This is a genomic window from Desulfocurvibacter africanus subsp. africanus DSM 2603 (genome assembly GCF_000422545.1).
GTDB classification, from domain to species: Bacteria; Desulfobacterota; Desulfovibrionia; order Desulfovibrionales; family Desulfovibrionaceae; genus Desulfocurvibacter; species Desulfocurvibacter africanus.
Genome location: NZ_AULZ01000001.1, coordinates 288,358 through 483,727 on the forward strand (window position 1 = coordinate 288,358; position 195,370 = coordinate 483,727).

General features: G+C 62.9%; 183 protein-coding genes, 3 tRNA genes and 1 pseudogene (1 of these 187 cut by a window edge). 82 read left to right on the plus strand and 105 right to left on the minus strand.

What is annotated here, in order from left to right:
* The 8 genes from H585_RS0101245 to H585_RS0101280 all read left to right on the plus strand — a co-directional run.
* Positions 1–202, plus strand: partial view of a hemerythrin domain-containing protein gene (locus tag H585_RS0101245; protein WP_027366433.1) — the final stretch only. Its footprint begins 332 nt before the window's first position; 202 of the gene's 534 nt are visible here — the last part of the coding sequence; its start codon lies off the left edge, out of view; its stop codon occupies positions 200–202.
* Between the two features lie 363 nt (positions 203–565).
* Positions 566–1,291: a DUF4412 domain-containing protein gene (locus tag H585_RS0101250; protein ID WP_027366434.1), complete on the plus strand. Its 726-nt coding sequence runs from the start codon at positions 566–568 to the stop codon at positions 1,289–1,291.
* Positions 1,292–1,339: 48 nt separating this feature from the next.
* Positions 1,340–2,251, plus strand: coding sequence for a hypothetical protein (locus tag H585_RS0101255; protein WP_027366435.1), 912 nt, complete (start codon positions 1,340–1,342; stop codon positions 2,249–2,251).
* 239 nt (positions 2,252–2,490) lie between these two features.
* The gene (gene hisS, locus H585_RS0101260) at positions 2,491–3,732 is read left to right on the plus strand and encodes a histidine--tRNA ligase (protein ID WP_027366436.1); all 1,242 of its coding nucleotides are present in this window, start codon (positions 2,491–2,493) and stop codon (positions 3,730–3,732) included.
* Between the two features lie 72 nt (positions 3,733–3,804).
* The gene (gene aspS, locus H585_RS0101265; protein WP_034626878.1) at positions 3,805–5,634 is read left to right on the plus strand and encodes an aspartate--tRNA ligase; all 1,830 of its coding nucleotides are present in this window, start codon (positions 3,805–3,807) and stop codon (positions 5,632–5,634) included.
* Between the two features lie 349 nt (positions 5,635–5,983).
* The gene (gene ilvD / locus H585_RS0101270; protein ID WP_027366438.1) at positions 5,984–7,654 is read left to right on the plus strand and encodes a dihydroxy-acid dehydratase; all 1,671 of its coding nucleotides are present in this window, start codon (positions 5,984–5,986) and stop codon (positions 7,652–7,654) included.
* A gap of 296 nt (positions 7,655–7,950) precedes the next feature.
* The gene (locus H585_RS0101275; protein WP_027366439.1) at positions 7,951–9,141 is read left to right on the plus strand and encodes a PQQ-dependent sugar dehydrogenase; all 1,191 of its coding nucleotides are present in this window, start codon (positions 7,951–7,953) and stop codon (positions 9,139–9,141) included.
* Positions 9,142–9,217: 76 nt separating this feature from the next.
* Positions 9,218–9,958, plus strand: a complete 741-nt coding sequence (locus H585_RS0101280; RefSeq protein WP_027366440.1) for a class I SAM-dependent methyltransferase — start codon at positions 9,218–9,220, stop codon at positions 9,956–9,958.
* A 148-nt stretch (positions 9,959–10,106) separates the two neighbouring features.
* Here the strand turns inward: H585_RS0101280 and H585_RS0101285 are convergent, their stop codons facing one another.
* Positions 10,107–10,559, minus strand: a complete 453-nt coding sequence (locus H585_RS0101285) for a hypothetical protein (protein ID WP_027366441.1) — start codon at positions 10,557–10,559, stop codon at positions 10,107–10,109.
* 106 nt (positions 10,560–10,665) lie between these two features.
* Between H585_RS0101285 and H585_RS0101290 the strand changes: the two genes are divergently transcribed.
* Positions 10,666–11,805 (plus strand): acetyltransferase domain-containing protein, encoded by a 1,140-nt coding sequence (locus H585_RS0101290; RefSeq protein ID WP_027366442.1) that lies wholly within the window; start codon positions 10,666–10,668, stop codon positions 11,803–11,805.
* A 4-nt stretch (positions 11,806–11,809) separates the two neighbouring features.
* Here the strand turns inward: H585_RS0101290 and H585_RS0101295 are convergent, their stop codons facing one another.
* Positions 11,810–12,616, minus strand: coding sequence for a rhodanese-like domain-containing protein (locus H585_RS0101295; protein WP_027366443.1), 807 nt, complete (start codon positions 12,614–12,616; stop codon positions 11,810–11,812).
* A gap of 221 nt (positions 12,617–12,837) precedes the next feature.
* Between H585_RS0101295 and H585_RS0101300 the strand changes: the two genes are divergently transcribed.
* Both H585_RS0101300 and H585_RS0101305 read left to right on the plus strand, forming a co-directional pair.
* Positions 12,838–13,179 (plus strand): EF-hand domain-containing protein, encoded by a 342-nt coding sequence (locus H585_RS0101300; protein WP_027366444.1) that lies wholly within the window; start codon positions 12,838–12,840, stop codon positions 13,177–13,179.
* 65 nt (positions 13,180–13,244) lie between these two features.
* Positions 13,245–13,988 (plus strand): EF-hand domain-containing protein, encoded by a 744-nt coding sequence (locus H585_RS0101305; RefSeq protein ID WP_027366445.1) that lies wholly within the window; start codon positions 13,245–13,247, stop codon positions 13,986–13,988.
* 162 nt (positions 13,989–14,150) lie between these two features.
* Here the strand turns inward: H585_RS0101305 and H585_RS0101310 are convergent, their stop codons facing one another.
* The 25 genes from H585_RS0101310 to H585_RS0101430 all read right to left on the minus strand — a co-directional run bounded on the left by H585_RS0101310 (position 14,151) and on the right by H585_RS0101430 (position 37,554).
* The gene (locus tag H585_RS0101310; protein WP_027366446.1) at positions 14,151–15,176 is read right to left on the minus strand and encodes a threonine aldolase family protein; all 1,026 of its coding nucleotides are present in this window, start codon (positions 15,174–15,176) and stop codon (positions 14,151–14,153) included.
* Between the two features lie 239 nt (positions 15,177–15,415).
* Positions 15,416–16,006, minus strand: coding sequence for a DUF459 domain-containing protein (locus H585_RS0101315; protein ID WP_027366447.1), 591 nt, complete (start codon positions 16,004–16,006; stop codon positions 15,416–15,418).
* A 279-nt stretch (positions 16,007–16,285) separates the two neighbouring features.
* Positions 16,286–17,089 carry an ATP-binding protein gene (locus tag H585_RS0101320; RefSeq protein WP_027366448.1) on the minus strand — a complete coding sequence of 268 codons (804 nt, stop codon included), beginning with the start codon at positions 17,087–17,089 and terminating at the stop codon, positions 16,286–16,288.
* Positions 17,086–17,997 (minus strand): CPBP family intramembrane glutamic endopeptidase, encoded by a 912-nt coding sequence (locus tag H585_RS0101325; protein ID WP_027366449.1) that lies wholly within the window; start codon positions 17,995–17,997, stop codon positions 17,086–17,088. Before H585_RS0101325 ends, H585_RS0101320 begins: the two co-directional genes overlap by 4 nt.
* Positions 17,994–18,371 (minus strand): hypothetical protein, encoded by a 378-nt coding sequence (locus H585_RS0101330; RefSeq protein WP_027366450.1) that lies wholly within the window; start codon positions 18,369–18,371, stop codon positions 17,994–17,996. Before H585_RS0101330 ends, H585_RS0101325 begins: the two co-directional genes overlap by 4 nt.
* A complete protein-coding gene (locus H585_RS0101335) occupies positions 18,355–19,302 on the minus strand; it encodes a metallophosphoesterase family protein (RefSeq protein ID WP_027366451.1) in 948 nt (315 codons plus the stop codon). The genes H585_RS0101330 and H585_RS0101335 overlap by 17 nt, the downstream gene beginning before the upstream one ends.
* Positions 19,295–20,671, minus strand: a complete 1,377-nt coding sequence (locus H585_RS0101340; RefSeq protein ID WP_027366452.1) for an AAA family ATPase — start codon at positions 20,669–20,671, stop codon at positions 19,295–19,297. The genes H585_RS0101335 and H585_RS0101340 overlap by 8 nt, the downstream gene beginning before the upstream one ends.
* 183 nt (positions 20,672–20,854) lie before the next feature.
* Complete coding sequence (locus tag H585_RS0101345; RefSeq protein ID WP_027366453.1) at positions 20,855–21,298, minus strand: DUF3795 domain-containing protein; 444 nt, start codon at positions 21,296–21,298, stop codon at positions 20,855–20,857.
* Positions 21,295–22,245: a tRNA1(Val) (adenine(37)-N6)-methyltransferase gene (locus tag H585_RS0101350; protein ID WP_244432449.1), complete on the minus strand. Its 951-nt coding sequence runs from the start codon at positions 22,243–22,245 to the stop codon at positions 21,295–21,297. The genes H585_RS0101345 and H585_RS0101350 overlap by 4 nt, the downstream gene beginning before the upstream one ends.
* Positions 22,246–22,444: 199 nt before the next feature.
* Positions 22,445–23,686 carry a DUF1015 family protein gene (locus H585_RS0101355; RefSeq protein ID WP_027366455.1) on the minus strand — a complete coding sequence of 414 codons (1,242 nt, stop codon included), beginning with the start codon at positions 23,684–23,686 and terminating at the stop codon, positions 22,445–22,447.
* A 2-nt stretch (positions 23,687–23,688) separates the two neighbouring features.
* Positions 23,689–25,221: a murein biosynthesis integral membrane protein MurJ gene (gene murJ, locus H585_RS0101360; protein ID WP_014258766.1), complete on the minus strand. Its 1,533-nt coding sequence runs from the start codon at positions 25,219–25,221 to the stop codon at positions 23,689–23,691.
* Positions 25,222–25,369: 148 nt separating this feature from the next.
* The gene (gene mutM / locus H585_RS0101365; RefSeq protein WP_027366456.1) at positions 25,370–26,269 is read right to left on the minus strand and encodes a bifunctional DNA-formamidopyrimidine glycosylase/DNA-(apurinic or apyrimidinic site) lyase; all 900 of its coding nucleotides are present in this window, start codon (positions 26,267–26,269) and stop codon (positions 25,370–25,372) included.
* A 425-nt stretch (positions 26,270–26,694) separates the two neighbouring features.
* Positions 26,695–27,219, minus strand: coding sequence for a chemotaxis protein CheD (locus H585_RS0101370; protein ID WP_027366457.1), 525 nt, complete (start codon positions 27,217–27,219; stop codon positions 26,695–26,697).
* Complete coding sequence (locus H585_RS0101375; RefSeq protein ID WP_027366458.1) at positions 27,219–27,653, minus strand: response regulator; 435 nt, start codon at positions 27,651–27,653, stop codon at positions 27,219–27,221. The genes H585_RS0101370 and H585_RS0101375 overlap by 1 nt, the downstream gene beginning before the upstream one ends.
* Positions 27,654–27,662: 9 nt before the next feature.
* Complete coding sequence (locus H585_RS0101380; protein ID WP_027366459.1) at positions 27,663–28,547, minus strand: HDOD domain-containing protein; 885 nt, start codon at positions 28,545–28,547, stop codon at positions 27,663–27,665.
* A complete protein-coding gene (locus H585_RS0101385) occupies positions 28,544–29,116 on the minus strand; it encodes a chemotaxis protein CheD (protein ID WP_014258771.1) in 573 nt (190 codons plus the stop codon). Before H585_RS0101385 ends, H585_RS0101380 begins: the two co-directional genes overlap by 4 nt.
* A 150-nt stretch (positions 29,117–29,266) precedes the next feature.
* On the minus strand, positions 29,267–29,398 hold the full coding sequence (locus H585_RS23800; RefSeq protein WP_274532688.1) for a hypothetical protein: 132 nt from the start codon (positions 29,396–29,398) through the stop codon (positions 29,267–29,269).
* A 352-nt stretch (positions 29,399–29,750) separates the two neighbouring features.
* On the minus strand, positions 29,751–30,173 hold the full coding sequence (locus H585_RS0101395; RefSeq protein WP_027366460.1) for a 4Fe-4S binding protein: 423 nt from the start codon (positions 30,171–30,173) through the stop codon (positions 29,751–29,753).
* 13 nt (positions 30,174–30,186) lie between these two features.
* Positions 30,187–31,263: a hydrogenase large subunit gene (locus H585_RS0101400; protein WP_027366461.1), complete on the minus strand. Its 1,077-nt coding sequence runs from the start codon at positions 31,261–31,263 to the stop codon at positions 30,187–30,189.
* A gap of 96 nt (positions 31,264–31,359) precedes the next feature.
* Positions 31,360–31,767, minus strand: coding sequence for an NADH-quinone oxidoreductase subunit C (locus H585_RS0101405; RefSeq protein ID WP_014258774.1), 408 nt, complete (start codon positions 31,765–31,767; stop codon positions 31,360–31,362).
* Between the two features lie 2 nt (positions 31,768–31,769).
* Entirely contained in the window at positions 31,770–32,309 is a 540-nt protein-coding gene (locus H585_RS0101410) for an NADH-quinone oxidoreductase subunit B family protein (protein ID WP_027366463.1), read from the minus strand.
* Positions 32,310–32,313: 4 nt separating this feature from the next.
* Positions 32,314–33,168 (minus strand): respiratory chain complex I subunit 1 family protein, encoded by an 855-nt coding sequence (locus tag H585_RS0101415; protein ID WP_027366464.1) that lies wholly within the window; start codon positions 33,166–33,168, stop codon positions 32,314–32,316.
* Positions 33,168–35,078 (minus strand): NADH-quinone oxidoreductase subunit 5 family protein, encoded by a 1,911-nt coding sequence (locus H585_RS0101420; RefSeq protein ID WP_027366465.1) that lies wholly within the window; start codon positions 35,076–35,078, stop codon positions 33,168–33,170. Before H585_RS0101420 ends, H585_RS0101415 begins: the two co-directional genes overlap by 1 nt.
* A gap of 414 nt (positions 35,079–35,492) precedes the next feature.
* Positions 35,493–36,308 (minus strand): TIGR03915 family putative DNA repair protein, encoded by an 816-nt coding sequence (locus tag H585_RS0101425; protein ID WP_027366466.1) that lies wholly within the window; start codon positions 36,306–36,308, stop codon positions 35,493–35,495.
* A complete protein-coding gene (locus H585_RS0101430; RefSeq protein WP_244432450.1) occupies positions 36,301–37,554 on the minus strand; it encodes a putative DNA modification/repair radical SAM protein in 1,254 nt (417 codons plus the stop codon). The genes H585_RS0101425 and H585_RS0101430 overlap by 8 nt, the downstream gene beginning before the upstream one ends.
* A gap of 154 nt (positions 37,555–37,708) precedes the next feature.
* Here H585_RS0101430 and H585_RS0101435 point away from each other — a divergent pair, with 154 nt between their 5' ends.
* From H585_RS0101435 to H585_RS0101470, 8 genes are all read left to right on the plus strand, one after another.
* Positions 37,709–38,011 (plus strand): Dabb family protein, encoded by a 303-nt coding sequence (locus tag H585_RS0101435; RefSeq protein ID WP_027366468.1) that lies wholly within the window; start codon positions 37,709–37,711, stop codon positions 38,009–38,011.
* A gap of 368 nt (positions 38,012–38,379) precedes the next feature.
* Positions 38,380–39,441 carry an HD-GYP domain-containing protein gene (locus H585_RS0101440; protein WP_027366469.1) on the plus strand — a complete coding sequence of 354 codons (1,062 nt, stop codon included), beginning with the start codon at positions 38,380–38,382 and terminating at the stop codon, positions 39,439–39,441.
* Between the two features lie 84 nt (positions 39,442–39,525).
* Positions 39,526–40,524 carry a thiamine-phosphate kinase gene (gene thiL / locus H585_RS0101445; RefSeq protein WP_027366470.1) on the plus strand — a complete coding sequence of 333 codons (999 nt, stop codon included), beginning with the start codon at positions 39,526–39,528 and terminating at the stop codon, positions 40,522–40,524.
* Positions 40,525–40,684: 160 nt separating this feature from the next.
* Complete coding sequence (gene tsaA, locus H585_RS0101450; RefSeq protein WP_027366471.1) at positions 40,685–41,680, plus strand: tRNA (N6-threonylcarbamoyladenosine(37)-N6)-methyltransferase TrmO; 996 nt, start codon at positions 40,685–40,687, stop codon at positions 41,678–41,680.
* Positions 41,681–41,708: 28 nt separating this feature from the next.
* A complete protein-coding gene (locus tag H585_RS0101455) occupies positions 41,709–42,707 on the plus strand; it encodes an HD-GYP domain-containing protein (RefSeq protein WP_014258784.1) in 999 nt (332 codons plus the stop codon).
* Positions 42,708–43,773: 1,066 nt separating this feature from the next.
* On the plus strand, positions 43,774–44,550 hold the full coding sequence (locus tag H585_RS0101460; RefSeq protein WP_027366472.1) for a hemerythrin domain-containing protein: 777 nt from the start codon (positions 43,774–43,776) through the stop codon (positions 44,548–44,550).
* Between the two features lie 271 nt (positions 44,551–44,821).
* Positions 44,822–45,808: an L-lactate dehydrogenase gene (locus H585_RS0101465; protein WP_027366473.1), complete on the plus strand. Its 987-nt coding sequence runs from the start codon at positions 44,822–44,824 to the stop codon at positions 45,806–45,808.
* A 207-nt stretch (positions 45,809–46,015) separates the two neighbouring features.
* A complete protein-coding gene (locus H585_RS0101470; protein WP_027366474.1) occupies positions 46,016–46,525 on the plus strand; it encodes a cytochrome P460 family protein in 510 nt (169 codons plus the stop codon).
* Between the two features lie 136 nt (positions 46,526–46,661).
* Here H585_RS0101470 and H585_RS0101475 read toward each other — a convergent pair whose 3' ends face one another.
* The gene (locus H585_RS0101475; protein ID WP_014258788.1) at positions 46,662–48,170 is read right to left on the minus strand and encodes an SLC13 family permease; all 1,509 of its coding nucleotides are present in this window, start codon (positions 48,168–48,170) and stop codon (positions 46,662–46,664) included.
* Between the two features lie 414 nt (positions 48,171–48,584).
* Between H585_RS0101475 and H585_RS0101480 the strand changes: the two genes are divergently transcribed.
* The 3 genes from H585_RS0101480 to H585_RS0101490 all read left to right on the plus strand — a co-directional run bounded on the left by H585_RS0101480 (position 48,585) and on the right by H585_RS0101490 (position 50,185).
* Entirely contained in the window at positions 48,585–48,911 is a 327-nt protein-coding gene (locus H585_RS0101480; RefSeq protein ID WP_027366475.1) for a hypothetical protein, read from the plus strand.
* Between the two features lie 178 nt (positions 48,912–49,089).
* A complete protein-coding gene (locus H585_RS0101485) occupies positions 49,090–49,425 on the plus strand; it encodes a hypothetical protein (RefSeq protein WP_027366476.1) in 336 nt (111 codons plus the stop codon).
* Between the two features lie 112 nt (positions 49,426–49,537).
* Positions 49,538–50,185, plus strand: coding sequence for a cysteine hydrolase family protein (locus H585_RS0101490; RefSeq protein WP_014258791.1), 648 nt, complete (start codon positions 49,538–49,540; stop codon positions 50,183–50,185).
* Between the two features lie 15 nt (positions 50,186–50,200).
* On the opposite strand, the gene H585_RS0101495 is transcribed toward H585_RS0101490, so the two are convergent.
* Together H585_RS0101495 and H585_RS0101500 are read right to left on the minus strand one after the other, a co-directional pair.
* On the minus strand, positions 50,201–50,884 hold the full coding sequence (locus H585_RS0101495) for a DUF2959 domain-containing protein (protein ID WP_027366477.1): 684 nt from the start codon (positions 50,882–50,884) through the stop codon (positions 50,201–50,203).
* A gap of 87 nt (positions 50,885–50,971) precedes the next feature.
* On the minus strand, positions 50,972–51,493 hold the full coding sequence (locus H585_RS0101500; RefSeq protein WP_027366478.1) for a rhodanese-like domain-containing protein: 522 nt from the start codon (positions 51,491–51,493) through the stop codon (positions 50,972–50,974).
* A gap of 333 nt (positions 51,494–51,826) precedes the next feature.
* Here H585_RS0101500 and H585_RS0101510 point away from each other — a divergent pair, with 333 nt between their 5' ends.
* The 3 genes from H585_RS0101510 to H585_RS0101520 all read left to right on the plus strand — a co-directional run bounded on the left by H585_RS0101510 (position 51,827) and on the right by H585_RS0101520 (position 55,305).
* A complete protein-coding gene (locus H585_RS0101510) occupies positions 51,827–53,041 on the plus strand; it encodes a cyclic di-GMP phosphodiesterase (RefSeq protein ID WP_027366479.1) in 1,215 nt (404 codons plus the stop codon).
* A 401-nt stretch (positions 53,042–53,442) separates the two neighbouring features.
* Positions 53,443–53,613 (plus strand): symporter small accessory protein, encoded by a 171-nt coding sequence (locus H585_RS20700; RefSeq protein WP_014258795.1) that lies wholly within the window; start codon positions 53,443–53,445, stop codon positions 53,611–53,613.
* A 96-nt stretch (positions 53,614–53,709) separates the two neighbouring features.
* Positions 53,710–55,305 carry a sodium:solute symporter family protein gene (locus tag H585_RS0101520; RefSeq protein ID WP_014258796.1) on the plus strand — a complete coding sequence of 532 codons (1,596 nt, stop codon included), beginning with the start codon at positions 53,710–53,712 and terminating at the stop codon, positions 55,303–55,305.
* A gap of 168 nt (positions 55,306–55,473) precedes the next feature.
* Here H585_RS0101520 and H585_RS0101525 read toward each other — a convergent pair whose 3' ends face one another.
* The 4 genes from H585_RS0101525 to H585_RS0101540 form a co-directional block, all read right to left on the minus strand.
* Positions 55,474–56,175 carry a carboxylesterase family protein gene (locus tag H585_RS0101525; protein ID WP_027366481.1) on the minus strand — a complete coding sequence of 234 codons (702 nt, stop codon included), beginning with the start codon at positions 56,173–56,175 and terminating at the stop codon, positions 55,474–55,476.
* Positions 56,130–56,957: a DUF72 domain-containing protein gene (locus tag H585_RS0101530; protein WP_027366482.1), complete on the minus strand. Its 828-nt coding sequence runs from the start codon at positions 56,955–56,957 to the stop codon at positions 56,130–56,132. Before H585_RS0101530 ends, H585_RS0101525 begins: the two co-directional genes overlap by 46 nt.
* Positions 56,958–57,197: 240 nt before the next feature.
* The gene (locus H585_RS0101535; RefSeq protein ID WP_027366483.1) at positions 57,198–57,464 is read right to left on the minus strand and encodes a hypothetical protein; all 267 of its coding nucleotides are present in this window, start codon (positions 57,462–57,464) and stop codon (positions 57,198–57,200) included.
* 66 nt (positions 57,465–57,530) lie between these two features.
* Positions 57,531–57,854: a rubredoxin gene (locus H585_RS0101540; RefSeq protein WP_027366484.1), complete on the minus strand. Its 324-nt coding sequence runs from the start codon at positions 57,852–57,854 to the stop codon at positions 57,531–57,533.
* 261 nt (positions 57,855–58,115) lie between these two features.
* Here H585_RS0101540 and H585_RS0101545 point away from each other — a divergent pair, with 261 nt between their 5' ends.
* The 3 genes from H585_RS0101545 (at position 58,116) to H585_RS0101555 (ending at position 61,101) form a co-directional block, all read left to right on the plus strand.
* Complete coding sequence (locus H585_RS0101545) at positions 58,116–58,550, plus strand: hypothetical protein (RefSeq protein ID WP_027366485.1); 435 nt, start codon at positions 58,116–58,118, stop codon at positions 58,548–58,550.
* A 100-nt stretch (positions 58,551–58,650) separates the two neighbouring features.
* Positions 58,651–59,337 carry a YkgJ family cysteine cluster protein gene (locus H585_RS0101550; RefSeq protein ID WP_034626941.1) on the plus strand — a complete coding sequence of 229 codons (687 nt, stop codon included), beginning with the start codon at positions 58,651–58,653 and terminating at the stop codon, positions 59,335–59,337.
* Between the two features lie 33 nt (positions 59,338–59,370).
* The gene (locus H585_RS0101555; RefSeq protein ID WP_027366487.1) at positions 59,371–61,101 is read left to right on the plus strand and encodes an FAD-dependent oxidoreductase; all 1,731 of its coding nucleotides are present in this window, start codon (positions 59,371–59,373) and stop codon (positions 61,099–61,101) included.
* Positions 61,102–61,315: 214 nt separating this feature from the next.
* Here the strand turns inward: H585_RS0101555 and tsaA (H585_RS0101560) are convergent, their stop codons facing one another.
* Positions 61,316–61,816: a tRNA (N6-threonylcarbamoyladenosine(37)-N6)-methyltransferase TrmO gene (gene tsaA, locus H585_RS0101560; protein ID WP_027366488.1), complete on the minus strand. Its 501-nt coding sequence runs from the start codon at positions 61,814–61,816 to the stop codon at positions 61,316–61,318.
* Entirely contained in the window at positions 61,813–62,301 is a 489-nt protein-coding gene (locus H585_RS0101565; protein ID WP_027366489.1) for a hypothetical protein, read from the minus strand. The genes tsaA (H585_RS0101560) and H585_RS0101565 overlap by 4 nt, the downstream gene beginning before the upstream one ends.
* Before the next feature lie 193 nt (positions 62,302–62,494).
* Between H585_RS0101565 and ercA the strand changes: the two genes are divergently transcribed.
* The 5 genes from ercA (at position 62,495) to H585_RS0101590 (ending at position 68,841) form a co-directional block, all read left to right on the plus strand.
* Entirely contained in the window at positions 62,495–63,664 is a 1,170-nt protein-coding gene (gene ercA / locus H585_RS0101570) for an alcohol dehydrogenase-like regulatory protein ErcA (RefSeq protein WP_027366490.1), read from the plus strand.
* A complete protein-coding gene (locus tag H585_RS0101575) occupies positions 63,648–64,793 on the plus strand; it encodes a sensor histidine kinase (RefSeq protein WP_027366491.1) in 1,146 nt (381 codons plus the stop codon). The genes ercA and H585_RS0101575 overlap by 17 nt, the downstream gene beginning before the upstream one ends.
* A gap of 421 nt (positions 64,794–65,214) precedes the next feature.
* The gene (locus H585_RS0101580) at positions 65,215–65,646 is read left to right on the plus strand and encodes an Hsp20/alpha crystallin family protein (protein WP_027366492.1); all 432 of its coding nucleotides are present in this window, start codon (positions 65,215–65,217) and stop codon (positions 65,644–65,646) included.
* 47 nt (positions 65,647–65,693) lie between these two features.
* On the plus strand, positions 65,694–68,183 hold the full coding sequence (locus H585_RS0101585) for a Lon protease family protein (RefSeq protein WP_027366493.1): 2,490 nt from the start codon (positions 65,694–65,696) through the stop codon (positions 68,181–68,183).
* 349 nt (positions 68,184–68,532) lie between these two features.
* Complete coding sequence (locus H585_RS0101590; protein ID WP_027366494.1) at positions 68,533–68,841, plus strand: IscA/HesB family protein; 309 nt, start codon at positions 68,533–68,535, stop codon at positions 68,839–68,841.
* A gap of 178 nt (positions 68,842–69,019) precedes the next feature.
* On the opposite strand, the gene H585_RS0101595 is transcribed toward H585_RS0101590, so the two are convergent.
* Both H585_RS0101595 and H585_RS0101600 read right to left on the minus strand, forming a co-directional pair.
* A complete protein-coding gene (locus tag H585_RS0101595) occupies positions 69,020–69,256 on the minus strand; it encodes an FmdB family zinc ribbon protein (RefSeq protein WP_027366495.1) in 237 nt (78 codons plus the stop codon).
* Positions 69,257–69,282: 26 nt separating this feature from the next.
* Positions 69,283–69,900, minus strand: a complete 618-nt coding sequence (locus H585_RS0101600) for a D-sedoheptulose 7-phosphate isomerase (RefSeq protein WP_014258812.1) — start codon at positions 69,898–69,900, stop codon at positions 69,283–69,285.
* Positions 69,901–70,162: 262 nt separating this feature from the next.
* Here H585_RS0101600 and H585_RS0101605 point away from each other — a divergent pair, with 262 nt between their 5' ends.
* From H585_RS0101605 to H585_RS0101625, 5 genes are all read left to right on the plus strand, one after another.
* A complete protein-coding gene (locus H585_RS0101605; protein ID WP_027366496.1) occupies positions 70,163–71,350 on the plus strand; it encodes an ABC transporter substrate-binding protein in 1,188 nt (395 codons plus the stop codon).
* Between the two features lie 118 nt (positions 71,351–71,468).
* Positions 71,469–72,392, plus strand: coding sequence for a branched-chain amino acid ABC transporter permease (locus H585_RS0101610; RefSeq protein ID WP_005986837.1), 924 nt, complete (start codon positions 71,469–71,471; stop codon positions 72,390–72,392).
* A 17-nt stretch (positions 72,393–72,409) separates the two neighbouring features.
* Positions 72,410–73,552: a branched-chain amino acid ABC transporter permease gene (locus H585_RS0101615; protein WP_081678578.1), complete on the plus strand. Its 1,143-nt coding sequence runs from the start codon at positions 72,410–72,412 to the stop codon at positions 73,550–73,552.
* Between the two features lie 18 nt (positions 73,553–73,570).
* Positions 73,571–74,338 carry an ABC transporter ATP-binding protein gene (locus tag H585_RS0101620; RefSeq protein ID WP_005986833.1) on the plus strand — a complete coding sequence of 256 codons (768 nt, stop codon included), beginning with the start codon at positions 73,571–73,573 and terminating at the stop codon, positions 74,336–74,338.
* Positions 74,338–75,063, plus strand: a complete 726-nt coding sequence (locus H585_RS0101625; protein WP_014258817.1) for an ABC transporter ATP-binding protein — start codon at positions 74,338–74,340, stop codon at positions 75,061–75,063. The genes H585_RS0101620 and H585_RS0101625 overlap by 1 nt, the downstream gene beginning before the upstream one ends.
* Before the next feature lie 207 nt (positions 75,064–75,270).
* On the opposite strand, the gene H585_RS0101630 is transcribed toward H585_RS0101625, so the two are convergent.
* A complete protein-coding gene (locus H585_RS0101630; RefSeq protein WP_027366498.1) occupies positions 75,271–75,642 on the minus strand; it encodes a DUF6693 family protein in 372 nt (123 codons plus the stop codon).
* A 73-nt stretch (positions 75,643–75,715) separates the two neighbouring features.
* Positions 75,716–76,780: a nicotinate-nucleotide--dimethylbenzimidazole phosphoribosyltransferase gene (cobT, locus tag H585_RS0101635; RefSeq protein WP_027366499.1), complete on the minus strand. Its 1,065-nt coding sequence runs from the start codon at positions 76,778–76,780 to the stop codon at positions 75,716–75,718.
* Between the two features lie 243 nt (positions 76,781–77,023).
* Here cobT and H585_RS0101640 point away from each other — a divergent pair, with 243 nt between their 5' ends.
* The 3 genes from H585_RS0101640 (at position 77,024) to H585_RS0101650 (ending at position 79,321) form a co-directional block, all read left to right on the plus strand.
* Positions 77,024–77,353 carry a hypothetical protein gene (locus H585_RS0101640; RefSeq protein ID WP_027366500.1) on the plus strand — a complete coding sequence of 110 codons (330 nt, stop codon included), beginning with the start codon at positions 77,024–77,026 and terminating at the stop codon, positions 77,351–77,353.
* Positions 77,354–77,585: 232 nt separating this feature from the next.
* Entirely contained in the window at positions 77,586–78,707 is a 1,122-nt protein-coding gene (locus tag H585_RS0101645; protein ID WP_244432451.1) for a nickel/cobalt transporter, read from the plus strand.
* A gap of 17 nt (positions 78,708–78,724) precedes the next feature.
* Positions 78,725–79,321 carry a DUF1007 family protein gene (locus H585_RS0101650; RefSeq protein ID WP_027366502.1) on the plus strand — a complete coding sequence of 199 codons (597 nt, stop codon included), beginning with the start codon at positions 78,725–78,727 and terminating at the stop codon, positions 79,319–79,321.
* 237 nt (positions 79,322–79,558) lie between these two features.
* Here H585_RS0101650 and H585_RS23405 read toward each other — a convergent pair whose 3' ends face one another.
* The 5 genes from H585_RS23405 to H585_RS0101675 all read right to left on the minus strand — a co-directional run bounded on the left by H585_RS23405 (position 79,559) and on the right by H585_RS0101675 (position 84,481).
* The gene (locus tag H585_RS23405; protein ID WP_162531409.1) at positions 79,559–79,699 is read right to left on the minus strand and encodes a hypothetical protein; all 141 of its coding nucleotides are present in this window, start codon (positions 79,697–79,699) and stop codon (positions 79,559–79,561) included.
* Positions 79,700–79,814: 115 nt separating this feature from the next.
* The gene (locus H585_RS0101660) at positions 79,815–80,078 is read right to left on the minus strand and encodes a hypothetical protein (protein ID WP_237707671.1); all 264 of its coding nucleotides are present in this window, start codon (positions 80,076–80,078) and stop codon (positions 79,815–79,817) included.
* Between the two features lie 216 nt (positions 80,079–80,294).
* Positions 80,295–82,715 carry a glycosyltransferase gene (locus H585_RS0101665; RefSeq protein WP_027366503.1) on the minus strand — a complete coding sequence of 807 codons (2,421 nt, stop codon included), beginning with the start codon at positions 82,713–82,715 and terminating at the stop codon, positions 80,295–80,297.
* A gap of 410 nt (positions 82,716–83,125) precedes the next feature.
* Positions 83,126–83,629 (minus strand): hypothetical protein, encoded by a 504-nt coding sequence (locus H585_RS0101670; protein ID WP_244432452.1) that lies wholly within the window; start codon positions 83,627–83,629, stop codon positions 83,126–83,128.
* 123 nt (positions 83,630–83,752) lie between these two features.
* Entirely contained in the window at positions 83,753–84,481 is a 729-nt protein-coding gene (locus tag H585_RS0101675) for a M48 family metallopeptidase (protein WP_027366505.1), read from the minus strand.
* A gap of 193 nt (positions 84,482–84,674) precedes the next feature.
* On the opposite strand from H585_RS0101675, the gene H585_RS0101680 reads away from it, so the two are divergent.
* Entirely contained in the window at positions 84,675–85,469 is a 795-nt protein-coding gene (locus tag H585_RS0101680; protein ID WP_027366506.1) for a DsbA family protein, read from the plus strand.
* A 442-nt stretch (positions 85,470–85,911) separates the two neighbouring features.
* Positions 85,912–86,862, plus strand: a complete 951-nt coding sequence (gene hemC / locus H585_RS0101685) for a hydroxymethylbilane synthase (protein ID WP_027366507.1) — start codon at positions 85,912–85,914, stop codon at positions 86,860–86,862.
* Between the two features lie 242 nt (positions 86,863–87,104).
* On the opposite strand, the gene H585_RS0101690 is transcribed toward hemC, so the two are convergent.
* Entirely contained in the window at positions 87,105–87,734 is a 630-nt protein-coding gene (locus H585_RS0101690) for a hypothetical protein (protein ID WP_027366508.1), read from the minus strand.
* A 596-nt stretch (positions 87,735–88,330) separates the two neighbouring features.
* Between H585_RS0101690 and H585_RS0101695 the strand changes: the two genes are divergently transcribed.
* From H585_RS0101695 to H585_RS0101710, 4 genes are all read left to right on the plus strand, one after another.
* Entirely contained in the window at positions 88,331–89,179 is an 849-nt protein-coding gene (locus tag H585_RS0101695; protein ID WP_027366509.1) for a sulfotransferase, read from the plus strand.
* Positions 89,180–89,499: 320 nt separating this feature from the next.
* Complete coding sequence (gene thrB / locus H585_RS0101700; protein ID WP_014258830.1) at positions 89,500–90,033, plus strand: homoserine kinase; 534 nt, start codon at positions 89,500–89,502, stop codon at positions 90,031–90,033.
* A gap of 22 nt (positions 90,034–90,055) precedes the next feature.
* Entirely contained in the window at positions 90,056–90,646 is a 591-nt protein-coding gene (locus tag H585_RS0101705; RefSeq protein ID WP_034626895.1) for a hypothetical protein, read from the plus strand.
* Between the two features lie 18 nt (positions 90,647–90,664).
* Complete coding sequence (locus H585_RS0101710) at positions 90,665–92,263, plus strand: glycosyltransferase (RefSeq protein ID WP_027366511.1); 1,599 nt, start codon at positions 90,665–90,667, stop codon at positions 92,261–92,263.
* A 137-nt stretch (positions 92,264–92,400) separates the two neighbouring features.
* On the opposite strand, the gene H585_RS0101715 is transcribed toward H585_RS0101710, so the two are convergent.
* The 10 genes from H585_RS0101715 to H585_RS0101760 all read right to left on the minus strand — a co-directional run bounded on the left by H585_RS0101715 (position 92,401) and on the right by H585_RS0101760 (position 101,880).
* Positions 92,401–93,309 (minus strand): hypothetical protein, encoded by a 909-nt coding sequence (locus H585_RS0101715; RefSeq protein WP_027366512.1) that lies wholly within the window; start codon positions 93,307–93,309, stop codon positions 92,401–92,403.
* On the minus strand, positions 93,306–94,160 hold the full coding sequence (locus H585_RS0101720; RefSeq protein WP_027366513.1) for a cytidylyltransferase domain-containing protein: 855 nt from the start codon (positions 94,158–94,160) through the stop codon (positions 93,306–93,308). The genes H585_RS0101715 and H585_RS0101720 overlap by 4 nt, the downstream gene beginning before the upstream one ends.
* Entirely contained in the window at positions 94,157–95,518 is a 1,362-nt protein-coding gene (locus H585_RS20705; RefSeq protein WP_244432453.1) for a glycosyltransferase, read from the minus strand. The genes H585_RS0101720 and H585_RS20705 overlap by 4 nt, the downstream gene beginning before the upstream one ends.
* 319 nt (positions 95,519–95,837) lie before the next feature.
* Positions 95,838–96,269, minus strand: coding sequence for an EF-hand domain-containing protein (locus H585_RS0101730; protein ID WP_027366514.1), 432 nt, complete (start codon positions 96,267–96,269; stop codon positions 95,838–95,840).
* A 123-nt stretch (positions 96,270–96,392) separates the two neighbouring features.
* Complete coding sequence (locus tag H585_RS0101735) at positions 96,393–96,818, minus strand: EF-hand domain-containing protein (RefSeq protein WP_027366515.1); 426 nt, start codon at positions 96,816–96,818, stop codon at positions 96,393–96,395.
* Positions 96,819–96,884: 66 nt separating this feature from the next.
* Positions 96,885–97,316 carry an EF-hand domain-containing protein gene (locus H585_RS0101740; protein ID WP_027366516.1) on the minus strand — a complete coding sequence of 144 codons (432 nt, stop codon included), beginning with the start codon at positions 97,314–97,316 and terminating at the stop codon, positions 96,885–96,887.
* Positions 97,317–97,590: 274 nt separating this feature from the next.
* Positions 97,591–98,358 (minus strand): EF-hand domain-containing protein, encoded by a 768-nt coding sequence (locus H585_RS0101745; protein WP_027366517.1) that lies wholly within the window; start codon positions 98,356–98,358, stop codon positions 97,591–97,593.
* A gap of 304 nt (positions 98,359–98,662) precedes the next feature.
* Positions 98,663–99,145, minus strand: coding sequence for an EF-hand domain-containing protein (locus tag H585_RS0101750; protein WP_027366518.1), 483 nt, complete (start codon positions 99,143–99,145; stop codon positions 98,663–98,665).
* A gap of 294 nt (positions 99,146–99,439) precedes the next feature.
* Positions 99,440–99,784: an EF-hand domain-containing protein gene (locus H585_RS0101755; RefSeq protein WP_027366519.1), complete on the minus strand. Its 345-nt coding sequence runs from the start codon at positions 99,782–99,784 to the stop codon at positions 99,440–99,442.
* 479 nt (positions 99,785–100,263) lie between these two features.
* Positions 100,264–101,880 carry a S1C family serine protease gene (locus H585_RS0101760; RefSeq protein ID WP_027366520.1) on the minus strand — a complete coding sequence of 539 codons (1,617 nt, stop codon included), beginning with the start codon at positions 101,878–101,880 and terminating at the stop codon, positions 100,264–100,266.
* Between the two features lie 522 nt (positions 101,881–102,402).
* Between H585_RS0101760 and H585_RS0101765 the strand changes: the two genes are divergently transcribed.
* Positions 102,403–102,894 (plus strand): cytochrome c3 family protein, encoded by a 492-nt coding sequence (locus tag H585_RS0101765; protein ID WP_005986773.1) that lies wholly within the window; start codon positions 102,403–102,405, stop codon positions 102,892–102,894.
* Positions 102,895–103,321: 427 nt separating this feature from the next.
* Here the strand turns inward: H585_RS0101765 and H585_RS0101770 are convergent, their stop codons facing one another.
* Together H585_RS0101770 and H585_RS0101775 are read right to left on the minus strand one after the other, a co-directional pair.
* Positions 103,322–104,197, minus strand: a complete 876-nt coding sequence (locus H585_RS0101770; protein ID WP_014258843.1) for an ABC transporter permease — start codon at positions 104,195–104,197, stop codon at positions 103,322–103,324.
* On the minus strand, positions 104,187–105,185 hold the full coding sequence (locus H585_RS0101775) for an ABC transporter permease (RefSeq protein ID WP_027366521.1): 999 nt from the start codon (positions 105,183–105,185) through the stop codon (positions 104,187–104,189). The genes H585_RS0101770 and H585_RS0101775 overlap by 11 nt, the downstream gene beginning before the upstream one ends.
* A gap of 162 nt (positions 105,186–105,347) precedes the next feature.
* On the opposite strand from H585_RS0101775, the gene H585_RS0101780 reads away from it, so the two are divergent.
* Together H585_RS0101780 and H585_RS0101785 are read left to right on the plus strand one after the other, a co-directional pair.
* Positions 105,348–105,423 (plus strand) — tRNA-Ala (locus H585_RS0101780).
* A gap of 87 nt (positions 105,424–105,510) precedes the next feature.
* The gene (locus H585_RS0101785; RefSeq protein WP_027366522.1) at positions 105,511–106,308 is read left to right on the plus strand and encodes a sulfotransferase family 2 domain-containing protein; all 798 of its coding nucleotides are present in this window, start codon (positions 105,511–105,513) and stop codon (positions 106,306–106,308) included.
* A 274-nt stretch (positions 106,309–106,582) separates the two neighbouring features.
* On the opposite strand, the gene H585_RS0101790 is transcribed toward H585_RS0101785, so the two are convergent.
* Complete coding sequence (locus H585_RS0101790; protein ID WP_014258846.1) at positions 106,583–107,443, minus strand: YitT family protein; 861 nt, start codon at positions 107,441–107,443, stop codon at positions 106,583–106,585.
* Between the two features lie 305 nt (positions 107,444–107,748).
* Here H585_RS0101790 and H585_RS0101795 point away from each other — a divergent pair, with 305 nt between their 5' ends.
* Together H585_RS0101795 and H585_RS0101800 are read left to right on the plus strand one after the other, a co-directional pair.
* Positions 107,749–108,201: an NfeD family protein gene (locus tag H585_RS0101795; RefSeq protein WP_027366523.1), complete on the plus strand. Its 453-nt coding sequence runs from the start codon at positions 107,749–107,751 to the stop codon at positions 108,199–108,201.
* A 5-nt stretch (positions 108,202–108,206) separates the two neighbouring features.
* Complete coding sequence (locus tag H585_RS0101800) at positions 108,207–109,145, plus strand: SPFH domain-containing protein (RefSeq protein ID WP_005986759.1); 939 nt, start codon at positions 108,207–108,209, stop codon at positions 109,143–109,145.
* A gap of 205 nt (positions 109,146–109,350) precedes the next feature.
* On the opposite strand, the gene H585_RS0101805 is transcribed toward H585_RS0101800, so the two are convergent.
* A tRNA-Arg gene (locus tag H585_RS0101805) sits at positions 109,351–109,427 on the minus strand.
* 51 nt (positions 109,428–109,478) lie between these two features.
* Positions 109,479–110,222, minus strand: coding sequence for an SDR family NAD(P)-dependent oxidoreductase (locus H585_RS0101810; RefSeq protein WP_027366524.1), 744 nt, complete (start codon positions 110,220–110,222; stop codon positions 109,479–109,481).
* A gap of 41 nt (positions 110,223–110,263) precedes the next feature.
* Here H585_RS0101810 and H585_RS0101815 point away from each other — a divergent pair, with 41 nt between their 5' ends.
* Both H585_RS0101815 and H585_RS0101820 read left to right on the plus strand, forming a co-directional pair.
* Positions 110,264–113,170, plus strand: a complete 2,907-nt coding sequence (locus tag H585_RS0101815; protein WP_027366525.1) for an insulinase family protein — start codon at positions 110,264–110,266, stop codon at positions 113,168–113,170.
* A gap of 465 nt (positions 113,171–113,635) precedes the next feature.
* The gene (locus H585_RS0101820; RefSeq protein ID WP_027366526.1) at positions 113,636–114,751 is read left to right on the plus strand and encodes a cytochrome-c peroxidase; all 1,116 of its coding nucleotides are present in this window, start codon (positions 113,636–113,638) and stop codon (positions 114,749–114,751) included.
* Between the two features lie 174 nt (positions 114,752–114,925).
* Here H585_RS0101820 and H585_RS0101825 read toward each other — a convergent pair whose 3' ends face one another.
* The gene (locus H585_RS0101825; RefSeq protein WP_027366527.1) at positions 114,926–115,120 is read right to left on the minus strand and encodes a hypothetical protein; all 195 of its coding nucleotides are present in this window, start codon (positions 115,118–115,120) and stop codon (positions 114,926–114,928) included.
* Between the two features lie 381 nt (positions 115,121–115,501).
* Between H585_RS0101825 and H585_RS22325 the strand changes: the two are divergent.
* Positions 115,502–115,675, plus strand: a pseudogene (locus tag H585_RS22325) (cytochrome c3 family protein); the annotation flags it as partial.
* 107 nt (positions 115,676–115,782) lie between these two features.
* Here H585_RS22325 and H585_RS0101835 read toward each other — a convergent pair.
* The 3 genes from H585_RS0101835 to H585_RS0101845 are packed head-to-tail and all read right to left on the minus strand — an operon-like array spanning position 115,783 to position 118,845.
* Entirely contained in the window at positions 115,783–116,760 is a 978-nt protein-coding gene (locus H585_RS0101835; protein ID WP_027366528.1) for a sensor histidine kinase, read from the minus strand.
* Positions 116,761–116,783: 23 nt separating this feature from the next.
* Positions 116,784–117,170 carry a response regulator gene (locus tag H585_RS0101840; protein ID WP_014258905.1) on the minus strand — a complete coding sequence of 129 codons (387 nt, stop codon included), beginning with the start codon at positions 117,168–117,170 and terminating at the stop codon, positions 116,784–116,786.
* Positions 117,171–117,192: 22 nt separating this feature from the next.
* The gene (locus H585_RS0101845) at positions 117,193–118,845 is read right to left on the minus strand and encodes a sensor histidine kinase (RefSeq protein WP_027366529.1); all 1,653 of its coding nucleotides are present in this window, start codon (positions 118,843–118,845) and stop codon (positions 117,193–117,195) included.
* Positions 118,846–119,235: 390 nt separating this feature from the next.
* Between H585_RS0101845 and H585_RS0101850 the strand changes: the two genes are divergently transcribed.
* Positions 119,236–119,649 carry a response regulator gene (locus H585_RS0101850; RefSeq protein ID WP_027366530.1) on the plus strand — a complete coding sequence of 138 codons (414 nt, stop codon included), beginning with the start codon at positions 119,236–119,238 and terminating at the stop codon, positions 119,647–119,649.
* Positions 119,650–119,808: 159 nt separating this feature from the next.
* Here the strand turns inward: H585_RS0101850 and H585_RS0101855 are convergent, their stop codons facing one another.
* Both H585_RS0101855 and H585_RS0101860 read right to left on the minus strand, forming a co-directional pair.
* Positions 119,809–122,385 carry a PEP/pyruvate-binding domain-containing protein gene (locus H585_RS0101855; protein WP_027366531.1) on the minus strand — a complete coding sequence of 859 codons (2,577 nt, stop codon included), beginning with the start codon at positions 122,383–122,385 and terminating at the stop codon, positions 119,809–119,811.
* A 13-nt stretch (positions 122,386–122,398) separates the two neighbouring features.
* Positions 122,399–124,981 (minus strand): sigma 54-interacting transcriptional regulator, encoded by a 2,583-nt coding sequence (locus H585_RS0101860; protein ID WP_027366532.1) that lies wholly within the window; start codon positions 124,979–124,981, stop codon positions 122,399–122,401.
* A gap of 268 nt (positions 124,982–125,249) precedes the next feature.
* Between H585_RS0101860 and H585_RS0101865 the strand changes: the two genes are divergently transcribed.
* The 6 genes from H585_RS0101865 to H585_RS0101890 all read left to right on the plus strand — a co-directional run bounded on the left by H585_RS0101865 (position 125,250) and on the right by H585_RS0101890 (position 130,533).
* Complete coding sequence (locus H585_RS0101865; RefSeq protein WP_027366533.1) at positions 125,250–125,546, plus strand: DVU0150 family protein; 297 nt, start codon at positions 125,250–125,252, stop codon at positions 125,544–125,546.
* A gap of 35 nt (positions 125,547–125,581) precedes the next feature.
* Complete coding sequence (locus H585_RS0101870) at positions 125,582–126,610, plus strand: sulfite exporter TauE/SafE family protein (protein ID WP_027366534.1); 1,029 nt, start codon at positions 125,582–125,584, stop codon at positions 126,608–126,610.
* Between the two features lie 40 nt (positions 126,611–126,650).
* The gene (locus tag H585_RS0101875; RefSeq protein ID WP_027366535.1) at positions 126,651–126,986 is read left to right on the plus strand and encodes a hypothetical protein; all 336 of its coding nucleotides are present in this window, start codon (positions 126,651–126,653) and stop codon (positions 126,984–126,986) included.
* Positions 126,987–127,049: 63 nt separating this feature from the next.
* The gene (locus H585_RS0101880) at positions 127,050–127,343 is read left to right on the plus strand and encodes a hypothetical protein (RefSeq protein WP_027366536.1); all 294 of its coding nucleotides are present in this window, start codon (positions 127,050–127,052) and stop codon (positions 127,341–127,343) included.
* 151 nt (positions 127,344–127,494) lie between these two features.
* A complete protein-coding gene (locus H585_RS0101885) occupies positions 127,495–128,295 on the plus strand; it encodes a hypothetical protein (RefSeq protein ID WP_027366537.1) in 801 nt (266 codons plus the stop codon).
* A gap of 186 nt (positions 128,296–128,481) precedes the next feature.
* Complete coding sequence (locus H585_RS0101890) at positions 128,482–130,533, plus strand: methyl-accepting chemotaxis protein (RefSeq protein ID WP_027366538.1); 2,052 nt, start codon at positions 128,482–128,484, stop codon at positions 130,531–130,533.
* Between the two features lie 472 nt (positions 130,534–131,005).
* Here H585_RS0101890 and H585_RS0101895 read toward each other — a convergent pair.
* The 27 genes from H585_RS0101895 to H585_RS0102025 all read right to left on the minus strand — a co-directional run bounded on the left by H585_RS0101895 (position 131,006) and on the right by H585_RS0102025 (position 159,496).
* Positions 131,006–131,092 (minus strand) — tRNA-Leu (locus H585_RS0101895).
* Positions 131,093–131,313: 221 nt separating this feature from the next.
* Positions 131,314–132,087, minus strand: coding sequence for a glycosyltransferase family 2 protein (locus H585_RS0101900; protein WP_027366539.1), 774 nt, complete (start codon positions 132,085–132,087; stop codon positions 131,314–131,316).
* 39 nt (positions 132,088–132,126) lie between these two features.
* Positions 132,127–133,020 (minus strand): glycosyltransferase family 2 protein, encoded by an 894-nt coding sequence (locus H585_RS0101905; RefSeq protein WP_027366540.1) that lies wholly within the window; start codon positions 133,018–133,020, stop codon positions 132,127–132,129.
* Entirely contained in the window at positions 133,017–134,660 is a 1,644-nt protein-coding gene (locus H585_RS0101910; RefSeq protein ID WP_027366541.1) for a glycosyltransferase, read from the minus strand. Before H585_RS0101910 ends, H585_RS0101905 begins: the two co-directional genes overlap by 4 nt.
* On the minus strand, positions 134,657–136,201 hold the full coding sequence (locus tag H585_RS0101915) for a flippase (RefSeq protein WP_027366542.1): 1,545 nt from the start codon (positions 136,199–136,201) through the stop codon (positions 134,657–134,659). Before H585_RS0101915 ends, H585_RS0101910 begins: the two co-directional genes overlap by 4 nt.
* A gap of 14 nt (positions 136,202–136,215) precedes the next feature.
* Positions 136,216–137,721 (minus strand): O-antigen ligase family protein, encoded by a 1,506-nt coding sequence (locus H585_RS0101920; RefSeq protein WP_027366543.1) that lies wholly within the window; start codon positions 137,719–137,721, stop codon positions 136,216–136,218.
* Between the two features lie 45 nt (positions 137,722–137,766).
* Positions 137,767–138,996 (minus strand): glycosyltransferase family 4 protein, encoded by a 1,230-nt coding sequence (locus H585_RS0101925; RefSeq protein WP_027366544.1) that lies wholly within the window; start codon positions 138,994–138,996, stop codon positions 137,767–137,769.
* Positions 138,993–139,913, minus strand: a complete 921-nt coding sequence (locus H585_RS0101930; RefSeq protein ID WP_014258922.1) for a glycosyltransferase family 2 protein — start codon at positions 139,911–139,913, stop codon at positions 138,993–138,995. Before H585_RS0101930 ends, H585_RS0101925 begins: the two co-directional genes overlap by 4 nt.
* Positions 139,914–140,056: 143 nt before the next feature.
* On the minus strand, positions 140,057–141,232 hold the full coding sequence (locus H585_RS0101935) for a sugar transferase (RefSeq protein ID WP_244432454.1): 1,176 nt from the start codon (positions 141,230–141,232) through the stop codon (positions 140,057–140,059).
* Between the two features lie 102 nt (positions 141,233–141,334).
* Positions 141,335–142,087: a P-loop NTPase family protein gene (locus H585_RS0101940; RefSeq protein WP_014258924.1), complete on the minus strand. Its 753-nt coding sequence runs from the start codon at positions 142,085–142,087 to the stop codon at positions 141,335–141,337.
* 23 nt (positions 142,088–142,110) lie between these two features.
* Positions 142,111–143,601, minus strand: coding sequence for an AAA family ATPase (locus H585_RS0101945; protein ID WP_027366546.1), 1,491 nt, complete (start codon positions 143,599–143,601; stop codon positions 142,111–142,113).
* A complete protein-coding gene (locus tag H585_RS0101950) occupies positions 143,592–145,205 on the minus strand; it encodes a GumC family protein (protein ID WP_027366547.1) in 1,614 nt (537 codons plus the stop codon). Before H585_RS0101950 ends, H585_RS0101945 begins: the two co-directional genes overlap by 10 nt.
* Positions 145,206–145,228: 23 nt before the next feature.
* A complete protein-coding gene (locus tag H585_RS0101955) occupies positions 145,229–145,828 on the minus strand; it encodes a polysaccharide biosynthesis/export family protein (RefSeq protein ID WP_237707677.1) in 600 nt (199 codons plus the stop codon).
* A gap of 17 nt (positions 145,829–145,845) precedes the next feature.
* Entirely contained in the window at positions 145,846–146,916 is a 1,071-nt protein-coding gene (locus H585_RS0101960) for a polysaccharide deacetylase family protein (RefSeq protein ID WP_014258928.1), read from the minus strand.
* Positions 146,913–148,046 (minus strand): GNAT family N-acetyltransferase, encoded by a 1,134-nt coding sequence (locus tag H585_RS0101965; protein WP_027366548.1) that lies wholly within the window; start codon positions 148,044–148,046, stop codon positions 146,913–146,915. Before H585_RS0101965 ends, H585_RS0101960 begins: the two co-directional genes overlap by 4 nt.
* Before the next feature lie 478 nt (positions 148,047–148,524).
* Positions 148,525–149,952: a sigma-54-dependent transcriptional regulator gene (locus H585_RS0101970; RefSeq protein WP_051182901.1), complete on the minus strand. Its 1,428-nt coding sequence runs from the start codon at positions 149,950–149,952 to the stop codon at positions 148,525–148,527.
* A 232-nt stretch (positions 149,953–150,184) separates the two neighbouring features.
* Positions 150,185–151,066, minus strand: a complete 882-nt coding sequence (locus tag H585_RS0101975; protein ID WP_027366550.1) for a F0F1 ATP synthase subunit gamma — start codon at positions 151,064–151,066, stop codon at positions 150,185–150,187.
* Positions 151,063–152,583: a F0F1 ATP synthase subunit alpha gene (locus H585_RS0101980; RefSeq protein WP_027366551.1), complete on the minus strand. Its 1,521-nt coding sequence runs from the start codon at positions 152,581–152,583 to the stop codon at positions 151,063–151,065. The genes H585_RS0101975 and H585_RS0101980 overlap by 4 nt, the downstream gene beginning before the upstream one ends.
* Positions 152,580–153,380 (minus strand): F0F1 ATP synthase subunit B family protein, encoded by an 801-nt coding sequence (locus H585_RS0101985; RefSeq protein WP_027366552.1) that lies wholly within the window; start codon positions 153,378–153,380, stop codon positions 152,580–152,582. Before H585_RS0101985 ends, H585_RS0101980 begins: the two co-directional genes overlap by 4 nt.
* Before the next feature lie 3 nt (positions 153,381–153,383).
* Positions 153,384–153,680, minus strand: a complete 297-nt coding sequence (locus H585_RS0101990) for a F0F1 ATP synthase subunit C (protein ID WP_005986630.1) — start codon at positions 153,678–153,680, stop codon at positions 153,384–153,386.
* Positions 153,673–154,395, minus strand: a complete 723-nt coding sequence (locus H585_RS0101995; RefSeq protein ID WP_027366553.1) for a F0F1 ATP synthase subunit A — start codon at positions 154,393–154,395, stop codon at positions 153,673–153,675. The genes H585_RS0101990 and H585_RS0101995 overlap by 8 nt, the downstream gene beginning before the upstream one ends.
* Before the next feature lie 2 nt (positions 154,396–154,397).
* Positions 154,398–154,736 (minus strand): ATP synthase subunit I, encoded by a 339-nt coding sequence (locus tag H585_RS0102000; RefSeq protein ID WP_014258935.1) that lies wholly within the window; start codon positions 154,734–154,736, stop codon positions 154,398–154,400.
* On the minus strand, positions 154,733–155,095 hold the full coding sequence (locus tag H585_RS0102005) for an AtpZ/AtpI family protein (RefSeq protein WP_014258936.1): 363 nt from the start codon (positions 155,093–155,095) through the stop codon (positions 154,733–154,735). Before H585_RS0102005 ends, H585_RS0102000 begins: the two co-directional genes overlap by 4 nt.
* Positions 155,088–155,471, minus strand: a complete 384-nt coding sequence (locus H585_RS0102010) for a F0F1 ATP synthase subunit epsilon (protein ID WP_027366554.1) — start codon at positions 155,469–155,471, stop codon at positions 155,088–155,090. The genes H585_RS0102005 and H585_RS0102010 overlap by 8 nt, the downstream gene beginning before the upstream one ends.
* Positions 155,461–156,915: a F0F1 ATP synthase subunit beta gene (gene atpD, locus H585_RS0102015; RefSeq protein WP_027366555.1), complete on the minus strand. Its 1,455-nt coding sequence runs from the start codon at positions 156,913–156,915 to the stop codon at positions 155,461–155,463. Before atpD ends, H585_RS0102010 begins: the two co-directional genes overlap by 11 nt.
* 230 nt (positions 156,916–157,145) lie before the next feature.
* A complete protein-coding gene (locus H585_RS0102020; protein ID WP_027366556.1) occupies positions 157,146–158,015 on the minus strand; it encodes a universal stress protein in 870 nt (289 codons plus the stop codon).
* A 134-nt stretch (positions 158,016–158,149) separates the two neighbouring features.
* The gene (locus H585_RS0102025) at positions 158,150–159,496 is read right to left on the minus strand and encodes a dihydrolipoyl dehydrogenase family protein (protein ID WP_027366557.1); all 1,347 of its coding nucleotides are present in this window, start codon (positions 159,494–159,496) and stop codon (positions 158,150–158,152) included.
* A gap of 363 nt (positions 159,497–159,859) precedes the next feature.
* Between H585_RS0102025 and H585_RS0102030 the strand changes: the two genes are divergently transcribed.
* The 8 genes from H585_RS0102030 to H585_RS0102065 all read left to right on the plus strand — a co-directional run bounded on the left by H585_RS0102030 (position 159,860) and on the right by H585_RS0102065 (position 169,477).
* On the plus strand, positions 159,860–161,425 hold the full coding sequence (locus H585_RS0102030) for a sensor histidine kinase (RefSeq protein ID WP_244432455.1): 1,566 nt from the start codon (positions 159,860–159,862) through the stop codon (positions 161,423–161,425).
* Positions 161,426–161,447: 22 nt separating this feature from the next.
* The gene (locus tag H585_RS0102035) at positions 161,448–162,065 is read left to right on the plus strand and encodes an outer membrane protein assembly factor BamD (protein ID WP_027366559.1); all 618 of its coding nucleotides are present in this window, start codon (positions 161,448–161,450) and stop codon (positions 162,063–162,065) included.
* A gap of 7 nt (positions 162,066–162,072) precedes the next feature.
* Positions 162,073–163,461: a sigma-54-dependent transcriptional regulator gene (locus H585_RS0102040; RefSeq protein ID WP_027366560.1), complete on the plus strand. Its 1,389-nt coding sequence runs from the start codon at positions 162,073–162,075 to the stop codon at positions 163,459–163,461.
* A 331-nt stretch (positions 163,462–163,792) separates the two neighbouring features.
* The gene (locus H585_RS0102045; protein WP_027366561.1) at positions 163,793–164,605 is read left to right on the plus strand and encodes an ABC transporter ATP-binding protein; all 813 of its coding nucleotides are present in this window, start codon (positions 163,793–163,795) and stop codon (positions 164,603–164,605) included.
* 49 nt (positions 164,606–164,654) lie between these two features.
* Positions 164,655–165,806 (plus strand): sulfotransferase family 2 domain-containing protein, encoded by a 1,152-nt coding sequence (locus H585_RS0102050; RefSeq protein ID WP_027366562.1) that lies wholly within the window; start codon positions 164,655–164,657, stop codon positions 165,804–165,806.
* Positions 165,803–168,172 carry a glycosyltransferase family 2 protein gene (locus H585_RS0102055; RefSeq protein ID WP_027366563.1) on the plus strand — a complete coding sequence of 790 codons (2,370 nt, stop codon included), beginning with the start codon at positions 165,803–165,805 and terminating at the stop codon, positions 168,170–168,172. Before H585_RS0102050 ends, H585_RS0102055 begins: the two co-directional genes overlap by 4 nt.
* A gap of 8 nt (positions 168,173–168,180) precedes the next feature.
* Positions 168,181–168,981, plus strand: a complete 801-nt coding sequence (locus H585_RS0102060; protein WP_027366564.1) for a class I SAM-dependent methyltransferase — start codon at positions 168,181–168,183, stop codon at positions 168,979–168,981.
* A 184-nt stretch (positions 168,982–169,165) separates the two neighbouring features.
* Entirely contained in the window at positions 169,166–169,477 is a 312-nt protein-coding gene (locus tag H585_RS0102065; RefSeq protein WP_014258948.1) for a hypothetical protein, read from the plus strand.
* A gap of 216 nt (positions 169,478–169,693) precedes the next feature.
* Here the strand turns inward: H585_RS0102065 and H585_RS0102070 are convergent, their stop codons facing one another.
* Together H585_RS0102070 and H585_RS0102080 are read right to left on the minus strand one after the other, a co-directional pair.
* The gene (locus H585_RS0102070; RefSeq protein WP_027366565.1) at positions 169,694–170,401 is read right to left on the minus strand and encodes an FkbM family methyltransferase; all 708 of its coding nucleotides are present in this window, start codon (positions 170,399–170,401) and stop codon (positions 169,694–169,696) included.
* A gap of 395 nt (positions 170,402–170,796) precedes the next feature.
* Positions 170,797–171,903, minus strand: coding sequence for a homocitrate synthase/isopropylmalate synthase family protein (locus H585_RS0102080; RefSeq protein WP_027366566.1), 1,107 nt, complete (start codon positions 171,901–171,903; stop codon positions 170,797–170,799).
* A 297-nt stretch (positions 171,904–172,200) separates the two neighbouring features.
* Here H585_RS0102080 and nifH point away from each other — a divergent pair, with 297 nt between their 5' ends.
* The 7 genes from nifH (at position 172,201) to H585_RS0102115 (ending at position 178,599) form a co-directional block, all read left to right on the plus strand.
* Positions 172,201–173,025 carry a nitrogenase iron protein gene (gene nifH / locus H585_RS0102085; RefSeq protein ID WP_014258951.1) on the plus strand — a complete coding sequence of 275 codons (825 nt, stop codon included), beginning with the start codon at positions 172,201–172,203 and terminating at the stop codon, positions 173,023–173,025.
* 40 nt (positions 173,026–173,065) lie between these two features.
* Positions 173,066–173,425, plus strand: a complete 360-nt coding sequence (locus tag H585_RS0102090) for a P-II family nitrogen regulator (protein ID WP_014258952.1) — start codon at positions 173,066–173,068, stop codon at positions 173,423–173,425.
* Positions 173,422–173,796 carry a P-II family nitrogen regulator gene (locus tag H585_RS0102095; RefSeq protein WP_005986591.1) on the plus strand — a complete coding sequence of 125 codons (375 nt, stop codon included), beginning with the start codon at positions 173,422–173,424 and terminating at the stop codon, positions 173,794–173,796. The genes H585_RS0102090 and H585_RS0102095 overlap by 4 nt, the downstream gene beginning before the upstream one ends.
* A 182-nt stretch (positions 173,797–173,978) precedes the next feature.
* The gene (gene nifD / locus H585_RS0102100; protein WP_027366567.1) at positions 173,979–175,625 is read left to right on the plus strand and encodes a nitrogenase molybdenum-iron protein alpha chain; all 1,647 of its coding nucleotides are present in this window, start codon (positions 173,979–173,981) and stop codon (positions 175,623–175,625) included.
* A gap of 18 nt (positions 175,626–175,643) precedes the next feature.
* Positions 175,644–177,023 carry a nitrogenase molybdenum-iron protein subunit beta gene (gene nifK / locus H585_RS0102105; protein ID WP_027366568.1) on the plus strand — a complete coding sequence of 460 codons (1,380 nt, stop codon included), beginning with the start codon at positions 175,644–175,646 and terminating at the stop codon, positions 177,021–177,023.
* Positions 177,024–177,116: 93 nt separating this feature from the next.
* Complete coding sequence (locus H585_RS0102110; protein ID WP_027366569.1) at positions 177,117–178,286, plus strand: NifB/NifX family molybdenum-iron cluster-binding protein; 1,170 nt, start codon at positions 177,117–177,119, stop codon at positions 178,284–178,286.
* A gap of 1 nt (position 178,287) precedes the next feature.
* Positions 178,288–178,599: a (2Fe-2S) ferredoxin domain-containing protein gene (locus H585_RS0102115; protein WP_027366570.1), complete on the plus strand. Its 312-nt coding sequence runs from the start codon at positions 178,288–178,290 to the stop codon at positions 178,597–178,599.
* A gap of 293 nt (positions 178,600–178,892) precedes the next feature.
* Here the strand turns inward: H585_RS0102115 and H585_RS0102120 are convergent, their stop codons facing one another.
* Positions 178,893–179,951 carry an endonuclease/exonuclease/phosphatase family protein gene (locus tag H585_RS0102120; protein ID WP_027366571.1) on the minus strand — a complete coding sequence of 353 codons (1,059 nt, stop codon included), beginning with the start codon at positions 179,949–179,951 and terminating at the stop codon, positions 178,893–178,895.
* Positions 179,952–180,440: 489 nt separating this feature from the next.
* On the opposite strand from H585_RS0102120, the gene H585_RS0102125 reads away from it, so the two are divergent.
* Positions 180,441–182,015: a C1 family peptidase gene (locus tag H585_RS0102125; protein ID WP_027366572.1), complete on the plus strand. Its 1,575-nt coding sequence runs from the start codon at positions 180,441–180,443 to the stop codon at positions 182,013–182,015.
* Positions 182,016–182,226: 211 nt separating this feature from the next.
* Here the strand turns inward: H585_RS0102125 and H585_RS0102130 are convergent, their stop codons facing one another.
* Positions 182,227–182,931: an outer membrane protein gene (locus H585_RS0102130; RefSeq protein WP_027366573.1), complete on the minus strand. Its 705-nt coding sequence runs from the start codon at positions 182,929–182,931 to the stop codon at positions 182,227–182,229.
* A gap of 179 nt (positions 182,932–183,110) precedes the next feature.
* Positions 183,111–184,508 (minus strand): right-handed parallel beta-helix repeat-containing protein, encoded by a 1,398-nt coding sequence (locus H585_RS0102135; protein ID WP_027366574.1) that lies wholly within the window; start codon positions 184,506–184,508, stop codon positions 183,111–183,113.
* A gap of 360 nt (positions 184,509–184,868) precedes the next feature.
* Here H585_RS0102135 and H585_RS0102140 point away from each other — a divergent pair, with 360 nt between their 5' ends.
* Entirely contained in the window at positions 184,869–185,687 is an 819-nt protein-coding gene (locus tag H585_RS0102140; protein WP_034626909.1) for a sugar phosphate isomerase/epimerase family protein, read from the plus strand.
* A 67-nt stretch (positions 185,688–185,754) separates the two neighbouring features.
* Here H585_RS0102140 and H585_RS0102145 read toward each other — a convergent pair whose 3' ends face one another.
* The 5 genes from H585_RS0102145 to H585_RS20710 all read right to left on the minus strand — a co-directional run bounded on the left by H585_RS0102145 (position 185,755) and on the right by H585_RS20710 (position 192,434).
* Positions 185,755–189,453: a PAS domain S-box protein gene (locus H585_RS0102145; RefSeq protein WP_027366576.1), complete on the minus strand. Its 3,699-nt coding sequence runs from the start codon at positions 189,451–189,453 to the stop codon at positions 185,755–185,757.
* A 406-nt stretch (positions 189,454–189,859) separates the two neighbouring features.
* Positions 189,860–190,174 (minus strand): hypothetical protein, encoded by a 315-nt coding sequence (locus H585_RS0102150; protein WP_027366577.1) that lies wholly within the window; start codon positions 190,172–190,174, stop codon positions 189,860–189,862.
* A gap of 215 nt (positions 190,175–190,389) precedes the next feature.
* On the minus strand, positions 190,390–190,998 hold the full coding sequence (locus H585_RS0102155; protein WP_244432456.1) for a hypothetical protein: 609 nt from the start codon (positions 190,996–190,998) through the stop codon (positions 190,390–190,392).
* A 184-nt stretch (positions 190,999–191,182) separates the two neighbouring features.
* Positions 191,183–191,509, minus strand: a complete 327-nt coding sequence (locus H585_RS0102160; RefSeq protein ID WP_027366579.1) for a PilZ domain-containing protein — start codon at positions 191,507–191,509, stop codon at positions 191,183–191,185.
* Between the two features lie 277 nt (positions 191,510–191,786).
* Entirely contained in the window at positions 191,787–192,434 is a 648-nt protein-coding gene (locus H585_RS20710) for a helix-turn-helix transcriptional regulator (RefSeq protein ID WP_014258966.1), read from the minus strand.
* A 186-nt stretch (positions 192,435–192,620) separates the two neighbouring features.
* On the opposite strand from H585_RS20710, the gene H585_RS0102170 reads away from it, so the two are divergent.
* The gene (locus H585_RS0102170) at positions 192,621–192,857 is read left to right on the plus strand and encodes a hypothetical protein (protein ID WP_027366580.1); all 237 of its coding nucleotides are present in this window, start codon (positions 192,621–192,623) and stop codon (positions 192,855–192,857) included.
* A gap of 220 nt (positions 192,858–193,077) precedes the next feature.
* Here H585_RS0102170 and H585_RS0102175 read toward each other — a convergent pair whose 3' ends face one another.
* Positions 193,078–193,515: a hypothetical protein gene (locus tag H585_RS0102175; RefSeq protein WP_027366581.1), complete on the minus strand. Its 438-nt coding sequence runs from the start codon at positions 193,513–193,515 to the stop codon at positions 193,078–193,080.
* A 321-nt stretch (positions 193,516–193,836) separates the two neighbouring features.
* On the opposite strand from H585_RS0102175, the gene H585_RS0102180 reads away from it, so the two are divergent.
* Together H585_RS0102180 and H585_RS0102185 are read left to right on the plus strand one after the other, a co-directional pair.
* The gene (locus H585_RS0102180; protein ID WP_027366582.1) at positions 193,837–194,241 is read left to right on the plus strand and encodes a WcbI family polysaccharide biosynthesis putative acetyltransferase; all 405 of its coding nucleotides are present in this window, start codon (positions 193,837–193,839) and stop codon (positions 194,239–194,241) included.
* Positions 194,232–195,224: a glycosyltransferase family protein gene (locus H585_RS0102185; RefSeq protein WP_027366583.1), complete on the plus strand. Its 993-nt coding sequence runs from the start codon at positions 194,232–194,234 to the stop codon at positions 195,222–195,224. Before H585_RS0102180 ends, H585_RS0102185 begins: the two co-directional genes overlap by 10 nt.
* Positions 195,225–195,370: the final 146 nt, after the last annotated feature.

A 195,370-nucleotide genomic window follows, 5' to 3' on the forward strand; every position in this document is an offset into this window, starting at 1 on the left:
CGTGATGGAAAAGCTTGACGGCATGGATGTGACCGACCCGCGCTGGGACGCCAATCTCTACGTACTGAGCGAGCAGATCAAGCATCACGCCAAGGAGGAAGAGGGCAAATTCATGCAGAAGGCCCAGCAGGCACTTGGTCCGAACGAGATGCAAAAGGTCTATAGCGACTTCCAGCAGGAGAAGCAGGAACAGGCTAAGTAAGATTTAGCGCGGCCTTTCCGGGCGGGAGGTGCGGAAACTCCTGCCCGGCCTACACCATCTGCCCGCCAAACAGCATTCTTTTCCCAGAATCAATTTCCACCCACCGCAACAGCATCACCCCCTTGCGCAAACATTCTCGCCATGCTGTAGCTCCGTCATGCATTCAGCTTCAAATGCATCGCGGCAAAACCTCTTTGCCACCTGCCTTTCCTTGCATGGCGCGGCTTTTCCAGAATTTAAAAAAACACTGGACGCCCACTATTTTCTACGCAAAGGGATTATTCCATACCAAGCATGCAAGGACGGTAAGCGTCCATTCCATTTATTAAACCGCCGTTCCCCATTCGCCAAGGAGGCTTTCCCATGTCGAGGACATTCCGCAGCATGCTTTACCTGAGCATTCTGGCCATGACCGCTTCTCTCGCCTGTGCATCCATCGCGCAGGCCGGCTTCATCCAGTCCGAGGATGACGGCTCCACGCTGTACGTCCAGAACGGCAAGCTGCGCGGCGAGACCAGCGAGGAAGGCGACATGTGGTCGGTCATCGACATGACCAAGGGCACCATCATGATGGTCAATCCCGAGGAGAAGACCTACTACGAGGGTACCATCGACGAATACTGCGCCGGCATGCGCACGATGATGGACGCCATGTCCCAGTTCATGGGCGGCCTGATGCCCCAGCCCTCGCAGAAGAAAATCAAGGTCGAAGTCGTCAAGGTCGGGCCTGGCGGCAAGATCGCCGGCTACGACACCACGCGCTACAAGGTGTTGGCCGACGGCGTTCTGCGCGAGGAGCTTTGGCTGGCCAATGACAAGGCGCTCATGAAGGAGCTGGGTAACCCGCAGTCCATGGCCAAGTTCTCCCAGTGCATGGCCATGGAAACCGATTTCGAGGCATCTTCGGAGTACCAGGGGCTCATGAAGGCTGGCTGGCCGCTCAAGACCGTGACCTACCCCGGCAACGAGGCCGAGACGGACTCCGAGGTGGTGAGCATCGACAAGGCCGACATCCCGGCCTCCAAGTTCGCCGCGCCCAAAGGCTACTCCAAGACGCCGATGTCCGACATGTTCGGCCCCGTGGAGTAGTTTTCGGGCCTAAAGCCTGAGGAGAACGTCGCATTGGAGAACCCCGCAATGAAGATATCCTTTCTGCTCGGGCCCTTGGCCGCGCTGGCTATCCTGGCGCTCCTGCCGGCTGCGGCCGTGGCCGGCGACAAGCTCCTTGCGCCCGTCTATCCGGGAGCCGTGGCCGCGGGCGTGCCCGCGGACCCGGAGCAGTTTCCCTCCGGCAGCCGCTATAGCGATGAAGCGGGCAGCCCTTTCGCGCGGGTATTCCTGAGCAAGGACCCCATCGAGAAGGTGCGCGCCTTCTACGATCAGAAGCTGGGGGCCATGGACAACACATTCTTCACCGGCAAGACCTGGGAAGGCGAATGGCCGTTCGCCTACTCCAAGATCCTGGTCATGGCTGACAAGCGTTTCGACATGTCCACGGGCATGGGCGGCGAGGTTCCCGCCGGGCTGGAGATCAGCGCCCTGGACCCGGCCGAGTTGCGCGCGGGCGAGGAGCTTTACTGGCCGAGCGTCGGCCCATTCTTCGAGCGCCTGCAGGGAATGACCGTCACGGGCGGCCTGAGTCGGAGCGAGTATGAAGGACTGATCAAGAAATACGGCTACCTGGGAGCGCGCCATTACGCCGTCGGCAAGCAGGCCGACGAGGGCGGCAGCCTCATGCTGGTGGATGAGGCGATCTTCAAGGCAGTCGAGAACAAGATGAGCGCGCCCATGGCCGCAGCCCCCTCGGCCGTGGAGTTTCAAGCCAAGGCTCAGCTGCTCATGGCCGAGGGCAAATATGACGAGTTTACCAAGCTCAACGAGCAGTATATGGCGTCCATGGCGGCCATGCAGCAGAACTCCACCGGTCCAGAGGGCGCGAAGCTGCTCAAGGACGGCCTGACCGAGCTTGAACGCAACGCCTACAGGACGCTCATCGTCATCCATCTGCATCCGTCCCAATGGGACCCGATCTTCAAGAAGCTTCAGTAGCACCGCACAATACAGGCAGGGCAAGGCGCGATATCCTCGTGCCTTGCCCGTTTTTCAGCTTCCGACTTGCGCCCCTCCGCGTATCACCATGATTTGCACGGAATGCGGCGTACGCGGCGGTTCGTGCGATTCTTCAGAGGCGACGCGCCAAGTCCTCTTTCCTTTTGACGCCACTGCGCAATTTTCTTATTAGTTTCTTTTTAACCAACCTGCCCTTACGCACGACCCAAATCATCATCATGGAAACGATACAAAGCATCAAAGGCTTCGCCGACCTCTTCAGCCCCGAGTCCGACAACTTCTCCTTTCTCGAAGCCACGGCCCGTGAGGTCTTCGGCCGCTACGGCGTGAGCGAGTTGCGCACGCCCATCCTGGAAAAGACCGAGCTCTTCGCCCGAGGCATCGGCGGCGAAACCGACGTGGTCCAGAAGGAGATGTACACCTTCGAGGACAAGGGCGGCCGCTCGGTGACCCTGCGGCCCGAGGCGACTGCCGGCGTGGTGCGAGCCTTCATCGAGTCTGGGCAGCACGCCCCGGAGCGGGTCTCCAAGTACTTCACCATCGGCCCCATGTTCCGCTACGAGCGCCCCCAGAAGGGACGGCTCCGCCAGTTCCACCAGATCAACTGCGAGGTCTTCGGCACCGACGCGCCGCACTGCGACGCCGAGGTCATGCTCATGCTGGCCACGTTCCTGAAGAGCGTGGGGCTGAGCGGCCTGTCCTTCGAGGTCAATTCGCTCGGCTGCCCCGAGTGCCGGCCCACCTTCCACCAGCGGTTGACCAACTATTTCAGCGGTCTGGACAAGGGCAAGCTGTGCGCCGACTGCCTGCGCCGCACGGCCACCAATCCTCTGCGCGTGCTGGACTGCAAGGTCGCGGCCTGCAAGGACGTCGTGGCCGAGGCCCCGCGCATCGACGACAACCTGTGCCCGTCCTGCAAGACGCACTTCGACACCGTGCTGTCCATCCTGGACGCCGCCGGGCTGGCCTACACCCGCAACCCCTTCCTGGTGCGCGGCCTGGACTACTACCAGCGCACGACCTTCGAGGTCACCAGCACCAACATCGGCGCACAGACGGCCGTGGCTGGCGGCGGGCGCTACGACGGTCTGGTGGAGCTGCTGGGCGGTCCCAAGGTGCCGGGCGTTGGCTTCGCCATCGGCATGGAGCGCCTGGCCCTGCTGCTCGCCGGACGCGAGCCCGCGCGCAAGGACTTCTACCTGGCCGTGCTCGACGACAAGGCCCTTGACCAGGGCCTGCTCCTGGCGCAAAAGCTTCGCGAGCGGGGCCTGTCCGGCGAGGTCTCCTTCGCGGCCAAGAGCCCCAAGAGCCAGCTCCGGCTGGCCAACAAGCTCGGCGTCAAGACCTGCCTGCTCCTGGGCGGCGAAGAGCTTGCCGCCGGGACCATCGTGGTCAAGAGCCTGGACACGGGCGAGCAGACCAGCATGCCCCAAGAGCAATTCCTGGCCACCCTCGGCTGATCCCGAGATAAAAACGAGCTACACGCAACAGGCAGGCGGATGCGGCGCGTCCCATCCACCGGAGGCACGAGCATGAGCAGCGAAATCATATCGGCCCCGCAAGAAGCGCGGGCCATAGACGATCTTGGGACTTGGCGCCGCACGCACGACTGCGGAGCCCTGCGCGCGACCGACGTGGGCGCGAAGGTCTGCCTCATGGGCTGGGTCCAGTTCCGCCGCGACCACGGCGGGCTCATCTTCATCGACCTGCGCGACCGCGCCGGCCTGACCCAGGTGGTCTTCGACCCGCAGGCCGCGCCCACGGCTCACGCCAGGGCCCACGTCCTGCGCTCCGAGTACGTCGTGGCCATCATGGGCACCGTGCGCGAGCGGCCCGAGGGCATGCACAACCCCAAGATGGGCACGGGCGACATCGAGATCCTGGTCAGCAACATAAAGCTGCTCAACACGGCCCAGACTCCGCCCTTCGAGATCGAGGACCGCAGCGAGCCCACCGAGCAGCTCAAGCTCAAATACCGCTACCTGGACCTGCGCCGGCCCAAGATGGCCCGCAACATGATCCTGCGCCACAAGACAGCCCAGGCCGTGCGCACCTACCTGGACCGTCACGGATTCCTGGAGATCGAGACGCCGGTGCTCACCAAGTCCACGCCCGAGGGCGCGCGCGACTTCCTGGTGCCCAGCCGCCTGAACCAGGGCGAGTTCTTCGCCCTGCCCCAGTCGCCGCAGCTTTTCAAGCAACTGCTCATGGTCGCCGGCCTGGAGCGCTACTACCAGATCGTGCGCTGCTTTCGCGACGAGGACCTGCGCGCCGACCGCCAGCCCGAGTTCACGCAGATCGACATGGAGCTGACCTTCGTGGACGAGGCCCAGGTCATGGACATCGCCGAGGGCATGATCCACACGGTCTTCAAGCAGGTCCTGGACGTGGAGCTGCCCAGCCCCTTCCCGCGCATGAGCCATTTCGAGGCCATGCGCGACTACGGCGTGGACAAGCCCGACATCCGCTTCGGCCTCAAGTTGTTCGAGGTCACGGACATCTTCAAGGGCTCGAACTTCAAGGTCTTCGCCTCCTCCGAGCTGGTCAAGGCCGTGCGCGTGCCCGGCGGCGAATCCCTGTCGCGCAAGGAGATCGACGACTTCACCGAGTTCGTGAAGATCTACGGCTCCCAGGGCTTGGCCTGGATCAAGATCAAGGGCGACGAATGGCAGTCGCCCATCGTCAAGTTCTTCAGCCCCGAGGAAAAATCCGCCCTGGCCGAGCGCCTGGGCATCGTGTCCGGCGATATCGTCTTCTTCCAGGCCGGACCCAAGGCCGTGGTCAATCCGGCCATCGGCAACCTGCGCCTCAAGCTCGGCGAGCGCATGGGCCTCATCCCGGCCGGGACCTTCGCGCCCCTGTGGGTCACAGACTTCCCGCTGCTGGAGTACGACGCCGACGAGAAGCGCTGGGCTGCCATGCACCATCCCTTCACTCAGCCGCAGCTCGAAACCCTGCCGCTCATGGACTCCGATCCGGGCAAGGTGCTCTCCAGGGCCTATGATATCGTGCTCAACGGCTACGAGATCGGCGGCGGCTCCATCCGCATCCACACCCGCGAGATGCAGGCGCGCATGTTCCAGGCCCTGGGCATCGGCGCGGAAGAGGCCGAAGCCAAGTTCGGCTTCATGCTCCAGGCCATGGAGCACGGCGCGCCCCCCCACGGCGGCATCGCCTTCGGCCTGGACCGCATCATCATGCTCATGACCGGCGCGCCGTCCATCCGCGACGTCATCGCCTTCCCCAAGACCCAGAAGGCCACCTGCATGATGACCGGCGCTCCCTCGACCGTGGCCGGCAAGCAGCTGCGCGAGCTTGGCATCAAGCTGCGCGAGGCGGCCAAGCCGGAAGAGAAAGCGTAAGAGAAGAAAATCGGGGAGGGCGCTGCCTGCCAGAGCGGCTCGCTCCTCCTCGAACTCCTCCCGCCAGGGAGATAATCTCCCTGGACCCGTATTTTTTGGGTCAGAGAACCCAACGCAAAGCGGCCCGGCATGGATATGCCGGGCCGCTTTGCGCTCAGTTTATAGGCTGGGGTCAGCTTGCGCGCAGCCAAGCCATATGGTTCCTTTCGGGTCAAATCCGTCGACCTCAACGGGAGCGACGGCAACCGGATTGGCCCTTGCCCTTGGCCGGGCAACTTCTTAAGGTACTTTTCCTCTTGAACATACCTTTCCGGCACAAGACAAACCGTGCCGAGCCCCGGAGGCGAACATGCGCAGCAAAAAGATGACCGGCGGGTTGGAGCGGGCACCGCACCGCTCGCTGCTTCAGGCGTTGGGCCTGACCCGCGAGGAGATGGACCGGCCCCTGATCGGCGTGGTCAACGCCCACAACGAGGTGGTGCCCGGCCATATCCACCTGAACACCCTGGCCGACGCCGTCAAGGCCGGCATCCGCATGGCCGGCGGCACGCCCATGGAGTTCCCGGTCATCGGCGTATGCGACGGACTGGCCATGAACCATGAAGGCATGCACTTCTCCCTGGTCAGCCGCGAGATCATCGCCGACTCCATCGAGGTCATGGCCACGGCTCATCCTTTCGATGGCCTGGTGTTCATCCCCAACTGCGACAAATCCGTGCCCGGCATGCTCATGGCCATGCTGCGCATGAACATCCCTTCCGTACTGGTCAGCGGCGGACCCATGTTTGCTGGCAGCGCGCGCGGAAAGGGCGTGGACCTGATCACTGTCTTCGAGGCCGTGGGCAAGGCCAAGCGCGGCCAGATGGATCAGGCCGAGGTAGACGAGCTCGAATGCAAGGCCTGTCCGGGCTGCGGATCGTGCGCCGGCATGTTCACGGCCAACTCCATGAACTGCCTGTCCGAGACCATCGGCCTGGCCCTGCCCGGTAACGGCTCCATCCCCGCGCCCACGGCCGAGCGCATTCGCCTGGCCAAGCACGCGGGCATGCGGGTCATGGACCTGCTGGCCAAGGGCATCAAGCCCCGCGACATCGTCACCGAGAAGAGCGTACGCAACGCCGTAACCCTGGACATGGCCCTGGGCTGCTCCACCAACACCGTGCTGCACCTCCCGGCCATCTTCCGCGAGGCGGGCCTGGACCTGACCCTGGACATCTTCAACCAGGTCAGCCGCGCCACGCCCAACCTGTGCAAGCTCTCGCCCGCCGGCTCGCACCACCTGGAAGACCTGCACGCCGCAGGCGGCATCCCGGCCGTCATGACCGAGCTGGTCAAGAAGAACCTGCTGCACCTGGACGTCATGACCGTCACCGGCAAGACCCTGGGTGAGAACCTGGCCGACCTCAAGGCCGCGGTCACGGACCACGAGGTCATCCGGCCCATCGACAAGCCCTACTCCAATGAAGGCGGCATCGCAGTGCTGTACGGCAACCTCGCGCCCGACGGCTGCGTGGTCAAGCAGTCCGCCGTGGCCCCGGAGATGATGCGCCGCACGGCCACTGCCCGCGTGTTCGACTCTGAGGAAGCCGCCTCCAAGGCCATCCTGGACGGCAAGATCAAGGCCGGCGACGCCGTGGTCATCCGCTACGAAGGCCCGCGCGGCGGCCCCGGCATGCGCGAGATGCTCACGCCCACCTCGGTCATCTCCGGCATGGGCCTGGGCAGCGACGTGGCCCTCATCACCGACGGCCGCTTCTCCGGCGGCACGCGCGGCGCGGCCATCGGACACGTCTCGCCCGAGGCGGCTGCCGGCGGAACCATCGCCTACGTGCGCGAAGGCGACCAGATCGAGATCGACATCCCGGCCCGCAAGCTGAATCTGCTGGTGGACGACGCCGAGCTGGAAGCCCGCCGCAAGTCCATGCCGCTCGTGCGCAAGGAAATCACCTCGCCGCTGCTGCGGCGCTACGCCCGCCAGGTGACCTCGGCCGCTCAGGGCGCGGTGCTGTCGGCGGAGTAAAGAAGAGCGGAGAGGGCCAGGCCCTCTCCGCGCCTCTCCCACCAAAGGGGCTAGGCCCCTTTGGGATCCCTTTTACCGGCCGACGCCGGGCCATGAATTTACGCTTGGCACGGCTTCGGGCCACGGTTTGAATGAAAAACCCCAAAAATCGCGGGGTTCAGGGTGATCATCCCCCCTTGTGGGTGGGGTCCGGGGAGGGCAAAGCCCTCCCCGGCTCTTAGAGCCAAGGCGGTAGGCAATCCTTGACCAGGACGGACGGCCCGCCGAAGCATGAGACTAAATGCAAAGGAGGTCTCATGCCGCGTCTGCCCGCCATACCCGCTCTATCAGCTCTGTCAGCTCTGTCAGCCCTGGTGCTGATGTTTCTTTTGGCTTTGCCTGTTGCCGCCCAGCAGGTAACCCTGACCACCGTGGCCTCGGGTTTCGAGCTGCCCTTACAGGTCACGCATGCCGGCGACGACAGCGGCCGCATCTTCGTAACCGAGCGGGCCGGCCGGGTACGCATCGTGCTCGCTGGGCAGGTGCTGGCCGAGCCGTTCCTGGACATCGCGGAGCGTGTCTCGACGAGCGGCGAGCAGGGCCTGCTGTCCGTGGCCTTCCCGCCGGGCTATGCTGCGCTGGGCCATTTCTACGCCTACTATGCCGACCTGGACGGCAACATCGTCATCTCGCGCTTCTCCGTGTCGATCGATCCCGACCGCGCCGACCCGGCCAGCGAGGAAATCCTGCTGACCATCCCGCACCCGGACTTCGACAATCATTACGGAGGCCAGCTCGCCTTTGGCCCGGACGGCTATCTGCACGCCGGCACAGGTGACGGCGGCGGCGTCGGCGATCCAGACGGCAACGCCCAGAATCCGGACTCGCTGCTGGGCAAGTTGCTGCGCCTGGATGTGGAATCCGGCCCGGACCCGGCCACGGGCCAAGCTTACCGCATTCCGCCCGACAACCCGTTCGCCGGCGGCGAGTCGCCCAGGCCCGAAATCTGGGCCCTGGGCCTGCGCAATCCCTGGCGGTTCTCCTTCGCTCGCGCCACGGGCGACTTGTGGATCGCGGACGTGGGCCAGAACAGCTTCGAGGAGATCGACATGCAGCCCGCCGGAGCTGCCGGCGGCTGGAACTACGGCTGGAACATCCTGGAAGGCGATGCCTGCTTTGGGGCCGACGAGTGCACTCCGCCGGACCGCTATGCGCCGCCGGTGGCGGTCTATGGCCGCGAGATTGGACAGTCCGTGACTGGCGGCTACATGCACCGCAGCATGTATGTTTTCGCCGATTTCGTGAGCGGACGTATCTTCGCATTGCGAAATCTGACCGGGGAATGGAATCTGTCCGTGCTCGCCGAAACAGACCTGAACATCAGCGCCCTGGGCGAGGATCAGGCCGGCCGCCTGTACCTGTGCGACTATGCGGGGGGCACGCTGCAACGGCTGCGCTTTCCGGCAGCTCCGACCGCCGCGTTCTCGCTGCTCGTATTGCCTGATTGATGTCTTTGCTTTACCTTCTGCCGCATTAGCGTCGTCTCTGGTTGTCCGGGAGGGCGGCGCGCGGCGAGGTAAATACATGCGGTTCGACGAAAAGCAGGTCAGACGCTATGAGGCGTGGTTTCAGACCGAACCAGGGCGGATCGCCCTGGAGCGGGAGAAAGCCCTGCTTGAGTACCTCATCTCGCCCTGGCCCCGGCGCAACCAGCGACTGCTGGAAGTCGGCTGCGGCTCCGGCTTGTTCCTGGAGATGTTCTGGCAGACCGGCTTCGACGTTTCGGGCATCGATCCCTCGCCGCCTATGCTCGCAGCCGCGCGCCAGCGCCTGGGCAAGGCCGCGGACCTGCAAGTCGGCCATGCCGAATGCCTGCCCTACGAGGACAAGGAATTCGACTTCGTGGCCCTGGTCACGGTGCTGGAATTTTGCGACGACGCGCAAGCCGCCATCGCCGAGGCCGTGCGTGTAGCCCGCAAGGGCGTGCTCATCGGCTTTCTCAACCGCCGCTCGCTCTATTATCTGACCAATGGCAAGTGCTGGCCCTGGACGGACTGTCAAGGACCCTTGCGCAATGCCCGCTGGCGCACCTGGCCCGAAGTATGGGACGCCTTCATGGCCGAGGCGGGCCTACGTCCATCCCGCGCGCGCTCCGTTTTGCCCGGCCCCCCCTGGAGCTGGCGGGATCGCGCTCTCTGCAGGCTGCTCAACGGCATCCTCTATCCGCCAGGCCTGGGAGCTTTCGCGGCCGTACGCTTCGATCTCGTAGGCGAGAAGCCGCTCACGCCCATCATGGCTTGGAAAGTGGAACCCCGGGCAAGCTGATACCTCTTTCATCATCTTGTTTCGCGCTCTAGCAGCGTGGACCGATCCGTCATAAGACCGTCCTGACAAACAACGTACGCCGTTTCCGGCTCGCATGGGCTATGGGATAAACGGCGGCTGGGCATCCGAACGGCCCTGCCGCCTGCTTTTATGCATGACCACCCGGCCAGAATTCCCGCAGCCTGCGCTCGGACCTCTCGCCCAGCGCCTCGGATCGTTCAGGCGGCAAATAGCTGCGCAAGCGTGGGTAGAGGTTGTTCTCGCGCCATTCGGCGAAGCGTCCATACTGTCTGGTCAGGTCGTCAATGCGGTGCTGGTCGTGGGGGCTGTCCAGGTTCGAGCCCAGCAGTTCGTCGAGCATGCGCATGAAATCGGAGAAATCCTGCTCGGCCACGGCGGCCAAGTCGTCACGAGCCTCGACCTTGCGCAGTTCGGGCAACACGGTTTCCTTCTCCACGCGCTCCAGGGCATGCAACCTGGCCCGAGTCTCCTCCACGAGCAGACGCCGACTTTCCACATTGTGGGGCGGCGTCTTGCCCAAGGTATTCAGGGTACTCAGTATGTTCTCGTCCTCGCGGTGAATAAGCTCGAATATGTCCATGCCTACCTCCATCAGTGTCGGCTTTTGGACTCACATGATACACGGCGCGGGACGCGAGTTCACGCGTTTTATGTGAACGTCGCGTCCAAACTGCTATGCTGAGGCCATGGATCGCGAGACCGCTCAACACGTTCCCCTCGGACGCCTTGCAGCCCTTGATCTTGGCCGGGGCCTGATCATGCTGCTCATGGCCTTGGATCACGCCAACTCCATGGCCGGCCTGGGCACCCAGCGCGGCGGCGAATTCTGGGGCGGACAGTTCCCGGACTACGCCTCCCTGCCGGCCTTCCTGACCCGCGCCGTTTCGCACATGTGCGCGCCAGGCTTCGCCCTGCTCATGGGCGCGGGCATGGCCCTGCTGGCCGGACACAGGCATGGGACAGGCGGTACTTCCAGCGCGTTCGGACGCTTCGCCTTGCGCGGCGCACTGCTGATCGCGCTGCAATTCACGCTGGAGAACTGGGCCTGGCGACTGGGCGCGGGATTTCCCTATGGCGGCGGAATCTACGTGGGCGTGCTGGCCATGCTCGGGGCGTGCATGCTCCTGACCGGGCCGTTGGCAAGGATGAATGCTGGCGCGTTGCTGACTCTGGCCCTGGCGGCGATGGGACTGGGCTGGCTGCTGCTGCCGCCGTTCGCGCACTGGGGCGAGCCCGTGCCCCTGTGGCTGCGGCTGCTCGCCGTCCCCGGTCGCGACAATGGAATCATCGTGCTCTATCCCTTGCTGCCTTGGCTGGGGATCGTGTTGGCAGGCATTGCCATGGGCCGCGCGCTGCAACGCGACGCCGGGGCAATGCAGAGCCGCCTGCCATTGATCGGGCTCGGGCTGCTGCTCCTGTTCGCCCTGATGCGCGCCTGGGGCGGTGTGCCGGCCAACCTGCGGCCGCTGCCGGACGATCACTTATGGTCGTTTCTCTATGCGGTAAAATATCCGCCCAGCCCGGCCTTCCTCTGCCTGACGCTGGGCGAGTTCCTGCTCGTGCTGGGCCTGCTGCATCGTGTGTCGGCACGCGCCGGCCACGCGTCGCTGCGCCTGCTCCAGGCCGTGGGCCGCAGCGCCCTGCCCTTTTACATCCTGCATTTGTGGCTGTACGCCCTGTTGGGCTGGATCGTGGCTCCCGGCGTTGGTTTGGCCGGGGTGTACCTGGTCTGGCTGGCAGGACTTGCGCCCCTGCTGCCGGCATGCCTGGCCTGGTCGCGCTTCCGGGCCTCACGGCCCGACGGATCGGCCTGGCGGCTACTGTAGCCCCTCAGCCCGAGGTCATGCGCCGGTAGGCCAGGACCTTGAAGACCACGGCGGCAATGATCACGACGATGCCCGTGCCCAGGCGATGGGTCCAGAAGGACCAGACGAAGAGGGCGACCAGGGTCAAGCCCACGATCAGCTCCAGGACCTTGCGCGTATTCAGGGGTTCGCGCAGCCAAGCCTTTGTCGCCGCGAGCGCCTGGGCCGCGAGGCTGCCCTCCCGCACGGGCGGGAAACCCAGCCAGGCCGCCACAATGCCTATCAGGGCCAGCAGAATGAGCACGGCCCCATGCCGCCAAAGGCCCACCATCAACAGCATCAGGCTGATCGACGCCCAGACCCAGTACCAGGGCATCCTGAGCACCCACGCCGGCCAGCCCGGACTTGCTGGACTTCCCGGACCGCCGGTTGGCCCCTGTTCCGTTTCATGTCCACCCAGGCGCCAGCCAGCCGCGCCGCCCGACAGGCTGTAGACTTCGCTGAATCCCTGCTCGCGCAGATTTCTTGCCGCCAAGTCCGAGCGGTGTCCGCTCATGCACACCGTGACCAGCGGTTGGTCGCGCGGCGCGTCCTTCAAGCTGTCCGGCAACCGGTTGGTCAGGACCAGCCGCGGCTCGTTGAGCGAATCCGGCACACGGAACCAGCCGTGCTCCAGGGGTGAACGCACGTCCACGATGGTGAACCGCCGCCCCTCCCTGCGCCAGCGATCCAGGGTCGCGGACGAGATGCGCCGCACCCCGGCCGCGCGAAAGCCCAGCTCCCAAAAGATCAGCCCCGCCGCTATCAGGATGACAAGCCCGAGTATCCACATGCTTCCAGGCTTATCCCAATGGCCCGCTTTAAGGAAGGATTTTCGCAACGTCGCTCAAGGGGCGCTCCGTATTTCCTTACAGGCTTGTCCTCCCACCGCCTCCACGCGGCCCGTCAGCATCCGACAGCAAATAACGAACGGCTCCGATATGTCGCCTGTATGACCTGGGCTATTGGCAGGGCTTCACCAGACATGAACCCGAACACAAATGGAGGTTTGTCATGCAACGTATAGCTTTGATCGCAAGTCTGCTGGCCCTGCTCGTGGCCGTGCCGGCCATGGCCCAGGTAGGCAAGGATTGGGGCTCCGGCGGATTCGAGTCATACGGATCCAAGGAAGGCGGCGAATCCGGCCAGATGGCCATGGATCGCGGCTTCGAGGAAGTGGACCAAGATGCCGACGGCATGGTCACCGAAAGCGAACTGCAGGAGTCCTATGGCGATCAGATCACTCAGGAACGCTCCTTCAGTGAGATGGACCAGAACGCCGACGGCGGGTTGAGCCAGGAAGAATACCAAATGGCCGGTGGCCAGGAAGGCTCGGAAGGTGGAGAGAGCCAGTAACGAACGGAGCGCCCGGCCCAAAAGGCCGGGCTTTTTAGTCCCAGCATGCCAACAGGAGGGTGGACATGAAGTATCGTATCTTGATCGCGGGTTTTCTCGCTCTGCTCGTCGCCATGCCGGCCATGGCCCAGCAGACAACTTATCAGGACCCGCAGCAAGGCTCCCACGGCAGCCACGAGGGCCATGTCATGGACCGTGCTTTCGGGGATGTGGATCGCGACGGCGACAATGCCATCAGCCAGGACGAGCTGCGGGAATCCTATGGGGAGGGTTCCTCCGATCGCGCATTTTCGGAAATGGATAGGGATGCCGATGGCGTGCTGAGCGAGCAGGAATACATGTTGCCGGGCAATACCGGCGAAGTCGTGAGCCCCGGCGAGAACCCGTACGAGCCCCTCAATCCGGGCGAGAGCGGCGTCAAGCCCCTGCCCCAGGCCGACGAGTACGGCATCACCCGCGAGCAGGGCACCACGGGCGGCGTGAGCCCCATGGACGATTCCGAGGGCGACACTCTCGATCAGCCCAGGGCGGAGCAGGAAACCGAGCGTGCGGCTGAAGACGAAACCGATATGCGCGTAAGTCCCTACGGCACCCAGGAGGATCGCGGACCAGAGAATTACGATCTGAATGGCGAAATGGGCGACCAAGAAGGCCGTGGCCCAGCCGAGGTGCCCACCGGCGAGTCCTACGGCAGCCCGGACTACGACACCACGCCCGAGTACGGGACTCCTCCGGCCGGGGCCCAAGGCGGATCGGGAAACATAGACCAGCAAGGCGATCCGCGCGCCACCGAAGTACCGGAGAACTAGCGTTTTTTTTTGCAAAGAGCTGGAAAGGGCCCTGCCCTCTCCAGCCCCGACAGGGGCGTTCTCGCATGGAGTTCGTCCCTGGATCAGCGCAGTCCGTTGGCGGGTCGCCATACCCACCGCCCTCGTTCCGCCTTCCCGCGGGTCAGCCGGAATCAGTCGAGATCAGTCGCGCACGGCCTTGCGCAGGGCCTCCACGAAGCCGTCCACGTCGGCCGGAGTGGTATCGAAAGAGGTCATCCAACGTACTTCGCCCGTCAGATGGTTCCAGACATAGAAGGGATAGCAAGCCTGCAGGGGGGCCACGGCCCGCTGCGGGATGACGGCGAACACGGCGTTGGCCTGCACCGGTCGGGTGATGCGCACTCCCGACAAGTCCCTAACCTTCTCGGCCAGCAGAGCGGCCATGCGATTGGACTGCAATGCGTTCTCGCGCCACAGGTCGTCCGTCAACAGGGCCGTGAACTGCGCGGCGATGAAGCGCATCTTGGAGCAAAGCTGCATGTTCTGCTTGCGGATGTAGCGGAACTCAGTCGAAAGCCGGGCATCGAAAAAGATGACTGCCTCGCCGTGCATGAGTCCGTTTTTGGTCCCGCCAAAGGAGAGCACGTCCACGCCGCACGCGCCGCTGATGTCGCCCAGACCCAGGCCCAAGGCAGCCGCCGCGTTGGCCAGCCGCGCGCCGTCCATGTGCAGGAGCAGACCGTGCCCATGAGCGAAGTCGGCCAGGGCACGCACCTCGTCAGGTGTGTACAGCGTGCCAAGCTCCGTGGACTGAGTGATGGACACCACCCGAGGCTGGTTGTGGTGCTGCACGCCCACGTCGGCCAGGAACTGCTCCAGGTCCCGGGGCTCGATCTTGCCGTCGCGGCTTGGCACGGTGCGCAGCTTGAAGCCGGCCATGGCCTCGGGCGCGCCGCACTCGTCCACGTTGATGTGCGCCGTATCGGCGCAGAGCACGGCATGGTGCGAACGAGCAACGGCGCGCAGGCCGAGCACGTTGGAGGCTGTGCCCAGAAACACGAAGTAAGTATCGATGTGCTGGCCAAAGTGGCGGTGCAAAAGGGCGTCGGCCTCGGCCGTGACCGAATCCTCGCCATAGGCGAGCGCATGGCCCTGGTTGGCGCGGGCAATGGCCTCCATGACTTTGGGATGCACGCCCGAGTGGTTGTCGCTGGCGAATGAGCGCAAGAGCAGTCCTTTCGTTCGGCCAGGGCTTGGCCGGTTGATTTGCGTGGTAGCTGGAGAGGGGCGTTGCCCCTCTCCAGACCTCTCCCCACCAGGGTGTAACGACGCCCTGGACCCGCGATGTTTGTGCCGGAGTGCGTTTCGCCAATGGCGAAACGCACTCCGGCACCGAAACTTCAAATTTTCCCATGCCGGGGTTCGGGGGGAGGCTCTCCCCCCGGCCGCCGGAGGCTATTCCTAATTCAGCGCAACCAGGCGCGCCAAGCGTCCCAGCCGGCCACCAGCTCAGCGATGAGGCGGTAGCCGGTAGCGCCGGGATGCGCGCCGTCGCCTGCCTGGAGTTCCTCCAGGTAGACGTGGCTGGCGGACAGAGGGGTAAATACGTCCAGGTAGGAAATGTCAAGCTCCCCGGCCAAGCCGGCGTAGCCTCGGTTCAACTCCGCCGTGCCTTGGTTGTGCTCCGGCTTGTGCATGGGCGTGGGCCCGATCCAGAGCACTGGGTATTGCGCCTGGGCCGCCTGCATGATGAGCCGTGCGTTGGACACGGACGTTGCCGCATCGACACGGGGATAGCCTTCTGGCCTGGAGGCATCGGCCCCGCCGAAGCTGAACACGAGCCGGCAATCCTGGTCCTGGGGCAGGCGGCGGGCAGTCTCCGTGGGCCAGCGTTCCAGGATGTCGTTGGTTCTGTTGGCGCGTATGCCGAGGTTATAGACGTTCAATTCCTTGTCCGTGACAGCCAGGGCCATGGCGGCGAGCCTGCCCGGCCAGCCGCAAAATTCCGGATCGTGCGTGCCCAGCACGAGCGAGTCGCCGATAAAGCAGACGTGCATGAGGTTCCCCCGGAGCTGTTGGTTTCGGCCCGCGCCAGACTAGCACCAAGACCAGGGCGGTCAAGACCTGCCCATGACGACGGGTCGCTTGGGCCAGGAGTTTAAAATCGCAGGAAATGGATCTCTTGAGGAAGCAGCTTAAACGGTGCCGGACGACGCGATGCACTTGCCCTCAGGGGGCAGCGCCCCCTAACTACGCGGGTCCAGGGGCACGTCGCCCCTGGTGGGGTGAGGTCTGGAGAGGGGCAACGCCCCTCTCCAGCTCTTACGCCTTTCGTATTATCCGTCCTGTGCCGCTTCCGCCGTGCCGCCCTTCAGCCGCGTCAGGCTCACGCCGTTGTCGCGGCAGGGTGCGAGGCCGTAGATGATCTCGGCCTGGGTGGCGAAGAGGTCGAGTGGATGGTGGCTGATGACCAGCACCTGCAGGCCCAGGCGCTCGGCGATGGTGCGGATGAGCTTCATGAACGTGGGCACCAGCTCGGGCTTGAGCCAGCAGTCCTGCTCGTCCAGCACCAGGAAGGGTCTGTGGCGCGTCGGATCGAGCTGGGACAGGGCGATGAGCCGCAGGGACACGGACAGGATGTTACAGACCGAACCGCCCTGGCCCACGAGGATGTCCTCGACCTGGCCCTGGTTCTCGATGCGGAAGCTCACGTGCAGGCGGCCGCCCTTGGTCTCGCGGTCGCTCTTGACCACGCGGTCCTGGCTCAGAATCTCGCGGATGGCCTGAGTCAGGTTGGCCTCGATCTCGTCCAGCAGCTCACCGAACAGGGACTGCGACAGCTTCTCGAGCAGGGCCTCGGCCTTGGGCGCCAGCTCCAGGAAGGCGCTGATCTCGGCAAGCTCCGCCGTGGCGCGCAGGTAATCCTTGTGGCGCGCCTCGGCGATTCCGGCCAGTCCGTCCAGGCGGCGCTCCAGCTCGCGCGGATCGGCCAAATCGGCCAAGCCCGCCAAGTCCGTTATAACGGACACCGTGGATAAATCAGGCCGCTCTGCCGGACCAGCTGGACCGACAGAGTCAGACGGACCAGACGGGCCGGACAGGCCAGGCAGGTTGAATGATCCGGTGTCGCCGTGGCTCACAGCACATCCTGTTCATGCTCGTGGCCCGAAGCGGGAGCAGGCTCCTCCGGTGCCGGCCGCAGGCGGCCCGTGGCCACTATCCAGGCGGCAAGAAGCCCCAGGGGAACCCAGCCCAGCACGCCCAGGTAGGCGGCCATGATGCCCGGCTTGCCGCCCGTGGCCAGCAGCACAAGCGATGCGCCCACGGCGTTGGTGGAGGCATGGGCCAGGCTGGCGCACCAGATGGAGCCGGAGGCGGCCAGGAACCAGCCGAAGATGATGGACAGGAGGATGCAGCTCACGGTGAACACGAATGCGCCCGCCAGCGGCTGGTCCGGGAAGTTGTAGCCCTGCAGGTTGAGCGGCAGGTGCCACAGGGACCAGATGCAGCCCGTAACCACGGCCGCGATCAGGGGCTTGCCCCTTCCGCCCCGGAAGATGCGCTGCTGCAGGTAGCCGCGCCAGCCGAACTCCTCGCCGAACAGGATGGGCATGGTCATCGCAGCCGAGGCCAGGGAGAACATGACCATGACCCACGGTCCGGGCATGTCCGAGGCCGCGCCGCCTTCTGACGCGGCCAAGGCTGCCAGCCCGGAGCGGAAGGTCCAGTCCACCTCGGCCAGGCCAAAGGTCTGGGCCAGCAGGAGCACCAGCGCCATGCCCGGCAGGGGCAGGAACCAGGCCAGCAGATAGTATTTCCAGCTTTTGCGCAGATTGAGCCTCAAGCCCGCGTCGCCGAAGCCCTTGTCCACCCACAGCCGCACGGCGATGGCCGCCAGGGCCGGGGCGAACGCACCCTGCAGCACGGCCCAGCGCAGGTCCGAGCTGCCCGGCTCCCAACCCTGACCCGCAAGTCCGTACCACAGCGTCCAGGAGATGCTGAAGGCGGCCACTATGTAGGCCAGCACGCCCGTGCCGCGCTGGCTCATCGGCCGTCCTCCACTCCGCGTTCCACGGCCGACAGGTCGGCGCGGATGGCCTCGATGTGCTTTCGGTAGTCTTCAACCAGACGGGCGTTCTCGGCCCGGCGCTCGGCCAGCAGCCGCTCCAGCTCTACCGGATCGGCCGTGCCGTACTCGGCCTGGGCGCGCTCCTCCATCTCGCGCAGTTGCTGGCTCAAGTTGGCCAGGTTCTGCTCCGTGCGCACGCGCTCCATCTTGAGCTTCTCGTATTCGGCGCGCAGTTGGGCCAGTTCCTGCTCCAGACGCTGGTCCTGAGACGGCTGCGCGGACGGCTGCTGGGACGCCTGTTGCTGGGAAGATTGACCGGCTTGGCCGGCATAAGGGCTATTTCGCATCGTCACGGACGACCTCCTGATAGAGTTCCCAGACAAGCCTGGCTTCGGGAAGCTCGGGGTTCACATTGGCCATGAGAAACTCGCGCAGACCCGCACCCTCGGCCGTTCGCCGCCAAGCCAGACGCTCCAGGCCGTGCAGGAACAGAGAGTCGGATTCCTTGCCGGCTTCTTCCTCGGGCGGCAATTCCTGATCCGGGAACACGGCCGCGAAAGGCAGATGCGGCACCACGAAACGCTCCAGCTCCTGCGCGCCGGGCAGCCAAACCGACGCGGCCGGGGTGCGCTCCATGGTCCGGCGGCTGAAGGTAAGCCGGGTGATGTTGCCCGGATTGGCCCAGCGCGTCCCGCCCACGACCTGCATGGGCTGCGGCCGATGCAAGTGGCCGTTGATAACCCAGTCCACGCCGGGAATCTCGCGCAGGCGCACGGGCTTGTCGTCATAGTCGGGGAAATTGAGGTTGTGATGGGTCAGCCAGACCACCCACTGCTCGTCGCTGCGGTCGAACGAGTGCGGGATGGGCGCGCCGTCGGGCGAAGCGCCCACCAGCACGCGGCCCTGCGGCGTCAGCAGAGCCAGGGCCGGGCCGGGCTCGCCGAGCACCCGTACCGCGCCGGCCGCTTCGAGCACGGCCAGGGACACGTCCTGGGTGTAGCGGGCCTGGTACTTGTCGTGGTTGCCCACCAGCACAAAAGGCCGCCAGAGCCGAAACAGCTCGATGAGCGCCACCAGCAGCGCATTGGGATTCTCGCGCGGCCAGTGGAACAGGTCGCCCAGGAAGACCGGCACGAGGTCGTGCTCCTCGGCATGCTCCAGACAGGCGCGCACCTTGGCCAGCACTTGCTCAAGGAAGCCTTCCAGCCGCTGCCCCGGCGGTGTGGACGCGAAATGGGCATCCGGTATGAGCATGAGCCCGCGGGCGCGAATCTCCTCAACCATGGCGGCCTCCGCACGTCGCGCCCTCGGCGTGCGCGCACCCGTGGCGGCGCAGGAAGGCCTCGGCGTCCATGCTGCCGCCACACAACGGGCAGGAGCCGATCTGGGCCAGCCGTGCCGCTATGCGCGCCTCGCATTTAACCAGGGCTTCATCGCTTTGTCCCAGCCTGGCTTGCAGGGCCTCGGCCTGGCGCTTGAGTTCGCGCAAAGTCCGAGCTGCCTCGCTCAGGCCTTGAGTCCGCATGGGTTCGGGCGGCGGCCGCAGATTGGCCGCGCGACCGGCGCGGACCTCCAGGCCGGTCATGCGCGTTTCCAGCTTGCGTCGATCCGCGATCCACCGGGCCAGGCGCAACGCATCGAACAGTTGAGGCGGCTCGCGCAAGGGCTCCAAAGCCTGCCTGCGCCGTGAAACCTTGGCCAGCACGCCCTGGCGCAGGGCCCGTGTCTCCAGGTGTTTGGCCAGCCGATCGGCCGGAAAAAGCTGCGGCGGCTCGACCAGCGGCGTCAGAGCCTGCCTGCGGCGCTCGGCCAACAGCTTGCCGGCGGCCAGCCGCGTCCGCAGCGTCAGGGCCTCGGCCAGCCGGGCCGCCGGCCAAAGCTGCGGGGCCTGCGTCAGGCGCGACTTGATCTCCACTCGCCGACGCAAAATACTCTGGGACAGCTCCAGCCTGCGCAGCCCCTCGGCCATGCGGACCAATTCGGGCAGGCGGGCCTCGGCCTTGCGGATGGCGTCATGCCGCTCGCGGGCCGCGTCTAATCGCAGGCGCAGGTCCGGCAGGGGCGTGAGGGTGCGCAGGACGCGCTCCAGCTCCGTCAGCCTGCCGCGCACCTTGCGCTCGTCCGCCTTGCCCTCGCGCACCTTGGTCTGCAAGGCCTTCTGCATGCCCAGCAGATGCGCGCTTTCGCTGGACGAGGCGAAGAAAGCCGCCATGGCCGAAGGCGGCTCGTTGAGCAGGAAAATCGGCTCCTTCTGGTTGCCCAGGTGCACGTCCAAGCTGCGATTCACGGCCTCCAGTTGCACGAGGTTCAAGCGCAGGATGTCTTGGATCTCCTGCGGCACCTTGCCCTGGAGCTTCCAGAACTCCTCGGGCTTGTCCGCGCCGGGCCGCAGAAGCTCGTAGCCCGCGCTCTTTTCCTTGCGCAGCCAGGCCACGCGCGTGCCGTCGCTGAACTCGGCCTCCACGCGGGCCAGCTTGGCTCCGTGGCGGATGAAATGTCTGGGCGCGGGATTGGTGGCTAGGCAACGCAGGCCCTCGACCACGGCCGACTTGCCCGAGTTGTTCGGCCCCACCAGCACCGTCAGGCCCGGCCCAAGCTCGACGACCGTGCGGCCGTGAGCCAGGAAGTTCTCCAGGGTCAGCTTCACGAGCATAATGAGAGCCTATAGGAAGGAAGACGGCAAGAGAATGCAGGAAGGGCTTTGCCTGCCAGAGCGGCTCGCTCCTCCCCGCACCCCACCCACCAGGGCGTAATGACGCCCTGGACCCACGATGTTGGGGAATATGTGGCGGAAATGCGCTGCATTGTAGCCCCTGGCTATGGAATAATCCGCGCCTCAGTAGCGCGGCAAATCCTTGTTTTCAGCATGGAAGCCTTCCGGCCCGACCTCGCGCATGCGCTCGTTCATGGCCTGCCAGCGCTTCTGCAGTAACGGGTCGAAGCCCGTGTTCGTACAGGGGAACTCAGCGCACTGGAAACAGAAGTCCACGCCCTTGGCTTTGACGCACGAATGCACCCGGCAGCCCTTGTGCAGGCACTCGCCCGCGCGGCAACCCTTGCAGTTGCCCTGGGCCAAGTGCTTGGTCATGTCCAGGAAGGCCGGGTACTGGGCGAAAACCGGATTCATCCCGGCGAAGCGCTCGGCATGGCGCTCGAAATTGGTCAGCAGGCGTAGCAGCTCCCGGCTGTGGCCGGCGATGGCTCCGTCATCCTTGGCCAAACACTTCTCGCAGCTTAGGCCGCACGGGGCCAGGGCGCGCACGGAATCGGCGTATGTCACGACCGCTCTCCTTCCGAATTCACTACGGGATTGCACGACAGAAACGGACAAAAGGCAAGCGCATCGGTTGTCATGTGCGCACCGTTGTAAAGTAAAAGCGGCGGCTCGACAATCAACCCCTCTCCCCCACCCTTGCGTGCTTCCACCAGCACGCGCCGCGCCGGCTCGCCCGCGCGGGGATGCACGAAACGCAGCCGCTTGGGCTCCAGTCGGCAGGCCGCAAGCTCCGCCAGTAGCGTAGCGAGCCGCTCGGTCGGAAACACGAAGCAGCCCCGGCCGCGCAGCTTGAGCGCATACGCCGCCGCAGCCACGAAGTCGCCTAGCTGGGCTGGCGTAAGAGCTGGAGCTGGTGAGGGGCGTTGCCCCTCTCCAGACCTCTCCCCACCAGGGGACAACGGCCCCCTGGACCCACGATGTTCTCCCGGCTGCGCCGAGAGGATGGTCTCGTTTGAAACAGTCGGATCTTCAAGCGTGGACGCGGCGGAAACGGCATTATCGTCAACGCTTGCACCGCCATGGAAAAGCGCGGCGAGCCGTCCCGCGTCATGCGGGGTCCGACCCGTGCCTGGAGCGTGATACGGCGGATTGCAGGCCACAAGATCGAAGGATTCCGGCTCCAGCCGAGCGGAACCTCCGCTCGCGGCGAGCTTGTTACCCCCCTTGCGCATATCGCGCACATCGCCTTCGCGCACGTCCAGGCGCGTTTCCAGGCCGAGCCTTGCCGCGTTCTCCCGCGCGCAGGCGGCCGATTCGGGATTCAGCTCCAGTCCCAAGGCGGAGCCTGCCGGATTGCGCAACAGCCAGCCCAGGGCAACCGGCCCGCAGCCCGTGCCCAGGTCAAGCAGCCGCCCCGGCCCTTGCGGCAGGAAGCAGGCCAGCAGCAGCGCGTCCGCGCCGAAACGGAACCCCTTCTCCGGCTGGGCCAAGCCTCGCGGAAACAGCCTCACGGCATCATGCATCGGTTTCCCATGATTTATAACGATCTGAACGCCTGCGGATCGTCCGCCCCAGATTTACAGCGCCTCCTGATGGCTTCCCCCCAGCTCAAAACACGGGGTCCAGGGCGTCGTTACGCCCTGGTGGGGAGAGGTCTGGAGAGGGGCAACGCCCCTCTCCAGTATTCGCCTTAGCCTTTATCTTTCTTGCTTACTGCCCGTGCAGATAGAAGACCAGCCCCGAGGGCACGCACGGCGGCACTGCCACGGAGCGCGCGGGCAAGGTCCGGCCGGCGCTGGCCATGGCGCGCAGGTCGGCCAGGGGCGTGGGTCGCAATATGAAAGCGGCCTGGGCCTCGCCGCCGCGCACCAGACGCAGGGCCTCTTCGGGCGACAGGAAGTAGTCCAGGAAATGCCTGGCCAGCTCTTCGTCGCCCAGGCCCAGCACGCCGCGCAGGAAGCCTCGCTCCAGTACGTGCGCGGGGCAGCGGGCCAGGAGCGCGTCGGCCTCGGCGGTTTGGGGATTATCGGCGTGCGTGTCCGGGACAGGCTCTCGCGGAATGAGCAACCAGAGGGTCGTGGGCAGATAGAGCAGGAATGCGCCGTCGCCCGCCATGGCCAGGTCCTCGGGCATGGTCGCCGGCCGCACGTGGAAGCGCTCCTCGGCCTTGGTGAGCAGCGTTTCCCAGTCGAACTTGCGGAACCAGGTCAGCACGCGGTGCACGGGCGCGACATCGAGCCCGTCCGGCGAGCCGTCGGTCACGCAGCACAGGACGTAGTCCCAGGGTTTGCGATTGCCCGGCGTGCCTGGCCCCTGTTCGGCCCACAAGGCCAAAGCCGCAGCCAGGGTCGCGTGACCGCCGGCCACCAAAGCGGTGCCGCCCTTGACTACCGCTTGCGCGACAGGTTCCTCGACCTGGGGCACGCGCCATAGGACATGCCGCACGCCGTCGCCCTGCCGGCACTCCATAAGCGGCTCGTCATGGGCTATGTAAGTCGCAAATTCGTTCAGGCCCGAGTCAGTCTCCAGCAACCCCAGCACGGGCGCGAACTGGGCCTTGGCCGAGCGCATGCGCGCCAGGCGGTCATCCCGTTGGGACGGATGGACATCCTCCAGGCGCAACAGCCCGCCCTCGGCCACGGACACGAGCGGCACGCCGCCGAGCAGGCTCCAGCGCGCCCGGCCATTGGGCAACTCGCTACGCAGCAGCAGAAAACCAGGCTCCATAGGCGTCAGGACATCTTCGCCCAGCCAGCGCCGCAGCGTCTCGGCGCTCGTGTCGGCTGTGCCCAACCGCTCCACGTGCACCACGTTGCAGGGGCTTTTGGCCGCCAGGAGCGAGAGTTCGGGACCGTGGAGGTGCGGCCCGGCCGGTGCTGACGTCCATTCTGGCGGCAGGTCTGGCCTGGCCGGATTGTAGCGGTGTAGCGGGAGCGGGACGAACTCGGGCATGGCTACCGTCGTTTTCTGAGCAACCTTCCTGTAAGGGCGCCGCCAAGGAGCTTGGCCTCGGGGAACCCGGCCACGTACGACAGCCCTATGTATACGAGAGCCCAGAGCGGAATCAATGATAACGACCACTTTCCCCAGGCGGCGGTCCACCAGGCAGCCGCGCCCATGATTCCGGCCACGGCGCCGAAGGCGGCCATCCTGCGGAATACCTTGGGCGCGCGGCCCATGCGTCGCCGGAAGGCCCAGGACAGGAGCAGCGCGTTGGCCCAGCTCGCCGAGCTCACGCCAAGTGCCAGGCCCAGGTGGCCCAGCGGGCGCATGAGTGAAAAGCCCACGCCGATGTTCACGGCCACGCACAGGGCCGCGATGATAACGGGCGTGCGCGTGTCTTCCATGGCGTAGAAGGCGGAGACCAGGGGCCGGGCGATGCTCGTGGCCGGAAGGCCCAGGCAGAAGGCCACGAGCGCCATGGACGTGGCGGACACGTCCGCCGGCGTGAAGGCTCCCCGGCCGAAGAGCAGGTCGATGACCGGCTCGCTCAGGGCAACCAGTCCAACAGCCGAGGGGATGCTGATGAACAGGGTCAGCGCGAGGGTCATGTCCACGGTGCGCCGGTACTCGTCCGTCTCGCCCTTGGCCATCAGAGCCGACAAACTCGGCATGGCCGCCGTGGACAGGGCGAAGCCGAACACGCCCAGCGGGAATTCCACCAGCCGGTCCGCGTAATACAGGTAGGTCACGCTGCCCGAGGGCAGGAACGAGGCCAGCATGGTGGAGAGGATGATGTTGACCTGGTAGACCGCCGCGCCGAACACCGTGGGCAGCATGAGCCGACCCACGCGGGACACGTAGGCGTCGCGCAACCGCATGGGGCCGATGATGCGGAAGCCGCGCGAACGCAGGAACGGGATCTGGAACAGTAGCTGGACCACGCCTGCCGCGAACACGCCCCAGGCCAGCCAGATCGCTACCTGCCCGCCCGTATAGTAGCCCGTCAACGCGGCGGTGATGAGCACGAGGTTGAGCAGCACCGGCGACAGGGCCGGCGACAGGAAGTGGCCCATGGAATTGAGCACGCCCATGGCCAGGGCCACGGCCGAAATGAACAGGACATATGGGAAGCAGATGCGCACGAGCCGCACGGTCAGCTCGAACTGCGCCGGGTCGTCGCTGAAGCCGGGCGCGATGAGCAGCGTCAGCGGCCGGGCCAGGGCCACGGCCAGGCCCGTGAGCACTGCCAGGATGAGCGCCTGCCAGACAAAGGCCGAGCGGGCCATCTCGAAGGCGCGCTCCTGCCCCTGCTCCTGCCGCGCGCGGGCGAAGATGGGGATGAAGGCCATGGTCAGCGCACCCTCGCCGAACAGGCGACGCAGCAGGTTGGGCACACGGAAGGCCACGAAGAAAGCGTCGGAGATCGGGCCTGCGCCGAGCGCGAAGGCCACGACCATATCGCGCACAAAGCCGGCGATGCGCGAGAGGAGCGTTGCGCCGCCCACGGTGGCGGCGTTGCGGGCGATGGATTTGGAGTGGGACAAGGCTATGGATGCCTCCGGCGGCCGGGGGAACGCGGTCCCCCCAAACCCCCCGTTTCTATTTTGCGCTGGCGCGAGGGGCCAGTATTACGCAGGATCTTCAGGGACGATTCGGCCTAGCAGAGGCAAGGCGGGAAGGCAACGGCAGGGACTATTTCTGGCACTTTGGACAGAACACACTCGTCCGCCCCGCCACGACCTCCGACTGCAACTTCCCCCCGCACTTCACGCACTTCTCCCCTGCCCTGCCGTAGACCAGGAAACGATTCTGGAACGCTCCCGCGTCTCCTAAAGCCGTGCGGTAGTCAGAGAAGGTCGAGCCGTTTTCGCTGATGGCCTGGCGCAGGACGGCCTGGAGTTCCTTGTGCAGGGTGCGCAGCTTGGCCTCGGGCACGTCGACAGCCTTGGTCCTGGGGTGGATGCCGGAGCGGAACAGGGATTCGTCGGCGTAAATGTTGCCTATGCCCGCGATGACCTCCTGGTCCAGCAGCAGGGCCTTCATGCCTGCCTTGCGGCCCTTGAACAACGCCACGAAGTCCTTTTCTTCGATCTCCAGCGGCTCCGGTCCCAAGGCCGCGAAGAAGGGCATGGAGCGCAGCTCCTCGCTCGTCAGGGCCAGGCACCAACCGAATTTGCGGATGTCGCGGAAGTGGACTTTCGCGCCGTTGTCGAGGGTGAACACGATATGCGTGTGCGCGTCGGGCTGTGCGCCTTCGGGCGGAAGCCAGACGCTGCCGGTCATCTTGAGGTGGAAGACAAGGTGCAGATCGGCGGGCGAGACCTTATCCGCGCCGGATTCAGCAGCGTTCTTGGGTCCGAGATCGAACACTAGCAGCTTGGCCCTGCGCCAGACCTTTTCCACGCGCCGGCCGCGCACCAGGTCGGCAAAGGCCCGGCCTTTTTCGGAGGTCGTGGTCTTGCGGGTCGTGCCCGGCCCGGCGGACTGGCAGACCGCGCCGGAATAGCGCACCTCGACTTCGGCGATGACCCGGCCCTGGACATCCGGGGCCAGTCCGCGCGCGATGGTTTCGACTTCGGGCAACTCGGGCACGAATAGCTTTCCTTGAAAGGGATTACCTGCTGGCGTTCAAACCTTGAGTCGACGGAAAAGGCATAAGCCGTGTCGGGAAAGTCCGCAACGCCCGGCTTGCAGCCTGGTGGCCCCGGCTCGCAGTCGGTTGGAATTGAGCTTGGAAACCCCGGCAGGCTCCGCCACGGCGGCGCGGAACAAAAAGAGGGCCGGTGCGAACCGGCCCTGCGGCAAGAGAATAGAGCATTTTGCTTTTGAAAATGCTCTGCAAGCCATGCGTCGGCATGGCTTGCCGCCGCGTAGGCGCAGGCGCAATTCACTTGCGCCGTCAACGCCGGAGCGGGCGTCTTAAAAGCAATCTGCTCTAGAAGCTGGAGAATGCGTCGAGGTGAATTCTGTCTAGACCGCGCCTGTGAACGCGGCATGCCGGGCGCGTGACACTTGCGTCACGGCCGGCAGGACTCGTCCCCGCCCTGGATTTCCGCGCCCAGCCGCTTCACGTACACGTCGCCCGCATGGCTCAGGAACAAGAGTTTGCGCCCGCGCCGACCGCCTACGTCCGCGGCCTTGATGCGCACCCTGCAGCGTTCGAGGGTCTCGAAGGCGACCTCCACGTTGCGCAGGCCCACGCCGGAACTCTGGTCCTGGTTGCCGCAGGAGCCGCCGAAAACCTTGGCTTCCAGCCCCTGCCGCCGCACGCCCTGTTTCTCCAGGCCGTCGAGCACCGTCAGGATGGCCGTGTCCACGTACTTGTAGGGCGTGCTGGCTGGATTGTCGCGAGGATAGTCCGCGGCGCGCGGAAGCAGTGCATGAAAAATTCCGCCGATACGGCGCACCGGGCAATGGAAGGTCACGGATACGCAGGAGCCGAGCACGGTCTGCACCGTCGTTGGCTCCAGGAACACCCCTCCGGCGGCGATCATGAGGTATACCAAATTCATTTCAGGCGTCTCGGCGGGCATCTGCCGCATCAGACCTCATCGCCAAAAGGCTTTACAGGCAGGGCAGGTTCGTCCACCAGGCCGAAGGAGACGAGCATCTCCCTCAGGGTTTGCAGTTCCACGGGCTTCGTCAGATACAGATCGGAGCCGCTCTCGAACTGCGCGCGCAGCATGTTGCGCGGGTCGTCCAGGCTGGACAGCATGACCACCTTGACCGGCTCTGGCGCGCCGGCCTTGGCTTCCAGTTCCCTGAGCTTGGCCACAGCCATGTGGCCGTCCATCTTCGGCATCATGATGTCCATGACCACCAGGTTGTAGGGCGCGCCATCGAGCAGGGCCTTGCCGAACATCTTTACCCCATCCCGCCCGTGCTCTGCCTCGTGGCACTCCCCAAAGCGGCCGAGATAGCTCTTGAGCAGATAGCGGGCCGAGGAGCTATCGTCGACGATGAGGAACTTGTTCATCCTTCCTCCCTATCCGGCTGGACAAGCCAGGAAGCTCCTGGCCGCGGTGAATTCCAGGCTCACGTCGAGGATGATGCGCTCCAACTCGCCCTCGTCGAGCGCGAAGAGGCGCAGGGACTCAGTGGACAAACTGTAACCCATGGCGTCCGCGCCGGTGCCGGTGCCGCCCAGCATGGCTATGGCGTCACCCAGGTGCACGGCATGCACCAGGGGCTTGTCGGCCGGGAGCGCCTTTTCGGGATTGTGGTGCAGGGCGATGGCATTGCACAGGACGTCGGGCAGATTCCAGTGCTGGGCAAGGGCCAGGCCCACCTCGGCATGGTTGGTGCCGGTCAGTTCCCGCTCCACGGCCAGGAAGTCCCCGCCATTCTTCTGAAGCAGTCGAACCAGGTCCTGGCCATCCAGGAAATCCGAGAGTACGACCTTGCCCATGTCGTGGAGTATGCCTGCGGTAAAGGCAAGTTCAGGGCTGACGGGTTGTCGTGCGCGCTTGGAGACCTCGCGAGACGCCATGGCCGCGTGCAGGCAGTGCAGCCAAAACTCGCCTCGTTCGCCCACATAGCCCGGAAGCTCGCTGTCGAACACCTCGGGAGAACTGGCGGCGATGGCGATGCCCACGACCATCTTGTCGCCCAGGTAGGTCACGGCCCTGCCCAGGGAATCGACCTTGTGGCGCAAGCCCAGGGCCGGGGAGTTGGCCACCTTGAGCACGTTGGCCGTCAGGGCCGCATCGTGCTCCACGATGCGTGTGATGTCGCCCAGTCCATAATCTTCTTCTCCCACGAGCTGCATGAGTCGCATGGCCGACTTGGACAAGGGACGCAGTTTGGTAATACGGGCGGAGATATCCTTGGACAGGGCTGTGTCGGCCTCATTAATCAAGCTTGGCATCATGGGCGCACCTCCCAACTTTCCCTGCCGGGCGATGTGATCAGCACGCAGCCCGTGGCGGCATCGACCTGCACACTGCGGCTGATGGTCCCGCCCACGTCTTCCATGAGAGTCGTGAATCGCCGTCTGGACAATTCCTTGCGCAAGGCGGCCACGTTCTTCTCGCCGATATTGAACAGGGATCCGGCCTTGAGCACGTTGGCTCCGCCAACCAGGCAGGCTGTAAGCCCCACCGGCAGGTCGTCCGCGAACTTGGCCATGGCGCGCATGAGCGCCTCGACGCCGGTGTTGACGAAGTAGCCGGGGAGTTCGATTGCCCGAGCCGGATTGATGGCCGAATCAGGCAGGGCGATGTGGACCATTCCGGCAAACGCGCGTTCGCGATGGTGCAGGATGAGCGCCACGCAGGAACCCAACGCCAAGGTGCGCAGGCTGCCGTTCTGCCTCGGTGTCACCCCGAACGCGCCCACTCCCAGGATAACGACTTCGCCCTGCACTCTCGGGCCGCTACCCACGGAGCCCGACGATGAACACTGACCGGCCGGATGGCCGTCAGTACGGATGCGGGGCATAGTGTACTTGTTCCCTCGATATTGGCTACTGATGAATACAGATGAATGCTGTAGAAGCTCCGTACACAATTCCAGCACGGAATTCCATGGGCATTATTGCGTCGAGGCGGACGCCATGACGCGGAGGTAAGCGCAAACGACGTGTTGGAGCTAGAGCATTCTATCCCGCTGTTCAGAATCAGGACCTTGCAAATCCTCTTCCTCGGCGCGGGTCAGGGAGAGCACAAGCCAGATGGCTGCCGTGAGCAAGACCGGGATGATAACATGGATAAACGCCTGCATTCTGGCCCCTCCCTTGGCAACATGCCTTTCGTCCTCTCCCACGCGGGATTCCCAAACCTATTGGGTACATAGCACAAGTACCGCTTCGAGCAAGCTTTTTTATCGAATTGCATGCTTTTATTTCCACCCGCCGCGGAACACATACCAGCCTGTCGATAATCGGGCTGCGTAGGCCGTCGAAGCCTGTCGGAGAAAAGACTTCGTCTCAGGAAAAATGAAAAGGCCGGCGGAGGACTCCACCGGCCTGGAATTCAGGCTGAATAGGGGCTCGCTTTGAGCTGGACCGGGCGCAGGCTTTCCGAGAAGCGGACTCGCCCCTTGGCCAAAACTGGGCCGGGACTGCGCGGCAAACCTACTCGGGTGACTCGCCCAGATCGTCCGGGTTGGCCGCTGTCGCTACTTCGGGCGTGGTCTTCGGGGCCGAAGCTGTCTTTTTCTTCTTGAGCTCGCCCTGCATGTGGATCAACTCGCGGTTGTAGACGGCCTTTCTATAGGCGGGCTTCATGTGCAGGCAGCTTACCGGGCAGTTTTCCACGCACACGCCGCAATACACGCAGGCAAACGGGTCGCACTCCCATGTCGCGGCCTTGTTGTTGACTGTGATGCACTGCGAGGGGCAGACCTTGGAGCACTTCATGCAGAAAATGCACTTATCGATCTCGTTGTAGAGCTCTCCGCGCGCATCCTTGAAGGGCTCGCGCACGACATGCGGATACATGCGCGTCGAATACTTGCGCAGCAGGTTGCCCAAAGCGGTCTTGGTAAAGAAGAGCATGGGCCTTTCCCCCTTAGCGTTCCGTGCAGCTGATGCACGGGTCGATGGACAGGACCACCACGGGCACGTTGGCCAGCTCCACACCAGGCAGCATGGCCAGAAGCGGAGGCACGTTGGCGAAGGTTGGCGTGCGTATGCGCAGCCGCTCCAGGTTCTTTTTGCCATTGGCCTTGATATAGTACAGCAGCTCGCCTCTTGGCTGTTCCACGCGGGTCACGATCTCGCCCTCGGGATTGCCCTTGACCTTGGCCGCAAGCTCGCCTTGCGGCAGCTTGGCTATGGCCTGGCGCACGAGGTTGATGGACTGCAGCGTCTCCATGAAGCGCACCCAACCGCGCGCCCAGCAGTCGCCGTCTGTGTGGAAAACGGGCGAGAAGTCCAGCTCCGGGAAGGCCGCGTAGCCGAGCTGGCGGCAGTCCTGAGCCCAGCCGCTCGCACGCAGCAGGGGACCGGCCGCGCCCAGCTCATGGGCCTGCTCCTTGGTCAGCACGCCGATGCCCTTGGTGCGCTTGCACACCGAATAGTCCTTGAGCATCGTCGACTGCAATTCCTTGATCTGCCGCTCGACCTCTTCGAGCTCTTTCAGGATCCAGCGGCACTGCTCGGGCGAGAGGTCGCGGCGCACGCCGCCCACCACGTTCACCGAGACGATGACGCGGTTGCCGGCCGTGGCCTCGTTTATGTCCATGATCCGCTCGCGAATCTTCCAGAACTGCATGAACAGGGCCTCGAAGCCAAAGGCGTCAGCAAACAGGCCAAGCCACAGAAGGTGGCTGTGCATGCGGTGCAGCTCGCTCCAGATGACGCGCAGGAACTTGGCGCGGCTTGGCGCCTCGACCTTCATCATCTCTTCCAGACCCTGGCAGTAGCACATGGCGTGGATCATGGAGCAGATGCCGCATACGCGCTCAACAATCTGGATCATCTGGTTGTAGTCGCGGATGTCGGCAAGCTTCTCCAGACCACGGTGCACGTAGCCGATGGCCGGCAGGGCCTCCTTGACGATCTCGTCCTCCACCACGAGCTTCAGGTGGATCGGCTCGGGCAGGACCGGGTGCTGGGGGCCGAACGGTATGATAGTCCTGGCCATGGGGTTTCCTCGTATGCTTGACGGGCGCAGGCGCCCGCGTTTGGTCTTTTATGGAGCCTTGCGGCTTTCAGCTATGCCTGGCTCTATCGGCCTGGCTTATTTTTCGACCTTGGTGGCCACGTTGTACTTGCAAAACGGCGTGCGCTGGACCTCCTGGTCGAGCAGCAGCGTCTTGCCGTAGTCCACCACCAACCCCTCGAAGCTCACCCCGAAGTGATCCTGAATCTCGTTCTCCACGAGCAGGGCCGCGAAGTAGATCCCGGAGATGGACGGCAGGAGCGTCGCTTTGGGGTAGCTTACGCGCAGGTGCTCCAGGCGCAGGTCCTGGTCGAAGTGGTAGATGATATCGAGCGTATCCGCGTCGAGTTCCGTGCAGCTCAGGGTCACCAGCCGCCAACCGGCCTGCTTGCGCTTTTCGGCCTCGGCGCGAATTTCGGCCGGGGCTACCGCGCGGATATTCTCGATGCGCCCGACGGGCCTGGCTTCGCTTACGTTTTCGCTCATGTCTACCCCTCCTGCGTGGCAGTGGTCTGCACGTTCACCGCGCCCTGGTCGGCCTGCTTTTTGTCAAAGGGCCTGCGCGTCTCGAAGCGCGAAACGTCCTCGCCGCGCGCCTTGGCCGCGAACTTCTCCAGGCCCAGCACCACGCCGTCGATGATGGCCTCGGGCTTGGGCGGGCAGCCGGGCACGTACACGTCCACCGGAATCACCCTGTCCACGCCGCCGACCACGTTGTAGCAGTCGCGAAACACGCCGCCGGACAGGCCGCAGGCGCCGATGGCCACCACGGCCTTGGGATGCGGCATCTGCTCGTAGATGGTTTTCAGCACGTGCTGGTTGCGGTAGTTCACGGTGCCCGTGACCAGCAGGACGTCCGCGTGCTTGGGGTTGCCCACGTTGATGATGCCGAAGCGCTCCACGTCATAGAGCGGGGTCAGCACGGCCAGGGTCTCGATGTCGCAGCCGTTGCAGCTGCCGCAGTCGAAATGCACGATCCACGGCGACTTGATGCGCGACTTATTGATGAAATCCTTGATTATGGACATGGCATTAGCTCGCGTACAACCAGCTGAGGTTAAGCACCGACAGCACGAGTCCGACGATCCAGACGTAGGAAAGCATCCAGCGCCAAGTCAGGCGGGCCATGGTGTTGTCGATGAGGATCTCCAGGAAGTAGGTGCCGAGCAACAGCGCCAGCATGCCCCACAGGCTGGTCGACCAGAACAGGGCCACCAGCCCCAACACCAGCACGGTCTCGTACCAGTGGGCCACCTCGATGATGGCCAGGTACGGCCCGGAGAACTCCGTGGTCACGCCCTTGACCAGCTCCTGGTGCGCGTGGTGCGAAGTGGAGAAGTCGAACGGCGATTTGCGCAACTTGATGGTCAGGGCGTAGCCCAATACGATGAACAAAAGCGGCAGCTTGAACAGCAGCGGCTGTTCATGCGTCAGGATTTCCGAGATTTGGAAGCTGCCGGTGGCCAGGTAAATGCCCACGAACACGAGGATGAGCAGCGGCTCGTAGGCCAGTATCTGCATTAGCTCGCGCTGCGCGCCCACTTGGCTGTAAGGCGAGGGCGCGGACATGGCCCCGAAGACCAGGAACAGCGCGCCGATGGCCTGCACGAAGAATAAGAGCAAAAGATCCGACTGCAGGAAAAGCAGCACGACCGACAGGACCGCGCCGAGCAGGTACATGTAGGCGCAAAAAACCTGCCAGGAGTTGACTATCATGGACTCCTTGCCCAGCAGCTTGGCCACGTCGTAGAAAGGCTGCAGAAGCGGCGGGCCGAAGCGGGACTGCACGCGCGCCGTGACCCGGCGGTCCAGCCCGGCGATGAGCCCGCCCGCCACCGGGGCGATGAGCAGCCCGACGAACACGAGCATGATGTACTGAGCCAGCATCACAACGCACCTCCCATCACGAGCAGCAAGAGCGCCAGGGCTGCGATGTTGACCCAGCGCGTGAGCTTGCCTTCCCCGAACACGGACTCAAGGTAGTAGTTGCCGAAAGCGACCTTCACGGGCTTGTTCATGGGACCCACGAAGGCCGGCTCCTCCAGGCTGCCGGTCGCGTTGGCCCCGCCCATGTACAGGGAGGTGGCCGGGACGAACCTGGACTTGCGCGCGGCCCACCAGGCGAACAGAGCGCCCAGCAGCACGGCGAAAAACAGCGGGTAGACCGCGAAGGCCCCGGCTCCGGTGGTCAGCACTCCGTAGTGCACGCTGAAGACCGACTCGCCGAGCATGGGCAGGGCGAAGCTATCGTAGATCCAGGGGATGAACAGGGCCAGCACGATCGCGCCGCCGACCAGGATCTGCAACGGCCGAAGCGTCAGAGCCGACAAGGGCTCGGGCTTGACCTCGCGGCTGAAGGGCGCGCTCATGAGCATGCCGGCCCAGCGGCCCCAGTAGACCACGGACAGGGCGCTGGCCAGAGCCAGCATGACCACCAGGGGCGCGTTGTGCGCAGCGGCCTCGATGGCCAGCCACTTGGAGAGCAGCACGCCGAACGGCGGCAGGAGCATGGTCGCCACGCCAAGCACGGTGATGATCGCCGTGCGCGGCATGACCTTGTACAGCCCGCGCATGTCCTCGATGTCGCGCGAGCCGATGCCCTGCTCGATGGTGCCCACGCACAGGAAGAGCAGGCCCTTGGACACGGCGTGGAAGAGGATAAGCAGGATCGCCGCGCTCATGGCTGCGGGCGTGCCCAGGCCGGCGCAGGCGATGATCAGGCCCAGGTTGCCGATGGTCGAGTAGGCCAGGATCTTCTTGCCATTGGACTGTCCCAGGGCCAAGGCGGCGGTGGCCAGAAAAGAGAATCCGCCGAACAAGGCGATGGACGTGCCGAGGAAGCTCCCGGCGTACAGTGGCGAGAGGCGCAGAACCAGGTAAACGCCAGCCTTGACCATGGTCGAGGAATGCAGCAGCGCCGAAACCGGCGTGGGCGCGACCATGGCCCCCAGGAGCCAGCTCTGGAAGGGCACCTGCGCGGCTTTGGTGAAGCCGGCCAGACAGATGAGCGCGACAGGCAGAAGCACCGCGCCGGCCAGCGGCCCGGCCATGAGCAGGGCTTGCAGATCCAGGGTGCCTGTGCGCGAGTACAGAAGAATCATGCCGAACACGAAGGCCACGCCGCCAAGGGAGTTCATCCACAGGGCGCGCGTCGCGTTCCTCACGGCCTCTTCGGTGCCGTCATGGCCGATGAGCATGAACGAACATAGCGTGGTTACCTCGAAGAAGAAGTACAGCCACAGGAGGTTGTTGGCCAGCACAAGGCCGTTCATGGCTCCCAGGAACAGCACGAGGAAGAAGAAGAACCTGGGCTGGCGTGACTTGGCCAGGTGCAGGTGCTCCTCGTGCTTCTTCATGTAGGGGATGGCGAAGATGCAGATCAGCGAGCCCACGATGGAGATGACCAGCACCATGAGCAGCGACAGGCCGTCGCCGTGCAGGGGCAAGACCGCCGCGCCGTGGTCGAGCGCGAACAGCTCGAACCAGGCAAGCGGCGCGATCTGCAGAAGCGCCAGGATCTGCACCAGCCGGCTCTTTAGCCTGAAGCCGTAAAAGAGGATGACCGCGAGCAGCAGGAAGTCGAGCACCGAGATGAGCGTGCCCCAGCCAAGGCCTCCCAGCGTGCCCGGGTCGAAGGAGAATGCGCCTTGTGCGGCGAGCAGCACCGATCCGACCGTCAGCAGCGCGCCAGTGGTCAGCACTGTCGCGCTCCGGACAGCCTGCGCGCGCACCACGAAACATGCACCGGCGGCCAAAATCGGCACGACGATACAGATGAAGAGTAGCGCTGGCAGCATACTAAACCTCGCTTACCTATGACATTGCTATGAAACGGCTTAATTGACGTCTGCTGGTACGGGATATCTACATTGGAGACCTTGCAGGCGCGCTGGATGAACTTTCAACTTTATTTATCATTTACCTATAGATGTGTCCGCTTGCCTGTCAACCTCCGGCAACCGTTTCCATGGCTAGGCGGACAACCTATCAAGCTTCCTGATAGCTGAAACATATCGATAATATTTACCCCCGGACTGCCTTCACGCCAGTCCAATTCCATAAGCGGTCAATTTCTTTCGGTGAATGGCAAACTGACAAATCTGGCAAAAATCTATGCGACGCCGACCAACTCGCGCGGTTAAGCGCAATCCCGGCCAGCCAAAATCAAGCACCCGCGCGCCAGGCAAACGCTGCCGGCCCGCAGCCGCGTCTCAGGCGCCCATTTTTTTGGCTTGGTCCAGCAGCCGGGGAATCTCGCGCGCCTCGGGCAGGTTGCGCCGGTACTTGGCGGGCATGAGCGAACCCAAAAGTTCGGGATTGCTGCGCGCGGGGATGAAGGCCGCCGAGTAATAAGCGCGCCAGAGGTCCTCAAGTCCGTCAGGCGTCTCCGGGGGCTTGCACGTGCCCGGCCCGAAACGCAGGCCTTGAGTGTCGGACCACACGCTGCGCCGGGGCGTAAGGATGGCCCAGGGCGTCTGGCCGAACCGGCGGGCGAAGAACGGCGCCACGTCCTCCACGATATGGTGCTCAGGCTCGTACCAGGCCAGGTAGACCTGATTCAGGCTGTTCTGCTCATCGCTCCGGCCATCGTTCTGGCCATCGCCCTGCCCCCTGCCCTGAACCACTTGGCGGAAGCGCGTGAAGCCCTGCATGCGGTGCATATCCCGGAACACAGCCCTGGCCATGTCGCGGGCCAGGCGCATCACTGGATCCGACAGGTCGAGAAGCAGGCCGGGTTGGTCGCGGGTAATGCGCCACAGCAGCCCATACAGCAGGCCGAAGCGGCGCGGATCGCTGTGCAGGATGGTCAGCCGGGCGAGATCGAGAAAGGCCCGTGGAACGCGAATCTCCTTGTGACCAGGCCTGGGCTTGGGCGGAGCCGGCTGTTCCGTGGACAGCAGACCCTGCTCCGGTTCGCCCAGGCCCCACTCGACGAAGTCCGGCGGAATGGCCGCGGCCCGCAGGGATCGGGCATGGGCGCGCCAGCCCTCGAAATCGGTCTCATGGGCCAGGATGATGCTACGCATACTCGCTCCTCTCCGACTGGTCGAACAAGGACAGCTGCACCGGCGGGGGCAGGAAGCGCCGGCGCAGGCCTGGATCATCCAGGTCACGCGGAAGATGGTCAGCCAGGCAGACGAACGGCAGCACACGGCTCAGGGGCACACGCAGGCGGGACATGTCGCTGCTGCGCAAGCTGCGTTGGCGGCGCGCATCCAGGATGCGCTCCACGCTACGCACGCCCAGACCAGGTACGCGCAGCAACTCGGCGCGGCCGGCGCGATTCACGTCCACGGGGAAACGTTCGCGATGGGCCAGAGCCCAAGCCAGCTTGGGGTCCAGGTGCGGGTCGAGCATGCCTTCGCGCGCGCCGGTCAAGATTTCCTCCACGCCGAAACCGTAGAAGCGCATGAGCCAGTCGGCCTGGTAGAGCCGGTGCTCGCGCACCAGCGGCGGCGGGCCGGAGGGCAGCCAGGAGTCCGGGACCACGGGCATGAAGGCCGAGTAATAGACGCGCTTGAGCCCATAGGACTGGTACAGCCCGTCGCTGGCGCGCAGGATGGTTGCGTCGTCGCCGCGGTCCGCGCCAACAATCATCTGCGTGCCCTGGCCGCCGGGAGCGAAGCGCGGAGCACGCGGCTCGGCCCTGGATTCGGCGATGGCCTCGGCCATGCGGCCCATGGCCGCGTGCACGGGCGCCAGGCTCTTATCGGGAGCCAATCGACGCAGGCCGTCCTCGGTGGGCAGCTCCACGTTGGCCGACAGGCGGTCGGCGTACAGCCCGGCCAGGGCCACCAGTCGCGGATCACAGCCGGCGATTACCTTCAGATGGATGTAGCCGTAGAATCCGTGCTCCCTCCGCAAAGACCGCACCACGCGCAGCATGCGCTCCATGGTGGCGTCCGGGCTGCCGGAGATGCCGGAGCTGAGGAACAGTCCCTCGATGTAGTTGCGGCGATAGAACTCGATGGTCAGCCCGGCCAGCTCGTTCGGGGTAAAGGCGGTGCGCGGCGTGTCGTTGGAAGCGCGGTTGACGCAGTAGCTGCAGTCATAGACGCAGTGGTTGGTGAGCAGGACCTTGAGCAGGGAGATGCAGCGCCCGTCGGGCGTAAAGCTGTGGCATACACCCAGCGGAGCCGTTGCACCCAGGCCGCTCGAACCGGAAGACGCACGCGGTGATGCGCCGCTGGATGCACACGAAGCGTCGTATTTTGCCGCATCGGCCAGGATGGACAGTTTTTGCCGCAGCTCCATGCGGCCATAAGTACGCACATTGCGGCACATAGTCAAGTCAAAGCCGCATTATACGAATTATGCGAATTTATCCACGGTTTATAACGTACGTACTGTCAGATTCCTACGCCCTTGACCGGCTCGACCTCGCAAGGCAAAGTGAGTCATCCAAAACACATACCGGAGCAAAGCAATGGTCAAGCATATCGTGATGTGGATGCTCAAGGACGAGACCCAGTACGGCACCAAGGCCGAGGCGGCCCTGCGCATGAAGCAGATGCTGGAAGACCTGCAGGGCAAGATACCCACGCTACGCAAGATCGAGGTGGCCACGGAAATCTTTGCGGCCAGCCCGGCCTGCGATGTTGCGCTGTATTCCGAGTTCGATTCGCGCGCCGACCTGGACGCCTACCAGGTGCACCCGGAGCACCAGGCCTGTGTGGCCTTCATCAAGCAGATCGTCACCGAGCGTCGGGTACTCGACTACGAAATCTAGAGAGCTGTACCCTTTCCTCACGGCCTCCTGTCGCCCTTTACCGTTGGGATATGGAAGGGCGCGGAATGTGCATGGCATCGGAATACGCTCGACCGGCATGTTTCCGGGCTTCGCCGCATGCTAAGGCCGCGGAATGACGTCAGCAGTATGCAGGCATGTTTGCGCCGTCATGCGCTTGGCTTTTTCACGTAACGCGCAGAAGCCGCCATCATGTGGGCATTCCACGGACGCTGATCGTGCAGCAATGCTCGCGGCCAAAGCCTTGCCGTCGCCAATGCTTTGCGCTTGGCCAAGGCCTGGGCCATGCAGCACAGTCCCGGGTCGCCAGGGGGAAAGAGCTAGCTCCAACAGGATTTTCAGGAACCGGAATGAGACGATCCTCGCGTAGTGAAGCCCGAGCCAGGGGGCCGGCACGCCGAGCCGAACCGGCCGCCAAAGCTCCGACTGCCGCCGCAAGCTACCGGTACTTTCCGGTTACGCCGCTGCTGCTCTTTTCCGATACACGCACCGAGTTCCGGGTCTATCTCAGGCAGGGCGAGCAGTACGTGCTCTATACCAAGGAGCAGGATCACTTCACGGACAAGCACCGGGAGATGCTGCACAAGCAGGGCATCACCAAGGTTTTCGTCAACTCCGAGCAGAAGTACCTCTTCGACAAGCACGTTGAGCAGAACCTCGCGGCCATCCTGGAGATGGACGCGCTGCCCTTGGAAGACCGCGCCGATTTGCTCTACTCCACCGCGCAGTTCGTCATGAAGAACGTCTTCGAGTTCCGTCTGCCGGACCGTCTCAATGCCCCGACTTTCAAGCGCTTGGTGGACCTGGTTACCGCATCGGTGCGTTACCTGGACAAGCCCGGCGCTTTCAAGAAACTGTCGGCGTACATCTCGCATAATTACGCGGTCTGGTCGCACTGCGTGCAGGTCTTCTGGTACTCCATGAGCGTGCTCAAGACCTTCAAGGTTGCCGAGGGCACGCTGGTCAAATGCGGCCTGGGCGCCATTCTGCACGATATCGGCAAGAGCAAGATATCCCGCGACATCCTGGCCAAGGGCGAAAAGCTCACGGACGATGAGTGGGTGGAGATGCGCAAGCACCCGTTCTACGGCATGGCCCAGTGCGTGGCCGTGCCGATCCCCCACGAAGCGGCCAAATGCATCATGTTCCACCATGAACGCATGGACGGCCGCGGCTACGCCTATGGAATGCAGGGCGAGCTCATACCCATGTACGTGCGCGTGGTCAGCGCCTGCGACGCCTTCGACGCCTTGACCTGCGACCGCGCCTACGGCAAGGCCGTATCCGGGGCCGAGGCCCTGCGCGTGATGAACGAGGATATGCAGGGCGCCTTCGACCCCGAGGTGCTCAAGCGGCTAGAGGCCGTGGCCAAGGGCCTGGGGCTGGTGCAGGACGAAGTCACACAAGCCTGACAACCCATTCCTAATGGGCTATGCGGGCCAGGCAAGCTTGCCGCACCTTTCGACCATCTGCTGAAAATGCATGCCGGAGGATTGGTGGCCCTACGCTCTGAACAGGATTTCCTCGCACTTATCGACTGCTACTTCCCGCCTTCCGGGCCGCCCACAGGTCGGCAGGCAGGCCTTGTCCGGCCCGAGCACGTACTCCTTGGCCGTGGAGACGACTGCGCCGTGTTGCGTTGTCCCGGCCAGATATGCATGTCCGCGGATCTGTTCCTGGAGAACGTGCACTTCCGGCGCTCCTATTTCCTGCCCGAAGACGTCGGCTACAAGGCCCTGGCCGTGAACGTGAGCGACATCTCGGCCATGGGCGCGCGCCCTTTGGGTTTCTGCCTGCAGCTCTTCGGCCCTTCCGACGTGCCCCAGGAATGGTGGGAGGGATTGTTCGCCGGCATGGCCGGCCTGGCCGATTCCTTAAACCTGCCGCTGGTTGGTGGCGACCTGAGCCGCGGACAGAACATCGGCTTGGCCCTGACCGTTTGGGGCGAGGCCGTGGAAGACGGACGCTTCCTGTCCCGCCAAACTGCCAGACCGGGAGACCATCTATTTCTCATGGGCGAGGTCGGGCTGGCCAGGGCCGGGCTCATGGCCCTGGAAAACGCAGGGCGGCAGGCCTGTCGCGATCTGCCGCGCGCCACGAGCGCCCATCTCCAGCCTGTGCTGCATGTGGAACAGGCCATGCATCTAGGAAAGCTGGACTTCGTGCGCGGGCTTATGGACGTATCCGACGGGCTGGCCATGGACCTGCCTCGCTTCCTGCCATGCGGCCTGGGCGCGGACCTTGATCCGCAAGCCGTGGATATCGATCCCGAAGTCGTGGATTACGCGACGCGTCTTTCGGAAGACCCGCTGCTCTTCGCCCTGGCGGGAGGAGAGGACTACGCCCTGCTGGGCGTGGCGGCGCCCGAGGCATCCGGAGAACTGACCCGAGCCGTGCCGGACGCGCGCGTCATCGGTCGCGTGGTTGAGAGGCCCGGCCTGTTCCTGGCCGGCAGACCGGCGCAGATCGCGGGGTTTGACCACTTTACCGGCTAGGGCGACTCGGCAATGAATCGCGGTGGATATCTTAGGTCTTTTGGGGACACGGCGGTCTTTACCCGGACAAAGATTCGCGTTGAGTTCTTCCGAGCACTTATGCAAGCAACCATAGGTATGACATGACGCCGCGCGGGCACCGAAGCAAGGAAGTGATGTGATGCCTGAAGAGAGCCTGACCATCATCGGATATGTCCGCTCCTCCCTACAGCGCAGGACCGACGCGCCCAAACAGGGCTTCGAGGGCGGCGTACAGGCCTGCGTGGAGTTGGAGCCGGAGTTCACGGCCGGCTTGGACGGCGTGCGGCCCGGACAGGATCTGCTGCTGTTCACCTGGCTGCACAAGGCCCGACGGGACGCGCTCCAGAGCCATCCGCGCGGCGACACCTCCAAGCCCATAGCCGGCGTGTTCAGCTTGCGCTCGCCCCACAGGCCCAACCCTGTCGGCATGCATCGCGTGCGCGTGCTGGCCCTTGACGGCTCGCGCCTGACCGTCGCGCCCCTGGAAGCCATCGACGGCACGCCCGTGGTGGACATCAAGCCCGTGCTCGACGCCGAGGGCAGACCCGCCCTACCCGACGCACCGAGCTTGCCCGAAGCCGATGCCGCGATCCTGCGCGAGGCTGGCGAGCGGGCCTGGGCCAGGGGCTTGGTCAGCGGCTTCAACGGCAACCTGAGCCTGCGGCGCGACAAAACCATGCTCATCACGGCCTCGGGTTGCGCCAAAGGCCGCTTGACCCAGGCCGACATCGTTCACGTGCGCATCGCCGACGGAACGACACTCCAGGGCGGGCCGTGCTCCAGCGAAACGCCCATGCATCTGGCCGTATACCGCGCAGTGCCCGGAGCCCTGGCCATTGTGCACCTGCACCCGCGCAATCTGCTGGCCCTGAGCCTGATGGTCAGCGAGGACCGGCTGTTGGCCCTGCCGCTTTACGAGGCCTCGGCGTATCGACGCGAATTGGCTTTCGTTCCGGCCCTGAATCCCGGCAGCCAGGAATTGGCCCAGGCCGTGGCCGCGGCCTTGGTCGAGCGCAAGGCCGTATTCATGCACGGCCACGGTTTGACATGCCGAGGGCGGGATGTGTTTTCCGCTCTGCACCTGGCCGAGGAACTGGAAGGGCTGGCCACCATTCAATTGCTAACCTTGCGGTGAGTGCTTTCATACTAGACGAGGAATCCACGTGTTGTACGCGCCGAACAGAGCCCCTTCCGCCAAGGAACCCAAGCCGCTCTTCTTTCCCGTATCCCCATTTCTGCTTTTTTCAGGCATTCAGGCCACATTCCGGGTCTACCTGCGCCAGAACGGCAAGTACGTGCTCTATACGCGCGAGGAAGACCGCCTCCAGGATACCCACCGGCAGAAGCTCTTCGATATGGGCGTACGCTCGGTTTACGTGCTCAGCGAGCAGAAAGAGGCCTACGAGAGCTACCTCGAAGAACACCTGGACGCCTTCCTGGACAATGAGACCATACCGAGCGAACAGCGCGCCGAGACCTTCCACAGCTTGTCCTCGGGCATCGTGGAGGAATTCTTCGAGCATCGCCTGCCCACGAACGCCGGCGGCCCCATCTACGATCGGGTACAAAAGCTGGTGCGCTCCAGCGTGCGCTTCCTGTCCAAGAGCGATTCGTTGCGGGATGTCTCCCGTCTGATCACGCACACGTACAAGACCTACGCCCATTGCCTGCACGTATTCATTTACGCCACGGCCATCTACAGCACCATGAGCGGCATGGACGAGGAAGCCCTGGTTCGCAACGGCCTTGGCGCCCTGCTGCACGATATCGGCAAGACGCGCATCGACAAAGCCGTGCTGGACAAGCCGGGTAAGCTCACGGACGCGGAATGGGCCGGCATGCGCCAACATCCCATGCATGGCGCGGCCATCTGCTCGAACCTGCCTTTGGCTGGCGACACCATCAACTGCATCCTTTTTCATCATGAGCGCTTCGACGGCGGCGGCTACCCCGCGGGGCTCGTCGGCGAGGCCATTCCCTTGGCCGTGCGCGTGGTGACGGTCTGCGACGTATATGACGCCCTGACTTCGGACCGCGCCTACGCCCCGGCCGTCACGCCTTTCGAAGCCCTGTCCATCATGCGTGATCAGATGGCCGACCATTTCGACATGGAGATTTACCGCAGGCTCGTGCTGGTGCTGAGCGGGGCCAAAGTCGTCTGACGCGGCTTCGACCAGGCGTTGGGATCAAGCGGCTCACGTAAAAGCCCACCGACTTACCTGAGCCAACGCCTGCGTCGCCTCATGCGGCCTGAGTTCGTTTAAGCTTACAGCTTGGCTGCGAGTCCCGAATTCCCGCAACTTAGAAGCCCGCCTTAATCTCCTCCCACTGCGCGCTGTCCGCTGACCGTCTTCCATCGATCCGAACCCGCCAAGCCCATACATCCACGCCCGCCCACACGCCACCCGATACGACATGATCCCGCGCGTCCTGGGCTTTGGCCCATTCCGGCTACAGGATCAAAGGCCCGTGGGCCACTTGCTGGCTTGTGCTGCGTTGCCTTCCGACCTGGCTAACCGCTGGGCGGCGAAGGACGGGCAGAAGCGCATGACGCCACACAAAGCAGGCAGCCCAAAAGCGGCCAAGCCTTGGATATCCCGGTATGTCTTAGTGGGACAAAGGCCATCGGAACGCGCCGGGGTCATGGGATGGTTCAAGGGATGGGCCGTGGGGATGTGAAAATGGAGCATGATTTATAATGGCGGGCCAAGCCCACAAGTGGTTCACTCGCTTTCATGGACATCCCTGTTGGCAACCGCAACAAAAAAGGAGCCCCACGGACAAACACTCTAACCTGATCCCAGCGGCAACCGCGGCATGGCTTACAGCCTGGCCGGCCCACGGTCCCGAGCAGCGCAATGCGGCCACCCGCGGACGCGCCGACTCGAACCGGGGTTCCGCCCTACCGCGAAGCCAGTGGATCCTGACGCACATCGCATGGAGAAGCTCAACCTGACACTGGACCCGGCACGCATCAACTCACATCCTCAGCCGGACTGATACTCTTCCTCCTCCAGCTCTAGCCCGACACTCGCCATCACTTTCAGCGAACGCCTGACCAAGGCGCGACGCCCTTCGCACAACGTTCTTGAGGCGCACATCGTTCTTGAGGGGGCCGAAGCTCCCGACAAACCGCGCGCCATCCAAGGACACCAATTGAGGCGATCGGCCAGGGACCGCCATGACAAAATGTTTGGCCAGGTAACCACAAAACAGGAGGAAAGGACCATGACCAGGAAGAAATTCAGCGTTAGCCTTATTGCCCTGTTTATCGCCCTGCTTACGGCCGGCGTGGCCTTTGCCCAGGGTCAGAACCAGCAGGGTACCGCGCAAAATCCGGAGAACTCGCTTTTCTACAATATCGGTAATGACCACAGAGATGTAGCCATTCTCTTCAACCGCCTTGAAACTATGGTTGCCGAGCAGGACCAAATGGGCGGAGGACAGCAAGCTACTGATACGCAGGCATTATTTGATGAATTGACCACAGCCCTGCTCGCCCATGGCGCCGCAGCGGAGCAGACCCTGTATCAGACTCTGGCTGACAATCAAACCAATGGCACCATGGACACCATGGGCAGCCTGAGTGACCTGGGCATGCAGCTCGCTATTGATCTCCATGTGGCCAACCTGCAGCTGTGGGAGCTGCGCAACACGACCATGGATTCGGGGATTTGGCTGTCCAAGTTCAGGGTCCTCGAAGACAACGTCACGAGCCACTTCAAGCGCGAAGTCCTTTACGGCTACAGCGAAGGCATGGCGGCGCTTGATGACCAGCAGGCCACCCAGCTCGGCCAGCAGTACCAGACCATCAAACAGCAGACCATCACCGAGATCGAATCCCAGGATCTGAACACCTACCTGGAGCAGGCCCTTTGCGAGCCTATCCTCGGTGAAGACCAGGGCTTCTGCATCACCACTGATAGCGGGATGAACGGTGGACAGACCGGTGGTGACCAGACCGGCGGTGGACAGACTGACGATGGTGAAGAAACCACCAGCTAAGCCCGCGGGCTCATTCTGAAGTCCGTTTGATACACGGCATTCGGGCCGGCCGGTGAGCAACCGGCCGGCCCCTTGTCGTCTGGCTTCCCGTTCGTCAAATGCCTCGCCGGCTCGCGGGCAGGCAGCGCCAAGTGCAGACCGGACGGCAATGGCCGCTCGCGGCGTGCCATCCATATCTACCCATGCTACGTTTATCGACCACGGTCATGGGCGGCCTGGCCGTCCTTCCGGTAACGCCTCTCTAGAGGCCAAGCGCAGCGAGGAGAACGCCATGCCTGTTCGCAAACAACAGAAGGTCGCCATAGTCGGCGCCGGCCGGGTCGGTACGGCCCTGGCCTACGCCCTGCTCATCAAGGGCCCGGCCCGCGAGATCACCCTGGCCAACCGCACGCCCGAGCGAGCCCAGGCCGAAGCCATGGACCTGTCCCATGGTCTGTCCTACGTCTCGCCCACCCGCGTGGCCGGCGGCGGCTACGAAATGTGCGATAATGCCGACGTGGTGGTGCTCACGGCCGGCGCGGCCCAGAAAGAGGGCGAAACGCGCCTGGATCTTGTGCGCAAGAATGCCGAGATCACCAAAAAGATAATACCCGAGGTGCTCTCGCGCAGCCCATCGCCCATTTTCATCGTGGTCACAAACCCAGTGGACGTGCTGACATACGTGGCTCTCAAGGAATCGGGCCTGCCCGCCTCGCGTGTCATCGGCTCGGGCACGGTGCTCGATACCGCGCGCTTCAGCTATTCCCTTGGCCGCCACTTCGAGGTGGATACGCGCAACGTGCACGCCTACATCGTGGGCGAACACGGCGACAGCGAAGTGCCACTGTGGAGCCGGGCCAACATCGCCGGTGTGCCTGTCGACGAGTACGGCCGTTTGCGCGGCATGGATGTTGGACCAGAGTTCCGCAGGAAGATGGCCGACGAAGTGCGCACCGCCGCCTACCACATCATCGAGCGCAAGGAGGCCACCTACTGGGGCATCGGCCTGGCCGTGACGCGCATCATCGAGGCCATCCTCAAAAACCAGCACAGCGTGCTCACGGTTTCGGCCCTGGTGCGCGACTATTACGGCATCTCCGACGTATGCCTGTCATTGCCGAGCGTCGTTGGCCAGAACGGCATCGAGGCCGAGGTTACGGCCAAGCTGGCGGACGAGGAGATCGAAAGGCTGCGCGACTCGGCCAGCGTCATCCAGGACAGCCTGCGTTCCATCGGCTACTCGGGCCGGGAGTATCACCGGGCAGCGGCCAGCGGGTAGGACGATCGCTGGACGATGCCGAAGTGCGCTCTTCAGCGCACCTCGCCCGTCAGATGCGGCGTTCCCCTGGCGGGATGAGCCGCATGGCCAGGCACTTGGTCAAGGCTCACTCATTGACGCTCGCGACTCGTTCCGCCCATAAGATTGGGAGATTCAAGCTCGGGCGCCGAAGCGCGCTCGTGTTAACGGAAAGACAAGGAGGACGTCATGCGAGGAAAGTGCTTTATGCTGTTGGCCGGCTTGGCCGTGTTGGCGGCCCCAATCCTGGGATCCGCCGCGCAGGAGGCCTCTACCCTGCCTAGAGCCGAGGCCCAGGCCGTGTACACGTACATGACGAAGACGAGTCCCTATCAACAGTGGAGCCTGTGGCCTGGCAAGGACAAGCTCTATCCGGGCACGCAGCCCCATGGCGCGCTGCTCACGTCATACGTGAACGAGATTGCCGCCAAGACCCTCAAGGACCATAAGCAGGCCCAAGGGCTCCCCGACGGAGCCATGATCGTCAAGGAAAACTACTCGCCCGACAAGAAGCTCATGGCTGTCACGGCCATGTACAAGAAGCAGGGTTTCGCCCCGCAGTCCGGCGATTGGTTCTGGATCAAGTGGATGCCTGACGGCAAAGTCGAAGCAGCTGGGAAAGTGAGCGACTGCATCAAGTGCCATGAGCAGGCCAAGGGCAGCGATTACCTGTTCACTGCAGCCAAGGCCGGGCATTAGCTTCGTTGAAGCCTTTTCCCAGCCTCTGTCCTGAACCGAGGCCCGCTGCGCACTGCCGCCTAAAAGCGCAAGACCCGCCCGGAATCTCCGGACGGGCCTCGCCTTGAATTTTAAACGGATGGTCTCCGCTGGGCCGCTACTGGGCAGGCGGAACCTGGGCCATGGCCCACTCTGGAATGACGGTCAGCTCAAGACCGAAGATCCAGGCCATGACATAGTATACGAAGCCGGTGATCAGGAACGTGCCGACGATGTTCAGGATGAAGCCGGTCCTGGCCATCTGGCCTATGGTCACCGCTCCCGAGCCGAAGATAACCGCGTTTGGCGGCGTGGCCACGGGCAGCATGAAGGCATAGGACGCTGCGATGCAAGCGGGCACGATGGTCGCGTAGGGATGCACACCCAAGGCGATGGCGGTTGCGGCCATGATGGGGATCATTAGCGTGGCTACCGCGGTATTGGAGGTGATCTCGGTCAGGAAGATGACCAGCAAGGTCACGGCCAGGATGGCCACGATAAGCGGCACGCCCTTGAGGGCCACGAGCAGCCCGGCCAGCCAGGCGGCCAGGCCCGTGTTCTGGAAGCCGTCGGCCAGGGCCAAACCGCCGCCGAAGAGCAGGATGACGTCCCAGGGAATCTTCACCGCCGTCTTCCAGTCGAGCATGAAGCGGCCTTCCTTGAGATTCGACGGGATGATGAAGAAGAGCAGCGCGCCGGCGATGCCGATGGAGGCGTCGGACACGTTCTTGAAGAGGGCGGTCTTGGCGAAGAAGCCCATGACGATCCAGGTCGTGGCCACGATGGAGCCCACCAGGACGATGATCTTCTCTTCCTTCTTCATGGCCCCGAGCTTGGCGATCTCTGTCCTGATGACCTCCTGCCCACGGCCCTGCAGGATGTCGCCCTTGATGGGGAACACGATTTTGGTGAGCACGATCCAGGTCAGGATGAGGAAGATGATCGAAAGAGGAACGCCCAGGGCCATCCAACCCGCGAAGCTGATGGTGTGGCCGTAGAGCTTGTCGAGCTGGGCGACCATGACCGTGTTGGGGGGCGTGCCTATAATGGTGCCCACTCCGCCGATGGAAGCCGCGTAGGCGATGCCGAGCATGAGCGCCGTGGCGAAACGGTTATTGCGCAATTCGCTAGCGTCGATCTCCCGGTCAAGCGACATGGTCGACTTGATGATCGCCAGGCCGATGGGCACCATCATCATGGTCGTGGCGGTGTTGGACACCCACATGGATAGGAAGGCCGTGGCGACCATGAAGCCGAGGATAATGCGCGAGGGGCTTGTGCCCATGATACGGATGGTGTGCATGGCGATGCGCCGGTGCAGGTTCCAGCGCTCCATGGTCACGGCGATGAAGAAGCCGCCCATGAAAAGATATATCAGATGGTTTGCATAGGGCAGCGTGGCCTTGGAGCTGGGCATGATCGCCAGAAACGGAAAAAGGACAATGGGCAGGAGCGAAGTGGCGGGGATGGGGATGCATTCGGTGATCCACCAGGTCGCCATGAGCACCGTAACGGCGGCGCAGCGCTGCGCGGCCACCGGCATGCCCTCCGGAGTGGGCAACAATAGAATCAGGGCGAAGAGCGCCGGCCCTAGGAACAAACCCAACAACTTCCCTCGACTGTACATACATACCTCCCAAAGCAATGAACCGGGTCCCCTATGGACTCGGAAGCACTCCGAAAGACATGAAAGACGAGAAAGCGGGCATATAGATGGAACAGTGCTAAATGATTCAATCTGCCTTTAGGGCATTCACCTTCCCAAAACAATAAGAAAGTCTTTTTGGGTAAATAATCACACACTTACGGATTGATCAGCCAATCTGTACATCAAAAAACTCTTCCTTGCCGTTTGATCAACCAATCGATACGCATAACCGCACCACACTGGATGCGTTGGTGGGATATCGCGCTGAATGCAGTCATGGAACGCAAAAGCCATTTAATATCGTCTTCAATATGTTACTATTGCCTCGGCTTCTCTCCTATCCTTCGGGCCGACGGCGGCAACGGCGGCCCATGCGGGCCAACGGGAGGCGATATGTTATCAAAAGCCCTGCTCCTCGCGCTTCTTCTAGCAGCCCTGCTGGTTGGCTGTGCGCCCAGAGCGCCCATTTCGGCCTCGGAGATGTTCGGCTTCTGCATGACGGCCAGTCCGACCAGCGACTATTGCAGCAAACAAAAAGGCTACTGCATGCATCTGCGCGAGGCAGTGAGCCGGCAGTTCGCCTCGCGGGCTGAATGCCAGGCCGCCTGCTCGCAGGTGCGCGACGCCTACCGACTCACCATGATCGATTTCGGCTGCGTCCAGACCTATGAAAGCGGTCTGGATTGGTGCGGGCGCTACTGCACGACCAACTACGAGTAGTCCGGGGCAGGCCCTGCCGCCTTCCGCCGAGCGACTTGAACCGGCCGCGACAGAAACGTGATGCCTTGCTTCCGGTCCATTTTACCGGCAAGGTGTTATTTGTTTTCGCAAACGCCTGCCGGGCGTCGATTGGGTGTTTCGCCCAAGGGGCATACTGAAAAAACGCACAGGGGGAACCGTGGCCATCGATGTGGATCGCGCCATAGACGACCTCGTGAACCTCGCGCCCAATGCGTCCATGGTGCGGCACGAGCCGGGGCTCGTCGTGCTCAAGGTCGGGGCCGCAACGCTCAAGAGCGCCTTGCATGCGGATATGACGAACCTGGCCCAGAGCATACCTGGCATACACGATACGAAGCTCAAGCTTCTCAGCAGGACGCTGCACATCACGTACGACGAAAGCGTCCTGCCTTACGGCCTATGGGAAGACTTAGGAAAGCTCAAAGGGCAGCCTGACGGCCAGCAGCGGCTGCGCGAGCGCCTACGGGAAATCCTCAAGCGGGATAAAGCCTGATCCACGCGGTTCCGGCCTCGGAGCCGGGACACCCTTTGCATTGGTGGGCCCCGAACGTGGCGGGACAAGACCCGCCATATACGGTGCGGCCTGGAGATGGACAGGAGGAGGCATGCTCGACAAATACACCCAGCCCGACTTCACCCGCAGCGCGCTCTTGACCATCGACCTGCAGAACGACTTCGCCGGTCCCAAGGCGTGCCTGACCATGTCTGGTTGCCAACCGGTGCTGGAACGGGTCAGCTTGCTGGTGTCCGCCTTCCGCAAGCGCGGCCTGCCCATGGTGCACGTGGTCAGGATCTACCTGCCCGACGGCTCCAACGTGGATTTGTGCCGCCGCAAGGCCTTGGAGGAGGGCGCACGCATCGTCCTGCCGCGCACGACCGGCGCCGAGCTTGTCCGCGAGATACGCCCCTCGACGGGCCTGGACTTCAATGGGCTGCAGGAAGGCAAGCTCCAGCAATTCTCATCCAACGAGTTCGCCGTGTACAAACCCCGCTGGGGCGCCTTCTACAAAACGGCCCTGGAGGATTTTCTGCGTGACAGGGGCGTGAACACGCTCATCATCACCGGTGCTTTCTTCCAGCGTTGCGTGCTGGCCACCATCTTCGAGGCCAGCGAGCGCGACTTCCGCATCGTGGCCGTGCGCGACGGCATCGTAGGCATGCACGAGCAGGGTGCGGCGGAGTTGGAGGACATCGGCGTGACCGTGTTGGATGCAGTCGACTTCCTGGACGCCCTGAGCGGAAGCGTGAACTGAAGCTCCGGACGGATATCACTCCCGAGCTTCCTGGCGTTCCATGGCCGCCAGAAAGACATCAGCCTCGCGAATCGATTTATCCATGGCCCGCAACAAGGCCCGCACGTCGGTCTCCACCTCGGTCAACTCGCCCTTGAGCGAAGCCACGGCCCGGGCGTTGAGGTTGTGCTTGAGGTAGAGCACCTGGTCGTTGAAGGTGGCCAGCACCGGGTCCATGCGCTTTTCGGCGACGCGCATGGCGGTCATCAGTTGAGCGTAGCGTTTGCGCGTTTCGGCCAGACGGGCCTTGCTCCGGGCGCGCAAGGTCCTGTCGGTGTACTCGCTCAGCTCATCCTCCCACTCGTCCAACAAGGCCTCGGCCACGTCCTCCACCAAGTCCACACGTTCGCGCACGGCCTCGGCCTTGGCTTCGCTGGCGTCCAACTCTGCCTGCAGGGCGTTATATTTGTCCTCCAACTCGCCGCCTTCAAACCCCAGCACTTGATCGAAACGATCCAGAGCCGAGGCGAACTGCTCCTGGGCCTGCTTCTGACTGTCACGGGCGGATTCGACCCGATCCACGAGAATGTCGCGTTTGGGCACGCCGACCTTCTCCATGGCTGCATAGTAGGTCGATTGGCAGCCCCATACAGCAGCCAGAAGCGCGGCCATGAGCGCGACGAGCAGGGAACGTGTCGTCGCTCGTTTCCAATATGACATAAGCTCCTTGGCGCTTGGCAGCGCCTTCCTATCGCGCTGCCGGAGTTCGAGTCCGCCCTCTCTGGGCAAGCCCTCTCGGAGATGCGCCTAGTGCGAGGTATCGGATCGAGACGGAGACTGGCCGCTTACGGCCGTCGTGCTCCTAGGCTCCAATGGCAGCCCTGACTTTTTCCATTGATGTATCCCGCCCTGAAGCACAAAAACCTGATCATGGCCCGCGCCGATGAGGCGATCCGCCACTCTGCTGCTTATGATCTGATCCGGGGATTCGTCATACAACACGTAGACTCTGCCTTTGGGCAAGTCATTGGCCCAATCCACTCGATCCGGGTCCTTAATGAGCGCGCCGGCGATCTTCATCTCCTCGGGCGAAGCACGCGTCTTGCTCAGATCGAGCACCGTCACGTCCGGCAGCCGCCTGCGCAATTCCTCGGCGCTCATGTCGCCGTAGCCCATGGGCTTGGCGTCGGATCCAGGCACGGCCATCTCGCCGCGGTAATCGGGGCTAACAGGATTGTCCACGCTGCCACTGCCCTTGATGCCCATTTCGGCCTGTTGAGCCTCGGCCTGCGCACGCTGCTTCTCCCTTTGCCTATCCCGCTCCTGCATGGCTGCCTCCGCGCTCGCGGGCGGCTTCGCCGCCCGGCTTACCCGCCGCCGGCCTTGGCGAACGGGATTGGCTTCCAGGCTACACCAGCAGCGCGTTCGAGGTCCATGCCAAAACTAACCATGCACTCTCATGCCAGAATTGTTCCTGATACAAATACGTAATACGAAATGCTTACAATTGAACGCAACTTCATCCTGTTGCATGAATCCGCCTTTTGATTTACAGCAAATACATCGTTCAATTTCATAATTTCCATTCGGCATGCTTGAAAGCCGATTAGAATTCTTTGGCAAGATGCTGCTGCGTTGTCGGCATCTGCAGGTGGAAGACTCATGTATCTGAAGGTTCCGGTTCATGACTTGCAAATAGGCATGTACGTCGTCAACACCGGTCTGTCGCGGAGTGATGATCCCAACCTGTATTCCGTCGAAGGACTCATCACCTCCGAAGCTGAAATCCGAGCCATCAAAGCCGACGGTTATCAAGAAGTCATCATCGACATGGACAGGACCATGGTGCGCCTGCACGCCTCCGTTGGGCAATCCGAAGACAGTTCACATACATTCCCGACCATCGGGACTTCCGCGGCCTGCGGCATGTCCGGACAAAACCAGACTTCTTTATCCGATGAACTGCCCAAGGCCGAAAAGGCCCTTGGTGAAATGCTCCGCTTCGTGCGGGAGTTCACGCGCGACATACGGCTGGGCAAGCAGATCGACGTGATCGCCTCCGGAGCCATTGTGGAAGGCGTCGTGGACAGCGTCAGCCGCAACAGCCAAGCCATGCTCGGCCTGTGCAAGCTCAGATCCTTCGACGAATACACCTATACGCATTCCCTCAACGTGTCGGTTTTGGCCGTGGTCTATGGCAAATGCCTGAGCTTGCCGCGGGAACAATTGCGCGAGCTGGGCTTGGCCGGCATGTTCCACGACGTCGGCAAGACCGCCGTGCCCGAGCAGATATTGAACAAGCCGGGCAAGCTCACGCACGATGAATTCGAGATAATGAAGACTCACCCGGCCAAAGGCAGGGCCATGCTGTTCAGGATCGGAGACCTGTCCCGCGAGATCCTGGACGGTGTGCTGCACCATCACGAGCGGCACAACGGCAAAGGGTATCCCAACGGCCTGACCGGCAGCCAATTGGGCCTGTTCCCCAGGATCATCGGCATGGTCGACGTATATGACGCGCTTACCAGCCGGCGCTGCTACAAGCTGGGCATGATCCCGAACAAGGCGCTTTCGCTCATGTTCGGCCTGCGCGGCGAGGATTTCGAGGCAGGGCACCTGGACCGCTTCATCAAGTGCCTGGGCATCTATCCCCTGGGCAGCTTCGTGCGGCTGGACAACGGCCTGCGCGGCTTCGTCGTCGAAACCGTGGACAACAGCCCGCTACGGCCCAAGGTCAAGCTCTTCTTCGACAATGCCATGCGCAAGATAACTCCCAAGGAGTTGGATCTTTCCGATTACACCACCCCCGCCATTATCGAATGTCTCGATCCCGCCAGGTTCGACATCAATCCGGCCGACTACGTATTCACTACGTAATGTGCTCACGGCAGCCGCGCAATTCATGACGACATGCCCGTCTGCGCCCGTGATCGACTGCGCCGCCAGCCGTCACGTTTAATACACAGTGCAAGTCTGTCCCCTAGGAATGCGCAGGCCGTTCTGCGTCATTTAGTAGACATGTCCAGTGCGCCATGTCGCGTTTCTTGATCGCGAGTGATTTGATTCGCATATAAAAATGCCGGCTTTATTTCGCTTTTAGGACATCAAGAAAGAACTTTTTCGGGATACTTCCGGATGCGCGGTGATCATTGCTTGCCTTGACGCTGTCGGCGGCGAATGTTCAGCGAAAAAAGGAGTTTGACATATTCCGCACAATCAAGGCAAAGAGCAAGCTGTTCACACGCATGTACTCCGCAACTCCATTCCGGGGGGATTCAATGCTCGGATTCGGCAGCCTCGAAGTGGCCTTGGCGTATTGGGCCTGCCTGGCGGCAACGACCCTGTGCGTCGCTTTCGGCGTGCTTAACTGGAACAAGCGCGGCGAGCCGGACAAGGTCAAGCTCAAGAAGTTCGTCCTACCCAAGGCGGACAGCGAGAAGAGCGCCTAGCGCCCATCCGCTCTCCGCCGCCCCTCCTGCGTTCCATTGCCTCCGGCCCCCGGGCCCTTTTCGTCCAGCACCCCTTCACCTCAGGACGGTTTCGACATGACCGTGAAGCTCGTCATCGCCCTCATCTATTTGGGCGTGGTTTTTTACCTCGGCTACGTGGGCTGGAAGCACACGCGCGAGGCCGCGGACTACATGCTGGCCGGACGGCGCATGAACCCGTTCATCATGGCCATGTCCTACGGGGCCACGTTCATCTCCACCTCGGCCATCGTGGGCTTCGGCGGCGTGGCCTCGCTGTTCGGCTTTCCGCTGCTGTGGCTGACCTTCGCCAACATTTTCGTGGGCATCTTCATCGCCATGGTCTTCTTCGGCCGGCGCACGCGGCGCATGGGCGTGGCCCTGGACAGTCACACCTTCCCCGAGCTCCTGGGCCGGCGCTTCAAGAGCCGCTTCATCCAGGGCTTCGCCGGGCTGGTCATCTTCCTGTTCATCCCGGTCTACGCCGCGGCCGTGCTCATCGGCATCTCGCGCATGATCGAGGTCTCGCTCGGCATCCCCTACGCGGCCGCGCTCATCGGCTTCACGCTCATTCTGGCCGTGTACGTGGTCACGGGCGGCATGAAGGCGGTCATGTACACCGACGCCTTCCAGGGCGGCATCATGGTCGTCATGATGCTCATCCTGGTGGCCCACACCTACTCCCTGCTGGGCGGCGTCGTCCCGGCCCACCAGGCCCTGACGGACATGGCCGCGCTCATGCCCGAGAAACTACGCGCGGGCGGGCTGGAAGGCTGGACCCAGGGCACGCGCTTTGGCACTCCGCTATGGCTGACCATCTACACGACGATCGTCTTCGGCGTGGGCGTTGGCGTACTGGCCCAGCCCCAGTTGGCCGTGCGCTACATGACCGTATCCTCGGACCGCCAGCTCAACCGGGCCGTGCTCTACGGCGGCGTGTTCATCCTGCTCATGACCGGCGTGGCCTTCGTAGTGGGTGCGTTGTCCAACGTGATCTTCCACCAGACGACCGGCAAGCTCGCCATCGCCGTGGCCGGCGGCAATGTGGACGTGGTCATACCGACCTACATCGAGACCATCATGCCGGCCTGGTTCTCCACGCTCTTCCTCATGGCCATGCTCGCCGCGGCCATGTCCACCCTGTCCTCCCAGTACCACGCGGGCGGCACTTCCCTTGGCCGCGACCTGCTGGAAAAGGGCCTTGGGCTCGGCAAGCAGGAGTCCATCAAGGGCACCCAGTGGGGCGTCGTGGTGACCATCGCCATGGGCCTGGTGTGGGCGCTGTTCCTGCCCGAGTCGGTCATCGCCAAGGCCACGGCTTTCTTCTTCGGCCTGTGCGCCGCGACGTTTCTGCCGGTCTACTTCCTTGGCCTCTACTGGAAGCGCATGAGCCGCACGGCGGCCGTGGCCTCCATGCTGGGCGGCTTCGGCTTCTCCATGTTCTGGCTGCTGTTCGTCCATGAAGCCGAGGCCAAGGTCATCGGCCTGTGCCAGATCCTGTTCGGCAAGGCCACCCTGGTCGCCGACGCAACCAAGGGCTCCTGGGTCTTCCTGCTGCAGTGGCTGGACCCGAACATCGTGGCCCTGCCCTTCTCCCTGCTCCTGGCCGTGGCCGTGGCGCTCGTCACGAGGCACGACGCGGAGCACGCCGAGTACTGCTGGCGGAATTACTAAAGCTAAAGCAAGAGCTGGGAAGGGGCGCTGCCCCTCCCCAGACCCCACCCTGCCAAGCGTAACAACGCCCTGGACCCCGTATTTCGAGCCAGCCGGAAGAACCGGCTGGCTCGATGCGTATGATTCATATAGCGGCGGCAGTGTACCGTGCGAAGCAGCGAGGCCGCATCACAACATACGCGACTGCTTGGGCTCGCCCTCCACGGCCCTGCTTTTGCGCTGGGCCAGCATCCAGTCGTACAGCTCCGGGTCGTCATAGGTCTGGGTCCAGGAGTCGTGTCCGACATCGGGATAGATCGTAAGGCGCACGTCTCCGCCGCAAAGCCGCAAGGCATCCACGAGCTTGCAGGATTCCTCGGCCGGGACGACGGTGTCTTTCGCCCCATGAAAGGCCCACACGGGCACCTGCCGCAGGGCGCAGACCCGCTCCGGAAACCCCAGGGCTTCCGGCCCATAACCGCAGATGGGCACCACGGCGGCGAAGCGCTCCGGCCGTTCGGTGCCCAGGAACCAAGCCCCGAATCCGCCCATGCTGATACCCGTGAGATAGATCCTGTCGGGATCCACTGGATGCTCGGCCATGACCGCCTCCAGCAGCTCTTCCACATGGCCCAGGTGCTGCTGCCAGGAAGACCACTCCGGGCATTGAGGCGAGACGAGCAGAAAGGGCAAATCCTTTGCATGGGCTTCGGCATGGCGAGGAAGCCCCTGGCGCAACAGCAGCCGCGGGTCGTCCCCACGCTCGCCCGCGCCGTGCAGGAAAAACGCCAGGGGCCAGCCTCCTTCCAGAGCCCCTGACGGGAAATGCAGGAGGTACTGGAGCGTTACCCTCGAACCCGAGGGGTGGAACGCGCGGACAGAGTGGGCCATACGTCCTCCGTTGCGGCCAGGCCGTGCGCTTTGACGGCCACGCCGCCGGTCTTGACGTTCAACTCGGCAAGCAGGCGCAGGAGAGCGCGGGCGTCGTGCACCGCATGCCCTCCTTGATCGTTGTTGAAATAAGCGTACACGTCCCGACCGGCGGCCGTGTGGGCGGCCATGCGCTTGGCGCCGTCCGCCAGAGTGCCGGGATCGTACCCGCCGTCGAAGCTGCCTCCGTGGAAGCGGTAGTAGACGAAATCAGCCGTGGCTTCGTCCGCATGGCCTGGAATCTTGTCATGCACCACCAGGGCCGCGCCATGGCGGCGCAGAATGGCCAGGGTATCGGACGAGAGCCAGTCCGTGTTGCGAAACTCCACAGCCCAGCGCAGGTCCGATGGAGCTGCGGACAGAAAGGCCTCCAGCCTGGGCAAATTCGGGCGCATGGTGGGCGGGAGTTGCACAAGCACTGGTCCTAGAAGATCTCCAAGCAGGCGTGCACGCGACAGGAACGGCTCCAGGTGCTTGTCAGGCTCCAGGAGCCGCTTCTGATGCGTGGCGAAGCGGCTGTACTTGAGGGCATAGACAAATTTTGACGGAGCCTGCCCCCGCCAACGCTCGAAGGTCTCGGCGGTCGGAAGTCGGTAGAAGGTGTTGTTGACCTCCACCGTGGCGAAGCGCGCCGCGTAATAAAAGAACCACTGGGCCTTGGGCAGCGTGGAGGGGTAGAAAAGCCCCTTCCAATGGTCGTACTGCCAGCCCGAGGTGCCTACCAGGGCCAGGCCGCGACTCATGACGTCTCCTGCCACCCCCGTTGTTTCAGCGCTCCCGAGTAAGCGAGGCCATGCGCCACGAATCCCGCGGATCATTCAAAACGGCTGCATGTCGGGAAAGCCTGCGGGGTGCGGAGCATCCCTCGACTCGACTGCAAGCCACCGCTGGAATTCGTCGAACTTTGTCCGACATCCGCTGAATCGCGGGCAAACGGCGGGCCTTTCAGCCTGCCGTCTTGTGCGCACCTCGTCCCTGGCGGCCTATTCGATGAGCCCCCGGAAGCCTGGATCGGGTTTGAAAATGATGCCGCCTTCGCTGCTGGAGAACTCTCCCACGCCTTCGATGCGCTCGCTGCCGCTTTTTCCCACGTGCTTGGCCAGCCCGGCAAGGACGAGGGACACGGCGGTTCCGGCATCATCCGTGGTGTTAAAGGCATCCGGCAGGCCCTTCATGAGGTATATGGACAGGAAGTCCTTCAAGGGTTTGTCCGAATACAACAGGTCATGGGTATTTGCCCGTTCTTCCATGGCTGCTCCTTACCCGACGCCGAAGGCGCGCGCAGGTTTTATTTTCGGTTGATCGCCAGTAGCCAACTAGACCATTTTTCCCTTGGCCCGCTCGGCCACCGGGGAATAGCCTTCCACATCGCCGCTCGCGATGCGCTTTTCGATCTCATCCCACTGCTTGTCTTTCAGGCCGGGCCAGTTGCGCACGTTTTCCCACAGCACCGAACCGGGGCCGGCCAGGGGCTTGAAATCCTTCTTCTCGGCGCCACAAAAGGGGCAGGTCCAGTCGTCGGGAAGTTCACCGAACTTCGTTCCGACCTTGATCCCGCGCTTGGGATCGCCCTCGTCGGGGTTGTAGACGTAGCCGCAGTAGTGCATCTGGCACTGGAACATTTCGTTGGCCTTGGCCATGGCATGCCTCCTTTGGATGCGTTCGCGCGATTGATCGGTCCCATTGGTCGGTTCCGCTGCCTTTCCGTTCTCGCACCATACGGATAATCGGGGGGTGCCTGCCATCGGACGGATTCGTCCCTTGCAGTAGGTTTCACACCGACGGGTTGTCCTCCGAAGAGTAAGCCCTTGGGCTTGCGGCCTACATGATGTATGCTGCCATGTGTTCGAAGTGATGCGGATTGCATGGGCCAAATAACGGCCAGACAGCGGAGGTTGCACATGAGAGGACGCGCGCAAGAGAGCCTGAGGCAATGGCTGGCAAGGACGGACCTGCGACGGCTGGCGGCCGGGACGCAGTGCGTCTGGTACGTGCTGACAGGGTTGTGGAGCCTGGTGGACATCCACTCGTTCATGGCCGTGACCGGGCCCAAGACGGACATATGGCTCGTGCGTACAGTGGGCGCGCTGGTCATCGTCATCGGCTCGGTCCTCGGCATGGCCGCAATACGTCGGCGCATCGGCCTGCAGGAAATGGCCTTGGGCGTAGGCTCGGCCTTGGCTCTGGCCGTGGTGGAAATCGGCTATGCGGCCACGGGCGTCATCTCGCCCATCTACCTTATCGACGGCGTGGTCGAGCTGGTCCTGCTCGGCCTGTGGTTCGCGGGCTGGGTGCGCGGCGGAGCCGCTCAGCCTGGGGTCGGCTCAATGCAGTGACAGAGCATGGACTGTTGTGGCATTGAAGAGTCCTGCCAAGTAATACGACCCCAGGACTTTCAACCCGCGGCGCGGCATAAGCCTGCGCCGGATGGATGCCATGGACAGTTGCAAGCGTTGCGGAACATGCTGCCGCAAGGGCGGCCCAAGCCTGCATGCCCAGGATCACGCGCTGGTGGAAAAAGGCCTGCTCAATCGCTCGGACCTTGTCACGCTGCGCAAGGGCGAGTTGGCTTTCGATCCCATCCAGGACCAGGTGCTGCCTTTGGGCAACGAACTCATCAAGATCAAGGGCCAGGGAAAATCCTGGGTCTGCCGTTTTCTGGAACCGACACACTCTTGCCGCATCTATGATTGCCGGCCCGTCGAGTGCCAGGCACTGCTTTGCTGGAACACGGAGCAGCTCGAATCGGTCTATGACAAGGACCGGCTCACGCGCGCCGACCTCTTTGCCCCTGAAAGCGGCCTGCCCGCGATTATCGAGGAGCACGAAGCCAAGTGTCCGTACTCCAAGGTGCTGGAACTGGCCGAGCAGGCCGTGGCCGGCAAGGGCAATTCAATCAAGGAGCTGGCTGCCCTGGCCGAGTACGACCGCAGCCTGCGCGCGCTGCTCGTGCAGAAGGCCGGCGCCATGATCAGCGAGCTGGATCTCATCCTCGGCCGCGACGTGTTGGCCACCCTACCCGCCCTGGGTCTGACCCTGGTGCGCAAGGACAGCAAGACGTATCAAGTCATTCGCAGCAAAAAGCAGGGCATGGGCCCCGGAAGAGCCCTCTGGAAGCCCTGAGCGTAATCGCCTTCAACTAGGAGCCTTCCCGACATGTCACGCAAGATCGTCATCATCGGCGCGGTGGCGCTTGGCCCAAAGGTCGCCTGCCGCGCAAGGCGAATTGACCCCGATGCCGATATCGTCATGCTCGACCGCGACAGCTATATTTCCTACGGCGGCTGCGGCATCCCCTACTACGTGGGCGGTGACGTGGCCGATATCGACGGCCTCTTGTCCACTGCCTATCACGCGCGGCGCGACGCCGCCTTCTTCGAGAACACCAAGCGGGTGCGCGCGCTCACCGAGACCGAAGCCCTGGAGATCGACCGGGCCGGCAGGCGAGTGCGCGTAAAGGACCTGAAGAGCGGGCAGGAGTCCTGGCTGGATTATGACACGCTCGTGCTGGCCACTGGCAGCACCCCGGTCATCCCGCCCATCGAGGGCCGCGACCTGCCCGGAGTCATGGCCGTGGCCAACCTGCACCAGGCCAAATGGATCAAGGAGAGCGTGCAGCGCGGCCAGGTCGAGAGCGCCGTCATCGTGGGAGGCGGGGCCATCGGCCTCGAGATGGCCGAGGCGTTCGCGGACCTGTGGGGCATCCAGACCACGGTCATCGAGATGCAGCCGCACGTCCTGCCGCAGGCCCTGGGGCCGGACATGGCCCGGCTGGTGGAGAACTCCTTCACCGCGGCCGGCGTGTCCATCCTGACTGGCGAGCGCGCCGCGCGCATCGTGGGCGACGCTGAAAACGGCGTGCAGGCCCTGGAGACGGCTTCAGGCAAGCGGCTGGATTGCCAGCTGGTCATCCTGGCCGTGGGCGCGCGCCCCAACAGCGAGCTGGCGCGCAAGGCCGGCCTGGCCGTCGGCCGCTTCGGCGGCGTGCTCGTGGACCGGCGCATGCGCTCCTCAGACCCCAATATCTTTGCTGGCGGCGACTGCGTGGAACTGCCCCACGCCCTGAGCGGCAACACGGTCCACATGCCGCTCGGCTCCATGGCCAACCGCCAGGGCCGGGTCATCGGGGCCAACGTGACCGGAAGCCACGCCGAATTCCCGCCCGTGCTGGGATCCTTCTGCATGAAGGCCTTCGAAGCCGGCGTGGCCCGCGCCGGCCTGACCGAAGCCCAGGCCCTGGACGCGGGCTACAAGCCGGCTTCGGCCACCGTGGCCATGCATGATCGAGCGCACTTCTATCCCACGGCGAAAATCATGTACCTGAGGCTCATCGCCGACCGCGTCACGCGACGGGTGCTGGGCATCGAGGCCTTCGGCGCCAATGGCGACGCGGTCAAGGGGCGCGTGGACGCCGTGGCCGCGGCCATGCGATTCGGGGCCACGCTGGAGGATGTGTCCAACCTGGAGGTGGCCTACGCTCCGCCCTATGCCCAGGCCATGGATATTCTCAACGCCGCAGCCAACGTGGTGCAGAATGTTGTCGAGGGCGTCAATGCGGCCATGCCCATGGGAGAGTTCCTGCGGGATTTCGAGGCCGGCAAATTCAAGGTCCTGGACGTGCGCGGAGCAGCCAATGCCGCGTCGTACATAGAAAAATTTGGTGACAGATGGCTGAACATCCCCGGCGAGGAACTGGCGGCGCGCCTGGAGGAGGTCGATCCGGAGCAGCCGTTGGTGCTCTTCTGCAACTCGGGCCAGCGCTCCTACGAAGCCCAACGCACCATGGCCTCGCGCGGACTGCCCGTGGCGCGCAACGTCGAGGGCGGCCATCTGCTGCTCAGCGCCTTGGACAAGGCATTCCTGGGCCAGGGCGAGGACGAGAAATAGCCGCAAGCCTGCGCGCATATGTCATAACGAGCGCGCCCTGGCCGGGATAACCGGTCGGGGCGCGCTTTTCACGTAGCGGCCTGGACCTTGGCCATGCTGCTTAAAAAGGTCGCAAATAAACTGCGCGGGTCCAGGGGCGCGTCCGCCCCCTGGTGGGTGAGGACTGGGGAGGGCAAAGCCCTTCCCAGCTCTTATGCAATCTACTCTGGGGTAATCAATCCGCAGCCCGAGACTTGGCGAAGCGATCGTCCGAGCGGGTCGCGCCTACATCGGCCTGGCTCTTCTCGGCCCAGCCCGCGCGGGCCTCAGGCACGGCATCGAAAGCCGGCATATAGGGTTTGATGTCCAGGAGCGGCGTGCCATCGAGCACGTCCACGCCTGCAATGCGCAGCACGTTGCCGGATACGCCCAGTACGCGCACCACGGACAGGCCTATGGGATTGGGCCGCCTCGGGGCGCGCGTGGAAAACAAGCCGCGCGGCGTATTGTCCAAAAACGGCGTAACAGTAAGCGCATAGCCCTGGCTGCCGTGGAAATGATAGATCAGATAGGCGTGCGAGAAGCCTTCCAGATCGGCCAGCCCCTGCGCGTACTGCGGGTCGAGCACGGCTTGTCCCTCGGCGTCCCTGGCGCCGGCGGGCTGGATGGGCATGCCTTCCAGGCTGGTCCAGGGCGAGTGCACGATACCGATGGGCCGCAGAATTAATTCGTTCATTTCTCTCCGTTCTCCTTGCGCACGCCGATCTTATCCAGCCATGATTCGCTGAAGCCCATGGAGATGGACACTTCCATGCCGCCCTCCAGGGAATAGTTCTTGAGCGACTGGATAAACTCGCCCGTGGCATTGTTGATAAGCTGTATGGCGTAGCGGTCGGGATTCGTCTTGACCCGTATGAGCTTGACCTGCGTGCCCGGGTGGCAGTGCTTTTCCTTGAGCGAGTACTCCTGCGGCCCGCCCTCCCATTTGGGAGCCTGATTCTCGGCCTCCACCAGGCCGGCCTTGAGCTCGATCATGCGCACCAGGTGGAAGACCTCCTCCGAAACCCTGCGCCGCTCCTCGGGCTCCATGGCCGCCAGAACTTCTGGAACCGCAAGTTCCTTCCAACGGTCCGCGGCGTCCCACAATATATGTTCCATGAAAACCCTTGCAAAATCGCGGGGCGACAGCTCGCCGCCCTTGCCGAAAGGATGGCCGATCATCTCGCCTCTCCGGGTGGCTTATGTTGCGGCCTGGATTATTCCATGCCGGACAAGCCTGTAACATGTCCCAACGCTATGCAAAAGAGGACCGGCTTCGAGCCCCGCAAGCCCTCTCGTGACATTTCACGGTGCAAACGATAAGCTTTGCATGCAGGCGCGTGCTGCAACGCCCGCGCGGCTTGCAGAGGAAATCATGACCAGGAATAAGTTGCTGGACTTGCGCAAGTTCGTCGCGCCGGAGTTCGTTTTCGGCGATGGCGCGGCCGGTCTGGCCGGCCGATATGCCAGAAATCTCGGCGCGCGCCGCGTGCTGGTGGTTACGGACGCGGGCGTGATCCGCCACGGTTGTGCCGGGCTGGTGCTGGAGAGCCTCGCGCGCGAAGGCCTGCCCGGCGTGGTCTTCCAGGAGGTCTCGTCCAATCCGCGCGACTGTGAAGTCATGGCCGGAGCGGAAACCTGCCTGCGCGAGGGCTGCGACGCCATCGTTGCCGTGGGCGGCGGCAGCCCCATGGACTGCGCCAAGGGCATCGGCATCGTGGTCACCAACGAGCGGCACATCAGCTCCTTCGAGGGCGTGGACAATGTGCCCAGGCCGGGCCTGCCGCTCATCTGCGTGCCCACCACGTCCGGCAGCTCGGCCGACGTGTCCCAGTTCGCCATCGTCAGCGATACAAGCCGCAGGCTCAAGCTCGCCATCGTCAGCAAGACCGTGGTCCCGGACGCAGCGCTCATCGATCCCCGCACCACAACGACCATGGGCTACGAACTCACGGCCCATACGGGTCTGGACGCACTGACCCACGCCGTGGAAGCCTACGCGTCGAACGCAAGCTCGCCGGTCACGGACCTGCACGCTCTGGAGGCCGTCCGCCTGGTGTCCGCCAACCTGCTGGCGGCCATGCGCGCTCCCCATGACCTTGAAGCCAGGGCGCGCATGATGCTCGGCAGCCTGTACGCCGGGCTGGCCTTCTCCAACGCCATTCTCGGGGCCGTGCACGCCCTGGCCCACGGCCTGGGCGGCCTGCTGGATTTGCCGCACGGCCTGTGCAACGCCATTCTCCTTGAGCATGTGGTCGCGGCCAATTACGAGACCGCGCCCGGGCGCTACCGCAACATAGGGCTGGCCCTGGGCGCGGCCATGCCCGAGGTCGGCGACCACTCCGGCGGCAGGCAGGCCCTGTTGGAGGCTCTGCGCCGGCTCACGCGCGAAGCAGGCGTGAACTGCCGTTTGTCTGAGCTGGGCGTGCAGCGCGAGGACCTGCCCGAGCTGGCTGCCAAGGCTTTGTGCGATCCATGCCTCGTCACCAATCCCCGCCCCTTTACCATTGAGGATATCGTCGGCATTTATGAGAAAGCCCTATGATCAGGAGTCGGAACGCTTAAGACAACCCCAGGCAAGGCCGGATACCCGGCTGCGCGAGAAGCTTATCGGCCTGGGCGAAACGTCCATGCGCAAGAGCTACTATCCGGAGCTCAAGGAGCGTATGGAGGATCTCGAACGCTTTCGCGCCCTGCTGGATCAGGTTTCGGACGCCATTTTGCTTGTGAACTTGGAAACCCTGCGGATAGCCGACGCCAATGGCGCCGCCGGGGATCTGCTGGGCCGCGCGCGCGACAGCCTCCTGGGCCTCAGGCTGGACAAGCTCATGCCACCCGAGACCACGCAGGCCATGGACGACTTCCTGTGCTCGGGCCAGGTGGAGAGCTTCGTGGAATCCACGCTGCCCGCTGCGGGAGGTCGAATGCACGACGCGCCGGTGGAAATCGTCCTGCGCGTGGTGCCCTTTGGCAGCGTACCTTACATGGTGGCCGTGGCCCGCGACGTGAGCGAACGCAAGCTGAACGAGGGGCGACTGCGGGACTCCCTGCGCGAAAAGGAAGTCCTGCTCAAGGAGATCCACCATCGGGTCAAGAACAACCTGCAAACCATTTCCAGTCTGCTCAGCTTGCAAGCCCAGGTCCTGGACGATCCGGCTGTGGCTGAACTGTTTCGCGAGAGCCAGAACCGCATCCAGTCCATGGCCCTGGTGCACGAGCGGCTGTACCAAGCCGATGACCTGTCCAGCGTGGATTTCGACAGCTATCTGTCCAGCGTCATCTCCTTCCTCATGCAGTCCTACCGTCGGAACAGCTCCTCCGTGCGCTTGATCAAGGACCTGGAAGATCTGGCCCTGCCCGTGACTGTGGCCATTCCCTGCGGCCTAATGGTCAACGAGCTGCTCTCCAACAGCCTCAAGTACGCCTTTCCGGACGGGCGCGCTGGAGCCATCGAGGTCTCCTTCCGCCGCGACGGCGACCGCTATGTACTCCGAGTGGCCGACGACGGCGTAGGTCTGCCGCCGGACATCGACCCGCTGGACACCTCCAGCCTGGGACTCAAGCTCGTGCTGACCCTGGTGCGCCAGCTCAAGGGCAACCTGGACATCCAACCCGCGCCCGGAGCGAGCTTCCACATCGCTTTCCCCTGCGAGCAGGGCAAAACCTCCCGATAGCTAGAAATTTTTGCTTTTTAAAATGCTGCAAGCCATGCGTCGGCATGGCTTGCAGCTAGCTTCGGCGTAGGGCGCAATTCACTTGCACCGTCAACGCCGGAGCGGGCGTCTTACAGCACCTTGCAAATAAAATGAAAAATGGGGGTGCAGGGAGCGCCGCTCCCTGCCGGGAGAGAGTCTGAGAGAGGGCAGCGCCCTCTCTCAGTTCAAACGCAAATTGCTCTAAAAGCAATCTGCTCTTGAGACAGGCGGTCGCAGCCAAGCGACTGCCTGCTTTCTTCACGCGTTATAAGCCGGTTGGAGATGTCGACATCATCTCCAACCGGCCTTCTCACGATCCTCTTCCTGATGTAAGCATAAGAGTGCTAGCCCCCTCGGCCCACGGCCTTGCATGGGGGACAAGACATCAAGGAGGGGCGAAATGCCTGATCTGACCCTGTGGACCGCCAGAGAAATCCTGCGCATGAAGCGGGACCTCGACACGCTCTTCTCCAGCCTGTGTGAGGACTTCGGAACTTGCGGCCTGCCCGACGCCCTGGCCGGGCCGAGCATCGACATCGTTCAGGAGGAAGACGCGCTGGTCATCAGTGCCGAACTGCCGGGAGTAAACCCCCAGGATCTCAGGGTTGCGGTGCAGGACGACCGACTGCTCCTGGCTCATGAGCAGCGCAGCGTCATGGGCGAAAGCGGAGCCACCATCGAAAGCCGCAGCCACTTCTCGCACACCATCCGACTGCCCTGCCGGGTGGATGCCGACAAAGCCGATGCAATCTTCGAGAACCAGACTCTGACCATCACCCTGCCTAGGTGCGAACCGAGCAGGCCCAAACCCCTGTCCATCCGAATCGGCTGAAGCCAAATAGCTTTTGCGCCTGCACGCCAGCATGGAGGTGTTTTTCGATGCCGACGAACCCGACACATCCCGAAGTGCCCAGCGACAAACTGCGCTGGCGCTGCGACCCGTCCCAACTGCCCTTCAAGACCACGGACGAAATCGAGCCCTTGGACAAGATCGTGGGCCAAGCCCGCGGAGTCGAGGCCTTCCGTTACGGCATGGCCATCAACAAGGCCGGCTACAACGTCTTCGTCACCGGCGAACCCCACACCGGGCGCATGGCCAGCGTGGAGAAGCTCCTTCAGGAACTCTCGCACAAGCACGGAGCGCCCGATGACCTGGCCTACGTGAACAACTTCAAGAACACCGACGCGCCCATCCTGCTGCGCTTCAAGTCCGGCGAGGGCAGCGAGTTCCGCAAGGAAATCCACGACCTCGTGGACACCCTCAAGCGCGAAGCGCCCCAGATCTTCGAGAGCCAGGAATACGTGGCCCGCAAGAAGGAGATCATGGAAACCTACGAGCGGCGCACGCGGGACTTCTTCAAGGACCTGGACAAGCGGGTCAAGGAAGAGGGCTTCGCCCTGGTGCAGATCCAGGCCGGCCAGATGCAGCGGCCCGAGCTCATGCCCATCGTGGACAGCGAGCCCGTGCCCATGCCGCGCCTGGAGGAGATGGTCGAAAAGGGCCGCTTCCCGCGCGACGAGTTCGAGCAGATCAAGGAGAAGTACGACCGGCTGCGCGGCGAGATCGACAAGATATTCCTGGAAGTTCGTGACCTGCAGAAGGAACTCAACGAAAAGGGCGAGCAGGTCGACAAGCACATGTTCACGGCCTCGGCCCAGCGGCTCATGGAGCCCCTGCGTGAAAAGTACACGAGCGAGAAGATCCGCAAGTACCTGCGGGACATGCTCGAGGACATGGTCGAGAACATCGACACCTTCCGCACGGGCGGCCAGCAGCAGATACCCGGCCTGCCGCCGGGCATGGCCATGGTCATGGGCGACCCGTTCATGGCCTACCACGTCAACCTGATCGTGGATAATTCCGAGCAGGAGAGTCCGCCGGTCATCCGCGAAGGCTATCCGACCTACCGCAACCTGTTCGGCTCCATCGAGCGGGTCATCGACCGCACGGGCGTGTGGCGCACGGACTACTCCAAGATCAAGGTCGGCTCCTTCCTCAAGGCAAACGGCGGCTACCTCGTGCTCAACCTCATGGACGCCATCATGGAGCCCGGAGTGTGGCCCGCGCTCAAGCGCGCCCTCAAGACCGAGCGCATGGAGATCCAGACCTTCGACCCCTACTACATGTTCATGTCGTCCAGCCTGAAGCCCGAGCCCATTCATGTGGAGGTCAAGGTGGTGGTCGTGGCCGACACCTACCTCTATCATCTGCTGCGCCAGTACGACCCGGACGTGCAGAAGATCTTCCGCGTGCGCGCGGACTTCGACCGCTCCATGGACAAGAACGAGGAGGCCATCATGGCCATGGCCCGCTTCGTGCGCAAGGAAACCCAGGAGGAAAAACTGCGGCCATTCGAGGCATCCGGCGTGGCCGCGCTCGTGGAGGAGGCTGTGCGCCTTGCCGGCAGGCAGGAGAAGATCACCACGCGCTTCCCGACCATCGCCGAGATAATCCGCGAGGCCGACTACTGGGCCGAACAGGAGAAGGCCGCAGCCGTTAACGAGCACCACGTGCAGCGAGCCATGGACTCGCGCAAGTACAGGGACAACCTCATCGAGGACAAGATCCAGGAGATGATCGACCGCGACAGCCTCATGATCTCCACCACAGGCGCGGTGGTGGGCCAGGTCAACGGCCTGTCGGTCTACTCCCTGGGCAACCTCGCCTTCGGCCGGCCCGCACGCATCACGGCAAATACGGCCCTGGGCCGCGAGGGCGTCATCAACATCGAACGCGAAGCCCAGATGTCCGGCCCCATCCACAACAAGGGCGTGTACATCCTGTCGGGATACCTGCGCCGGGTCTTCGCCCAGAACAAGCCTCTGTCCGTAAGCGCATCCATAGCCTTCGAGCAGTCCTACTCGGGCATCGAGGGCGACTCGGCCTCGTCCACGGAGATGTACGCCATCCTGTCCAGCCTGTCCGGCGTGCCCCTGCGCCAGGACATCGCCGTGACCGGCTCCGTGAACCAAAAGGGCGAAGTGCAGCCCATCGGCGGGGTCAACGAGAAGGTCGAGGGCTTCTATGACGTATGCAAGAGCAAGGGCCTGACCGGCGAGCAAGGCGTCATGATCCCCCACACCAACGTTCAGGACCTCATGCTGCGCAAGGATGTGGCCCAGGCCATCCAGGAGGGCAAGTTCCACCTTTGGCCAGTAAAGACCATTGCCCAAGGCGTCGAAATCCTCACCGGCATGCCCGCCGGCGAGCAGCGCGAGGACTTCACCTTCCCCGAGGACACGGTCTTCGGCAAGGCCGACGCCAAGCTCAAGGAACTGGTGGAAACCCTGCTGAAGTTCGCCAAGGCCGCCGAGGAAGGCGGAAAAGAGCAGGATAAGCCGGGAGGCTGCGTCGACTGCGGGAAGTAAATATGTCTCCGGCGGCCGGGGGGATTCATTCCCCCCGGACCCCCCGTATTTACGGCAGCGAAATCGCCGACGTGGGAACGTCGGCGATTTCGCTGCCTTGGCAGGTTGGGCTTTGCCGCCACCCGAATTATTTAGTTTCTCCAGCGCTAACGCCTTGGGCGTATGCGGCCAAGATCACTTCACCCAAGGCTTTGAAGCCACTTCTTATCACATATTTCAATTTCATCTATTTTCTATGTCGATATAAACATAAGTCCAAGCCAGCCCATGGCTGCCTTCGCAGCCACCCTGAAGAAGCATAACCATTTTATTCAATCAAAATAGTTTTTTATAAATACATGGAGGTCAAATGATTTTTCTCACAATGGCTGCCAAAGAGCAGATCGACAACCACTTCAAGGACAAGGTAACCTCTCCGATACGCATCTACCTGAACCATGGCTGCGGCGGACCGCGCTTCGCGCTGGCTCTCGACGAGCCAACCGATGGCGATGAGGTGGTGGAGGACGGCGGTTACAAGTTCGTCATGGAGAAAGAACTCTTCAAGCAGGCCTCACCCTTGACGGTGGACATGTCACCCATGGGTTTCGTGGTGCAGTCGGAGATGGAGCTTGGCGGTGGCGGCGGAGGCTGCAGTGGCTGCACGTCCTGCGGATAGGACAGCTTCACAAATTTATGCAAAGGGAGCGAAGCCTCCTCCTGGCCTGAACAGAGCCGGCCGATCCGATGGAAACCATCGGATCGGCCGGCTCTGAATACGGGGTCCAGGGTGTCGTTACACCCTGGTGGGTGGGGTTCGGGGAGGGCTAAGCCCTTCCCGATCTTCGCTTTGCTCTTTACTTGCAGGTGGCGCAGCTGCCGCCGGAGCAGCCGGCGCAGCCTCCGCCAGAGGACGAAGCCGAGGGCGCGGAGCCGAAGTCGGCGCCTCCGTCGGCGTTCTTGTGCCGGCAGCAGGACATTAGTTTTTCGGCATTGGGGGCCTTACATTTAGGGCAAGCGGGCGCGTTCTGGCCGAAGACTAGCTCCTCGAACTCATGGCCGCACTTGCCGCAACGGTATTCGAAAATTGGCATCGCGTATCTCCTTGTGACTGACGAAGCTAGGCCTCGTTCAGGTAGGGCGTCAGCTCGGAAACGGCCTCGAAGAGGTAGTAGTCCACCAGCTCGCAGAGCAGGTGGCCCACGGCGATATGGATTTCCTGTATGAGCGCCGTTATCTTCTCGGGCACGAGCACGGGATAGTCGCACAGGGGCAGCATGGCCCCGCCGCTTGCGCCGGTGAAGCCCACGGTGACGATCTCGCGTTCCTTGGCCGCGCGAAGGGCGGCCAGCACGTTCGGGCTTCCGCCCGAGGTGGAGATGGCCACGAGCACGTCGCCGGGGCGGCCCAGGGCCTGCACCTGCTTCAGGAACACTTGTTCGAAGCCGTAATCGTTTCCGATAGCGGTAAGTATGCTTGAGTCCGTGGTCAAGGCCAGAGCCGGCAGAGGCGGCCGCTCCAGCTTGAAGCGATTGACGAATTCGGCGGCGATATGCTGGCAGTCGGCGGCCGATCCGCCGTTGCCGCACAGCAAGATCTTGCCGCCGCGGGCGAGGCTGACGGCCATGGCCCTGGCGATATCGGCCACCAGGGTCGCCTTGGCCTGAAAGAAAGTCTCGCGCAGCCGGCAGCCGGCCTGGCTATGCGCAAGCACGCGATCGATGGCTTCCTGTGACATATTGTATGGAGTCCTTGGCTAGGGGTCGCAGAACGGCATGGCTGTTACTGGAAGAGCCTTGCGCTTGCAAGAGTGGCCCCGCGCCGTGGCCGCGCCGGGATACGTCGGATCCAATATTATTATATCTACTTGGACGGCCCTGACAAACTCTCTTGACAACTGGCGTTTTACGTAAATGGAAAACCTTGTGCTTTCCTGTCTAGTTGCGTATGAAAACCAAGCCTCAATGCTGCACCACTTACATTTCTATCGGGGAGGTACCATGAAAAGAAGCGGTCTTCTGCTTGCGTTGGTTTTCTCGCTCGGGCTGCTCCTGACCGCCGGTTGCGGCGGCGATGAACAGAAGCCGGCCTCACAGGAAGGTGGCAATATCGTCATCGGCTTCAACATCCCCCTGACGGGCGACATCCCCAAGGTGGGCGAGTCCTCGCGGCAGGCAGCCGAGATGTACCTTCAGCAGGTCGGCGGCAAGATCGACATCGCCGGCAAGCCCTACACCCTGAAGTTCGTTTACGAAGACAACGAGTCCAAGGCCGAGTCCGCGGTCAACGCCCAGCTCAAGCTCATTGAGCAGGACAAGGCCCTGGGCATCATCGGCCCCATGGCCTCCAAGCAGGCCGTGCCAGGCGGCGAAGTGGCCGACGCCAACCAGACGCCCATGATCGCGCCCTGGTCCACCAACCCGGCCACGACCACCGATCGTCCCTTCGTGTTCCGCGCCTGTTTCCTCGACCCGTTCCAGGGCCCCGTGGTTGCCAAGTTCGCCACCGAGGAGTTCGGCGCCAAGAAGGCCGCCGTGCTCTTCGACGTCGCCAGCGACTATCCCAAAGGCCTGGCCGAGTTCTTCAAGGCCGCCTGGGAAGAGATCCACGGACCCGGCTCCGTGGTGGCCTTTGAATCCTTCACCACCAAGGACCAGGACTTCAGCGCCCAGTTGACCAACATCATCCGCTCCGGCGCCGACGTGCTGTTCACTCCCCAGTACTACTCCGAGGTTGCCCTCATCGTGAAGCAGGCCAAGGAACTGGGCTGGAACAAGCCCATCATGGGTTCCGACTCCTGGGGTTCCGCTGAGCTCATGACCCTGTGCGGCGACGCCTGCAAGGGCTACTACTTCTCCACGCACTACGCCGCCGCCGGCGCCACGGGCAAGACCAAGGAATTCATCGACGCCTTCAAGTCCAAGTACGGCTACGTGCCCGACGACGTTGCCGCTCTGACCTGGGACGCCCTTGGCATGATGGTCCAGGCCATCCAGAACGCCCCGCTGACCGGCAATCTGGCCCAGGATCGCGTGGCCGTGAAGGATGCCCTTGCCGCCATTCCGTCCTACGACGGCATCACCGGCTCCATGAAGTTCGACCCGCAGGGCGACCCGGTTAAGTCCGCGGTCATCGTCAAGATCAACGATGCCGGCGAGTTCGAGTTCTTCAAGTCCGTGGCCCCTTAAGGCGGTCCCGGCTATTGTCGACCATGACCGGGAGAGCGTGGCTCTCCCGGTCTTTTCCGTGCCTCGCGGCACGGGCCCGCGGCGGGCGGACGCCGCGCTGAAGCATTAGAGGTGACCCGTGCTTGAGAGCCTGATCCAGAACGTGCTCAACGCCCTGCAGTGGGGAAGCTACTACTCGCTCATCGCCCTGGGCTACTGTCTGGTCTACGGCGTGTTGCTGCTCATCAATTTCGCCCATGGCGACATATTCATGGTCGGGGCCTTCATCGGTCTCGGCGTGGCCACGTTCTTCCTGGGCAATCTCGGCCCCGAACTGGGCCTATCCGGCCCCGTGGTGCTCGCCCTAACCATCCCGCTGACCATGATCCTCACCGCGGCCGTGGGCGTGACGCTGGAGCGCATCGCCTATAGGCCGCTTAGGCGCAAGGGCGCGCACAGGCTGTACGTGGTCATCACCGCGCTCATGTGCGGCCTGGTCCTGGAGAACGGCAACCTGGCCATCCTGGGCGCTAGCCGCCGCAGCTTTCCGCAGCTCATCCCCACCCAGGTCTACGACTTCGGCCTATTCTCGGTGACCAATGTGAAGATCGCGGTTATCCTCGCCGCCATCCTCGTATTCATCTTTCTGCAGTTCGTGGTCACCAAGACCAAAATGGGCATGGCCATGCGCGCCATCTCCTGGGATAAATTCGCCATCCCGCTCATGGGCATCCCCGTGGACAGCATCATCGTGTTTACCTTCATCCTGGGCTCCGGTTTCGCCGGACTGGCCGGCGTGCTCTTCGCCATGAGCTACCCGGTGCTGGAGCCATACATGGGCGCCATGGTGGGCTGGAAAGCCTTCATCGCCGCCGTGGTAGGCGGCATCGGCGACATCCGCGGAGCCTTTGCCGGAGGCTTCCTGCTCGGGTTCGTGGAGATCATGGTCGTGGCGGTCTTCCCCTCCACCATGCGCGACCTCATCAGCTTCACCATCCTCCTGGTCATCCTGACCTGGAAACCCACGGGCCTTTTCGGCATGGCCAAGACCACCAAGATTTAGGGAGAGGGGGAAGTCACATGGCAATCCGCAACGATCCGGGCGCGACCATCCGCGCCGGTGAGACCCTGGCCACGTCAGGCTTCGACCTGCGCAGCCTGAGCGTGCCGGCCATCCTGCTCATCGCCTTCGTGGGCCTGCTGGCCGCCTGCATGACCGGGGCGCTCAACCTCTATATGCAGACGGTGCTCATGTTCATGGGCATCAACATCATCATGTCCACCAGCCTGAACCTGATCAACGGCAACATGGGCGAGTTCGCCTGCGGCCACGCCGCGTTCATGGCCGTGGGCGCTTACGTGTCTTCCCTCGTCACCGTGATCCTGTTCACCCAGAGCAAATTCGGCGCGCCGCTCCTTCCGCCGGAACTGACCCTGCTGGCCTTTCCCCTGGCGCTCCTCATCGGCTCGCTCGCTGCAGCCCTGGTCGGACTGCTCATCGCCATTCCCTCCTTCAAGACGCGCGGCGACTACCTGGCCATCATCACCATCGCGGCCCTGTATATCGTCAAGAGCGCCATCGAGAACATCGACGCCATTGGCGGGGCCAGGGGCTTCATGGGCATGCGCCGCGTGACCAATGCCATGGAGCAGACCCTGGACCTGCCGTGGATGGTCATCTGGATCTTCATCGGCACCGTGTTCACGGTCTGGATCATCCGGCGCTACGTTTCCTCGACTTACGGCAAGGGCGTAATGGCCATCTGCCAGGACGAAGTGGCCGCCGAAATCATGAGCGTGAACACGAACCATATCAAGCTCGTGACCTTCATGCTCTCCTCGGGGCTGGCGGGGCTGGCGGGCGGTTTGTTCGCCCACGTGCTCGGCTACATCAACCCCGGCTCCTTCACCATCCTCAAGTCCACCGAGGCCCTGGTCATGGTCTACCTGGGCGGCATGGGCTCCATTTCCGGCGCGGTCATGTCCGCCATGCTGTTCACCCTGCTGCTGGAGTCCCTGCGCTTCATCATCCCCTGGATCGACCAGTTGCTGCACCTGATCCATGTGCTGCCCGCGGGCTACGAGATTTCCCAGGTATGGAAGTGGGTGCTCATCCCGCTCCTGCTCATCCTGCTCATGCAGTTCCGGCCCGAGGGCATCATGGGCAACCGCGAGCTGTCGGACATTTTCCCGCGGCTGCGGAAGTTCTATAAATTCAAGTAAGCCTTCGAGGAGATTGCCATGGCCCTGCTGGAAATGAAAAACATGACCATGCGCTTCGGAGGTCTGACCGCCGTTTCGGATTTCGACCTGACCTTCCAGGGCGGCGAGTTCATGGGCCTCATCGGCCCCAACGGCGCCGGCAAGACCACGGTCTTCAACGTGGCCAGCGGCTTCTACAAGCCCAGCCAAGGCAGCGTGGTCTTCAAGGGCAAGGATACCCGCGGCCTCAAGCCGCACGGGGTCACCGCCCTGGGCGTGGCGCGCACCTTCCAGAACATCCGCCTGTGGCACGAGCTGAGCGTGCTGGACAACATCCGCATCGCCCAGCACTACCGCATGGGCTACAATCTGATGGACTGCTTCCTGCGCACCAAGCGCTACAAGCGCGCCGAGGCCAAGATAGACTCCATCGCTTGGCAACTGCTGGAGCAGCTTGACCTGAAGCGCTACGCCGAGGAAAAGCCAAACAACCTGCCCTACGGCCTGCAGCGGCGGGTGGAGATCGCCCGCGCCTTGTCCGTGCAGCCGGATCTGCTGTTGCTGGACGAGCCCGCGGCAGGACTCAACTCCGCCGACGTGGACGGGCTCATCAAGCTCATCCGGTGGATTCACAAGGAATTCAAGCTGACCATCTGGATGATCGAGCACCAGATGACCGTGGTCATGAGCCTGTGCGAGTACATCAAGGTCATCGACTTCGGCCGGACCATCGCCGAGGGCACGCCCTCGGAGATCCAGCAGAACCCCGCCGTGATCAAGGCCTACCTGGGCGATTCGGAGATCTAATGTACCTGCAAGTCGACAATCTGCGCGTCAAATACGGCAACATCGAGGCCCTGCACGGCATTTCCTTCACCGTGGAGCAGGGCGAAATCGTCACGCTCATCGGCGCCAACGGCGCGGGCAAGACCACGACCCTGCACACGATCATGCGCCTGCCTCCGCCGGAAGCGCCCAAAGTCGTGTCCGGCGACATTCTCTTCAAGGGCAAATCCCTGCTGAACGTGCCGCCTCATGAAGTGGTGGACAAGCTGAACATCGCCCTGGTGCCCGAGGGCCGGCACATCTTCGGCAACCTGAGTGTGGAAGAGAACCTGCAGTTGGCCACCTACGGCCGCAAGGGCGACCCGACCATCGCCAAGGATTACCAGCGCGTGTACGACCTGTTCCCACGCCTGGCCGAGCGCCGCAAGCAGCGTAGCGAGCAGCTCTCGGGCGGCGAGCAGCAGATGCTGGCCGTGGGCCGCGCGCTCATGACCAAGTGCGAGTTCATAATGCTCGACGAGCCGTCCATGGGCTTGGCCCCGCTGCTCATGTACGACATGTTCCGCACGCTCAAGCAGCTCAACCAGGAAGGCCTGACGATCCTGCTTATCGAGCAGAACGCCAACCTGGCCCTCAAGTTCGCCCACCGCGGCTATGTGCTCGACACCGGCGAGATCGTGGCCAGCGGCCCCTGCTCCCAGCTCAGGGACGATCCCGAGGTCAAAAAGGCCTATCTGGGCGGATAGCCCAAACTAAGCCAGTAAGGGTCCCGAGGCCCAAAATTCCGAGGCGACCGGTGCAACCGGTCGCCTCGATGCGTTTGCTCAAAAGAAATCCGTATGAGAACTAGGGAGGGCTTTACCCTCCCCAGACCCCACCCACCAGGGGCGGACGCGCTCCTGGACCCGCGATTTTCTTTCGTGATTACTCAAAGACCTGGGATGGCGTGGCCCTTAGGCCTTGGCTCCGTATTGGGAAGTCAGTGTGCCCTGCGCGACCGGCACAAGGCTGGTTTTGTTGAGGGCGTATACCCACACTCTGTACACGTAAATGATGTAGGCCAGGCCGAAGGTCACCAGAGAGAGCAGGAACCAGAGCAATGCGTGCCCGAGGTTGCCGGTGAAATCGAGCGTGCAGTTGAAGCGGCTGCTCAATTTGCCGAACTCGTCCTTGAGGTATGTCTTGTTGATAATGAACCGGGCAAGCGCATACGGGTAGAACATGAAGGCGAAGCCCAAGGTTATCACCGTAAAGAAGATCCAGATGACGGCATGACCCAGCGCGTCGCTAACGGACAGATCTATGGCTATGCTCTGTTTGCTCATGACAGCTCCTCCAGTGAATCGACAGCAGAATGGCTCGGCGGCTTACGATGAAGCGAGACCGCTTATCCGGCTGCTACGCCTTGCACACGCCCGCGCCAGAAAACGTGGCCATCTCGTTGAAGATGGCTGCTGCAGAGCGCATCACGAACAGGGCCATGGCCGCGCCGGTGCCCTCGCCCAGGCGCAGACCCAGGTGCAGGAGCGGGTCGGCCTTCAGGACCTGCATGATGCTCGCATAGCCGGGCTCGGCCGAGGCGTGGCTCAGGAAGCAGTAGTCGGCCACGGCCGGGCAGAGCTTCCAGGCCGAGACATAGGCCGCAGTGGAAATGAAGCCGTCCACGGCCACGGCCATGCGCCTGCCGGCAGCGCCGATGATCAGGCCGGACAAAGCCGCGATTTCCAGACCGCCCAATGCCGCCAGAATGCGCAAGGGGTCGCCCGAGGTCACGGCCGTCTGGTTGGCCACCAGTCCTCGGCGGATGACCTCGATCTTGCGACGAAGGCCATCGGCCGCCAAGCCGGTGCCGGGGCCGGTGATCTTTTCCGGGTCCAGTCCCAGGTAGGCGCAGAACAAGGCCGTTGACGGCGTGGTGTTGGCGATGCCCATGTCGCCGGTGCCCACAGCGCGGCAGCCCTCGTCCGCGGCCATGTTGGCCAAGTCTATGCCCAGCTCCAGGGCTCGTGTGCAGTCCTCGGCGCTCATGGCCGGTCCCACGGCCAAATTGTCCGTGCCGGGCCGGACCTTGCGCTGAATCAGGGCCGGGTGCTCGGGATAGGTCCCGCCCACGGTGCCTGCGTCCACCACGCTCAGACCGATGCCCGCCGTGCGGGCCAGCACGTTGATGCCCGCGCCGCCATTGGCGAAATTGAGAACCATCTGGCGAGAGACTTCCTGCGGAAACAGGCTCACGCCTTCGGCGGCCACGCCGTGGTCGCCGGCGATGGTGAAGATGCGCGCCGGATCGACGCTCGGCTTGGAGCCCCCGGAGATGAGATAGAGCCGCAGCGCGACTTCTTCCAACCGTCCCAGGCTGCCCCTGGGCTTGGTCAGGTCGTCCAAGTGGGCCTGGCCTTGCGGGATAAGGCTCGTGTCCACGGGCTGAACAGCGGTCAGGACTTGTCGCAAACGCTCGCTCATTTCGTTCCTTCCCTATCGCGTGTCGCGGATATTGTTTAAGAAAGGCAAAGTAAATACGCCACATCCAGCCACAGGTCCACGGTAAAATGGGCTGCGAATCAACCGCTTGGATATAGTTGAAGCACGCCTGGGGCAAATCGCGTTGCTCCATCAAATCCATGCTCTATAGTTGACGGGGATGCACCAAGCGGTAAAACGGAACGTCCTTGTCCATACACCGTACGGGAACGTTGACGCATAACCGTGAAGCTGTTTGTTTCGCTGGCTTACTTGGGCGTGGTTTTTTACCTCGGCTACGTGGGCTGGAAGCACACGCGCGAGGCCGCGGACTACATGCTGGGCGGCTTCGGCTTCTCCATGTTCTGGCTGCTGTTCGTGTTCGAGTCGGTGGCCAAGGCCATCGGCCTGTGCCAGATCCTGTTCGTGGTCGCCGACGCAACCAAGGGTTCCTGGGTCTTCCTGCTGCATTGGCTGGACCCGAACATAGTGGCCCTGCCGCTATCCCTGCTCCTGGCCGTGCTCGCAACCCTGGCCACACGCCACGACGCCGAGCACTGCTGGCGGAATTACTGAGGCCGGTTCGCGAGGTTTGTTTGCAAGGACTACGTCAGCCTGAATGGGGTTTCCAAAGGGGCATTGCCCCTTTGGCCGCCGGAGACTTCCCCATGGCGCGCGGATGCGGCCGCCGGATCATGCAGTGCCCGCAAATCCTGGCAGGCTCCTTGCTATCCTGGCTTTGCGCCCCGTGAGACCGTCACTTTATCCACGCGCGGGCGAATCATCTTCCATCCTGCAAGGAACTACAGTGCCTATTCCAGCTTTGCCCTGCATCACGCGTCATCCACGTTTGCTGGTCTGCGCTCTTCTGGCCATGGTCATTGCCTGTAGCGCCATGACGCATGCCGCTACATCCCCGTTCTTCGGCCCGGCCCGGAGTCAGCCAGCCGTCGAAACCTCCGCTGGTGCGCAGGACGTGGTAGACGAGAGAGACGCGGGAACCGAGCCGCCCGCAGAGGAGGCTCCAACCGCCTCGACACTCGGCAAGACACCTGGATCCTCGCCCTTTTTCAGCGCCGTGCCTGCACCTGCAGCGCCGCCGGAAGCGGCCGCGCCCCAGGTCCTGGAATCCGTCGGTGAAGTGGCCGAGCCCTGGCTACCTGTACGGCTCTGGCAACGCACTCTGACCTGGACCGCCAGTCTGCAAAAGGAGTTGCGCAGCATCATGGCCTCCTTTGCCCGCGATATCCGCGAGAACCCCATGGGCCGCGCCTTCTGGCTTTTCCTGCTGGCGGGCTTCGCCTATGGCGTGGTGCACGCTTTGGGACCCGGCCACGGCAAGAGCTTTGTCTGCAGCTACTTCCTGAGCCGCCATGGCAGCATCCTGCAAGGCTTGGCCTTGGGCACAGGCAGCATGCTCACGCACGTCGGCTCGGCGGGGCTGCTGGTCATCGTCCTCAATCTCGTCCTGGAGCGCGCGGGCATGGCCGACTTCGACAGCCAGGGCGCGCTCCTGCAACGCATCAGTTACGGCCTGCTCATGGCCTTGGGCGCGCTGCTCACGGTCAAAACCATTCTGGACCTGTTCATGGGCCGGGCGCACGAGCATGCCCACTGTCGGGCCGATACGCGCGGCATGACGGCCGTATCGCTGGGCGCGGGACTCATCCCCTGTCCTGGCTCGGCCCTCATCCTCATTTTCGCCATCACTCTGGGCATTTTCTGGGCCGGGCTGGCCGCGCTGTTCTTCGTGGCCCTGGGCATGGCCCTGACCACCTCGCTGTTCGCAGTGGCCACCATCCTCTTCCGCCGCGCCGTGGAGCGCAGCATGAACCGCGACGGCAAACTGGCCCGCATGGCCTTCACGACCCTGAGCCTGTGCGGCTCGCTGGCCATCATGCTGCTGGGTGCGGCCTTTTTCTTTGCTTAAGCATGCCGGAGAACATAATGCGCCACGCCATTCTTAGCCTGCTGACCTTATGCCTTTGCCTCGCACCGCTTCCCGCGGCCGGGCACCCGCACGTATTCATCGACGTCGAGCTTACCTTTGTCTTCGACCTCCAAGGTTTGACCGGCATCCATCAACGCTGGGTCTTCGACGAGATGTTCTCGTCCCAGATCGTGGACATGGTGGACGCCAACGACGATGGCCGCTTGAGCGAAGCCGAGGCTCGCAATATCGAGCAGGAGGCCTTCGTTAATCTAAAGAACTTCAATTTCTTCAGTCATGTAGTCGTGGGCGGCCGCAAAGTGGCCTTCAGCAAGGCTACACAGTTCGTTGCCCGTCAAAATAAAGGCATCCTGAGCTACGAATTCCTTTTGCCCTGTAGCGTGCCAGTGCAGGCCGGCGCCAAAGGCCTTGTCAGGGTCGCGGTCTACGACCAGAGCTACTACTCGGATGTCGTACTTGTGGATACCAAGCCCAAGCTGCTGGGCACCGAGCACCAAGTCGTGGACATGCAGGTCCGCGACGCCGAGGCCGTGTACACGGAATGGGGTCCCATCCAGCCCAAGGAAGTATTGCTGAGTTTTGCGCCACGCTAGGCGTCTTGCATGAGGACCTGGAAGGGCTTTGGAGATGAGCTTGGGGCTCGGACAGCTTTCCGATATTATATGAATTATAAGTGAAGGTTCTTGGAGAAGAGTCGGGCCTGCTTCGGACCAAAAACTGCGAAACAAAGCCAACCGCCCGCAAGCCCTTGGGCATGAGGAGCTGAGCGGGCGTCACGCTCTGGAATCCCGCCAATGCACTGCGCTGATTCAAGCGCCTCACACTCCGCTTCAGCCGCAGGCGCGGAACAGAAACCACACGATCACCGCCAGGATCACCAGGATTACGGCGAACTTGGGGTTGCGCGGATGGTAAACCCTGCGACGCGGGGCATTGGGGCTCTTGAGGTGATTCTCGCGGCTGTATTCCATGTTAATGGACTACCGGCCTTGCGGGCAGTGGTCAACCAGGATCAATGTTTGTGCAAGTAAGGGAAGGCTGGAGCATGGGTCGAGACGCGGATGCGGGCCTTGCCCGCGCCAAGACTCAGACGGTACGCGCGTTGGCGATGGGGGGCTTGCTTGCGATCTCGGAACGGGCGAAGCTGTTGCGGGCGCGCGAGGGACCGGACCGTTCATGCCATATCATGGCTACGGTCCTGATGAAACTGACCAGGAAGATGAGGCTGACGATGATCATGAACACGGTCAGGCACAAGGTGGAGAAGATGTCGGAATTTCCGATGATCTCTCCCTTGAGCAGGCCGAAACCGTCCTGAACGGTGCTGACGACAATTCGTGTATTCTGCATGGTGGCTTGATACATAAAATACAAGCTCCATGCCAAACTCAAGGGCTGGAAGACATTCGCTACGTTGTGACTAGAAGATGAACATGATTCGCGTTCACTTCTCAAGCATGAATTGATGTGCATCGAGCTAAATCTACATTTCATGGATATCATGCATAAAAAAATGGGGCAGCCTGATGGCGCCCCACTTGATTCCAAGGCAGATAGACACGGGGCTCAGGCCACCTGCCTACTTGCGGCAGCATCGCGATAGAGCATGTCCCAGGTGGCGTAGAACGCCTGCTCGAATGAGCGCTCCTCCATATAGGTGCGGGCGCACTGTCCCATGGACCGCCGTTGGGACGGGTCAGCCAGAAGAGACTCCATGGCCCGGCACAGCTCCCCGGGATTGACCGCGCCCACGACCATGCCGGTTTGGCCCTTGAGCACGTTCTCCTGCGGGCCGCCCTCATTCGTGACTATAACCGGCAAGCCCGAAGCCTGAGCCTCCAGCACCACGTTGCCGAAAGTGTCCGTGCGGCTGGGGAAGACGAACAGGTCGCAAGAGGCGTAGAGCGCGGCCAGATCCTCGCCCTCCAGGTAGCCAGTGAACACGCAGGGCAGGCCGCGCAGCCGCTCTCGCAACTCCTCCTTGTAGGGGCCATCCCCGGCAAGCACGAGGTTCGCCTCCGGCCGCGAGCGGTGCAGGCGCTCGAAGGCCTCGGCCAGCAAATCCAGGTTCTTCTCCTTGGAGATGCGTCCCACGTAGAGCAGCGTGCCGCCCTGTTTGATGTCGTAGCGCTTGAGAAAGCCGTTGCGCTTGGCCGGGTGAAAGCGCTCCACGTCCACGCCGCGCGGGTAGACGCGGATCTTGTCCGCTGGGAGGCCCTTGGCGATCAGCTCGTCCGCCGTGGACTGGGACGGCGCGAAGACAAGATCGCACTGATTGTAGTACCAGAGGATGTACTTCCAGGAGAGCTCCTCCATGGAGCTGTCTTCGGTGAGCTTGCCCACGTACTGCGGAATCTGCGTGTGATAGGTGCCGTAGAGCGGCAACTTGAGGATGCGCGCGATGAGCAGGGCCGTCAGGCCGATGGGGCCGGGCGTGGCCGAGTGGATGTGCGTGAAGCCCTGCTCGTAGGCGTGGTGGAGCATCTCCAGCACCGGCGGGTAGAAGACCTTGAGTTCCGGATACTCGGGCAGGTCGTAGACGCCCACGGGCTCGAAGTTCACCACGCCCTCGCCCTTGAGCGCTTGCGGGTGGCAGGTCACGATGGTCAGGTCGCGGCCGGTCTTCACGGCCAGATTCACCGAACGCTGCAGGGTCTTGGCCACGCCGTTGACCTCGAAGAAAGTATCCGTGAAGTGGCCGACCTTAGCCTCCTGTTGCGCGGGCTTGCCGGCGAAACGCGCGGCCACCTTGTCACAAAAGGCGCGGTCCTTCTTGAACAGCCCGTAGGCCACGAAGTAGGGCGCGAGCACCGTGTACAGCGCCCCGGCCGAGCCTACGGTCTGGAAGACGTCGAAGATATTGGCTCCCGAGGCGTGGCCCAGCAGATTGTCGGCGAAGATGGTCAGCACGCGGCTGGAGGCGCGGGTGGTGAAGCGGAACCACTCGCGCTCGACTTCTCCCTCGGGCAGGGCCTGGCCTTTGGCCACGGCCAGCAGATCAGGATCGTCGCAGACCAGCCGGGCCGCCTCGAAGCGCACGACGTCCTGTACCGGGCCGGTATGCGACTTGCCGCGCAGGTACTTGCGCGTGGTGAAGTAGGCCTGCAAACGGTCCATGACCCCGCTCTCCCTTGGGGCTTCTTCGGCTCCCAGGAACCTGTCCGCGAATCGCAGGAAAATGTCCTTGTTGACGTAACGTTCCAGTTTGAACCTGTTCTTATAGAACTGGTAGGCGATGGAGTAGAGATTCAGTGCCATGGCCTGGGGATTGGAGCAGCGGCCCTCGGGCCTGGAGCGGCACTCGTGCAAGCCCTGCTTGTACTCCTCCAGGCTCATCGCGCCGTCCACCACGGTGTACAGGCTGGCGATGTTCAGGGCGCTGTGATCGTCGGAGCCGCCGGTCAGCCCTTTCTTCCAGGGCTCGTCGAAGCCAGGCTCCATGCCGTGGCGCTCGGCCAGCTCGTCCATGACCTGCGGCGTCAGGCCGGCCAGGATGGCCCGCAGCACGTCGTTCTGGTAACCGTCGCGCGTGCCGTTGCACTCGAAGCTCTTGAACAGCAGAAGCAGTTGCTCGAAGTGCTCCACGGTCAGCCTGTCGTTGACCCCGTAGAGCGGATGGGCGCAGACATGCGTTATGCCCTTCTGTCGCAAATAGGGCACCAGCTCGAAGATGTTCTCGCGCAGTTTGTAGACCTCGCGGTGGATGGCCTCGTCGATGTCCAGGGCCAGCACGTGCACCTTGCAGCGGTCCTCGGGAAAATAGGCCGTGATCTCCTCGCTGATGAACGTGTCCGGCAGGTGGGCGATTTCCAGTGCCCCGTCGATGGTGTTGTGGTCGCTGATGGTCACCAGGTCCATGCCCCTGTCCTTGGCGATGCGGTAGAGCTTCTCGGGCTGGGTGAAGCTCTCGGGGCAGCCCAGCTTCTTGAGAATCCATTGAGACGGTTTCGTGGAATACTTGCAGTGGACGTGCAGATCGATCTTCATGGCGTCACCCTCCCAGGCGTGGCGACCGTCGCAGGGTCCGCCGACAGCGCGGCGGAGGAAGTCCCGTCTCCAGCGGACGAACCGCTAGCGAAAGGTTCGGCGGAGCCTTGCCCGCCGTCATGCGTGGTCGAGCGTGACCAGCATCGGGTGCAAACCCAGGCGGGATTTACCATGCAGAGACAGCGCTCCAACATGGTGGCGCGGGTGTGCAAGGATTGCCTGCCAACATCGAGTTGCTTGGAGACGGGTCGTTGTGCCGGAACCGGCCGCGACAAGACCGATTACCGGTGCTTTTCTTGTACGGTCTGGCCGTTACGCTCGGGTGACGCTTGCATTACCAGAGGTTACGAGCCGCTTACGTTTCGCAGGCGGCTGTTTCGGGTAGCGGCTCGGCTCCAGTCTCGTGGAGGTTAGCGGGCGGTTTCGATGGTGTCGAAGTAGTCGTAGTCGGAATCGAAGGACCGCGCCGAGCCGATGAAGCTGCCGCCCCAGCGCGCGTCGGTCAGGGTCAGGTTGTAGCCGAAGGCGATGGTCAAAGGGCCGGGGATTCCGACCGGCTTTGGCAGGGTGAACTCCAGATCCACGCCTTTCTCGTACCAGCTGGGAATAAAGTATCCGGCGTAGAGACTAGTGGTATCCTGGGCCAGCAGGTTGCCGGCCTGATCGGCCAGATAAGCGGCGAACCAGCCGCGATTCACGTACTCGGCCCAGCCCGGAAAGTTGTCCTTGCGAAAGGCCGTGGCTCGCACGCGGTAGGAGTCGGGCAACGGCTCAACGGCGTAGCTGAAGTCCCAGTAATGCATTTCCAGGGTTTCCGGCGCGTTGAGCGAAAGCTGGCTGCGATTCAGGTGGGCCACGGAGTCGGCCATGGCCCCGGCGCAGCCGCTTGCCAAGAGCAGCGCTGCAAGCAGCATTCCGAATGCTTGGTTTGGCGGTATTGCATTCCTGCGGGGCTGGGACATGGCGCATTCCTCCACTTGCTCGCCATGTTAGCAGAACGCGCGCGGGAAGGCCATCATGGCGGCCGCATTATGCATTCAATTCAGCAGCGCGGGCACCATGGTTCCCGCCGTGCGCAGGGCTGCGTCCAAACGCTCCATGTCCGGCTCATGGCTGGCCAGCAGGGCCTTGAAGCGCGGGGAATGGTCCATGTGCACCGTGTGACAGAGCTCGTGCAGGATCACGAAGTCGGCCAACTCGCGGGACAGGAACAGCAGCTTGGCGTTGAGATGCAGCACTCCGGCCGCGGTGCAGCTGCCCCAGCGCATACGCTGGGCGCGGAATCGTACGGCCGAGCAGGCGAGCCCCGAACGCAGTGACTGCTCGCGCACCAGTGGCGGCATATCTCGCGCTGCCCTGCGCCGCAGCCAGGACAGCAAAAGCGCGCGCAAACCGGACAAATAGCCGGGAGCTTGCTGGTCGCCGCTTATCAGCAGCCGATCCGGACCGCTGTCATTCAGACGCAGTTCCTGACCTGTCCGGCGCACGTAATCCAGACGCACGACGCTGTCCACGGCGCGCAGGCTCAGTTCGGCCGGCGGCTGCGCAATCCGACTTCCGGATGCGCCCAGCCTGCGCAGGACCCGCTCGGCCCAGGCCCGGTGGTGGGCCACCAGCCTGCCGGCCAAGGATGGATCGCTGCCCTGGGGCAATACCACGACAAGCCCCTGGCTGGCCGAACAGACCAGCTTGGCCCGCTTGGCCCTGGGGCTTACACGTACGGAGAAAGCCGGAAGATTGTGGTCCACGGGCCGCAGAGTGTCCATTTCAGGTTGATTTGGCAAGGCTTGAAGCTTACCATTGCCGGTCTGGATAGCAGGTTCGCGAGACGAGCCTCTCCTGTGCGAATTTCCGGCGCCGCATATCGCGGCCGTACACCCAGAAGGTGCCTGCCCGGCGGCAGCCTCTTCCTGCCTAATGGGGCAACACCCCTAAAAGAGTCAACCCATGGAGAGACCAATGCCCCGTTTATGCGCCATCCTCTGGGCCATCCTGCTGCTGGCCGCCAGTTTTCCAACCCACGCCCAAGCGCAGCAGATCCAGGATCAGCAGTTCAAGGAGCAACTGGCCCGAACTCTCAAGCAAAACCCGGAACTCCTCCTGAATGCCATCCGCGAGATAGATGTGGATGTATTGGATGTCCTGCAGCAGGCGGCGCTCAAGAAACGGCAGCAGGAGATTCAGCAAGAGCAGGAACGGGAGAAGCAGAATCCGCTCAAGCCGGTGGTCGATCCATCCCGCATCCTCGTGGGCTCGGCCCAGGCTCCCGTGACCATCGTTGAGTACTCCGATTTCCAATGCCCCTACTGCGAGCGCCTGGCCCTGGAATTGGACAAGGCCTTGGCGCGGCTCGGCACTCAAGCCCGCATGGTCTTCAAGCACAACCCCTTGCGCTCGCACGAAAGCGCCATGACGGCCGCCAAACTTTTCGAAGCCGTGAGCATGCAGGACAAGCAGGCCGCACGCAAACTCTACCACCTGCTCTTCGCGAACCAGGATCGCCTTGACGAGCTTGGGGAAAAGGGTCTGCTGGACTTGGCCGTCCAAGCCGGCGCAAAGCGCGAAGCGACCCTGAAGGCCATGCAGAGCCCGGAGGTGCAAAAGCGCATCGAGGCGGACATGGCCGAATTTCGCTCCTTCGGCTTCTCGGGCGTGCCCGTGCTAGTGATCAACGGAGTATCCGTGCGCGGCGCAGTGCCGGCCGAGGAGATCCTCCAGATCGTGCGCGACACGAGCGGCATCCGAGCCAAGTAGCCGTTGCAACCCGAATGCTGGGGGGCGGGGCCGAATCGAGCGGCTCCGCCCTCTTTTTAGAGCAGATCGCTTATAAGACGCCCGCTCCGGCGTTGACGGCGCAAATGAATTGCGCCTACGCCTACGCGGCGGCAAGCCATGCCGACGCATGGCTTGCAGAGCATTTTCAAAAGCAAATGCTCTACACTCCTCTGTCCCTGATTTGCCTTCAGCTCCGCATCCCCATTCGACAGCCAGGCCGCATCATGCTACCAGACCCGCACCACGCGGCCCCACACAAGCCGGGGCGGCCCAGGCGCTTCGTTGCCTCAAGGCCGTTCAAGCCCCAAAACCAAAAAGTTTTGAGGAAGGGATGGGGGGCTCGGGGGGAAGGGGAACCCCTTTCTCAAAAGGGGTTCCCCTTCCCCCCGATTCTCCCTGCATCTTCTCCTGAAGGATCACCATGCGCACGAAACTCACCATAGCCACGCGCGGAAGCATGCTGGCCTTGTGGCAGGCCGAGCACGTCAAGAGCATGCTCGTGGAACGCCACCCCGGACTCGAGGTCGAGCTGTTGATGCTCAAGACCCAGGGCGACAAGATCCTGGACGTGCCGCTAGCCAAGGTGGGCGGCAAGGGACTGTTCGTGAAGGAGATCGAGGAAGCGCTTCTGGACGGCCGTGCCGACCTGGCCGTGCACAGCATGAAGGACGTGCCCACGGAGCTGCCCGAGGGGCTGATCATCGGCGTTACGCCAAAGCGGGAGGAGCCGGCCGACGCTCTGTTATCCGTGCGTTACGACAACCTGGCCGCCCTGCCCGAGGGCGCGGTGATAGGCACCAGCAGCTTCCGCCGCCAGGCCCAGTTGCTCATGCGCAGGCCAGACTTCGAAATCAAGATGCTGCGCGGCAACGTGAACACGCGGCTGCGCAAGCTCATGGACGGCGAGTACGACGCCATCGTGCTGGCCATGGCCGGGCTCAATCGGCTGGGGCTGTCCGCGCCCAAGATGGAAGTCCTGGGACCGCCGGATTTCCTGCCTGCCGTGTCCCAGGGCGTGCTGGGCGTCGAGTATCGTAGGGACGACGCGGAGCTGGCGGATATGCTCGCCTTCATGGATCACCCGGAGACGCGCGTGCGCGTGCAGGCGGAACGCGGCTTCCTGACGGCCCTGGAAGGCGGCTGCCAAGTGCCCATCGCGGGCTACGCCGAAGTGCGCGGCGATGAGGTGCGCTTGACCGGCCTGGTGGCCGACCTGGAAGGCCGGCGCGTGATCCGCCGCGAGCGCAGCAGCCCGGCTGGGCAAGCCTGGGAACTGGGCGAGACCCTGGCTAGAGAGGTTCTGGACGCCGGAGGACGCGAGATTCTGGCAGAGATATACGGCCGTCAGGCCGTGGACCCGCGTCTGACTTAGGCTGCCTGCACCCTGCCGGCACTAAGGCAGATTGCTTTTAAGACGCCCGCTCCGGCGTTGACGGCGCAAGTGAATTGCGCCTACGCCTACGCGGCGGCAAGCCATGCCGACGCATGGCTTGCAGAGCATTTTCAAAAGCAAAATGCTCTAAGGACCAGATAGAATTTTTTGCGCACGCCGCACAACGAGAGGCCGACGGGGACCACCCCCGCCGGCCTCTCGCCGTGTGGAGGGAGCATGGCCTAACGAAATACCCAGAAGTCGGCCACGGAAAGGGCGGCTTCATCGCCATCCCTGCCCAGGCCGGCAAAACGCGCCGCGAAGAAGCCCGGCCTGACTGCGGAATCCTCCGCGGTTTCGGCCAGAAAGAAATAGTCGTCGATGAGGTGCAGGTCCCTGCCATGCAGATAGAAGCGAAAGGCCTTGGTCTCGGAGCCGAACTCTGTGCCTACGGCCAGTTCAGGGTCGCCTGCGCCGGAAAAATCACCATCCAGGGCCGCGCCGAAATCGTAATCACCAAAGCGTTCCGCCTGAACCGCACCTTGCGGCGCATCCGCGCCGAGCACCTGAAAGCCGTCGGGAAAGTCCGGCGCTGGCGCTATGCGCTCGATGCGGCCTCCAGGGTTGTTCAGGGCAAAACCCGTGATGTGCCCCGCGCCAAGGTCCTGCAGATTGGTCACGGTGATGGTCAGTTCCGCTTCTTCCGGTGAAAAGGAATGGTAGTGCAGTCCGGCCACGAAGCGCCCAAGGCTGTCAGCCTGCTCTCCGCCGTGGAGGATCGCCCCGTGGGCCAGGGATGACAGGAGCGTCAGCAGGGACAGAAGCAGCAGGAGCGCGACCGTCGCCAGCAGGCGCTTGAAACCCTTGAACATGGATGTGCACCCTTGAGTATATTGTGCCCGAAGGGCCGGCGAGGGCATTGATACTGGAAGCGAGCAGCCGGTCGGCTCGGGATGCAATGATGAAGCAAGCCGGATGCCAACTGCAGGGAAGGAATATATTTCAACACATAAAACAATACTGCCCGCCAACTGGCAGCCGGTAGTCCACAAATCGTTGCAGGCGGCATCCACGAATCGAACGGAAATGGTGTCCAAGGCTGGCGATTGACCCTTCCTGCCTGCTCTGACGCCAAGCACCTCCATCCCCCGGCCAGGCAAACCCGTGTTCATGACCAGCCGAAGCGCCACCCTTAAGCTGTCTCCAGTCAGATTTCCATCAGCATCCAAATCGGCTCACGCATAAAGTTGCCGGCTCAGCATGCTTATTGCACGCTTACCTGAAAAGGCCATCGGGCCCGAGCAGATGAGCAGCTTACCAGCGATCCGCCAGCACCCAGCGCACGGGCTTCGAGCCAGCCCATACGCTACCTTTTTCCATCTCCCGTTCGGCGCTGCGGCGCCTGGCTCACGCGCTCACGCAGGCCATTTTCCTTGCACCAGTTTCAAGCTCCTTCACGGGGGAGGATATGAACATTTTCATTGGAGGCAGCGACGCTAGCGCCGCCGCCCTGCTCGGCGAAGCACTTGCTTCCCATCCGCGCATGCTGGCTTTCAGCGAGACCAGCCTCCTGGGAGGCCGCAGCGGCGTAGCCGACCTGCTGCGCGGCACCTGCGACCTGGCCATGTTCGAGCGCAGATTCTTCCGTGTGCGCCTTTCTGAACTCAACGAGGCCTTTGCCAAGGCAATTCCGGGCCGTTATGAACTGCTGCCCCGCAAGTCCGCCAAGCGCTTGTTCACCACGGCCTTCGAAGGCCAGGAACTGGCCGTGGGCGCGGGCACCTTTGCGCGCGGAGTGAATCTCATCGCCATGAACGAAGCGGCCAAGGCCTACTGGGCCGAGATTCGCACCCTGGCGCGTACCGATGTGCGCATACTGCACAGACTCTACCCAGGCATGCGCTACGTGCACCTCTTCCGCTCGCCCGAAGAAAGCTACATGGCCACCGTGGGCGAGAATCGCGGCCCGGATACCCTGGTCAGCTTCATTTTCGATTACAAGCGCTCCATGCTTCACGCACTCTCGGCACTCAAGACCCTGCCAGCCGAGAATGTCATCGCTCTCAACCTGGACGCCTTGATCGACTCGCCCAATGACCTGTTGGCCCGTATCCTGAATTTCTGCGGCGTGAGCTATTCCCAGGATTTCCTGGCGCAGGCGGCTCTCATGTTGGCAAAGCAGAAAAGGACGCCGGCCGAGCAAGGGGCAAAGGCAGGAGAAATTGATTCCGACGAGCAGCGCCTGCTGCTCAAGCACTGCCAGCACCTGCATAGGGCCTGTCAGGCCTTGGAACAGGAGCTGTCCGGGGCCTGGTAGGGTTGGGGCCACTGGCCGCCGCAGGCGAGCCGCCCCCGACAGCGAACAGATAGCCCGCCGCCGAAGAGCGCCGGCTTTCGTCAGATCGTCGAGACCTCCCGTCAGGTACTTGCTGGCGGGAGGAGCTTGCCTGTCTTCCGCTTCAGCTCTTTTCGGCGTGCCGCGCCACATCAAACAAAACTGAAGCAGGACTCCTTACTCCCCGATATCCAAGCAGGTTTTCCTGCGCCGTGCGACTTTACGCCGTCGCGCGTCGGGTTTATATACTCCGGACTGCGCGGCCCGCTTCAAAGTCCGACGCAGCAAAGCGAGCCCCGCGCATGAGCACAGCCGTCCACATCCCGGAGACCATCTGCGTAAGCCTGATCGGCATGGCCGGAGCGGGCAAGTCCACTCTCGCCCCCTTGCTGGCGCACGCCCTGGGCTGGCCGCACATGGACACTGACCAGCTCGTCGAAGCCTACATGGGCGGCTCGCTGCAGGAGATCTACGACGCCGCCGGCAGCGAGGATTTCCTGGCCCTGGAGGAACGCACCGTGGCCTCGGTGGCCGCCAGCCGCATGGTCCTGTCCACGGGGGGCAGCGTGGCCTACTCGCCAAGGGCCATGGCCCGGTTGCGCCTGCTGGGACCCGTGATCTGGCTGCGCATCAGCCTGCCGACCTTCCTGGCGCGCGTGGGCAAGGCCGACAATCGCGGCTTCGTGCGCCGCGCCGGACTGGACCTCGCCGGCATCTACGCCGAGCGCCAGCCCCTGTACGCGCAGGCCGCGGATTTCGTGGTGGACACGGATCTGCATTCCCCCGAGGAGTGCGTACGAACCGTCATGGATTGGCTGGCCGCGCACTATTCCTAGACGCCATACACATCAGGATATCATGAAAAGCTCACGACAGGCCGTATTCCGCAAGCTGGCCATTCTGTATGACCGCATGCAGGCCGAGTATTCCGCCGCCGCCCAGGCCCTGGGTCTCTCCTGCCAAGGCTGCGAAAAAAACTGCTGCCTGAGCCACTTCCAGCACCACACTTACGTGGAGTGGCTCTACCTGTGGCAGGGCCTCAAGGAGCTGCCGGAGGAGCGCCGCGCCGAATATGTCCGCCGCGCGCACGAAAACGTGGAAGCCTGCCGAGCATCGCTGACCTTGGGCCGCACACCCGCGGTCATGTGTCCGCTCAACGACGACGGATTGTGCGGACTGTATGCCCATCGGCTCATGATCTGCCGCCTGCACGGCGTGCCTAATCTCCTGCGCCGACCCGACGGCCGCGAGATGCGCTTCCCGGGCTGCTGGCAAGCACAGGAGCTGTCCGCCGGAACATCGCAGATCCCGGTCATGGACCGCACACCGCTCTACCGCGAACTGTTGGGCCTGGAAGCCGCCCTGCTGGGCAAGAAACTCGGCAAGCTGCCCAAGGTCGACCTGACCCTGGCCGAAATGATCGTGGCCGGGCCGCCCGACTTGGTCTAAGGCAGTTCGCCAACAAAAATGCGCATCGCCTTCTTTCTGGGCCGCAACGCCGACACCTTCCTGCGCGACATCCTGGCCCGCGTGCGGCTCCGACATGACGTACGCGTCATCGGCGGCTACGAGCAAAGCCAATGGGCCGGCCCCGAGGAAACCACCGAGGCCCTGGCCTGGGCCGAGTTGGCCTGGGTCGAGTGGGCTGCCGAGCACCTGCCGGCCCTGAGCCGCATGCCGCGCGCCTGCCCCATGGTCGTGCGTCTGCACAGCTTCGAGGCGTTTACAGCCCATCCAGCGCAAACGGCCTGGGAAAACGTGGACCTGCTCATGGTCGTGGCCGAGCATATCCGCGCCGAACTGGTGGCGCGCGTGCCCGACGTGATCCGCCGCACGCGCGTGGAGATTCTGCCCAACGGCATGGACCTTTCGCGCTTTCCGCTCAAACGATCCTTCGAGCCCACGCACCGCTACGCCTTCGTGGCCAGCCTGCGCCACACCAAGTGCCCGCCGCTCCTGCTGCAATGCTTCGCGGCCATGGCCAAGACCGAGCCCCGGCTGACCCTGCACCTGGCGGGCGAGCTGTTCGGCAACGAGCTTGAGCGCGGAGAGCTGGATACCTACCTGCGGCACATGACGCAGATTCTTGGATTGGAAAACCGCGTGTTCTTCCACGGCCGCGTGGCCGACGTGAACGGTTTCCTGGAGGACAAGGATATGCTCCTGTCCACGAGCCTGCGCGAGAGCTTCGGCTACAACATCGTGGAGGCCATGGCCAAGGGCATCCGTCCGCTCATCCACCACTTCCCCGGAGCCGAGCAGGTATTCCCGCGCGAATGGCTTTTCGCCACGGTGGATGAATGCGCTGCCCTAAGCCGCAAACCGGTCAATCCAGCAGCCCTGCGCGATTTCGTGGAGCAGCGCTACAGTCTGGAGCGCCACCTGGCGCGCCTGTCCGAACTGCTCGCGCCCCTGGCTCCCGGCATCGTGGAGCCGCAATCGCATATCCGGAAGCCCGGCTTTCCCGGCACGGCCGCCTACTGGCAGGCCCGCTACCACGCAGGCCGCACCTCGGGCGCGGGCTCCTATGGCCGGCTGGCGGCCTTCAAGGCCGACACGCTCAACGCCTTTGTCGCCGAGCACGGCATCCGTTCGGTCGTAGAACTGGGCTGCGGTGATGGCAATCAGCTCGCCCTGGCCGACTACCCGGACTACACCGGCCTGGACATCGCACCGGCCGCGGTGGAGCAGTGCCGCCAACGCTTCGCAGGCGACCCAAGCAAACGCTTCCTGGCCTATGATCCACAGGCCTTCAGACCGGACAGCGGCCCGCGCGCCGAGCTGGCCCTGTCCCTGGACGTGATCTACCATCTGGTGGAGGACGCGCTCTTCGAAGCCTACATGGATCATCTCTTCGGCATGGCCACGCGCTTCGTGGCCATCTACTCCTCGGACCGGGAAGAGCCCGGAGCGCCGCACGTGCGCCACCGGAAATTCACGACCTGGATCGAACGCAACCGCCCCGAATGGAAGCTGCTGACAGCAGTGCCCAATCCCTATTCCTACGATCCCGCCGAGCCCGACGACACATCGCATTCAGCATTCTACTTTTTCACCAGAAAATAGGACGACTATGAGAGTTGGAGCGGGCTTTGCCCTTCTCAGACCCTCCCACCAGGGCCGACGCGGCCCTGAGCCCGCGCAATTCATTTGCGAATTGTTCAAAGTGCTTCCCTGAACGGGTGGGGCATGGACGAAGCTTATTAAAGCGCTTCGCCCTGAAACAGGGCCTCGGCGCGGGCCACGTCAAGCAGGCTCATGAGCAGGATGGAATCATGGCTGGGCACAAGGATGCCGGGCTGCTCCTCCATGCGTGAGTGCAAGGCCGCCAAGCCTGCGGCCGTGCCCAGAGTCAGGCCGTAGTCCAACTCATAAAGCGGCGGGAAATCCTGACGCCGGAACAGCGGTTTTCCCTGAGGATTGATGAACCCGCCGCGCGATGGCGGGTAGCTGAAGGCTCCTGCATAGGCATAGGCCCTCCAGGCCATGCCTCCGCCTTCCAGGCAACGGCCCAGGCGGTAGACCGACGGATGCGGCTCCACTTCGCGGCAGGTGGCCACGGCTTCGACGCCGGATGCGAAGCGCTCCAAGGCCGATTCGGCGGCGACGCGGGCATGACCGGCCAGCACGCACCAGGGGCTGGACACAGCCAGACGCGCAGCCGAACCCATGCGCCGGCCAGCCTCGCGGGCCAGGGCCTCCAGCAGCGCCAAACCCAAGCCGCCAGGAAGTTCCCAAACCTCTTCCGCTCCGATCAATGAAGCCAGCTCCCACACGGCCGCTTCGTCCATTATGCCAACCGCGTCGGACGATTCGGCCAGCTCCAGCCGATCCATCCCCTCGCTTCTCAGGTCCATGGGCGCGCCCGCCGCTGATGGGTGAGGCCTGGGGAAGAGCGAGCCGCTCTGGCAGGCATAGCCCTTCCCGGCTCTTGTGCAGGCCGCGCCAGTCGGCCTGACGGCGAGCGCCACGCGCGCCGTGGGCCAAGCGTTTCGCAGCAATTCGTAACCGCGAAGGCCGGGACAAGCCAGCGCTTCGGCCAACGGCACGGCCGGATCCCCGTGCAGGGGCACGGCCGGCACGACAAGCACGTCCGGTGACCACGCGTTCACAGCAGCCCTCGCGCCTCAAGCCTGCGCAACACGGCCAAATCGCACGCGTCGTGGACCTCCAGGCCGGTCAATTCCCCATACTCCACGACTTCGGGCGCATTACGCAGCATGCCCTGCGCCTCGGCCTGGACGAGCCATTCGCGGCGCAAAGCCAGCATGTCCGCCCAGGATGCGGCCCGGCCATGCACCAGGGACCAGGGCGGCAGACGCAGGAGTGAGAAGCTGCACGGCCGCAGGTACACGGCTTCGCCCTCGGCCACGCAGCCACCATCCAGATCCTGACGCACAGCCCGCCCCTGATCGTCGCGGAGAAACCAGTGCGCCGAGCGGTCCGGGCCACGAATGCCGGGCATGCATACGGCAGCCCCGCAATCCTCCGCCCGGTCCATGATCCGTTCCAGGTCGGCGGGAGTACGGAATGGGTAGCAGGGCAGGAGTACCAGCAGTGCGCCGGGCTGACAGCCGTCGAGGGCGTACAGGCTGTCGAGCATGTGGAAGAAGGTATCCTGCAGGTCGGCGCGGTCTTGGGCCAAATCCGCAGGCCGCAGGAACGGGACTTCCGCGCCATGGGCGCGGGCGATATCGGCGTAGCGAGGGCTGTCCGTGGACACGACGACCCGGCTCACGCGGCCGCAGGCTTTCGCGGCGAGCGCGGCGCGCGCCAGCAGTGGAACTCCGCCCACGGGGGTGATGTTCTTGTCCGGCAACCCTTTGGATCCTGAGCGCGCGGGGATGAGCGCCAGGACCTCGCCCAGGGGATAGCGCGGGGTGCGCAAACGTCCGGAAGCATCTTGCTCTTTTTGGTCCGCGAAGCCCTTGGGCAAATCGCCGTTGCGTAACGCTCGTGTCATGACCGTGCCCCCAATCGCGTGGAGCAGCCAAGTTCTCCGCCGGCCTTGACCGCCAGCGCCTCCTCCAGCACCGCCGCGAACTGCCCGGCCTGAAAGGGGCGGCTGTAGCGCTCGGCCAGTGGGCTCCGAGCCGGCTCTGGAAGCGGGCCATGGGCCTGCTTTTCCGTAGCCAGTTCCGTAATCGCCGCGGCAATGGCCTCGCCGTCCTCGGGATCGACCACCCGGCCCAGACCCAGCTCGCGCACGATCCCAGAGGCTGGCGAGTCGGCCGGAACCACTGCCAGCACGGGCCGACGCGCGGCTACGTACTCAAGGAGCTTGCCAGGTATGGGGTCGCGGTGGCTGGGGCCGTAATCGAGCACGGACAGGAGCACGTCGGCACGCAAGTGAGCCAGGGCCTGATGGTGCGGCAGGAAGGGCGTGAGGCGCACCACGCTCTCCAGGCCCAGCTCGCGCACGGCCTGTTCGCTCCCCGCATCAAGGCCGCCGGCCATGGTCACGCGCACGGGCGGGCATCCGCGATCCAGGGCCAGACGCAAGCCGCGCAGGAAGCGGTTCGGCCTATGGAAGGCCGTGAATTTGCCCACGTAGCTGATTGACAGCGGGCCGCCTGGTTCCGGGTTGGTGTCCAGGCCCGCGAAGTCCGCCGGGTCATATCCATTGTAGATGACGGCCGTCTTGGCTTCGGCCTGGGGATAATGTGCGCAGAGGCTCCGAGCCATTGGCTCCGAGGTGGTGGTGACGCGCTGGGCCGAGGCCAGGCACACGGGCTCGAACAGTCGACGCTCCAGCCAGGCCGGCAGCGCGCCGCGCCGGCGGCGGTAGCCGCACCAGGACCAGCCGTCGCGGTAGTCGAGCACCAGGGGCAGGCTGGTCAGCGCAGCCAGGGTGGTCGCGGCCTGGAAAGAGCAAAACGGGTTGCCGCTGGCCAGGATGACCTGGGGCCGGAAGGCGCGCACGGCACGCAGGCCGCCGGCAACGGCCCACGGCAGCCAGTATTTGAAATCGTCGTATACGCGCAGTTGATAGCCGAGGGCCTTGTACGGCCAGCCCAGACCAAGATGCCCAAAGACGGACTTTAAGGCCCGATGCGCCACGCGCAGACTGGTCGGCACATCGGCTCGGTAGATGGGCAGATCGGGACATTGCGCCAGCAGATCCGGGTCCTGCAGGCCGTATTCGTGGGCAGAGCCCGTGAGCACCGCCGGACACCAGCCATGTTCCGGCAGGTAGCGGCAGAGCTTGAGCATGCGCATGACGCCCACGCCACCCGCGGGCGGAAACTGATGGGCCACGATGAGCACACGGCGCTCGGCCGATGCATTAGAGTACGCCGGAAGACCCTGGGAGATGTCCATTTCCTCAAGTAAGCAAAAACCGTGCGACACGAGCTAGACGCCCGCACGCATAATACCGCGCCGTTCGACCTGTCAAATGCCGTCCCGAAGACATCCAGCTGATGCGCTGCTTGCGCTCTCGCCCCGCATGCCGGCGCAATCTGGCCAGACTCCTGAATGAAAAAAAAGAGAGGGTCTCTTGGGGAGACCCTCTCTTGCGACACATGTGCGCTGTCGATGAACGGCTACTTCACTACCACGGAACTCCCAGGCACATCTTACGACCGCTGTTCGTTCCAGACGCTCATTGGCAATTTTTCCGCCAACAAGCCGACTCGGATTATTCCGCCATGCTCTTGTCCTCGGGCTCAATCTTGCGCGGGTCGTTCACGTCGTAGGTCTGCTCGTCCCATACGTCGGCGCCGGAGCCCCGTTTCTCCTGCACAGGCTCCTCGGTCGCCATGGGCTCTTCGGTGGCCATCGGCTGCTCTGCCGCGGCGCCTGTCTCGCCCGCCTCATAGGCGCGCCATTCGCTCTCGCTTATGGAGCCGTCAGCGTTCTGATCGATGACGCCGAAGAGCTGTGTCTTGTCGCCCTCCTCCAGGCTATACTCATCGAACTCACCCTGGGAGACGACGCCGTCGCCGTCCTGATCCATCTGCTCGAACAGGGTGACGCCTTCCTGTTGCGTCCCGGCCGGGACATCTGCGTAAGCGCTGCCCGCGAGAAGCAGTGCAGCCACAGCCGCAGTCGCAATGACGGATACCTTCATTCGGACCTCCCTTGTTGAGTGTTTGCAACGCCCTGCCCCTCCCCTGGGGCCGAACGTATCTATTGACTGCCTGCCCGCCAGCGAGGCGAACCGGCTTGCCGATTACCAGACAGACCGCCGCCGTTATTCGGATTGTCCCTTCATGCTCTTGTCCTTGGGCTCGATCTTGCGCGGGTCGTTCACGTCATAGACCTGCTCGTCCCACACGTCGGCTCTGGAGCCCCGCTTCTCCTTCACGGGCTCCTCGACCGCCATGGGTTCCTCGGTAGCCATCGGCTGCTCGGCCTCCTGATAGGCGATCCACTCGTTCTCGCTGATGACGCCGTCGCCATTCTGGTCGATTACGGCGAAGAGTTGGGTTTTATCCTGCTCTTTCAGGCTATACTCCTGGAATTCGCTCTCGCTGACGATGCCGTCGCCATTCTGGTCCATCTGCTCGAACAGGCTGTACTCCTGCTGCTGCACGCCAGGCCCAATGTCGGCGAAGGCCAGGCCGGCACCGAGAAGCGATATCGCTACCGACGCCATGATGATAGTGAGCTTCCTCATACGCTGACCTCCCTTGGATCGAGTAGTTTCTTGAACCGTCAATGAGCCATGGCGCACCGTCTACCGCTACTCGGGTTGTCCGGACATCTTTTCGTCCAGCATCCTGCGCTGCTTGTTCTCCACTCCGGGGCCGTAGGCGCGCTCGCTGGTCTCTTCGTCCTCCATGACACTTTTCTCTTCTGGGCTCATGGGCTGCTCCATGGCCGGCTCTTCGGCAGCCCTGGGCTGCACGGCTCCGCCTTCCTTGTAACTCTGCCACTCGCTCTCGCTGATCATGCCGTCGCCATTCTGATCTATGATGGCGAAGAGTTGGGTCTTATCCTGTTCCTCCAGACTATACCGCTCGAACTCGCCCTGGCTGACGGTGCCGTCCGCATTCTCGTCCATTTGCTCGAACAGGCCTGCTCCTTCCTGCTGCATGCCTGGAGCGACATCCGCATGGCCGATTCCGGCGCTGAGGAGCAGGGTCAAAATTGAAAAAGCGATGATGTTCTTCATGGACAACTCCATTTTGTTAAATGAGTGGAGCCCCCCTGCATGGCCTGCGCTATCCATGCTCTTCAAATTTAGCAGCTTCGCTGTTTCTGCCACTGATTTTCCCTGCACTATTCTCTCAACCACGTGGCCCCCACATGGGCGATAGTTTCCGCCGGTTCTAACGTTCAAGGGCTCCGGGTCTCCCCGAAGCCCTTGCCCTGCCCCTGTCGAGAGTGCGCGGTGTCAATCAATCAGGACTCGTAGTCCATGCGGGCTTCCCAAGCCTGTGCGGAGGCTACTGGGCAGTGCTCCCGCTCTGCATCTTTTCCTGCCATTCCTGCTGGGTAACCTGGCCATCCTGATCGGCGTCCAGAGTCGAAAAATCGTGCGTCATGGACGTATCCTGGGCCTTGTACTCATCGAACTCGCTTTGAGTGACCTGGCCGTCGGCATCCTTGTCCACCATCGAGAAATCGGCCTGCGCTTCACCGGCCGCGCCAGTATCAGTAGATCCCATCTCTTGGGTTCCGGTATCGCTGCTCATGGCACCACCCGCCGCACCGCCAGCCGCTCCGCCGGCCGCCGCTCCGCCTTCGGTAGCGCCCATTTCTTGGGTGTCTGTTTCACCGGCGGGAGCTTCCATGCCTTCCTGGGTGCCCATCTCCTGCGTACCGGCATCACCGCCTTCGGTAGCGCCCATTTCCTGGGTGCCTGTCTCACCGGCGGGAGCCTCCATGCTCTCCTGAGTGCCCATCTCCTGCGTGCTTTCGCCTGCAGCGCCGCCTTCAAGACTACCGCTGCTGGATTCATAGGAGGTCAACTCTTCCTGAGTGATCTGGCCGTCCTGGTTCTGGTCAACGGTCGAGAACAGCTTGGACTTCTCCTGGTCTTCAAAGGAGTAGCCCTCGAACTCTTCCTGAGTGACCTGGCCGTCCTGGTTTTCGTCGATCTTCTGGAAAAGACCCTGGTCCTGCTGCTCGCCACCGCCGCCGAAAATGCCCGCCTGGGCCACGCCGGCGAAGAGGAGGCCTGCCGTGCATGTAACAAAAAGAAGCTTTTTCATCGGTACATCCCTTTGGTTGCAGGTTCCTATTCCGACGACCGCGCACCCCCGATAGCGCAGTATCCCGGAGCGACCTTGTAGCCGATCCAGAGTATGCCGAGATTATCAGCTTCCTTCCGGCATCCACTTGTTTTTTCAGCGTGGGAACTCTAAGCCATTGAATGTAGGACTTTGGACTATAGTCAGTCGGATAGCTGATCGCGTGGGTCCGTCGGCAGGCAAAATAAGCAGGCCCCCGAAGGAGCCTGCTTTGGAATTGTGTACGATCCAGACGCTCAGCCAAGCACCTGGGGATGTGCCAATCCTACTGTCCAGAACCGGTTCCACTGGTCGAACCACCAGTGGTCATGCCGCCGGTTTCCCCTTCGGTCGTGCCATATTCCGGGGTACTACCTTGCGGAGAGCCCGGAGTGTCGCCTGTCATGGCCGGTGCATCGGAAGTGCCGTATTCCTGGGTATCGCCGGTGGTGGCGCCCGTCTCTTCCTGCGTGCCCATCTCCTGCATGGAACCGCTCGTCCCACCCTGCTTCTTCATCTGCCACTGTTGCTGGTCGATCTGGCCCTGGCCCTGCTCATCGAGCATGTTGAACAACTGAGTCTTGTCCTGTTCCTCGAAGTCGTAGTCGCTGAACTCTTGCTGGCTGATCTGGCCATCCTGGTTCTCATCGACCTTCTGGAAGAGGTTCTGGTCCTGCTGCTCGCCACCGCCGCCGAAGATGCCAGCCTGGGCAAATCCCGCGATGGAAAGGCCAGCCATGCATGTCAAAACGATAAGAATTCTTTTCATTTGGCTCCGTCCCTTTGGTTAAGGTTGGAACTAAGCCGAGTGCGCTATCTGTCGCTCTCTCAACCATTCAGGCTTAGTTAGTGTAGTCTGAGTCTAATGATCCTCGCCGGACTGCCACTTGTTTTTAGAGCCTAGGACTTCTAATCCCTTCAGCGTAATTCTTGCGCCTACGACGTGTAGGCCGAGCGATCGAGTACTTTGTGGAGAGCCAAAAGATAGGCCTCACGCCAAGGCGAGAAGCCTGCTTATTTCGTTCTGGCAAGACGTTTGGTCGCGTCTGCATTCCGCCCGACATCATTCGGGCCTCGAGCCGTCTCCATTCGGGATCAAATCCGTGGAGGCTTGCGATTCCGGATTGTCCGTCTCGGACTCTTCGGCCCCGGAAAACGCCCACTCCTGCCAGCTTACCGTGCCGTTCTGGTCCGTGTCGATATCCGCGAACGGCGGTTGCGCTTCCGGATTATCCAGACAGTAGCCCTGGAACTCCAGTTGAGAGATCCAGCCGTTCCGGTCGGCATCCATGCTCTCGAAAAGGCTCCAGTCGGCAATCCCCTCTTCGCCAGCGACATCGGCGGAATGAGCGGCGCCGACGAGAGAGAGCATCATGGCGCACGTTGCGGCGAAAGGCAGCCTGTACATGGGTTCCTTCCCTCTGTTTCGGATTGCCGCACTCCATGCACAGCCCAAAACAAGTACGCGCAGCATCCAATGAGATCGAATCTATCCGAGTCCGGTCTCATTGCCATTTGTATTAAGACCCGATTCTTCTAAAACATTTTGCATTTCAGACGCTCCCTTCGGCGTTGACGGCGGAATTACATTCCGCCTACGCCTGCGGGGCGGCAAGCCATGCCGACGCATGGCTTGCAGAGCATTTTAAAAAGCAAAATGCTCTAAGCCGTCCGCAGTCGTGAAGCGCGCAACCGTCATCCATGAAGCAGCCTCGATTCCAATGCAAACCAGTCAAGGAAGCGCCTTGGCCAGCACAACAACCCGACTTTTGAGCAAACATTTCTGGATGGACCCAACGCGTATCCGTGCGCAAAAAAAGAGCAAGCCCCTGTCGAGACAGGGGCTTGCTCCTTCCGCACGGGCGGGAGGCGGGATAAGCTATATGGCTAGCCCTTGGGCAGGGTCTTGGAGCGGATCATGACTACGTAGGGCGAGTAATCCTGGACCAGCTGCTCCAGGTTGGCCGGCGCATGAACCTTGGCAGGCCGGAGCTTGCACTGCCCGGCATCCGGGATGAGGTCCACCATGCTGTGCAGATAGCCGATCTTGACGGCGAAGTTCACGTTCTGGGGCACGAAGCCTTTCTTCTGCAGGTAGTATTCGTCATCCAGGGCGCCCACGACCACGCCGACCACTTGTCCCTTATGGTTGAACACCGGGCCGCCGCTGTTGCCGGGCTGGATGGAATTGCTGATCTGCATGCGGCCCGGTTCGCCGCGCACGCCGTTGAGCGAGCTGACCACGCCGGTGGTGATCTTGTGGCTCTCGCCCAGCTCGGAGCCCAGGGGGAAGCCCATGGTCACGATATCTTGACCAAGCTTCACCTCGTTGGGCCGCGCCAGGTGATAAGGCAGAGGGCCCAGCTTACCAAGGAACTCCTCGGCTCCGCGCAACCTGAGGATGGCCAAGTCGTTACGCTCGTCCTTCATGAGAATCTCGGCCTCGAAGCGCTTACCCAGCGCGGGAAAACTCACGCTGACATCAACGGCGTTGCGGATGACGTGGTGGTTGGTGGCTATAAGGCCCATGTTGCTGAGCAGGAAGCCGCTGCCCACGGTGGAACCGAGAGACGGCTTGGGCTTGGTCGGCTGGGCCGAGGCCGGGTACTCGCGCACGAAGGCCATCTTAAGCTCTTTGCCCTCGGAGTCCTTGAACATGCCCACCAGTTCGCCCGACTTAAGGCTGAAGCTGCCCTTGAACTCGCTGCCGCTGGGGCCGCGAAACATGGCCGGGTAAGCCTGGCCGGCCTTGGCCGCTATATCCAGCACCACATCGCCCGTCTTGAAATTCTTGTCGCCGCCCTTGAGGTACATGCCGGCGAACTCGCGCTTGCCTTCCTGCTTATCCAGAAAAATAGCCAAGCTGTAGCCGAGCTTCTGGTTGGCCCAGATGCCCTCGACCTCGGCCAAGTCCTTACCGCGTTCATCGAAATATTTCTTAAGTTCCTGCTCATTGCGGGTCATGCGCTCAAGCCCCTGAGCGTCCTTGTCCGCGTCGCTGGATACGGTCACGGCCGGCGCGGAATCCTCGAGCGGCGCGGGCTTGGTCGATCCGACCACCTTTTCGGCCACCAGCAGACCCATATCCGGCGAAGGAGCCTTGTACTGTTCATAGAAGCCCAGAAGCGCGGCGCGCGCGGCCTTGAGCACGCTTTCAGGGTAAGCCTCGCCCTCGGTGGAAGCCTGACCCACATAGATCTCGCGGCCCGATGCCAGTTCGTACAGGCGCACCTTGGCTCTGGTCTTGCCCGAGGCCGTGATATGCTGCAGACTGAGTACCAGGGTCTGCGCCTTGTCCTCGGGCGCGCTGGCCTGGCGAACATCGAAGCCCAGGCCGCTGAAAGTGGAGCCGAGTTCACTGCCGAGGTCGCCTGCCTCGTGCAGGATCACAAACTTGTATTCGCCCAGGTCCGCTTGTGTCTCCGGCTGGCGCATGCCCGCCGCGCAGGCTGCGAGAACCGCCAGGCCGGTCAGGACTATAATGAGTAGGATGGATTTGCGCATGATTCTCCCGTGTGTCGTTTGGTCTGGAAGCGGCCATCCCCCCCGAGACAGCCGCGCGCCAGGCGCTTTCGCTTAGGCACGACCGTCTGGAGCAAGCACCGTGCCGTAAGCAATAGGGCTTTAATTTCAGCTACAAACAACACAACTAAAGACCACGACGGAAATTTTCCGGACCAGAAGAGCAAATGTCGTAATCGCCAAGCGAAATCAAATTCAAAAATGGTCTGGCGATACAGAGCAACACACATACTCTCGCCAGACAGAAGCTCTATTCAATTCCCACCTTAAAGCTTTTCAATATGCACAAAGCATTCAGTACAACTGACATGCAATATTAATATTGCAGTTCGCATGCGTATTCAGCACGCTATTTCGGAATTAGCCCCGCGACTGCGTTCGCGCATGATATGCCCCAGTCATCATTACCAAAGCAATCACGGTCGGTTGACATACTTGCTTCTCCTTGGTAGAGAGCGCCTTTGTGAAAATCGTCACGTCGCACGCACAAAAGAGGGGAACGGAATGAAATCAGCGATGTATTTCGTCGGCGCAGGCGTCGTGTTCGTCCTGCTTGTGGCCCTGTTTGTTTCGCAGATCTCCAGAACACCCGAGGCCCTCGCCTCCGAGACAGAGACTAAGGCCGCGAGCATCGAAGCAGAAACCGTTCTGCAATTCCCCGTCTCGTTCAAGTTCAATCGGCCCGAAGGACGGCCCACGGCCCTGTTCGCTGAGGTCAAGTTCAGCCACTACGACCATCAGGCCGTGGCCTGCGCCACCTGCCACCACACCTGGGACGGCTCCGGCGAAGTCGAGAGCTGCTCCACCGAAGGCTGCCACGACGACCTGACCAGCCGCGGCGAGGTCAATTCCTATTTCCACGCCTTCCATACCAAGGCCAGCGAGACGAGCTGCCGTGGCTGTCACCTCAAGATGACCCTGGAGGGCGAAGCCAATCTGCCCACCTCTCCTTGCGGCAACAATGCCTGCCATCCCAAGGAACGCCGCGCCCAGTAGCCTTTCGCGCCATGCACATGAATTCAAGGCCGCTCCGCAAGGAGCGGCCTTTTTTTGTTGCCCGAAGACCAGCGAGGCGTCCTGTAGCGAACTTCCGCATCCGCGCACATTTCGTCGCCGCGTTACGCATTCTGACCTAGCGCGGGCAATTCCCTGATCCTGAAGCATAAGAGCCGGGAAGGTCTTTGCCCTCCCCAGCCCCCTCCCACCAGGGAGCGAGGCTCCCTGGACCCTATTTTCCGAGGCTGCCGGAGGAGCCGGCCGCCTCTGGCAATCCACCGGCAGCCCTGCCGCCATAGCACGTAAGCGGAGTTTCCGACGCTCCTGCGTCGAAAACTCCGCTTACGCAAATGCAGGGGGTCCGGGGGGGAATGATTCCCCCCCGGCCGCCGGAGGCATATTCTTCTTTGCTCTTTGCCGGACGACGCTACTGGCGAAGCCGCGGGTCGAACAGGTCGCGCAAGGATTCGCCCAGCAGGTTGTAGCCGAGCACGGTGAACAGGATGGTCAAGCCGGGCAGGATGGATAGCCAGGGTGCGATCTCCAGGACTTCCTTGCCCTCCAGAAGCATGTTTCCCCAACTCGGGGTAGGCGGCTGTACGCCAAGCCCCAGAAATGACAGGGAGGATTCCACGAGGATGGCCCCGGCCACGCCCAGGGTGGCGGACACCAGCACGGGCGCCAGGGCGTTGGGCAGGATATGGATGAACAGGATGCGCAGCGGCCCGGCTCCGGACACGCGCGCGGCCTGCACGTAGTCGCGGCGCTTGAGGGTCAGCGTCTCGGCGCGCACCAGGCGCGCCACGCCCATCCAGGAGGTCAGGCCGATGACGACCATGATGTTGAACAGGCTGGGCTCCAGGAAGGCGATGACGGCCAGGATGAGGAAGAAGGACGGGAAGCAGAGCATGACGTCCACGCCGCGCATGACGATCTCGTCGGTCAGCCCGCCCTTGTAGCCGGCGATGAGCCCCAGCACCAGACCGATGGAAACGGACAGGCCCACGGCCACGAAGCCTACCCACAACGAGATGCGCCCGCCCCACAGCAGGCGCGAGAGCACGTCGCGACCCAGGGCGTCGGTGCCCAACAGATGATCGGGCGACAGCGGCGGCAGCAGGATGGCGTCCACGTCCAGCAGCGAAGGGTCATGCGGCGCGAGCCAGGGCGCCAGGATGGCGGCCAGCGACATGCCGCCCACCAGCACGAGTCCTATGACGAGCATTCCGTAGCGCGAGAAAAGGTATGTGACGCGCGAAGGCTGCTTGTACACGCCCTCGATATAGATCCGCTTACCCAGCACGGCCGCCTCCGGAACGGATGCGCGGGTCGGCCAGGCCGTAGGCCAGGTCGGCCAGCAGGTTGCCGGCCAGGGTCAGCACCGCGCCGAGCACTAGGTTGCCCATGATGAGCGGATAGTCGCGGGACATGACGCCCTGGTAGAAGAGCTGCCCCAGCCCCGGCAGGGCGAAAATGGACTCGATGATCACGCTGCCGCCGATGAGGCCGGGAATCGACAGGCCCAGGATGGTGATGACCGGCAGGAGCGCGTTGCGCAGGGCGTGTTTGAAAACCACCGTGCGCGTGGGCAACCCCTTGGCCTTGGCCGTGAGGATGTAGTCCTGGCGCAGCACCTCCAGCATGCTGGAGCGCATGAAGCGCGACATGCCGGCCAGGCTGCCGAAGGTGTAGATGAAAATCGGCATGGCCAGGTGGCTGGCCAGGTCCATGAGCTTTTCCCAGGTCGACAGGTAGGCGAAGTCGAGCGAGGTCAGGCCGGAGATCGGCAGCACCTGCCAGTGCACGCCGAACAGCAGCATGAGCAGCAGCGCCAGCCAGAAGCCGGGCATGGCGAACCCGAGGAAGACGAAGATCGTCATGGATCGGTCGAACCAGCCGCCCTGCCAATACGCCGAGGCCACGCCGATGGGGATGGTGATGGCCAGGGTCAGGACCAGGGCCAGTATGTTCATGCCGAAGGTCAGCGGCAGCCGTTCCTTGATCTTGTCCCACACGGGCCGGTGGTCGCCGGACATGGAGCGGCCGAAGTCGAAGGTGGCCATGCGCGCGACCCAGCTCGCGTATTGCACGTACAGCGGCTTGTCCAGGCCGTACAACTCCTGCAGCCTGCGGCGCGACTCGGCCGAGACCTCGGGATTCAGCGTGGTCTGCAAGTCCGTGGGAGAGCCCGGAGCCAAGTGGATGACCCAGAAGCTGATGACCGTGATGCCGAAGAAGACCACGGCCACCCACAAGAGCTTGCCCAAAATGCGGGTCAGTATGCCGATCATCGCGCCTCCGGACGACTAGAGCTTCCAGCGTTGTAGGATAAGACGAGGCGCGAGGCAACGCACGGCTGCCCTCCCCGGCCTTGGAAACAAAATTTTAAGCGCCGCATTATTCTCGATTGACTTTCGGACAGTTTTGGCTATTTTCGCTTCCTCCAACAGCGTGGGGCTGTAGCTCAGTTGGGAGAGCGCTTGAATGGCATTCAAGAGGTCAAGAGTTCGATTCTCTTCAGCTCCACCACAGATGATTTTTCAAGGGTTAGTCGAGTGATCGGCTAACCCTTTCTTGTTTGTATCACTTGTTAGAGATACCTAGGCACTTCAAATCATGGCTACTCTCAATAAAGACATTTTTTTCTACCATGTCATGAAGACGGCCGGCACAACGGTCGTGCGGCTTTTGGAACAAGCTTATGGAACGGATGCGTCATGCCCGCTGCCCACTCACGAGAACGCTGATCCTCATCCCTTCCTCGGCAAAGTATCCTCTCCAACTCCGCTCATCATTTCAGGCCACCCGGATCAATTGTTCGACCTATGGAAGCTTGCGGAGCAGCGGAGTCTTCCCCGGGCGAAGATGACCTTCCTGCGGCACCCGGTGGATCGCTACCTCTCGTGCTACTACTTCATACGCCGCAGCCACTACGTGCAAAAACACGTGGGATCTTTCGATCTCGATCTCGAGGAAGCCTTGTCGTGCGATGACCGCAGGCTGGCCGGGAACATGATGACAAAGGTGCTCTCATCCCTCGGCACAGCGCGGGACTACAGGGAACCGGCCACAAAACAGGACCTGCTTCAAGCTGTAAAGAATCTCAAGGCCATGGATTTCATCGGAGTGGTCGAGGAATTCGACCTGAGCTATGCCCTGCTGGCGCACGAATTCGGCTTTGTCCCGCCTTGCGTTACCAAGTGGAATGTAAATGCCAAGTATGAAGGCAGGAATGAGATCTCGCCCAAGCTGGAGAGACAGATAAGGATCATGAACCTGTTCGACTACGAACTTTATCAATTCGCGGTCGAGCTGTTTCGGGCCAGGGTTGTTGAAGCTGGTGAACGTCTGACCTCGATGCTTGCACAGATTACGACGTCAGACCTCGTGTATATGGTGAAACAGCAGACTTAGAGCAGATCGCTTTTAGACGCCCGCTCCGGCGTTGACGGCGCAAGTGAATTGCGCCTACGCCTATGCGGCGGCAAGCCATGCCGACGCATGGCTTGCAGAGCATTTTCAAAAGCAAAATGCTCTAAACAACATATCTCAGCTATGAAAATGTGCTTTCACCTCCTCATTGACAGCATCCGCAGGACCGACCCTGCCGGCTCAGGCGCTCGCAAGGAATGACGCGCCTGGCTAGGGTGCGACCATCTCATCTTTGCGAATAGCCCACAATACCACGTCAGTATATCTTCCGCTTCGAAAATGAAGCACCCAGCACGTTGAACGTGTTCTCCACGATGAACAGCGCGTGATCGTCATTAGTGAAGACGATCTCCTCCAGCTTCTTGAGCTGCACATTGTTGACCACGGTCATGAGGATGTCCTTCTCGCGGCCCGAATACGCGCCGTAGCCCTTTATATACGTCGCGCCCTGGCGCAGCTTATCCATGATGTCGCGGGCGATCTCGCGGTTCTTGTCCGAAACGATGAACACGCTCTTGCGCTGGGAGAACATGGACAGCACGTACTCCACGCCCACGCTGGTGATGAAGACCATGATGAGCGAGGCGATGACCAGGTCCACGGGCAGAGCCGTCAGGGCGAAGGCGAACAGGATCAGGTTGTAGGCGAAATAGAGCTTGCCGATGCCGATGTTGTAGCGCTGGAAGAGCAGCACGGCGATGACGTCCAGGCCGCCGTTGGAACCGAGCGAGCGCAGCACCAGGCCCGCGCCCATGCCGACCAGTGCGCCGGAGGCTACGGCTGCATAAAGCTGGTCCTGGATGCCCGAGCTGGAGGGCATGACCTCGTAGAGCCCCGTGATGACGGCCATGGCGAAGGCGCTGTACAACAAGAAGCGTCGGCTCACGAACAGCCAGCCGACAACGAACAGGGGCAGGTTGAGAAGGAAATAGAGGATGCCGGGCGTGAGCCAGCCCGTGGCGTAGTTTATAAGCATGCCGGCGCCGAACACGCCGCTGGCCACGAAGCCGTGTTGCACGGCGATGGCTTTGAGGCCGAAGGCCTGGACGGCGCTGCCCACGATGATGAGCAGCAGGTTCCACCAGACCGAATACGTGTAGTCGAATCGCTTCGTCACTTCCCCTCCTGTAGCAATTGTTTTCCGCGCCCCGCATAGGATAATCGCGAAGCCCTGACAACCCGCGCGGACAGGGCAAACAGCCAAGTCGCGCAACAGGAGCGCTTTGCAAAAGGCAGGCTGAAAGCGCCCTCCGGACTGTCTTCGCTCGGGTCCTGGAACCCCTTTACAGGGCGCAGGCACAAGTTGGTCCGATTTTCGCTTGCAAATCAAAGCCTTGCTTTCAAGGCCAATAGAGTCAACAAGTTGCCGAATTCGTGCAAGCCACGCCCTGAAATGTCGAGTTCGCAAAGGAGGGATGAATCATGCGGGCGTATGTGATCTGGTTCCTGATCGGAGCTGTATTTCTTTTCCTGGAAATGCAGCTTCCCGGGTTCATATTGTTCTTTTTTGCCATTGGCGCCTGGGTTGCAGCCTTGGCCGTCGCCTTTTTCGATATCAGCCTCAGCCAGCAGATACTGATCTTCACCGTCTCTGCAGTGGTCTCGCTCATCATTCTCCGCGCCTATCTCAAGCGTGTCTTCCACGGGCACCTGGTCGGGTCCGCACCTGATGGGGAGTTCGACGACGGAGTCATGGGCTCCATCGTCAGCGTGGTTGAACCTATCCAGCCCAATACGCCCGGAAAGGTCAAATACCGGGGGTCTTACTGGAAGGCCTATTCGGATGAAGTGCTTCAGGCAGGCGATTCCGCCCGCATCGTATCCTATGCCGAGGAGGGCCATGGAGCCTTCCGCGTGCGCAAAGTCGAGGAGTAAACTATATGGAAGGATTAATAGTAGCGATTGTTCTCGCGGTCCTGGCCCTCGTCATTCTGGTCAAGACAGCGGTCATCGTCCCGCAGATGAACCGTTATGTGGTGGAGCGTCTCGGCAAGTACAAAACCTCGATGGACGCGGGCTTCCACATCCTGGTCCCGTTTATCGACAAGGTCGGCTACAAGTTCTCGCTGAAGGAAACCGTGATCGATACCCCCAAGCAGTCCTGCGTGACCAGGGACAACGTGGTGGTGGACATCGATGGCGTGATCTACATCCAGGTCATGGACGCCAAGCAGGCCGCCTACGGAATCGACAATTACCTGATCGCGGCAACCCAGTTGGCGCAGACCACGCTGCGCTCGGTCATCGGCACCTACGAGTTGGACAAGACCTTCGAGGAGCGTGAGGAGATCAACCGGAAGGTTGTGGACGCCGTGGATCAGGCCGCCTCCAGCTGGGGCATCAAGGTGCTGCGGTACGAGATCAAGGACATAACAATGCCTCAGCCGATCCTGGAGTCCATGCAGAAGCAGATGCAAGCCGAACGCGAGAAGCGCGCGGCGGTCCTCAAATCCGAAGGCGAGCGGGAAGCCGCGATCAACCAATCCCTGGGCGAGAAGGAAAAGGCGATCAACGAATCCCTAGGCTATCGCGAGCGCCTCAAGAACGAAGCCGCAGGCGAGGCTGCCCAGATCGAGGCGGTCGCCACGGCCACGGCCGAGGGTATCCGCAGGGTAGCCTTGGCCCTTCAGGAGAACGGCGGGCATGGCGCGGCGTCACTGCGTCTTGCCGAGCAGTACATCGAGCAGTTCGGCAAACTGGCCAAGGAAACGAACACCATGATCCTGCCAACCAACCTGGCGGACATCGGCGGCACCGTGGCCGGTCTGACCAAGGTGCTGGACGAAGTCAGGAACAAAGGCTCCTTCAAGCTTAGCTGAGCAAGCTCCACGTCGCCTTCCTGCCCGGGGGATCGTCCTCCGGGCGGGACGCGACCGAGGAAATCGTGGCGCGGACCGAAGACGGACGCGTCTTAAGATCATGGATGGCTGCGAAAGAGGCTGGCGGCTCCGCACTACTGGGAGCCAGATGGGGGAAAGAACGCTCTGTCCTGACAGGGGTCAGAATAGGAAGTATCGTGTCTACTGGTGCGCCCGGAGAGATTCGAACTCCCGACCGTCGGATTCGAAGTCCGATGCTCTATCCAGCTGAGCTACGGGCGCGGTTCCGGACTGCTAGCCTTGTCGCCGAGAAAGGTCAACCCAAACCAGAGCCTAACCCGCCCGAATGGTCTTGCCGTGGTAGCGACTCGGGTCCGCGTCCAGGATGCGGGCCAGGAAGGCCGCCGACTCCTCGGGCGTGATGAGCTCCCCGCGCTCCTTTATCTCCCAGAACACCTGACGCACCTCCTCGGCCGCGCCGCCTTCGGCTTCGCGTGCCTGCCGCTGCATGCTCGTCTCCACGACTCCGGGCCTGTAGACGATGACCGCCACGTCCGGGGCCTCGGCCGCCAGTTGGCGGGCCATGTGTTCCTCGGCGGCCTTGGCAGCGCAATAGGCCGCGATGCCCGGCTGCACAAGCTCGGCAGCGCCCGAACCAAAGAACACGGCGAAGGCCCCTTCCTTGCCTCGCATGTCCGGGACCGCCTGGCGCGCGAGCTGCCAGCCGGCCTTGACGCTGGCGGCGAAAACCTCATCGAACCGCTCCTCGGACAGCTCCCATAGATGCGGTCCGGGAAACAGCAGCCCGGCCGCATGCACGAAGCCGTGCGGCCCGCCGGACTCGCGGGCCTCCTCCACCAGCTTGGCCGCCACGTCGGCGTCGCTGGCGTCGCCGACCACGGCCGTGCAGCGCCTGCCCTTGGCCGTGCAGTCTTTGGCGATTTCGCCCAGCGGGCCTGCGGAGCGTGAGTTGAGCACCAGGGTCGCGCCTCGACCGGCCAGGTCCAGGGCCAGGGCTCGGCCTATGCCCCTGGATGCGCCCGTGACGATGACGGTTTTATTTTCCAGGCTTCCCATGTATCCTCCTCGTTTGGACAATAGGCTAAAAGGAGCCCCTCATGGTTGCTGATACGTTACACGGATTCAGACTCGAAAGGGAAGCCGAGGTCGCGGAAATCTCCTCCACCGTACGGCTGTACCGTCACGATAAGACCGGTGCGCGACTCATGAGCGTCATCGCGCCCGACGAGAACAAGGTCTTCGGCATCAGCTTCCGCACGCCGCCCAAGGACTCCACGGGCGTGGCGCACATCCTGGAGCATTCCGTGCTGTGCGGCTCGGACAAGTATCCGGTCAAGGAGCCCTTCGTTGAGCTGCTCAAGGGCTCGCTGCAGACCTTCCTGAACGCCTTCACCTACCCGGACAAGACCTGCTACCCCGTGGCATCCACCAACGTGCGCGACTTCTACAACCTCGTGGACGTATACCTGGACGCGGTATTCCATCCGCGGCTCACGCCCGAGGTCCTGCAGCAGGAAGGCTGGCATCACGAACTGGACGACTCGGCCGGACCCATGACCTACAAGGGCGTGGTCTTCAACGAGATGAAGGGAGCCTACTCCTCACCCGACGGGCTCATATCCGAGTACTCGCAGCAGGTCCTGTTCCCGGACACGACCTATGGCCTTGATTCAGGCGGCGACCCGGAGGTTATCCCGCAGCTGACTTTCGAAGCCTTCATGGACTTCCACCGCCGCTACTACCACCCGTCAAACGCCTGGATATACTTCTACGGCGACGACGACCCCGAGGAGCGGCTGCGCATCCTGGACCGCGAGCTTTCCGGCTACGAGCGCATCGAGACCGACTCGGCCGTGGCCCTGCAGCGGCGCAAGAGCGCGCCCGAGCGCGTGGAGAAGAAGTATGCCGCCGGCGGGGACGAGAGCCGCAGCATGGTCACGATCAACTGGCTGCTCTGCCCCACGGATAACGCCGAGTTGAACCTGTCCCTGAACATCCTGGAGCACATCCTCATCGGCATGCCCTCCTCGCCTCTGCGCAAGGCGCTCATCGATTCTGGGCTGGGCGAGGATCTGGCCGGAGTGGGCCTGGAGGGCGACCTGCGCCAGATGTATTTCTCCGTGGGACTCAAGGGCCTCAAGCAGGCCGGCCCGGAGCAGGTCGAAACCATCGTGCTGGACACCCTGCGAGAGCTGGCCGACGGCGGCATCGGCGCGGACATGATCGAGGCCGCGGTCAACAGCGTGGAGTTCGACCTGCGTGAGCTGAATACGGGCCGCTTCCCGCGAGGCCTGGCCCTCATGGTGCGCAGCCTGAGCACCTGGCTCTACGAGGCCGATCCCCTGGCGCTCATCGCCTTCGAGCGGCCCCTGCTGGCCATCAAGGAGCGCCTGGCCGACCGCGAGCCCGTCTTCGAGTCGCTGCTGCGCAGCCGTTTTCTGGACAACCCGCACCGCGTGACCGTGCTGCTTTCGCCCGATGCCAAGCTGGGCCAGGAGCGCGAGGATCGCGAGAAGCGCCGCCTGGACAACGCCCTGTCGGCCATGGGCGAAACCGAGCGCCAGGCCGTTGTGCGCGCCAACGAGGAATTGCACGCCCGCCAGGAAGCCCAGGACTCGCCCGAGGCCCTGGCCACCATTCCGCGCCTGGCCATCGCGGATTTGCCGCGCGAGAACACGCGCATCCCCTGCGACAAGGAAACCCTGGCCGGCATCCCGACCCTGCTGCACGACCTGCCCACCAACTCCATCGCCTACGTGGACGTGGGCCTGAACCTGGCCGCGCTGCCGCAGGCCTACTTGCCCTGCGTGCCGCTCTTTGGCCGAGCCCTGCTGGAGATGGGCACCAACCGGCGCGACTTCGTTGCCCTGACCCGGCGCATCGCCAGCCGCACGGGCGGCATCGATCCCGCGCCCTTTGCCGGCAGCATGGAAGGCTCGCCCCTGGCCGTGCCCTGGCTGTTCCTGCGCGGCAAGGCCATGGTCGACAAAACGCAGGACCTTATGGACCTTCTGGCCGAGGTGCTCCTGGAGGTCCGCCTGGACGACCAGCAGCGCTTCCGCAAGATGGTTCTGGAAGAGAAGGCCAGGGCCGAGCAGCGCGTGGTGCCCTCGGGACACATGGTGGTGGCGACGCGCCTCAAGGCTGGGCTCACGCCCTCGGGCTGGGTCGCGGAGCAGTTCTCGGGCGCGGAAAACCTGTTCTTCCTGCGCCGCCTGGCCGAAGCCGTGGACAACGACTGGCCGCGCGTGCTGGCGACCCTGGAAGAAATGCGCTCGCTGCTCGTGCGCCGGGACAACATGATCCTCAACGCGACCATGGACGCCGCGAGCTGGGCCAAGGCGCGCAAGGCCGTGGGCAGCTTCGCCTCGGCCATGCCCCAGGGCCGCGCCGAGGCCGCGCCGCTTGAGCCCAAGCCGCTCCTGCCGACCGAGGGGCTGACCATCCCGGCCCAGGTCAACTACGTGGGACGCGGCGCAAGCCTGACCGAAGCGGGATACGACATCACCGGCGGCGATATCGTGGTGGCGCGCTGGCTGCGCACGGCCTATCTGTGGGACCGCGTGCGCGTGCAGGGCGGGGCCTACGGCGCTTTCTGCCTGCTGGACCGGCTGAACGGCACCATGGTCATGGCCTCCTACCGCGATCCGAACTTGGAGCGCACTCTGCGCGTGTTCTCCGAGGCCGCCGACTTCCTGCGAGACCTGAAACTGGACAAGGACGAGCTGACCAAGGCCGTGGTGGGAGCCATCGGCGACTTCGACGCCTACCAGCTCCCGGACGCCAAGGGCTTCACATCCCTGTCCCGTCATCTCCAGGGCATCACCGAAGAACGCCTGCAAGAGGTGCGCGAGGAAATCCTTGCCTCCACGGCTGGCAGCTTCAAGCGCTTCGCCGATGCCGCCGCCATCCTGCGCGACGCCGGCCGCACCGTGGTGTTGGGTCGCGAAGACGTCCTGACTGCGCTGAAAGAGCCTGAGTTGACGCTGACAAAGGTGCTTTAGGGCCTGTTAACGCTATATAAGAACAAAAGCTATTATAGCGCGTTACGTTTGAAGCAATTTCCCTGGGCCCTTATCTTCATTCATAAACTGCTTTAGTGTGAACAGGCCCTAGAGCATTTTGCTTTTGAAAATGCTCTGCAAGCCATGCGTCGGCATGGCTTGCCGCCGCGTAGGCGTAGGCGCAATTCACTTGCGCCGTCAACGCCGGAGCGGGCGTCTTAAAAGCAATCTGCTCTAGGATAGCGGGAGGGCGCCGCCCTCCCGCACCCACCCGCCAAAGGGGCTCGGCCCCTTTGGAAACCCGCTTTTTTGTATTGGAAATAGGCAGGGGGCCGGTGATGCCGGCCCCCCTTTATTTTTTGCCTGATCCGTGCCGCGTGGCATCGACAACGTTGCGGAACAGTGTTGAGTCGAGCGCTCAACCAGGATATTCTGGGACGAAGCAAACCTGAGCGGAGGTTATCCATGAAACTCCTATTCCTTGCACTTCCCTCCGTATATAGGCTAGCCGCCTTTGTCGGCGTCGGCATTGTCCTGGGCGCTGTTCTCGCACCCGGCACGGGTTTGGCTCAAAAGACAATGCAACAGGAAGCCGCGGCTATCTTCCGGCCCATCCCCGAAAATCCGCCCAAGCTGCCCGGAAATATCGTCACGCCCGTAAAGGTCGAGCTTGGCCGGCTGCTCTATTTCGACCCGCGCCTGTCGGCCTCCCAACTCATAAGCTGCCAGACCTGCCACAACGTAGGCCTGGGCGGAGCGGATCTCCAGGAGACCTCCATCGGACACGGCTGGCAAAAAGGACCGCGCAACGCCCCCACGACCTTCAATTCCGTTTTCAACGTGGCCCAGTTCTGGGACGGTCGTGCCAAGGACTTGGCCGAACAGTCCAAAGGTCCGGTTCAGGCTGCCGTGGAGATGAACAATACCCCCGATCGAGTGGTGGCGACTCTGGCCAGCATCCCCCAATATGTGGACCTCTTCGCCAAGGCCTTTCCCGGACAGAGGAACCCCGTGAGCTTCGAAAACATGGCCCAGGCCATCGAGGCCTTTGAGGCTACTCTGCTCACCCCCGGCTCACCGCTGGACGCCTTCATCACCGGCGACGAGTCAGCCTTGACGCCCACCCAGCAGGAAGGGCTGCGCCTGTTCATCGACAGCGGCTGCTCCGACTGCCATTACGGCATCAACCTGGGAGGCATGGGCTATTATCCTTTCGGCGTGGCGGAGGCCCCAAGTGAGGATGTCCGCCCCACCAACGATACCGGCCGCTTCGTGGTCACCAACACAGCCAGCGACAAGTACGTATTCAAGTCGCCCATTCTGCGCAATGTGGCCATCACCCAGCCCTACTTCCACTCGGGAAAGGTCTGGCGGCTTCGGGACGCGGTGCAGATCATGGGCTCCAGCCAGCTTGGTTTCGAGCTTGAGGGCAAGGATGCCGATATCATCACAGAATTCCTGAAAGCGCTAACCGGCAAACAACCGGAGGTGGCCCATCCCATCCTGCCGCCCTCCACCGAAAGCACGCCCAAGCCGATGACGCAACTGCTTCCCGAAAAGGAATCCGGCAAAAAGGGTTAGATATCACGCGTGCTAAAGGGCGGGCCAGTGCCGGCTTGTGGAGCAGCCCTGCTGGCCATCTCGTCACTCCCCAGGGGACACGCCAGGACTCACTCGATTGTCACCCGCTCATTTTGGAGCGCACTCGAATTAACGAGAACCGCTTGCGGATTTTCCTGCATTGAGCATTGCCATTCACTGTTTGATGTCTGACTCGAGGTGGTAGACCATCTTGTCTTCGGTCGAGGCTTCTTCGTAGTTGACCCACTTGAAGTCGGTCTGACGAATGAGCCATTGGATGACTTCCGCATGGCTTTTCGGAGTACCGGGATAGTCCACGACCTCAGAGAAAACATGTCCGAAAATCGTTATCTCAACAGCGATCTTCATCAAGCCCCCTTACTTTCTTATTAACCTTCCTCAGCAGCACTGCATTTTGCGCGGAATAGGCCGTTGATTTCAATCTAAGCCATAATAATCTTGCAGCATATATCACCGCACAATTTGGCCAATAAGCTTGTCTGCTCATTAACTATTAGCGAGATTGATTTCGTATTCTCTTAGCTTAAAATATATAGCCATGTTCATCTGCCGGAGAGCCTACCATTTTTATGTAATGCTTACCCCTACAAATGCTATCTGTATCCCGCATGCGCGCTGTCCTCGCCTGCCTGCGCACGCTTCTCTCCCAGCAGGGGAGCGCCGAGCGAGCAATACAAGGAGGCCAGCTGCGAGGCTTACTTGGGGGTCGTGGGGTGAGCCTGCACCGCCTGCCACCACATCTGGGACGGCTCCGGCGAAGTCGAGGGATGCTCCACCGAAGGCTGCCACGACGATCTGGCCAGCCGCGGCGAGGTCAATTTCTATGTCCACGCTTTCCACACCAAGGCCAGCGAGATGAGCTGCGTATCCGCGCACTTTTCGTCACCGCGATACGCATCCTGACTTAAAGCGTGGGCAATTCCCTGATCCTGGAGCATAAGAGCCGGGAAGGGCTTCGCCCTCTACAGATCCCTCCCATCAGGGAACACAGTCCCCTCCCTGCCTGACAGCTAAGCCTGGAGCATGCGTCTAGCCCAGGCCCGGCCAGTGGATTGGCCTACCTCGATTTGTACGCGTTCAAGCGGCAGGTGGATGGTGAAGGCCGCGCCCAGGCCCGGTTCGCTGTTCACGCTGATGGCGCCGCCCAGCTCGTTCATTATGCGCAGAGAGATGGACAGACCTAGGCCCGTGCCCTGGCCAGCCGGCTTGGTGGTGAAGAATGGGCTGAAAAGCTTGTCGCGGTGCTCGGGAGCGATGCCAGCCCCTGTATCGCGAATCTCGATAAGCACATGATCCTCGCGCAGGGCAGTGGTGACGAAGATCTTGCCGCCGTCCCTGACGGCCTGGGCCGCGTTGGAGAGCAGGTTGAGCACTACCTGGCGCAAGCTGGGGCCGTCGGTGATCACCTGCGGGATCCCCGCGCAGTACATGCGCACCAGGCTCACGCCAGCCATGGCCGTCTCGCGCTCCACGAGCACGACCATGTCCTCCACGAGCCGGTTGATGTCCACAGGCTGGTCCACGGTGCCGCGCTTGCGCGCGGCCTGGAGCATGCCCTGGGTAATGCCGCCGCAGCGGCCCACCTGGATTTTGATCTGCTCCACGCTCTCGCGGATCTCCTCGGCCTGGGGCGTGCCGGCCAGAGCCGAGCGGTCCACGAGCAACCCGATGATCTCGGCCTCCTGGCCGATGATCATCATGGGGGTATTGATCTCGTGGGCCACGCCCGCGGCCAGCTCGCCGAGCACGGCGAGTTTCTGGGCCTGGAAGAGCTGCTCGCCCATGTCCCTGCGGTCGGCGCTCATGCTCCGCCAGGCGCGCAACAGCCTGCGTGTGGAAAGGATCACCAGCAGGGCTGCGAAAATTGCCACTGGCAAGGCCAGCTCCGGCTCCAGCCAGGCCGCGAGCAGGCAGCAGCCCAGGACCGCCAAGGGAAGGGCCTTCCCGTGCAGGAGAATCGAGGGATGTGCGTTGTCGCCGCTGCCCATGACCGCCTCTCTGATTCCGAACGCTAGCCGCCGCGCGACAGGACGCGGCGCTCGTGGGCCTTGAGGATGCGCTCCAGCAGGTCGTCGATCTTGAATGGCTTGAGCACATAGTCAAAAGCGCCGTGGCTCATGCCCTCGATGCCCGACTTCACCGAGCCGTGGCCCGTGAGCATGATGACTTCGGAGGATGGATGATGCTTCTTGATCTCCTTGAGCGTCTCGATGCCATCCATGCCCGGCATGCGCACGTCGAGCACCACCACGTCATATTCCTTGCGGTCCAGGGCCTTCAGGGCCTCGCGGCCGCTACCCACGCCGTCCACATCGAGATTGCGCAAGGTGAAGCGTTTGATGAAGAGTTGGCGAAAGTCATGTTCGTCGTCCACAATAAGCACTTTGACCCGTTCCATGCTGTGCCTCCTGCGGACCGGCCTAGCAGACCGGCAGGGTTAAGGTGAACGTGGCGCCCTTGCCTTCCTCGCTCTCCACGGCGATGCCCCCGCCAAGCCGCTCCATGATGCCATAACTGATGGACAGGCCCAGGCCCGTGCCCTCGCCCACTCCCTTGGTGGTGAAGAATGGGTCGAAGATACGGCCTTGCATTTCCTTGGGGATGCCCTTGCCCGTATCGATGACGCTCAACTGAATCTTCTTGCCGGATTCCTCCGTGCGGGTACGGATGGTCACCGTGCCGTTGTGGTCCACGGCGTCGATGGCGTTCTCCAGCAGGTTGAGCAGGACCTGCTGGAGCTGAGCCGTGTCCGTAGCCGTGTGCGGCAGGTCTGGCGCCAACTCGGCGCGCAGCTCGATGTTACGGTGCAGGGCCTCGTTCTGCAGGAAAGCCATGGTCTGCTTGGCTACTTGGTTCAGGTCCACGTTTTCCTGCATGGGCTCCATGCGCCGGGCGAAGCCGAGCATGCGGTGTGTTACGCCCTTGGCCCGCTCCACGTTCTGGTCGATTTTGTCCACGGCCTCGGCAATTTCCTCGTAGTTCTTGATGGCCTCGGGGTCCTCCTCGGTGAGCAGGTCCTTGATCCAGCCCGCGCTCTCGCGGATGAGCGTGAGCGGATTGTTGACCTCGTGGGCCACGCCCGCGGCCATCTTGCCCAGGGCGGCCATCTTGTTGGACTGAACGATGCGCGCATCCAGCTCGGCTCTATGACGGTCGGTCCGGGCCAGGGCCTCGACGATGCCCCGTGTGGCTATTGCCGCGCCGGCCATGATGAGCAGCAAACCTCCACCGACCATGGAAATGACGATGGCCTGCGTCCTGAAGAGCGGCGAAAGGGACTCTCCCGGCGCCTCGGAGATGACCAGCAGCCAGTCGACATTGTTCAGCCAGGCCATGCCGTAAAGCACTGTACGGCCGTGGACTGAGTGCTCCTCCACGCGCGCGCCGGTGAAGCGCGAAGGGCCGGCGAGTTGGTCCATCTTGCCCAGCACGGCCCCATTGAGGCCTGAGGAGGTCTGCAGCACATGGGCGCTGTTGACCAGGAAGGCGTCGCCCCGCTGGCCCGTCTGGTAATTTCGCACGAGGGCGTTCAGCACCTCGGAGTCGAGGGTTGCGCGCAGGATCCAGTACCTGTTGCCCTCCCGGCGCATGACGGCCAGGATGATATGCGGAAACTGCCGGAAGCCCATGAACACGTCGCTCACGTACACGCCCTTGAGCATGGTCTTCTCGAACCAGTCCTGCCCCCGGTAGTTCACATCGCCGAGCTCGTACGGTCCGACGTAGGCCGCGTGGCGGCCGTCGCCGTCGATAACGCCCAGGTCGATGAAGGCCTTGTTGCCGCTCTGCATGGTGCTGAACACGTGCTGGAGATAGGCCTGGTCGCTCATCTGCTCGAAGTCGTGTGTCCAGGCCATGTTGCGCAGTTGCAGGATGTTCTCCTCCAAAAACATGTCAATGGCCGCCTTGCGGTTCTCCACCGAGCGCTGGAGCGAATGAGAAATGCGTTCGCGGTAGCCCTGGCTGAACTGCAGGTGCATGAACGAGCCCAGTGCCACGAGCGGAATGAGCGAAAAGGCCGTGATGGCCCCCATGATCTTGAGACGGAGCAGTTTGTACTGTTTGCTGTCCACTTATCCCTCCGGTCCAAACGGCCGAGTACGCCGACATACAACCGGGCAAAGCAAGGAGCGAGCCAGCCTCTGCCGTGACATTCCACCGCAGTTGGTTGAAATAGCAGTAAATAATTACGCAATGAAATTGCCCAAGCCCACCTGGATCGCGCAACGGCTTTGGGTTCGTCTTGCCATTCTCGCCACGCGCTGCATAAGTTCGGATCCTGGATTCAGGCCACAAAAGCTCATCATGGATGAACACCAACCCTCAAGGAGTCAGGGCAGGCTTTGGCCCTCATATTGCTTTTCCGTGGCCAGGAGGCCGCCAAAGCTTTTCCCGCAAGGCTGGATGCGACTTGGCCCGGCCGACGCGAAGACGGGCAGGCCCATTAAGCGAAGGAGGCTGCCATGACCGGTGATCCCTTGATTCTGGTGGTGGATGACGAGGTACGTTTCAGGGCCAACATGCTCAGGCTGCTTGGCCTGAGCGGCCTGCGCGCCCTGGCCGCGGCGGACGGCCGCGAGGCATTGGGCATCGTGGACAGCCTGCCCGTGGATGTGTTGCTCCTGGACATGAAGATGCCGGGCATGAACGGGGCCGAGGTCATGGCCGAACTGGCCAAGCGGCCGACGAGGCCAGAGGTCATTTTCCTCTCGGGCCACGCCTCGCTGGACCTGCCCCTGGATGCGGCTTGCCAGGGAGCCTGCGATTACCTCATCAAGCCCTGCACCATGGATGTGCTGCTGGCCAAGATAGAGTCCGCCATGGAACGCAGGCGCGCCCGTCGAACAGGGTTGGGCAGGCCAGGATCGGGAACGTAAAGGCGGCACAGCCAGAGCCGTGGCCGACTCCAGCCGAGTGTAGGCATGTTGTGCGCCCTTGGCCTGCTCCAGGGCGCACAACATAGCACCTGCCGGAGCGCCCGACGCGAGAATTGAAAGAATGGGGGATATGGGCAGAGGTCCCGCCTCTGGTCGCCGCTACTTCTCCGGCATACCCGCGCAGCTGAAGTCGCCGCGAATGAAGCAGTCGGCCATGTGCTGCACGCTCGCATCGCTGTGCATGAGCATGTCCATTTGGCGGGTGAAGATGAGCAGACGGCCCATTGCTTCCAGACGGGGCTCGATATCGCGGGCTTCGAGCTTCTGGATGCGCGCGGAGACGCGGTCGGCTATGACCTCCACCGTGAAGCCCAACCGCTGGAGAATGAGCGCGATGGCGCGCACGCGGCGGTTTCGGCGTACCTCGTCGGCCGCGCCGCCCGTGAACTTGAAGCTCACGTAGTTCTTGTTCACGGTGTTGCCGCAGTAGCTGTCCAGAATGGAGTAGTGGTAACCCACGCGCGAGCTGAAATTGAGGTACTTGTCCGAAATGATGGCGTAGCTCTTGTCGCCGAAACGCTCCACGGTCAGGTTCGGCGGGGTGAGCATCTGCTGGCTCATGACCGACAGGAAGCCGCCAATGTTCACGGGCTTGGGTACGCGGGAACTCAAGCGCTCGTCGGTCATGCCGCGCAGGACCGACGTGAACGGGCGGGAGGTGACTTCCTCGGGGCCGACGACGAACATGTCCGATACGGCCAGCCCGCCGCCAAGGTCCAGCAGGTAGAGGTCCAGGGGGATGGGCGCGCGGAGTTTCACGGCCATGCCCTCGTGGTCCGAGGCGCTGTCGCCCACCGAGAACATCTCGGAGTAGGACAGCTCGTGCGCCAGCCGGGTGATGTCGTGGATGGTGCTGCAGCCCTGCGGCCCGAACTCGGGCGCTGCCGGGTCGGTAAGGTGCAGGGGCACGATGTGCTTGGCCAGTCGCGATAGGGCGTCGTGCACCGGAGTGCCTTGCATGAGCACCGTGCGCTCGCGGGACAGGGCCAGTAGTTCGTCCACCCTGCCGCGATAAACCCGGCGCGAGATGGCGTCCACGGTGACGAGCTCGCCAGATTGGAGCGTCTCGACGGCGCTGCGCAAGTTGAGGATCGACGGCACGCCAAACTCGCGGCAGAGCGAAGCCATGTGGCCGGTGACGCTGCCCGTGTCCGTGAGAATGGCCCTGGCCTTGGGCATGGCCAGCACATAGTTGGGCGAGGAGTGCGCGGCCACGAGCACTCCGCCATCGGGGAAACCAAGCAGGTCCTCCTTGTCGCGCACATGCACGACTGGTCCGAAGCCCACGCCGGGAAAGGCGGTCTCGCCTCCCGACAGGAGCACCTCGCGGCCGGAAACAGGCGGCAGCGGTTCGGATTTCTCCGGCCCTTCGCGCCGGAGCGGACGCGATTGGACAATGAACAGGCGGTCCGCCTGGTCCAGGGCGAACTCGACGTCCTGCGGTCCGCCGAAGTGCTCCTCCAGACGCAAGGCCAAGGCTGCCAGCTCGGTGGCTTGCGCGTCGTTCAAGCTGGGCTGTTCGCGTAGCGCCTCCTCCACATCCATGCACGCGAGCTTGCCGTCTTCGGCGAGGGCCAGGCGGATGTCCTTGCGGCTCACCTGGCGTTCCACCAGGCGCGGACCAGATGGCGAGCGCTCGAAGACGAAGGTGTCCGGAGGCACGACGCCGTCCACGGCATAGGGCCCAAGGCCCCAGATCGATTGCACGAGCACGCGGTCATCGGTCAGGGACAGGGGGCTGCGCGTGAAGACCACGCCGGCCGAGCGGGCGTCGACCATCTCCAAACAGGCCACGCTCATGGCCGAGTCCTCGAAGGGCACGCCCTTGTGCAACCGGTAGGTGATGGCCCTGGAGGTGAACAGGCTGGCCACCACGCGCTTGTATCCGGCTATCAGGTCCTCTGGCCCGACGCCGAGCAGTGTCAGGTACTGGCCGGCATAGGTCAGGGCGCTGTCCTCGCCCACGGCGCTGGAGCGCAAGGCCACGCGGGGCTTGCCCCCGGACGGGCGGGCTATGTATTGCTCGTAGGCAGCGTGGACCGCCTCGACCAGCTCTGCTGGCGTATCGGCCGCCTCGAAAAGCTCCTGGATTTCCTGGCCGGCTATCTCCAGGCTGCGCGGATCGTCGGGCTGGATGGCCATGAGTCGCTTGCGCATCTCGTCCTCCAGGTCCTGATGGCGCAGAAAACGGCGGTAGGCGCTCGTTGAAATGGCGAAGCCTCGCGGCGCGGGCACGCCGGCCCGACTGGAGAGCTCGCCAAGGTGGGCGTTCTTGCCGCCCACGGCATCGACCATGTCACGGCTGATGCGCTCGTACGGCAGCACGAGCTCGCTAACCTCCATGACAACCTGCTCGCGCAGCTCCTGGCGCAGCCGCTCCAGTATTTCCTCCAGCGCCCTGCCAATGGCCGGATGCCTGCCTCCGGAGAGTGCGTCGAGGCTGCCGACCATGCGCCGGGCGTGGAACATGGCCCGCGTGCCCATGGCGCGCACAAAGGACATGCCGAACAGCTCACGCCCCAGCAGTTTGTCCTCGATCTCGGCCATGATGCGCAACAGCTCGGAATTCGATTCCAGAAGCTCCAGGAAGTTCACGTAACGCTGACGGAACGCGTGCAGCGACTCGGCTGTAACCGGCTTACGACGGCGCCTGAACAGAGAACTCAGGAAACCCATTGCATGTCTCCGGCTAGCCGCCAGCCTTGGGGCGGCGCACTTCGTAGCGTGTGGCCGGACCGCGACCGATCTTGATAAGCAGCCCGCGCAGGACCAGCTCTCCAAGATCATAGTTGGCGGTGCGGGCCGATAGGTTGCCGCCCACGATCTCCTGGTAGCGGTTGCGGGTCACGCCGCCTTCCTGGAGGATGAATGGGTACACCTTTGCCTGTCGCTGATTGAGCCCCATTGGCAGATCTTCCGCGGGAGCGGCAAGCACGCCGCCTTCCGACACGGATCCTTCACCGGGTTTATCGACCATGGATCCGCCTTTGGACGGCCTGGGCTCCCAAGGCTGCCGAGGCTCCTCGGGCAGCCGTGGCTCTTCGGGGGATCGCTGGGTCGAGGCACGCGCCGCTACAAGCGGCAGCGCCGGACCTTGGCGGCCGTTGTCGTCCAGGCGCAGGTCGCTGGCCTGTATGAGGTTGCCCTCGACCATGACCGCGGCCATGGTCATGCAGTTTTGAAGCTCGCGGATGTTTCCCGGCCAGTCGTAGGCCATCAGATTTTCCAACGCGCCCTTGGACAGGCCGAGGTCCTTCTTGCCGGACACGGGCTCGGCCTGTTTGAGGAAGCGATCCGCCAGCACCGGGATATTGCTCTTCTGCTGACGCAGGGGAATCGTCTCGATGGTTAGCACCTTGAGTCGATAATAGAGGTCCTGGCGGAAGCCGCCCTCGTCGATCTCCTGGCGCAGATCCACGTTCGTGGCCGCGATGAGCCGCACGTCCACGTCCACCTCCTTGTCGCTGCCCAGGGGCCGGAAGCGGCGCATGGCGATGGCGCGCAGAAGGGCCTGCTGGACCTTGGGCGAAGCGGTCTGGATCTCGTCCAGAAACAGCGTTCCGCCGTCGGCTTCCTGGAAGGCGCCCTTGCGCTCGGCCTTAGCCTCTGTATACGCGCCCCTCACATGTCCGAAGAGCGTATCCAGGAGCAGATTCTCGTCCAAGGCGCCGCAGTTGATGGACACGAAAGGCTTGGCGCTGCGCCGGCTCAAGCGATGCACCGCTTCCGCCGCGAGCTGCTTGCCCGTGCCCGTCTCACCGGTGATGAGCACGTCCGCGTCCACCTGGGCGGCCTTGGCGATATCGGCCTTGAGCCGCTCGACCTGCGGCCCGAAGCCCACGATCTCCGCGATTTCCACCTCCTGCGCCGCGGCAGCCTTGATGATGCTCTCAAGCTCGGCGCGCTCCTTGAGACTGGCTGTCTGGATGGTCAGATCCATGTGCCTGATTTCATCCATCTGACGCTGAACCGTGGAAATGAGATTGTTGATGGCCTCGGTCAGACCGCCGGTCTCGTAGTCACGGAACTTGAGTTCGATCGGCCGGATAAGGCCGGTCTCCTGGATGGTATTGACCTCACGGGACAGCTCGATGATGGGCCGGGTCAGCCTGCGGCTGATGAAAAAGATGATGATGGAGATGAGCAGGATGGTGGACAGGGTAACGAGGAAGATGATGTCCACCTGCTTGTAGCCGGCAGTGAGCGTCATGCGCGTCCTGTCGACGTAGGCCAGGCCGCAGTAGATTTGTGCGGGCTTGCCGCCGCCAGGCAAAAAGCGCACAGGCGAATAGGACAGGTAGTAATCGTTGATGTACTGGGAAAGGTCCGCACCTTCGCGGGACACGATAAGGTCATGCTTGCCCTGGCCTACTTCGTCGACCATGCGCCAGTAGTCGCCGTAGGCCGCGCCGGGCCGGAAGGCCGCGGGAAGACCTGGCCGCCCAAGAGTGCCGCTCAGCCCGGCTCGCGCCAGGTAGGTACCCATCTCCGGGGAGGCCTGCTCAGTCTCCTCGGACTGGAAGAGCATCCAGCCCCGGGTGTCAAACAGAAAAGCATAGCGCACCTCGGGCGTGCGCGGATAGGCCCACAAGGGCGATTTCGGGGACGTGTACACGCTCAGGATGTCGCGCACGCTCGCCGCGTCCATGGAGAGGACGAAATAGCCGCCGTCAGCCCCGCGCGTAAGCAGTCGGACAACCTGGGCCTGAACGGTTTTCGGCTCTTCGTTGGCCTGGGCGGGCAGTGTGTATTCGGCTGTTTCCACTGATCCGATGCGAACCTCGCCGGGTTCCAAGGGGGCCGCTCCGCCACTCCTGACATCAGCAAGCAGTTGGATGGAGGATGCGGGCGGCACATCCACCTCAAAGACTCCTTCATCATTCATCAGCAGCAGAAAGCCCTGCTGTTGATCCGGCCCGAAGTAGCCAACCTCGCGCGGGGTGGGCATGCCGGCCCGTTGCGCACGGGCCATGGTCTCGCGAATCGCTTCAGTGCTCGCAGGGCCATGCGCGATGAACAGCAGATCCCTCTTACGTTCCCGCAGGTATTCCTCAACGGCATGGGCCATGGCCCTGGACTGGACCCTGGCGACACGTTGCAGGGCCGTATTCAGATAATTCCGCGAAAAGGAGTAGGTGATGTAACCCGTAGCCAGGAGCACCAGGATGATGGGAGGAATGAGCGCCATGAGCAGCTTGTTCCTGACTCGGCTGCCTTCCCTGAACCCTCCGGAGCGCCCCCAGAAGGGCAGGCTTCCTCTGAATAAACGCATTTGCGGTCCCCCCGCAGTTTTTCGCGCAATGCGCGATATCGCAAACGAGCATCTCGCAAAAGCTGTGCTGGCTTGATAGCTTTGCTACCCCAGACCTTGTGAATTCCTACACATTCGGGCGAAGCCCCGTCAAACGGTATTTCGCATGGCATGCCGGTTGCTCTTAGGAACACGTAAAGAATGTGTGCGAGGAAGGCAGCCTAGACCTCGAAAGGGCAGGCATAATGTAACAAGGATAATGAAGACTGGGGAAAACAAGGAGAAGGCAATGAAGAACATTCGTAGAGCGATTCCGATTCTCATGGCAATGCTTCTTTTGCCGGCTCTTGCGCATGCCGCCGGCGGCGGAGGCGCTTCGGAGCTGGTTGTCGTGGCCGATACTCGTGTACTTACGGTCGGCTACATGCGTTATTTCGCCGATCTGTACAACAACAACGTTGTTCTGTTTGCAGTATGGGCCACGGTGCTGACCGCCATTTACGGGGCATTCCTTGGCTTTCTCATGGACTTCTTCATGTCCAGGACTGGCCTGGACCTCTCGAAGCGTAAGATCATCGAACATTAACCTTGTAAGCAACAGAATATCATAAGGAGAGAGCCATGGACTGGTTATACATGTGGATGCCCATTGCTGGCATGCAAATATTCTGGCCCGGCCTGGTGCTCATCGGCTTCTCCGTTGGCACCATTGGCGGCTTCTTCGGCATGGGCGGCGCGTGGATGGTCACGCCCGGCCTGAACATCCTCGGCTTCCCAATGGCTTTCGCCATCGGCACGGACATGGCCCACATCGCGGGCAAGTCCATGATCTCCACCGTGCGCCATTCGAAGTTCGGCAACGTCGATTATAAACTCGGCATAGTCATGCTTGCCGGCACCATGATCGGCATCGAATGCGGCGCGCAGATCATCATGTACCTGGAACGCCTGGGCCTCGTCGGCTCAGTGGTGCGTTGGGTGTATGTTTTCTTCCTGGGCCTGATCGCCGCCATGGTCTTCTATGATTATTTCAAGGCAGTGCAGAACAAGAAGCGCGGCGTGGTCGGCGAGCACGGCACTGAAGGCATCACCTGGTACAAGACCCTGCACAAGATCAACATCCCGCCCATGGTGCACTTCAAGCATGCCGGCTTCACCTGCTCCGCCTGGCTGCCCATCCTCGTCAGCTACGCCACCGGCGTGCTGGCCGGCTTCCTGGGTATCGGCGGCGGCCTGCTGCGCATGCCCGCCCTGGTCTACCTTATCGGCACCCCGACCCACATCGCAGTCGGCACCGACCTGTTCGAAGTCATGATCTCCGGCCTCTACGGTGCGTTCACCTACGCCATGAAGGGCCGTATCGAACTCGTGGCTGTGTTCGTCATGCTCACCGGCGCGGCCATCGGCGCCCAGATCGGCACCATCGCCACCAAGTACGCCAAGGGCTACGGCATTCGCGTGGCTTTCGGCATCGCCGTGCTCTGCTGCATGATCTCCATCATCCTCAAGCAATACGGCTTCAATAATTCCTCGGCCGTAATCATCCTTGGAACCATCAGCCTGATTTGCCTCTACATCATCAAGATCATGTTTACGGGCGCCGCGCAGGAACTGCGTGACAAGAAGGCCAATGCCGCCAGAGTCATCTAATCGGCCGCCAACGTATAGGGAAACAGATAGGAGATATGGTATGATCCGCAAATTCGCCGCTGGTTCCGCCTTTCTCGCCCTGGGGATCCTGCTCTTCGCAGCCAGCGCTTACGCAGGCGAAGTGGCCCAAGGCAAGTGCCTGAGCTATTCCAAGGGTGGAACCTTGGTCATCGAGGAATACGATACGAACTTCACTCCAGAGATGAAATACGGTCATCCGACCAGTATCGAGTCGAGCTTCGACGTAAGCAAGGCCAAGATCGGCATCATCCCGGAGGAGGGTGATATCCTGCGCATTGCTTACAGCGTCGTCGATTCGAACAAGAAGGCCACAAAAGTCATGAACGTGTCCAAGCAGGACCTGCGCAAGAAGTAACCCCTATTTCACTGAGGTGCGCCGTGCGGCGCACCTCAGTGAAAAAAATAGAGAGGCAAGGTCATGTCTATATTCGGACCAGTCGTGGCGAACTACGGGGATAGGAAGAAGAGCTTCAACTTTCATCAAAAGATAATTCTGCTCGTCATGGACATCACGCTGCTCGCGGAGCTCTGTTATACAATGCACGCCGCCTACCCCGCCGGCGAAGCTTTTTCCGCCGTATTCCTGCGCACCTACGCACCACTGTTTTTCCCGACGGTAATTCTGGGCATCTGGCTGTGCAGGCGTTTCCGCGATCGGCAGGTAGCATCAGAAAGTATGGGCCAGGCCAAAGCAGCCGCACCGGAAGCATGAAATGGGCATTGTTGGGATCGTCAGCGGCTGGATGATGTGAGCGAGCACGGCGGGAATGCCTGCACCGCTAAACATCATCCGGCTCGATAATAGATAATCAAAACCCGTGAATATTCAAGCTGATAACCGCGAATTTTAAAAGGGCACTCTCGTGAAACGGTACTTCAATGGCATAGCCATCCTGACGCTGGTCATCCTGACGCTCGCCTTCTTGGACGCCAGCATCTCGGGTTTCCTGGAACCGGATACCCTGTTTCGCGCAATGCCTGGCGATATCATCCCCGTCAACGGATTGCTGGAAAAGGACGTCGACGGCGCACAAAAGACGAGCGGATTCCCCGAGGAGCGCTTCGACCCGAATACGCTTCTAAAGGTCACGCTGTCGAACCAGACTGTCCGCATCCATTTCGAGGAACTCAAGGGCAGAATGTGGCGGGGGACTCTGACCATTCCAGATGCCACCAAGCCCGGCGAGCAACAGTTTTGGGTCCATGGCCGTTACAACTCCCCCAGCACTGACGATGAAGTCTATGTTCTGCGCGTCTTCGCCGACGAGGCAAGCTACCGTGCCGATTTCAAGTCCCTTTCTATGCGCTGGTTGGGTGTGAGGCCATGGATTGCGGCGGCAAGTCTCTTCCCGGTGGGCATCCTCTTGCTCGGAGGCTCCTTCTTCATGACGGGCCGTGCCGAAGCTCAACGACAAACCCTTGGCATCGGCTCCATCTACAAGCTGGCCAAGCACGACGAACACTGGGAGGTCATTTTCGGGTTGGGCAGCAAGCATGGCGTCAGGGAAGGCGACCGCCTGCTGGTGCTGAACGCAAGCCGCTCGCCCGTGGCCGACCTCGTGGCCCAGAAGGTCCGCGCCGACTTCAGCATAGCCCAGTTGAGTCTGGATGCGAAGATTGAGCCGGGATACTTCGTCGCGCGAAAGGATTCGACGCAGGCATAAGAGAGGTCAGCATCAGGCGTTACCGGTGGGTTGCCGACGGATAAGCCACTCACGGGCGCATTCACTTCCATCCCATGACGGCGTCCGCGCCTGCCAACTGTCTGGCGGCGTTCAAATGTGGCCGGGCCACGGGACCTTGACCCCGAGACAAGGCATTTTGTTTCGATTCTTCATCATGGAGTCGCCATGTCGGTCAAATCAAGACTACTACTCGTGCTGTGCGTCAGCGTGCTCGGCTTCGCGCTCATTTTCGCCGCCGGGCTGATTTCAAGCAAGGCTATCTCGCGCGTCAACACGCTCAGAGACCACGCCGTGGAATCCCACGCTCTGATCTTGCAGGCCCGGCGTCAGGAGAAGAACTTCTTTCTGCGCCGCAAGGATGAGTACATCGCCTCCACCCAAAAGCATATGGATGAGGTGCAAGCCCACATCGAAGCTGTTGCGGCCCTGGATCTGGACGCCAAGGACATGTGCGACCAGGCCCTGCGGCTGCTCCAGTCCTACCGCCAGCGCTTCGCGGCCATGGCCGAGGCCGAGCAGACCATGGGCCTGGAGTGGAATCAGGGATTGCAGGGCGTGTTCGTCACGGCCGCTCGCGCCTTGGAAAAGGCCTTCGACAGCCATAAGGACACGGACATGGTCATTGCCGTGCTCCAGTTGCGCCGCCAGGAGAAAAACTATCTGACCCGGGACGAGGAGAAGCCGCTTGGGATGGTGCGCGACTACGTGGCCTCCATGCGCCGTTCCATCTTGAGCTCCGGCATGGCCCCGGATGCCGTTAGGGCCGAGAGCAAGGCGCTAGCCGATTATTCGGACGCTTTCGAGGGTCTCGTGCGCAAGCGCGGGGAACTTCAGGCTAACGAGACGGCCATGGCCGCTGCTGCTCGTGACCTGGAGCCGGCAATCCTCGCCCTGCGCGACCACTACCAGATGAGGGCCCAATCCTTGGCGAACCGGTTCTCCAAGCTGACCCTCCTCGTGGAGGCTATAGCGGCCGGAGCGGCCATCCTGCTCTGCCTGTGGACGCTCATGGCCGTGACGCGCCCCCTGCGCGCGTTGCAGGCCTACTCGCGGGCCGTGGCTTCGGGCCGGCTGGACGTCAAGCCCGAGGGCGTCACCGGTCACGAATTCAAGACCCTGAGCGCGGATCTCTCGGCCATGGTCGGCGAACTTCGGACGCGCATGGACGAGGCCAAACGCAAGGGTGAGGAGGCCGCCAGCCAGGCCCACAGGGCCGAGAAGGCCATGCATGAGGCCCAGCGCCAGGAGATCAAGGCCAAGGAGTTGTGGCAGCGCATGGTCGAGCTGGCCCACAGAGCCGAGGCCTTCTCGGAACAGTTGGCTTCGTCCGCCGAGCAGTTCGCGGCCATGGTGGCCCAGGTCAAGCAGGGCGCCTTTGCCCAGAGCGAGCGCATGGCGGAGACGGCGTCGGCCATGCACCAGATGAGCGCGGCTATCGTCGAAGTGGCCAGGGGCGCATCCAGCGCCTCGGACAGCGCGCGCGAGGTGCGCGCCAGGGCGCGCACTGGCGCGGACATGGTCTATCTGGCTGTGGAGTCCATCGGCGGCGTGCGCGGGAGGACCCTAGAGATGCACAGTGGCATGGAGACCCTGAACAAGCAGGTCGAAGCAATCGGCCAAGTCATGGACGTCATCAGCGAGATCGCCGATCAGACCAATCTGCTGGCCCTCAACGCGGCCATCGAGGCGGCCCGCGCCGGCGATGCCGGCCGAGGCTTCGCCGTGGTGGCCGACGAGGTGCGCAAGCTGGCCGAGAAGACCATGACCGCCACCAAGGAAGTCGGACAACGCATCAAGGCCATTCAGGAGTCGGCACGCATGAGCATGGAACGCATGCACGAGTCCGTGCAGGCCGTGGAGAAGAGCACGGATCTGGCCAAGGCATCGGGCGCATCGCAGGAGGAGATCGTCGGCCTAGTCGAAACCAACAGCGGTCAGGTCGAGGCGATCGCCTCGGCTTCCGAGGAGCAGTCCACGACAAGCGAGCAGATCAGCCACGCGGTGGTCGAGGTCAACCGCATCGCCGAGGAGCTGGCGGGCGGCATGGCGGCCTCGCATGAGGCCGTGAAGGGTCTGAGCGACATGGCCGCGAACCTGCGGACCATGATGCGCGAGATGCTGGCGCTAGAGGGCGGCCCTGCTGGTCTGGCAACCGGCCAGGCTGTTCGCCAGCCGACCATCAAGGCATCCCCCACTCATCCGCAGCGCAGGCAGTAGGCAATCCCGGACCTTCAGGCAGGCCCGTTTACATACAGCCCCCTTACCCGCGAAACGCCGGGCTCCCTCGCCCGGCGTTTCGCTTATCAGCGTAGATTCTACGGCTAAGTGGCCCACGGTCTCATTATCATCCTGTGCGGATTGGCCGTAGATGCGGACACCCTTTGTGTCAGGCTGAGGAATGCGGTCTGCCTCCAGTGACCTGGATGGGACAAGGAAGGCTGCTCCGAGACTGGTCACAAATAGCAAGCAAGCGTCCCTGGCATTGACCAAGTGCAGACTAAACGGCTCGCCCCGAAGGGCAGACCGTTTGCTTTAGACTGACCTTCGAGGGCTGGGAAGCATTGCCGGCCCCTCCCTATTTCACCAGACTTCACAAGCCATAGGCGCAAATCCTTGTACTATCCTTGTACCAATGGAGAATATTGGGAGAGTGCGAAAACATGCAACAAAGGAGAATCTTCGTCATTCCTGGTACCCGGGACCGGACTTGAACCGGTACGGCCTTGCGGCCGAGGGATTTTAAGTCCCTTGCGTCTACCACTTCCGCCACCCGGGCAAGGATTTGGGGACCAAGAATTATACTCGGCTTGGGATTGCGTCAATTCCTAAGCCGCGCCATTTTCTCACCCCCTGCGGACGATCATATGGATGGTCGAGACTCAGGGGCTTCGGAGTATATTCGCTTGCTTGTAAGCGAACCCAAAGTGGCTATCCTCGGTCGCGGCTATCCATTTTATATGCCTCCGGTGGGCCTTTCCAGACATTACACGGTAGGCCTCAAGGTGTTGCCGTGGTCGTGAGCTTGACCACCGCCTTGCGCATGAAGAAACCCACGCTGCGCAGTGGAAAGTAGCGGACGTTGAGCAGCCAGTTCTCCCAGCGTTTGCGCTGCTTGCTGCGCGCATTGGAGCTTAACCCGCCGCCGTCGAAGACGCAGACGGGTACATCGGTGTAGGCCAGCCGGAATCCGTGCCTGAGCACTGAGCGCAGAAGCCACTCGCGGTCCGCGCAAATCGCGTAGCGCATGTCGAAACCGCCGATGGCCTCGAACACTCGCCGCGAGGCGAACATGGCCTGGTGGCACACGGTGTCGTAGAGCAGATCCCGAGGGTCGAGGATGCGCGTCCTAACCAAGCGTTCCTCGGCCAACCAGGCGTTGTACACGTTGCCGTACACGATGTCGGCACGCCCGGCCGCGAGCTGCGCGGCCACGCGCGAGAGTATGTCCGGCGCGGCCAGCCAATCCCCGCAGTTGAGAAAATAGACGTACTCGCCCCGGCACAGGCTCAAGGCCTTGTTCATGCCATCATAGACGCCCTTGTCCGGCTCGCTCCTGAACATGGTCACGTGCGCCGCATTGCGCTCGACGATCTGCATGGTGCCGTCGGTGGAGGCCCCATCCAGGATCAGGTACTCGTACCCGCTGAAATCCTGTATGGCCATGGAGCGGATGGTCCGCTCCAGGCTGTCGGCCCCGTTCCTCACGACGGTCACAATGCTGAAGAGTGGGCCGGAGTTGCCTTTTTCGGCCCATTGCCGCGCTCTGTGCATGCACTTACTCCATAATCCGGCGGACAGGCTCCGCCTTGGTTAGCGCCGAGTTCCCCGAAGGGTCCGCATCCGCCAGGTGTCGGTCTCCCGGCAGTATGTCACGGCCGGGGCTGTCAGTCCGCACAGACTGATGCGATCCAAGCCTCGCACGCGGGACATGGCCCGGCTGGCGAGCATGCGCGCCTTGTCCAGATGACTGCCGGTCACCATGGCGTCCATTTCGCGCTCATAGCGCTCGAACGTCGCTGTTTTCTGGTTCCCATGCCTGCGGAAGGCCGCCAGCAAGGTGTCCACGAGCACAAGGTCGGTCTCGCGGGCGAAACGGGTCCATAGATCGAAGTCGGCTGCATAGCGATAGCGAGTGTCGAGCCCGCCGGCCTTGTCCCACAATGAGCGCCGCCAGAAGGTGGACTCCTGCTGGATGAACCTGTTGTCGCGGCCGTTGTAAAGCCCACGCTGGACCATGCGCCTGGGAAACGGCCCGACCATGTCCAGCTCCACGAGCATGCCCCGGCCGTTAAGTTTGATCTGATTGGAGGTCAGCCATTCCACCTGCGGGAACCGGCCGAACACCGTGGCCACGGTGGCCAGCGCGCCTGGCAGGTACATGTCATCGCTGTTGAGCCAGGCCATGACGCCGCCCGACGTCTCGGCGAAGCCCGCGTTGATGGCCTCGTATTGGCCGCCGTCCCGGCCCGAATCGTAACGGAAGGACACGCCCTGGCAGCGACAAGGCAGCTCCCCGCTGTCCACCATGCTCTTGAAGCGCGCCAGGATCTCTACGGAGCCGTCCGAGGAGCCGCCGTCCTTGACCAGATAGTCGATGCGGAAATCGCCCTCCTGGGTCAGCACGCTCTCCAACGTCTTGGGCAGGAAAGCAGCCTGGTTGTAGGAAGGCGTGACTATGGCGAAAACAGGCTCGAACACGCTCATGGCCGAGCCTGCCCGTGTGCGGATTCATCCAGCAGCTCGGAGTACCAGTCCAGGTACTCGCGGGCCATGCGCTCCAGACCGTGACGCTCCTGGGCCGTGCGCGCCGCGCGCTCGCCCATGGCTCTGCGCCGATCTGCATCATGCAACAGTCTGCAAATACCGGCAGCCATGGCATCGGCATTGCCAGCCGGCACGAGGTAGCCGCTACGGCCGTCATCGATCTGCTCGGGCACGCCGCCCACGGCCGTGGCCACCACGGGCGTGCCGCAGGCCTGAGCCTCCAGCACCGTGTTCGGGTAATTGTCCTGCAAGGCAGCGTGCAGGAACACGTCCGCCGCTTGGTAATGCCGGGCGACCTGGGCCATGTCGGACACGAACCCCGCCGAGCGTATGGACCAGTTCTCGCCGCGTTCCTCGGCCATGTCGCCGCCCAGGCAAAGCAGGACGTGCTTGTCCGCAGTGCCCCGGCCCACGTCGGCGGCCGCCTTGAGAAAGGCTTGTCTGGCCGTGCCGAAGCCCTTGCGTGCGTTGTCCTTGCCGCCATGAGCCATGTACAGCACAACCTTGTCGCTGGCCGTCAGGCCCAGGGCGGCCCTCACGTCCTGCCGGTTACCGGATCGGTTATCGGACCGGCCATCCAGTCGATAGCTCGGCCGGAAAACGTGCAGATCAATGCCGTTGCGCACCACCCTGGCCTGCGGCTCAAAGGGTGGGTAGGCCTGTAGCAGCCGATCCAGGAGCCAACGGCTCGGCGCTGCCACGTGCAGCTTGGCCCGGCGCAGAATGTTGCGCTTGCGCTTCCAGTTGAAGCCTGTTGCGTCACGCTTCACTGACGGGTAGGCCTGCAGGTCGGGACAGTTTCCGCAGCCGAAGCGGAAACGCTCGCAGCCCATGGCATAGGCGCAGTGACCGGTCACGATCCATTCGTCGTGCATGGTCACGACAGTCGGCAGCGACTGACTCAGGACCGGCAACTCGCGCAGGTCGAACCAGCCGCTGTGCAGCACGTGCGCGTGCAGGATGCCGGGCCTGAGCGGAGGCATTTCCAGCATTTCCCGCGTGGCCGGATAGTGGAAATCCTCGCGGCCCGCGTGCGCGTCAAGGAAGCGGCTCGGCTCGGCCAGGTAGGACAGCCCGCGCGCCACGCCCGGCAGATAGCGCACCCGGCGCCGGATAAGCTCGTGCTCTAGCCTGCGCAGAGGCCCGGCCCATGAACCTCGCCTGCCGTCGTTGGGCAGGGCCATAACCCGCGGGTCGTCGCTGAACTTGACACCCACGGCCATGAACGCCTCAAGGCCGGCCGCGAGATATGCCTGGTGCAGTTGCCAGGCTATGCGCGCCGCGCCGCCGCGCGTGTCGAAGACATTGGCCTGCAGGATGGCCGGCAGGCGGGGTGTCTGATCATTGGACACTATACGCCTCTTGGATGCCCTGGAAGCCGGGAACGTTTCCGGTTCTTTGGTTGCTCTGGCCGCCTTGGACGCTGTGGCCGCCTTGGCGGCCTTGGGCTGTCTGGGCGTTTTTGCTTCCTTGGAAGTCTTGGTAGCTTTCGACGCCTTGGCTCCCTTGGGAGCCTTGGACGACTTAGGCCCTTTGGAAACCCTGGCGGCTTTGTTGGAATCCTTGCCTGCCGTGCTCATGGCTGCCTCCCGGAGAGAAGCCTGAAGCGGGCGAACAAAGGCGAGGCATATTCCACGGCCTGGCCCAGTTCGTCGCGGTTTATGGCCCCCGTGAAGCAGGCCAGGAGCAGGAAGAGGGTCGAAGTGGCGGCCATGACCGCCAGCAGGGACAGCATGCCCGTGGCCAAGGGCGCCAGGAGCAGATAGGCCAGCACTGCGGCCGCGGCCCCGGCGGACAGCGGCGGCAGGTAGGAACGCCTGACAAGGGAAAGCAGATCGTAGCCCAGCACGCGGTTGTTCGCGTACCAGACGAACACCGGCCCCACCAACAGGTTGCTGCCCAGGAAGGCCAGGGCCACGCCGCTCACGCCCAGGGCCTTGCCCAGAGGATAGACCAGGGCCAGGTTGATCAGGGCCGTGCAGATCGAGAACAGGCCCGTGACCTTGGGCCTGCCCATCCCGTCTACCACGATGGACGGGATGTTGGTGAAGGCGTCCACCAGCAGCGCGGCGGTGATGATCGTGACCACCAGGCCGGCCTGGGCCGCGAACTCCTCGCCCATCCAGAAGCCCAGGAAGCGGTTGCCGAAGAGCATGAGCGGCAGGCAGACGCATATGGCGATGGTGGTGATGAGCCGGGAGGCCTTGAGGTACAGGGCCACGATGGCCTTGTGGTCCTGCTTGCCCTGGAACCCGCTGACCACCGGCAGGATGACCGAGCCCACGAGATAGGTCACCGTCATAAGCTTGCGCACGAGACTGAAGGGCACCACGTAGTAGGTCACCCAGGACAGGCCGAGAATGGCGCCCGTGAGCAGGCGGTCGGCCTGGAAACGCAGCACGCCCGACAGGCGGCTAAGGGATGAGTACAGGCCGAAGCGCAGGATGGTCTTGAGCGGCCCGGGCCGAAAGACCGGCCGCAGGCGGATGCCGGGCAGGAGCCGCCGGCAGATGACCATGTAAGTCAAAACACCCAGCAGGGGCACGGCCACGTTGACCAGCACGACCTCCAGCAGGCCGTAACCCAGGATCAGCAGGCCGACCATGGACAGGGTCGTCAGCAGGTTCATGGCCATGGTCACCCTGCTGCTCACGTCGTAACGGTTGAGGCCCCAAGGTATGGACTGCATGGCCGTGACGAGCATGGTCAGCACGAAGCCCACCGAGCCGACCCGGAAGGCGGCCATGGCTGTTTCCTGCAGCTCCGGGGGCACCTTGAGGAAGCGCGTGGCCAGCACGTCGGCCAGGCCGAAGATGACCGCGCCGCCGGCCAGGCCCAGCAGCAGGTAAAGCAGCATGGTCGAACCTATGATGTCGTTGACCTGCGCCAGGTCGCCCTTGGCGCGGTACTCGGCCACGTACTTGGTCATTGCCTGGCCCAGGTTCAACTCCAGCATGGCGAAATAGCCGATTACGGCCAGGATGAGCACAAGGATGCCGTAGGATTCGGTGCCCAGCCTGGCCACGATGTAAGGCAGAAAAACAAAATTGATGCCGATGGAAAAGACCCAGCTCGCGGTGTTGAACAGGGCGTTGTGCAAGGTCTGATGTTTTTTGGCCATTCAAGCTCCTTGGGCTAGGTGGTGCGCGCTCCGGAGAGGCTTTCGGCCCTCTCCGGCATGGGTTCGCTGAACGCCTGACCCTCCAGGGCGGCCCTGCGCAGCTCCAAAGCCACCAGGTTCCTGATGAGCACGAGGAACAGCACCAGCATGTAGGACTGGTGCCGGTACGAAAAAACCGGGCCGGTCAGGAGCATGGGCAGCCAGACCCCGAACACCGCGGCGAGGCCGGCCACCAGCGGCCGCGCTGGACTGTCCGGCATGTCACGCCAGTAGCGACCGAGCCGGCGCATCGTATCGAAACCCAGCCAGAGAATGAACAGCAGTCCGGGCAGGCCCAGCTTCATCCAGATATATAGGAAACCGTTATGCACGACCTCCGTGGGCTGGTTCTCCTCAAGCCAGCCTCCCACCAATTCGCTCGGCACCGGAGAATGCTTTGAACCTATGCCCAGCCCTCGCACCGGCTGCTCCAGAAGGTCCTGCAACGTGTACCAAGCCTCCAGCTTGTGGTGCAGGTTGGAGTGCTGGCGCGTGTCGAAGAAGGTGGTGAAGCGCGCGCCGATACGCGCCAGCTCCCCGGACAAACCTCGTTCGCCATAAACCGCGCCCATGATGGCCAAGGGCACTGCCAGGGCCAGGCCCAGCAAGGCGTAGCGCACGAAACGCGCTCGCGCGATGCGGTCCGACCAGCGCCAGAGCAGCAGCCCGCCCAGGACCAGGCCGAGCCAGTGCGCGCGGCGGAAGGCGAACAATAGCGCGCCCAGCAAGGGCAGCGCGCCCAGCACAAGGAAGGCGTGCTGGCGTCCGCGCATTCTGCCGGTGGCCAGCAGTGCGGCCGCCAGGAACAACATGACCGAAAAGGCCATTAGTTCAGCCGAGTCGCGGCTGACGATGGTGTAGCTCTCGTAGATGAAGCCGCGTCCAGCAGCGAAGTAGGCCAACAGCAGGGCCGCTTTGACCGCACAGGCAGCGAAGAAAATGGCCAGGAATCGCCCGATGTGCTGGTAGGAGTCCAGGATGTTGGCGCAGATGAAGAAGCACAGCAGCGGGTAGATCCAGCGTGTGGAGTCCGTCTGCAGGTCTTCCAGGGGCCAGCCGCCGGCTTGGCCCGTCAGCCAGCCAAGAGCGATAATCCCGGCGAAAGCCACGATCCCCCAGGTCGAGACCAGGGATTTGCGCCGTTCCAGCAGAACCCTGCGAAAAAAGGTCAGCAGGGCCAGAAACAACAGGAAGCTGACCGTGGCCGGCGGAAATCCCGGCGGGTCCGGGTCGAGGATGGTCAGTGTCCTGCCGGGAATGCCATCGACCGTATCGGTGATGAACACGATCATGGCGAAAAAGATGCCCAGGCCGTACTCCGGCCTGAACATGGCCACGGCCGCCGCGGCTATGCCGATGGCCCCGCCCAGTGCGGCCTTGAGCGGCAGGAAGGCCAAGCCCGCCGCCGTCATCAGGCCGAGAAAGGAGATTGCCGCCAAGCCCAGCCCCTGGCGCGCGGCCGTCGCCTCGCGTGTAGTCATGACCGCAATCCTCCCTTGTGCGAGCCGCTGTTCAAAGCAGTGAACCTATTCACGGACATTCTGCGTGGCATGCATGACTCCTCGCGCGACCAGCAGGTCGCGATAGATGGCCACGAGCTTTTCCTGCTCGCTGGCCCAAGCGTGCCGCAGCGCCACTACCCGTCCCAGCCCAAGGATGGACTGGCGCTCGGCCGGGTCGTCCATGGCCCGGCGGATGGTTTGCGTCAGGCTGCTGACGTTGCCAGGCTCGAAGAAGAACAGCGTGCCGTCGTTGAAGTAGTCCCGCACGCCGCGCGTGTCTGGAGCTACCGCGGGCACGCCCTTGGATAAGTATTCGAGAATGCGCGTGGGCAGGTTCAACTCCGTGAACCTGTAGCGCTTGTTGGGAATCACGCCGAGATCCGCCTCGGGAATGACCCGCGCGATCTCCTCCAGGGCCACGCGGCCGCGATAGTCGACGCTTTCCTCCAGGCCCAGCTCGTCGCGCCTGCGCAGGAACTCCTGCACGAAATCACCCTCGCCGTAGACCACCAGCTCCACGGCCCGGCCTTCGGCGCGTAGCGCGGCCACGGCTTGCAGCAACGAATCCAGTCCGTGCCGTTCCACGATGGTGCCGTGGTACATGAGCCTGAAAGGCCCTTCTCCCACGGGCCGCATCCGCGGTTCGGGCCAATCCCCGAACACGCTCTCGTCAGGCGAATTCAGGACCACGCCCATGCGTTCGACCGGGCAGCCGCGCGAGACGAACAGCACCCGGAAGGCCTCGTTGGCCGTTATGCAATGGTCGGCGTAGTTCATGGCCCAGCGCTCGATGCCGAGCAGACCGCGTATGGCCGGATGGTTTTCCGCCAAGCCGTATTTGCTCATGTAGACCTCGGGCATGGGATCGTGCAGGTCCAGGACGACCTTGGCGCCCATGAGCTTCGGCACGGCTGCGGCGGCCACGATGAAGTCTGGCATGTTGTGCGCGTGCACCACGTCCCAACGCCTGGACGGCGCGTGGCGGGCCAGGTGCGCCGCGGCCAGGCCGATGAAGCTCGCGTATTGATAGATGTAGCGCAGCTTGCCGGTGCGCTTGCGGCGCACGGGCAGTCGGTGCACGTTAACGCCTTTGACCACCTCGCGGGCGGGTTCCCCTGGCTCGCGCAGGCAGACGATATCCACCTCCATGCCCCGGCGTTCCAGGGCCTCGGCGTCCCGGCGCACGCGCGGGTCGTCTGGGTAATTGGAGAACACGACCATGCAGACCTTGCCCTGCAGCAGGCCGGCGGTCATCTCTGCACCCCCATGCCGCGCCAAAAGAGCGCGCGCAGCCGCGTAAGCTGTTCGCGGCGGTGGTATGCGGCCACATTCTCGGGGATGCGCTCCTCGGGGTTGCCCGCGCAGTAGCCAGCCAGCCTGGTCAGGCTGCCCACGACGTAAGGCTTCTCGGCCAGTCGATAGAGGATCTTGACCGCCTCGTAGGCCGGATGGGTGCGCAGGGCGCTGTCGGCTTGGCCCTGGCGGAAGCGCGCCGCGAGGATGCCCTTGTTGCCGCCCGTGCGCTTGTGGTGGTGCACGACGAGATCCGGGAATGCCCTCACCTGCCAGCCTTTCATGCGCGCCACGATCTCGGCCAGGGCGTCCTCGCTGCCGCACTTGAGCGGCATGAGCCCGCCGATTTCCTCGAAGCACTCGCGGCGGAAGAACTGCACGGCGCCGCACACGCTCCAGGGCTTGGACAGCACCCGGTAACGCCGCTTGCCGTCATGGTCGTAGCGCCGCACGCCGCCGGCCAGCCCCAACTTCGGCTCCCGCAGCATGCGCCGCATGACCGTCTCGTAGTAGGTCTGGCCCAGGGTGATGTCCGCGTCCAGGTTGCCGATGAACTCGTAGTCCACGCCCGCCAACTCCCGCACTCCCGCGCTGAAGGCCCGCACCTTGGAGCCGAAGTTGTATGTCGCGTCGGACGATCGCGAGACAAGGCGCAGGAACGGCAGCCGCTTGGCCATATCGCGCACCACTCCCGCCGTATTATCCGTGCTCCCGTCGTCCACCACGACCCAACGTTCGGGCAGCCGCGTCTGGCGCGCCACGGCCGCGATGGTCCGGCCGATGGTGCTTTCTTCGTTACGGGCCGGCGTGACCAGCGCGTAGCGCATTGGCGTTTCCATATCCGTCTCGTTATCCATGAGCATTGCCAAAGCCAGCATGTCTCCTTCCCTCCTCCATGTGCGGTGCTCGACGCGCCGCTTGCGTTGCGCGCTTGCGGCCGGGCGCAAGCGCCGGGCGGCGCACAAAGGCAAATGAGGCGCGTCAGGCCGATCCCGGCAGGCCACGCGCGAACTTCGCGGCCTCAGGCATTTCCGGCCGACCCCTTGGCCCGCTGATCCTTGCCGAGTCCGTCCAGCAACTGCCGGACAATGGCCAGGGGCGTGCGCAGGATGATCATCAGGTCGAACCACAGGGAGAAATTGTTGGCGTAGAAGATGTCCAGGCGGGCCATCTCCTTGAAGGTCAGCCTGTTCTTGCCGCTGACCTGCCACAGGCCGGTCATCCCCGGCGTGCAGTCCAGCCTGCCCCGGCACCATCGATGGTATTTGGCCACTTCATAGCCGATGGGCGGCCTCGGCCCCACGAGACTCATGTCGCCGCGCATCACATTCAGGAGTTGGGGTAGTTCGTCGATGCATAGCTTGCGCAGCAGCCTGCCGCCGCGGATGATGCGCGGGTCCCTGGCGTCCAGCTTGGTCATGGGCGCCTCGCCGTCGGTGATGACGCGCGTCATGTAGTCCTGGTGACGTGATTCGCCCAGATCCACGGCCATTGTCCGGAATTTGAGCATGGTGAACGGCCTGCCCCCCCGGCCTATGCGCTCCTGGCGGAAGAACACCGATCCGGGAGATACGCTCCGTATCCATAGGCCCGCGAGGAGCATGAAGGGCGAGGCCACGAGCAACGCGAGGCCCGAGCCTGCGATATCCAACAGTCGTTTCCAGGCCGGATGCGGCTTGGCGAACAGGCCTTGGCAGGCGTCAATGCGCTTCGCGCCGATGCTTTCGGTCTCGCTTGCGGCCTCAGGGGCCTTGTCTTTTTGCCCGCTTTCCTGGCTTTTGGGACGGCCGGAACCTTCTCCGCCATCGCGGCCGGGGTAGGCGAACACGACATAGCGAAAGCGCTCCCGCTGACCATTGCCCAACACGGATTCGGCGAAGATGCGCGCCGAGGCCCCCGAAGCACCGTAGAGGATCACCCCGAGACGGCCGCCTTCGCACCAGCCGGCCTCGTCCGAAAGCCTGGCCCGGTCGACGACCACGCGGGCCAGCTTGCCCAGGCCGTTGACCGAGTTATTGGAAGGCGAACCCGGCTCCTCGCCAAGCTTGACGTCGGACTCGCCTTCAGGCTCGCCGTCGAGCTCGCCCTCGGATTCAAAGGTCACCAGGGCGAAGGGATGGCCGCACCGCTCGGCCCGTTGCCGACTCTTGTCCAATGCCCGCTTGAAGTTCCGCAAGTCGAGAAGGCCGGGCACCATTGGGAGTGCGCCCGCCTTTCCGTGAGTGATTCGCCTGAACATGTCGGTAATTAGCACTATGAAGCCCTCGCCTCGTTGCATGCGTTGCCGCCAAATGCGTGCTCAAATCCGTTCATAAATGAACTGCGGGATGGGATAATCCCGCTTGTTGAGCAGCACGCCGAGGATGTTCCCGCCCGTGGCGCGGATGCGGTTGGCCACGGTGTCCGCCACCTGCCAGCGGGTTCTGCCTGCCTCCACCACAAGCACCACTCCGTCGCTCAGGCCGGACAGGGACAAGCCGGCTGGGCTTTCCGCCGCCGCAGGCGAATCCACCAGCACAAGGTCGAAGGTGGAGCGCACGGAATCGAAGAAGTCCTTGGCCTTACCCTGGTTGTGCATGAGCTGGTGGGGACGCCCACGGCCCTTGACCTTGGTTACGTAGAGCGAGGTGTCCGCGATGCGGAAGAAGGACGCCGGAGCCAGCTCGCCCTTGCCATCTCCCGAGCCGTTGCCGTCCTCGGAATCCACGCTTTTCTCGGGCCGTATGTCGAAATGGTCGGCCTGCGCCGAGCGCTCATGGTTCGAATCCAGCAGGAGCACCTTGCGCCCCAGCACCAACGTGGTCACTTTGGCGAATTCCCGGCACAACTCCGTTGATCCCTCGCCAGGCAAGGCGCTGACGAACTGCACTACATGGCCGCCCTTGCCGGGCAGGAGCGTGGTGATGTTCTGGTGCAGGCCGAGCAGCGTCTCCTTGAGCGACTCGCTCAACCTGCCGAGTTTGAGGTTCTGCCGGCCAGGGCCGGTCAGGGCAGGCCTGCCCTCTTGCGCTATCTTTTCCGACCGCTCCAGGGCTTCATAGATTCTGGTCATGGCGTCCTCTCAGCTTCCAAGGTTCAATTGCCGCCCAGGGGCGGGATGATCAGGACTTGCCCCACGGCGATGTAATCCGGGTCCACGATGGACGGGTTTGCCGCCAGTATGGCGGTCAGCTCCCGCTGTCCGCAGAAGCCGTAAGCCTCGATGCACAGCTTGGTCAGGTAGTCTCCCGGCTGAGCCGTGACCCGCGCGGCGTCTGACCAGGCAAGGTTCGCCCAGGCAAGGCCCGTCTGTGTCGCCAAGCCTTGGGCCGGGGATGCCGGAGCCGGCTCCTCACGCGTCGAGGGCTCCTCCGGCATCCCTGCCCGTGGGCTGAAGGCCGCCGGCCGCTCTGCCACGGCCGGCTCCCGCGACTCGGTGCGACCGGCCCCCGGGGCCGGCTGGGGCGACGGTTTAGGAGCTTCAACCGTCGTCGCCATGGGGACCGAAGCCTGCGGGGCATCTCCCTGGCCTCCAGGCCGGGTCGGAGCTGTCCGCATCTCCTGCCCGGCTTGAGGTGCTGGCCTGGACGCTTGCCCGGGAGGCGAGGCCTGCCATGCCGTTCCCTCCCCTTGAGGCGGCATGGCCTGGGTCGCTGCGGGTATGATTGCGCTCAGGCGTTGGTGCAGCACCTCGCGATACGTATAGGTAGGCAGGAGCAGGGCGCCGGTGAGACACAAGGCCGCCAGCACCGGCTTCCAGAACGGCTCCCTCGTCCTGGCCTCGCCGTGGTGGTCGCGGATGACCTGGTCCACGATGTTCTTTGTCACCGGCTTGCACTGCAGCCCGTAACTCGCGATAAGCGCATTATCGGCGATGATGTTGATGGTGCGCGGGATGCCTTTGGCATAGCGCACGATCTTGCTCTCGGCGCCCCGGGTGAAGATCGTCTCGGGCCGCGAGGAGGCGTGGGACAAGCGGTGGCGGATGTACTCCCGGCTCTCCTGCTCGGTGAGCGGAAAAACGGTCGTGCGCACCACCACGCGCTGCTTGAGCTGCCGAAGCTCGGGCCGGTCCAGCTTGTCCCTCAACTCGGGCTGGCCGATGAGCACGACCTGGATGAGCTTGCGTTTGGTCGTCTCCAGGTTGGAGAGCATGCGCAGGTTCTCCAGGGTGTCCAGGGGCACGTTCTGGGCCTCGTCGATGAGCAGCACCACGTTGCGGCCCGTGTTGTACTCGTTGATGAGCTCCCGGTAGAGCTGCTGGAGCATGGAGTGCACGCTGTCGCCCTCGGGCTTGAGCCCCCACTCCTGAAAGATGGTCTCCAGCAGCTCCTTGAAGGTCACCTTGGAGTTGAACACATAGATGGGCCGAATCTCGTCGCGGTCGGCCAGCTCCAGGTAGGAGCGCACTATGGTGGTCTTGCCCAGGCCGACCTCGCCCAGAATGCACACGAAGCCCTTGCGATTCTCGATGCCGTAGATGATGGACGCCAGAGCCTCCTTGTGGCTTGGGCTGAGGTAAAGGAACTTGGGATCGGGAGTGATGTGGAACGGCTCCCGATCGAAGCGGTAATAGTCTAGATACATTGGACGAAGTCCCTTTTGGAAACCGAGGCCAGCACGGGCAGGCCGATCCGGTTGCGCACATGGTCGGGTGTGTGCAGACTCTGGTCGAAGTATTCCAGCAGGAAGGCCAGGGCGATGCCGCCCAGGATGCCCAGGAACATGCCCAGCACGAGGTTGACCAGCGTCCTCGGCCCCAGGGGCAGCATGGGCAGAGTGGCCGGCTCGATGACGCTCACGTTGGACACGAGGCTCTTGTCCATGGCGTTGGAGATGGCCGACCGGCGCATGGTGTCGTAGAAGTTGGCGTAGTCCTGTTTGAGCAGCTCCACTTCGCGCTCCATGCTGTCCACTTCGCGCTCCTTGCTGACCAGGAAGCTCAGACGGTCCTGCAGCCCGGCCTGCTGCCCCTCGAGGGCGGTCTTGCGCGCCCGCGCTGCCGACAACTCGGCCTCCTCGGTGCGCATGGCCAGTTGCAGCGCCTGCACATTGGGGTCGATACCCGTGGTGATCTCTCCGCCCACCTTCTGCTCGTCTGCCAGGGCTTCCCGGGCAACGCGGATTTGCTCGCGCACCTGCACGAGGGGCCGGTAGCTGTCGGCGTAGCGCGAGGAGAGATCGATCTCCCGCAGGCGCAGTTCCAGGAGCTGCTGTTTGATGCCCTCGGCCGCGGTATTGGCGCGCCCTTCCACCCGGTTGAGCACGATGGTCTCGGAGCGGCCCTGCAGGGCCCTGCGCTGGGCATCGATGCGGGCCTGTGAGGCTTCGATGCTCGCATTGGTATCATCGATACGGCCTTGCAGGCCTTCGAGGCTCTCGATGAGCAGTTGGGTCTGACTTTGGATGGCGGCCAGCTTGAAACGCGTCTTGAAGGCTTCCAGCTCCTGCTGCTTGGCCTTCAGCCGAGCCCCGATGTCCGCGAGCTGGCTTTCGAAAAAGGCGGGCTGGGCCTGGGAGCTGTACACGTCCACGTGCTGGCGCTGGTATTGGTCCACCAGCGTGCTCAGGATCTTGTTGGCCGTGTCCGGATCACTGGATTTATAGCCCAACCAGATCACATTGGAGAGATCCTCGGGCGAAACCTGCAGGTTCTCCATGAGCGTGACGACCGCTTCCTCGCGCAGCTCGGCCTGCGCATCCGCCCCCCCCGGCCCGTCCCCGGACCAGTTCAGGCTACCGGCCAAACCAGCCAGGCCGGTGACTGCCGCGTGAAAGCCCCGGCGCACGCCGAAGAGCCCTTCATCGCGTATGGGGGCGTTCAGCACGAACTCGGGACCGAGAACGTCCACGGTTTTCTCGGCCAGGGTCTTGCTGGTCAGCAGTTGGACCTCGGAATTGATCTCGTTGCGCATGTCGCGGGTCACGGCCATGGTCGGACCGACCACGGCCGGGTCCACGGCCACGCTTTCGCGGCCCACCTTGACCAGCAGCTTGGTGTCCGAGCGATAGGTCTTGGGCATGAAGTAAGTGAACAGCCCAACGGCGAAGGTCACGCTAAGGAAGAAAGCCAGCGCGGCCTTTCTGCGCCGGAAGAGCACCGCCAGCATCTCGCGCAGGGAGCTGCCGGGCCGGGATTCGGGCTCCAGGATCAGGGCCGAACCGAGCTGAAGTGGTTGTCTAGTCTGCATGTTGTTTCTCCATTATCCGTGGCCTAATATGAGGGCGGTACGTAGATGACGTCGTTGGGCTTGAGGAAGAAAGGCGCCTGATCCGGGTTCATGAGATCGACGCTCGTGGCCAGGCGTCTGCCTTCCATTTGGCGGAAGACCACGACCTTGCTGATGTCGGCCGAGAGCCGCTTGAAGCCTCCGGCGGCCATGATGGCCTCCAGGGGCGTCATGCTGCCAGCCAGCTCGATGGCTCCGGGCTGCTCCACCTCGCCGCCGACCATGATCTGCCTGGCCGCCCGCTCGCGCAGGATGACCTTGATGGCCGGATCCTTGAGCTTGTCCTTGTGCAGGTCCTCCAGCTTCCGGCACAACTCCTCGGGCGTAAGGCCGGCAGCCTGGATGTTTTCCACGAGTTGCAGGGATATACGCCCATCACGACGAATCCGCTGGGTATCATCCAGCTCGGGCCAGTAAAGAAACTGAACCTCGATCTCGTCACCCGGCTCCAGCTGGTCGCCGGCCTCGTTGGTCCAGGCCATGGGTTCCTTGGTCACCACGCCGGCGGGCTTCTGGGCACAGGCGAACAACCCCGCTAGAAGCAGCAGCGACAGCGCCGCCAGCAACGTCATTTGGGCACGCATGCCGTTTCCTCCGTATTTCAACATGTTCTTCTCCTCCTGCCTGCCTCGAACATCTCCATGGCCTCGGGCAACAACCTGCGCGCGTGGTCGCGCAATGCCGCGGATTTGATCTTGGCCAGCAAACTCCCCACATCGTCGTTGCCATGCACCGAAACCCGCTGCAGCCGATAGCGGTCCGAGGCGCAGTGGTTGAGGCCCGGGGTCGTGGTCACGGCCAACCGGAAACCCTGGCGGGCCAACTGTTCCTCGACGTCGCCCGGGATGTGCGCCGGGCCTCCGAAAGGATAGGCGAACAAGGTCACGGGACTCTGCAGCTCGGATTCGAGACGCGCCTTGGAGGCCGCAAGCTCCACGCTGCCCCAGTCCGCACAAGCCGAGAGCACTGGATGATTCACGGTGTGCGAGCCGATGGTCAGCAGACCATCATCGCTGGCTCGGCGCAGCTCGTCCCAGGTGCTGAATCCGTTGCGCTCCGGACGTGCCATTTCCGGGAAAAGCTCCTCGGCCACGGAGCTGGCCCGTCCGCCGTTCTCCATGCAGCGCCGCAAGGTCACGGCGTTCATGGCCCACAGCAGCCTGTGCCGCCCACGCAGGGAGCGCGTGTCGAAACACCAGGAAAAGCCGTTGTCCCGAAAACGAACCATGCTTGCCACGGCAGCCCGAGCCGCCTGGAAGTTCATGTCCCACCAGGGCACGATCGCCGGATCGTCCACGAAGCCCGTGGATACGAACAGCGTGGCAGGGACGCCTGTGTCGCGCAGCACAGGCAGCCCCAGACGCAGGTTGTCGGCATAGCCGTCGTCGAAGGTCACGGATACGCACAGTCCGCGAGGTTCGTGCCCCTGGCTCATCCGCTCGTGCAACTCGGCCAGGCTGATGACCTCGGCATGGCGGCGCAGGCCGAGCAACTGTTCGCGCATGCGCCCCACATGGGTGTAAAGGCTCGGCAGGAGCCGGCAGTCCATCCAGTCGGTGGTCAGGCGGTGGTAGTACAGAATGGCGTAGCCTTGCGGCGTGCCGCACAGGCGCATGGCCATGTTGATCCCCGCCAGCATCGTGGTCTTGAGTGTGGGCGCGAGCGGGCTCATGCTACCCTCCTTTGCCTCATGCGCTTGAGGGTATTCACCGCGGAGCCCAAGGTCGCTTTGGCTTGGCCGCGCCAATACGCGTGCCAGGAAAACTTGAGGCCGCCGCCGCCCACGCCGGCCACCAGGTTCAGACAGCGAATGTGCTGCTTCGTCCAACTGAGCTTGTAGGGTTCGTCGCCCTGCAGAAAGTCGAAGCCCTGCCAGCCGCTCGCACAGCCCAGCTCCATGAGCATGCTCACGTGCAGCTTGGTGGGCGACATATAGGAGTATTCCTTGTGGTAGGCTGTCTTGTAGTAATAGAGCCAGCCCTCCGAGAGGAAACCCAAGTGGTAGGATACGCGCCGTCCATCGATGCACAGGCTGGACAGGTGCAGACCCTTGCCCCACAACGATCGCGCCATGCCCCGGTAGTATTTCTGGTGGGAAAGGTTCGCGAACTCGCTGGGTTGCGACTCGGCATGCCATTTGTTTCGGTGGGTGGCGAACAGCTCCTCCAGCCAGCCGGATACGTCCTGCCGCCTTTCGATCACCTCCAGGGACAGGCGACCGTCGAGCTGGCGCCTGCGCCTGCGAATGTCCTGGCGCAGCTTGGCGCTCCAAAGCTCCTCGGCCTTTGCGTAACTGTCGGGCAGGCGCAGATAGGGGCAGACGCTTTCTTTCGCGACCATGGGCCAGCCGCGCGCCGAGATATAGCGCTGCACGGTCTGTGCGGCCGGATGCGTTAGCGGCAGGTTCCTCCAGACCAGCACCTGGCCCGAGGCCCGCTCGAAGAGCGCTGCAAGCATGGGCTCCAAGGCTGACTCGCGGCCCTTGGCCAGGATCGGCACTTGGTAGTCCGCGCAATAGCCCGTCATGGGCTCAAGATAGGTAGAGAAAAAGTCCACGCTGCGGCCGCGAGTGCGAGACATGGGCAGCAAGCCCGCCAGCCGCCCTTCGGTGCGTGCCGTGGCGACCATGGGCCGGCAAGAGGAGGCCCGGGCCTCCATCCAGGGCAGATGCCACTCGGGCCTGGAAAAGACCCAGGGCGCGCCGTACACCTGATCGACGACGGACTCGCCCACGAGGTTCCCCCACTCGTGGGCAAGCGCGGACACGCCTTCCAGGTCCTCGATGACGTTCACCTCGAACACTCATTCCTCCCCATGCGGCTTTGGAGCCGTGCAACACCCAACCCTACAATTCGAGCATCAGCGGCTGCGCCGATCCCCATCGGGCGTATCCGTCTTCGGCCCTCCTTCAGGGCCAGCCTTTTCCGACCCCGTCGAGCCCCTTCCTTCTTCTCGTCAGTCTCCTCGCCTATCTGCTCGCGCCCTGGCGCGTTTGTCTCTCCCATTACAAAGCCCTTGCCACTTTTAACTCGTGTATAATTTATTGTTATTACAGGATATTTGCATGGACTCGGCAGACGTGACTGGCTGCTTTATCGGGCAGCAAGAACGGCTTCTCAAGAATGAAGAATCCTCCTACACGCCATGGGCTGTTCGGAAGAACGACTCTGTCGGACATGAAGGAATTCAGGGAGATGTCGGATGCGGGATGCGCGATAGCCGGCGAAAGCCCAATCAGGCCAAGATGCGGCTGGGAAGTGAAAAGAGAATGCGCAGCGGATCAGCGCACGTTGTGCTTGCGCAGCAGGCTGTAGAGGCGGGCTTGGCTCAGGCCGGAGAGAGTCAAGGCTTGTCGGAAATCACCGCCCGATGCGTTCATGAGACTGGACAGATAGCGTTCTTCAAGATTTTCCAGGCCGCGCTTGCGGTATTCACTCCAGGCCGTGACCTCGCCCGTCGAGTCAGCCCGGACCTTGATCGTCCGCTCGATCTGCTCGCCCTTGCCGTTACCCGAAATCACGAACTGCAAGCGCAGATCCCTGGGCAGATGGGGCGGGAAAAGAATCTCTTCCATGGGCGCAGAGGCCACCAGGGCCTCCACCACATTGGCCAATTCGCGGATGTTGCCGGGCCAGGAATGGCGCGAAAGGAGCCTGAGCAGCTCGGGCGAGACGATCTTCTGCGGCAGGTTGTTCTTGCGGCAGACGCGCGTCATGAGGCAGTCGACCAGCTGGGGCAGGTCGTCCGCACGCTCACGTAGAGGCGGCAGGACCAGCAGGGCCGACTTGATGCGGTAATAGAGATCCTCGCGGAAGCGGCCCTTGGCCACCAGCTCCTGCAGATCCTTGTTGCAGGCGCAGACCAGCCGGAAGTCGCTGGACACCTCGCGGTCGTCGCCCACGGGGCGGAAGCTGCGCGTTTCCAGCACGCGCAGGAAGCTTTTCTGCATGTCCATGGCCAACTCGCTGACCTCGTCCAGGAAGAGCGTGCCGCCGTCGGCCCTCAGCACCAGACCGGGCTTGTCCATGGTCGCGCCGGTGAAAGCGCCTTTGCGGTGGCCGAACAGCTCGCTGGCCATGATGCTCTCCTGGATGGAGGCGCAATCCACGATCACGAACGGCCCCGAAGACCTGGGGCTGTTGGCGTGCACTGCCCTGGCGAAGAGCTCCTTGCCCGTGCCGGTTTCGCCGTAGATGAGCACGTTGGCTCCGCTACGCGCGGCCCTGGCCATGCTGTTGACGCATTCCAGTATCTTGGGGTTGGAGCCGATGATGCCCTCGCGGAGGCAGGGCAGCGCGGAAAGCTTGCGCTCCTGGTAGTCCAGGGCACGCAGAAAGGATAATCGCAGACTTTGGGGCGTGTCGGTCTTCTCTATATAGTCCCAGGCACCGTTCTGGATGGCCAGCTCCGCGCCGTCGTTGCTGCACGAGGAGGTGATGATGGTGACCTCAGGGCCGTAAGCCAGGCTCTTGAGCTTGGGCAGCAGATCCAGGCCGTTGCCGTCAGGGAGCTGCACATCCAGGATGATGAGGTCGAAGTCCGACTTGCGCACCTCCTCCATGCCCTGGGCCAATGTCCTGGCTTCCGCCGCCTCATGGCCCTCCTGGCGAATCAGCTCGCCAAGGGCAAGACTGAACAGCGCGTCGTCGTCGATGATGAGTACTCTGCCCACGGATCTCCCCCGGTCGTTGTCACCCGGCATGCGCATGTTGCTTCCTGCGCAGGCCTCCTACGCCTGGCGCATGATGCGAGCAGGACATGCCCGATGCGACGGACCCCACGGCCCCGTCAGCAAGCGCTAAAAAACCTCCCCAGCCGCCCCCATGCGGCTGTAGATGGCGCGAACGCCGCCTTTCATGGCCGATTAGAGCAGGTTCGGAATTATTTACAAGAACGCACGGTTATAAATCACGTCGAATCATCGGCGTGTATTTTGTCGTCTAGCTTTCGTCGCGATCCCGCAGGGCCTCGAAGCCCGAGACCACGTCCATGAGCTCGCCGGTGATCTGGGTTTGGCGCGCCTGGCGATACTCCATGGTCAGCCGGTCCTTCATCTCGTCGATGTTCTTTTCGGCGGACTGCATGGAGCTGAGCCTGGCCGCGTTCTCGCTGGCCAAGGATTGGCCGAAGGCGCGGTAGAGGGAGATGAACAGATACTGTGAAAAGAGGTGGCCGAAGAAGTCCTTGGGGGCCATGTTGATTTGCGGCAGCGAGCGCTCGGGCCAGGTGCGCTGCTCGAAGCGAGCCGCCCACTCCTGGTCCAGGGGCAGGAGCTTGCGCAGGCGCGGCTCATAGACCGAGCCCTTGGCGGGCCGGTTGTTGAGCAGGTAGAAACGCAGTATGCCCTGCTCCCGCCGCTGGCGGTCCATGTGCTCGATGATGGCCATGACCTCCGTGTCCACGGCCGAAAGGCTGCCCGGCAACTGGAAGTGCATCCGCACGTCCCGGCCGGAATCCACGAGCCCGCCAAGCACGCGTTCCCCCGAGACCCAGTAGCTAACGTCCTCGCCGTCCTTGCGCAGGTCCGGCTCGCGCCGCTCGATCTCCTGCAGGATTACCTCGTTGAACTGGCCGCACATGCCCTGATCCGAGCCGATGGCCAGCACCACGGCCGGGCCCTTGGCCTCCACCAACGGAAAGCCGCCCGCGCGCAGGAAGAACACGAGCCAGGCCAGATTAATTGTGCGGCCGTATTCCGCCAGTGACTCCACGGCCCGCTCGTAGGTGCGGATGTTCACAGAGGCCATGGCCTTCATGGTCTTGACTACCGAGAGCAGCTCCGTGGCGGTCTTGATCTTGCGCTCCAGGGCCTGGATGGTCATGGCCGCGCCAACCCCTCCAGGGCCGTGCGCAGGTGCTCGCGCAGCTCGTCCCACACGGGCGCGCTCTTGGCTGCCCCGGCGATGTCTTCGTCCATGTTGGGCCAGCGCTGCCTGGCGCTGTCGATGATGCGCTCCTGAGCCTGCCTGATCCTGTCCACGGGCAACTCGTCCAGCAACCCTTCCGAGACCGCGAAGAGCACGGCCACCTGCTCGCCGGCCGAGAGCGGGTTGAACTGACTCTGCTTGAGGACCTCGCGCACCCGACGGCCGTGCTCCAACCGCTTGCGCGTGCGCTCCTCCAGGCGCGTGCCGAAACGGGCGAAGGTCTCCAGCTCCTGGTACTGGGTATAGGAGAGCCGCAACTGGCCGCTGACCTTGCGGTAGCCCGGCAACTGGGACTTACCGCCCACGCGCGACACGGACATGCCCACGTCCACGGCCGGCAGGATGGATTTGATGAACAGGTCGGGCGAGACGTAGATCTGGCCGTCGGTGATGGAGATGAGATTGGTGGGGATATAGGCCGAGATGTTCTGGGCCTCGGTTTCGATGATGGGCAGGGCCGTCAGACTGCCCCCGCCCAGCTCGGGCTTGAGGTGCGTGGCGCGCTCCAGCAGCCGCGAGTGGATGAAGAAGATGTCGCCGGGATAGGCTTCGCGGCCCGGCGGCCGGCGCAGCAGCAAGGATAACTGGCGGTAGGCGCGCGCGTGCTGGGTCAAGTCGTCGTAGACGATGAGCACGTCGCGGCCCTGGTTGCGGAAGTACTCGGCGATGGATGTCGCGGCGTAGGGCGCCACATACTTGAGGCCGGGCGGGTCCTCGCCATCCACCACGACCACGGCCGTGTAGTCCAGGGCGTCGTGGCGATGCAGTTCGGCCACCACGCGCGCCAGGCTGGAGCTGCGCTGGCCTATGGAGCAGTACACGCACAGGACGTTCTTGCCCCGCTGATTGATGATGGCGTCCACGGCGATGGCCGTCTTGCCGGTCTGGCGGTCGCCCAGGATCAGCTCGCGCTGGCCTCGGCCTATGGGGATGAGCGCGTCGATGACCTTGAGTCCCGTGAGCAGCGGCCGGGACACGGGCGCGCGATCCATGATAGCCGGCGCGGTCTGGTGGATGGGCCAGCGGTCCTCCTCGCGCACGGGGCCCTTGCCGTCGCGGGGATTGCCCAAGGGGTCGATGACGCGACCGAAGAGCTCGCGGCCCACGGGCACGTTCAGCACCTGATTGGTGCGAACCACCTCCATGCCCGCGCTCGGGGACTTGGGCTCGTTGAGCAAAGCGATGCCCACGCGGTCCGCCAGGATCTCCATGGCCACGCCCGTGATATTCTTGCCGATGGTCAGCAGCTCTTCATAACGCACGCTGCCCAACCCCTCGGCCCAGGCCACGCCCGCGCCGACCTGGATAATTCGGCCGACCTCCAGATGCCGGGCTCCGGGCGCGTAACGCTCCAGGGCCTGATCCACAGAGCCCAGAGCTTCGTCGAGGGCGGACAGCAAGGTATCGCTCATCCCGCGCCTCCGGCCTCGGTCTGGAAGCCACCGCCACTGTTAGCTTTGTTGTCAGTTTCGCCCGCGCCCACGGCAAAGATCTCCTGTTCCAGATCACGCAGATAGCCGTGCAGGGTCCAGTCCCACTTGCGGTCCCCGGCCACGACCGTCAGACCCAGGCCCATGTCCGTGTCCCGCGAAACTTCGATATTCCTGGCTTCGGGAAAGACCTCATGCAGCTCCCGGCGCAGCCTCTGCCCGGTCTCCTCGGAAACCTGCCCGCCGATGCGCAGGGTCACCGCGCCCGCATGGACGAAGCCGTCGCCATCCTCGGCCTTGCGCCGGCGCAACTCGGACAGGAACTTGTCCGCGGCCTTGCGCTCCAGCGATTCGTCGGCCAGATCAGCCAGGGCCCTCCTGGACACGGTCAGCACCTGGCCCACGATGCGCTTGCGCATCTTCTCCAGCTCACGCTCGCGCTCCTGCCGCACGGCCTGCTGCCAGGATGCGCGCTTCTCCTCCACCTCGGCGTGGGCCTTGTCCATGGCCTCGTCCTTCCACTCCTTGATCTCCCGGCGGGCCTGGACCATGTGTTCGTCGCGCGCGCGCTCAAGCTCCTGGCGCTCGGACTGGAGTCGCTGGAGCTCTTCCTCGGCTTCGCGCCGGGTATTCCTGGCGTCCTCCAGGCGGCTGCGCACGCGCTCTTCCCGCTCGTGCATGGCGCGCAGGATGGGCCCGTAGAGGAGTCTCTTGAGCAGCCAGATCAGGATCAGGAAGTTGATGATCTGCGCTCCGACGGTGAACCAGTCGATAAGCACGGTCTAGCCTCCGCCCCCGGCCTGTTGCGCGGCCTGCTGGATGAAATAGTTCCAGAACGGGTTGGCGAAGATGAGGATCATCGCCACCACCAGGCAGTAGATCGCCGTGGACTCGATCATGGCCAGGCCCACGAACAGCGTCCGGGTGATGGAGCTGGTCTCGTCGGGCTGCTGGGCCATGGCGCTCAGGGCCGAGGACACGGCAAGGCCCTCGCCGATGGCCGGCCCGATAGCGCCGATTCCAATGGTCAGTCCGGCGACGACGATGGACGCCAGTCCGATCCAGGTAAGACTATCCATGCAGGTCTTCCTCCTTGTCCTGTTGTTGCGCTTTCTTCTTGCCCGGCCCCATGGCGCGCATGCCGGCGGCCACGTATACGGCCGCGAGTACGAAGAAGATGTAGGCCTGGACCATGCCCGTGAGCAGGCCCAGGATGGTTATGAGCACCGGAAATATGATGGGCACCACCGAGAGCAGGATAGCCACGATGAGCGAGCCGCTCATGATGTTGCCGAACAGGCGCACGGCCAAGGCGATGGTGCGCGACAGCTCGCTGATGACGTTGAAGGGCAGCATGACCGGATTGGGCGCGAGGTAGCTCTTGAGGTACCGGCCCAGCCCCAGCTCCTGGATGCCCCAGGCAGGCACGGCCACGAACACGCAGATGGCCAGGGCCGTGGTCGTGGACAGCGAGCCCGTGGGCGCTTCGTAGCGCGGGAATATGGTCAGCAGGTTGCTCGTGGCAACGAACAGGAAGATGGTGCCCAAAAAGGCCATGAAGCGGTGCGCGTCCTTGCGCTGCATGATATCCGAGGTCTGGCGCTCGATGAGCGAGACCACGGCCTCCATGGCGTTCTGCCAGCGGCCGATGTCCGGCCCGGTGCTCAGCCTGCGCGTGGCCAGCCAGGAGACCAGCGACAGCAGGAGCATGATGCCCCAGGTGGTGACGATGGTCAGGTTCAGCTTGGCGAAGCCGTGCCGCCAGTAGATGTATGCGTCCGGGGTGATCTCCATGCTCAGCTCCGTTTCTCGCGTGGCAGCGACCGGCCCAGGGCGGGCACGAGCCACAGCCGCAGCAGGCTGAAGGAGAGCAGGGCCGCGGCCATGGCCGGCAGGCCGAGCTGGAGCACGGCCCAGAAGCCCGCGGCCGTGAGACCCAGGCGCGCCAGGAAGCTCAGCCACAGGAAGCGCCTGGGCCGCCCCTTGCCGCCCAGGGAACGCAAGGTAAGCCACAGGCCGCCGTAGAAGAGCAGGCAGAGCAGCACGCCCCAGGCCAATGCGCCCGCGAGGATCATGATGTCGGCCGTGCGCACCATGTCCCCGATCCCGAACTCCACGGTTTTTGCGATGCTCACAACGGCCCTTCCTTCTCGTTCTTGTCTTTATCTTGGGGCATCTCCCGGTGCTTGAGGATGTCCTCGCGCTCCCGGTTGAGCCAGAACCAGGCGTTGAAGCAGCCGAAAGTGATACCCACGACCAGGCCGGTCAGGGTCCAGGAGAACGGCTGCGGATAGCGCGCGTCGAGCCACGCGCCAAGAAATGTGCAGAGGAGCGCCGGCACGGCCACGGACCAGCCCACGATGCCGAAAGCGCCCAGGCCGAACCAGACCTCGCCGCTCGTGCGCTTGGCCCGCTCACGGACCTTGCGCCGCTCCTTCTCGGAGATGCGCCGCTCTAGATCGTTGCGCCGACCATGCCCGTCCTGCTCAACCATGCTGGAACTCCAGGAAGCGCCGCACGAAATCGGCCTCCATGTGGGCCACGGCCGTGCGGGTCGTCTGCTCGCGCTCGCCCAGCTCCTGCGTGAACCTGCGCACCTCGTCACGCAACTCACCGAGCTGACCGCTTACGGCGGTGCGCACGGACACGAGCACCTCGTCGGCCTTCTTGACCAGGATGCCCTCGGACACGGCCAAGTGCTGCTCCCGGCCCGCCTCGTCCGTGTAGGCCAGAATGCCCGGCACAAGGGCCGTGGCCATGTCGATGTGCCTGGGCAGCAATCCGAAGGAGCCGGCCGGGCTCTCGGCCACGACCTTTTGCACGTCGGCGTCCAGGAAGATGCGCGATGGCAGGCTGATCCTAAGCCTCACGTTTCCCCTCCCTGTTCCCGCCGGAGCTTTGCCGGGCCTCGCCCTGGGCTTGGGTTTGGTTCTGAGCCTGCCGGTGCCTGTCCCAGGCCTCCTGGGCCGAGCCGACCATGTACAGGTCCGACTCCGAGACCTCGGCGAACTCGTCGTTCAGGATGCGCTCGCTGTCCTCGATGGCCTGCTCCAGCTCCACGAGCTTGCCTTCCATGCCCGTGAAGGCCTCGGTGGTAAAGAACGGTTGGGTCAGGTAGCGCTCCAGCCGCCGGGCGCGCTCCACGGTCTTGCGGTCCTCGCGGGACAGCTCCTCCATACCGAGCATGGAGATGATGTCCTTGAGTTCCTCGTAGCCGGCCAGGGTGCGGCGCACCTCCATGGCCGTCGTGTAGTGCCGCTCGCCCACGATGCGCGGGGTGAGCATCATGGACGTGGACTGCAGCGGGTCCACGGCCGGGTAGAGGCTCTGGCTGGCCCGCTTGCGCGAGAGCACGATGGACGCGGACAGATGCGAGAAGGTGTGCACCGCCGAGGGGTCGGTCAGGTCGTCGGCCGGCACGTACACGGCTTGGATGGAGGTGATGGCTCCGTTTCTGGAACTGGAGATGCGCTCCTCCAGTTGGGAAAGCTCGTTGCCCATGGTCGGCTGGTAGCCGAGCCGCGAAGGCAGCCTGCCGAGCAGCGTGGACAGCTCGCTGCCGGCCTGGATGAAACGGAAGATGTTGTCGATGAGCAACAGCACGTCCTGGCCCAGGTCGTCGCGGAAGAACTCGGCCATGGTCAGGGCCGTGTGGCCTACCCGGAAACGGCTGCCGGGCGGCTCGTCCATCTGCCCGAAGACGAGCACCGTGTTCTTGAGCACGCCGGTGTCGATCATCTCCTGGTACAGCTCCTGGCCCTCGCGGATGCGCTCGCCGATGCCGGCGAAGAAGCTGACGCCCGAATACTTGCCGGCCATGTTATGGATCAGCTCGGTTATGAGCACGGTCTTACCCACGCCCGCGCCGCCGAACAGGCCGGCCTTGCCGCCGCGCTCCAGGGGCGTCAGCAGGTCGATGGCCTTGATGCCAGTGAGGAAGATCTCCTCGCCGGGAGTGCGTTCGGACAGAGGCAGGGGCGCGCGATGTATGGAGCGCCGGACCACGTCCGTGGGCGGCGGCTGATTGTCGATGGGTTCGCCGAATACGTTGAACATGCGCCCGAGCACGTTCCTGCCCACGGGCGCCGTAAGGGTCGAGCCGTCGCCCCTGGCCGTGTCCCCGCGCGCCAAGCCTTGTGTGGGCGTGAGGGCTATAGCCCTGGCCGTGCGCTCGTTCACGTGCACGGCCACCTCCAGGACGACCGACTGGTCCTCGCCGCAACGCAGCACGGACAGCATGGGCGGGATCTCGCCCGGAAAGAACACGTCCACGACGCTCCCGCGCACTTCACGTATCGTCCCGACGTAAGGCATGCGACTCCTAGTTTTGGCCTATCCCGACAAGAGGCCTCCGGCGGCCAAAGGGGCCCGCCCCTTTGGGAACCCGGCCAGGGGGATGATCCCCCTGGACCTCGCGATACGTGGCTAAATGCCGGCAAGGCCCGGCATTTAGCCACGAGCTACTATTAAAGCCCGACATTCGACTGGCGCGAAGCGCACCCCACCCCCCCCAAGAGATGGGGTCCAGGGGGGCCGCGCCCCTCTTATCTACAAACCCACAGGGCCGCGCCCATGAGCTGGCGCAGGAGCGTCATGCTCACGGAGCCGAACAGGAAGCGGCTCATGAGCCTGCGGCTGCGGCCCGAATGCCCCACGGCCACGGCGGCGTAGCGGCCGCGCTCCACTTCGGCCAGGATGGCCTGGGCCGCTGACGTGTCGTGAATGACCAGCGTGGACACGCGCGACGCGTCAAGGCCGTTGTCCTTGCAAATCTCCAGGCATTTGGCGAAGACCGTTTCATTCTCTGCATCCTCGCCGGCTGCGTTGACCTTGAGCAGGGTCAGGTCGTGGCCGGGCTCGTCGGCCAGCATGAACGAGGCGTGATCCACGGCCTGGTAGGCCGGCACGGAGCCGTCCACGCAGGCCAGCACGTTCTTGCGGTTTATTTCGGGCATGCGGCAGATCCACAGAGGGATGGTCATGCTCTCCTGCACAAGCCCCTGGGTCACGCTCTGCTCCAGGGCTTCCTCCAGGCGGCCCAGGCCGCGCCTGCCCAGGACCACGGCGTCGTACATGCCGGCCTCGGCCTCCTGCACGATGTCCATGACCTTGGAGAAGCGGCGCGAGGCAATCTTGCCTTCCAGGGATTCGCTAGGGAATCCGCGCTCGCGCAACAGGTTGCGGGCGCGATCCACGGCCTCCTGGCTGCGGCGGCGGGCCAGCTCGTCGTATTCCTCGGCGCGCAGCTTGCCCTCGTAGCCCAGGCCGGTGCCCATGACGTCCGGGGCCTGAGGCGCGGAGGCGAACAGGGTCAGGCGCAGATTCTCGGCATTGGTGAAGAAGCGACCCACGAAACGGACTCCGTACAGGGCGCTCTTCTCTTCGCTTATGGTTACGAGCAGGTGCTTTTCCACGGGTGCCTCTTTTTCCACGGGTGTTTTCTTGGGGTGCCTCTCGGCCCTTTGCTGTGGGTATTTCTACTTAACTTATATTATTAGGCAAAACACCACCGCTGGCAACCCCGGCATACTCGGCCCGTGACAGCAACTCAGAGCATGTAGCGCAGCTCATAGATCCCCGTGGGATAGGCGAGCGGAAAAGTCTTGAGCTGCCTGGCGGTCAGGCCGTTACCCATGGCCAGGGCCAGGGCGTTGATCACCTCCTCGGCCTTATGCCCGAACAGGTGCGCGCCAAGGATACGGTCGGTTGACTTGTCCACGAGCAGCTTGTAGCCCGCGCGCCCCACTCCCACCCGGCGCGAGGAGCTCCAGCCGCTCATGTCGCCCGAAAAGACGTCCATCTCCAGGCCCTTCTTTCGGGCCTGTTCCTCGGTCAGGCCCACGCTGGCCAGGGGCGGCAGGGTGAAGGTCACGCTGGGCACGGCCGAGTAGTCCACCGTGATCTCCTTGCCGTGGACCATGTTCTGGGCCGCGGTCCAGGCCTCCATGTCGGCCACGGGTGTGAGCTGGAAGGGCGTGTCCGCGCAGTCGCCGGCGGACCAGACCCTCGGGTTGGACACGCTGCGGAAATGCGCGTCCACCCTCACCCCGCGTTTGGCGCGCTCCACGCCGGCCCTGTCCAGGTTCAGCCCATCAAGATTCGGCGCGCGGCCCGCGCCGTGCACGACCATCTCGCAGTCGCACAGCCTGCGGCGCTCCGGGCCGACGTGCACGCGCAGCCGGTCGCCCTCGCGCTGCACGTCGGTGACCTCCTCGCCAATGACGACCTCCACGCCCAGGTCGCGCGTGGCGGCCACGACAAGCTCGGCCATGTCCCGGTCGAAGAGCTTGAGGGCCCGTTCGCCGCGCTGGATGATCTTGCAGAAAACGCCGCAACGCGCGGCGATGTGCGCGAACTCGAAGGAAATGTAGCCTCCGCCGATGAACACGATGCTGCCCGGCAGTTCGTCCAACTCCAGGAACCCGTCGCTGGTGGTCACGAGTTGCGCGCCCTCGAAGGGCAGGCGCATGGGCGTTGCGCCCGTGCCGATGAAAATGTGCGACGCCTGGAACTCCCTGTCGCCGACGGTCAGGCGGTCCTCGGCCAGGAATTCGGCCTGGCCGCGCACCACGTCCACGCCCAGATCGTGCAGCGACTGCTCCACGCTCGCGTCCACGGGCTCGGTGAAGCTGCGCTTGAAGCGCATGAGCGCGGGCCAGTCGATGCGCGGCTGCGTATCGATGAGGCTGTTCTTTCGCGCCCCGGCCGCGCGCCAGATGGTCTCCGCCGCCTGCCACAGGACTTTTTTCGGTTCGCAGCCGCGCAGGGGGCAGGTGCCGCCCAGGCCGTCGACCTCGGCCATGGCCACGCTCCAGCCCGCTCTGCGGGCCACCTTGGCCACGGCCCCGCCGGCCACGCCAGCGCCGATGATGAACAGGTCCACACTCTTGTTCATGAAGCCGCCTCCGCTTGTATCCGCTTCTCCAGCCACGGCTCGTCGACCGGAATCATGAAACACCAGCCTGAACTATGGCATGGTGGATCGGTCGAGGCAAGGCGGACGGACAAAGCATGACGAACTCACGATTTGACTCCTGGCCTAAAACAACTAAATACGAAAACCGCAGGTCGGATTCATTTTTTGCCCATGGCCGACATTCCGACCTGGTGCCCGGGTGTCTTAAACCACTGGAAACCCGCCGTCTGGCTATTTGCACTCGTATTTGTTCGATTCTTGCAGTGCGGGCGCATCAAGCCCTGCGCCGTTCGCTCCGGGCGGCGCGACCGCCAGCCCCACGGAGCCCACCGGATGGAGTCCATGCCCAGCAAACGCTTCTCCCCGCGCTTCAGCATCACCACCAAGCTGCTTGCCTGGTGCGTGCTGCTCATCGCCATCTTCTACGCCATCACCGCCGCGCTCATGGGCCGCATCAAGGAAATCGAGACGCTCTCCAGCAACATTATCGGAGTCCATTACAAGGTGGTGGAGAATTCCGAGATCATGGCCCAGCAGCTCATCACCCTGCTGGAGAACAAGCGGCGCTTCGAGATTCTGGGCACCGCCGAGCACCGCCAGGCCTACTTCCGGACTCTTAGCGAATACCAGGACCGCCTGCGGGAGATGCTCCGACTATACCCTGACATTCCCGAACCATGGGACACACTGTACGCGAGCCTGCAATCCTATCTGCCCGAGGGCTGGGAAGAACGTGTGGACGAAAACGGCCAAGCCTTGGCCGGGCAGGCTCCCGTAACGGAATCTGAATCACTTATTCGGCCCGGATACTCACCCGCGCCGGTCACCCAAGGCCAAGCCCTGCAGGGCGACCCTGCCGCGCCCACCGGACCGCCGGACTTCCTGCCCGACGACGCCGTGAACAAATGGCTGGAAATCCTGGCCCAGGCCCGCGTCACCAACCGCAAGCAGATGGAGTCGGGCATCATGCGCCTGTACGACAAGGCCCGCAGGGCCGAGCGCACAGGCTTCCTGGGCCTGACCGCCTCCCTGGCCATCGGCATAGCCGGCAGTCTGCTCATCGCCTTCCTGCTGGGCCGCGGCCTAAGCGAACTCAAGCGCGGCATCCGCCGCCTGGGCCGCGAAGGAAGGTTGGAGCCCATCCGCGTGCTGACCAGCGACGAACTGGGCGAACTGGCCCAAGCCTTCAACCGCATGACCGACCAGCTGCGGCATGAGGAGCAGATGCGCTCGGACTTCATCTCCATGCTAAGCCATGAGATACGCACACCGCTCACGAGCATCCGCGAGGCCGTGAACCTCGTGAAGGGCGGAGTGCTGGGCGATATCAATGAAAAACAGCGCAAGTTCCTGGAGATATCCGGCAAGGAGGTCAATCGGCTGTCCAGTCTGTTGACCCGGCTCATGAACGTCTCCAGCCTGGAAGCCCGCGACATGGTCCTGGACCTGCAGCCCGCCGACCCCGGAGCCCTGACCGCCGAAACCAGCGAACGCATGCAGCCCACGGCCGAGGCCAAGGGCATAGTCATCCTCGTGGACTCGCCGGATCGCCTGCCCCAGGTCAAGGCCGACACGGAGAACGTGCGCCAGGTGCTCCTGAACCTCATCGGCAATGCGCTCAAGTTCTCGCCGGCTCGCTCCGTGGTCATGGTGCGCCTAAAGAGCGACGAGCCTGGGCAGCGAGTGATCTTTTGCGTGACCGACCAGGGGCCAGGCATCCCCGTGGAGGAGCAGCCTTTCGTGTTCCGCAAGTATTACCGGGCCAAGGGCGTGCGCAACAGCGTGGACGGCGCGGGGCTGGGGCTGTCCATCTCCAAGCGCATCGTGGACGCCCACGGCGGGGACATGTGGCTGGAAAGCTTCCCTGGTCAAGGCAGCAGCTTCTGTTTTTCACTTCCCAGTGTTTAGGGAAGCGGGTAAGGTTCAGCTCATGCGGGGTTGGTTCCATGGCCGCGCGCTTGGCGCGCTTGCTCTTTGCCTGATCCTCGTATCCTTGGTGACACTCACGGGATGCGGGTTCGGCGGAAGCATCTTCCCTGGCCTGCGCTGGGAGAAAGGCGGATCAAAGGCCACGAAAAAGGAACTCGCGAGCTATGCCCAGGCCGTGGAAGCCCTCGGGGCCGGCAAGTACGAACGAGCCGCCAGCCTGTTCAACGACACTTTCGTCGCCACCCAGGATATGGAGCTTGCAGGCCGGGCCCGCTACGGACAGGCTGTGGCCAAGCTGGGCGCTGCCAGAAGCCGTGAGGATCTCCGCCAGGCCATGGACATGTGGGCAGGTTGGTCTTCGGGCTGGCCGACTTCCGAATCCTGCCCCGATCCGCGCTTGTTCGACCCCCTGCTGTCCCGTCTGGGTTCGGCGAGCGCCAAGTCGTTCCTGAACGGCAAGGCGCAGGACATGAACTCCCTGGAGCTGCAGGCCGAGGAGCTGGCTCGCCAGCTCGATCAGGCGCAGCACGAGAACGAGGACATGCGCGCAAAGATTCGCGCCCTGGAAGAGCTGCACCAGGAGATGCAGCAAAGACAGAAGAAACTCATCACCCAGTAAGGATACAATGGCTAGAGCTGCCGCAACACCCAAGCGGACCATCCTCGTCGTCGACGACGACGAATCGATCCTGGAAGTGCTCGACGCCCGCCTGAGCGCCGGAGGCTACGCCACCCTGTCTGCGCGCTCGGCCGAAAAGGGCCTTGAGCTGCTCGAAAGAACCCCTGTGGACCTCGTAATTTCCGACATGCGCATGCCCGGCATGGGCGGCAAGGGCCTGCTGGAAAAGGTCGCCACCGAGCGACCGAACCTGCCGGTGATCATGCTCACGGCCTACGGCACCATTCCGGACGCCGTGGCCTCGGTCAAGACCGGTGCCGTGGACTACATGACCAAGCCCTTCGAGGGCGAGGAGCTGCTTGCCAGGGTCGGGTCCATTCTCAACGGCAGCGTCCGCATTTCCGCCCAGCCGTCCGCCAGGCCAGCGCCCGGGCCAGCCCCAGTCGATCGCAGACTGTGGGGCGGCAAGAGCCAGTCCATGAAGCGCCTCTTCGATCTCATCGAGAAGGTCGCCCCCACGGACGTCACCGTGCTCATCAACGGCGAATCCGGCACAGGCAAGGAAAAGGTCTCGCGCATCATCCACGAGCGCAGTCACCGCGCCAGCGGCCCCTTCGTGGTCGTGGACTGCGGCTCCACACCCGCGGGCCTGCTGGAGAGCGAGCTGTTCGGCCATGTCAAGGGTTCCTTCACCCACGCCGTGCGCGACAAGCGCGGCCTCATCGAGGAGGCCAGCGGCGGCACGCTGCTGCTGGACGAAATAGGCAACATCTCTTCCGAGATGCAGACACGCCTGTTGCGCTTCCTGCAGGAACGCACCATCCGCCGAATCGGCGACACCAAGGAAATCTCCATCGACTGCCGCGTGCTCGCGGCCACCAATGCCGACTTGCAGGCCATGGTCAAGGAGGGTTCCTTCCGTGAAGACCTCTACTTCCGGCTCAAGGTCATCACCATGGTCGTGCCCCCGCTTCGCGAGCGCAAGGAGGACATCCCGGCCCTGACCCAGCGCTTCGTGGAAGCCTTCTCCAAGGCCAACGGCATGCCCACCGTGACCATTACCGACGAGGCCATGCAGATACTCATGGACTACTCCTGGCCCGGCAACGTGCGCGAACTCAAGCACGTCATCGAAGCCGGCGTGGTCCTGTCCTCGGGCGGCATCATGCAGCCGGAGGACCTGCACCTGGAACCCATGGATGAGCCCATCGCCGCCGCGGCCCAGGAGGCAGGCACGGCCCTGTCCCTGGACGAAAGCGAAAAGCGCGCCATCCTTCGCGCCCTGGAGCAGTCCAACTGGGTTCAGAAAGATGCCGCCGACGTCCTGGGCATCTCTCGTCGCGCCATTCATTACAAAGTCAAGAAGTACGGCATCGACGTGCACCGTCGCCGTTAAGGCCTCATGCATGAACGTCGGGGGAGGGCTAAGTCCCCGGACCGCGTATTTATCGGCGGATGCCATGGGTTATCCAAGTCAGGCGTAGCCTTACACGGACACGATCCGTCAGGTAGACGCCCAGACCCGCGAATTCTTAAGCCAAAGCCTTTCATCCTCGAAGAATCACGATCAAGCCTAGATCATGAGCCCCCTGCCAGGTAAGCCTACAGGGGGTTTTTCATTGCTCCGGCCACATTCCCTGCCCCAGTCACGCCTTGAGGCCTTTTTGCATTCAATCCGACGGCACTAATCATTGTCATCAACTCGCGATGCATATAACGGCTATAGCATGGAAGGAACCGTTTCTTCTCGGCATGCGCCGGTCGGATCCAGCGACGGGTCCATCAGCGGACCCAGCGTTGCCGGACAGGCACCCCTCGAAGTCCCGCCCCATGGCGCGCCGGCCATCAGCCTGCGCAACGTGGGCTTTTGCTACTCCGTGCGGCGCGGAATCTTCGGGCGTAGCCGCAAATGGGCCTTGCGGGACATCTCCTTTGAGCTCTTTCATGGCGAGACTCTAGGCGTCATGGGCCGCAACGGCGTGGGCAAGAGCACTCTCCTGCGCCTGCTGGCCGGGCTCACGGAGCCGGACCGCGGCGAGTTGGTCAACCACGGCTGCAGTTGCTCGCTGCTGGCGCTGCAAGCAGGCTTCGTGCTCTACCTCACGGGGCGGGAGAACGTCTTCCTGTCCGGCATGACGCTCGGATTGTCCAAAGCCCAAATGCGCGATCGGCTGGAGGATATTCGAGCCTTCGCCGATCTGGGCGAGGCCTTCGATCAACCCGTGCGCACCTACTCCACGGGCATGCTGGCCAGACTGGGCTTCTCCATCGCCTTCCAGGTCTCGCCGGACGTGCTGCTTATCGATGAGGTGCTGGGTGTAGGCGACGAAAATTTTAGGAAAAAGTCCGCCACGGCCCTGCGCGACAAAATCGGCCAGGACAAGACCGCCGTGGTTGTCTCGCACAGCCCGGCAAGCATCCTGGAGCTGTGCGACCGAGCCGTGCTCGTCGATCAGGGCGTCAGCGTGTTCGTGGGTGGAACACGCGAGTGCATAAAGGAATACCAGCAGCTTTTAAACAAGGCAGCCAAGGGACGTTAACCGCAAAGCAGAGCCTTGGGCCGTCCAAGCCGAGAGGGGATTGAAAGGGATGCTCATACGGGTGGAGGCGGTAAGGCCGGGCACGGTGCCGGCCGGAATGCGCTATTATATCGATAAGCCGCTGACGGGCGAAGTGCTTGCGAACGATTCGCCTTTGGTGCTGCGGGGTTGGGTCTGGTCGCCGAACGATAACATCGAAGGCGTGGAAGCCCGCACTGAAAGCGGTGAGTGCATTTTCCAGACTCTTAACCAATACAGGCCCGCCCTAAACAAACAGCTCGGCCTGGCCGAGGATGTGGCCTTGGGCTTTCGCCTGGACCTTAAGGCCCGACCGGATACAGGACGAGTCGTTCTGCGGGGCCTTGGTAGCCGGGCCGCGCATGTCCTGTGCAGCATCGACATGCGCGGCATGGACGAGAGCAAGGCGGAGGAAAGGCCCAAGCAGCTTTTCTTCATGCACATCGCCAAGACCGCCGGCAGCTCGGTCAATGCCCTGGTGCAGCAATACTATCCTCCGGAGCGTTGCGTGAGCCATGTGGAGAGCTACCACCTGCGGCCAGACATGAACGTGCTCAACCTGCAGGACAAGCTCTATGTTTCCGGCCATGTGACGCTGGAGGTCGCACGCAGGAGGCGGTACATAGCCGACGCTTGCAAGACGTTCACCTTGCTGCGCAAACCAGCCAGCCACCTGCTCTCGCACATCGCCTGGGTCAAACGCCTGGGCCTTCCAGAATACGCCAGGGAATACGCGGCGCACCCCGCCCACATCCAGGAGCTGGCGCGCATGATGAACGCCATGAGCTTCGAGGAGTTCATAGGCTGCATGGGCGAGATGGGTCACAACCTGTTCGACAACGTGCAGACCCGCTATCTGGCCAGCGCCTTCAGTTGCCTCCTGGACGACGGGCATTTGGAGCAGGCCCTTGCCACCCTTCGCACCTTCGACATCGTGGGTTTGAACGAGGAGTTCGATCGGTCCATGCGCTTGCTGGCGCGCTCCATGTGCTGGGGCGAGCCCGCCATCCTGCCGCGCGAAAACGTGGCCAGCTACAAATGCACGTGGCGGGAACTGGGCATCGGCCCGGACCACCCGCTGTTGCGCAAGCTCCTGCGCTACGACGACGAAGTTTACGCCGAGGCGTGCCGTCTCTTTGATCAGGCCAGAAATAGCTGGCTCTGCCCGGAGGTGGTCGAGTGAATACCGGGATCACTTTGCCGACCATGCATGTGCTCTCGGCAGCCGAGCTTGCCGGGACCAGGGCGGCGGTGACCAGACGTGTGAACATGGAACCGGCCGGCATGCCGATTTACGGACCGGATGTGGACGGGCAGCCGGACGAAAGGGTTTCGCTCCTGCTCGTGGACGAGTTGGCCGTGGTGCGCATCAACTATATCAAATGCTTTTTCGACCATGACGAGTGCCTGTATCTGAAAAAATTCGAGCACAATGCCGACTTCCGCGAGGAGCAGACCTACTACTTCGTAAGCCAGGCGCCGCGCCTGATCCTCGATCCGGGCCGACCCGACCTGCGCGCAGTGGAAATCAGCATGCATTTCCTGGAAACTGGGCGCGGGGTGGTGTCCGGTGTTGTGCGCAAGCTGCGCCAGGAACTGTTGGCCGCTCACGGGCTCATCAACGTCAGGAACAGCGAGGTGCAGCAGCTCGGCCATCAACTTGACGCTCTGCGCGGCAGCCTGACCTGGCGCGCCTCGCGAGCTCTGCTGGACCCTCTCGACCGGCTGCTTGGCCCAAGGACCTTGGGCCTCGTCTCGGGCCTCCTGCGCCACAACGGATCCAAGTCAATTGGCCTGAGCGACGCAAAATACCGGGAATGGGTGCGGCTGCACGACACCCTGAGCGAGGAAGATCGCCAAGCCATGCGCGAGCGCGTCGAGACCATGGCCTACCGCCCGCGTATTTCCATCGTCATGCCGGTCTACAACACCCCCGAAGACTATCTGCGCCAGGCCATCGAATCTGTGCGCGGGCAGATATACCCGCGCTGGGAGCTGTGCATATCCGACGACGCCTCCACCAAGCCCCACGTGCGCCGGGTGCTGGAGGAGTATGCGGCCACGGACAGCCGCATCACGGTCCATTACCGGCAGGAGAACGGACACATCTCCCGCTCGTCCAACTCGGCCCTGGAGTTGGCTGGCGGCGAGTTCGTGGCCCTGCTGGACCACGACGACCTGCTCACGGAGCATGCCCTGTACCTGGTGGCCGAGGAGCTTAACCGAAATCCCGAGCTGGACTTCGTGTACAGCGACGAGGACAAGATCGATGCGCAGGGCCGCAGATTCGCTCCGCACTTCAAACCGGACTGGAATCCGGACATGCTTTTGTCCCAGAACTACGTCTGCCACTTGGCCGTGCTGCGGCGCACCCTGCTGCAGGAAACGGGCGGCTTTCGGGAGGGCCTGGAAGGCAGCCAGGACTACGACCTGTTCCTGCGCGCCTCGCGGCTCACCGTGCCGACCAGAATCCGCCACATCCCCTTCGTGCTCTACCATTGGCGGGCCATCGAAGGCTCCACGGCGCTCAACATGGACTTCAAGAAGTACTGCATCGAAGCCAGCCGCAGGGCCGTGGACGAACACTGCGAAGCCCTTGGGATGCGCGGTCGCGCAGTTGCCGGCGAGCCCTTGTGCATCAACCGCGTGCGCTTCGACTTGCCCGACGGGCCTCTGATCAGCGTGATCATCCCCACCCGGAATAAGGCCGAGCTGCTCGTGCCCCTGGTGGAAGACCTTTTACTGCGCACGAGCTACAAGAACCTGGAAATCCTGATTGTTGACCATGAAAGCGACGAACCGGAGCTTTTGGACTTTTACGAACACTGCCGCGACAATCCGGCCTTGCGCGTGCTGCCCTTCTCCGGCCCGTTCAACTACTCGGCCATGAACAACCTGGCGGCGGCCCAGGCACAAGGCGAGTTGCTGCTGTTCCTAAACAACGACATGCGCGTGCTGCACCCGGACTGGCTGGAAGAGATGGCCGGGCACGGCCTGCGGGCCGAGATAGGCGCTGTGGGCGCGAAGCTGCTCTACCCGGACGAGACCATCCAGCACTGCGGGCTCATCCTGGGCATCAAGGAGGGTGTGGCCGAGAGTCAGTTCCAGGGCCTGCCGGCCCATGTCGTGGGCTACGTCGGGCGCACGCATACCTTGCAGAACGTGTCCGCAGTGACCGCGGCCTGCATGCTCGTGCGCCGCACGATCTTTATCGAGAGCGGCGGCTTCGATGAAATCAACCTGCCCGTGGCCTTTAACGATGTGGATCTCTGCCTGCGCCTAGGCCAGCTGGGCTACCGCATCCTGCTTACGCCATTCGCCCGGCTGCGCCATCTGGAATCAGCCAGCCGCGGTTCGGACCATACATCCGCAAATTTCTCGCGCTTCCGACGCGAGTTGGACTACATGCTTCGCCGATGGAGCCGGGAGTTGGCCTACGACCCGGCATACAACCCCAACCTGTCCCTGCTCGGCGCTGATTATGCGCCGGCCTTCCCTCCCCGCGCATCCAAGCCCTGGCAGGATAACGCAGCGAACAGCGATCGATGAGGACGAACATGTCGCAGACAGATTTCTCCCCCTGGTCTTTTTATGAGACGCGTTGCGCCGGCCTGGCCAACGGCCTGGAGATATTTCGCAACAACTGGACGACCGACCTTTCGCCCCTGGGCGTAAAGCCTTTCGGCAAGGCCCAGTTGTTGACCGACTCGCGCTTCGATTGGTTCCTGGCCCATTACGGCAGCCTGCTGAACAGGAACGTCCTGGAGCTTGGCTCGTTGGAAGGCGCGCACAGCATACTCCTGGAGCGCCACGGCGCACGCAATGTGCTGGGCCTGGAGGCCAATTCCATCCATTACCTCAAGAGCTTGGTGATAAAGGAATATCTTGGCCTGAGGCACATCACGTTCATGCTCGGCGACTTCATCCAGTACCTGCACCAGACTCGCGACTACTACGATCTTACCTTCGCCTGCGGTGTGCTCTACCACATGACCAATCCAGCCGAACTCCTGCAACTTGCGGCCGAGCGCTCCGATGCTCTGTTTCTATGGACGGTGCTCTACGACTCCGACGCGCTGCCCGAACACATGAAACCGCGCTTGAGCGGTCCGGTGGAACTGCAGGCAGGCGATTTGACCTACCAGGGTTTCCGGCACGTCTACGCGCGCGAAGCGGCCCTCGAGCTAAATAAGAAGGTCAAATTCACCGGGGGGATGGAGCAGTACAGCATCTGGCTTGAGCTGCAAGAGCTGCTGCGCATCCTGAAGCATTGGGGCTACAAGAAGATAATCAGACCGGACAACGTGACACACAATAACCGCCATGGATCAAATATATGCCTGTTGTGTTTCAAATAGGGACTAAATATGTTGAAAAACAGATTCATTACTAATGCGAAAAAACATTCAGAATAGCCATGTTATTCACTGCTTCGTTATTTATAAAGCCATTATGTCGCACACAATGGTTTCCTTTTGACAGCTCTCCCATGGTTTCGTAGATTTTATTTATGTTGTTCATTCACTTTTTAGGAGGGTAGTCATGAAGACTTTGAAACTGCTTTTGGTCTGCTTGGCTATGGTGGGGGTGATCGCCGTTTCGTTGCCAAATATGGCCCAGGCCTTCACGGGCACGGTAACGAAGGTGGTTGTCGATCCCGGCGCCAACCGGATGTATGCCTTCTTCTCCAACGACACGACCAAGCCGCGTTTCCTGTATCCCCGCCTGCAGAGCGAGCAGCTCGCCCTGCTGCTGAGCGCGGTCAGCACCGGCCAGCAGGTGGATTTCGCCTTGACGACCGTTCCCGAGATTCCGGGCGCCTTCGTCATCCGCAACATCGGCCTGCGTCAGTAGCCTCGATTTCCCGAGCATACTCTCCAGGGGCCGCATGCCATGGCATGCGGCCCCTGGTTCGTTTCGCAGGGTTCAATCAATTTGTCGCGGAGATGCTCACTCGTGCCGGAAATCGTGCCTATGAAGCTTGCAGTGCGGCATGGCTTGCCGCCGCGTAGGCGTAGGCGCAATTCACTTGCGCCTACGCCTACGCGGGCGTTTTAAAAGCAATCTGCTCTAGAGGCGGCTGTTCATGTACTTGAGGATTCCAACGGTCTCCCCGCGTTTAAAGTGCTCAAGCAGGGTGAAGTCCGCGAGCAGTCCGTGGATCTCCTCTCTGTCCGCCTGGCTGTGGTATTCCAGATATAAATGCTTCACGCGGTCCAAGCGGGACCCAAGGCTTTTCAGGATCTCGATTTCCGAGCCTTCGGTGTCCACCTTGAGGATATCCACGGAATCCAGCTGTAGGCCGTCCAGGGCCTTGCCCGCATCGCGCACCCGGACCGTCTCATGGACTAACGCCGGGCCGGCTGGCTCATGGCCCGGCTTGAGAGAGCTCTGTCCGGTCTTGTTGGCATTGAAGTACAGAGTCTGCTCCCCGTCATGGTCGGACAGAGCCACTGGATGCAGATGTATGTTCGTGAACGGAGCGGCATTGATCTCAAAGGCTTTGCGCAGAGCCCCTGAAGGCTCGAAGCTGTGGACAGTGGAATTGGGGATGTTCAGTCTGGCATAGATGGCGAAAAGCCCCACGTTGGCCCCGATATCGAGAACAACGGTGTGGCCGAAGACACCCTTGAGTTTGGTCAGCGGGTATTCCTCCCGAAGAAAGATGTCACCCACGAGAAACGTCTCGCCTTTGGGCACGGTGAGCCTGAGAACTTCGCTTTTGTAGCGGTGGGTGACTTGGACGAAAGACGCGGAGGAAGCTGTCTGGATATGCATAAAGCTCCTGGTGGACACTCTGTGGTCTGCAGTGGGATGCTGTTCTGGCGCAGCCTATATCTGCAAACGATCGAAAGCAAAACTCTTGCCATCGACAACACCAGCGTTCATGGCCGCAAGTGCTTGTCCGCGACCTAAAGCGTTTTTTTCGGCAGAAGATCGTCGCCTTTGCATGACTCCGGCCCATACGCGGCATCTGAATGCCGCTTTGCAGGGGTGGCGTTCGGAATCTCCTTAACACACTGTCTTTCAGACGAGGGACTATGAGGAAACGAGAGATACTTCGGGGGTCCAGGACGCCATTCAATCAAAGGGCGGCCCTGGCGGGGTAGAATACGGAGAGGGGCAGCGCCCCTCTCCGGTTAATGCGCTACTCTTTTGAATGCTACTTGAGGCTATTTGGCCAAAGCCAACAGTTCCTCGTCTTCCAAAACCCGGCCCTTGGCCGCGGACAGGGCGCGCACCCGGTCAGTGAGGCTTTGCATGTCCCCGCAGGCGGCCAAACCCAGCTCACCCAACTTGCGCGCCACGGCCGCCCGGCCGCTCTTCTTGCCCACGCCGAGCTTGCGGCTGAGGCCCACGCGCGAGGGCTCGAACGGCTCGTACAGCTCGGCGGCCTTGTACAGCCCGTCCACGTGCAGTCCGCTCTCGCACCAGAAGATGCGCTCGCCCACCATGGGCGCATTGGCCGGCACGGGCATGTTCGCGGCCCTGGCCGCTGAGGCGCACAGTTCACGCACCGTGGCCAGATCATAGCCTTCCGCGCCCAGGCGCAGGGTCAGGTAGCCGGCGATCTGCTCCAGGCTAGCCAAGCCGGCACGCTCGCCCAGTCCCAGGGCGCTGGCGTCCACGAAGTCGGCCCCGGCGCGCAGGCCTTCCACGGCATTGGCCGTGGCCATGCCGAAATCGTTGTGCAGGTGCAGGGCCAGGGGCAGATTCACGGCCGCACGAAAAGCGCTCACGAGCCGGGCCGTCTCGGCGGGAGCCAGCACGCCCACGGTGTCTGCCAGGCGCAGGCGCGCCGCGCCCTTGTCCTGCGCCAAGCGAGCCACGGACAGGGCAAAGGACAGGTCCGCGCGGGATACGTCTTCCAGTCCCAGCGAAACATAGGCCACGCCCAGTTCGCGTGCCAAGCCGAGCATGCGCGCCACATGGCCAAGCAGCGCCTGGCGATCAAGACCGAGCTTGCGGCGGATGTGCGCGTCCGACACGGGCACGGTCATGCACAGCCGGTCTGGCGAGAGCCCCGCGGCCATGCGCAGATCAGCCGGCCGGCAGGCGCACCACAGGCTCAGGCTCTGGCGACGGTCCTTGAGCATGGCCCCGTAGAGCAGCAGCCCTTCCAGCTCGCGGCAATGCTCCGGGCTCGGCCCCACCGCGCCCACCTCGACCTCGTCGACCCCGGCGGCCAGGGACAGCCGCAGGAGCTCTTCCTTGTGGCTGCGGTCGAAATACACGCCGAACTGCTGTTCACCTTCGCGCAGGGTGGAGTCGATGAGCATGGCTGTTCTCCTTGGGTTTGCGACCGGGACTCCCGCCCGGCCCGAACCATAGGCTGCACGAAGCATTCCAGGCCAGGAAGCGAGAAAGGACGGGCATCGTTCAGGATGGACAGCACAAGGTCTACATTAGTGTCGGCCCGAAGCCTTCATTATTGTAGACATCTCGAAAGCTCCAAAAAGCATGCTCGTAATTTTTACTTTTAATTACAATAGATTACTTGGTTGGCACATGCCTTGCCCTAAGGCCTTCACAAGTGCGTCGCATCCTACGGCGCAGATTCGTGAAGGAGGCATTCCATGCGCAAGATCGCTGTTTACGGAAAAGGCGGCATCGGCAAGTCCACTACTACGCAGAACACCGTCGCCGGCTTGGCCGAGATGGGCAACAAGGTCATGGTCGTGGGCTGCGACCCCAAGGCCGACTCCACCCGGCTCCTGCTGCACGGCCTGGCCCAGAAGACCGTGCTCGACACCCTGCGCGAGGAGGGTGAGGACGTGGAGCTTGAGGACATCATCAAGCTCGGCTACGGCGGCGTCATGTGCACCGAGTCCGGCGGACCCGAGCCGGGCGTGGGTTGCGCCGGCCGCGGAATCATCACTTCCATCAACTTGCTGGAACAGCTCGGCGCCTACAATGAAGACAAGAACCTAGACTACACCTTCTACGACGTGCTCGGCGACGTTGTCTGCGGCGGCTTCGCCATGCCCATCCGCGAGGGCAAGGCCCAGGAGATCTATATCGTGGTCTCGGGCGAGATGATGGCCATGTACGCGGCCAACAACATCTGCAAGGGCATCGTGAAGTACGCCGACGCGGGCGGCGTGCGTCTGGGCGGCCTCATCTGCAACAGCCGCAAAGTCGACAACGAGCGCGAGATGATCGAGGAGCTGGCCAAGAGCCTGGGCACGCAGATGATCCACTTCGTGCCGCGCGACAACATGGTCCAGCGCGCCGAGATCAACCGCAAGACCGTCATCGACTTCGAGCCGAGCCACCCGCAGGCTGACGAGTACCGGACCTTGGCCAAGAAGATCGACAAAAACGACATGTTCGTGGTGCCCAAGCCCCTGGAAATCGAGGAGCTGGAAAAGCTGCTTATCGACTTCGGCATCGCCAACTAGCGCACGCAGCACACCAACGCGAGAAGAAAGGAGCACCGCCATGCTGATTATGGTTCGCGCCATTGTAAGACCCGACAAGGTTGACGACGTTCTGGCCTCCCTCATGGACGCCGGCTTCCCGGCAGTGACCAAATTCTCCGTGGCCGGCCGCGGCAAGCAGCGCGGAATAAAGATCGGCCAGATCACCTATGACGAGATCCCCAAGGTCATGCTCATGATCGTCATCGACGACAAGGACAAGGACTTCACCATCAAGACCATCATGAAGGCCGCGCGCACCGGCGACAAGGGCGCCTTCGGCGACGGCAAGATCTTCATCACCCAGGTGGACGAAATGTACACCGTCAGCTCCGGGATAAAGGAGACCGCCGCGGGCAAGCTCGAAGAGGTGGCCATATGAAGGAGATCATGGCCGTCATCCGCATGGACAAGATGAACGTCACCAAGAAGGCCCTGACCGACGCCGGCGTGGCGGCCTTCTTCGCCCGCGAGGCCCAGGGCAGGGGCAAGGGCCTGGTGAACGCCATGCTGCTCAAGGGCGCGGCCAAGGGCTACGAGGAGGCCGCCGAATTGCTGGGCGAAAAGGGCCGCCTGTACCCCAAGCGGGTGCTCTCCGCGGTGGTCCACGACGACCAGGTGGAGGAAGTGGTGGCCGCGATCATGACGGTCAACCGCACGGGCAAGCCCGGCGACGGCAAGATATTCGTCATGCCCATCCTGGACGGCGTGCGCGTGCGCACCGGCGAGGAAGGCAGGAAGTCCATCGATTAAGCCTAGAGCATTTGCTTTTGAAAATGCTCTCCAAGCCATGCGTCGGCATGGCTTGCCGCTAGCTTCGGCGCAGGCGCAATTCACTTGCGCCGTCAACGCCGAAGCGGGCGTCTCAAAAGTAATCTGTTCTAAGACATGCGACCAGCCGGTTTAGCCGGACAAGCCATAAGAGGTGCAGAGCAATGCCTACCAAGAAGGCAATGACCCCCGCTGAGGTCAAGGAAGAGATCCTCAGGCGATACCCCACCAAGGTGGCCAGGAAGCGCGACAAGCAGTTCCTGGTGCACGAGGGGCCGGAGGCCATGCAGACAAAGGATATCCAGGCCAACGTCCGGACCATCCCCGGCATCATAACCCAGCGCGGCTGCACCTACGCGGGCTGCAAGGGCGTTATCCTGGGTCCCACGCGGGACATCGTGAACATCACCCATGGCCCCATCGGCTGCGGCTTCTATTCCTGGCTCACGCGCCGCAACCAGACCGACGCATCGGCGCCGGACGCGGCCAACTACATGACCTACTGCTTCTCGACGGACATGACCGAGCACGACATCGTGTTCGGCGGCATGAACAAGCTGCGCCAAGCCGTCCAGGAAGCCTATGACCTGTTCAAGCCCCGGGCCATCGCGATTTTCTCCACCTGTCCCGTGGGCCTCATCGGCGACGACGTGCACGCCGTGGCGCGCGAGATGAAGGAGAAGCTCAACGCGATTGACCCGAACCACAAGGTCAACATCTTCGCCTTCTCCTGCGAGGGCTACAAGGGCGTGTCCCAGTCCGCGGGCCACCATATCGCCAACAACCAGATCTTCACCCACGTGGTGGGCGAGGAGATGAAGCGGCCCGAGGGCAAGTACCTCATCAACATGCTCGGCGAGTACAACATCGGCGGCGACGCCTTCGAGATCGAGCGAATCCTGGACAAGTGCGGCATCACGCTCAACTCGTCCTTCTCCGGCAACTCGACTTACGAGCAGTTCGCCCGCGCCGGCGTAGCCGACCTGAACTGCGTCATGTGCCACCGCTCCATCAACTACGTGGCCGACATGATGGAGACCAAGTGGGGCATCCCCTGGATCAAGGTCAACTTCATCGGCGCCAAGTCCACGGCCAAGTCGCTGCGCAAGATCGCCCAGTATTTCGGCGACAAGCAGCTCATCGACAGGGTCGAGGAAGTCATCGCCGAGGAAATGAAGAACGTGGACGCCACGCTGGCCGACGTGAAGCCGCGCACCACGGGCAAGACGGCCATGCTTTTCGTGGGCGGCTCCCGCGCCCACCACTACCAGGATCTGTTCAAGGAGTTGGGCATGCGGTCCATCGGCGCGGGCTACGAGTTCGCCCACCGCGACGACTACGAGGGCCGGCGCGTGATCCCGGACATCAAGGTCGACGCGGATAGCCGCAACATCGAGGAGCTCCACATTGAACAGGACCCGGCCAACTACAACCCGCGCAAGACGGATGAAGAGCTGAAGCAGCTCGAAGCCGCTGGGTTCGAGTTCAAGGAGTACGCCGGCCTCATCCCGGACATGGACAAGGACACGCTGATCATCGATGACATCAACTCCTGGGAAACCGAGAAGCTCATCGAGATCATGAAGCCCGACATCTTCTGCGCCGGCATCAAGGAAAAGTACGCCGTGGAGAAGCTGGGAGTGCCGCTCAAGCAGCTGCACAACTACGACATGGGCGGACCCTACGCCGGCTTCAAGGGCGCGATGAACTACTACCTGGAGATCGACCGGCTGGTGAACAGCAAGATTTGGAGCTACCTCGAGGCCCCCTGGGACAAGGAGCCCGAGCTGTCCGCCACCTACGTCGGCTAGCCAAGGAAGGATCAGGATATGACGCTGCTCAGACATACATCCAAGGAAATCAAGGACCGTTCGGCCCTTACCATCAACCCGGCCAAGACCTGCCAGCCGGTTGGAGCCATGTACGCGGCCCTGGGCATCCACGGCTGTCTGCCGCACAGCCACGGATCGCAGGGCTGCTGCTCCTACCACCGCAGCATGCTCACGCGCCACTACAAGGAGCCGGTCTACGCAGGCACCAGCTCCTTCACCGAAGGCGCCAGCGTGTTCGGCGGACAGGCCAACCTGTTGCAGGCCTTTCAGAACATCTTCGAAATCTATGATCCCGATGTGGTGGCCGTGCACTCCACCTGCCTGTCGGAGACCATCGGCGACGACATGCCGCAGATCGCCGACAAGGCAGTCAAGGAAGGCAAGGTGCCCGAGGGCAAAGTGGTTGTGACCGCTTCCACGCCTTCCTACGTTGGCAGCCATGTGACCGGTTTCGCCAACATGGTCCAGGGCATGGTCAAGGGCCTGGCGACCAAGAAGGACAAGAAGAACGGCAAGATCAACGTCATTCCGGGCTTCGTGGAGCCCTCGGACATGGGCGAGATCAAGCGGCTGTGCAAGCTGATGGACGTGCCCATCATCCTGTTCCCGGATACCGACGGAGTGCTCAACGGCCCGCTGACCGGCAAGCACAAGATGTTCCCGGACGGCGGCGTGACAGTGGAGGAGCTGCGCGATACGGCCAACTCCATGGGCACCCTGGCTCTGGGCGAATGGGGCAGCAGCCTGGCAGCCAAGTACCTGGATTCCACCCACAAGGTGCCCTGCCAGATCCTGGGCCTGCCCCTGGGCCTGACCGCCACGGACAGCTTCATCGACGCCCTGCGCAAGATGGCCGGCAAGTCCGTGCCCGCGGAGATCTCTTTCGAGCGCGGCCAGCTGGTGGACGTCATGAAGGACTACCACCAGTACCTGTACCGCCGGAAGGTGGCCCTGGCGGGCGACCCTGACCAGCTCATCGCCCTGACCGAGTTCCTGGTCAGCCTGGACATGATCCCGGCGCATATCGTCACCGGCACGCCGGGCAAGAAGTTCGAGGAGCGCATCCGCGAGATCACCAAGGACGTGCCCTACAAGGTCAACGTCAAGGTCGAGGGCGACATGTTCATGCTCCATCAGTGGATCAAGAACGACCCCGTGGATCTGCTCATCGGCAACACATACATGAAGTACATCGCCCGCGACGAGGACATCCCGCTGGTGCGCCACGGCTTGCCCATCCTCGACCGCGTCGGACACCAGTACTTCCCGACCGTGGGCTACAAGGGCGGCCTGCGCCTGCTGGAAAAGATCCTGGACGCTATCCTGACCCGCAAGGATCGCGACGACCCCGAAACTAGCTTCGAGCTCGCTCTGTAAAAGGGGAATGTGGGGAGGGCTCCGCCCTCCCCACGCCCCACCCGCCAGGGAATCACTCCCCTGGACCCCGCATTCCCGGGAACGAGGTAACCCATGCATGCAAGCACATGCCGCTGCCCCGGTGCGACGCACACCGGCATCAGCCTGCCCCTGCCGTTGGCCGGCCGCGTAAACGCCCTGTGCCGCTACAGCCCGCCGGCCCATGTCGGGCCGCTGGTGGAGCCGGAGCAGGCAGTTGAGTACGTGCGCCAGGCCAAAGCCGCGCTGGGCGACATCGCGGCCGTAAGCATCACCGGACCGGGCGAGCCCATGGCCCAGCCAGGCAGGACGCTCCAGGCGCTGGTCGCCCTGCGCCAAGCCTTCCCGGAACTGGCCCTGCGCGTGTCCAGCAATGGCCTGGGCTTGGCCGAGCATGCCGAAACCCTGGCCAGGCTGAACGTCGGGCTTGTCACCTTGCGCGCTCATGCCGTCAGCGTGGATACGCTCACTCGGCTCTTCGCCTGGATACGGCCGAGCGTGCGCACCCTAACCATCAAGCTGGCCGCCGGTGAAATGCTGGCAGCCCAGGTTCTGGCTGTGCAGGCCCTGCACGGACAAGGCCTGAACGTGAAGGTGCACAGCCTGCTTGTACCCGGAATCAATGATGCCGAGATGGGCCCCCTGGCCAGGATCATGGCCGAGGCCGGTGCGAGCTGCATGCACGTGCACCCCTTCGCGCCCTTTGCGGGCGCTCCCGAGGATGCCCGGCCGCCTACGGCCGAGGAGTTGGGCAAGGCCCGAAACAAGGCCGGGAGCCACCTGGAGCAGATCGACGCCTGCCGGACCTGCGCCGGACAGGACAGCGCGAGCGCCCTGGCTGGATTGACCGCCAAGGCGGGCGGGCCGACGGCGGAGCGGCCATACGTGGCCGTGGCGACCACCGACGGAGCCGAGGTCAACGAGCATTTGGGCCGGGCCGTGCGGCTGCTGATCTATGGGGCCGATGGCGGCATGGGCCGCATGGTCGGCGTGCGACAGGCTCCCGAGCCGGGCGGCGGCGAGGAACGCTGGAAGAAGCTGGCCGAGACGCTTGCCGACTGCTGCGCCCTGCTGGTGGCCGATGCCGGCGAGACCCCGCGCGCGGCCCTGGCCGGACATGGCCTGCAAGTGCGCCGCGTGGGCGGCTTCATCGAGGACGCCGTGGCCGACGCCCTGGGTCTGAAGGGCCTGCAACGGAAAAAGAATCAAGACTGTAATCCCAGCATCGACTCACAAGGAGATTGATATGGCCAGCAAACCTTCCTGTCACATCCTGGTCTGCGCCAGCTTCCGAGTTTCCGGCGACCCCAAGGGCGTCTGCCACAAGAAGGGCTCAACCGGACTTCTGCAATACATCGAAGAGGGGCTGCTGGACCGGGGCATCGACGGCCTGGTCTGCGCCACGGGCTGCATGAAGCAGTGCGACGACGGCCCCATCATGGTCGTCTACCCCCAAGGCCACTGGTACAAGGCCGTCGATAGCGAGGACAAGATCGACGAGATCCTCGAAGCCTGCGAAAACGGCGGGGCCGCCGAGGACCACCTGCTGTTCAAGTAGCGCCTGTCGCACGAATTTTTATTTGGAAAGGCCGCCATGGCGGCCTTTCTTTGCTTCATCCGGACGAAGAGTACTTCCGCCACGAGCACAACTCACGCCGCGTCATCCGGCAGGGGCAAGCGCGCGCTGGATCAAAACCGTGCCCATCGGCCTGAAACCTGCCTGGTCAAGAGCAGATTGCTTTTAAGACGCCCGCTCCTGCGTTGACGGCGCAAGTGAATTGCGCCTACGCCTACGCGGCGGCAAGCCATGCCGACGCATGGCTTGCAGAGCATTTTCAAAAGCAAAATGCTCTACTCGGCTCTGCGCAGCGTGTCCCGCGCTTCTTCATGGTCTTGCTCATCCGCTTTCGGCGATTCCTGGCTCAACCTGCCCTCCGGCTCCAGGCTGAACTCCGCGTACACTGGGAAGTGGTCCGAGCCGATATCGGGCAATCGCTTGAATTCCACGAGCCGCAGGCTCCGGGAGTGAAATACGTGGTCCAGGGGATAGCGCAAAAAGGGCAACGCCACGGGGTAGGTTGGGAAGTGGCCCCGTCCGACGCGCGGATCGAGCATCTCTGATATGCGCCGGAACAGGCGGGTCGTGTGCGACCAAGCCACATCGTTCAGATCTCCCATGACGATGACGGGATGCTCGGAGTCGCGAGCTTCCCTGGCAATGAGGACAAGCTCGGCGTCGCGCTCAGTGGTGCCTCCGGACTGTGGCTTGGGCGGCTTGGGATGCAGGCCATGTATTTCCACGACTTCGCCCGACACGAGGCTGGCCAGGCCGTGGATGGACGGCACATCAGGTTCCACAAGATACCGCACGCGCGCGTCGATCAGCTCCAGCCGTGAGAAGAGCGCAATGCCGTAGGTATTCTCCAGAGATTGCCCGACATGGTGCGGATAGCTGGATCGCAGGTCGGACAGTTCGTCCATCCAGCGTCCGTTGACTTCCAGCAGGAGCACCATGTCCGGGGACAGTTCCGCCAACAACCGCAGCAGCGGCTGTGGATCATCGTTGTCCTGGAGCACGTTGGCGACGATGATGCTCAGCTTCCGGGCCGGATCGTCTCTGTCGGCAGGCAGGGATTCGAGGCGCACCAGAGGCGTGTAGGGCACGATCCTGTATGCGTCCAGCGCGAGGCTTACAGCCAGGAACAGCACGAGCGCTAGCTTATGCAGCGGCCAGCCAGGTGTCGTGAACGACAGAAGCAGCATGGTGGCGAGGCCAAATATGGCGAACTGGAGCCTGGGGAAGTCCCAACCCCTTATCCACCATGCGTCGGACTTAAGGAGAGGGAGAATCGCGGACGCGACATAGAAGACCGCACTCCCCTGGATAAGCCATTTCCATATTCCCGACACGACGCTATCCGCCTTGCCCTTGCAGTCCGTCCGCCAAACCCGGCCGCAATCGGCCCTGGCCTCCGACCCAATGCCTCCAGCCCGATACCTGCCACCCCATCCTTAGCACATTAGGCAGGAATGGGCCGTGATATTCACACGCCTCGATACAGAGCATGTATAGACCCGGCCTGATGGAATTTGCGCTTTCGCTCCCACCTATCAGCACGTTTCCTAACCCGCCCATGGTTTCCAGCGTGTTGCCGCGAACCTCCTGGCGCCCGTAGCGCTGTCCGCAAAAGACTCGACGGTCTGCCACGCCGGCCCGCACAGTCCGGCAGGTATGGGCCGTGCAATGCACCTCTTGCCCGCCGCGCACTTTCAGCCGGCGAGCGCATCGGGATCGCAACCAACTCCAAGGAATCCTTCTTGAAAGCCTTGCTTGCCGCTATGGCGACGTTGCTCATTTGCGTGGGTCAGCCGTCCCTTGTCTTGTCCCAAGGACCAGAAATGGCGCCAGTGAACCCGGATTTTGCGCACTTCCTGGAACTCAGGGAAAAACAGCCGCTGTTGCAGTCCGGAGAATTCGACTTCGAACTTGATTCGCAGCCGGACGATCTCTCGTTCGGCTATGTGCCCCCGCCTGTGGACATCGAGCCCTGGACCAAGTCGCAGCCGGAATTGATCCTGCAGTCCGCCCTGCCCGCACGCTTCGATCTGCGCGATATCGGCCGCCTGACTTCCGTGAAAAACCAGGGAGGCTGCGGAGCCTGCTGGGCTTTCGCCATGCTCGGCAGCATCGAATCCAACCTGATGCCCGACGAGAACTGGAACTTTTCCGAAGACAACATGAAGAATCTTCATGGCTTCAACTACGATGCCTGCGAAGGCGGCAACCACATGATGGCCACGGCCTATCTCGCCCGAGGCATGGGACCGGTGCTGGAAAGTGAGGACGTCTACGAGACCGGCAGCAGAAGTTCGCCCATATTCCCGGCGCGCAAGTGGATCAGAAACGTTGTATTCCTCCCCAAACGCACGGGCTCGCAGGACAATGACGCCATCAAGCGGGCGGTGATGACCCATGGCGGGGTCTACGTCAGCCTCTACATGACCACTTCCTCGTCCTGGTACAATTCAACCAATAAGGCCCTGTACTACGCCGGCAGCAGCAAGCCCAACCACGCGGTGGTCGTCGTGGGCTGGGACGATAACTATCCAGCGGCAAACTTCCCGTCCCGACCCGCAGGCGACGGAGCCTTCATCATCAAGAACAGCTACGGCACGCACTTTGGCCAAAGCGGCTATTTCTACGTATCCTACCATGACCTCACGCTGGCCAAGCAGGGTTCGTCGGCTTACAGCTTTGGCGCAACCCCGGCGGGCGGCTACGCCAACGTCTACCAGCATGATTTCCTGGGCTGGACCTCGACCTACGGATTCAGAAGCACCGACGTCTCCTACGCGAGTATATTCCAAGCTAAGACAAGCGAGGAAATCTTCGCCGTCTCCACGTATTCGGCGTTCCCCGGCACGCGCTACACCATCTCTGTCTACCGCGATCCGGCGGACGGCATCGAAGACCCTGGAGGGCCCGAGACCGAAGTGAGCGGCGTATTCCCCGAAGCCGGTTTATTCACCGTGGACCTGCCCCGCCCCGTGCGTATGGAGCCATGCGAGGCTTTTTCCGTCGTGGTGGAAATCAGCGCTCCGACCGGCGCGCGATACATCATCCCGGTGGAAAAAGCCTTTGCCGGATACTCCACCGGGGCTACCGCCAAGGCTGGACAGAGCGTTGCCCGCCGCAGCGGCGGGAACTGGTACGATTTCGGGGCCGAAGGGCTGGACGTGTGCATCAAGGCCTTCGGTCGTCCCATCGCAGGGCAAACGGATTCAGATCAGACACTCTGTCCCGAACTGGCGCCCGTTATCGTCAGGGGTGGAAAGGACGGCGGAGGCGGTGGCGGAGGTGGCGGCTGCTCGCTTTCGTCCGCGGCCCGGCTGGGGCCCGAGTGGCTGTTGCTGCCGGGCGCCCTGCTCGTCAGCCGGATATGGAGGAGATTCGGCCGTGGGAGAAGGCGATAACTTTAGAGCAGATCGCTTTTAAGACGCCCGCTCCGGCGCCCGCGGCGCAAGTGAATTGCGCCTGCGCCGAAGCTAGCGGCAAGCCATGCCGACGCATGGCTTGCAGAGCATTTTCAAAAGCAAAATGCTCTAACGGCATTCTTCCGAAATGTCTTCTCTTCTCCCGTTGGCCTGCCAGAGCGAGCCTCCAGCGCAGTGTGCTAACCCTGGCCTAAAAGTGCCACACCAAACCCAAGGTGGCGTCCAGCACGCTCGGGTAGATGGATTCATCCCAATACTGACGCGCGCCGCTGATGTATTCGTACTCAAGCGGCGCATAGAGCGTGTAGCCCACCTCGGTGCGCATGCCCAAGTGATCGGTGATGGCGTACTCGTATCCCAGGCCCACGCTCGCGCCGCCGAGCACCGGCTTCTCCTCGCTGCCCCAATTATCGTCATCGCAGTCATCGTCATCCTGATCGCAATCGCAGCAGCCGTTTTCGAACTCGTAGTCGTAGCCGGTTCGGTTGTCGTATTCGAACAGGCCGACGCGCAAGCCCAGCATTGTGTAGAGCAGGTGGTTGTCGGCGATCACGCCGCCGATGCGGATGCGCGCGCCGAAGGACCAATTGAGGTCCAGGGTTTCCTCGGAGGTCGGATCGGCGGACAGGCCATGGTAGGCAGCGTCGATTTCGCCGCCAAGATAGAAGGCATCCTTGATGGCCCCGCCTCCGCCGAAAAAGATGCCGCCGGTGGGGCCGAGACCCCAGTCGCCCTGATCGTCCTGTTCATCGTTGTCTGCGTCTTCCAACTCCATGTACGTGTGGAGCGCGCCAAGGCCAGCCTGACCTCCGACATAGAAGCCGTCGAATGGCGTGGCCGCCGCGGCCAAGGTCGGCAGGATCATCATGCTCAGGCACAGGAGTATGGATTTCATGGTGCGCTCCTTGGAGGGGCTGTTGGAAAAAGCGCATGCAGGGCATGGACCTGCCATTAGGAAACACAGGCCGTAATTTATACATACAATCACATTTGCAGGCAATGACTTCAACGGCCGGTCGGGCATGCAATGCCCGACCGGCCGTCGTGGTCTGAAGGCCATGATGTTCCAGTTCGTCAGCTGCTCAATCCGCGCTCATCCATGCCCATGTCCGGCCGCGGGCCAATGATGCGGCGGTCGCTTTCGAAGTCGCGATACGGGAAATATGGGCAGCGGAACTGCGCCTCGTCTATGCACGGGCTGTCCGGCCCCAGGCGGAAGTCTAGGGTCTCGGGGTTCACGAAAGCCGGGGGCGCATCGATGTTGCCGGTTCCAACATGGCCGCCCTCGATATCGGAGTAGCTGACCGTAGCGCCCCGCACCAGCAGGCTGTCGGAGCCTCCCAGCAGTTCGTTGCTCCAGATGATGGAGTTATACACCGCGGCAGTGCCGTAGCCCTGGACGATCTCCGAATAGCCCGTGTTGCCGTACAGGGTGCAGTGCACCAGGCTAGAGCTCTCCAGTTGGCACGCTCCGGCGGCTTCGGCGGTGTTCCCGACGAAGAGGCAGTTGGTAAATACCGATCCCGAGGCGATGGCGGCCCCTGCTATATCGGCCGCATTGTTCACGAACTGGCAGTTCACTGCGCGCATATTGACCGCGCTGATGGCTCCGCCCGCGTTGCTCACGGAGTTGTCGTTGAACTTGCAGCCTACGAGAGTCAGATTTCCATCGCCGGCGTGGATGGCCCCGCCGCCGAAACGGGCCGCGTTGCCCTCGAAGATGCTGTGGCCGATCAACGCGCTGGAGCCCGGATGAATGAAGATGGCCCCTCCCTCGGTCCTGCTGTTGCCGACGAAGCTCGACCTGAGGATGGTGGCGCTGGACTGTTCAAGATCCAGCGCGCCTCCGCCCGATGGGTCGCTCAGCACCCGGTTGTCGCGCAGGGTGCAGCCCACCAGCAGCAGTGAGGACTGCTCCGCGCAGATGCCCGAGCAGGTGCTCCCGTTGTTCTCCCGGATAGTACAATGCCGCAGTATCAGCCGCGCTCCCAGCACATGGATGCCGCCCCCGCCGACGAAGCTGTAAGTGCCATCACCGTCGTTGCCCCGCTGGATCGTCAGGCCGTTAATGACGGTTGTCTGCGTGACGTACAGACACAGGGTGGCGTCATTGCCATCGATGACCGTCGGGTTCGCCGCAATATCGCGTTGCGCCGGACTGCTCTCCCCGCCCGCGAATCCGCCGACGAGCGAAATGGGCACATCCGGGGCCAGCGTCGCGTCGAGCAGGTAGGTGCCGGTCTTGATCCAGACCTGATCCCAGGCTTGCGCCGCGTCCAGGGATTCCTGGATGGTCCTGAAGGGCTGGCTCCAGCTTCCGCCATGGCCGGAACTCTGCACGGTTCCGTCCACGAACCAGATCCTGGCCCAGGAGGACGACGCGGTCCCATGCACCAACAGCGCACAAGCCAGCGTGGACAGGATTACAAGCTGAAGTGCCCGTGAAATATGCCTGGGTTCAGTTGTGTACATGGATTCCCTCCTTGCAGGTTCGAATGCAGCCTGTGCGGCGACTCTTTCCACGCTACCGGGGGAGCGCTGCGAACGTAAGAGTGGGAGGGACGACGAGCGCGGAGTGGGACCATTTGCGAACTGCACGGCTTGGAAGACACTCCCCATTCTCGCTTTCATAGCTTGCATTGGCTTGCAAGGCGACTAGCAATGCGCGCTGGATAAATAAGCTTGGAAAGGCCGTTGCCGAACGTACGGCAGGCGGGAGAATGCCGCGCGGAGGGCCTCCATTGGCGGGCATGCCGCCTCAAGCCATGGACCACGCGCAGCCGGCAGGGCGGAAGTCCTGGATTCCCGCCTGATTTCAGACTACACTTGCGCATGCCATTCTTCGTCAACCTGCCGATCCGCTACGTGGCCCAGGACCCGTCCTGGCTCGACATGTTCGTGTCCCTGCGCCTGAATCCCGAGCTGGGCATCGACGCCTGGGCCATCGACGAACTGGACGCTCGCTTCCACGACGATCTCATCCGTCGGCTGGACGAGGCCGGGCTGGCCCGCTCCACGCACCTGCCGTTCATGGACCTGCGGCCCGGCAGCACCGACCCGCTCATCCTGACTGCCACGCGCGACCGGCTGCGCCGGGCCATGGCCCTGGCCAAGCGCTACGGCGCGGCGCACATGATCGCGCACAGCGGCCTGCCCGCCGGCGCGGACCAGCCTTTTATCGAAAGCTGGCTGGTGCGCGCCACGGCCACCTGGTCCATGCTGCTGCGCGAGTGGCCCGACCATGCGCCGTTCTATTTGGAGAACATCTACGATCCTAACCCCGAGCCTCTGTGCAGGCTCGTGGATGGGCTGGCCGACCCGCAGGCGGGATTGGTGTTCGACGCGGGCCATTGGCACAGCTTCTCCGGCGGAGCAAAACGGCGCGATATGCGCCAGTGGCTGGAGCGCATGGGTCCGCGCCTGCGCCAGCTGCACCTGCACGACAACAGCGGCGCGGGCGACGAGCACGTGGGTATGGGACAGGGGGATATTCCTTGGCCGGAGCTGTTCGGATTCCTGCAGGAGCAGGGGCTCACGCCCGGCGTGACCTTCGAACCGCACTCGCGCGAGGACTTCAACCAAAGCCTTGCCTTCGTGGCCGCGCACCCCGAGTGGTTCCAGCGTCTGGGAGTCGCGCCGGGAACAGCCTGATCCCTGGAGCGGCCCAGCCTCCTCCGGCCCTCTGGCCGCCTGGAGCGCCTGCGGGTTGTCATGCGAGCTACTCTGGCGGCGACTGGTCTGCGACCGGACCGTCTTCCCGGCGAAAAAACTCCGCCAAAGTTAGCTCCAACTCCCGCGCTCGGATGGGCTTGGACAAATATCCGTCCATGCCCGCGGCCAGGAAACGCTCGCGGTCGCCCTCCAGGGCGTAGGCCGTAAGCGCCACCACGGGCAAGCGCGGGGCCACGCCCGCCGGAGGCTCCTCACGGATGCGCCGCACGGCCTCCAGGCCACCCATCTCGGGCATCTGCACGTCCATGAGCACCAGGTCGAAACGCTCGCGGCCCAAAGCCTCCAGAGCCAGGCGGCCGTTCTCCACGGCCGTGACCTCGTGTCCCAATTCGTGCAGCAGCTCTATGGCCAAGATCCGATTGATCTCGTTATCCTCAGCCAGCAGGATGCGCAGATGTCGGGTCGGCGGCCTACCCTCCTCGGTTTCAGACCGCTCGGCTTTGGGCATGGCGTCGGCCTTGCGCAGCCGCACCGTGAAGAAGAAGCGCGAGCCCTTGCCCATGACGCTCTCCACGCCGATGTGGCCGCCCATCATCTCCACCAGCCGCTTGGAAATGGCCAGCCCCAGGCCTGTGCCGCCATAGCGGGCATGTGTGGCCTCCTCGGCCTGGGAAAAGCTCTCGAAAATGAGCGACAACTTCTCCCGCGGGATGCCGATGCCCGTGTCGCTGACCGAGAAGAGCAGGCGCACCTCGTCCCGGGGCAGGTCGTGGCCGGTCCGTTCCACGTTGACCAGCACCCGGCCCTTGTGCGTGAACTTCACCGCATTGCTGACCAAGTTGGCCAGCACTTGGCGCAGGCGCACCGGGTCGCCGCACAAGAGAGGGGGAATATCCGCATCCACGGCGTGCAGGAGTTTCAGGCCCTTGTCGGCCGCCGTGAGGGCCAGGGGCCGCACCGTGCCTTCCACCAAGTCGCGTACGTCGAAAATGTCCTCGGTCAGCTCCATGCGGCCGGCTTCGATCTTGGACAGGTCCAGGATGTCGCCGATAATGGACAGCAGGTGATCGGCGGACTTCTTGGCCATGATCTGGTACTCGCGCACGCGCGTTGGCAGCTTTTGCATGAGGCTCAGATCGATCATGCCCATGACACCGTTCATCGGCGTGCGGATCTCGTGGCTCATGTTGGCCAGGAAGTCGCTCTTGGCCCGGTTGGCGATTTCGGCTTGTTCCTTGGCCCGGCGCATTTCGCCCTCCATGCGGATGCGTTCGGTGATGTCCGCGCCCACGGTCAGGATGCACGGCTTGCCGCCGATGCGCACAACGTCCGCCGAAAGCAGCAGCGTGCATGGATCGCCGTCCTTGGTCCGGAATTCGACCTCCATGTTCTGGACGCGCCCGCCCCGCTGTATTTGGCGCACGAAGCACTCCCTGAGCTCGGGCGTGAGCCAGTGCCCTATTTCCTGGGACCTCCTGCCCATGACTTCGTCCCTGGAGTATCCAAAGAGGCGGGAAAAGGCCTCGTTCACATCCAGGTAGCGGCCATCCAAGGTTGTGATGGTCAACATCTCCGGGCTCATGACGAAGGCCTTGTGGAACATCTCCTCGCTCTCGCGCAGGGCTTCCTCGGCGCGCTTTCGTTCGGTGACGTCCTCGAACACGCCCACGGCGCCCTTGAGCTTGCCCTGTCGATTGCGCACGGGCATGGCGCTGGCCAGCAAGTGAATCCTGCCTCCGTTTTCTCTCCCATCGGGCCTGGCGGCGGATAGTTCCACGGACTTGTGCACCTCGCCGCCCAGCGCCGCGCGCACGACAGGCAGCGCCTGAATGGGCAGCGGCTCGCCATCCGCCTGACGAAGGTCGAGCTTTTCCAAGGCAAAGTGCCGCATGCCGGGGGTCAGGGGCACTCCAAGGATTGCTTCGGCCGCCGGGTTGGCCATGACCAGACGGGCCTTTTTATCCAGGAGCACGATGCCCACCAGGGCATTGTCGATAAGCGCCTTGAGGCGGGCCCGTTCCACCTGCAGGGCCGCGATAAGGTTCTCGCGGTCTCGCTCCAATTTTTTGCTCTCGGTGATGTCCTGGAAAACCGCCACGGCCCCGGTAACCTCGCCTTGTCTGGAACGGATGGGCGAGGTGCTCGCAACGAGGTGCAGCTGCCTGCCGGGTTCGGGCTCGATTACGAATTCGTCGTTGCGCAGAATTTTGTCGCGCAAGACTTGGCTGACCGGCTCGTTTTCGGAGTCGGTATCCCCTTGTAGCCATCTGACGTTGAACTTGGCCCGCCATTCATCGAATGGTAGATTATGGGATTCTTCCGTGTAGCCGAGCAGCCGTCTGCCGGCCGAGTTGATGCTTTGAATGGACTTGTCCGAGTCGAAGATGATGAGCCCCTCGGCCATGGCCTCGATGGCCGCGTCGAGCTGACTCGCACGCTGCTCGGCCTCGGCCCTGGCCGAGAGGTGACGAAGCCCCAGGGATGTGAGCGCCGCAAGCTGTCCCAGGAAGGCTTCGTCCTCGGCCGTGAACTCTCCCTCGCGCTTGTGCGACAGGAGCAGGAAGCCGCAGAAGCTGCCCGCATCGTGGGCGATGCTCGCGCCCAGCAGCCCGGCGAGCCGTGGGTGGCCTCCAGGCAGGTCGAGGCTGGAGGCGAACTTCGCCCACTCGCTCCGGCTCATGCGCACGGTGGCTTGGCCCTGCCCCATCAATCGTTCCATGATGTTGTCCCGGCCTTCGGAAATCTCGCGGGGAGCTCCGCAGGGCGTGCTGCCCTGCGCGTGCGAAAAGACATCGACCGAGATCAGCCCCTGTCGCAGCTCATGGCCGGCCAGGCCCATGTCCGCGCCAACGACCTCCCTGGCCAGCTCGAGCACGCGGCGCAGCAGGCCTTCACGGTTCGCTTCGGAAAGCATGTCACGCGAGGCCCGCAGAAGCACCTCGCGGTGCTTCATTTGCAGCGTAAGGCGTTCCTCGGCTTGCTTGCGGCCCGTGATGTCCAGGCCGTAGAAATTCACGTAGCCGTCCCCACGCACTGGAGACAGAGAGAAAAGGTAGGTCCGGCCGTTCGCGACGAGTTCCAGCTCGCAGCAGTCGTCATGCTCCAGGCAGCGCAGCATGGCCCCATGCAACGGCTCGGGCACGACTTCGCCCCGGTCCGTGCGCAAAGCGTTCAGAAATGGTACGCTGGCCGTGTTGGCGTACTGGAGTATCCCACTCGCGTTCACGCGCAGCACCGGGTTGGGGTTTTCATCGGTGAAGCGCACCTGCGGCTCCATGAAGCGCGCGGTCCTGCGCAGGGTCGTCATATCTCTGGCCACAGCCAAGGCTCCAGTCACTTCGCCTTGCGGACCGAGCAACGGCGCGGCGCTGACCTCCAGGAAGAGTTCCGTATCCGATACGGCCTTGACCAGGAAGGCTCTGCCGCGGTCGACTTCACCATGCAACGCCTGCATGATGGGCAGTTCCTCCGGGGGCACCCTGCGGCCATCCGGCGTGCGCACGTCCAGCGCCCGGAGCAGGTCGGGCATGTTGCGCGGCATTTCCGGCGCGAGCTGCTCCATGTTTTTAATCGCGGCCTTGTTGAGCAGGAGGAGGTTGCCGTCCATGTCGATCAGCCAGACCGCCTCGACCATGCCGTCCAATAGAGCGGCCAAGGCAGGGGCATCGGCGCGTATGCCGGCCATGGCCTCGCCCACTGTCTTGCGAGGAGTATCTTCCTGGTCTCGAACGTTCTTGCCATTCATCATGCAACTCCCGATGTGCAGGATCGGGCCGACTCCTACTTTCCAAGCTAGCACGTCACTTGGCCTTTTGCCAGAAGATGCCGTAAGGAATAGCGCAGCCACATACAATCATTATGTCTGCAAGATAATTCACCTGCGCTGAAGAGGCTCATAATATGGGCAAGCTTACCCTGGATCAGGTTATCGCCGATCCTCCACGCACAAATGCGTCAGACGATGTGTGAACAGAGGGCGTAGCTTCATCCGTGGGGCAGGTAGCGCCAGCGCGATTGGGTTCCCGGAGAGGGGAGGCTCGACTGATGGATTATCCGGATGACGCCAAGCACAAACCCCGCCGGGAAGTCCCGGCGGGGTTTGTCGTCAATCCGAGAGGGACGCGGTTGTCCGCGACCCCATGAGCTTCAAATTAATGCTGCCAAACGCAAGCCTTGTTCGCGAAGCCAACCTGCTCGATCTCGGCCTTGTTGTTGGCGAACACGGAACGCTGGTCGATCTTGGCGAAGTTCAGCAGGCCGCACTGCTCGATTTCAGCTTCGTTGTCACCGGCGCCGTAGAAGCCGTAGGAGTCGAGGTCCTGCTCAACGATGGCGGTGTTGAACGCGCCCTTCTGCTCGATCTCAGCGTCGTTTTCCCTCAAGTCGTAGCCATGGCCGGCGAAAGCAACGGCGGACACGGACAGGGTAAGAGCCATAGCCAGGGTGATGCTCATCAGCTTTTTCATTGTCATTGCTCCTAATGCGGTTTCGTTTCCGTTTTTGCGATGCTCGTTCTGCTTGCCAGGTTCCGCTGGTCCGGCATTATCCCGGGTTCATGCCGGAGTTGATTAATCCAATGAACCTTACCCCCACCAAATATATGGCCACGGTCCTTGTCCGAGTGCGCATGGAAGGCGAACCTTCCCTCAGGCGCGGGCCGTTTCCATCCAATGCCTTCCGTCTATTGCGTGTATATGTTGGTCCGGGTGACGGTGACCTCGGACCCGCCTCTCTGGTAAACCTTGTACCAGCCCAGATCGGATGATGCGGTCTGGCGGTAGGTATACCTGTTGCCATTGCCCTTTTGGACCAGCCCAAGATACATGTCGTCGCCGATCTGCTGCAGATCGGCCCTGTTGCCGTTGCCCTGCTGCAAGAGGTCGAGGCGGTTGCCGGAGCCGTCCTGCAGCAGCTCGGCCGTGTTGCCCCTGCCTTTCTGCAAGGCCACGGTCGTGTTGCCCTCGCCCTGGTAGCTGTAGCTGTGCGAGAAAAGCCTGTTGTGCTCGCCTATTTGGGTCACCATGATCACGTTGCCGCGCGCCGCCCGTCCTTTGGGCAAGGCATCCTGCATGGCCGTGAACTCCTGGGGGTTGAGCCTGTCGAGCCGTTTGAGATCGGCCAGAGAAATATTGGCCAAGGCCTGCCCGCTCTGGCCAGCAAGTGCCTCGGCCGATGCTGCGTCGGCCAGCCCGAGCGATGAACCAAGGGCCAATGTCGCCAGCGCGACTGCTCCCCTGCCCAGAACACTACGCAGTGTCGTTCCTGCCGTTGTTTTGTTGCGTCTGTTCATTGCCGAGCCCCCCTTGCGACCACCTTCGTCAGCCTCGCTGACTTCTTCGTGATCGTTAATGCGTGTATACGTCTCGACAGGCTTTCCTAACAATTGTCCGAAGGGTTGCTTTTTGTTCTTGCGGCATGGAACTTTTGGAGCATTGCGGACCAGCACCGGCATTACGCGATCTTTCGGCACTGCGTTAAACGTCCAGAGGCTCGATACGGCTCTCCCGGCGAAAGCGTATGGCCAGGCCTTGCGCCTCAAGCCGCACCACGCGTCCCTCGGCGCGAACCACGCTCATGATCCGCCCATTCTTGGGCCGGAACGCGGGCAGGTAGATTTGGACCAGCAACAGATCCCCCTGACAATAAGTCGGCCCGTCCGTCCTTTGCTCCTGTCCATGCAGATAGACGCCGACAGAGGAGACATCCCGCGTGCGCAGGATCATTGCGTCTTGCCCGCGAGCTTCCTCCACCATGGCTTCGAGCTTGAGCTGAAAGCGCACTTCAGATCTCCGTTCCAGCATGTCGCACCTCGTTTGAGTCCCTCTTCCCGCATCTGTACCCGTATGTCTCTTGGGTGTGTGTTCGCAATGGGCCAAGGGAAGGATTTACGATCAGGCCAGCAGGTAGCCCATGGGCTGCTGTCGACCGGGACAAGACGGTGCATTGCCGATGCAAACAACCGGAAGGGAATGGAAGTGCGCACGATGCCGGAAGCCTGTAAGCGCCGGAGGTGACGGAATACGGAGTGGAGTGGAGGCTGAGCGCGTGCCGCACGCCCGAGTGCGGCACGCGCCCTGGCTAGTTCTTAAGGTTCTGGACGGCCCAGAAAGCCGCCTGGATGCGGTTGGATATCTTGAGCTTCGCGTAGATGTTGCAGAGGTGCTTCTTCACCGTGCTCAGGCTGATGCACAGCTTATCGCCCACCTCGTCGTTGGAGAGGCCCTGGGCGATGAGCAGGAGTACCTCGCGCTCACGGGCGCTGAGCATTTCTTTGCCCGCACTGGCCGCCTTTGGAGAGGCTTGCGTCAGCTGGTTTTGGCGCAGACGCTCGGATATTGCCCGACGGGAGTACCATAGCTCGCCTTCCAGCACGGCCGTGATGCCGCGCATGAGCAGTTTGAGCGGCTGGTTCTGGCGGAATATGCCCCGGACGCCGCGATCAAGGGCTTGCCGCTCGATGTCCAGTCCGGTGGGCACATTGAAGAGGATGGTATCCATGGTCTGCATGGGATCCCCAAGGACGTCGCCGAGGGCATCCCACCTGGAATCGCCATCGAGCTGCTGCCAGTCGATGAGCATCATGCGTTGCCCTATCTCTGCCCGGCCTTGCGCAGGGGGCAACACATCGATGCATTCGCAGGACAGTCCGGTGGCGCTTGAAATGCTGGCCGCCAACATCTCGTTCTGGATCATGTTCCGGCTGAAGATCTGTATGCTTGCTCGCATGGCTTCCTTCTTGCCTGCTTTTCACTCCCATTGACATACATAACAGATTTCGCATTGAGGTACATGCCTTTGGCCGCTTTTTTCTAATCCGCGACGCGAGACATGGGATGGCCGAATTTTTCGCCGATGCCCGCTTGCGCGTCCGTTTTCAGGCGGGTATGGCCTAGCCGAAAGGAGAAGCGAGCCATGAAGGACTATAGCGGCAGGACCTGCGGGCTGGTGCCGCAGATTCAACAGGATTTGGACGCCACGGCCGGAGAGAGTGCGGATTTCCTTGTGACGACCAAGGCCATCCTGGCCTTGGTCAGCGCCCTGGGCGAAAGCCGGGCCTGGCGCATGGACGTGGAGGAACGCGGCGACACGGCCTTGGTGCGCTTCACGCGCCGCACCCCGGTCGAGGACGATCCGCTGCATCTGGTCTGACGCGCCATGGTAAAAACCATATAGAGCATTTTGCTTTTGAAAATGCTCTGCAAGCCATGCGTCGGCATGGCTTGCCGTTTGCTTCGGCGCAGGCGCAATTCACTTGCGCCGCGGGCGCCGGAGCGGGCGTCTTAAAAGCGATCTGCTCTAAAAGCGGGCGCTGTCAGTGCGCCCGCCTTCCCGCTCACACCCTCGCAAGAAGTTGCCCGCGAGCGAAGCCTCAGCAGGTCTTCTTGCGCGCGATCTCCACGAACTTGGCCAGGGCCACCAGCGCCAGATAGAACAGCAGCAGGGCCAATGCGTTATGCCCGTGCTGCCGCATGGTCGCCGTCGAGAATTCGTGAACTCGCGCCAGGGCCTGGTAGTTCGTCCACAGGTTGAAGGCCAGCAGGAAGGTCACGATGTGGATGGAGCTGACGAAAAAGCTCGACACCTCGCTCAGGATAAAGCTCGCGTGCGAGTTGCGCCCCAGCAGGCGCAGCTTGCGCACCAGGGCCGCGGCCAAGCTCATGAGCGCGTACACGGCCATGAGCAGGGCATAGTTGCGCAGGTTGAAACCGGATAGGACCGAGTGCTGGCCGGTCAGATAGACGATGGGGCCGAACAGGAGCAGTGAAACCAGAAGCAGCGTAAGGGGCCGTAGAATGAAGGTTTGCATGCGTGGTCTCCAGCGTTGTCGCGGGTGAGCGAGGTGCGACGCAAGCCGTGGGCAATAAACGCCAAGGCCGCGTCATGGCTTGGTATCCTGGACGCATAGCAATCTTCGTTCCCCGGTCTTTGCCTTGAACGGCCCAAGCCGACCGAGGCGGAGATTGGTCCGCACAGGGCTGTTTTCGCGGAGTATCCATGAAGAGGGGATGGCCGGTCCACTGTACATGACTCCATACCGAACGGCCGACAGATAGATTCAGATTGGCCGGAGGATCGCTATCTTGGTTGCTGGCAATTTATTTGCATTTCGCGAGACTGACGAGGTGCTATGAAAAACCATTATGTTATCCACGCCAACTGCCAGAGCGAAGCACTTCTGGACCAACTTGCCGCCCATGTAGACTTCAGCCGCGACTTCGAGCTGAATCTGGTGGTCAACCTGCCGGGCCTTGTGGAGCAGCCCTTGGAGCGCGAGCGAGCCAAGCATGCCCGTACGCCAGTGGCTTATCTGGATCTCGTCATGGAACCCTGGCGAACGCACACGCTGTTCCACACCATGAACCATCCCAGCCCGGAGTCGCTAAGTATGGTGGTCGACGCTCTGCCCGCTTTCGCTGGCCATTACGTGAACTGCCGGCTGCTGAGCGAGGCAAACTTCATTGACTACCTGCGCTTGGCAGCGAAGGACAGTCTGCCCAAGGCGCAGAATGTGGGGAGCCATTCATGCGCATAGCCTGGATCGGCTGGCATAAACTCCGGGATGACGTGGCTCGCACACGCGGCATGGAACTGTGCTACATCAGGCCGCCCGTGGACCGTGGACCCATGACTTGGCCTGACGTGCTGGAACACACGGGCTGGACGCCCGACCTGCTCGTATATGCCGACGCGAGCATGTCCCCGCCCCTGGTGGGACTGGAGAGCTTCCCCTGTCCCACGCTGTTCTTGTGCATCGACAGCCATATCCAGCATTGGTATCCGATCTATGCTCAGGCTTTCGATCTTTGCACGGTGAGTCTCAGGGACCATCTGCCGCGCTTCGGCCTGCGCCTTGGGGTCGATAAGCTGCGCTGGCTACCACCCACTCCCAATCCCGGCGACGCTTCGGCCGATGAGGTCAAGGAGTGGGACCTGCTCTTCGTTGGCAACGTGAATCCGCAAACTATGCCGGGACGCCATGCATTTTTGGCTGAGGTGGCCAGGCTTTTTCCCAGTCTGCACGTCACGCATGGCGCGTACCGAACGTTCTATCCCCGCGCCCGGCTTGTGCTCAACGTGGCCGAACGCGGCGACCTGAACTTCCGCGTCTTCGAGGCCCTGGGCTGCGGAAGCTGCTTGCTCACCCCGGCCATTGAGCACGGTCAGGAGGAACTGTTCCGCAACGGTCGGGAGCTGTTTACTTATCCGCTGGGCGACGCGGCCGGTTTGGTGCGTTTGGCCGAAAGATTACTGGCCGACGAACCGCTTTGTCGGCGCGTGTCTGCCGCGGGTTTGGCCGCCGTTGACGCTCGCCATAGACCCCAACATCGCGCGCGCGAGCTTCTAGACTGGCTGGCCGGCTTTGATTTGCCGGCCCTGGCCGCCGAGCGCCTGAGGCAGTCCCGCACTATTCACAAGGATTTCCTGCGGCCCATATTTTTGCATTGGGCCGAAGCCTTGGACGGCTCGGAGTTGGCCAGGATCTTTCTGAATGCCGCCAAGAGGCGGCCCCGCTGACTAGGGCCTGTTAACTCTACTTGTCATTGTCTAATCTCTGGCTAGCTTGTTGGTATGCAAATAACCAGAGAGCAGTATCAACGCATCGCGGATAGCTTCCCTCGGCAGCGGGGCAATGTCTCTCTAGATAACCTGCAAGTTATTAA

Coding starts and splice junctions, on each gene's coding strand:
- H585_RS0101325 (WP_027366449.1), bottom strand. CDS start 17,997: ATGAGCCAGCGCGGCACGGGCGTGCTGGCCTACATAGTGGCCGCCTTC.
- H585_RS0101605 (WP_027366496.1), top strand. CDS start 70,163: ATGAAAAGAAGCGGTCTTCTGCTTGCGTTGGTTTTCTCGCTCGGGCTG.
- H585_RS0101810 (WP_027366524.1), bottom strand. CDS start 110,222: ATGGGAAGCCTGGAAAATAAAACCGTCATCGTCACGGGCGCATCCAGG.
- H585_RS0101665 (WP_027366503.1), bottom strand. CDS start 82,715: ATGAAGATCGATCTGCACGTCCACTGCAAGTATTCCACGAAACCGTCT.
- H585_RS0101905 (WP_027366540.1), bottom strand. CDS start 133,020: ATGAGCGTGTTCGAGCCTGTTTTCGCCATAGTCACGCCTTCCTACAAC.
- H585_RS0101675 (WP_027366505.1), bottom strand. CDS start 84,481: ATGGACACTCTGCGGCCCGTGGACCACAATCTTCCGGCTTTCTCCGTA.
- H585_RS0101680 (WP_027366506.1), top strand. CDS start 84,675: ATGCCCCGTTTATGCGCCATCCTCTGGGCCATCCTGCTGCTGGCCGCC.
- H585_RS0102180 (WP_027366582.1), top strand. CDS start 193,837: ATGAAAAACCATTATGTTATCCACGCCAACTGCCAGAGCGAAGCACTT.
- H585_RS0101860 (WP_027366532.1), bottom strand. CDS start 124,981: ATGCGTTTATTCAGAGGAAGCCTGCCCTTCTGGGGGCGCTCCGGAGGG.
- H585_RS0101550 (WP_034626941.1), top strand. CDS start 58,651: ATGGACAGTTGCAAGCGTTGCGGAACATGCTGCCGCAAGGGCGGCCCA.
- H585_RS0101525 (WP_027366481.1), bottom strand. CDS start 56,175: ATGGCCCACTCTGTCCGCGCGTTCCACCCCTCGGGTTCGAGGGTAACG.
- H585_RS0101710 (WP_027366511.1), top strand. CDS start 90,665: ATGCGCATCGCCTTCTTTCTGGGCCGCAACGCCGACACCTTCCTGCGC.
- H585_RS0101595 (WP_027366495.1), bottom strand. CDS start 69,256: ATGCCAATTTTCGAATACCGTTGCGGCAAGTGCGGCCATGAGTTCGAG.
- H585_RS0102115 (WP_027366570.1), top strand. CDS start 178,288: ATGGCCAGCAAACCTTCCTGTCACATCCTGGTCTGCGCCAGCTTCCGA.
- H585_RS0101875 (WP_027366535.1), top strand. CDS start 126,651: ATGATCCGCAAATTCGCCGCTGGTTCCGCCTTTCTCGCCCTGGGGATC.
- H585_RS0101280 (WP_027366440.1), top strand. CDS start 9,218: ATGCGGTTCGACGAAAAGCAGGTCAGACGCTATGAGGCGTGGTTTCAG.
- H585_RS0101745 (WP_027366517.1), bottom strand. CDS start 98,358: ATGAAAAAGCTTCTTTTTGTTACATGCACGGCAGGCCTCCTCTTCGCC.
- thrB (WP_014258830.1), top strand. CDS start 89,500: ATGAGCACAGCCGTCCACATCCCGGAGACCATCTGCGTAAGCCTGATC.
- H585_RS0101440 (WP_027366469.1), top strand. CDS start 38,380: ATGAGACGATCCTCGCGTAGTGAAGCCCGAGCCAGGGGGCCGGCACGC.
- H585_RS0101530 (WP_027366482.1), bottom strand. CDS start 56,957: ATGAGTCGCGGCCTGGCCCTGGTAGGCACCTCGGGCTGGCAGTACGAC.
- H585_RS0101355 (WP_027366455.1), bottom strand. CDS start 23,686: ATGCCCGAGTTCGTCCCGCTCCCGCTACACCGCTACAATCCGGCCAGG.
- H585_RS0101945 (WP_027366546.1), bottom strand. CDS start 143,601: ATGTATCTAGACTATTACCGCTTCGATCGGGAGCCGTTCCACATCACT.
- tsaA (WP_027366488.1), bottom strand. CDS start 61,816: ATGAACGAATTAATTCTGCGGCCCATCGGTATCGTGCACTCGCCCTGG.
- H585_RS0101720 (WP_027366513.1), bottom strand. CDS start 94,160: ATGACACGAGCGTTACGCAACGGCGATTTGCCCAAGGGCTTCGCGGAC.
- H585_RS0101520 (WP_014258796.1), top strand. CDS start 53,710: ATGACCGTGAAGCTCGTCATCGCCCTCATCTATTTGGGCGTGGTTTTT.
- H585_RS0101255 (WP_027366435.1), top strand. CDS start 1,340: ATGAAGATATCCTTTCTGCTCGGGCCCTTGGCCGCGCTGGCTATCCTG.
- H585_RS0102040 (WP_027366560.1), top strand. CDS start 162,073: ATGGCTAGAGCTGCCGCAACACCCAAGCGGACCATCCTCGTCGTCGAC.
- H585_RS0101395 (WP_027366460.1), bottom strand. CDS start 30,173: ATGCTCTTCTTTACCAAGACCGCTTTGGGCAACCTGCTGCGCAAGTAT.
- H585_RS20700 (WP_014258795.1), top strand. CDS start 53,443: ATGCTCGGATTCGGCAGCCTCGAAGTGGCCTTGGCGTATTGGGCCTGC.
- H585_RS0101500 (WP_027366478.1), bottom strand. CDS start 51,493: ATGCAGGAGCGGGATAGGCAAAGGGAGAAGCAGCGTGCGCAGGCCGAG.
- H585_RS0102130 (WP_027366573.1), bottom strand. CDS start 182,931: ATGAAATCCATACTCCTGTGCCTGAGCATGATGATCCTGCCGACCTTG.
- H585_RS0101735 (WP_027366515.1), bottom strand. CDS start 96,818: ATGAGGAAGCTCACTATCATCATGGCGTCGGTAGCGATATCGCTTCTC.
- H585_RS0101555 (WP_027366487.1), top strand. CDS start 59,371: ATGTCACGCAAGATCGTCATCATCGGCGCGGTGGCGCTTGGCCCAAAG.
- H585_RS0101410 (WP_027366463.1), bottom strand. CDS start 32,309: ATGTCCATAATCAAGGATTTCATCAATAAGTCGCGCATCAAGTCGCCG.
- tsaA (WP_027366471.1), top strand. CDS start 40,685: ATGCCTGAAGAGAGCCTGACCATCATCGGATATGTCCGCTCCTCCCTA.
- H585_RS0101510 (WP_027366479.1), top strand. CDS start 51,827: ATGTATCTGAAGGTTCCGGTTCATGACTTGCAAATAGGCATGTACGTC.
- H585_RS0101990 (WP_005986630.1), bottom strand. CDS start 153,680: ATGGATAGTCTTACCTGGATCGGACTGGCGTCCATCGTCGTCGCCGGA.
- nifD (WP_027366567.1), top strand. CDS start 173,979: ATGCCTACCAAGAAGGCAATGACCCCCGCTGAGGTCAAGGAAGAGATC.
- H585_RS0101625 (WP_014258817.1), top strand. CDS start 74,338: ATGTACCTGCAAGTCGACAATCTGCGCGTCAAATACGGCAACATCGAG.
- H585_RS0101970 (WP_051182901.1), bottom strand. CDS start 149,952: ATGCGCATGCCGGGTGACAACGACCGGGGGAGATCCGTGGGCAGAGTA.
- H585_RS0102070 (WP_027366565.1), bottom strand. CDS start 170,401: ATGCATATCCAGACAGCTTCCTCCGCGTCTTTCGTCCAAGTCACCCAC.
- H585_RS0101955 (WP_237707677.1), bottom strand. CDS start 145,828: ATGCGTGCCCAAATGACGTTGCTGGCGGCGCTGTCGCTGCTGCTTCTA.
- H585_RS0101585 (WP_027366493.1), top strand. CDS start 65,694: ATGCCGACGAACCCGACACATCCCGAAGTGCCCAGCGACAAACTGCGC.
- H585_RS0102090 (WP_014258952.1), top strand. CDS start 173,066: ATGCTGATTATGGTTCGCGCCATTGTAAGACCCGACAAGGTTGACGAC.
- H585_RS0101460 (WP_027366472.1), top strand. CDS start 43,774: ATGACCAGGAAGAAATTCAGCGTTAGCCTTATTGCCCTGTTTATCGCC.
- H585_RS0101295 (WP_027366443.1), bottom strand. CDS start 12,616: ATGTGGATACTCGGGCTTGTCATCCTGATAGCGGCGGGGCTGATCTTT.
- H585_RS0101695 (WP_027366509.1), top strand. CDS start 88,331: ATGAACATTTTCATTGGAGGCAGCGACGCTAGCGCCGCCGCCCTGCTC.
- H585_RS0101840 (WP_014258905.1), bottom strand. CDS start 117,170: ATGGAACGGGTCAAAGTGCTTATTGTGGACGACGAACATGACTTTCGC.
- H585_RS0101340 (WP_027366452.1), bottom strand. CDS start 20,671: ATGCTCGTGAAGCTGACCCTGGAGAACTTCCTGGCTCACGGCCGCACG.
- H585_RS0101950 (WP_027366547.1), bottom strand. CDS start 145,205: ATGCAGACTAGACAACCACTTCAGCTCGGTTCGGCCCTGATCCTGGAG.
- H585_RS0102080 (WP_027366566.1), bottom strand. CDS start 171,903: ATGCTCATCGACTCCACCCTGCGCGAAGGTGAACAGCAGTTCGGCGTG.
- atpD (WP_027366555.1), bottom strand. CDS start 156,915: ATGCCTTACGTCGGGACGATACGTGAAGTGCGCGGGAGCGTCGTGGAC.
- ilvD (WP_027366438.1), top strand. CDS start 5,984: ATGCGCAGCAAAAAGATGACCGGCGGGTTGGAGCGGGCACCGCACCGC.
- H585_RS0101910 (WP_027366541.1), bottom strand. CDS start 134,660: ATGAGCACGGCAGGCAAGGATTCCAACAAAGCCGCCAGGGTTTCCAAA.
- H585_RS0101765 (WP_005986773.1), top strand. CDS start 102,403: ATGAAATCAGCGATGTATTTCGTCGGCGCAGGCGTCGTGTTCGTCCTG.
- H585_RS0101480 (WP_027366475.1), top strand. CDS start 48,585: ATGTTATCAAAAGCCCTGCTCCTCGCGCTTCTTCTAGCAGCCCTGCTG.
- H585_RS0101380 (WP_027366459.1), bottom strand. CDS start 28,547: ATGATGCCAAGCTTGATTAATGAGGCCGACACAGCCCTGTCCAAGGAT.
- H585_RS0101580 (WP_027366492.1), top strand. CDS start 65,215: ATGCCTGATCTGACCCTGTGGACCGCCAGAGAAATCCTGCGCATGAAG.
- H585_RS0101495 (WP_027366477.1), bottom strand. CDS start 50,884: ATGTCATATTGGAAACGAGCGACGACACGTTCCCTGCTCGTCGCGCTC.
- H585_RS0101900 (WP_027366539.1), bottom strand. CDS start 132,087: ATGCACAGAGCGCGGCAATGGGCCGAAAAAGGCAACTCCGGCCCACTC.
- H585_RS0101660 (WP_237707671.1), bottom strand. CDS start 80,078: ATGCAGAATACACGAATTGTCGTCAGCACCGTTCAGGACGGTTTCGGC.
- H585_RS0101475 (WP_014258788.1), bottom strand. CDS start 48,170: ATGTACAGTCGAGGGAAGTTGTTGGGTTTGTTCCTAGGGCCGGCGCTC.
- H585_RS0101995 (WP_027366553.1), bottom strand. CDS start 154,395: ATGGAGATCACCCCGGACGCATACATCTACTGGCGGCACGGCTTCGCC.
- H585_RS0101775 (WP_027366521.1), bottom strand. CDS start 105,185: ATGATCGGCATACTGACCCGCATTTTGGGCAAGCTCTTGTGGGTGGCC.
- H585_RS0101420 (WP_027366465.1), bottom strand. CDS start 35,078: ATGCTGCCAGCGCTACTCTTCATCTGTATCGTCGTGCCGATTTTGGCC.
- hisS (WP_027366436.1), top strand. CDS start 2,491: ATGGAAACGATACAAAGCATCAAAGGCTTCGCCGACCTCTTCAGCCCC.
- H585_RS0101870 (WP_027366534.1), top strand. CDS start 125,582: ATGGACTGGTTATACATGTGGATGCCCATTGCTGGCATGCAAATATTC.
- H585_RS0101315 (WP_027366447.1), bottom strand. CDS start 16,006: ATGCACGTCTGCTTTATCGGCGACTCGCTCGTGCTGGGCACGCACGAT.
- H585_RS0102185 (WP_027366583.1), top strand. CDS start 194,232: ATGCGCATAGCCTGGATCGGCTGGCATAAACTCCGGGATGACGTGGCT.
- H585_RS0102175 (WP_027366581.1), bottom strand. CDS start 193,515: ATGCAAACCTTCATTCTACGGCCCCTTACGCTGCTTCTGGTTTCACTG.
- H585_RS0101690 (WP_027366508.1), bottom strand. CDS start 87,734: ATGTTCAAGGGTTTCAAGCGCCTGCTGGCGACGGTCGCGCTCCTGCTG.
- H585_RS0101545 (WP_027366485.1), top strand. CDS start 58,116: ATGAGAGGACGCGCGCAAGAGAGCCTGAGGCAATGGCTGGCAAGGACG.
- H585_RS0101465 (WP_027366473.1), top strand. CDS start 44,822: ATGCCTGTTCGCAAACAACAGAAGGTCGCCATAGTCGGCGCCGGCCGG.
- H585_RS0101335 (WP_027366451.1), bottom strand. CDS start 19,302: ATGGTTGAGGAGATTCGCGCCCGCGGGCTCATGCTCATACCGGATGCC.
- H585_RS0101620 (WP_005986833.1), top strand. CDS start 73,571: ATGGCCCTGCTGGAAATGAAAAACATGACCATGCGCTTCGGAGGTCTG.
- H585_RS0101920 (WP_027366543.1), bottom strand. CDS start 137,721: ATGACTACACGCGAGGCGACGGCCGCGCGCCAGGGGCTGGGCTTGGCG.
- H585_RS0101670 (WP_244432452.1), bottom strand. CDS start 83,629: ATGCTGCTTGCAGCGCTGCTCTTGGCAAGCGGCTGCGCCGGGGCCATG.
- H585_RS0101915 (WP_027366542.1), bottom strand. CDS start 136,201: ATGGCCAAAAAACATCAGACCTTGCACAACGCCCTGTTCAACACCGCG.
- H585_RS0102135 (WP_027366574.1), bottom strand. CDS start 184,508: ATGTACACAACTGAACCCAGGCATATTTCACGGGCACTTCAGCTTGTA.
- H585_RS0102050 (WP_027366562.1), top strand. CDS start 164,655: ATGCTCATACGGGTGGAGGCGGTAAGGCCGGGCACGGTGCCGGCCGGA.
- H585_RS0102140 (WP_034626909.1), top strand. CDS start 184,869: ATGCCATTCTTCGTCAACCTGCCGATCCGCTACGTGGCCCAGGACCCG.
- H585_RS20705 (WP_244432453.1), bottom strand. CDS start 95,518: ATGGACATCTCCCAGGGTCTTCCGGCGTACTCTAATGCATCGGCCGAG.
- H585_RS0101275 (WP_027366439.1), top strand. CDS start 7,951: ATGCCGCGTCTGCCCGCCATACCCGCTCTATCAGCTCTGTCAGCTCTG.
- H585_RS0102005 (WP_014258936.1), bottom strand. CDS start 155,095: ATGGTTGAGCAGGACGGGCATGGTCGGCGCAACGATCTAGAGCGGCGC.
- H585_RS0101400 (WP_027366461.1), bottom strand. CDS start 31,263: ATGGCCAGGACTATCATACCGTTCGGCCCCCAGCACCCGGTCCTGCCC.
- aspS (WP_034626878.1), top strand. CDS start 3,805: ATGAGCAGCGAAATCATATCGGCCCCGCAAGAAGCGCGGGCCATAGAC.
- H585_RS0101960 (WP_014258928.1), bottom strand. CDS start 146,916: ATGAGCCCGCTCGCGCCCACACTCAAGACCACGATGCTGGCGGGGATC.
- H585_RS0101375 (WP_027366458.1), bottom strand. CDS start 27,653: ATGAACAAGTTCCTCATCGTCGACGATAGCTCCTCGGCCCGCTATCTG.
- H585_RS0102170 (WP_027366580.1), top strand. CDS start 192,621: ATGAAGGACTATAGCGGCAGGACCTGCGGGCTGGTGCCGCAGATTCAA.
- H585_RS0101980 (WP_027366551.1), bottom strand. CDS start 152,583: ATGAGCGATACCTTGCTGTCCGCCCTCGACGAAGCTCTGGGCTCTGTG.
- H585_RS0101600 (WP_014258812.1), bottom strand. CDS start 69,900: ATGTCACAGGAAGCCATCGATCGCGTGCTTGCGCATAGCCAGGCCGGC.
- H585_RS0101825 (WP_027366527.1), bottom strand. CDS start 115,120: ATGAAGATCGCTGTTGAGATAACGATTTTCGGACATGTTTTCTCTGAG.
- H585_RS0101975 (WP_027366550.1), bottom strand. CDS start 151,066: ATGACCATCCAGGCCCTGGAGCGCAAGATCAAGACCGCCACGGAGCTG.
- H585_RS0102150 (WP_027366577.1), bottom strand. CDS start 190,174: ATGAAAAAGCTGATGAGCATCACCCTGGCTATGGCTCTTACCCTGTCC.
- H585_RS0101565 (WP_027366489.1), bottom strand. CDS start 62,301: ATGATCGGCCATCCTTTCGGCAAGGGCGGCGAGCTGTCGCCCCGCGAT.
- H585_RS0101285 (WP_027366441.1), bottom strand. CDS start 10,559: ATGGACATATTCGAGCTTATTCACCGCGAGGACGAGAACATACTGAGT.
- nifK (WP_027366568.1), top strand. CDS start 175,644: ATGACGCTGCTCAGACATACATCCAAGGAAATCAAGGACCGTTCGGCC.
- H585_RS0102060 (WP_027366564.1), top strand. CDS start 168,181: ATGTCGCAGACAGATTTCTCCCCCTGGTCTTTTTATGAGACGCGTTGC.
- H585_RS0101855 (WP_027366531.1), bottom strand. CDS start 122,385: ATGGGTTTCCTGAGTTCTCTGTTCAGGCGCCGTCGTAAGCCGGTTACA.
- H585_RS0101835 (WP_027366528.1), bottom strand. CDS start 116,760: ATGGGCAGCGGCGACAACGCACATCCCTCGATTCTCCTGCACGGGAAG.
- H585_RS0102030 (WP_244432455.1), top strand. CDS start 159,860: ATGCCCAGCAAACGCTTCTCCCCGCGCTTCAGCATCACCACCAAGCTG.
- H585_RS0102035 (WP_027366559.1), top strand. CDS start 161,448: ATGCGGGGTTGGTTCCATGGCCGCGCGCTTGGCGCGCTTGCTCTTTGC.
- H585_RS0101740 (WP_027366516.1), bottom strand. CDS start 97,316: ATGAAGAACATCATCGCTTTTTCAATTTTGACCCTGCTCCTCAGCGCC.
- H585_RS0102160 (WP_027366579.1), bottom strand. CDS start 191,509: ATGCTGGAACGGAGATCTGAAGTGCGCTTTCAGCTCAAGCTCGAAGCC.
- H585_RS0102110 (WP_027366569.1), top strand. CDS start 177,117: ATGCATGCAAGCACATGCCGCTGCCCCGGTGCGACGCACACCGGCATC.
- H585_RS0102095 (WP_005986591.1), top strand. CDS start 173,422: ATGAAGGAGATCATGGCCGTCATCCGCATGGACAAGATGAACGTCACC.
- H585_RS0101590 (WP_027366494.1), top strand. CDS start 68,533: ATGATTTTTCTCACAATGGCTGCCAAAGAGCAGATCGACAACCACTTC.
- H585_RS0101300 (WP_027366444.1), top strand. CDS start 12,838: ATGCAACGTATAGCTTTGATCGCAAGTCTGCTGGCCCTGCTCGTGGCC.
- H585_RS0101815 (WP_027366525.1), top strand. CDS start 110,264: ATGGTTGCTGATACGTTACACGGATTCAGACTCGAAAGGGAAGCCGAG.
- H585_RS0101755 (WP_027366519.1), bottom strand. CDS start 99,784: ATGTACAGGCTGCCTTTCGCCGCAACGTGCGCCATGATGCTCTCTCTC.
- H585_RS0101705 (WP_034626895.1), top strand. CDS start 90,056: ATGAAAAGCTCACGACAGGCCGTATTCCGCAAGCTGGCCATTCTGTAT.
- H585_RS20710 (WP_014258966.1), bottom strand. CDS start 192,434: ATGCGAGCAAGCATACAGATCTTCAGCCGGAACATGATCCAGAACGAG.
- nifH (WP_014258951.1), top strand. CDS start 172,201: ATGCGCAAGATCGCTGTTTACGGAAAAGGCGGCATCGGCAAGTCCACT.
- H585_RS0101490 (WP_014258791.1), top strand. CDS start 49,538: ATGCTCGACAAATACACCCAGCCCGACTTCACCCGCAGCGCGCTCTTG.
- H585_RS0101880 (WP_027366536.1), top strand. CDS start 127,050: ATGTCTATATTCGGACCAGTCGTGGCGAACTACGGGGATAGGAAGAAG.
- H585_RS0101730 (WP_027366514.1), bottom strand. CDS start 96,269: ATGAAGGTATCCGTCATTGCGACTGCGGCTGTGGCTGCACTGCTTCTC.
- H585_RS0101305 (WP_027366445.1), top strand. CDS start 13,245: ATGAAGTATCGTATCTTGATCGCGGGTTTTCTCGCTCTGCTCGTCGCC.
- H585_RS0101405 (WP_014258774.1), bottom strand. CDS start 31,767: ATGAGCGAAAACGTAAGCGAAGCCAGGCCCGTCGGGCGCATCGAGAAT.
- H585_RS0101385 (WP_014258771.1), bottom strand. CDS start 29,116: ATGCCCCGCATCCGTACTGACGGCCATCCGGCCGGTCAGTGTTCATCG.
- H585_RS0101650 (WP_027366502.1), top strand. CDS start 78,725: ATGCGCCACGCCATTCTTAGCCTGCTGACCTTATGCCTTTGCCTCGCA.
- H585_RS0101290 (WP_027366442.1), top strand. CDS start 10,666: ATGGATCGCGAGACCGCTCAACACGTTCCCCTCGGACGCCTTGCAGCC.
- H585_RS23405 (WP_162531409.1), bottom strand. CDS start 79,699: ATGGAATACAGCCGCGAGAATCACCTCAAGAGCCCCAATGCCCCGCGT.
- H585_RS0101850 (WP_027366530.1), top strand. CDS start 119,236: ATGACCGGTGATCCCTTGATTCTGGTGGTGGATGACGAGGTACGTTTC.
- H585_RS0102155 (WP_244432456.1), bottom strand. CDS start 190,998: ATGAACAGACGCAACAAAACAACGGCAGGAACGACACTGCGTAGTGTT.
- H585_RS0101940 (WP_014258924.1), bottom strand. CDS start 142,087: ATGACCAGAATCTATGAAGCCCTGGAGCGGTCGGAAAAGATAGCGCAA.
- H585_RS0101795 (WP_027366523.1), top strand. CDS start 107,749: ATGCGGGCGTATGTGATCTGGTTCCTGATCGGAGCTGTATTTCTTTTC.
- H585_RS0102025 (WP_027366557.1), bottom strand. CDS start 159,496: ATGAACAAGAGTGTGGACCTGTTCATCATCGGCGCTGGCGTGGCCGGC.
- H585_RS0101535 (WP_027366483.1), bottom strand. CDS start 57,464: ATGGAAGAACGGGCAAATACCCATGACCTGTTGTATTCGGACAAACCC.
- H585_RS0102065 (WP_014258948.1), top strand. CDS start 169,166: ATGAAGACTTTGAAACTGCTTTTGGTCTGCTTGGCTATGGTGGGGGTG.
- H585_RS0101540 (WP_027366484.1), bottom strand. CDS start 57,854: ATGGCCAAGGCCAACGAAATGTTCCAGTGCCAGATGCACTACTGCGGC.
- cobT (WP_027366499.1), bottom strand. CDS start 76,780: ATGAGCGAGCGTTTGCGACAAGTCCTGACCGCTGTTCAGCCCGTGGAC.
- H585_RS0101925 (WP_027366544.1), bottom strand. CDS start 138,996: ATGACCGCCGGCCTGCTGCAGGGCAAGGTCTGCATGGTCGTGTTCTCC.
- H585_RS0101615 (WP_081678578.1), top strand. CDS start 72,410: ATGGCAATCCGCAACGATCCGGGCGCGACCATCCGCGCCGGTGAGACC.
- H585_RS0101785 (WP_027366522.1), top strand. CDS start 105,511: ATGGCTACTCTCAATAAAGACATTTTTTTCTACCATGTCATGAAGACG.
- H585_RS0101865 (WP_027366533.1), top strand. CDS start 125,250: ATGAAGAACATTCGTAGAGCGATTCCGATTCTCATGGCAATGCTTCTT.
- H585_RS0101750 (WP_027366518.1), bottom strand. CDS start 99,145: ATGAAAAGAATTCTTATCGTTTTGACATGCATGGCTGGCCTTTCCATC.
- H585_RS0101575 (WP_027366491.1), top strand. CDS start 63,648: ATGAGAAAGCCCTATGATCAGGAGTCGGAACGCTTAAGACAACCCCAG.
- H585_RS0101800 (WP_005986759.1), top strand. CDS start 108,207: ATGGAAGGATTAATAGTAGCGATTGTTCTCGCGGTCCTGGCCCTCGTC.
- hemC (WP_027366507.1), top strand. CDS start 85,912: ATGCGCACGAAACTCACCATAGCCACGCGCGGAAGCATGCTGGCCTTG.
- H585_RS0102045 (WP_027366561.1), top strand. CDS start 163,793: ATGGAAGGAACCGTTTCTTCTCGGCATGCGCCGGTCGGATCCAGCGAC.
- H585_RS0101930 (WP_014258922.1), bottom strand. CDS start 139,913: ATGCTGGCTTTGGCAATGCTCATGGATAACGAGACGGATATGGAAACG.
- H585_RS0101425 (WP_027366466.1), bottom strand. CDS start 36,308: ATGCGTAGCATCATCCTGGCCCATGAGACCGATTTCGAGGGCTGGCGC.
- H585_RS23800 (WP_274532688.1), bottom strand. CDS start 29,398: ATGCAGGCGTTTATCCATGTTATCATCCCGGTCTTGCTCACGGCAGCC.
- H585_RS0102125 (WP_027366572.1), top strand. CDS start 180,441: ATGGCGCCAGTGAACCCGGATTTTGCGCACTTCCTGGAACTCAGGGAA.
- H585_RS0101935 (WP_244432454.1), bottom strand. CDS start 141,232: ATGGTGCCCGGCCTTCTCGACTTGCGGAACTTCAAGCGGGCATTGGAC.
- H585_RS0101890 (WP_027366538.1), top strand. CDS start 128,482: ATGTCGGTCAAATCAAGACTACTACTCGTGCTGTGCGTCAGCGTGCTC.
- H585_RS0101370 (WP_027366457.1), bottom strand. CDS start 27,219: ATGCGGCAGATGCCCGCCGAGACGCCTGAAATGAATTTGGTATACCTC.
- ercA (WP_027366490.1), top strand. CDS start 62,495: ATGACCAGGAATAAGTTGCTGGACTTGCGCAAGTTCGTCGCGCCGGAG.
- H585_RS0101470 (WP_027366474.1), top strand. CDS start 46,016: ATGCGAGGAAAGTGCTTTATGCTGTTGGCCGGCTTGGCCGTGTTGGCG.
- H585_RS0101820 (WP_027366526.1), top strand. CDS start 113,636: ATGAAACTCCTATTCCTTGCACTTCCCTCCGTATATAGGCTAGCCGCC.
- H585_RS0101250 (WP_027366434.1), top strand. CDS start 566: ATGTCGAGGACATTCCGCAGCATGCTTTACCTGAGCATTCTGGCCATG.
- H585_RS0101415 (WP_027366464.1), bottom strand. CDS start 33,168: ATGCTGGCTCAGTACATCATGCTCGTGTTCGTCGGGCTGCTCATCGCC.
- H585_RS0101760 (WP_027366520.1), bottom strand. CDS start 101,880: ATGCGCAAATCCATCCTACTCATTATAGTCCTGACCGGCCTGGCGGTT.
- H585_RS0102145 (WP_027366576.1), bottom strand. CDS start 189,453: ATGAATGGCAAGAACGTTCGAGACCAGGAAGATACTCCTCGCAAGACA.
- H585_RS0101630 (WP_027366498.1), bottom strand. CDS start 75,642: ATGAGCAAACAGAGCATAGCCATAGATCTGTCCGTTAGCGACGCGCTG.
- H585_RS0101435 (WP_027366468.1), top strand. CDS start 37,709: ATGGTCAAGCATATCGTGATGTGGATGCTCAAGGACGAGACCCAGTAC.